The organism is Terribium retamae (assembly GCF_022347545.1).
GTDB lineage: Bacteria > Pseudomonadota > Alphaproteobacteria > Rhizobiales > Rhizobiaceae > Mesorhizobium > Mesorhizobium retamae.
In genome coordinates this window covers 56274-242520 of record NZ_JAKREW010000004.1, presented here as the reverse complement: position 1 = coordinate 242520, position 186247 = coordinate 56274, and the positions used below count along the sequence as shown (strand labels likewise).

178 protein-coding genes, 2 tRNA genes and 3 pseudogenes (1 of these 183 running past the window's edge) are annotated in these 186247 nt (G+C 60.4%); 98 read left to right on the top strand and 85 right to left on the bottom strand.

What is annotated here, in order from left to right:
* Nucleotides 1-789, top strand: a 789-nt coding sequence (locus L4923_RS07555; RefSeq protein WP_239363198.1) for an NAD(P)(+) transhydrogenase (Re/Si-specific) subunit beta, incomplete at its 5' end; no start/stop codon positions are given.
* Between the two features lie 465 nt (nucleotides 790-1254).
* Nucleotides 1255-2934 carry a GspE/PulE family protein gene (locus L4923_RS07550; protein ID WP_239363197.1) on the top strand — a complete coding sequence of 560 codons (1680 nt, stop codon included), beginning with the start codon at nucleotides 1255-1257 and terminating at the stop codon, nucleotides 2932-2934.
* 71 nt (nucleotides 2935-3005) lie between these two features.
* On the opposite strand, the gene L4923_RS07545 is transcribed toward L4923_RS07550, so the two are convergent.
* The 5 genes from L4923_RS07545 to L4923_RS07525 all read right to left on the bottom strand — a co-directional run bounded on the left by L4923_RS07545 (nucleotide 3006) and on the right by L4923_RS07525 (nucleotide 7101).
* On the bottom strand, nucleotides 3006-3731 hold the full coding sequence (locus L4923_RS07545) for a DUF3299 domain-containing protein (RefSeq protein WP_239363196.1): 726 nt from the start codon (nucleotides 3729-3731) through the stop codon (nucleotides 3006-3008).
* Nucleotides 3728-4984 carry an ABC transporter permease gene (locus L4923_RS07540; protein WP_239363195.1) on the bottom strand — a complete coding sequence of 419 codons (1257 nt, stop codon included), beginning with the start codon at nucleotides 4982-4984 and terminating at the stop codon, nucleotides 3728-3730. Before L4923_RS07540 ends, L4923_RS07545 begins: the two co-directional genes overlap by 4 nt.
* The gene (locus tag L4923_RS07535; RefSeq protein WP_239363193.1) at nucleotides 4981-5691 is read right to left on the bottom strand and encodes an ABC transporter ATP-binding protein; all 711 of its coding nucleotides are present in this window, start codon (nucleotides 5689-5691) and stop codon (nucleotides 4981-4983) included. Before L4923_RS07535 ends, L4923_RS07540 begins: the two co-directional genes overlap by 4 nt.
* Before the next feature lie 16 nt (nucleotides 5692-5707).
* On the bottom strand, nucleotides 5708-6226 hold the full coding sequence (locus tag L4923_RS07530) for a ZrgA family zinc uptake protein (RefSeq protein ID WP_239363192.1): 519 nt from the start codon (nucleotides 6224-6226) through the stop codon (nucleotides 5708-5710).
* Between the two features lie 152 nt (nucleotides 6227-6378).
* The gene (locus L4923_RS07525; protein WP_239363191.1) at nucleotides 6379-7101 is read right to left on the bottom strand and encodes an IclR family transcriptional regulator; all 723 of its coding nucleotides are present in this window, start codon (nucleotides 7099-7101) and stop codon (nucleotides 6379-6381) included.
* A gap of 298 nt (nucleotides 7102-7399) precedes the next feature.
* Between L4923_RS07525 and L4923_RS07520 the strand changes: the two genes are divergently transcribed.
* The 7 genes from L4923_RS07520 (at nucleotide 7400) to L4923_RS07490 (ending at nucleotide 13785) form a co-directional block, all read left to right on the top strand.
* Entirely contained in the window at nucleotides 7400-7690 is a 291-nt protein-coding gene (locus tag L4923_RS07520) for a DUF1330 domain-containing protein (RefSeq protein ID WP_239363189.1), read from the top strand.
* A gap of 215 nt (nucleotides 7691-7905) precedes the next feature.
* Complete coding sequence (locus L4923_RS07515; RefSeq protein WP_239363188.1) at nucleotides 7906-8451, top strand: TRAP transporter small permease; 546 nt, start codon at nucleotides 7906-7908, stop codon at nucleotides 8449-8451.
* Nucleotides 8448-9725 carry a TRAP transporter large permease gene (locus tag L4923_RS07510; RefSeq protein WP_239363187.1) on the top strand — a complete coding sequence of 426 codons (1278 nt, stop codon included), beginning with the start codon at nucleotides 8448-8450 and terminating at the stop codon, nucleotides 9723-9725. The genes L4923_RS07515 and L4923_RS07510 overlap by 4 nt, the downstream gene beginning before the upstream one ends.
* Before the next feature lie 38 nt (nucleotides 9726-9763).
* Nucleotides 9764-9901 (top strand): hypothetical protein, encoded by a 138-nt coding sequence (locus tag L4923_RS07505; RefSeq protein ID WP_239363186.1) that lies wholly within the window; start codon nucleotides 9764-9766, stop codon nucleotides 9899-9901.
* Nucleotides 9902-10106: 205 nt separating this feature from the next.
* Nucleotides 10107-12257, top strand: a complete 2151-nt coding sequence (gene gspD / locus L4923_RS07500) for a type II secretion system secretin GspD (RefSeq protein ID WP_239363224.1) — start codon at nucleotides 10107-10109, stop codon at nucleotides 12255-12257.
* Nucleotides 12254-12814, top strand: a complete 561-nt coding sequence (locus L4923_RS07495; protein WP_239363185.1) for a prepilin peptidase — start codon at nucleotides 12254-12256, stop codon at nucleotides 12812-12814. The genes gspD and L4923_RS07495 overlap by 4 nt, the downstream gene beginning before the upstream one ends.
* Complete coding sequence (locus L4923_RS07490; RefSeq protein WP_239363184.1) at nucleotides 12793-13785, top strand: hypothetical protein; 993 nt, start codon at nucleotides 12793-12795, stop codon at nucleotides 13783-13785. Before L4923_RS07495 ends, L4923_RS07490 begins: the two co-directional genes overlap by 22 nt.
* Nucleotides 13786-14062: 277 nt before the next feature.
* Here the strand turns inward: L4923_RS07490 and L4923_RS07485 are convergent, their stop codons facing one another.
* Together L4923_RS07485 and L4923_RS07480 are read right to left on the bottom strand one after the other, a co-directional pair.
* On the bottom strand, nucleotides 14063-14809 hold the full coding sequence (locus L4923_RS07485) for an SDR family oxidoreductase (RefSeq protein WP_239363183.1): 747 nt from the start codon (nucleotides 14807-14809) through the stop codon (nucleotides 14063-14065).
* Nucleotides 14810-14848: 39 nt separating this feature from the next.
* Nucleotides 14849-15976, bottom strand: coding sequence for an iron-containing alcohol dehydrogenase (locus L4923_RS07480; protein ID WP_239363222.1), 1128 nt, complete (start codon nucleotides 15974-15976; stop codon nucleotides 14849-14851).
* 457 nt (nucleotides 15977-16433) lie between these two features.
* On the opposite strand from L4923_RS07480, the gene L4923_RS07475 reads away from it, so the two are divergent.
* From L4923_RS07475 to L4923_RS07460, 4 genes are all read left to right on the top strand, one after another.
* Nucleotides 16434-17378 carry a 2-hydroxyacid dehydrogenase gene (locus L4923_RS07475; protein WP_239363182.1) on the top strand — a complete coding sequence of 315 codons (945 nt, stop codon included), beginning with the start codon at nucleotides 16434-16436 and terminating at the stop codon, nucleotides 17376-17378.
* Nucleotides 17379-17647: 269 nt separating this feature from the next.
* Entirely contained in the window at nucleotides 17648-18598 is a 951-nt protein-coding gene (locus L4923_RS07470) for a cupin domain-containing protein (protein WP_239363181.1), read from the top strand.
* Nucleotides 18599-18914: 316 nt separating this feature from the next.
* The gene (locus L4923_RS07465) at nucleotides 18915-19913 is read left to right on the top strand and encodes a TRAP transporter substrate-binding protein (protein WP_239363179.1); all 999 of its coding nucleotides are present in this window, start codon (nucleotides 18915-18917) and stop codon (nucleotides 19911-19913) included.
* 328 nt (nucleotides 19914-20241) lie between these two features.
* Nucleotides 20242-21678, top strand: a complete 1437-nt coding sequence (locus tag L4923_RS07460) for an aldehyde dehydrogenase family protein (protein ID WP_239363177.1) — start codon at nucleotides 20242-20244, stop codon at nucleotides 21676-21678.
* Between the two features lie 157 nt (nucleotides 21679-21835).
* Here the strand turns inward: L4923_RS07460 and lhgO are convergent, their stop codons facing one another.
* Together lhgO and L4923_RS07445 are read right to left on the bottom strand one after the other, a co-directional pair.
* Nucleotides 21836-23050: an L-2-hydroxyglutarate oxidase gene (lhgO, locus tag L4923_RS07455; RefSeq protein ID WP_239363176.1), complete on the bottom strand. Its 1215-nt coding sequence runs from the start codon at nucleotides 23048-23050 to the stop codon at nucleotides 21836-21838.
* A 367-nt stretch (nucleotides 23051-23417) separates the two neighbouring features.
* A tRNA-Ser gene (locus L4923_RS07445) sits at nucleotides 23418-23507 on the bottom strand.
* A 450-nt stretch (nucleotides 23508-23957) separates the two neighbouring features.
* Between L4923_RS07445 and L4923_RS07440 the strand changes: the two genes are divergently transcribed.
* The 5 genes and pseudogenes from L4923_RS07440 (at nucleotide 23958) to L4923_RS07420 (ending at nucleotide 27337) form a co-directional block, all read left to right on the top strand.
* Entirely contained in the window at nucleotides 23958-24284 is a 327-nt protein-coding gene (locus L4923_RS07440; RefSeq protein WP_239363175.1) for a hypothetical protein, read from the top strand.
* Nucleotides 24285-24335: 51 nt separating this feature from the next.
* Entirely contained in the window at nucleotides 24336-25004 is a 669-nt protein-coding gene (msrA, locus tag L4923_RS07435; RefSeq protein ID WP_239363174.1) for a peptide-methionine (S)-S-oxide reductase MsrA, read from the top strand.
* Between the two features lie 245 nt (nucleotides 25005-25249).
* Complete coding sequence (locus L4923_RS07430; protein ID WP_239363173.1) at nucleotides 25250-26239, top strand: BMP family lipoprotein; 990 nt, start codon at nucleotides 25250-25252, stop codon at nucleotides 26237-26239.
* A 160-nt stretch (nucleotides 26240-26399) separates the two neighbouring features.
* Nucleotides 26400-26855 (top strand): GNAT family N-acetyltransferase, encoded by a 456-nt coding sequence (locus L4923_RS07425; RefSeq protein WP_239363172.1) that lies wholly within the window; start codon nucleotides 26400-26402, stop codon nucleotides 26853-26855.
* Between the two features lie 89 nt (nucleotides 26856-26944).
* Nucleotides 26945-27337: pseudogene (locus tag L4923_RS07420) on the top strand (VOC family protein).
* A 15-nt stretch (nucleotides 27338-27352) separates the two neighbouring features.
* On the opposite strand, the gene L4923_RS07415 reads toward L4923_RS07420, so the two are convergent.
* Both L4923_RS07415 and L4923_RS07410 read right to left on the bottom strand, forming a co-directional pair.
* Entirely contained in the window at nucleotides 27353-27742 is a 390-nt protein-coding gene (locus L4923_RS07415) for a hypothetical protein (protein ID WP_239363171.1), read from the bottom strand.
* Between the two features lie 31 nt (nucleotides 27743-27773).
* On the bottom strand, nucleotides 27774-27977 hold the full coding sequence (locus L4923_RS07410) for a SlyX family protein (RefSeq protein WP_239363169.1): 204 nt from the start codon (nucleotides 27975-27977) through the stop codon (nucleotides 27774-27776).
* A gap of 200 nt (nucleotides 27978-28177) precedes the next feature.
* On the opposite strand from L4923_RS07410, the gene L4923_RS07405 reads away from it, so the two are divergent.
* The 8 genes from L4923_RS07405 (at nucleotide 28178) to L4923_RS07370 (ending at nucleotide 36178) form a co-directional block, all read left to right on the top strand.
* Nucleotides 28178-29710, top strand: a complete 1533-nt coding sequence (locus L4923_RS07405; RefSeq protein WP_239363167.1) for an ABC transporter ATP-binding protein — start codon at nucleotides 28178-28180, stop codon at nucleotides 29708-29710.
* Nucleotides 29707-30849, top strand: coding sequence for an ABC transporter permease (locus L4923_RS07400; RefSeq protein ID WP_239363165.1), 1143 nt, complete (start codon nucleotides 29707-29709; stop codon nucleotides 30847-30849). Before L4923_RS07405 ends, L4923_RS07400 begins: the two co-directional genes overlap by 4 nt.
* Nucleotide 30850: 1 nt before the next feature.
* Nucleotides 30851-31822, top strand: coding sequence for an ABC transporter permease (locus L4923_RS07395; RefSeq protein ID WP_239363164.1), 972 nt, complete (start codon nucleotides 30851-30853; stop codon nucleotides 31820-31822).
* A gap of 3 nt (nucleotides 31823-31825) precedes the next feature.
* Nucleotides 31826-32218, top strand: a complete 393-nt coding sequence (gene cdd, locus L4923_RS07390) for a cytidine deaminase (protein ID WP_239363163.1) — start codon at nucleotides 31826-31828, stop codon at nucleotides 32216-32218.
* Nucleotides 32215-33024: a purine-nucleoside phosphorylase gene (locus L4923_RS07385; RefSeq protein WP_239363162.1), complete on the top strand. Its 810-nt coding sequence runs from the start codon at nucleotides 32215-32217 to the stop codon at nucleotides 33022-33024. The genes cdd and L4923_RS07385 overlap by 4 nt, the downstream gene beginning before the upstream one ends.
* A complete protein-coding gene (gene deoA, locus L4923_RS07380; RefSeq protein WP_239363161.1) occupies nucleotides 33024-34343 on the top strand; it encodes a thymidine phosphorylase in 1320 nt (439 codons plus the stop codon). The genes L4923_RS07385 and deoA overlap by 1 nt, the downstream gene beginning before the upstream one ends.
* Before the next feature lie 147 nt (nucleotides 34344-34490).
* Nucleotides 34491-35402 (top strand): energy transducer TonB family protein, encoded by a 912-nt coding sequence (locus tag L4923_RS07375; RefSeq protein ID WP_239363159.1) that lies wholly within the window; start codon nucleotides 34491-34493, stop codon nucleotides 35400-35402.
* A 38-nt stretch (nucleotides 35403-35440) separates the two neighbouring features.
* The gene (locus L4923_RS07370; RefSeq protein WP_239363157.1) at nucleotides 35441-36178 is read left to right on the top strand and encodes a hypothetical protein; all 738 of its coding nucleotides are present in this window, start codon (nucleotides 35441-35443) and stop codon (nucleotides 36176-36178) included.
* A 59-nt stretch (nucleotides 36179-36237) separates the two neighbouring features.
* Here the strand turns inward: L4923_RS07370 and L4923_RS07365 are convergent, their stop codons facing one another.
* The 3 genes from L4923_RS07365 to L4923_RS07355 all read right to left on the bottom strand — a co-directional run bounded on the left by L4923_RS07365 (nucleotide 36238) and on the right by L4923_RS07355 (nucleotide 38592).
* Complete coding sequence (locus L4923_RS07365; RefSeq protein ID WP_239363155.1) at nucleotides 36238-36786, bottom strand: retropepsin-like aspartic protease family protein; 549 nt, start codon at nucleotides 36784-36786, stop codon at nucleotides 36238-36240.
* A gap of 107 nt (nucleotides 36787-36893) precedes the next feature.
* Nucleotides 36894-37523: a uracil phosphoribosyltransferase gene (gene upp, locus L4923_RS07360; protein WP_239363153.1), complete on the bottom strand. Its 630-nt coding sequence runs from the start codon at nucleotides 37521-37523 to the stop codon at nucleotides 36894-36896.
* Between the two features lie 91 nt (nucleotides 37524-37614).
* The gene (locus L4923_RS07355; RefSeq protein WP_239363151.1) at nucleotides 37615-38592 is read right to left on the bottom strand and encodes an adenosine deaminase; all 978 of its coding nucleotides are present in this window, start codon (nucleotides 38590-38592) and stop codon (nucleotides 37615-37617) included.
* A 112-nt stretch (nucleotides 38593-38704) separates the two neighbouring features.
* On the opposite strand from L4923_RS07355, the gene ubiE reads away from it, so the two are divergent.
* The 5 genes from ubiE to coaBC are packed head-to-tail and all read left to right on the top strand — an operon-like array spanning nucleotide 38705 to nucleotide 43029.
* Entirely contained in the window at nucleotides 38705-39481 is a 777-nt protein-coding gene (gene ubiE / locus L4923_RS07350) for a bifunctional demethylmenaquinone methyltransferase/2-methoxy-6-polyprenyl-1,4-benzoquinol methylase UbiE (protein WP_239363149.1), read from the top strand.
* Nucleotides 39482-39494: 13 nt separating this feature from the next.
* Complete coding sequence (gene ubiB / locus L4923_RS07345; RefSeq protein ID WP_239363146.1) at nucleotides 39495-41069, top strand: 2-polyprenylphenol 6-hydroxylase; 1575 nt, start codon at nucleotides 39495-39497, stop codon at nucleotides 41067-41069.
* Between the two features lie 51 nt (nucleotides 41070-41120).
* Nucleotides 41121-41381, top strand: coding sequence for a FitA-like ribbon-helix-helix domain-containing protein (locus L4923_RS07340; protein ID WP_239363145.1), 261 nt, complete (start codon nucleotides 41121-41123; stop codon nucleotides 41379-41381).
* Entirely contained in the window at nucleotides 41378-41806 is a 429-nt protein-coding gene (locus tag L4923_RS07335; protein ID WP_239363144.1) for a type II toxin-antitoxin system VapC family toxin, read from the top strand. The genes L4923_RS07340 and L4923_RS07335 overlap by 4 nt, the downstream gene beginning before the upstream one ends.
* The gene (coaBC, locus tag L4923_RS07330; RefSeq protein ID WP_239363143.1) at nucleotides 41803-43029 is read left to right on the top strand and encodes a bifunctional phosphopantothenoylcysteine decarboxylase/phosphopantothenate--cysteine ligase CoaBC; all 1227 of its coding nucleotides are present in this window, start codon (nucleotides 41803-41805) and stop codon (nucleotides 43027-43029) included. Before L4923_RS07335 ends, coaBC begins: the two co-directional genes overlap by 4 nt.
* Nucleotides 43030-43049: 20 nt before the next feature.
* Here the strand turns inward: coaBC and L4923_RS07325 are convergent, their stop codons facing one another.
* The 5 genes from L4923_RS07325 to L4923_RS07305 all read right to left on the bottom strand — a co-directional run bounded on the left by L4923_RS07325 (nucleotide 43050) and on the right by L4923_RS07305 (nucleotide 47807).
* Nucleotides 43050-44489, bottom strand: coding sequence for an MFS transporter (locus L4923_RS07325; protein ID WP_239363142.1), 1440 nt, complete (start codon nucleotides 44487-44489; stop codon nucleotides 43050-43052).
* 342 nt (nucleotides 44490-44831) lie between these two features.
* Complete coding sequence (locus L4923_RS07320) at nucleotides 44832-45302, bottom strand: DUF992 domain-containing protein (protein ID WP_239363141.1); 471 nt, start codon at nucleotides 45300-45302, stop codon at nucleotides 44832-44834.
* A 212-nt stretch (nucleotides 45303-45514) separates the two neighbouring features.
* Nucleotides 45515-46360 carry a tetratricopeptide repeat protein gene (locus L4923_RS07315; RefSeq protein WP_239363140.1) on the bottom strand — a complete coding sequence of 282 codons (846 nt, stop codon included), beginning with the start codon at nucleotides 46358-46360 and terminating at the stop codon, nucleotides 45515-45517.
* A gap of 168 nt (nucleotides 46361-46528) precedes the next feature.
* Entirely contained in the window at nucleotides 46529-46789 is a 261-nt protein-coding gene (gene rpsU / locus L4923_RS07310; RefSeq protein WP_024926224.1) for a 30S ribosomal protein S21, read from the bottom strand.
* A gap of 259 nt (nucleotides 46790-47048) precedes the next feature.
* Nucleotides 47049-47807, bottom strand: coding sequence for an SDR family oxidoreductase (locus L4923_RS07305; RefSeq protein ID WP_239363139.1), 759 nt, complete (start codon nucleotides 47805-47807; stop codon nucleotides 47049-47051).
* Nucleotides 47808-48010: 203 nt separating this feature from the next.
* Here L4923_RS07305 and L4923_RS07300 point away from each other — a divergent pair, with 203 nt between their 5' ends.
* From L4923_RS07300 to L4923_RS07280, 5 genes are read left to right on the top strand one after another with little or no spacing between them, the layout of a single operon-like run.
* Nucleotides 48011-49264, top strand: a complete 1254-nt coding sequence (locus L4923_RS07300; RefSeq protein ID WP_239363138.1) for a sarcosine oxidase subunit beta — start codon at nucleotides 48011-48013, stop codon at nucleotides 49262-49264.
* Between the two features lie 20 nt (nucleotides 49265-49284).
* Nucleotides 49285-49689 (top strand): hypothetical protein, encoded by a 405-nt coding sequence (locus L4923_RS07295; RefSeq protein ID WP_239363136.1) that lies wholly within the window; start codon nucleotides 49285-49287, stop codon nucleotides 49687-49689.
* Nucleotides 49690-49699: 10 nt separating this feature from the next.
* Entirely contained in the window at nucleotides 49700-49996 is a 297-nt protein-coding gene (locus tag L4923_RS07290) for a sarcosine oxidase subunit delta (RefSeq protein WP_144377865.1), read from the top strand.
* On the top strand, nucleotides 49993-52983 hold the full coding sequence (locus L4923_RS07285) for a sarcosine oxidase subunit alpha (RefSeq protein WP_239363133.1): 2991 nt from the start codon (nucleotides 49993-49995) through the stop codon (nucleotides 52981-52983). The genes L4923_RS07290 and L4923_RS07285 overlap by 4 nt, the downstream gene beginning before the upstream one ends.
* Nucleotides 52976-53548: a sarcosine oxidase subunit gamma gene (locus L4923_RS07280; RefSeq protein ID WP_239363131.1), complete on the top strand. Its 573-nt coding sequence runs from the start codon at nucleotides 52976-52978 to the stop codon at nucleotides 53546-53548. The genes L4923_RS07285 and L4923_RS07280 overlap by 8 nt, the downstream gene beginning before the upstream one ends.
* 421 nt (nucleotides 53549-53969) lie before the next feature.
* Here the strand turns inward: L4923_RS07280 and L4923_RS07270 are convergent, their stop codons facing one another.
* The 6 genes from L4923_RS07270 to L4923_RS07245 form a co-directional block, all read right to left on the bottom strand.
* Nucleotides 53970-54185 (bottom strand): DUF680 domain-containing protein, encoded by a 216-nt coding sequence (locus L4923_RS07270; protein ID WP_239363126.1) that lies wholly within the window; start codon nucleotides 54183-54185, stop codon nucleotides 53970-53972.
* 307 nt (nucleotides 54186-54492) lie between these two features.
* A complete protein-coding gene (locus tag L4923_RS07265; RefSeq protein WP_239363123.1) occupies nucleotides 54493-55140 on the bottom strand; it encodes a TetR/AcrR family transcriptional regulator in 648 nt (215 codons plus the stop codon).
* Between the two features lie 111 nt (nucleotides 55141-55251).
* Nucleotides 55252-56028 carry an SDR family NAD(P)-dependent oxidoreductase gene (locus L4923_RS07260; protein ID WP_239363121.1) on the bottom strand — a complete coding sequence of 259 codons (777 nt, stop codon included), beginning with the start codon at nucleotides 56026-56028 and terminating at the stop codon, nucleotides 55252-55254.
* A gap of 2 nt (nucleotides 56029-56030) precedes the next feature.
* The gene (locus L4923_RS07255; protein ID WP_239363119.1) at nucleotides 56031-57065 is read right to left on the bottom strand and encodes a phosphotransferase; all 1035 of its coding nucleotides are present in this window, start codon (nucleotides 57063-57065) and stop codon (nucleotides 56031-56033) included.
* Nucleotides 57062-57547, bottom strand: a complete 486-nt coding sequence (locus L4923_RS07250) for a MaoC family dehydratase (RefSeq protein ID WP_275448292.1) — start codon at nucleotides 57545-57547, stop codon at nucleotides 57062-57064. Before L4923_RS07250 ends, L4923_RS07255 begins: the two co-directional genes overlap by 4 nt.
* A 17-nt stretch (nucleotides 57548-57564) precedes the next feature.
* A complete protein-coding gene (locus L4923_RS07245; protein ID WP_239363114.1) occupies nucleotides 57565-58380 on the bottom strand; it encodes an SDR family oxidoreductase in 816 nt (271 codons plus the stop codon).
* Nucleotides 58381-58479: 99 nt separating this feature from the next.
* Here L4923_RS07245 and L4923_RS07240 point away from each other — a divergent pair, with 99 nt between their 5' ends.
* From L4923_RS07240 to L4923_RS07205, 8 genes are all read left to right on the top strand, one after another.
* Nucleotides 58480-59157 carry a TetR/AcrR family transcriptional regulator gene (locus tag L4923_RS07240; RefSeq protein ID WP_239363112.1) on the top strand — a complete coding sequence of 226 codons (678 nt, stop codon included), beginning with the start codon at nucleotides 58480-58482 and terminating at the stop codon, nucleotides 59155-59157.
* Entirely contained in the window at nucleotides 59150-60391 is a 1242-nt protein-coding gene (locus L4923_RS07235) for an acyl-CoA dehydrogenase family protein (RefSeq protein WP_239363109.1), read from the top strand. The genes L4923_RS07240 and L4923_RS07235 overlap by 8 nt, the downstream gene beginning before the upstream one ends.
* A gap of 39 nt (nucleotides 60392-60430) precedes the next feature.
* Nucleotides 60431-61399, top strand: a complete 969-nt coding sequence (locus L4923_RS07230) for an NADPH:quinone oxidoreductase family protein (RefSeq protein WP_239363106.1) — start codon at nucleotides 60431-60433, stop codon at nucleotides 61397-61399.
* An 18-nt stretch (nucleotides 61400-61417) separates the two neighbouring features.
* Nucleotides 61418-62455, top strand: a complete 1038-nt coding sequence (locus L4923_RS07225) for a zinc-binding dehydrogenase (protein ID WP_239363104.1) — start codon at nucleotides 61418-61420, stop codon at nucleotides 62453-62455.
* Nucleotides 62456-62614: 159 nt separating this feature from the next.
* A complete protein-coding gene (locus L4923_RS07220) occupies nucleotides 62615-63781 on the top strand; it encodes a glycosyltransferase family 87 protein (protein ID WP_239363103.1) in 1167 nt (388 codons plus the stop codon).
* Nucleotides 63774-64742: a glycosyltransferase family 2 protein gene (locus L4923_RS07215; RefSeq protein WP_239363102.1), complete on the top strand. Its 969-nt coding sequence runs from the start codon at nucleotides 63774-63776 to the stop codon at nucleotides 64740-64742. The genes L4923_RS07220 and L4923_RS07215 overlap by 8 nt, the downstream gene beginning before the upstream one ends.
* The gene (locus L4923_RS07210; protein ID WP_239363101.1) at nucleotides 64739-65554 is read left to right on the top strand and encodes a ChbG/HpnK family deacetylase; all 816 of its coding nucleotides are present in this window, start codon (nucleotides 64739-64741) and stop codon (nucleotides 65552-65554) included. Before L4923_RS07215 ends, L4923_RS07210 begins: the two co-directional genes overlap by 4 nt.
* The gene (locus L4923_RS07205; RefSeq protein ID WP_239363100.1) at nucleotides 65551-65955 is read left to right on the top strand and encodes a GtrA family protein; all 405 of its coding nucleotides are present in this window, start codon (nucleotides 65551-65553) and stop codon (nucleotides 65953-65955) included. Before L4923_RS07210 ends, L4923_RS07205 begins: the two co-directional genes overlap by 4 nt.
* 101 nt (nucleotides 65956-66056) lie before the next feature.
* On the opposite strand, the gene L4923_RS07200 is transcribed toward L4923_RS07205, so the two are convergent.
* The gene (locus L4923_RS07200; protein ID WP_239363220.1) at nucleotides 66057-66836 is read right to left on the bottom strand and encodes a MurR/RpiR family transcriptional regulator; all 780 of its coding nucleotides are present in this window, start codon (nucleotides 66834-66836) and stop codon (nucleotides 66057-66059) included.
* 187 nt (nucleotides 66837-67023) lie between these two features.
* Here L4923_RS07200 and L4923_RS07195 point away from each other — a divergent pair, with 187 nt between their 5' ends.
* The 10 genes from L4923_RS07195 to L4923_RS07150 all read left to right on the top strand — a co-directional run bounded on the left by L4923_RS07195 (nucleotide 67024) and on the right by L4923_RS07150 (nucleotide 78979).
* Nucleotides 67024-67842 carry an N-formylglutamate amidohydrolase gene (locus L4923_RS07195; protein WP_239363099.1) on the top strand — a complete coding sequence of 273 codons (819 nt, stop codon included), beginning with the start codon at nucleotides 67024-67026 and terminating at the stop codon, nucleotides 67840-67842.
* A 24-nt stretch (nucleotides 67843-67866) separates the two neighbouring features.
* Nucleotides 67867-69435 (top strand): amino acid permease, encoded by a 1569-nt coding sequence (locus L4923_RS07190; protein ID WP_239363098.1) that lies wholly within the window; start codon nucleotides 67867-67869, stop codon nucleotides 69433-69435.
* A gap of 87 nt (nucleotides 69436-69522) precedes the next feature.
* Nucleotides 69523-70893, top strand: coding sequence for a glutamine synthetase family protein (locus tag L4923_RS07185; RefSeq protein WP_239363097.1), 1371 nt, complete (start codon nucleotides 69523-69525; stop codon nucleotides 70891-70893).
* A gap of 149 nt (nucleotides 70894-71042) precedes the next feature.
* On the top strand, nucleotides 71043-72431 hold the full coding sequence (locus L4923_RS07180) for an aldehyde dehydrogenase family protein (RefSeq protein WP_239363096.1): 1389 nt from the start codon (nucleotides 71043-71045) through the stop codon (nucleotides 72429-72431).
* An 83-nt stretch (nucleotides 72432-72514) separates the two neighbouring features.
* Nucleotides 72515-73687, top strand: coding sequence for an iron-containing alcohol dehydrogenase (locus tag L4923_RS07175; protein WP_239363095.1), 1173 nt, complete (start codon nucleotides 72515-72517; stop codon nucleotides 73685-73687).
* A gap of 260 nt (nucleotides 73688-73947) precedes the next feature.
* Entirely contained in the window at nucleotides 73948-75054 is a 1107-nt protein-coding gene (locus L4923_RS07170; protein ID WP_239363093.1) for an ABC transporter substrate-binding protein, read from the top strand.
* Nucleotides 75055-75240: 186 nt separating this feature from the next.
* Entirely contained in the window at nucleotides 75241-76029 is a 789-nt protein-coding gene (locus L4923_RS07165) for an ABC transporter permease (protein ID WP_239363219.1), read from the top strand.
* The gene (locus L4923_RS07160; protein WP_239363091.1) at nucleotides 76026-76817 is read left to right on the top strand and encodes an ABC transporter permease; all 792 of its coding nucleotides are present in this window, start codon (nucleotides 76026-76028) and stop codon (nucleotides 76815-76817) included. Before L4923_RS07165 ends, L4923_RS07160 begins: the two co-directional genes overlap by 4 nt.
* Before the next feature lie 20 nt (nucleotides 76818-76837).
* Complete coding sequence (locus L4923_RS07155; protein WP_239363089.1) at nucleotides 76838-77902, top strand: ABC transporter ATP-binding protein; 1065 nt, start codon at nucleotides 76838-76840, stop codon at nucleotides 77900-77902.
* A 231-nt stretch (nucleotides 77903-78133) separates the two neighbouring features.
* Nucleotides 78134-78979 (top strand): EamA family transporter, encoded by an 846-nt coding sequence (locus L4923_RS07150; protein ID WP_239363087.1) that lies wholly within the window; start codon nucleotides 78134-78136, stop codon nucleotides 78977-78979.
* Between the two features lie 12 nt (nucleotides 78980-78991).
* Here the strand turns inward: L4923_RS07150 and L4923_RS07145 are convergent, their stop codons facing one another.
* The 5 genes from L4923_RS07145 to L4923_RS07125 form a co-directional block, all read right to left on the bottom strand.
* The gene (locus L4923_RS07145) at nucleotides 78992-79309 is read right to left on the bottom strand and encodes a Dabb family protein (protein WP_239363218.1); all 318 of its coding nucleotides are present in this window, start codon (nucleotides 79307-79309) and stop codon (nucleotides 78992-78994) included.
* 8 nt (nucleotides 79310-79317) lie between these two features.
* Complete coding sequence (locus L4923_RS07140) at nucleotides 79318-80433, bottom strand: ABC transporter ATP-binding protein (protein WP_239363085.1); 1116 nt, start codon at nucleotides 80431-80433, stop codon at nucleotides 79318-79320.
* 6 nt (nucleotides 80434-80439) lie between these two features.
* Nucleotides 80440-81321, bottom strand: coding sequence for a carbohydrate ABC transporter permease (locus tag L4923_RS07135; RefSeq protein WP_239363084.1), 882 nt, complete (start codon nucleotides 81319-81321; stop codon nucleotides 80440-80442).
* Nucleotides 81318-82235: a carbohydrate ABC transporter permease gene (locus tag L4923_RS07130; protein ID WP_239363083.1), complete on the bottom strand. Its 918-nt coding sequence runs from the start codon at nucleotides 82233-82235 to the stop codon at nucleotides 81318-81320. The genes L4923_RS07135 and L4923_RS07130 overlap by 4 nt, the downstream gene beginning before the upstream one ends.
* Nucleotides 82236-82303: 68 nt before the next feature.
* Entirely contained in the window at nucleotides 82304-83563 is a 1260-nt protein-coding gene (locus tag L4923_RS07125; protein WP_425530912.1) for an ABC transporter substrate-binding protein, read from the bottom strand.
* Nucleotides 83564-84020: 457 nt separating this feature from the next.
* On the opposite strand from L4923_RS07125, the gene L4923_RS07120 reads away from it, so the two are divergent.
* The 5 genes from L4923_RS07120 (at nucleotide 84021) to L4923_RS07100 (ending at nucleotide 89860) form a co-directional block, all read left to right on the top strand.
* Entirely contained in the window at nucleotides 84021-84971 is a 951-nt protein-coding gene (locus L4923_RS07120) for a GlxA family transcriptional regulator (RefSeq protein ID WP_425530914.1), read from the top strand.
* 88 nt (nucleotides 84972-85059) lie between these two features.
* Nucleotides 85060-86364 (top strand): M24 family metallopeptidase, encoded by a 1305-nt coding sequence (locus L4923_RS07115; protein ID WP_239363080.1) that lies wholly within the window; start codon nucleotides 85060-85062, stop codon nucleotides 86362-86364.
* The gene (locus tag L4923_RS07110) at nucleotides 86364-87044 is read left to right on the top strand and encodes an isochorismatase family protein (RefSeq protein WP_239363079.1); all 681 of its coding nucleotides are present in this window, start codon (nucleotides 86364-86366) and stop codon (nucleotides 87042-87044) included. The genes L4923_RS07115 and L4923_RS07110 overlap by 1 nt, the downstream gene beginning before the upstream one ends.
* A 47-nt stretch (nucleotides 87045-87091) precedes the next feature.
* Complete coding sequence (locus tag L4923_RS07105; protein WP_239363078.1) at nucleotides 87092-88039, top strand: alpha/beta hydrolase fold domain-containing protein; 948 nt, start codon at nucleotides 87092-87094, stop codon at nucleotides 88037-88039.
* Between the two features lie 183 nt (nucleotides 88040-88222).
* Nucleotides 88223-89860: an ABC transporter substrate-binding protein gene (locus tag L4923_RS07100; protein WP_239363216.1), complete on the top strand. Its 1638-nt coding sequence runs from the start codon at nucleotides 88223-88225 to the stop codon at nucleotides 89858-89860.
* 69 nt (nucleotides 89861-89929) lie between these two features.
* On the opposite strand, the gene L4923_RS07095 is transcribed toward L4923_RS07100, so the two are convergent.
* A complete protein-coding gene (locus tag L4923_RS07095; protein WP_239363077.1) occupies nucleotides 89930-90178 on the bottom strand; it encodes a DUF1127 domain-containing protein in 249 nt (82 codons plus the stop codon).
* A 202-nt stretch (nucleotides 90179-90380) separates the two neighbouring features.
* Between L4923_RS07095 and L4923_RS07090 the strand changes: the two genes are divergently transcribed.
* Nucleotides 90381-91292: an agmatinase gene (locus L4923_RS07090; protein WP_239363076.1), complete on the top strand. Its 912-nt coding sequence runs from the start codon at nucleotides 90381-90383 to the stop codon at nucleotides 91290-91292.
* Between the two features lie 28 nt (nucleotides 91293-91320).
* Here the strand turns inward: L4923_RS07090 and plsY are convergent, their stop codons facing one another.
* Entirely contained in the window at nucleotides 91321-91983 is a 663-nt protein-coding gene (gene plsY, locus L4923_RS07085) for a glycerol-3-phosphate 1-O-acyltransferase PlsY (protein ID WP_239363215.1), read from the bottom strand.
* Nucleotides 91984-92133: 150 nt separating this feature from the next.
* Here plsY and L4923_RS07080 point away from each other — a divergent pair, with 150 nt between their 5' ends.
* On the top strand, nucleotides 92134-93633 hold the full coding sequence (locus tag L4923_RS07080; RefSeq protein WP_239363075.1) for a winged helix-turn-helix domain-containing tetratricopeptide repeat protein: 1500 nt from the start codon (nucleotides 92134-92136) through the stop codon (nucleotides 93631-93633).
* Nucleotides 93634-93684: 51 nt separating this feature from the next.
* On the opposite strand, the gene L4923_RS07075 is transcribed toward L4923_RS07080, so the two are convergent.
* From L4923_RS07075 to L4923_RS07025, 11 genes are all read right to left on the bottom strand, one after another.
* Nucleotides 93685-94059: a GFA family protein gene (locus tag L4923_RS07075; RefSeq protein WP_239363073.1), complete on the bottom strand. Its 375-nt coding sequence runs from the start codon at nucleotides 94057-94059 to the stop codon at nucleotides 93685-93687.
* A 123-nt stretch (nucleotides 94060-94182) separates the two neighbouring features.
* A complete protein-coding gene (locus L4923_RS07070) occupies nucleotides 94183-94560 on the bottom strand; it encodes a DUF779 domain-containing protein (protein ID WP_239363071.1) in 378 nt (125 codons plus the stop codon).
* A 111-nt stretch (nucleotides 94561-94671) separates the two neighbouring features.
* Nucleotides 94672-96189, bottom strand: coding sequence for an aldehyde dehydrogenase (gene adh / locus L4923_RS07065; protein WP_239363069.1), 1518 nt, complete (start codon nucleotides 96187-96189; stop codon nucleotides 94672-94674).
* A gap of 139 nt (nucleotides 96190-96328) precedes the next feature.
* The gene (locus L4923_RS07060; protein ID WP_239363067.1) at nucleotides 96329-97291 is read right to left on the bottom strand and encodes a helix-turn-helix domain-containing protein; all 963 of its coding nucleotides are present in this window, start codon (nucleotides 97289-97291) and stop codon (nucleotides 96329-96331) included.
* Nucleotides 97292-97629: 338 nt separating this feature from the next.
* Nucleotides 97630-99432: an NAD(P)/FAD-dependent oxidoreductase gene (locus L4923_RS07055; protein ID WP_239363066.1), complete on the bottom strand. Its 1803-nt coding sequence runs from the start codon at nucleotides 99430-99432 to the stop codon at nucleotides 97630-97632.
* 73 nt (nucleotides 99433-99505) lie between these two features.
* On the bottom strand, nucleotides 99506-100582 hold the full coding sequence (locus tag L4923_RS07050; RefSeq protein WP_239363065.1) for a 2,3-butanediol dehydrogenase: 1077 nt from the start codon (nucleotides 100580-100582) through the stop codon (nucleotides 99506-99508).
* Between the two features lie 21 nt (nucleotides 100583-100603).
* Nucleotides 100604-101392 (bottom strand): SDR family NAD(P)-dependent oxidoreductase, encoded by a 789-nt coding sequence (locus tag L4923_RS07045; RefSeq protein ID WP_239363064.1) that lies wholly within the window; start codon nucleotides 101390-101392, stop codon nucleotides 100604-100606.
* A gap of 145 nt (nucleotides 101393-101537) precedes the next feature.
* On the bottom strand, nucleotides 101538-103415 hold the full coding sequence (locus L4923_RS07040) for a sigma-54-dependent Fis family transcriptional regulator (RefSeq protein ID WP_239363213.1): 1878 nt from the start codon (nucleotides 103413-103415) through the stop codon (nucleotides 101538-101540).
* Nucleotides 103416-103885: 470 nt separating this feature from the next.
* Nucleotides 103886-104254: a nuclear transport factor 2 family protein gene (locus L4923_RS07035; RefSeq protein ID WP_239363063.1), complete on the bottom strand. Its 369-nt coding sequence runs from the start codon at nucleotides 104252-104254 to the stop codon at nucleotides 103886-103888.
* Nucleotides 104255-104256: 2 nt separating this feature from the next.
* Entirely contained in the window at nucleotides 104257-104709 is a 453-nt protein-coding gene (locus L4923_RS07030; RefSeq protein ID WP_239363062.1) for a VOC family protein, read from the bottom strand.
* 35 nt (nucleotides 104710-104744) lie between these two features.
* Entirely contained in the window at nucleotides 104745-104972 is a 228-nt protein-coding gene (locus tag L4923_RS07025; protein ID WP_239363061.1) for a hypothetical protein, read from the bottom strand.
* Between the two features lie 138 nt (nucleotides 104973-105110).
* Here L4923_RS07025 and L4923_RS07020 point away from each other — a divergent pair, with 138 nt between their 5' ends.
* Entirely contained in the window at nucleotides 105111-105995 is an 885-nt protein-coding gene (locus tag L4923_RS07020; RefSeq protein ID WP_239363060.1) for a transcriptional regulator GcvA, read from the top strand.
* A 242-nt stretch (nucleotides 105996-106237) separates the two neighbouring features.
* On the opposite strand, the gene L4923_RS07015 is transcribed toward L4923_RS07020, so the two are convergent.
* Nucleotides 106238-107338, bottom strand: coding sequence for a calcium:cation antiporter (locus tag L4923_RS07015; protein ID WP_239363058.1), 1101 nt, complete (start codon nucleotides 107336-107338; stop codon nucleotides 106238-106240).
* 214 nt (nucleotides 107339-107552) lie between these two features.
* Between L4923_RS07015 and ftsZ the strand changes: the two genes are divergently transcribed.
* Together ftsZ and L4923_RS07005 are read left to right on the top strand one after the other, a co-directional pair.
* Nucleotides 107553-108542 (top strand): cell division protein FtsZ, encoded by a 990-nt coding sequence (gene ftsZ, locus L4923_RS07010; RefSeq protein ID WP_239363056.1) that lies wholly within the window; start codon nucleotides 107553-107555, stop codon nucleotides 108540-108542.
* Nucleotides 108543-109054: 512 nt separating this feature from the next.
* Complete coding sequence (locus tag L4923_RS07005; RefSeq protein ID WP_239363054.1) at nucleotides 109055-110119, top strand: site-specific integrase; 1065 nt, start codon at nucleotides 109055-109057, stop codon at nucleotides 110117-110119.
* A 110-nt stretch (nucleotides 110120-110229) separates the two neighbouring features.
* On the opposite strand, the gene L4923_RS07000 is transcribed toward L4923_RS07005, so the two are convergent.
* On the bottom strand, nucleotides 110230-111090 hold the full coding sequence (locus L4923_RS07000; RefSeq protein WP_239363052.1) for a hypothetical protein: 861 nt from the start codon (nucleotides 111088-111090) through the stop codon (nucleotides 110230-110232).
* A gap of 362 nt (nucleotides 111091-111452) precedes the next feature.
* Between L4923_RS07000 and L4923_RS06995 the strand changes: the two genes are divergently transcribed.
* From L4923_RS06995 to L4923_RS06975, 5 genes are all read left to right on the top strand, one after another.
* A complete protein-coding gene (locus tag L4923_RS06995) occupies nucleotides 111453-111806 on the top strand; it encodes a hypothetical protein (RefSeq protein ID WP_239363050.1) in 354 nt (117 codons plus the stop codon).
* A gap of 34 nt (nucleotides 111807-111840) precedes the next feature.
* On the top strand, nucleotides 111841-112155 hold the full coding sequence (locus L4923_RS06990) for a hypothetical protein (protein ID WP_239363048.1): 315 nt from the start codon (nucleotides 111841-111843) through the stop codon (nucleotides 112153-112155).
* Nucleotides 112152-112673 (top strand): hypothetical protein, encoded by a 522-nt coding sequence (locus L4923_RS06985; protein ID WP_239363047.1) that lies wholly within the window; start codon nucleotides 112152-112154, stop codon nucleotides 112671-112673. The genes L4923_RS06990 and L4923_RS06985 overlap by 4 nt, the downstream gene beginning before the upstream one ends.
* 162 nt (nucleotides 112674-112835) lie before the next feature.
* Nucleotides 112836-113300, top strand: coding sequence for a hypothetical protein (locus L4923_RS06980; RefSeq protein WP_239363046.1), 465 nt, complete (start codon nucleotides 112836-112838; stop codon nucleotides 113298-113300).
* A gap of 265 nt (nucleotides 113301-113565) precedes the next feature.
* Complete coding sequence (locus L4923_RS06975) at nucleotides 113566-116298, top strand: DNA-primase RepB domain-containing protein (protein WP_239363045.1); 2733 nt, start codon at nucleotides 113566-113568, stop codon at nucleotides 116296-116298.
* A 630-nt stretch (nucleotides 116299-116928) separates the two neighbouring features.
* On the opposite strand, the gene L4923_RS06970 is transcribed toward L4923_RS06975, so the two are convergent.
* A tRNA-Val gene (locus L4923_RS06970) sits at nucleotides 116929-117003 on the bottom strand.
* Nucleotides 117004-117270: 267 nt separating this feature from the next.
* The gene (gene cpdR / locus L4923_RS06965) at nucleotides 117271-117633 is read right to left on the bottom strand and encodes a cell cycle two-component system response regulator CpdR (RefSeq protein ID WP_101938666.1); all 363 of its coding nucleotides are present in this window, start codon (nucleotides 117631-117633) and stop codon (nucleotides 117271-117273) included.
* A 210-nt stretch (nucleotides 117634-117843) separates the two neighbouring features.
* Between cpdR and L4923_RS06960 the strand changes: the two genes are divergently transcribed.
* Together L4923_RS06960 and hisN are read left to right on the top strand one after the other, a co-directional pair.
* Nucleotides 117844-118737, top strand: coding sequence for an N-formylglutamate amidohydrolase (locus L4923_RS06960; protein ID WP_239363044.1), 894 nt, complete (start codon nucleotides 117844-117846; stop codon nucleotides 118735-118737).
* 340 nt (nucleotides 118738-119077) lie between these two features.
* A complete protein-coding gene (gene hisN / locus L4923_RS06955; protein ID WP_239363211.1) occupies nucleotides 119078-119830 on the top strand; it encodes a histidinol-phosphatase in 753 nt (250 codons plus the stop codon).
* Between the two features lie 16 nt (nucleotides 119831-119846).
* Here the strand turns inward: hisN and L4923_RS06950 are convergent, their stop codons facing one another.
* A complete protein-coding gene (locus L4923_RS06950; RefSeq protein WP_239363043.1) occupies nucleotides 119847-120797 on the bottom strand; it encodes an alpha/beta fold hydrolase in 951 nt (316 codons plus the stop codon).
* Nucleotides 120798-121264: 467 nt separating this feature from the next.
* On the opposite strand from L4923_RS06950, the gene L4923_RS06945 reads away from it, so the two are divergent.
* Nucleotides 121265-121732, top strand: a complete 468-nt coding sequence (locus tag L4923_RS06945; protein WP_129413449.1) for an Hsp20 family protein — start codon at nucleotides 121265-121267, stop codon at nucleotides 121730-121732.
* A 169-nt stretch (nucleotides 121733-121901) separates the two neighbouring features.
* Here L4923_RS06945 and L4923_RS06940 read toward each other — a convergent pair.
* From L4923_RS06940 to L4923_RS06925, 4 genes and pseudogenes are all read right to left on the bottom strand, one after another.
* A pseudogene (locus L4923_RS06940) lies at nucleotides 121902-122948 on the bottom strand (MFS transporter); the annotation flags it as partial.
* Nucleotides 122949-123346: 398 nt separating this feature from the next.
* A complete protein-coding gene (locus tag L4923_RS06935; RefSeq protein WP_239363041.1) occupies nucleotides 123347-123982 on the bottom strand; it encodes a LysE family translocator in 636 nt (211 codons plus the stop codon).
* Between the two features lie 66 nt (nucleotides 123983-124048).
* The gene (locus tag L4923_RS06930) at nucleotides 124049-124840 is read right to left on the bottom strand and encodes a PhzF family phenazine biosynthesis protein (RefSeq protein WP_343302727.1); all 792 of its coding nucleotides are present in this window, start codon (nucleotides 124838-124840) and stop codon (nucleotides 124049-124051) included.
* Between the two features lie 29 nt (nucleotides 124841-124869).
* Nucleotides 124870-125922 carry a threonine aldolase family protein gene (locus tag L4923_RS06925; protein ID WP_239363040.1) on the bottom strand — a complete coding sequence of 351 codons (1053 nt, stop codon included), beginning with the start codon at nucleotides 125920-125922 and terminating at the stop codon, nucleotides 124870-124872.
* Nucleotides 125923-126379: 457 nt separating this feature from the next.
* On the opposite strand from L4923_RS06925, the gene gltB reads away from it, so the two are divergent.
* Nucleotides 126380-131134, top strand: a complete 4755-nt coding sequence (gltB, locus tag L4923_RS06920) for a glutamate synthase large subunit (protein ID WP_239363038.1) — start codon at nucleotides 126380-126382, stop codon at nucleotides 131132-131134.
* A gap of 148 nt (nucleotides 131135-131282) precedes the next feature.
* Nucleotides 131283-132737 (top strand): glutamate synthase subunit beta, encoded by a 1455-nt coding sequence (locus tag L4923_RS06915; RefSeq protein ID WP_239363036.1) that lies wholly within the window; start codon nucleotides 131283-131285, stop codon nucleotides 132735-132737.
* Nucleotides 132738-132799: 62 nt separating this feature from the next.
* Here L4923_RS06915 and L4923_RS06910 read toward each other — a convergent pair whose 3' ends face one another.
* A complete protein-coding gene (locus L4923_RS06910) occupies nucleotides 132800-133990 on the bottom strand; it encodes an SGNH/GDSL hydrolase family protein (RefSeq protein ID WP_239363034.1) in 1191 nt (396 codons plus the stop codon).
* 87 nt (nucleotides 133991-134077) lie between these two features.
* Nucleotides 134078-135301: a lytic murein transglycosylase gene (locus tag L4923_RS06905; RefSeq protein ID WP_239363031.1), complete on the bottom strand. Its 1224-nt coding sequence runs from the start codon at nucleotides 135299-135301 to the stop codon at nucleotides 134078-134080.
* A 194-nt stretch (nucleotides 135302-135495) separates the two neighbouring features.
* On the opposite strand from L4923_RS06905, the gene galU reads away from it, so the two are divergent.
* A complete protein-coding gene (gene galU, locus L4923_RS06900) occupies nucleotides 135496-136380 on the top strand; it encodes a UTP--glucose-1-phosphate uridylyltransferase GalU (protein ID WP_239363028.1) in 885 nt (294 codons plus the stop codon).
* Between the two features lie 79 nt (nucleotides 136381-136459).
* On the opposite strand, the gene L4923_RS06895 is transcribed toward galU, so the two are convergent.
* A complete protein-coding gene (locus L4923_RS06895) occupies nucleotides 136460-138382 on the bottom strand; it encodes an outer membrane beta-barrel protein (protein WP_239363026.1) in 1923 nt (640 codons plus the stop codon).
* A gap of 124 nt (nucleotides 138383-138506) precedes the next feature.
* On the opposite strand from L4923_RS06895, the gene L4923_RS06890 reads away from it, so the two are divergent.
* Both L4923_RS06890 and L4923_RS06885 read left to right on the top strand, forming a co-directional pair.
* The gene (locus tag L4923_RS06890; protein WP_239363025.1) at nucleotides 138507-139508 is read left to right on the top strand and encodes a KpsF/GutQ family sugar-phosphate isomerase; all 1002 of its coding nucleotides are present in this window, start codon (nucleotides 138507-138509) and stop codon (nucleotides 139506-139508) included.
* Nucleotides 139509-139571: 63 nt separating this feature from the next.
* On the top strand, nucleotides 139572-139949 hold the full coding sequence (locus L4923_RS06885; protein WP_239363023.1) for a DUF4180 domain-containing protein: 378 nt from the start codon (nucleotides 139572-139574) through the stop codon (nucleotides 139947-139949).
* 26 nt (nucleotides 139950-139975) lie between these two features.
* Here L4923_RS06885 and L4923_RS06880 read toward each other — a convergent pair whose 3' ends face one another.
* The 5 genes from L4923_RS06880 to omp10 form a co-directional block, all read right to left on the bottom strand.
* Nucleotides 139976-140440 carry an NfeD family protein gene (locus L4923_RS06880; protein ID WP_239363022.1) on the bottom strand — a complete coding sequence of 155 codons (465 nt, stop codon included), beginning with the start codon at nucleotides 140438-140440 and terminating at the stop codon, nucleotides 139976-139978.
* A gap of 15 nt (nucleotides 140441-140455) precedes the next feature.
* Nucleotides 140456-141412 carry an SPFH domain-containing protein gene (locus tag L4923_RS06875; protein WP_239363021.1) on the bottom strand — a complete coding sequence of 319 codons (957 nt, stop codon included), beginning with the start codon at nucleotides 141410-141412 and terminating at the stop codon, nucleotides 140456-140458.
* 150 nt (nucleotides 141413-141562) lie between these two features.
* Entirely contained in the window at nucleotides 141563-142621 is a 1059-nt protein-coding gene (hemH, locus tag L4923_RS06870; RefSeq protein ID WP_239363020.1) for a ferrochelatase, read from the bottom strand.
* A 92-nt stretch (nucleotides 142622-142713) separates the two neighbouring features.
* Complete coding sequence (locus L4923_RS06865; protein ID WP_239363019.1) at nucleotides 142714-144717, bottom strand: 5'-nucleotidase C-terminal domain-containing protein; 2004 nt, start codon at nucleotides 144715-144717, stop codon at nucleotides 142714-142716.
* Between the two features lie 282 nt (nucleotides 144718-144999).
* A complete protein-coding gene (omp10, locus tag L4923_RS06860; RefSeq protein WP_239363018.1) occupies nucleotides 145000-145377 on the bottom strand; it encodes an outer membrane lipoprotein Omp10 in 378 nt (125 codons plus the stop codon).
* Nucleotides 145378-145627: 250 nt separating this feature from the next.
* Here omp10 and L4923_RS06855 point away from each other — a divergent pair, with 250 nt between their 5' ends.
* The 3 genes from L4923_RS06855 (at nucleotide 145628) to L4923_RS06845 (ending at nucleotide 147895) form a co-directional block, all read left to right on the top strand.
* On the top strand, nucleotides 145628-147022 hold the full coding sequence (locus tag L4923_RS06855) for a PTS galactitol transporter subunit IIC (protein WP_239363017.1): 1395 nt from the start codon (nucleotides 145628-145630) through the stop codon (nucleotides 147020-147022).
* Between the two features lie 107 nt (nucleotides 147023-147129).
* Entirely contained in the window at nucleotides 147130-147591 is a 462-nt protein-coding gene (locus L4923_RS06850; protein WP_239363016.1) for a PTS sugar transporter subunit IIA, read from the top strand.
* A 16-nt stretch (nucleotides 147592-147607) separates the two neighbouring features.
* A complete protein-coding gene (locus L4923_RS06845) occupies nucleotides 147608-147895 on the top strand; it encodes a PTS sugar transporter subunit IIB (protein WP_239363014.1) in 288 nt (95 codons plus the stop codon).
* A gap of 78 nt (nucleotides 147896-147973) precedes the next feature.
* On the opposite strand, the gene L4923_RS06840 is transcribed toward L4923_RS06845, so the two are convergent.
* The 7 genes from L4923_RS06840 to L4923_RS06810 form a co-directional block, all read right to left on the bottom strand.
* Entirely contained in the window at nucleotides 147974-149419 is a 1446-nt protein-coding gene (locus tag L4923_RS06840) for a homospermidine synthase (protein ID WP_239363012.1), read from the bottom strand.
* A gap of 142 nt (nucleotides 149420-149561) precedes the next feature.
* Nucleotides 149562-150473: a heme-dependent oxidative N-demethylase family protein gene (locus tag L4923_RS06835; protein WP_239363010.1), complete on the bottom strand. Its 912-nt coding sequence runs from the start codon at nucleotides 150471-150473 to the stop codon at nucleotides 149562-149564.
* Nucleotides 150473-150757 carry a YciI family protein gene (locus L4923_RS06830; protein WP_239363007.1) on the bottom strand — a complete coding sequence of 95 codons (285 nt, stop codon included), beginning with the start codon at nucleotides 150755-150757 and terminating at the stop codon, nucleotides 150473-150475. The genes L4923_RS06835 and L4923_RS06830 overlap by 1 nt, the downstream gene beginning before the upstream one ends.
* A 96-nt stretch (nucleotides 150758-150853) precedes the next feature.
* Nucleotides 150854-152230, bottom strand: a complete 1377-nt coding sequence (locus L4923_RS06825; protein ID WP_239363005.1) for a S41 family peptidase — start codon at nucleotides 152228-152230, stop codon at nucleotides 150854-150856.
* Nucleotides 152231-152259: 29 nt separating this feature from the next.
* Nucleotides 152260-152925, bottom strand: coding sequence for an aminotransferase class IV family protein (locus tag L4923_RS06820; RefSeq protein ID WP_239363003.1), 666 nt, complete (start codon nucleotides 152923-152925; stop codon nucleotides 152260-152262).
* The gene (locus L4923_RS06815; protein WP_239363001.1) at nucleotides 152874-154019 is read right to left on the bottom strand and encodes an aminodeoxychorismate synthase component I; all 1146 of its coding nucleotides are present in this window, start codon (nucleotides 154017-154019) and stop codon (nucleotides 152874-152876) included. Before L4923_RS06815 ends, L4923_RS06820 begins: the two co-directional genes overlap by 52 nt.
* 201 nt (nucleotides 154020-154220) lie before the next feature.
* Nucleotides 154221-156056 carry a M3 family oligoendopeptidase gene (locus L4923_RS06810; RefSeq protein WP_239362999.1) on the bottom strand — a complete coding sequence of 612 codons (1836 nt, stop codon included), beginning with the start codon at nucleotides 156054-156056 and terminating at the stop codon, nucleotides 154221-154223.
* A 131-nt stretch (nucleotides 156057-156187) separates the two neighbouring features.
* Here L4923_RS06810 and L4923_RS06805 point away from each other — a divergent pair, with 131 nt between their 5' ends.
* Nucleotides 156188-157711: a sigma-54-dependent transcriptional regulator gene (locus L4923_RS06805; protein WP_239362998.1), complete on the top strand. Its 1524-nt coding sequence runs from the start codon at nucleotides 156188-156190 to the stop codon at nucleotides 157709-157711.
* A gap of 256 nt (nucleotides 157712-157967) precedes the next feature.
* Nucleotides 157968-159827: a peptidoglycan L,D-endopeptidase MepK gene (locus L4923_RS06800; protein WP_239362997.1), complete on the top strand. Its 1860-nt coding sequence runs from the start codon at nucleotides 157968-157970 to the stop codon at nucleotides 159825-159827.
* A gap of 111 nt (nucleotides 159828-159938) precedes the next feature.
* Here L4923_RS06800 and L4923_RS06795 read toward each other — a convergent pair whose 3' ends face one another.
* Both L4923_RS06795 and L4923_RS06790 read right to left on the bottom strand, forming a co-directional pair.
* A complete protein-coding gene (locus L4923_RS06795) occupies nucleotides 159939-160580 on the bottom strand; it encodes a 2-dehydro-3-deoxy-phosphogluconate aldolase (protein ID WP_239362996.1) in 642 nt (213 codons plus the stop codon).
* A 105-nt stretch (nucleotides 160581-160685) separates the two neighbouring features.
* Nucleotides 160686-161567, bottom strand: a complete 882-nt coding sequence (locus tag L4923_RS06790) for an N-acetylmuramidase domain-containing protein (RefSeq protein ID WP_239362995.1) — start codon at nucleotides 161565-161567, stop codon at nucleotides 160686-160688.
* A 157-nt stretch (nucleotides 161568-161724) separates the two neighbouring features.
* Here L4923_RS06790 and trhO point away from each other — a divergent pair.
* Nucleotides 161725-162647 (top strand): annotated as a pseudogene (trhO, locus tag L4923_RS06785) (oxygen-dependent tRNA uridine(34) hydroxylase TrhO).
* Nucleotides 162648-162856: 209 nt separating this feature from the next.
* Nucleotides 162857-163585, top strand: coding sequence for a tellurite resistance TerB family protein (locus L4923_RS06780; RefSeq protein WP_239362994.1), 729 nt, complete (start codon nucleotides 162857-162859; stop codon nucleotides 163583-163585).
* Between the two features lie 264 nt (nucleotides 163586-163849).
* Here the strand turns inward: L4923_RS06780 and L4923_RS06775 are convergent, their stop codons facing one another.
* Nucleotides 163850-164161 (bottom strand): Kazal-type serine protease inhibitor family protein, encoded by a 312-nt coding sequence (locus L4923_RS06775; protein WP_239362993.1) that lies wholly within the window; start codon nucleotides 164159-164161, stop codon nucleotides 163850-163852.
* A gap of 11 nt (nucleotides 164162-164172) precedes the next feature.
* A complete protein-coding gene (locus L4923_RS06770) occupies nucleotides 164173-165369 on the bottom strand; it encodes a pyridoxal phosphate-dependent aminotransferase (RefSeq protein WP_239362991.1) in 1197 nt (398 codons plus the stop codon).
* A 185-nt stretch (nucleotides 165370-165554) separates the two neighbouring features.
* Between L4923_RS06770 and L4923_RS06765 the strand changes: the two genes are divergently transcribed.
* The 3 genes from L4923_RS06765 to L4923_RS06755 all read left to right on the top strand — a co-directional run bounded on the left by L4923_RS06765 (nucleotide 165555) and on the right by L4923_RS06755 (nucleotide 167578).
* Complete coding sequence (locus L4923_RS06765) at nucleotides 165555-166235, top strand: GNAT family N-acetyltransferase (protein WP_239362989.1); 681 nt, start codon at nucleotides 165555-165557, stop codon at nucleotides 166233-166235.
* A 125-nt stretch (nucleotides 166236-166360) separates the two neighbouring features.
* Nucleotides 166361-167326, top strand: coding sequence for a cation diffusion facilitator family transporter (locus tag L4923_RS06760; protein WP_239362987.1), 966 nt, complete (start codon nucleotides 166361-166363; stop codon nucleotides 167324-167326).
* 57 nt (nucleotides 167327-167383) lie between these two features.
* A complete protein-coding gene (locus L4923_RS06755) occupies nucleotides 167384-167578 on the top strand; it encodes a hypothetical protein (protein WP_425530911.1) in 195 nt (64 codons plus the stop codon).
* A gap of 50 nt (nucleotides 167579-167628) precedes the next feature.
* Here L4923_RS06755 and L4923_RS06750 read toward each other — a convergent pair whose 3' ends face one another.
* From L4923_RS06750 to L4923_RS06735, 4 genes are all read right to left on the bottom strand, one after another.
* Nucleotides 167629-168744, bottom strand: a complete 1116-nt coding sequence (locus L4923_RS06750) for a nickel/cobalt transporter (RefSeq protein ID WP_239362984.1) — start codon at nucleotides 168742-168744, stop codon at nucleotides 167629-167631.
* 4 nt (nucleotides 168745-168748) lie between these two features.
* Entirely contained in the window at nucleotides 168749-169417 is a 669-nt protein-coding gene (locus L4923_RS06745) for a DUF1007 family protein (RefSeq protein ID WP_425530910.1), read from the bottom strand.
* Nucleotides 169418-169501: 84 nt separating this feature from the next.
* Nucleotides 169502-170425, bottom strand: coding sequence for a LysR family transcriptional regulator (locus L4923_RS06740; protein WP_239362983.1), 924 nt, complete (start codon nucleotides 170423-170425; stop codon nucleotides 169502-169504).
* A 4-nt stretch (nucleotides 170426-170429) separates the two neighbouring features.
* Nucleotides 170430-171623: an amidase gene (locus tag L4923_RS06735; RefSeq protein WP_239362982.1), complete on the bottom strand. Its 1194-nt coding sequence runs from the start codon at nucleotides 171621-171623 to the stop codon at nucleotides 170430-170432.
* Nucleotides 171624-172159: 536 nt separating this feature from the next.
* Between L4923_RS06735 and odc2 the strand changes: the two genes are divergently transcribed.
* Nucleotides 172160-173293, top strand: coding sequence for an ornithine/lysine decarboxylase (gene odc2, locus L4923_RS06730; protein ID WP_239362981.1), 1134 nt, complete (start codon nucleotides 172160-172162; stop codon nucleotides 173291-173293).
* 98 nt (nucleotides 173294-173391) lie between these two features.
* Nucleotides 173392-173967 carry a GNAT family N-acetyltransferase gene (locus tag L4923_RS06725; protein WP_239362980.1) on the top strand — a complete coding sequence of 192 codons (576 nt, stop codon included), beginning with the start codon at nucleotides 173392-173394 and terminating at the stop codon, nucleotides 173965-173967.
* A gap of 112 nt (nucleotides 173968-174079) precedes the next feature.
* On the opposite strand, the gene L4923_RS06720 is transcribed toward L4923_RS06725, so the two are convergent.
* Nucleotides 174080-174364 carry an SCP2 sterol-binding domain-containing protein gene (locus tag L4923_RS06720; protein ID WP_239362979.1) on the bottom strand — a complete coding sequence of 95 codons (285 nt, stop codon included), beginning with the start codon at nucleotides 174362-174364 and terminating at the stop codon, nucleotides 174080-174082.
* Between the two features lie 370 nt (nucleotides 174365-174734).
* Here L4923_RS06720 and L4923_RS06715 point away from each other — a divergent pair, with 370 nt between their 5' ends.
* The 6 genes from L4923_RS06715 to L4923_RS06690 all read left to right on the top strand — a co-directional run bounded on the left by L4923_RS06715 (nucleotide 174735) and on the right by L4923_RS06690 (nucleotide 179144).
* Nucleotides 174735-174884, top strand: coding sequence for a hypothetical protein (locus L4923_RS06715; RefSeq protein WP_239362978.1), 150 nt, complete (start codon nucleotides 174735-174737; stop codon nucleotides 174882-174884).
* Nucleotides 174885-175106: 222 nt separating this feature from the next.
* The gene (locus L4923_RS06710) at nucleotides 175107-175394 is read left to right on the top strand and encodes a DUF982 domain-containing protein (protein WP_239362977.1); all 288 of its coding nucleotides are present in this window, start codon (nucleotides 175107-175109) and stop codon (nucleotides 175392-175394) included.
* 169 nt (nucleotides 175395-175563) lie between these two features.
* A complete protein-coding gene (locus tag L4923_RS06705) occupies nucleotides 175564-175698 on the top strand; it encodes a CsbD family protein (RefSeq protein ID WP_425530913.1) in 135 nt (44 codons plus the stop codon).
* Between the two features lie 66 nt (nucleotides 175699-175764).
* On the top strand, nucleotides 175765-176163 hold the full coding sequence (locus L4923_RS06700; protein ID WP_239362976.1) for a PRC-barrel domain-containing protein: 399 nt from the start codon (nucleotides 175765-175767) through the stop codon (nucleotides 176161-176163).
* A 140-nt stretch (nucleotides 176164-176303) separates the two neighbouring features.
* A complete protein-coding gene (locus L4923_RS06695; protein ID WP_239362975.1) occupies nucleotides 176304-177830 on the top strand; it encodes a PAS domain S-box protein in 1527 nt (508 codons plus the stop codon).
* Between the two features lie 18 nt (nucleotides 177831-177848).
* Nucleotides 177849-179144, top strand: a complete 1296-nt coding sequence (locus tag L4923_RS06690) for a glucoamylase family protein (protein WP_239362973.1) — start codon at nucleotides 177849-177851, stop codon at nucleotides 179142-179144.
* A gap of 156 nt (nucleotides 179145-179300) precedes the next feature.
* Here L4923_RS06690 and L4923_RS06685 read toward each other — a convergent pair whose 3' ends face one another.
* Genes L4923_RS06685 through L4923_RS06670 form a run of 4 tightly spaced genes read right to left on the bottom strand, consistent with a single transcriptional unit; the run spans nucleotide 179301 to nucleotide 181931 of the window.
* The gene (locus L4923_RS06685; protein WP_239362971.1) at nucleotides 179301-179864 is read right to left on the bottom strand and encodes a DUF2076 domain-containing protein; all 564 of its coding nucleotides are present in this window, start codon (nucleotides 179862-179864) and stop codon (nucleotides 179301-179303) included.
* Nucleotides 179865-179901: 37 nt separating this feature from the next.
* Nucleotides 179902-180618 carry a Bax inhibitor-1/YccA family protein gene (locus L4923_RS06680; protein WP_239362969.1) on the bottom strand — a complete coding sequence of 239 codons (717 nt, stop codon included), beginning with the start codon at nucleotides 180616-180618 and terminating at the stop codon, nucleotides 179902-179904.
* A 21-nt stretch (nucleotides 180619-180639) separates the two neighbouring features.
* On the bottom strand, nucleotides 180640-181404 hold the full coding sequence (locus L4923_RS06675) for an anti-sigma factor family protein (protein ID WP_239362968.1): 765 nt from the start codon (nucleotides 181402-181404) through the stop codon (nucleotides 180640-180642).
* Nucleotides 181401-181931, bottom strand: coding sequence for a sigma-70 family RNA polymerase sigma factor (locus tag L4923_RS06670; protein WP_239362967.1), 531 nt, complete (start codon nucleotides 181929-181931; stop codon nucleotides 181401-181403). The genes L4923_RS06675 and L4923_RS06670 overlap by 4 nt, the downstream gene beginning before the upstream one ends.
* A 35-nt stretch (nucleotides 181932-181966) precedes the next feature.
* Here L4923_RS06670 and L4923_RS06665 point away from each other — a divergent pair, with 35 nt between their 5' ends.
* The 3 genes from L4923_RS06665 to L4923_RS06655 all read left to right on the top strand — a co-directional run bounded on the left by L4923_RS06665 (nucleotide 181967) and on the right by L4923_RS06655 (nucleotide 184359).
* Complete coding sequence (locus L4923_RS06665) at nucleotides 181967-182305, top strand: hypothetical protein (RefSeq protein WP_239363225.1); 339 nt, start codon at nucleotides 181967-181969, stop codon at nucleotides 182303-182305.
* A gap of 106 nt (nucleotides 182306-182411) precedes the next feature.
* A complete protein-coding gene (locus tag L4923_RS06660) occupies nucleotides 182412-182951 on the top strand; it encodes an invasion associated locus B family protein (protein WP_239362966.1) in 540 nt (179 codons plus the stop codon).
* Nucleotides 182952-183096: 145 nt separating this feature from the next.
* Entirely contained in the window at nucleotides 183097-184359 is a 1263-nt protein-coding gene (locus tag L4923_RS06655; protein ID WP_343302707.1) for a GGDEF domain-containing protein, read from the top strand.
* 101 nt (nucleotides 184360-184460) lie between these two features.
* Here L4923_RS06655 and L4923_RS06650 read toward each other — a convergent pair whose 3' ends face one another.
* From L4923_RS06650 to L4923_RS06635, 4 genes are all read right to left on the bottom strand, one after another.
* A complete protein-coding gene (locus L4923_RS06650) occupies nucleotides 184461-184991 on the bottom strand; it encodes a hypothetical protein (protein ID WP_239362964.1) in 531 nt (176 codons plus the stop codon).
* 6 nt (nucleotides 184992-184997) lie between these two features.
* Nucleotides 184998-185405: a hypothetical protein gene (locus L4923_RS06645; protein ID WP_239362963.1), complete on the bottom strand. Its 408-nt coding sequence runs from the start codon at nucleotides 185403-185405 to the stop codon at nucleotides 184998-185000.
* A gap of 9 nt (nucleotides 185406-185414) precedes the next feature.
* Entirely contained in the window at nucleotides 185415-185960 is a 546-nt protein-coding gene (locus tag L4923_RS06640; protein WP_239362962.1) for a rod-binding protein, read from the bottom strand.
* A 186-nt stretch (nucleotides 185961-186146) separates the two neighbouring features.
* Nucleotides 186147-186247, bottom strand: the final stretch of a protein-coding gene (locus L4923_RS06635; protein ID WP_239362961.1) for a hypothetical protein. 286 nt of this gene lie beyond the right edge of the window; only the last 101 of its 387 coding nucleotides appear in the window; the start codon falls outside the window, past its right edge — the gene reads right to left on this strand; the stop codon is at nucleotides 186147-186149.

Below are 186247 nucleotides of genomic sequence, written 5' to 3'. Positions count from 1 at the left end.
GTGCTGCTGATCATCCCGATCGGCGGCGCCGACATGCCGGTCGTGGTGTCGATGCTCAACTCCTATTCGGGCTGGGCGGCTGCGGCTCTCGGCTTCACGCTCGGCAACCTGGCGCTGATCATCACCGGCGCGCTGGTCGGTTCGTCGGGTGCGATCTTGTCCTACATCATGTGCAAGGGCATGAACCGCTCCTTCATCTCGGTCATCCTCGGCGGCTTCGGCGGCGAGACCACTGCGGCGGCGGATGACGGCATCCAGCGCACGGTGAAGACCGGCGCTGCCGATGATGCCGCCTATCTGATGATGAACGCGCAGAAGGTCATCATCGTGCCGGGCTACGGCATGGCGGTGGCCCAGGCACAGCACGCGCTGCGCGAAATGGCCGACAAGCTGAAGGCCAACGGCGTCGAGGTGAAGTATGCCATCCACCCGGTCGCCGGCCGCATGCCGGGCCATATGAATGTGCTGCTGGCGGAAGCCAACGTGCCGTATGACGAAGTGTTCGAGCTGGAAGACATCAACTCCGAATTCGCACAGGCCGATGTCGCTTATGTGATCGGCGCCAACGACGTCACCAATCCATCCGCGCGTGACGACAAGTCTTCACCGATCTACGGCATGCCGATCCTCGACGTCGACAAGGCCCGCACCTGCCTCTTCGTCAAGCGCTCGCTCGGCTCCGGCTATGCCGGCATCGACAACACGCTGTTCTACAAGGACGGCACCATGATGCTGCTCGGCGACGCCAAGAAGATGACCGAGGAGATCGTCAAGGCGATGGATCACTGAGATTGATACGCCCTGCAAGGCGATGAGGCAAAAGGGCTCCAGCTACTCCAAGCCTGCCCATTCCAACGCGGCGCAGTCTGCCTTTGGCGGCCAAGGCTTCCTTCCTCGACCGAGGCGGCCTTGGCTGCGATCGTACGGTCGCATCGTACGACGATTTCCGCCAGCTGCCGCTGGCAGGCGTTGCGTTTGCCGTGGTCGAGTCGGGCGCAACATTGGCGGCGATGATGTCGGTGTGGCGAAAGCTTCTCAATCGTTACCTGGCGTGGCACCCGGTGGGAGTAAAGGGCACAAGCTCTTGACACCTACACCGCGCAACCTTCTGCTCTGGCGCAGCTTTCCGGGGAACTGCCGGATTTGGAATTGTACGCCAGGCAGACCGCTCTATGGACTAAGCCGACGGCCGGATTCGGCATGTGCAAGGCGGCGTCCATTGTGCTCAGGGGTCAAGTGCGACAGGTACATTCGATGAACCCAAAGCTTACAGACTCACTCTTGTCGGCCATGGCCGATGCCGGACTGGCGAGCCGCGAAGCTACGCAGGGCCTTTTCGGTGAGAGCACGGCGTCGCGGGCCTCCGACCTGCACCGCCTGATCGAAGCGCAGATCATCGACGCCGATGCCCTCGCAGGCTTCCTATCGTCCTATTATGGGGTGCGGCTTCTCGATCGGCAGCAACTCGCTGACTACAGGCCCGTCGCGCAGAATCTCTCAAACCGATTTCTCGTCGAGAACTGGATAGCGCCGCTCACGGCGCCTGACGGGAGCGCCGTCATAGGGGTTCTCCACCCCGGAGACGCAGACCCGATAGAGGCGCTGCGATCCGTTCTGGAAGGTGACGTCGAGGTCTGCGTGGTTCCCGCACCCGACCTGGAAACCTGCCTTGAACGTCTTTCCGGCATGCAGGATGTTGCGCAGGCCACCGGCGAAGGGGCAACCTCCGAAGCGGCTATCGCAAGCCTCCGGGATCTCGCGAGTGGCGCGCCGGTTGTGGTTGTCGTCGACGACATCTTCCGGCGCGCGCTCGATTTGAGGGCAACCGACATCCACCTCGAACCGATGCGCGGACGGCTCGTGATGCGTTTCCGCATCGACGGCGTCTTGCGGATCATGCCTTCGCCGCCGCATGAAATGGGCGATGCGATCGTGTCGCGAATCAAGGTTCTTGCCGGCCTCGACATCACCGAGCGCCGCAAGCCTCAGGATGGTGCGATGCGCCTTCCCATTGGCGACCGCGAAGTCGAACTGCGCGTTGCGACCCTTTCCTCCATCCATGGCGAGACCGTTGTCATGCGCATCCTGCACCGCGACAGCGTCCTGCTCGATTTCGCGGGCGTGGGCCTGGACGAGGAAGAACGGCACACGCTGAACCGTCTCCTCGAGCACACACACGGAATGATCGCCGTCGCCGGCCCAACCGGCAGCGGCAAGACGACGACGCTCGCTGCCGCGCTTTCGAAGCTAAACGATCCGGGCCGCAAGATCGTGACCATCGAGGATCCCGTCGAGTACCAGATCCCCGGCATCGTGCAGTCGCAGATCAACTCGGCGATCGGCATCACCTTCTCATCTGCGATCCGGACGTTCGTGCGACAGGACCCCGACGTGATCCTGGTCGGCGAGATACGCGACGGCGAGACGGCACGGGCCGCTGTTCAGGCAGCGCTCACCGGACACCTCGTTCTCACCACCGTCCACGCAAACACCGCGGCGGCGGCCTTCACGCGTATGCGCGACCTAGGTGTCGAGACCTATCTGCTGGTCGGTGCCGTACGCGGCATCATCTCCCAGCGCCTGTTGCGGCGGCTGTGCGATCACTGCAAGCAGGAAGGAATTCTCTCATCCGAGATTTTTTCCTCCGACTCCCGCTACGAGGCCGTCGGATTCTCCCCGGGCCAGCAAGTGTTCAACGCGGTTGGCTGCGGTCGTTGCAACGGCACAGGATATCGAGGCCGCATCGCCGTCTTCGAAATCCTGGTCCTCGATGAGGCCATCACCGAACTCGCTTCACAAGGGGCGGACCACGCCAGGATCGAGGCGCTCGCGCTGGAGCGAGGCATGAGCACGATGGCGCATGATGGTGCCAGGAAAGCAGGGCAAGGTCTCACCTCACCGGCAGAGGTGCTCCGGGTCACAGGGTTTCGCTGAATGCGTCCGTCCACGTCAGCGCTTGCCTCCGATCTACGGCGGCCGGAATCGCTTCATTGTGATTGACCACCTTAGCCGCCACTGTCGCCTTGATAGGGAACGATGCTTTCGCCCTCCAAAAGATAGCCTGAGGCAACTTCGTCTGAGCCGTCGATCAAAGAGAGCTCTTTCTTTTCAGACTGCACGCGCATGATGCCGGTTATCATGACGCCCTCAAACAGAGCCGCTGGCGCGTATGGAGCGGAGGATTTCAAGTAGATCACCTGGTTCGGCGGTGGTGGCGGCTCATGGATGCATGCACCGAAATAGGGGACGAGCAGGAACTCGGTCGTACCGGCTGGGTCAAAATCCAAGGGCAGCAGATATCCGGTGATCGCAACCCGCTTGCCATCATACTTCTGCTCGGTAAGCGTTCCGCGTCTCTCGACCTCGGTAGCCCAGGCCACATATTGTTCGTAGAGCGCATCAAGATCGACGCCGTGCTTTGCGAGGTTCTCCCTCTCTGCGTCGACCCTTTTTTTGGCTTCGTCACGCTGAAGGGCAAGCTCTTCGCTCACGTCGCTCGACGGATGCCCTTTCCAATACAGCACATTCCTCAATGCCAACTGCTGCTCATAGGGGAGTTGGTCCGGGGAATTTGTCAGCGGTTCCGTCGGCGGGACCAGCATTTCCCATTTCAACTGGGTGACGTCCTCGCTGAATGCCCCGCCGCAGCACAGGCTTAAAACAGCCATAGCGAGTGCGATGCCGTGCAACATCGATTTCACGCTGCCGAAAAGGAAGCCTGTGATCTTCATGTTCTCACCATCATGCCGTCTGCGAGGGACATCCTGTAGGCGCGATAGGCCGGCAGGAAGCCGGCGGTGATTCCGCCAATCAATATTGCCAACAGCAGCCGAGCATCGGTCGAGGAAGGAGGCTGGATGCCGATGTCGATACCGAACTGTCTGTCGATAAGCGGGCGGGCCACCACCAGGACCGCATAGAGCGCGGCCGTACCGATTGCGATTCCCGCCACTGTCAGCAGGGTAGCCTCTCCGACAAGAAGGCTCCCAACCGTGCCCGGTCTCGCGCCCAGCGAGCGCAGTATCGCGATCTCACGCCGCCGCTCGTTGAGCGTCGACAGGATCATCGCCGATAGACCCAGCATCGATGTCACCACGACCATCGCCGAGACACCAAGCAATGCGGTCTCGGCGGTGGCGACCAGCCCCCACATCTCCTGCAAGGCGACTCCCGGCAGCACGGCCGAAAGAGGCTCGGCTCTGTACTCGTTCACAGCGCGCTGGAATCCCATGACTTGCAGGCGCGACTTCAGGCCGACGATCGCGGCGGTTATCGCCTTCGGAGGAAGCGACATCTGCCGCAGACGGTCGGCCGGCGTAACCTGACCCGGGATTCGCGAACCGGACCGCCAGTCGACATGAATGGCCTCGATAGCCTTGAGACTGACATGGAGCGACTTATCCACCGGCGTGCCGGTCCGTGCGAGAATACCGGATACGCGAAACGGCAGGTCGTCGTGCCCTGGCCCAACGGAGCCCGCACCGTGCGCGACGGTGATCGTGTCGCCGATGGAATAGCCAAGCCGGCTCGCAACGTCCGAGCCGACGACGACATCGAACAGGTCATCAAAGGGCGTACCTGCGGCAAACTTCAAGGTCTGGCCGCCGCGGTACTGCAAGTGCTCGAAATAGTCCGGAGTGGTTCCGATGACGCGAAAGCCGCGGTGACTGTCGCCAAGCGAAAGCGGGATCGCCCAGGCTACCTCCGCGCGCGAAACGATGTCCTGGTAACTGCGCCATGTGACGTTGTTGGTGGCGTTTCCGATACGGAACACCGAATAAAGAAGGAGCTGCATGGCGCCTGACCTTGCGCCGATGACCAAATCCGCACCCGACACCGTGCCTGCGAAGCTGTCCCTCGCCCCGCTGCGCACCTTTTCGACACCGAGCAGCAGCATGACGCTGACGGAGATCGCAAGGACCGTCAGCAAAACTGTGATCCAGCGGTTGAGCAGGGATTGCAGGGCAAGGCGCGCAACGATCATGTCGCGGCGGCTTCGCGTTGCGAGGTTGCCAGGATGTCGGTGAGCTCGACCACTTTGGTGAAATGTCGCGCCAGGCGCCGGTCGTGACTGACCATGATCAGGGTCGCCTTCGTAGCGTCGATCTGGCCGAGCAGAAGGTCGAGAAAGTCCTGCTGTCGATCGTCGTCGAGAGCCGATGTCGGCTCGTCGGCAACGATGATCTCGGGTGAGCCGATGAGCGCCCGCGCGGTCGCGACACGTTGCTGCTGACCGACGCTCAGCGTGGTCGCCCTTCGACGCCCGATGTCGGCCGGAAGTCCCAGCGCCGACAAGAGGCGCCGCGCTTCGCCTTCAGCGCCGCCCGCGGCCGTCGCGCGGGTGCGACGCGCCGGTGCGAAGCTGAGTGGCAGCAGCACATTGTCGATGACGGTGCCGTATGGAAGAAGATTGAACATCTGGAAGATGATGCCAAAGTGTTCAGCGCGAAACCGATCGCGCCCGCTGCTGCCCAGTGCATCAAGCCGTTGCCCCAGTATTTCCAGGCTTCCGGCTTGCGCCACCACGACCCCGGTCAGCAGGCTGAGCAGCGTCGACTTTCCGCTGCCGGAAGGGCCGAGCAGCAGGAGACGCTCGTTACGGGGAATCTGGAGGGCGCCGACTGATAGAGCGAACGCATCTCGCCCGTTCCACTTGTATTCGACGCCGCGCAAGCTCACAGCGTCGATCAAGGCTTGCGCTTCCACCCTATCTTTCCATGTTGCGAGCCTCGCGGGATACCGCGTAGGCGGTCTGCCCGTCTGCATCGATGAATGTCACGTTCAGTTCCCCCGAATCCCGGAAGCGATCGAAGAAGCGGAAATCTACCGACCTCACCAGGGCGGCATCCGCGCAGGCGAAAGCGTAAGTGGCCCGGAACTCGGTGTGATGGCCGTCGTGCTCTTCGGTCTCCGCGGCTTTGTCAGCCTCGGCTGGAGCGTCATCGTCTTCGTGCACTTCCGCGACGATTTTGACGTCGGCGGAGGTGACCGCGCACCCCGCGGAATCGGGCAATCCGAAGAGCTTCAACGGTTCCTTCAGGTCGGCAAGTGCGGCCTCGACAGCTCTCTTCTGCCGGGCAGTTTCAGGTTCATGCTCAAACCCGACGATATCCATGCCAGGCACGGAAAGCTCCATCTGAACATTGTTTGTCTCGATGGCGATGGCTAATGTCCCGTGCCCATGGACATGTGGACCAAGCTCTCGACTTTTTTCTTCGGCCTGCACGGCCGAAACGATAATGAAAATGCCAGCGGCAACCGATGTCCCGGCGTAGCGGTGCAATCTCATCCCGGCCTCTCCAAATCGATATGATCAATAGCCGCCATCGAAAAGCACGACCCTAATGATGGCGAAATGCTCGGGATCGCGCCCCAGTGCTACACCATGGTGGACAATTCCGTGGTGATGCGTTTCGCCGTTTCGCGCACCATTCTGGCGCAGAGTTCGTGGCGGCGCGCGTCGTGCCGGTACACCGGCATACTGATGCTGACCGCTCCGATCGGTTCTCCCGAACGATTGAAGATCGGGCTACCGAGACAGCGGATATCCGGTTCGTTCTCCTCGTCATCGAACGCGAACCCTTGCTCGCGCGTCCGCTTCAACTCCTGGAACAGCGCTTCGGGTGTCGTGAACGTCTTGGCGGTATGGCGTGTCAGTTCCAGGCTCTTGATGACCTCCAGCAGCCGCTGGTCCGGCAGGCCGGACAACCACGCCTTACCCACGGATGTCGAGTGGAGTTCAACCTGGCCGCCAATGCTGGTTTTCATCTGAACCCGGCTGGAGCCCACCAGCTTGTCTATGTAGACCATCCGGTTGTTGCTGGGCACCGCAAGGTGCACTGCTTCATCCGTTGCGTCGCGGAGCGAAACCAGAAAATTCCTGGCGATCGTCCGCAAGTCGGAATCCTCCCAGGTCTTGGCAGCAAGCTGGAGAAGGCGCGGCCCCAAACGGAACGTTCCACCCTCTCCTGACTGAGTGATGAGTCCCTCCGCCGTAAGCGCCGAAACAAGACGGTAGACCGTCCCCCGCGGGAAACGCGCACGCTTGGTCAGTTGGGCAATGTCCAATGTCCCGGGGGCATCCGCGATGATCTGCAGCACGGCGATGAACTTCGAGAACGAGGCTGCTCCCTGTACGTGAGTAGGAGCTCTCTCATCGGCTTCGTCCTGAAGCTCACCTAAACTCATGGGCGCATCTCCTTGCAAGCTTGACAACGAAACATGGCGGTACTACACGGATTTGGACAAGCTGTCCATATTGTAGTCAGCGTCTTAGTTCCGGTTCTAACCGTGTGATCGAGGAGGATCAACGGCAAACGCACTTATAGCGAATTTGAACGCATTCGGGACGTCCATATCTTCCGCAAGAGGGTGTGGGAATTTCTGTGGGAGGAAGCAGATGACCAAAAAAGGATACTGGGTTGCAATGGTCGATATTGCAGACCAGGAGGGCTATAAAGAATACATTGCCTTGAACAAGGCAGCGTTCGACAAATACGGGGCGTCCTTCGTCGTTCGAGCGGGAACGAGCCAGGTCATGGAGGGCCCCCACGCGAACCGCCTGGCGGTCATCGAGTTCAAGGACTACGAGACCGCTCTCGCCTGCTACAACTCTCCAGAATATCAGACGGCGATCAAAGCCCGCGAGAAGCACGCCAAGGCACATCTGGCCGTCGTGGAAGGTGTCTAACACCGAGAGCTCGCTCGAGACCTTCACATTGGTTGAGGGGATCGTCGTGGTACCTCCTGCGCGCTGCTCGACCGGGTGAGCAAGACAGGCCTTCATCGCTCGATTGGTGTTTCCACCCGATCAGCATGCTGGAAGCCTCCTGCTCACGGTCTCCGTATCCTCGTCGGAGTGCGACGAGGTGTGGCGCGTGCGCGCACAGCCTTTTGGGAGCAGTCATGTCCTCATCGTTGCATTGGCTATTCAAGGCTTTTGACGTCTTCGTCGTTGTCGGCATGGCCGTCATCAGTCTCCTGATCTTTACTAATGTCGTGCTTCGGTACGGCTTCAGCTCAGGCATTCCGTTTGCCGTCGAAGTCTCACGTGTGGTCCTCGTCTGGGTCATCTTCATGGGATCCGTGGTGGCGCTAGCCAAGGGCGCGCATCTCGGTGTCGAGTCGTTGGTGGTCCGGCTGCCTCGCAGGGCGCGGTTCGTCTGCTTTCTTGTTTCATATGGCTTGATGCTTTGGTGCTGCTGGCTCCTGGCACAGGGCAGCTGGGCACTCACCGTCATCGAGTGGGGAAACGTCCAGGCACTGTCGGGAATTCCCGTGGGCGCCATCTACGCCGCGGGGCTCACTGCTGCCATCCTGATGGCTCTCGTTCTCCTTCTTGATCTGTGGCGCTCTCTGCGTGGCATCCTGCCGGCACCCTGGTCGGGAGTAGAGCACGTCGAGCCGCTACCGGTCGTTTCCCCCGCGCTTACTACGGAGAAAGCACCGTGAGCGGCTTGGTCTTCATCGGTTCCCTACTCGGTGCGATGGGCATCGGGATTCCTGTTGCCTTCGCCCTGATGCTGTCAGGTGTTGCGATGATGCTGCTGATGGGAAATCTGGATGCTCAGATCCTCGCGCAACGGCTGGTCAATGGCGCGGACAGCTATCCGCTGATGGCGATCCCGTTCTTTCTCATCGCCGGCGAGCTCATGAACGCCGGCGGCCTCTCCCGCCGCATCGTGAACGTGGCCCTTGCGGTCGTCGGGCACGTCCGTGGCGGCCTCGGCTATGTGGTCATCGGCACGGGCTTGGTCCTTGCCAGCGTCTCCGGGTCCGCAATTGCGGATACTGCCACGCTCGCGGTCATGCTGGTCCCCCTGATGCGGCAAGCAGGCTACCACATGGGTCGAGCTTCGGGCTTGATGTCAGCGACAGGCATTATCGCTCCGGTGATCCCGCCGTCCGTCGGGTTCATCATTCTGGGCGTCACCGCAAACATTTCCATCGTCGGCCTGTTCTTCGCCGGAATCGTGCCAGGGCTCATGATGGGGTTGAGCCTCATGATAGCCTGGTGGTTCCTCGCTAAGAAGGAAACAGCGGCAGTCCGACCCAAACTGCCGCGCAGGGACCTCCCGAAAACCATCATGACTGCGGGTTGGGCGTTGATGATGCCGGTGATTATCCTGGCGGGATTGCGGTTCGGCATCTTCACCCCTACGGAGGCCGGCGTCGTTGCCGCCGCCTATGCATTGTTCGTGGGGGTGTTCGTCTATCGCGAGCTGACACCACGGCTGCTTTATGACGCGCTACTCGCCGCCGGGCGCTTGACAGCGGTGATCATGCTGTTGGTCGCGGCTTCCATGATTTCCGGCTTCATGCTGACGATCTCCAATATGCCCGCCCAACTCGTCAGCCTCCTCGATCCATTCATCGACTCGCCGATTCTGTTGATGAGTATGATCGTTCTGGCGGTCTTCGTCGTCGGCACGGCGCTCGATTTCGCGCCCTGCATCACCATTCTCGTCCCCATCCTCATGCCGCTCGTCAAGGCGGCCGGTATCGATCCGGTCTATTTCGGGGTCATCTTCATGATGGTCAACGCGGTCGGCCTGATCACGCCTCCCGTTGGGACGGTCCTCAACACAGTGTGCGGCATCAGTGGGGTTTCAATGGAGGCGGCCACGAAGGGTGCCATGCCGTACCTTGTGGCCCAGATGATCCTCATCGTGCTGCTGGTTCTATTCCCAGCATTGGTGACCGTGCCAGCGGGCTGGATTCATTGAGAGCCGAACTGTGGAGTAGTTGGACGGAACATTCGACGATGGCTTTTCTGCTCATGCGAGCAAGGCCCTCGACGACGATGTCGGCGGCCCCTGACGCGGGAGAGTTGCAACTGATGACGCAGGTCGATGTCGAACCGCTCCACAAGTTCGAGTTCTTCACCTTCGCCTCGGGTTGACAGACGTCGATGAGCTCCGGTGAGCAAGCGGGAAGCAGTGCTTTATGGTTTTCAGGCGGTCAATAGGACGATACTTTTCCGGCCATAGGGTGCCGCGTGGACGCCTGAGTGGGGTGCGCGCGTGAGTGTAGGTCGGGAAGGCGGCGCTCCAAATGCCTATGCCGTGTGGGTTCGCAGAGGAGCGGCGGCCTGCGTCTTGGCGGTAGTGGCCGCGTGTACCTCCACCCCTGATTATCTCGGAGACGTTGCCGAGGGGCGGGATCCCCTGAACAAGGTCGCGAATGCAGATTTGAGTGCGCGCAAGCCTTCCGGCGGCGGTTTTCTGTCGAAGCTCGGCTTCGGGGGCACGCAGGACAATCGGCAGGGTGAAGTATATTACGGCTACCCACAACGGCTGACTGCTGGCGAGCGCAAGTCGCTCGAGCGGCTGAGCGGCGAAGAGTTCGAGGTCAACCTCGAGGACGCCGAGATCAAGGTCGCGGCCCGCACGGTGCTGGGGGAGGTGTTGGGAATCAGCTATACGCTCGACCCTAGGGTCGCGGGCAAGGTCTCGATCACGACGTCGAGGCCTACGCCGGCCTCAGAAATCCTCACCATGTTCGAGTCCGCGCTACGCAGCAACGGCGTGGCCATGGTGCGTGAAAGCGACCGTCTGCGGCTGATGCCCGCAAACGAAGCGCTCGGAGCTGCCGAACTCGATCAGGGCACCACCATCCAGCCCGGTTACGGCGTCACGGTGTTTCCCCTGAAAAACGTTTCCGCCAGCACGATCCTGCCGCTCCTCGAAAACTTCGTCGCCCGTGCCGGCATGGTGCGCGAGGATCCCGGCCGCAACGCGCTGATCTTCCAGGGAACAGCAGCGGAGCGGAGCGCGGCGGTCGAAGCAGCGCGTTCATTCGACCAGGACTGGCTGGTGGACCAGTCGGTCGGCATTTTCCCTATCAACAATTCGAGCGCGGCCACCCTGATGCCCGAACTGACCCGCGTGCTCGACATCGGGGAGGGTGGCCGCGGACGCAACACGATCAAGGTCCAGCCGATCGAGCGCAGCAATGCGATTCTGGTAGTGGCGAAGACGCGCAACCAGTTGCAGCGCGCGGCGACCTGGATCCAGCGGCTCGACCGGATCGACGCCGCTGCGTCCAATTTGCGGGTGTACAAGGTACAGCATCTGCAGGCACGGCGCCTTGCATCGATGGTCAACGAGATATTCAATGGCGCCACAGCATCGTCGGCTTCGGAAGATCCGGCCTCGCAGTTTCCACCCGGCTCGCAGGCCGACGGCCAGAATCAGGGCGCAAACGCTTCGCAGCCGGCCGAGGCGACACCGGATCAGCGCATGGCGGATAGCCTGCCGACCCCCGGTGGAAGCGCCGACCAGCTTTCTCCGAGCGCTGCCGGCAACGGGTCCCAAAGCGGCGTGCGCATCACCGCGAACCCGGAAAACAACACCATTCTCATCTTCGCGCGGCCCGACCAGCAGCGGCTCATCGAACAGGCCCTCGTCGCGCTCGATCGCCCGCAGGAGCAGGTCGCCATCGAGGCGACGATCGCCGAGGTTACCCTGACCAACGAGTTGCGCTACGGCGTGCAGTTCTTCCTGAACTCCAAGGATCTTGGTTTGGGCGACAACAAAGGCTCGGTGGGCTTGTTCACGGAAGCAAGCAAGGCTGTGTTGTCCAGAACCATGCCGGGGTTCAACCTCCTCCTCGGTTCGGAGACCGAGCCGCGCGTCGTCATCGATGCGCTGCGCGGCGTTACCGAGGTCAAGGTGCTTTCCACGCCCTCAGTCGTCGTCCTCGACAACAAGCCGGCCGTGCTTCAGGTCGGCGACGAGATTCCGATCGTCACCCGCACGGCGCAGTCCATCACCGATCCGGAAGCCCCGATCGTCAACAATGTCGAGTTTCGAAATACCGGCGTGATCCTGAAGGTTCTGCCCCGGATCACCGGAAACGGCACGATCAGCCTCGTCGTCGAACAGGAGATCAGTTCGGTCCAGCGCAGCCAGGCCCAGTCCTTGACCCCGACCATATCGCAGCGAAAGGTCAGCTCGACCGTATCGGTCACCAGCGGCCAGACCGTCATGCTCGGCGGCCTGATCAGCGAGCGCCAACAGCGCGGCCGCGACGGACTGCCGGTTCTCGGCGACCTTGCACTCATCGGCGACGCGTTCCGGTCCAACCAGAATGCCGGGACGCGCACGGAACTCATCATCTTGATCCGGCCTCAGGTCATCCGCGACAGCCTGGATGCGCAGCATGTGGCCGAGCAGATGCGGTCGCAATTGCGGCTGATGAACGAGCCATCCAGAAACGTGCCGCTGCGGCGGCCGGCCAAGACGATCATCGAATGAAGCTTTTGAGGGCACGGCGTCGATCGACCGCAGCCGTCGCGTTCGCGCTCGCCGTCGGTGCCGTACCCGCCGTCATCGGAAGCCCCGCGTTCGTCGTCGCATCGACGCTCGCGCTATGCTTTCTGGCAGCGGCCATCGCGGTCCATGACCTCGCCACGATGCTCATTCCCGACCGCTATACGGCCGGCATCTTGGTCGTCGCGCTCGCCGACTGGTGGTTCGAGGCAAGCGATTTCGCCGCGCTGGGCTGGCGCATCGGGCCAGGGGGCGCCGTGATGCTCCTGCTGTGTCTTTTCGACGTCGTATACAGGAGGCTACGCGGCCGCGACGGCATAGGCTTCGGCGACACCAAGCTGATCGGTGTATCTACTGTCCTGGTCGGGCTGGCCGGCGTCGGCGCCCAGATCCTGCTTGCTTCGGTCGCGGCTTTCATCTTCAGCATTATCCGCGCCGCTCGTTTGCGCCGCCCGCTCCGTGCCGCGGCGAAGGTTCCATTCGGCACCTTCCTCGCGCCGGCGCTGGTGATGGTGTGGGCATGGCTGTCCGCTCCATGGTGATCACACTGCTTGAAGCGGTGGAGGGCAGAGTCTTGATTCCGCCGGGATGGTGGCGTCACCTGGCGCAGCAGGAGGCCGATATGGGTCTTGCGGCATTGGGCATGAACTCGGCAACAAGCCGGCGGGGGGCAATCCTCGTCAGCGTCCTGTGGATCATGATTTTCCTGGGATTCCTTGCCGTCATCCTTCGCGTGCAGATGACCGGCGTCGTGGCCAGCGTGCGTGTCACGGAAGACAAGGCGTCGGCGCGTATTCTGGCGGAGGCCGGGCTGGCGCAGGCCGTGGCTGAGATCCGCGTGGGTCCGCCCGACGGGGTGGGCACGCTGAGCGATCAGATATCGTCCACGATCACCCTGCCGGCCGGAGTCGCTTCAGTCTCTGCGACAAATGAAGCCTTGCGGATCGATCTCAACACCGCCGAGCGGCCGCTGATCGTTGGCGCCTTGCGAGCCGCAGGCGCCGCTCCCGAAAGCGCGGACGATCTGGCGACGAAGATCATCGGCCATCGCGCCGGGCTAGACGGACAGCCGCCCGGTTCCGCTCCGCAACAGGGCGGAAACGACACAAGGCGGTTCCAGACGGTGTCCGAATTCGCTGCCTTCCCCGGAATGACACCCGACATAGCTATCGCCATCGAACCTTATGTTACCGTTTCCTCCGGCTTGGCAGGCGTTCGCCTGGAAGCGCTCGATGATCGACTGCTGGGCGACATTCCTGGCCTGCCGCCGTCAGTGCGGAAGGCGATCAAGGATTTCCGCATCGGCCAACTGTCGCGCGAGCAACTCGACCAATCGCTTGCGGGGGTGACCTTCAACACGCTGGAGCAGGCACCGAGCTGGCGCGTCGATCTCAAGACGACCCTGCAGTCGGGCTACAGCGAATCGTTCGAGGTATTGATGCTTGTATCGAACGGGGACCAGGCACCCTACAGAGTGCTTGACTGGCGTCGCGCGGCAATCGAGCTGGAATGAAAGCCCATTGACGCATTATCCTCGCACGGATCCGCTGAACGACCGTAAACACGGTGTTGGCCTAAGGTCTTCAGCATGGCTTCGAGTTTCACCAGCGCGGAACGCGCCATGGGCCATTGAATAAACCGTTCCAGTTTGCTGAGGCTCCAACTCCGAAGAGGGTTGGAGCCTCAGGCGAACCCCGGATGGTTCAAGTCAAGTTTCGGGATTGACGACGCGACCCCTTGGCAAATACGCCAAGCGACCCTGGCACTCCCCTGTATCCCAATTGCAAGCTTCAGAGCCCTCCGGACACCGTAATCAGGGTGCCTGTCATGAACCCCGCGCCAGGAGACGCAAGCATCAGGGCCGCGCGCGCAATATCTTCAGGCTCTGCGATGCGCCCCATGGGGGTTGCCGCCGCAATCCTGGCTGGTCGCTCGGGGTTTCCGCCTTGAGTGTGTATCCGCGTGTTGGTGGTCCCGACACGTATGGCATTCACGCGGATGCCCTCCGGCGCCAGTTCTTTGCCTGCGCCGATGGAGATGGATTCCACTGCACCCTTGCTGGCGGCATAATGCACGTATTCGTTCGGGCTGCCGAGGAAGGCGGCGAGCGAAGACATGTTGATAATCGTCCCGCCTTTGCCGCCCTTGCGATTGGACATGCGTTTCGCAGCTTCCTGTATACAGTACATGACGGCGAAGACGTTGACCCTGAAGGTGTTTTCCAGCACTGCGGGCTGCAACTCCTCGATTCTGCAGGCTTTCCCAATGATCCCGGCATTGTTGACCAGACAGGTCACCCGCCCCAGTGCATCGTCGCAGGCGCTGAACAGAGCCTCGATGTCCTCCCTCTTGCCCACGTCTCCCTGTACCGCAATGGCGCGGGCGCCGGCGGCCTTGCAATGCTCGACGACTTCGGATGCAGCGGCAGCATCCGAAAGATAGTTTATGCAAACATCATATCCTTCAACGGCGAACAGCCGCGCCGTTGCGGCGCCGATGCCGTGGCTTGCGCCCGTTACGATTACAATCGGTCTCACGCAATTATCTCCTTGCTCCTCCTTTGAGGGCGTTCGCAGCTAGAAAACGGTCTCAAGGATCGCGGCGTAGTCCTTCTTGGTCAGCGAACGTGGATTTGTGGGATGACTGTGGTCTGCGATGGCTCGCTCACACACCCAATCGATGACGTGACGGGGAACCCCCAGTTCGGACAATCTGGGCGTAATGCCTAGACTATGGTTCAACCCGTCCAGCGCATCTGCGAGCGTCGTATGTTCAAGTCCCGCCAGGCGCTCAAGGTAGCCGACCTTCTGAGCGACGGCTTCAACTTTCACGTTCCATCGAAGGACGGTCGGCATCAGGATGGCGTTGAGCGTCCCATGATGGAGCTTGGCCTCCTTGAGACCGCCCAATGCATGGCTAAGCGCATGGACGGCTCCAAGCCCCTTCTGAAACGTCATCCCTCCTTCGAGGGCACCCATCATGAGCTCAGTTCGCGCCTCCGCGTTCGAGCCATCTGCATAGGCGACAGGCAAAGCCTTCCAGATACGTTGGAAACCGTCGGTGGCAATTGCCTCGGCAGGCGGATTATAGCGGGGGGAAAGGTACGTCTCGATACAATGCGACAGTGCGTCAAGCCCTGTCGAGGCCGTCAGAGCCGGGGGGAGCCCCATCGTCAACCCTGGGTCGCAGATCGCCCTGCGCGGGATGAGGTGCGGGCTGATAAATCCGAGCTTCCGGCCGTCATCCAGTGTGATCAATGCCGCGCGTCCAACTTCGGACCCCGTACCCGCCGTTGTGGGAATGGCCACAAGCGGCGCTACCGCGCTGGTGATGCGCGCCACCCCGCCCAGGATCGCCGCATAACGCTCCAGTTCACCGTCGTGCGTGGCGAGCAGCGCCACACCCTTGGCCAAGTCGATAGGAGACCCCCCGCCAATCGCCACCACCCCATCGCAGCCGCCCTGCCTGTATAGCGCGAGACCGGCAGCAACTGCACTCTCAGTCGGGTTGGAGGGAACGTCCAGGAAGATCGGCGCTGCTTTCAGGAACCCGAAGACCGGACGTTCAAGCAAACCAGCAGATTTGATTCCGTGATCACTGATCACCAAAGGGCGCGAAACGCCAAGCTCGAACAGAATTTCTGACAGTGACTCGGCTGCTCCAAGTCCGAAATTGATAGTTGTAAGGTAGTTTATATTATTCACGCTGCCACACTCCTTGATATTCCGCATATGCAATGCTGCAGCCACCGTCTGGCATTCGGCACATTTCGTGCAGCCGGTGAATACGAACACGCGACCTTTTGGAATCGTCTAGTCCATAATATGGACAATATGCCCAAACATTAGGTGGAACTGCACACTTGTCAAGCTCCACCTCGTGGTTGCGGCGTTCCCTCCAGCCTTGACAAAGAAGTTGCGAGCCCTTATCCAATTTTGTGGACGGATTGACCACATTATGGTCAAGCCGATGCGGCCTTGGAGGACATGGTACAGGAACCGCTGACATGCTGATTTCGTCGGGGGAACTAATCAGCCGCCGCGAACTCGAAGCCGCGGCTCACCACCAACGCATTGCGCAATCCAAAGGCCCCCCTGCGAAAGCCCTTTCACCAGCGGCCACTCGTGCCGGCAGTGACACCCCGAACCGGAAGGAAAGCCTTTGTCGAAGCCCAACGCCACCGTGCTGATACCAGGCTGGATGCACGAGCATGCCCGCCGCGTGCTGGGAACGCATTTCAGCCTGGTCGAAACCCCTGACTGCGACCTTCACACCCATCTGTCCTCGGAGATGCGGGCGTCAATTCGTGGCGTGGCCTGTCGCGCCAGAATCGATCGGCAGTTCATAGACGCCCTTCCCAACCTTGAGATCATCGCCAGCTACGGCGTCGGCTATGACGCGGTGGATGCGGCCTACGCACGCAGCAAGAATGTCGTCGTCACGAACACCCCTGATGTTCTGAACGAGGAGGTCGCCGATCTCACATTGGGGCTCCTAATCAGCGTCGTGCGCGAGATACCCAAGGCGGCAGCCTTCGTTCGCGAGGGCCGGTGGAAAGCATCGGACTACCCGCTTAGCCGGCTCACGCTGCGAAATCGCAGGGTGGGCATTTATGGAATGGGACGGATCGGTCGCTGCATCGCCCGACGAATTGAAGCATTCGGGCTGCCTGTCGCTTATTACAGCCGACGCCCGGTGGAGGGGGTTGCGTACGAGTACTTTCCTTCATTGCTGGAACTTGCAAGCGCCGTCGATGTGCTCATTTCCATCGTGCCGGGCGATCCGTCGACCGCAAACAGCGTGAATGCCGAGGTGCTGTCCGCCCTCGGGCCCGAGGGGGTGTTCATCAATGTCGGCCGCGGAACCGTCGTGGACGAGGATGCACTGATCAACGCGTTGCGCACAGGAGCCATCGCGGCGGCGGGTCTCGACGTGCTCGCGGACGAACCCAATGTCTCCGACGACATGCTGGCGCTCGAAAACCTGACGATCCTGCCGCATATCGGATCCGCGTCGGTCAGCACACGCACCGCGATGGCCGATCTGGTGGCACGGAACGTGATCTCCTGGTTCGACACCGGCGCGGCGCTCACTCCCGTTCCTTAGGAAAACGCAGGCGGGCCGCCGAGGGGCCCGTCAGCCAGTGTAGCGCCGTTACGCTAGCCTTGGGGGAGAGATCTGATCTCCGAGCTTTGAAGCGCAGCGATGAAGCGTTGACAACGGTTTAATATTCTGCCCAGTATTATGTGTTGGACAACATGCCCACATTGTGGAAATCATCTAACTGACTCGGGAGGTTCGGTCAGATTGGTGATGTCGCCATTGGTCAAGCAGCAGAGGGAGGAGAAACTTTCATGAATCTATGGAAAGGCGGATTGGCTATCGCGGCCGCGCTGGCGATAGGGGCGGTATCGCCCACCGCGGCATTCGCACAGACCGTGTTCACCTGGACGCCAAGGACGGTGGCGCCGGCACCATACAAGGCCCCGAACAAGCCCCGCACGACGCTAGCGGAAGTTCGCGCCAAGATATCGCCCGCCAAGCAATCCAAGACGTGGCACCGGCAGGTTGTCAGCGATGCGCACCTGCAGGCTTCATGGGTGCAATTGGCGGCCGGCGACCAGTCGCCGGCCATGTTCATATCGGACACCCGCGCGGCTTTCATTGTCTGGGAGGGTTCAGTCGAGTTCACAATCGGGAACCAGGCGCCGTTTACCGCCACCAAAGGCTTCATGGTTCAGGTGCCCGCGCGCACGCAATTCCAGATGAAGAATATCGGCGCGGTGCCGTCCCTGCATTTCGAAGTCTTCACTGCGGATGCCAGGATTACCTACCCGCAGACGGCGGCCACCTTGCCGAAGCCGCTGCCAAGGTTTACCTGGGAACTGACCCGTCAGGATCCGGGTCCAGAAGCGCTTGGGACAGGCAATAACACTTTCAGGGATTACCTTGGTTCGCCGTCGGCGGGCGCATTCGTATCCGCCCCTGGCTTGTTTTTGAACGCCATCCGGGGCCAGGCGTTCAATTGCAACATGCAGTCCCCGACGGCGCTCGGACACAGGCACATCAACTATGGTGAATTCTGGTTCATCATGGAGGGCCAGATCCAATACAACATCGAAGGCGTGGACCCCTTCGTCTCGGAAGCTGGCGATATTGTCTATGTCCCAGCCGGCCGCTGGCATTCGGCAGCGAATTATTGTCCGGGGTTCGACACGCGCATTGCCATCAATCCCTTCCCAACCGGCACGCATAACTGGCCGCCAACGGCCTCCCAGCCGAATCCCCCGGTGCCCCCGATCTCGGGCAAGGGCTGGCTGGATTGATCTTGCCGTTGGCCCGTCCTCCCCGCGAGGGCGGGCCGTTGGTCTCGTAGACCATCGGTGAAAGGGGCAGGCATCGAGCTGGAGTGCTGTGGGGTTACTACTTTTCCTCATAGCCGAAGCTTCGACTTGACCACACCGTCGATCGGGACCGTCTTCGGCACCGTAGCACAAGCAGCGCCCCCTCCGCTTCAGTTGCCGGGGCGACATTCCGTTACATTTAGCCGAACTGGCCATTCTCGTTCCGCCGGTTCTGTTCCTCAGTGGTGGCAGTTCCTGCATTCTGGTTCCTGTGAACCAATTCTTGGGAGGTTGAAATATGAAGAAACTATTGCTTCTGGCTGCGGCATTGTTGGGAGGGCTTCTGGTTGCCGCTCCGGCCATGGCTCAGAATCCGCGCCTGGGCTACGTGCCTACAGAGGACCACCCGGTCGGACAAGCTTCGCGCCATTTTGCGAAGCTGGTGGAAGGAAAGACCGGCGGGCGCATCAAGATCGATACATTCGGCAACGGCCTGCTCGGCAGCGAGCCGGAGATGCAGGCGTCGGTTCAGGCCGGCTTCATCGACATCATGGTCGGCCCCACGCCCAACCTGGTTGGTGTCGTTCCGCAATTCATGATCTACGACCTTCCGTTTTTCTACAAGGACTTCGCCGCGGCCGATGCCGTCATGGACGGCGCCGTCGGCGAGCAGCTGTTTGCACAGCTGAAGGAAAAGACCGGCATCGTCGGACTGGCTTGGTGGGATAACGGTTTCCGCCACATGACCAACAAGATTCGCCCCGTCAACACGGTGGAGGATATGGCAGGGATCAATATCCGGGTCATACCCAACCCGTTGTTCATTGCGACGTGGACGGCCTTGGGAACCAATCCGACGCCGCTTCCTTGGCCTGAGCTTTACAGTGCGCTCGAAAACGGCGCCGTCGACGGTCAGGAGACGCCGTACGCCCTTATCTACACCGCCAGGTTCTATGAGGTTCAGTCCTATCTGGCTAAGACAGGTCATGTCTATACACCCTTTGTTCTTCTAGCCAGTCAGAAATGGTTTGGGAGCCTCTCTGAGGAAGACAAGGCAGCCGTCATGGCAGCTGCGAAGGAATCGGCAGCCTTCCAGCGGGATCTTTCCCGCAAGGAGGCAGAGAAATTGGAGGCGGAGCTTGAGGCGAAGGGTTTCAAGATTACCCGACCCACGCCTGAAGCGCTCGCAGCCATGCGCGAACGCGTTGCACCTGTCGTAAAAGAGTACAGCGAAAAGATCGGCGTCGATCTGGTCGAACAGGCGCGCTCCGCTATGGCCGCGGTTGCCAAGCCATAAAGGTCTTGGCGCGCCGGAGCCAGTCGCTGCTCCGGCGCTCATTGGAAGCACGGTACGCCTGATTCAATTTGAAGCCGCAGGCAGTGCGCGGAGTGTAGGACTCGTCGCGGGCGCAAGGTTCAACAGATTGACGTTGCCGGTGTTACCGGCACGCGCCATGCTTGATGCTGCCAGGCGGACCGGCGGCCGCTCTATTCGAGCTTCACCGGCAACCGCCGGGCCGTCATCACCTTCGAAAACTTGTGTCCCAAGCAGGGCAGTTAGACTTTCGGTTCAGTAGACCAATGTTCCCATCAGGCGAACAGCGCCAGCAGGAAAAAATACCAGAATGACCGTGCATCAGAATTTCATCGCCGGGCAATGGACGAACTCGGCCGAGGCGGCAGACAACATCAATCCTTCGAACACCCGAGACGTCATCGGCATCTATGTCCGTGGGTCCCGGCAGGACGCCGAAGCCGCCATCGCTGCGGCCAAACAGGCGTCCAGGTCCTGGTCGCGGTCGAGCATCCAGCTCCGGCACGACATCCTGCAAAAGGTTTCGACAGAGTTGTTGGCCCGCAGGGAGGAACTGGGCAGGTTGCTGGCGCGAGAAGAAGGCAAGACGCTGGGCGAAGCCATTGGTGAGGTCGTCCGAGCGGGCCAGATATTCGGCTTCTTCGCGGGTGAAACCCTGCGCCTGTCCGGCGAGAAGCTGCCTTCCGTTCGCCCAGGCGTCGACGTTGACATAACACGCGAGCCGGTTGGCGTCGTGGGAATCATCACGCCCTGGAATTTTCCGATCGCGATCCCTGCCTGGAAGATCGCACCGGCGCTCGCCTATGGAAACTGCGTCGTCTTCAAGCCCGCCGACCTGGTGCCTGGCTCAGCTTGGGCGCTTGCCGACATCATCATCCGGTCCGGTGTTCCTGACGGCGTCTTCAATCTGGTGATGGGTCGCGGTTCAGTTGTTGGCGATGCGCTTCTTGCCAGTCGCGATGTGCATGCGATCAGTTTCACTGGCTCGGTCGCGACAGGCAGGAAGGTTGCTGCCAGCAGTGTCGAACACATGCGCAAATTCCAGCTCGAACTCGGAGGAAAGAATCCGCTCGTCATTCTGGATGATGCGGATCTCCAAACCGCCGTTGAATGTGCTGCGAACGGCGCCTTCTTCTCCACCGGTCAGCGTTGCACTGCCTCGTCCCGCCTGATCGTGACGGACAAGATACACGACTCCTTTGTCGACGCGCTCAAGGAGCGGCTGGGCAAGCTTGTCGTCGATGACGCGCTCAAGGATGGAACGCATATTGGGCCCGTCGTGGATCAAAATCAGCTCGATCAAGACCTGTCCTACATCGCGATTGGCGAGGCTGAGGGGGCCAAGCTTGCGTGGGGCGGCTCTCAGCTGGAGCGGGGGACGCCAGGATACTACTTGGAGCCGGCGCTATTCATTGAAACGACGTCCGAGATGCGTATCAACCGGGAGGAGATCTTTGGTCCGGTCGCCTCGGTCATTCGGGTCAAAGACTATGATGAGGCGCTGGCGCTTGCCAACGACACCGAATTCGGGCTTACGGCAGGAATCTGCACGACGAGTCTCAAACACGCCAGTCACTATAAGCGGAACGCCGAATCCGGGATGGTGATGGTCAACCTGCCAACCGCCGGGGTGGACTATCACGTGCCCTTTGGCGGGCGGAAAGGCTCATCCTACGGACCACGCGAACAGGGTCGCTATGCTGCAGAGTTCTACACCACCGTGAAGACCTCTTACACGTTGCCCTAGCCAGACTTATGTCGAGAAGGTGCTCGTGCCCGAACTCAGGCTCGGCGACATCTGTTTCGCGGCGTCAACGCGTTGAACCGCTACGGCGTTTGGACTGGCGCGTTCGGCAGCGGGGCGCTGTTCGGCGTCGTCCACTTCGCGATGCTCGGGCCGAGCCTCAGCTAGCCGCTATCCCGACATGCCGTCGATCTACCAAACGCTTCACGATCATCTCCGCAATCGGGAGCGCCGAGGTGGCGGCAGGCGAGGGGGCGTTGCAAACGTGCAGCATGCGGTCCGTTTGTGCGAACAGAAAATCATGGATGAGGGCGCCGTCTTTCCGCACAGCTTGCGCGCGGATACCTGCCTCGTGTGGGAGTAGGTCGGCAAGGTTCAGGCTTGGGCAGTATTTTCGACACTCCTCCAGATAGCCGGGTTTCCAGAACGAATTGCGCAGTTCCTTCAGTGCGGATCCTCGGTTGGCAAACACGGTCTTCCAGAAGCCGGGGAACAGCGCGTAGTCAGCCAGGTCCGAAACGTTGAATGACAGCCGCGGATAGCCCTCGCGGGCAAAACCGATCACGGCATTCGGCCCCACCGTGACGCTGCCGTCGATCATCCGCGTGAGGTGTACGCCGAGGAAGGGCAAAGCGGGGTCGGGGACGGGATAGATCAGATGGCGGACGATGCCGTTCCTCGCTGCCGGAAGGCGATAGTATTCGCCCCGGAAGGGAATGATGCGATGCTCGATCGAAAGTCCTGCGAGCACAGCCAAGCGGTCCGACTGGAGACCGCCGCAGACCACCAGTTTTCTCACCTGCCAGTTTTCGCCGGCCGACGTGATATCCACGCAACCGGCGGCTTCGCGAATGCCGGTGACGCGCGTCGAAAGGCGGATCTCGCCGCCGAGCACCTTGATACGGTGCCCCATGGCCTCGCAGACGTCGGCATAGCTGACGATGCCGGTCGAGGGCACAAAAAGCGCGCCGAGACCGCGAATGTTCGGTTCCCGCTCCTTCAATTCGCCATCGCTGACGCGATGGACTTCGATCGTGTTCCGCTTCGAGCGTTCGTAGAGTGCCTCCATGCGCTGCATTTCGAGCGCGGAGGTGGCAACGAGCAATTTGCCACAGACATCGAAGCGGATGCCGTTTTCCTGGCAGAACGCCTTGGTGGCATCCGCACCCCTGCGGCAGAGTTCGGCCTTCAGGCTGCCCGGCGGATAGTAGATGCCGGCATGGATGACGCCGCTGTTGTGGCCGGTCTGGTGCTTGCCGAGGGCCTCCTCCTTCTCCAGCAGTATCAGGCTGCTGCCGGGATATGTCTCGAGCAGCCGCATGGCCGTCGCCAGGCCGACGATGCCGCCGCCGACGACGCAATAGTCGAAAGTCATGAGTCTTGCCCTGTCCGCTCGATGATTTGCGCTGTCTGACGTTCACGATAGCCGAAAAGGTCTCTGCAGCGCATGCTTGGTGAGCTTCTTTATGTTGGAGACCTTCGCCAGAAGGAGCACCTTTTGTCGACCTCGATCACCGTTGATACGGCAGACGAATTCAAGCAGTTGTTCCTTGAATTCGGAGCAGCTGGTGTGGTTTTTCACCAAAAATCGGAGAGGGAGCTTGGCGCGCGCGGAACTTCGTATCCTGGATTGGACAGAAGTCTCATCCTGTTCGCGAGGCCTGACTGATCAGGGACGCTTCGACCTCGAAATGCTCTGTTGGTCGATTAAGCGATCGAATTCATTGGTGTTATGAGATTTTTGGCGGAGAGAGCGGGATTCGAACCCGCGATACGGTTCCCCGTATACACACTTTCCAGGCGTGCGCCTTCAACCACTCGGCCACCTCTCCGTCCTGGCGCTGTCGCGGCCGGTTTCGCCACGCCGGTCGTCGGGAGCGCATCCCGTTCTGAAACCGAACCCTGGTTCGCGTGGGATTGTGCCTCGACCGACGACCAATCCGTTTCCGGCGCCCTGAGCCGTCGAAGCTTTGGGCGCGCGGGGCTCATCTAGTCGATCCGGCGGCGAATGCCAAGTCATATCGACCGTAATCGTGACGCTTCTTCGTGGTTTCTTTCGAAAGGTCAGGATTGCCGGTTCAGCGCCTCCTGCGTGATCGAAAAGGGATATCGCCTCCAGAAGGTGTTGACCTAGCTGCATCACGGCAGAGAAAGGGTCGAGCTATGCTTCGGCTGTTGCTTTTATCGTCGCTGCGCCAATTGCACGCTGAGGCCGCACGGCCAATTGCATGCTGAGGCCGCACGCCATATCTGTAGGGCAAACAGACGCTGGAAAGGTCTGCATGTTCCGTTTCCTGTTCAGACTTGCCGCCATGGTGGCGTTGGCCATCGCCGTCATCATGGCTGTGCTCGACGCCACCCGCACCGTCGCGGCTTCAAATCTGGTGATGACGCCGCTTAAGGTGAGTTGGAGCGCGGTTTCGCCCGATACATTGGCCAGGACGGAAGCGTTCATACGTGAAAAGGCAGGTGCGGCCGCCTGGGATTCGGTGATCGACAAGGTGCTCGATCTGCCGGGCTTCGTGCTCTTCGCGATGCTGGCCTTCCTGCTCTATGCGGTCGCTTATCGCCGGCAGCGACGGACAGGGAATTTCGCGGTCGGTGCGTAACATTCCGGCGTCTGCAGCGAACTAGAAGTCGACGAAACAGGGAGACATCTCGTGTTTTTCCTCAGTGACATGTTGAACAAGAAGATCAATCTGCCGAAGCCCGAAGAGGCATTGCCCGGCCGCGACCGGCCGATCCCGACCGCATCGAAGCACTATGTTTCGAAACGGCCGCTGAAAGGACCTTATCCCGAAGGACTGGAAACGGCGCTGTTTGGCCTTGGCTGCTTCTGGGGCGCCGAGCGGCTGTTCTGGCAGACCGAAGGCGTGTGGGTGACGGCTGTCGGCTATGCCGGTGGCATCACGCCCAACCCGACCTATCAGGAAACATGCACCGGTCTTACCGGGCATGCCGAGGTCGTATTGGTGGTGTTCGATCCAAAGGTCGTCTCTTATGCGGAACTGCTGAAGATATTCTGGGAGGCGCATGATCCCACGCAAGGGATGCGCCAGGGAAATGATGTCGGCACTACCTATCGTTCCGCCATCTATACTTTCTCGGACGCCCAGCAGCAGGCCGCAGTCGCTTCGCGCGACGCCTATCAGGCTTCGTTGCGCGCCGCCGGCCGCGACAAGATCACGACCGAGATTGCACCGGCGCCCGAATTCTACTTTGCCGAAGAGGATCACCAGCAATATCTGGCGAAAAACCCTTACGGCTACTGTGGGCTTAAGGGGACAGGCGTGAGTTGCGCCATACCTGCCGCCAACGCGACAGCCTGACACCAGGGGCGAGGTGGCGAAGGCTGGCTTTGACCACCTTCAGCATCCCATTCAGAAACGGTTTTCCATGGCGCCGCTTCGGCGCCATGCTTTTTCCAAAGGGTCAAAATTCCACGTGAATTTTGTCCCTAGCCGTGCAAGATAAAGCTTGAGCGGGAGGGAACAGCTCCTGCCGGACGTCGCAAGCCGGGCCGGACCCGGCCCTGCGGCAGACTGGAAAAATAAACCTCAGGGGTGTGGATCCTATGAAACGTATCGTTCTCGGCCTTCTGGCCGCAACCGCGCTGGCCTTCCCGGCCATGGCCGAAGACATCAAGCCGGCGCTGCTCTACGATCTGGGCGGGAAGTTCGACAAATCCTTCAACGAAGCTGCCTATAATGGCGCCGAGAAGTTCAAGAAGGAGAGCGGCGTCTCTTACGTCGAATTCGAAGTGTCCAATGCCTCGCAGCGCGAGCAGGCGCTTCGCCGCTTCGCCGAAGACGGCCGCAGCCCGATCGTCATGGCTGGTTTCTCCTGGGTCGATTCGCTGACCAAGGTGGCCAAGGAATATCCGGAGCTGAAGTTCGCCATCATCGACGATCAGGTCGATCTGCCGAATGTGCGCTCGCTGAAGTTCAAGGAACAGGAAGGCTCCTACATCGTCGGCCTGCTCGGCGCGATGGCCTCCAAGACCAAAAAGGTCGGCTTCATCGGCGGCATGGACATTCCGCTGATCCGCAAGTTCGGCTGCGGCTACGTCGGCGGTGCCAAGGCGAACGGCGCGACGGACGTGATCTACAACATGACCGGCGACACGCCGGCAGCCTGGAACGATCCGGCCAAGGGTGGTGAAATCGCCAAGACCCAGATCGACCAGGGTGCCGACGTGATCTACGCGGCAGCCGGCGGCACGGGCGTCGGTGTTCTGCAGGCGGCTGCGGATGCCGGCAAGCTCGGCATCGGTGTCGATTCCAACCAGAACGGCTTGCAGCCGGGCAAGGTTCTGACCTCGATGCTGAAGCGCGTCGACGTCGCTGTCTACAGCGCGTTCATGGATGCCAAGGACGGCAAGTTCACAGGCGGCATCAACAATCTCGGCCTCAAGGAAGGTGGTGTGGACTACGCCATGGACGACAACAACAAGGATCTCATCACCGCCGAGATGAAGGCCGCGGCCGACAAGGCCAAGGAAGAGATCATCGCCGGAAAGATCGAAGTGCACGACTACTCTAGCGACAACAAGTGCCCTTATTGATCTGTTCCTGAGCAGCGAATGAAGCACCGCCGGGCGAGAGTCCGGCGGTTCTTTTTTTGGCGACTTGGTCTATCGACGCCGCACTTTTTGAACCTTGCGAATTGCGCCAGTGTCGGCAGCTGTCTCCCGCATGCGTATGTGCTCCGCCAGGAGAACCACGATGTCCCCCACCATCCGCAAGATGCGGCATCCCGACATTGGGCCGCTTACGGGACTGCGACAGATCACCTTCTTCGAGGACGGCAAGATCTCGCGGGAAGCGGATGCGGCTGGTCTGGCGAACCTGATCGACGGAGATGGTTACGAGGCCGGTTTCGTCGCTGAGGTCGACGGCGAACTGGCTGGCTCATGCCTGTTCGTGCGCGAGGAGATCGAACCGCTGCACGACGTCTCGCCCTGGCTTGCCGGATTGGTCGTTGCGGAGCCCTATCGCGGACGCGGACTAAGCCGCTTACTGGTCGAAATTGTCGAGAAACATGCCCGCTCGGTCGGCTGTGATCAGCTTTATCTCTATACTGACGCCGCGGAGGCGCTCTACGCCAAGCTGGGCTGGGTGGTCGCCGAGCGGATGGTCATCGACGGCGAGCCGCTGATGCTGATGAAGCGGACATTTTAGCGTGGTTGGGAAGCTGCTTCAGGGTGCCCTTTCGTTCTTTCTGATGTGCCAGGTTTGGGCATCGCAGCGCTGCGGATTGGAGGGACGACATGGCGAGGATAACCGGCATAGGCGGCATGTTCTTCCGTGCCCGCGATCCGAGGCTGCTGGCGGAGTGGTACGAGCGCCATCTCGGCGTCGACGACATCGCCAAGACTGTGTGGCGGCAGGACGCGGGTCCCACCATAATCAGCCTCTTCGCCGAAGATACCGGATAGTTTGGACGTGCCGAACAGCAGTGGTTGATCGATTTCCGTGTTGACGACCTGGACGGTATGATCACCTGCCTGAACACGGCAGGCATCGCTGTCGAAACGCGCGACGAGTGGGATTCGGAAGTCGGGCGCTTTGCCCGCATTCATGATCCGGAAGGCAATCCGATCGAATTGTGGGAGCCGTCGATGGATCCGGTGAGCATAGTGAACGAAGCGGATGCTTCCTGACGAGGACTGCTTGCCTCAGCTCAGGCGACCGGCGAGATAGCCAAACGCGAAAGCAATGATCAAACCGGCGGCTACCGCGACGGCCAGTCTACCCTGCAAGGCGTGCAGGCCGATACCAACGGGCGGATGCGGTCCGTCGATGATGCGTTTGCCCGCTTTGTCCTGTCCGATTTGTGACATTTGCGGCAACTCCGCAATGCGGGCGGCGACCTCTTGCCATGGACGGCTGGCTTCCTCCGCCGCAGTTCGGTCGAACAAATGCATGCGCTCGGCCAATTGCATCACGGCGTTGCGAAAGGCGGGATCGATCTCGAGGTCGCGCTCCGCACGCTCGCGGTCGCGCTCGTTCATAAGCCCGAGCACATAATCGCTGGCACGGGCGATGCGATCACTTTCCCCAGTCATCGCTGCGCACTCCGTGTCGTTGTGCTTCGCTTTACCAGTGTGGTGGTTTTGTCACCGGAACGTCCGGCGCGGTCTGCTCTTCCAGTGCCAGAAAACGGCTGGCCAGCGCGTCGAGTTTCTTCTGCAAGCGCTCGATCGTCTTCCACTGTTCGGTGATCTGGCCGGACAATTCCTCTATGGTCTTGTCTTGTTCCGCGACGTGGATTTCCAGTGTGGTCAATCGTTCTTCGGACATATCAATTTCCCTGGGGACGTTTTCTTGGCGGGCTTGAGTCGCACAACAGCGCCTGCCAATGGCGCGTGCCCCGTGTGTTCGAAATTGACAAGCATGTCGGGATTTGTCGAGAGTGGATGCCATAACCGGCCAATTGGCAGGGGACGGGCGCCGTGCTAGGCACTTTGACCAAACGATAAAAAACCTGTGGGAACGATCGCATGGCGGAAGCCGCAATCGAGCTGATCGGCATCAACAAGAGTTTTGGCGCGGTCCGCGCCAATCGCGACATCAATCTCGAGATCACGCGCGGCACGATCCATGGCATCGTTGGGGAAAACGGCGCCGGCAAGTCGACGTTGATGTCCATCCTTTACGGCTTCTACCAGGCCGACAGTGGCGAAATCCGTGTCAACGGCAAGCCGGCCACGATCAGGACCTCCAACGATGCCATCGCAACCGGCATCGGCATGGTGCACCAGCATTTCATGCTGGTCGACAATTTCACCGTGCTGGAGAACATCATCCTCGGCGCCGAGAGCGATGCGCTGCTCAAATCCTCCATCGCCAAGGCGCGGTCGGAGCTGGAGCGGCTGGAGCGTGAATACGGGCTGGAGGTCGACCCCGATGCCATCATCGAGGAACTGCCGGTCGGTCTGCAGCAGCGTGTCGAAATCCTGAAGGCGCTTTATCGCGGTGCCGAAATCCTGATCCTGGATGAGCCGACCGGCGTGTTGACGCCCGCCGAGGCCGATCACCTGTTCCGCATCCTCAAGCAGCTCAAGGACCAGGGCAAGACGATCGTGCTCATCACGCACAAGCTGCGCGAGATCATGGCGATCACCGACTCCGTCTCGGTCATGCGCCAGGGCACGATGGTGGCGACGCGTGAGACCAAGAAGACGACTGTCGAGGAACTGGCCGAATTGATGGTCGGTCGGCGCGTGCTGCTGAGGGTGGAAAAGGGCGAGGCCAAGGCCGGCGAGGTCAAGCTCTCGGTCAAGAACCTCGTCGTGAAGGACCAGCGCGGCGTCACCATGGTCGACGACGTTTCGTTCGATGTCCGCGCCGGCGAGATCGTCGGCATCGCCGGTGTTGCCGGCAACGGGCAATCTGAGCTGCTGGAGGCGATCTCGGGCATCCGCAAGGCGGTTTCGGGCAGCGTGACCCTGGACGGCAAGCCGATCGACCTGACCGGCGCCGCAGATCCTGGCGAATTGCGTCAACGCGGGCTCGCGCATGTGCCGGAAGACCGGCATCATGTCGGCCTGGTGCTGGCTTTCGAGGAAAACGAGAACTCGATCCTCGGTTATCACAACGACAAGCGCTATCTCAAAGGACCTCTCCTCGACGTCGATGCCATCATGGCCGATGCCAAGGACAAGATCGCGAAATACGATATCCGGCCCGCCAATCCGCGCCTGAAGACTGCCAACTTCTCGGGCGGCAACCAGCAGAAGATTGTGCTGGCGCGCGAAATCGAGCAAGATCCGGGTGTCCTGATCGTCGGCCAGCCGACGCGCGGCGTCGATGTCGGCGCCATCGAATTCATCCACAAGCGGCTGATCGCCATGCGCGACCAAGGTAAGGCGGTGCTGCTGGTCTCGGTCGAACTCGACGAAATCCGCTCGCTATCCGATCGCATCCTGGTGATGTTCGCCGGGCGTGTCGTCGGCGAGCGTGGGCCCGAGGCCAGCGAAGGTGAGCTTGGCCTGCTGATGGCCGGCGTCGAGCAGAAGGAAGCCGCCGAATGAGCACGCCTTATGCCAAGCTGCCGGCCTGGGCCGATTACGGGCTGATTCCGCTGATCAATCTGGCCGTCGCCTTCATCGTCGCCGGTCTCGTCGTGCTGTTGGTCGGCGAAAATCCATTCCGCGCCGCCGTGATCCTGGTGGAGGGGGCCTTCGGCCGCGGGCAGGGCATCGCCTACACCCTCTTCTATGCCACGAACTTCATTTTCACCGGCCTTGCTGTCGCTGTCGCAATGCATGCCGGCCTGTTCAACATCGGCGGCGAGGGGCAGGCCTATGTGGCTGGGCTCGGCGTCGGACTGGTCTGCCTTGCGCTCGACAGGATCGTGCCGTGGTACGTCACGTTCCCCTTCGCCATTGCCGGCGCTGCCCTGTTCGGTGCAGCTTGGGCCTTCATCCCAGCCTATCTCCAGGCCAGGCGAGGTTCGCACATCGTCATCACCACCATCATGTTCAACATGATCGCGGCCAGCCTGATGATCTATGTGCTGCGCGACATCCTGAAACCGGAGGCGATGCAGGAGGTGAAGACGCGTATGCTGGAGGCAGGTGCGCAACTCCCGCGGCTCAACTGGATCATCGAGCTGTTCGGGACAGCCAAGATCCGTTCCGCGCCCTTCAACGTATCCTTCCTGCTGGCTTTGGTGATGGCCTATCTGGTTTGGCTCCTGATCTGGCGCACGAAGCTTGGTTACGAGATCCGCACCTTCGGCTTCAGCCAGAAGGCAGCGCGTTATGCCGGTATCTCGGAAGTGCGTGTCACCATCATTGCCATGCTCATTTCAGGGGCGCTCGCCGGTATGATGTCGATCAACGCGATCATGGGCGACCAGCACAGCGTCTACGTCGATTTGGCCGGCGGCGCAGGCTTCATCGGCATCGCCGTCGCGCTGATGGGGCGAGCGCATCCCGTCGGCATCATCCTCGCCTCGATCCTCTTCGGCGTGCTTTATCAAGGCGGTGCGGAACTCTCCTTCGAGATGCCCGCGATCAGCCGCGACATGATCGTCATCATCCAGGGTCTTGTGATCCTGTTTGCGGGCGCGCTCGAACACATGTTCCGGCCCTATATCCAGACGCTGTTCGCTTCGATCAGCCCGAAGTCTGTCGGCATGGCCGCGGTGAAGGGTGAGGGGGCCTGAGATGAGTTTCTTCGACGTCATCATCCAGACGCTGGACTCCACCATCCGCCTGTCGGTGCCACTTTTGCTGGCCTGCCTGGCCGGTCTCTATTCGGAACGCTCGGGCATTTTCGACATCGGCCTGGAGGGCAAGATGCTGGCCGCTGCCTTCGCCGGTGCTGCAGCGGCTTCGGTGTTCCACTCGGCCTGGATCGGCCTCGGCATGGCTATCCTGGTCTCGGTGTCGCTTGCCCTGGTGCACGGCTTTGCCTCAATCACGCATCGTGGCAACCAGATCGTTTCCGGCCTCGCCATCAACTTCATCGCTGCCGGTTCGACCATCATTCTCGGCCAGGCCTGGTTCCAGCAAGGTGGCCGCACGCCGGCCTTGGCTCCGAACGAACGGTTCGAGGCGATCACCCTTCCCGGAGCCGAAGCGGTGCGCAGCGTGCCGATCGTCGGGCCGATCTATTCGGAGCTGCTCTCCGGCCATTCACTGCTCGTCTATGTCGCCTTCCTCGCGGTGCCGTTCACCTGGTGGGTGTTGTTCCGCACGCGTTTCGGTCTCAGGCTGCGTGCTGTCGGTGAGAATCCGGCGGCGGTCGATACGGCCGGCATTTCGGTCGCCTGGCTGCGCTACCGCGCGGTTATCTGTACCGGCATCCTCACTGCGATCGCGGGCGCCTATCTCTCCATGGTGCAGAGCGGTGGCTTCGTGAAGGACATGACCGCGGGCAAGGGCTACATCGCGCTTGCTGCACTGATCTTCGCGAAGTGGCGGCCGGTGAATGCCATGTTCGCCTGCCTGCTGTTCGGTTTCCTTGACGCCTTGGCGATCCGCCTGCAAGGCGCACCGCTGCCGGTCATCGGCAAGGTTCCGGTGCAACTCATGCAGGCACTGCCCTACATCCTCACCGTGATCCTGCTTGCCGGTTTCATCGGCAAGGCGATCCCGCCGCGCGCCGGCGGCGTGCCCTATGTGAAAGAACGCTGATCCATGTCGCATGACCTCTACCTCGCTGCCAAGGCGGCCATGGCCAAGGCTTACGCGCCCTATTCGAAGTTCCCGGTGGGGGCAGCGCTCCGCACCGAGGACGGGAAGATCTTTGCCGGTGCCAATATCGAGGTAGCCTCCTATCCCGAGGGCTGGTGCGCCGAGACGACGGCGCTCGGCCACTACATCATGGGCGGCGGCGGCAAGATCGTGGAAATCGCCGTGATCGCCGAACGCATGGCGAAATGCTCGCCTTGCGGCGGCTGCCGTCAGCGGCTGGCCGAATTCACGAGGCCAGATACCAAGCTTTATCTCTGCGATGAGACAGGCGTGGCCGAAACCGTCACCATGGGCGAGATGCTGCCTTACGGCTTCAGGGGCGATATCCTCAAATGAAGGACGCAATCGATCGCCTCGTCGAACGGCTGGACGGCCTTGCGCCGACCGTCGCGCTGGTGTTGGGTTCGGGTCTGGGCGGACTCGTCGATGACGTCGAGGATGCCATGCGCATCCCATACGCCGACCTGCCGGGCTTCCCGCAAAGCGGGGTGACCGGCCATGCCGGCGCGGTCGTGGCAGGCCATCTCGCCGGAAAGCCGGTGCTGATGCTGGCGGGCCGTTCCCATTATTACGAACATGGCGATGCAGCCGTGATGCGCCCGGCCATCGAGACGCTGGCCGGCATCGGCATAACGAAGCTGATCCTCACCAATGCCGCCGGCTCCGTCGATCCCGACATGCCGCCGGGATCGGTGATGCTGGTAAACGATCACATCAATTTCTCAGGGTCCAATCCACTGTTCGGCGAGCCGTCCGATCGTCGCTTCGTCGGGCTGACGGAAGCCTATGATGCCGGCATGCGCGCGGCGATCGAGCGGGCGGCGAAGGCGACCGGCACGAAACTGCACCAGGGTGTCTATATGTGGTTCTCCGGGCCATCCTTCGAAACGCCGGCGGAAATCCGCATGGCACGCATCATGGGGGCCACAGCGGTCGGCATGTCGACGGTGCCGGAAGTGATCCTGGCTCGCTTCTTCGGGCTCAGCGTGGCGGCTTGTTCCGTCATCACCAACTTGGCCGCCGGCATGACGGGCGCCGAGCTTTCGCACACCGAGACCAAGGACATGGCGCCGATCGGCGGTGCCAAGCTCGCCAAGGTGCTGAAGAAGGCGCTCCAGGACGGATTGCTGGACGCGGCCTGATGTTGCCTCAGGAGGTCATCCGCAGGAAACGTGACGGGCTGAAGCTGTCGGCCGATGAGATTGCGGCCTTCGTCTCCGGTCTCACGTCTGGCGCCGTCACCGAAGGACAGGCGGCTTCCTTTGCAATGGCCGTCTTCTTCAATGGCATGAGCCGCGATGAAGCAGTGGCTTTGACGACGGCCATGCGCGATTCCGGCGATGTGCTCGACTGGTCGGATCTGCCGGGCCCCGTGACCGACAAGCATTCCACCGGCGGGGTCGGCGACAACGTCTCGCTGATGCTCGCTCCGATCGTGGCGGCCTGTGGCGCCTATGTGCCGATGATTTCCGGGCGGGGCCTCGGTCATACCGGCGGCACGCTGGACAAGATGGATTCGATCCCCGGCTATGTCAGCCAGCCCGATCTTGGCCTGCTGCGACAGGCCGTGCTGGAAGCGGGTGCTGCGATCATCGGCCAGACCGGCGACCTCGCTCCCGCCGACAAGCGGCTCTATGCTATTCGGGACGTCACTGCCACGGTGGAATCCGTGCCGCTGATCACGGCGTCGATCCTGTCGAAGAAGCTTGCTGCCGGGCTGCAGTCTCTGGTCCTGGATGTGAAGGTCGGCAACGGCGCCTTCATGGAGAAGTCGCGCGACGCGACCGCGCTTGCGACCAGTCTGGTCGAGGTCGCCAATGGCGCCGGCTTGAAGACCAGCGCGCTGGTCACCAACATGAACGAGCCTCTCGCTTCGGCTGCCGGCAATGCCGTCGAAGTCCAGAACGCGGTCGATTTCCTGACGGGCCGAAGCCGCGACAAGCGCCTGGAGATGGTGACACTGGCGCTTGCCGCCGAAATGCTACAATCGGCGCGCCTCGTCACCTCCAACCATGACGGGCTGCAGCGCGCCACGGAGGCGCTGGGCAGCGGGCGAGCCGCGGCGGTGTTCGGCCGCATGGTCTCTGTGCTGGGTGGCCCGCCGGATTTTGTCGAGAAGCACGCAAAGTACCTGCCTCCGGCGCCTGTGCAGGTTGAGGTGAAGGCGGATCGCAAAGGTTTTGTCACCGGGATCGCGACGCGCGAGATCGGGCTTGTCGTCGTGGCTTTGGGTGGTGGTCGGACACGACCGGAAGACAAGGTCGACCATGCCGTGGGCCTTACCCGCATTTTGCCTGTCGGGGCGGAAGTGCGTCCGGGCGAAGCAATCGCGCTCGTTCATGCGCGCTCGCAAGGCGAGGCCGAACAGGCTGCCATGGCCGTTTCAGCTGCCTATACGATTGGTTCCGCCAAACCGGCTTCGGAGAAGACGATCCTGCGCCGTGTTGGCCCGCGCGACTAGAGCGTAGGTTGTTTAATTCTTTGACGGAGATTGCCCTTTGCCAATGCCGTTTTTCATCAGGGTCGATCCGTCGGCTAATTCAACCCGAAAGCAGTACAGCGCCCTGCTTTGACCCTCCGGCCATCCAATCACAGAGGATATTATTTGTTGAGAAACATCGCCACGGCCGCCGCCTTGACGTTTTCGCTCAGCCTTCCCGCGCTTGCCGAGAAGGCGAAAGCAATCGACCTGAAATTCACACCGCCAAAGGAGCTTTGTCAGGTCGATCCGTCGCGCTCAAAAGCAGACCAGCAAATTTGGACGACGCTTCCGGACCCGAAAACGGCTCAGTTGACGCATACAACCTTTATCGACTGCCTAGCGTTGGAACAGGCCCGCAAAGGTGATTTTTCGGGCAAGCCGCCAACCAATGTAATTTTTCTTGCAGAACTTCCGCGTACAAAAGACCAGCAGCCGCCAATTCCTGACAATTTGAAAGGTATGATCGCTGCCTTGGTTGCAAGAGACACACCGCGCTATAAAGATGCAAAGGCGTTTTTCAGACATCCTGCGGAGATGAGCGCCGCATTCGCGTTGCTCGGCAGCGACCGCCACGGCGTTTATTACGGCCTTCGAAAATTCGGCAAGGAAGGCAAGGAAATCGGTGGCGGCTTTTCAGTTTACACCATGATTGAATCGACGCCGCTGCTAATTTGGGTGTTGCATTACGAAACCACCATTGACGAAGCCAAATATCAGGCCGTCAGGCAATTGATTGCGCGTATGCAACATGAGAACACCCCTCCTGTAACAGTAAATATGGAGGGTATGCGGGGATTGGCGAAGAAGGTTGAGTCTTGCCTGAACCTGGCAGCGGGAGAAGCAGAAGGAAAAGCCGTTGTTTCGTTTGCAATTAACGAGGATGGCACTCTTGAAGGAAAGCCGGTGGTTGTCGATCAAGGCGAAGGGCAGGGAAGCGAGATGATTGGTAAAGCGGCGGTGCGGGCGCTCCTGAAATGTCAGCCCTATTCAGAATTTGGGCTGCAGGGCCAATTTCATTTGCCGTTTGTTTTCAAATAGACGGAGGCAAGTGGACTAAACTGAGAGAAGGATGTTTGTTGAGAAACATTGCCGCTTCCGCAATCCTGACGGTCTCTCTCTGTCTTCCCGCACTTGCTGGCCAGGCAAAATCTGTAGAAGCCGAAAGTTCTCTATTTGCAACGCCGTTAAAGGAAATCGAAGAAGCCGCAGAGCAATTGCAGGAGTTCGCCGCTGGTCTCATCGTGGAGAGGCGTAATCTCGATGCCTCCATAGCGGAATTTGCACCAATACTGGAAAAAATATGCCGGGTTGAGGACGCAAGAAGGCTCGAAACGCTCAGCGTCGAAGATTACAAAATTGTCGTTCGGTACGTAAAGGCAGCGGCCACGGTAATGGACGTATTTTCGGACCAGCCGGAACATTTAATTACGCCAAACACGAACCGTCTCAGCAGCTGTTTTGACGTGGTCGTTATTGCGCATACCGTCACCTTGAACATGGCAAAGGAGATGGCGCAGAACCAATCGGTGAAGGACAATCCAGAAGGGGTGGCCGAGACTGTTGCCAGGCTAAATCGCATGGCTACCTATTCAGTAGCTGTTTTCGACGGAGTTCTGGACGGATTTTTGTTGAAAGAAATCGCGCCCGAATGGTGTGTCGAAAAGCCGGTTTTATTGCTTCCTTTTGCCAAGATTCTAAGCGAATTTCTAACGCCCAAACAGAAGCGATACCTTGCTGAAAATGTGCAGAGAACAGCGAAGGTGTGTCCTACTGGTCGGCTTGGGCTCCATCCGGTGTTTCAGCAGTTTCGTTAGTTAAGGGCATCGCGTTGGTCGAACGGAATGCCGCTGTGCCAGTCCAGATCGGGACGGAACTACTGCACCATCAGCAATGCACCGTCCTCGACGGCGTATTTGCCGAGGCGGCTCAGAAAGCTCATGCCGATCAGATTGGTGTTGAGTGCCTTGTCGTCGATGACGACGGCGTCGATGTTCTCCAGCGCGATCTTACCGACCTGCAGACTGGAAAGCCGTACCACCGCGACCTTGACCGGCCCATTGGCGGTCGAGACCTGTTGCGTGAAGTCGGAAGGGCTGATCGATAGCCCGACACGGCGCGCCGTCGAGGTGTTCAAAGCGACCAATGTCGCGCCGGTGTCGATGAGGGCATCCACCTGCCGACCATTGATCTTGAACGGTGAACGGAAGTGGCCCGTCGCATCCGCCTTGATCAACACCTTGCGGCCGAGCGGCTGCTGCGAAGCTTGTCCAACTGCGTCGGGACTGCTCCGGAGGTTCGTGGTCTTTTCACTGGCGCTTCTGCCAAGGAGTTGGTTGAGAAGCTCGGGATTAGATTGGAAAACGGAGGGAATTGCCGCCGTGCCGCCGGCGAAAATACCCAAGATGACCAGTTTACGCAGCATGGAACGCCCCCGTTCCAGGCGAACCTACGCAATCTTGGTATCCGGCACTTTAATCCTCGGCCACGATGGGGCGAAACCGCGCGGATGCGTAAACGAACAGTAAAGATCTATTTCGTTCCGAACATGCGGTCGCCAGCGTCGCCGAGGCCAGGCAGGATATAGCCCTTTTCGTTCAGCTCACGATCGATGGAAGCGGTAAAGACCGGTACGTCCGGATGGGCCGTGGTGAAGCGCTCTATGCCTTCCGGGGCGGCCAGCAGGCACAGGAACAGGATGTTGGTCGCACCGCGTTCCTTCAGCTTTTCGATTGCGGCGATGGCGGAATTGGCCGTGGCCAGCATCGGGTCCACTACGATGATCAGGCGATCGGCAAGATCACTTGGAGCCTTGAAGAAATATTCGACCGCTTCCAGCGTGTCGTGGTCGCGATAGAGGCCGATATGGGCGACGCGAGCGGCTGGCACCAGATCGAGCAAGCCTTCAAGCAAACCGTTGCCGGCGCGCAGGACCGAGGCGAAAACCAGCTTCTTGCCTTCGAGCGTGGGGGCTTCCATCGTCTCCATCGGAGTCTCGATCGTGGTCTTCGTGAGCTCCAGATTGCGCGTCACCTCGTAGCCGAGCAGAAGCGAGATCTCGCGCAACAGCCGCCGGAACGACGCCGTTGACGTCTCCTTGTTGCGCATGATGGTCAGCTTGTGCTGGACAAGCGGGTGGTCGACGACGGTTACGCCCTTCATGGTCTTCTCCTCGAACTTGGAGAAGACCCTAGCGATTAAGTCCGGGCCAAGAAACGCCTCGGTGCACGCCAACCACAGTTTTTGCGGACTTTCAGCGGCCGTTTGCCTTGTCCAGCCGCGCTATAAGGGCAGCTTTGGTTTTCTTGTCGACAAAAGCCGCATCGATCGCGGTGCGGGTCACGGCGGTCAGCGCCTTGTCGTTCAGGCCAAAGTGTTCCGCAGCAATGTCGTACTCGCGCTTCAGCGACGTCCAGAAATAGGGCGGATCGTCGGAATTCAGCGTCACCCTACAGCCGGCTGCCTTCAGCGCAGAGAAGGGATGGTCGGCAAAGCTGTCGAACACCTTCAGCGCGATGTTGGAGCCGGGACAGCACTCCAGCACCACGCCCTCATCGGCAATGCGGCGTACCAGATCGGCATTCTCAATGGCGCGGACACCGTGGCCGATACGGGCAGGGCGGATGTGGTCGAGCGCGGCTTGCACACTTTCCCAGCCCATCAGTTCGCCGGCATGGATGGTGATGCCCAGACCGGCTTCGCGCGCAATCTCGAAGGCCCGTACATAATCCTCGAAATCACCCATGCGCTCATCGCCTGCAACACCGAAGCCGGTGACGAGAGGATGCCCACATCTGGCAGCGAAACGGGCCGCCTTTTCGATCGCCTCGACGCCGGCATGCCGTACCCCTGTCACGATCATGCGCCCCTCAATGCCGGTCTTGGCCTTGGCGCGCGCCATGCCTTCGCCAAGCGCATCTGTATAAGCCTTTGGCGACAGGCCGGCGCGCGCTGCATGGTCGGGCGAGGTAAACACTTCCGAATAGATGGCGCCGTCGCGCGCCAGGCTGGTGAGATAGTATTCGGCCAGCAGCGCATAGTCCTCTTCCGACCGGAAAAGGTCAGCTGAAAAATCATAGGCGGCGAGGAAAGAGGTGAAGTCGTGCCAGACGAACGAACCGTCGCGGATGAAGGGAGAGGGGTCCTTGCCGTATTTGCGTGCCTGCCGCACAACGAGTTCCGGTGCTGCCGCTCCTTCGATGTGGCAGTGCAATTCGGCTTTCAAGACCATGAGGCATTCCTGTGAACGGGCCATCCGGCGCGGCCGAACACCGCGCCTTTGACAATAGCGTCGCCTACTGCGATCGGCTATGGTCCGGCCGATTTTATGGCGGATGAAGAAGATGTCTGTTGAGAGAACCACCGCGACCGGAGGCATGGAAACCTCCTATGGCTTCCGGCAGGTCGGAACCGGCGAGAAGCAGCCGCTGGTCAATGAGGTGTTCCACAAGGTCGCCAAGCGCTACGATCTGATGAACGACCTGATGTCGGCCGGCATGCATCGCCTCTGGAAGGATGCGATGGTCGCCTGGCTCAACCCGCCGAAAAGGCCGGGCTGGAAAGTGCTGGATGTGGCCGGCGGTACCGGCGACATCGCTTTCCGGATCATCGATGCCAGTCAGGGCCAGGCTCAGGCGACCGTGCTCGACATCAATGGCTCGATGCTGACCGTTGGCCGCGAGCGGGCGGAAAAGCGGGGATTGGCCGCCAATGTCGATTTCGTCGAAGCCAACGCCGAAGACCTGCCCTTTGCCGACAATAGCTTCGACGCCTATACGATCGCTTTTGGCATCCGCAACGTGCCGCGCATCGAAGTGGCATTGAGCGAAGCTTTTCGGGTGCTGAAGCCAGGCGGGCGGTTCCTGTGCCTCGAGTTCTCCGAAGTGGAGATGCCGCTGCTCGACAAGGTTTATGAAGCTTGGTCCTTCAACGCCATTCCGAAGATCGGCAAAGCGGTGACTGGAGATGGCGAACCCTATTCCTATCTGGTCGAATCCATCGCCAAATTCCCCAACCAGCAGAATTTCGCCGCGATGATCGGCAAGGCCGGCTTCGAGCGCGTCAGCTTCCGCAACTATACCGGTGGCATCGCCGCCGCCCATTCGGGCTGGAAGCTTTGAGGCGGGTGCGTTCATGAGTTCTGTCGGAGCGGCGTTCCGGCTCGTTCGGGCCGGCTGGGTGCTGGTGCGTGAGGGCGTCGTCGCGGCGATACCCGGCGATCAGCTGTCCGGAATGCCGAAATTCGGCTGGCAGATGGCCAGGCTGCTCACGCGTCGCCGCGCCTTGCGGGAGGGCCGTAGCGATCGGATGGCGCATGCGGTGGCTCGGCTCGGGCCGTCTTACGTCAAGCTCGGCCAGTTCCTGGCGACGCGGCCCGATGTGGTCGGCAATGACATCGCGCTCGATCTTGCCCTGCTGCAGGACAAGATGGGCACTTTCCCGCAATCCCAGGCCGTGGCCGCAATCGAGTCCTCGCTTGGCCGGCCTGTTTCCGAACTTTATGCTCGGCTGGATGAGCCGGTTGCAGCGGCCTCCATCGCACAGGTGCATGAGGGCGAAGTCATCCAAGGTGGGATCCCGACCAAGGTCGCCGTCAAGGTGATCCGACCGGGCGTGCGCAAAAGATTTCACCAGGATCTCGAAAGTTACTTCCTGGCTGCGCGCCTGCAGGAAAAATACGTTCCGTCGTCGCGGCGCCTGCGTCCGGTCGAAGTCACCGAAACGCTCGCCCAGACCACCAAGGTTGAAATGGATCTGCGGCTCGAAGGCGCCGCACTTTCGGAACTGGGCGAAAACACCAAAGCCGATCCAGGCTTCCGCGTGCCGGCAGTCGACTGGGAGCGCACAGGCCGCGACGTGCTCACCATGGAGTGGGTCGATGGCATCAAGATGAATAATGTCGCCGGCCTTGTAGAGGCCGGCCACGATCTCAAGGCGATTGCCGCCAATCTGATCCAGTCCTTCCTGCGCCACACGCTGCGTGACGGTTTTTTCCATGCCGATATGCATCCCGGCAACCTGTTCGTGGAGGCCGATGGCACGATCGTTGCGGTGGACCTCGGCATTGCCGGCCGCCTCGGCAAGAAGGAAAGGCGCTTCCTTGCCGAAATCCTCTATGGCTTCATCACCCGAAATTACCTGCGAGTTGCGGAAGTGCATTTCGAAGCTGGTTACGTCCCCCACAAACATGACGTTGCCGCCTTCGCGCAGGCGATCCGCGCCATCGGCGAGCCGATCCACGGCCAGCCGGCGGAAACCATCTCGATGGCCAAGCTGCTCACATTGCTGTTCGAGGTGACGGAGCTGTTCGACATGCAGACCCGGCCGGAACTGGTCCTGCTGCAGAAGACGATGGTGGTGGTGGAAGGCGTCGCCCGCACGCTCGACCCCGCCTTCAACATGTGGAGGACGGCCGAGCCGGTGGTGGGCCATTGGATCCGTTCCAACCTGGGACCGCGCGGCATGCTTGAAGATGCCCGCGAGGGTGTCGGCGCGCTGGTTTCGTTGGCCAGGCAGGCCCCGGACCTTGCGGCTCGCGCTGAGCGACTGTCGCGCGAGATCGACCTGATGGCCGAACACGGCCTGCGTTTCGACGACGCGACCGCCAAGGCGATCGGCAAGGCCGAGGCGCGCCACACGCGCTCCGGGCGGGTGGCGCTTTGGGTGATCGCGCTGACCTTGATCTTCATTGCATGGAAGCTGGTTTGACTGCATTGCAGTCAATGCATACATTGCAGTCAGTGTTTGTTGGAGGTCAGCATGGCCACGCTCACCATTCGCAATGTCGAGGACGAAACAAAGCAGAGGCTCAAGATCAATGCCGCCAGGAATGGCGTGTCGCTTGAGGAAGAGCTGCGTTCCGTCCTCCGGCGCGAAGCGCGGCAATCTGGAAAGCCTGCGCAATTCGACAACCTTTATGATGCGATCCGCGATCTGGTTGAGCCTCACGGCGGCTTCGACGTCGATATTCCGCCACGGAGCCCTGCGCAACGCGACCTGCCCTTCAAGGACTGGGAATGATCGTCATTGACACCAATGTCGTTTCAGAGGCGATGAAGCCTGTTGTCGACACCCAGGTGGCAGCTTGGCTCCGCAGCCAGCCCATCGACGGAATATATATCACAGCAATAACACAGGCAGAGCTTTTGTATGGTCTTGCGCTTATGCCGGACGGTCAGCGCAAGGAGGTCCTGGCGCGAGCAATCCAAATTTTCCTCGCGGAGCGCTTAAGAAACCCGATCTTGCCATTTGCGGATCAGGATGCGCTGCCTTACGCGAAAATATCCGCGAGACGGCGCAAGCTGGGACGACCTGTAAAGGAATTGGATGGTCAGATTGCCGCGATTGCGGTGTCCCATGGCTTTGCCGTGGCGACACGTAACGTGGCCGACTTCGAGCACTGCGGCATAGCGGTAATCAATCCATGGGAGGCCGCGTCGGCATGACCCTTTCCGGAAAGCGTGTCCTATTGATCATCGGCGGGGGCATCGCGGCCTATAAGTCGCTCGATCTCATCCGCCGCCTGCGTGAACGCGGTGCGGCAGTGCGCTGCGTGATGTCGGCGGCAGCACAGGAATTCGTCACCCAGCTTTCGGTCGGCGCGCTCTCGGCGGATCATGTCTTCACCGATCTGTTCGATCGTCAAGACGAACACGATGTCGGCCACATAAGGTTGTCGAGAGAGGCGGACCTGATCGTCGTGGCGCCAGCAACGGCGGATCTGATGGCCAAGCTGGCCAATGGCCACGCCAACGATCTCGCTTCGACAGTGCTGCTTGCCACCGACAAGAGGGTGCTGATGGCACCGGCAATGAACCCAAGGATGTGGTCGCATCCTGCAACGCGACGCAATCACGCCACGCTTGTCAAAGACGGCGTGATCTTCATCGGCCCGGCCAGTGGTGAGATGGCGGAAAGCGGCGAAGCCGGCGAAGGCCGCATGGCCGAGCCGCTGGAAATCGTAGCCGCTGTCGAGGCGCAGGTCGACAGCCAGCCGAAGCCGCTTGCAGGCAGAAAGATCATCGTCACTTCCGGTCCCACTCATGAGCCGATCGATCCGGTGCGTTATATCGCCAACCGTTCTTCGGGAAAGCAGGGGCATGCGCTGGCCGGTGCTCTCGCAAAGCTCGGCGCAGACGTGCATCTGGTGTCGGGTCCAGTGACGATCGCCGATCCGTCCGGCGTGACAACGGTGCATGTCGAGACGGCACGGCAGATGCAGGCCGCCGTTGAAGGCCTACTGCCGGCTGACGCGGCGGTGTTCGTGGCGGCTGTTGCCGATTGGCGGACGGCAAATTCCGCCGGCGAAAAGATCAAAAAGGTAGCGGGTGAGGGACCACCCGCGCTGCAGATGGTGGAGAACCCCGATATACTGGCCGGTGTCGGCCATCATGCGAAACGGCCCCGTCTTGTGGTCGGCTTTGCCGCCGAGACGCAGAATATCCAGAAGAACGCCGAAGCCAAGTTGAGCAAGAAGGGCGCCGACTTCATCGTCGCCAACGATGTCTCGCATGACAGCGGCGTCGGCCCTGCCGGTGTCATGGGCGGTGACCGCAACCGTGTCCGCATCGTCTCGAAAAGCGGCATCGAGGAATGGCCGGAGCTCACCAAGGCGGAGGTGGCTTCGCGTCTCGCGGTACTGATTGCGGAACGCCTGAAGGCGGTCTGATCCGCCATTCCACGACAGGCTCAAGCCTCCTGCGCTCGTTGCGGTCGTCCTGGCTCCGATGACAATCGGAACGCCGCGACCGCGCCAAGCAGACCGAGCGGTACGAAGGCCAGGAACAGCCACACTCCGGCATTTGCTGCAGCCGCGCGATTTATACCTTCGGAAAAACCACTGGCGTTGGCGACGATACCGGCACTGGCGGCCCCCACCGCATAACCGATGCGCTGCATGGTTGGCACGGCCGACGAGGCGATGGTCTGTTCGTCGGCGGGCGCAGAAGCAACGATGATACGCGTCACGAACGGCCAGGCGATACCGAAACCGCCGCCCTGCAATAAGGCGCAGAAGAGGATGAGCGGTATGGAGCCGTGCGGCACCGTGTAGGCGAAGCCGGCAACGCCGGCGGCGATCATCACCGCGCCGCAGGCGATGATGCTCCGTTCACGCTCCGCCGGCGCATTTGCCACGAGGATGGACAAGATCGACCAGGCGATCGATTCGGCTGCGATGATGTAGCCGGTGGTCAGCATCGAGATGCCATGCAGATTTGTCAGGATCAGAGGTCCGTAGACTGCGAAGGAGCAGGTCGCGACCGAGAATGAGGCGATCATTGTCATGCCGCTCCCGACTGGCGTGCGCCATGAAAACAGGTTCGCCGGAAACAGCCTGGATTGAGGTTTCAGCGCGTCGATCCGGAAGAAGAGCGCCAGCCCCGCAAGCCCCAGACCGAGCAGCAGGCTGGAGCGCAATAGGGCGACATTGACGCCTGCCGAGGCGATCAGGATCACACTGATCGCCAGGCAGGCTAACGGCACAGCAGGAAAGGGCGGTAGTTCTGTGCCAGCGCTTTGCCTGCGCCGCGCTTCCGGCGTGTTCAGCACGATAAGGCATGCCAGCGCCATCGCCACGCCGCCAATGACAAAAACCCCGAATGCCCAGCGCCAGGAAAGCAATTCAGCCATCAGCGCTCCGAGCATCGGGCCGCTGAATGCCGCCACGCCCCAGATTGCCGACATCAGGCCGAACAGCTGTGGCCAGATCGTGCGGGGGAACAGACGTTCGACGGAAACGAAGGCTAGGGAGACCAAAGCGCCGCCGCCGAGCCCTTCGATGAGACGACCGGCGAGAAAGGCCTGCATGGATGGTGCTGCGGCGCAGATGAGGGCACCGGTCGAATAGAACAAAGCCGCGACCATGACATTGCTGCGCAACGCGACATAGCTGACCATCCGGCCGGCGGCCGCTCCCGCGACGATGGCGCCAAGCTCATAGATCGCCAGCGACCACCCGACCAATTGTACGCCGGACAGATCCCCCACCATGGCGGGCATGATGGTCGCCACCATTGTCTCGTTGGTGGCGTGGAGCAGGATGCCCAGTGAAATGAAGCAGAATCGCGCGAGATCGCCGCTGGCCCACAAGGCGCGCCAATCCACCCGGTTCACCTTACCCTGCACCATGCCCGTTCGTCCAAAACCGCCAGCTACGGCCGGCAAAATTTTCCAAGTTTATACTTGTAAAACTTCAAGCGCAGTTGAACGCAAGCGTTATTTGGCAGTCCTCTGGTCGCGGAGAGGATTTGTGTTGAGCCAATGACGCCTGGCGCAAGAGGCGAACCCAGGGGCAGATTATCTTTGTCGAGAGGCGAGCTAAGCTTGATCGTGTGTCGACGATCAGTTCAGCCTGTCTGTTCGATTGTCGAGGAAATTTCGCGAACGCGAACCAGCATGGTGGGGCTGGTGTCCCCGGCTGCCTGACGTAGCCGGATTGGGCGGGGCGTAAACGCCCCGCCCAAAAGCCGATTACTTCAGCGAATGCAACAATTCCAGCGAGGTCACGGCTGCCGCGACATTGAGGCCGGTCTGCGCCTGAACGGAAAGCGGCTGCAAGGCGTAGGAGTTCTCGAAGCCGCCGACGAGCACATTCAGGCCGCCGCCGGTCACGACGCTGGCCTCGGCATTGACGCCGAAATATTTGCCGGCGAGGGCACCGGAATCGTAGCTGCTCGAGGCAGCGAGGACCGCCCAGGACAACTGTCCCTGGTGCGTCATGCCGAGGTCGACGCCAACTTTCGAGATGACGCCGGTGTAGAGTTCGGACTTACGGCTGTTGTAGGGACGATAGGTGCAAGTGACGCCCTTGTTCGAGGCGACGATGTAGGACTGGCCGCCGTCGATGACGCAATCGAGAACGCCGAGTTCGACCTTGCCCGCGCTCGCCGGCGCGGCAAGGGTCGTCATGGCCAGGGCGGCTAAACAGGCAAACTTTTTCATGGTGGCTATCCTTTTAAAGTGCATGCCGGACAAACGGCCGGGTGCGCAGACGGTTCCCTCATAACCGTGGCGCGATGTTGACGTAATCGTGGTGCGAAGAAAGCGTGGTTAAAAAACGAGGGTTATCGTTGCCGATCAGCCACGGTCGATGGCGCGTCCGGCCTTACCGATCCCAGTATCGGTTCCCTAGCGAGGATAGTACGGGCTAACGATCAGGCTCCGCCCACACGCGACAGGCCGTCACGTGCCGGCTGATAAGTCGGTGCCAGTCGGGCGGCTTCCTTATAGGACTTTATCGCCTTGGCCTTCTCGCCCCTGCGCTCGTAGATGAGCCCCTGGTTGGTCCAGGCTTCGGCATTCTTGCCGTCGAGCTTGATCGCCATATTGAAGTCGGCGAAGGCGTTGTCGTCCTGGTTGAGCGCCAGATAGGATAGACCACGGCCGTTGTAAGGCTCTGAAGCGTCCGGGGACAGCGAGATCGCGGTCGAGAAATCCTCGATGGCGAAAGTATGCTGGCCCTGGCTCTGATAGATCAGGCCGCGGTTATGATAGGCGCGCGCGTCGGTGGTATCGAGCTGGATCGCTTTCTGGAAGTCATTGAAAGCGTCTTGGGTGCGCCCGGCTTTTCGGTAGAGATTGCCGCGGCCGATATAGGCAGCGTCGTAGTTCGGATTGATCTGGATGGCGCGGTTGTAGTCCGCCAGGGCTTTTTGTTGGTCGCCGACGAAGCGGTAGATCAACGCACGGTTCGAATAGGCCTGGTAGAAATCCGGCTTGAGCTGGATCGCGGTGTCGAAGTCCTTCAGTGCCGCCGGATATTTGCCACCACGGCCATAGGCCGAGCCGCGCACATTGTAGGCTTCGGGGTCGCGCGGATTGCGGTCGATGACCGAGGATAGCGACGAGATGTTCTGGCTCGACCCCTGCGCCTGATCGATGGAATTGAGTTCGCCGGTGGGCGTCGATTGGCAGCCGGCAAGAGCCAGGGCCGCCATCAAGGCAGCGCTCAAGACAAAACCATTCAAGGAGTTTTTGTGCTCCGTGGTCAAAACATGCATCGGCTGCCGCATCCTCAACATCGACGCCCGGCATCCCGGGCAATCGCACCGGCCCCTGTCCCGCCGTCCTGCGTTATACAAATATCGGCGTGCGTCAAACAAAAAGGTGGCGGCGATTTCCATCGCGCCACCTTGGCGTTCCTTCGAAAAGGACGATTGCAGGCAGGATTAGCGCGGAGCGCGCGCTGCACCGGCGCCGGCAGGAGCCGGGCGCGGGGTCGAAGGCAGCAGGCCTTCGCGCTGGGCGCGCTTGCGAGCCAGCTTGCGGGCACGGCGCACGGCTTCGGCCTTCTCACGCGCACGCTTCTCGGACGGCTTCTCGTAATGACCGCGCATCTTCATTTCACGGAAGATGCCTTCGCGCTGCATTTTCTTCTTCAGCGCGCGAAGCGCCTGATCAACGTTGTTGTCGCGGACGAGTACCTGCACGGGCAATCCTGTCTTTCGATTTGAAATCAATAGGCAAGCGGCAATAACCACAAGCCTCCGCGGCGGCTTCCACCACGAATTCCGGCGGCTGATAGCAGAATCGGGACTGAATGTCCACAGTTGCTTGTCGGCTTTCGCGGTTTTTGCCGCATCGTGCCGTTCATTGCCACCAATACCTCAACATGAAGTGCCCGGACGCGATCGTCAATTCAAACAGTTGCGATCGCGTCCGGGCGTTTCGTCGCTGCCTGGCCGCCGCTCAGGTGCGATTGATGGAAACACCGCCATCGGCAAACAGGGCCGTGCCGGTGGTGAAGGAAGAGGCGTCCGAGGCCAGGTAGAGAGCCGAGCGGGCGATCTCTTCCGGTCGCGCGATGCGCTTCAGCGCGTGAAGACCTTCCACAAAGGCGCGCTCGTCGGCCGTCTTGAAGGTCGCGGCTGGCGTATCGGTGCCGCCGGGCAGCAGCGCATTCACGCGGATGCCCTCTCGGCCATATTCGGCTGCAAGGACTTGGGTCAGCCCGATCAGGCCGGCCTTGGCGGCGGCATAGGCTGCCATGCCGGGCATGCCGGCGGTAACGCCGACGAAGCTCGAGGTGAAGATCAGCGAGCCGCCACCGCGTGCCAGCAGCGCTGGAAGCTGGTGTTTGGCAGCGAGGAACGCGCTGGTCAGATTGGTATCCAGAACGTCTTCCCAGCTCTGGCGCGGCATTTCGGGCACCGGGCCCATCGGGCCGACGGCTCCGGCATTGTTGAAGGCGATGTCCAGTCCGCTGAAACGGCCTTGCGCCAGTTCCACCAGCGCCTTTGCATAGGCCTCGTCGTTAACGTCGCCTGCAAGTGCGATCGCTTCGCCGCCACCCTCGGCAATCTCGGCTACCAGGGCATCGAGTTCGGCCTGGCGGCGCGCAGCGGCGATGATTTTTGCTCCTTCCGTGGCAAACAATCGCGCCGTGGCGCGGCCGATGCCGGAAGAAGCGCCGGTGACGATGGCCACCTTGTTGGTGAGTGCGAGCATGTCCTGTTCCTTTCTGAGTGGATGGTCCTTGCTCGCAAATCGATGGAGGGCGAACCACCCGAAACCGGCATGGCGGATCGAGGAACGACACGGCGCAAAACGGCAATTGTCGTCGCAAACAGTGCAAGGATGGCAGCCAGGTTTCGCTAGTGATACTCCTCGCGCGTCGGACGCCCGATTGCCCATACGCGAGGCCAGGTAACGTGAAGAAATATTCAGTATTCGCCATCGCCCGCGAGGCCATGCGCGGCCACAAGGGTTGGGAAGAGCAGTGGCCTTCGCCCGAACCGAAGAAGAGCTACGATGTCATCATCGTCGGTGCGGGCGGACACGGGCTGGCAACAGCCTACTACCTCGCCAAGGAACATGGCATCACCAATGTCGGCGTGATCGAGAAGGGTTGGCTCGGCGGCGGCAATACCGGCCGCAACACGACCATCATCCGCTCCAACTATCTTTATGATGAGAGCGCCGGGATCTACGACCACGCCGTAAAGCTGTGGGACGGGCTTTCGCAGGATCTCAACTACAACGTCATGTATTCGGCGCGTGGCGTGATGATGCTGGCGCACAATGTGCATGACATCCAGGTGTTGAAACGCCATGTCCATGCCAACCGCCTCAACGGTATCGACAATGAATGGCTGACGCCGGAAGAGGCCAAAGCCTATTGCCCGCCACTGAACATCTCGCGCAATGCGCGCTATCCGGTGGTGGGTGCGGCGTTGCAGCGGCGCGGCGGCACCGCCCGTCATGATGCGGTCGCCTGGGGTTATGCGCGCGGCGCGGCGGCACGCGGCGTCGACATCATCCAGAACTGCGAGGTCACGGGTATCCGGCGCGACACCAGTGGTGCGGTGACCGGTGTCGAAACCTCGAAGGGCTTCATCGGTGCGCGCAAGGTCGGCGTGGTCGCGGCTGGCCATTCCTCGGTGATCATGCAGATGGCCGATGTGCGCATGCCGCTCGAAAGCTATCCGCTCCAGGCACTGGTGTCCGAGCCGGTGAAGCCGGTGTTTCCTTGTGTGGTCATGTCGAACACGGTGCATGCCTACATCTCGCAGTCCGACAAGGGCGAACTGGTGATCGGCGCCGGAACCGATCAATATGTCTCCTATTCGCAGACCGGCGGACTGCACATCCTGACCCATACGCTGGATGCGATCTGCGAAATGTTCCCGATGTTCACGCGCATGAAGATGCTGCGTTCATGGGGCGGCATCGTCGACGTGACGCCGGACCGTTCGCCGATCCTGGCCAAGACCCCTGTCAAAGGTCTTTATGTAAATTGCGGTTGGGGCACGGGCGGCTTCAAGGCGACACCGGGCTCGGGCCATGTCTTTGCCCATACGATCGCGCGCGATGAACCGCACGCGATCAACGCGCCTTTCACCATCGAGCGTTTCCGCAGCGGGCGCCTGATCGATGAGGCCGCGGCGGCCGCGGTGGCGCACTGATGCAAGCGTTGGCGGCAACCATGGCTCTGGCTGCGCCCTTTGTGCTGACCGGCGAGAAGGGATTGTTCCATCTTCCCGACGCCAGTGAGGTGCGGCTGCAGGACATCAGCCGTGCGGCGCATGAAGACGACTGGCCGTTCTCGGTTTCCTCCGGCTATCTCGGCTGCGTCTGGAGCGCGGGAAAGAGGACGGTTTCGTTTGTTGAGAAACCCGAGCCATCCGATGGGGATGTCAAGGACCCGCGGGTGGTGATCGTTACGACCGACCCGTTTCAACTGACTTTGCTCAACATGGCCAACCGCGACCTTTTTGCGCCGGCGGACTCGGTGGAAACACTGATCAAACGTGTCGCACCTTTCGAGCTGCTCGGTGAGAAACTCTGCGACCAGCCGCAAGGTGCACGCCTCGGCGACGGCGAACTCTAGGATCAAGACTATGCTTCTCATCCGCTGCCCCTATTGCGAGGAAGAACGTCCGGAACTCGAATTCCGCAACGCCGGCGAGGCGCACATCGCGCGCCCAACCGATATCGCCGCCATCAGCGACGACGATTTCGAGAAGTTCTTCTTCATCCGCGCCAATCCCAAGGGGATCATCTACGAGCGTTGGCGGCACGTGCACGGTTGCGCGCGCTTCTTCAACGCAGTGCGCGACACCGTCAGCGACAAGTTTGTGATGACCTACAAGGCCGGCGAGCCCAAGCCTTCCAAGCTGCCCGGAGTTTCCAAATGAGCGGCGCCTTTCGCATCGGCAACGCCGGCCGTTTGACCCCGGCCAGGACAGCCCGTTTCACCTTCGACGGCAAGACCTATACCGGCGTCGAGGGCGACACGCTGGCTTCGGCATTGCTCGCCAACGGCGTGCACCTGGTCGGCCGCTCGTTCAAATACCATCGTCCGCGTGGTTTCCTATCCGCAGGAGCGGAGGAGCCGAACGCGCTGGTGGAGATCTCCCGCGACAGCGCGCGCAAGACGCCCAATGTGCGGGCCACCGTGCAGGAGCTTTATGACGGGCTGTCGGCCAAGTCGCAAAACCGCTGGCCGTCGCTGTCCTTCGACGTGGGCGCGGTCAATGACGTGGCCTCGCCGTTCTTCTCCGCCGGCTTCTACTACAAGACCTTCATGTGGCCGAAATCGGCATGGAAGAACCTGTACGAGCCGAACATCCGTTCAGCCGCCGGCCTCGGCGTCGCGCCGGACCAGCCGGACCCTGATCACTATTCTTCGCGTTTCGCGCATTGCGACGTGCTGGTGCTTGGCGGTGGCGCTGCCGGGCTTGCGGCCGCACTCGCGGCGGCCGAGACGGGTGTGCGCGTCATTGTTGCCGATGAGCAGGCCGAATTCGGCGGCGCGCTGCGCTTCGAGAGCGGCGCCCGCATTGAAGATCAGGATGGCTGGGCTTGGGCACAAGATGTCGTGGCCAGGCTGAAGGGCATGAGCAATGTGCGGGTGCTGCCGCGCACCACGGCTTTCGGCTATTACGCGCAGAATTTCGTCGGGATGGTCGAACGCGTGAGCGACCATCTGGCCGATCCCGGCCATGATGTGCCACGCGAGCGGTTGTGGCAGGTGCGTGCCAAGCGCGTCGTGCTCGCCACCGGTGCGATCGAGCGGCATATGGTCTTCGCCGACAATGATCGTCCGGGCGTGATGCTGGCTTCGGCGGCGCGGACCTATCTCAATCATTATGGTGTCGCGGTGGGCCGCAATGTCGGCGTCTATACGGCGAACGATTCCGCCTATGCCGCGGCGATCGATCTGAAGAAGGCCGGCGTCAACGTCGCGGCCATCGTCGATCTGCGGGACAATCCTTCCGGCTCATTGATCGATCAAGCCCGCGCCGCCGGTATCGAGATCCATGATGGCCGCGCAGTCACGCGCGTCGGCGGCAAGCTGCGCGTTTCATCCATGACCGTGCAGCCGAAGAACGGTGGCGGCGAACGTACGATCGCCATCGACGCGCTGCTGATGTCGGCTGGCTGGACACCATCCGTGCATCTGTTTTCGCAGTCGCGTGGCAAGGTCGCCTTCAACGATGACAAGCGTTTCGTGCCCGGCACCTATGCGCAGGATTGCGTGTCGGTCGGCGCGTGCAACGGCACCGATGGCCTCGCCGCCTCGATCGACGAGGCCTATGCTGCAGGCGCCAAGGCTGCGAAGGAGGCGGGTGGCAAGGCGACCAAGGGGAACAAGCCGAAGGTCGATGCCGACGAAATCTGGTCGCGTGGCATGCTGGGCTCCGCGCCCGGTGCCGGCCCGGACACGACGGTGAAGGCCTTCGTCGATTTCCAGAACGACGTCACCGCCAAGGACATCCGCCAGGCGGTGCGCGAAGGCATGCGCTCGATCGAGCACGTAAAACGTTTTACCACCAACGGCATGGCGACCGACCAGGGCAAGACCTCGAACATGCACGGCCTGGCGATCGCCGCAGACATGCTGGGCAAGTCGATCCCGGAAGTGGGTCTCACCACCTTCCGCGCGCCTTACACGCCGGTGACCTTCGGCGCCATCATTTCGCACGCACGCGGGCCGCTGTTCGATCCCACGCGGCGCACGCCGATGCATGGATGGGCCGAAAAGCACGGTGCGGTCTTCGAGGATGTCGGGCAATGGAAGCGCGCCTGGTACTTCCCGCAAGCCGGCGAAGACATGCACGCTGCGGTCAACCGTGAGTGCGTCGCTGTGCGCAAGACGGCAGGCCTTTTCGATGCTTCGACGCTCGGCAAGATCGAAGTGGTCGGGCCCGACGCCGCCAAGTTCATGGAGTTGCTCTACACCAATCCGTGGGAAAAGCTGGAAGTCGGCCGCTGCCGCTATGGCATCATGCTGCGCGAGGACGGCTTCATCTATGATGACGGCGTGGTCGGGCGTCTTGCGGCCGACCGTTTCCATGTGACGACCACGACCGGCGGTGCCGCCCGCGTCATGAACCACATGGAAGACTACCTGCAGACCGAGTTCCCGCATCTGAACGTCTGGCTGACGTCGATTTCCGAACAATGGGCGGTGATAGCAGTGCAGGGGCCGAAGTCGCGCGACATCATCGCGCCGCTGGTCGAAGGCATCGACATGTCCGACGAAGCGATGCCGCATATGTCGGTGCGCGAGGGCAAGATCTGCGGCGTGACGACCCGGCTCTTCCGCATGTCGTTCACCGGTGATCGCGGTTTCGAGGTCAACGTGCCGGCGGACTATGGCCAGGCTGTCTGGGAAGCGCTGTGGGCCGAAGGGCGGAAGCACGATGCTGCTGCCTATGGAACCGAGGCCATGCACGTGCTCCGTGCCGAGAAGGGTTACATCATCGTCGGCCAAGACACCGACGGGACGGTCACGCCGAACGATGCCGGTCTCGATTGGGCGGTCGGCAGGAAGAAGACCGACTTCGTCGGCATCCGCGGTCTGACACGGCCCGACCTCGTGGCCAAGGGCCGCAAGCAGCTCGTCGGCCTGAAGACGAAGGACCCCAAGATCGTCCTGGAAGAGGGCGCGCAGGTCGTCGACAATCCGAACCAGCCGATCCCGATGAAGATGATCGGCCACGTCACATCGAGCTACTGGTCCGAAAATTGCGGACGCTCGATCGCGTTGGCGCTGGTTGCCGGCGGTCGTGACCGCATGGGCGAAACGCTTTATGTGCCGATGCCGGACAAGGTGATCGAAGCGGAAGTCACCGGCATGGTGTTCTTCGACGAGAAGGGAGAGCGCCTCAATGGCTAAGGCTGTCCAGAAGACCGGAATTTCCCAGGCGGAGCGTCACCCGGCGCTGGCAGGGCGCAATGCTTCGGCCGCTCATGTTACGCTGAGCGTACTGGAGCCGGCCGAACGTGTTTCGCTGCGCGCGCCGGAAGCTTCGCTTGCTGCCCTGTCGAAGGCGCTTGGACTGACATTGCCGAAAAAGCCGAAGACTTCCGCCTCGAAGGACGGTCGCTTTGCGCTCTGGCTGGGACCGGATGAATGGCTGGTGATCGACGAAGCCGCCGGTGACCCACTTGGCGATTGCGGCAAGGTCAAGCAGTTGCATTCGGCCGTCGGTGTCTCGCATCGCAATGTGGCGATCGGCGTGACCGGTCCTGGCGTGGAAGCAACGCTCAGTGCGGGCTGTCCGCAGGACCTGTCATTGACAGCTTTCCCCGTCGGCGCCTGCTCGCGAACCATCTTCGGCAAGGTCGAGGTCGTGCTCTATCGCACGGCTGAGGACACCTTCCGCGTGGAATGCTGGCGCTCCTTCTCCGACTATGTCTTTACTTTCCTTTCCGAGGCCGCACGCGACGCGGCAGCATAGGGGTATCGTGCCTCGTGCTTGCCGAAGTCGATTTCGATTTTCGGGCCGGCGCGCGAGGAACCAAAGACGGGCCGCGCCGTTCTGTCGGGACAGGATAGAGGGAGTTATCCATGGCCAGTCCGTCAAAGCCCGGGGCGTCTCAATCGGAAAAGACGTCCGCTGTCCGGTCGTTCGAGCATGAACGCCACGGCGAGCATGATGCCGAAGAGGAATTGGAAGAAGGGCTGGAGGATACGTTCCCTGCCAGCGATCCAGTCGCGGTAACGAATACGTCCATTTCGGGAGCGCCTGCGGAGCCTGGCAAACCAAAGCGGTAGGCTGCCATTTCAGGCTTCCATTGGAAATTCCGCCAAGGTTCAAAGAAAAGAGCGACCGGATCTCCGGTCGCTCTTTGTCATTCAACCGTAAGGGAGGGGGAGCCTTACTGGATCGTCGGCATGATCCACGGATTGACGTCAACGCCGAGGCGCGGACCGTTGCTGGCCTTGCCCTGCTCGATCGAGCCGGTCGACGAATAGTCGACGTTTTCGGTGGTCTGGGCATGGGTGACAGGGGCGTGGGTCTTCACGGGTTCGCCAGCGAAGGCGGCGCCCGAAAGGGCAACCAGGGCGGCGAGGGTAAGAGCTGTCGTTTTCATCGACTTTCTCCGGTTCAACATCTGAATTCGACATCGTACATGTACGTTACTTCGCACATGTATGCTCGTCATAGAAGGAGTTCAAGAGAAAATCGTACGCGTACGAAAAGAATCTTTTGATCCGAATTTTATGCATTGCCCGGCCTGGAGCGTGCATGGAGGTCAAGCCATTGAAAGGAATAGGGGAGAGGCTCAGAGGCGAAGAGCGATGCAGTTCGTCCTAGCCTTGTCGACGGGCATCGGTGGCCGACAGAAAGCTCGCAGGGACGGCTGATAGCTTCAGCGCGCGACTTGCTTCGCTATCGGCTCAGCACTTCTTGGGAGGTTGGTCACTGAGGGGAGGAACGTCCTGGTCCTGCAGGGCAGCCAGCCCGAAATCGCACATCCGCTTCACGAAGGCCTGCTGGTCACCAAAATGATAAAACGGAAAAGTAATCAGCAAAGAGATCGTGCCGTGCCCGTTCGCCCACAACATGGTGGCGATGGCGTGGGCGTCACCCTTCAGCTTGCCGGCGGCGACACAGGCCCGGACGCGGTCGATGAGCAATTTCATCGCCGGGTTTTCTTCGTCGAGCTTTTCGAATGAGCGGCCTTCGGGCAGCTTCGTCTTCTCGGTCATGAAGACGGTGCGGTATTCGTTCGGATTGCCAAGACCGAAGGCGGCATATTCGGTCATGACGGCACGCAGTGCGTCGATCGGATCGGCAGGGGCATTCTGCTCGATGCGCTTGGCCAATATCTGGAAGGCATCTTCCGCCAGTGCGAACAGGATGTCCTGTTTGTCGGCGAAATAGGAATAGACCGACATCGGCGCATAGCCGACCATCTTGGCCAGCTTGCGGATGGTCAATCCCTCGTAGCCTTCCTCCTGTACCAGCTTGTGAGCTGCGGCCACGAGTTCGGATCGCAATGCCGCCTTTTGTTGTTCGCGGCGTGTTTGCGCAGTCTGGGGCAATCTTGTTGCCTTTCTTTTTTTGTTTTGCTCCCATTCCCACTCACGGACAGTATATACTCAGTGCAGCCATCCGCAAGATATCGTTAGGGAAATTGCCTTCCAGGACCTTACTCAGATCGCTCCAATACCACCGTCCACGGCAAGCGAGTGACCTGTCATGAAAGTGTTTTTCGGGTCTGCAGCAAAAAGCATCGCCTCGACGATCTCCGGCACCTCGCCGACCCGCTTCATCGGCACCCCGCGCGCAAGTTCCGACAGCGCCAGAGCCTCCGGTGCCCCTGATAGTTTGACGAAGTCATCGACCATCTTCGTGCGTGTATGCGCCGGACAAATGGCGTTCACGCGCACGCCCTTGGTGGCATATTCGGCCGCTGCCGATTTGGTAAGGCCGATAACGCCGTGCTTTGCTGCGGCGTAAACCGACAGCTTCGGCGCGCCCACCAGCCCTGCCACGGAAGCGATGTTGACGATGACGCCACCTTTGCCGTTCGCCTTGAATTGTCGTTCCATCTGCGGAATCTGGTGTTTCATCGCATAGAAAACGCCGAGCAAGTCGATTTCGAAGATGCGGCGTGCCTCGTCCGAAGCAACTTGCGGCAGGCGCACGAAACTCTGGGCGATGCCGGCATTGTTGACGGCGACATCGAGCCGGCCGAACCGATCGACAGCGAGTTTCACCAAAGCGTCCGACAGTGCTTCGTCGGCTATGTTACCGGCCAGGACCGCCGTTTCGACGTCTAGCGTCGCGGCGAAATGTGCCAGCGCGACATCATCGATGTCCGAGAGGATCAGCCGAGCGCCTTCTGCGGCGAAACCCTTGGCCGCACCTTGGCCGAGACCGCCGGTGGCACCCGTGATGAGCACCGTTGCCCCATCGAAACGACCCATGGTCATCTTCCCTTTTCGATCAGTTGCACGGCAAGATGCGTCAGCAGCTTGACGGCGTCGGCATAGACCTTCGCCCTGGCGGGGTTGGAAGCGTTGCCGTCGAGAGCGCGCTTGTAGACGCCTTGGCAAATCGCCGCGAGCCGGAAGAAGGAAAATGCAAGCAGGAAGGTCCAATTGTCGATGCCGGGCAGGTTTCGGCGGCGGCAGTAAGCGGCGACATAGTCCTCTTCCGACGGTAAGCCGATCGTCGCACGATCGACGCCGCCCAGCCCTTTGAAACCGGATTGATGCGGCAGGCGCCATTGCATGCATTGGTAGGCGATGTCGGCGAAGGGATGGCCAAGCGTCGACAGTTCCCAGTCGAGCACGGCAATGACATCGGGACGGTCAGGAGCGAACATCATGTTGTCCAGCCGGTAATCGCCATGCACCAGGGCAAGTCGCCCATCGTCCGTGGGCCTGTTTCCTTCCAGCCAGGCAATCAGCGTCTCCATCTCAGCACTGGGCTCGGTTTCGGAGGCACGATACTGGCTGGTCCAGCGCCCGAGCTGGCGTTCGAAATAGCTGCCGGGCTTGCCGTAATCGGCGAGACCGACCGCATCGATATCAACGTCATGGAGCGCCGCCAGTGTGGCGTTCATCGCGTCGTAGATGGCGGCGCGTTCTTCCTTAACGGACAATTCCGGCAAGGCAGGGTCCCAGAAGATCCGGCCTTCGACGAAGGACATGACATAGAACATGCGCCCTATCGGCGAGTCCTCGTCAGCCAGATGCAGCATGCGGGGCACCGGCACGTCGGTCTCAGCCAGTGCCCGCATGACGTGGAATTCGCGGTCGACCTGGTGCGCCGATTTCAGCAATTGGCCCGGCGGCTTGGCGCGCAGTACGTAACGACCGCTTTTCGCGGTCAGCAGATAGGTTGGGTTTGATTGGCCCGACTTGAACTTCTCGATCGATTGCAAGCCTGAAAAGCCGTCGATTTCCCGCTCCAGATATGGGGCAAGCAGCGTAGGATCGAGCGTGTTCGGATCGGTCATGCGTCCTGCGTTTCAGGCTCCACGAAGGTCAGCGTCAGCCAGCGCGCGGTGAGCGCCGGTTTCAGCGACCCTTCGATCTCGATGGTCACGTCGTGCGAAGTCTGCACCCAGCCGGATGGCCGCGCCTTCACGTCGGCCAACACGAAACGGGTGCGGATGCGGGCACCGGTCTTGACCGGCGCCAGGAACCGGACTTCGTCAAAACCGTGGTTGACGCCCATCTTGCCTTTCGCGAGTGGGGGAAGCGTCTCGAAAGTCATGGCCGACAGCAATGACAAGGTGAGGAAACCATGTGCGATCGTGCCGCCAAAGGGGGCTTCCGCAGCGGCGCGTTCCGGATCGCAGTGGATGAATTGATGATCGTCGGTCGCGTCGGCGAATTGGTCGATCATCGTTTGCGTCACAACCCGCCAAGGCGAGAGGCCGACTTCCTTGCCGACATTGGCGAGCAATGTTTCGAGACTGATGGGTTGCACGGGCATCTCCTGGCGCCAGGCCTTCATTCCTTGAACAGGGTCAGGCCGTGCTGCACCGATTGTCCGCCATCGATCGGCAGGATTGCGCCGGTGACATAGCTGCCAGCCCGGCTGCACAAATAGAGCGTGGCGCCGCCAATGTCATCCGGTTGCCCGATGCGCCCGATGGGAACATGGCCGCCGACATGTCTGGCCTGTTCTTCCGTGCCGGTAGCGAATGCCGTCATGCGGCTCTGAAAAGGTCCGGGAGCGAAGGCATTGACCGTGATGCGCCGGGCGGCGAGCTCTATGGCAAGCGTGCGGGTGAGATGATGAACGGCGGCCTTGGAGGCGGTGTAGGAATAGGCATCGTCGGCCAGCGGCTGCGTACCCATTACCGAACCAAGATTGATGACGCGCGCAGGATCGGCATCGGTGGCCGCCTTCTCCAGCAGCGGCAGCAATTCGCGGGTCAGATGGAAAACGGCAGTGACATTGACACCGAACACCTTGGCCCAGGCGTGGTAGGGAAAACTCTCCAACGGCGCGCCCCAGGAAATGCCTGCGTTGTTGATCAGGATGTGAAGCCGCTCGGTTCGTGCCTTCACGGTATCGACCAGTGCGGCGATACCGGCTTCGGAGGAGACGTCTCCTGCGAAGCCTTCAGCGCGACCGGGCGCGCCGAGAGCATTCAATTCGTCCGCGACCTTGGCGCAATCCTCGCCCTTGCGTGAGGCAATCATGACGGTGGCCCCACCGAGCACCAGCGCCGTTGCGGCCATGCGGCCGATGCCGGTCGCGGCGCCTGTCACCAGCGCTGTCTTGCCAGTTACCGAGAACAGCTCGTCGAGATAGGTCATCACTCCTCCTATTGCCTCCGGCTTCGACGTTCGGATTGACAACATACCGAGTAGTATGTTGAACTTTAATCCTTGTAAAGCCGGCAAAATCGAGGGGCCATGGCAGCGAGACCGCATCTGACGGAGCGGGAAGAGGAGATCAGATCGGTCGGCGCTTCCGACAGTTCCCGCGCCACGATCCTCGACGCCGCTGCCGCCTGTTTCATGGCCAAGGGTTATGCGGCGAGTTCCATCGATGATGTCGCGCGCAGCCTCGGATCGACCAAAGGTCGCATCTACCATCACTACCCTTCGAAGGGTGATCTCTTCGCGGACGTCTTCCGCGCGGGCATGGAGATGAACTACGCCGCGATCAGGCCAGTGCGCGATGCTGCGGGAACGGCGGTTGCGCGTTGGCGGCGCATGGCGATGGTCCATACGCGTCAGATGATCGTGACCAGACCCTACCAGCGCGTCGTCTGGGAAGGCGTCGAACTCTACCTGCGTGGCGCCACCACGCCGGAACAGCGTGAAGAGTTCGCGCGGCTGATGCAGTATCGCAATGATTATGGTGCGATCTTCCGGCAGGTGATCGTGGCCGCGCGCGAGGCCGGCGACATGCGCTTCGAGGACCCTCGCGTCACCGAACAGCTGATGTTTGTCTCGCTGAATTCGCCACTCTTCTGGTACACGCCGCGTCCCGGCGAGAACGAACGCGACATCGAAGTGATCGTGGCGCAGGTTGTCGATTTCACCGCCCGCGGGTTGGGCGTCAGGGAAGGAGCCTGCAATGGCTGACATGAATCTCGGCATGACGGAGCGGCTGAAGCCGATCCATGCCCAGGTCGCTGCGATGGTGCGCAACGAGGTGATGCCACTGGACGGGGAATTCCTGGCCGAGGTCGGCAAAACAGGCGATCGATGGGTCTATACGCAGCGCCAGACCGAGATCCTTGAAAGCCTGAAAGGCACGGCGCGGCAACGTGGCCTGTGGAATTTCTGGCTGACCGGTTCCGAACGCGGCTATGGGCTCACGACGGTTGAATATGCCTATCTCGCCGAAGAGATGGGCAAGGCGCATCTCGGCGCCGAAACCTTCAATTGCTCGGCGCCCGATACCGGCAATATGGAGGTGCTGGAGCGCTACGGTTCAGCCGAGCACAAGAAAGCGTGGCTGGAACCGTTGCTGGGCGGCAAGATTCGCTCAGCCTATCTGATGACAGAACCGGATGTGGCGTCCTCCGATGCCACAAATATCTCCATGCGTTGCGAGCGCGATGGCGACGGCTATGTGCTGAACGGCGAGAAATGGTGGGCATCCGGTGCCGGCGATCCACGCTGCGCCATCTACATCGTCATGGTGAAGACCGGCGCCGAGAGCGACCCCAAGCACAGGCGGCATTCGATGGTCCTGGTGCCTGCCGACAGCAGGGGCATAACCAAACTGCGCGCCATGCAGGTCTATGGCGACGATGACGCTCCGCATGGTCACATGCATCTGCGTTTCGAAAATGTGAGGGTGCCCGCCGCCAACATGATCCTCGGCGAGGGCAGGGGCTTCGAGATTGCTCAAGGGCGGCTCGGGCCAGGCCGCATCCATCACTGCATGCGCGCCATCGGGCAGGCCGAAATGGCGCTGGAGCTTCTGTCCAGACGATCGATGCGGCGCGAGGCATTCGGTCAGCCGCTTGCCAGGCTCGGCGCCAATTTCGACATCATCGCCGAGTGCCGCATGGAGATCGAAATGGCCAGGCTGCTTTGCCTGAAGGCTGCCTGGATGATCGACCAGGGCGACGCACGTGCCGCAGCGCCCTGGATCAGCCAGATCAAGGTGATTGCGCCGCGCGTAGCGCTGAAGGTGGTCGATGAAGCCGTGCAGATGCATGGCGCGCAAGGCATCAGCCAGGACACGCCCTTGGCGCGGGCATGGACGCATCTCCGCACACTGCGGCTGGCCGATGGCCCCGATGCCGTGCACCGCCGCCAGATCGCGCGAGAAGAACTCAAAAAATACACGCAGGAAAAGCTTTAGGCTCTCGTTCGGAGTATAAAGCGCGGTCTGGAGGAGAGCATGAAAGCCATCATTGCCCGAGCCTTCGCGCCGCTCGATCAACTCGTCTACGGCGATTGGCCGGAGCCCGAGGCGAAGGGCGATGCGGTGGTCATCGAGGCCGAGGCCATCGGCGTCAACTATCCTGACGGGCTGCTTGTCCAGGGGCTTTATCAGATGAAGCCGCCGGCGCCTTTCGTGCCGGGCATGGAGGTGGCCGGTCGAGTTGCCGCTGTCGGAGCGAAGGTAACCGGTCTGACGGTTGGGGACAGGGTGGCTGCACTCACCGTAATTGGAGGTTATGCCGAAAAAGTGGCTGTCTCCGAAGCCATGACGATGAAGCTGCCCGATCGGATGAGCGCGGCGGATGCCTGCGCACTGGTGTGCGGCTATGGTACGTCTCATCATGCTCTGAAGCAGCGCGGCCAACTAAAGGCAGGCGAGACGCTGTGTGTGCTGGGTGCAGCAGGCGCCACCGGCATCGCCGCCGTGCAGATCGGCAAGGCAATGGGTGCCAAGGTCATCGCGGTGGCGTCCACGCCTGAGAAGCAGCGCATCGCCGTGGAGGCGGGAGCCGACATCGCGATCGGTTACGACAATCTGAAGGACGCCCTCAAGGAAATCACCGGGGGCAAGGGTGTCGATGTCGGCTTCGATCCGGTTGGCGGCGATGCGTTCGAAGCGCTGGCGCGCGCCATGGGCTGGAACGGGCGGCTGCTGGTCATCGGTTTTGCCTCCGGCAGTATCCCCAAGCTGGCCGTCAACCTGACGCTGGTGAAAGGGTTCTCGGTCGTAGGCGTCTATTGGGGTGACTTCACCGTCAAGGAACCGCAAGCCTATGCCGACAACATGCGCGAACTGGTCGGCTGGTATCTCGAGGGTAAGGTCAAGCCTGTGATCGAAGGCGTCTATCCTTTGGCCGATGCGGCCAATGTCCTGCAACGCGTGCTGGGGCGTGGCGCCTCCGGCAAGCTGATCCTCAAACCGTAACATGCAAGGGATGCAGCCATGACCATTCCCTCCGAAATGCAGGCACTTCTCCTGGTCGGCGACGGCTATGCGCGCGAGCCGGGCGGCAGTGTGCTGGAAGCGATGGAGCCCTACGTGCGCTTCGGCACCATCGGCGTGCCGGTGCCAAGCGCAACGCAGGTTCTCATCAAGGTGAACCTGGCTTCCATCAACCCTTCCGACGTCATGTTCGTGAAGGGGCTTTACGGCCAGCCGCGTGTGCAGGGGCAACCTGCCGGCTTCGAAGGCGTCGGCACCGTGGTCGCAGCTGGCGAGGACAGCTATGCGCAAAGCCTGATTGGCAAGCGGATCGCTTTTGCCACCGGTCTCACCAACTGGGGCGCCTGGGCCGACTATGCGCTGGCGGAGGCGCTTGCCTGCATCCCATTGATCGATAGCGTCCGCGACGAGGATGCGGCGGCAATGATCGTCAATCCGCTGACCGCCATCGCCATGTACGGGATCGTCAAGGATGAAGGGCACAAGGCTTTCGTCATGACCGCCGGCGCCAGCCAGCTCTGCAAGCTCATCATCGGGCTCGCGAAGGAGGACGGTTACCATCCGATCGTGACCGTTCGCCGCGATGATCAGATCGCGCCGCTGAAGGAGTTGGGAGCGGCGCATGTGCTCAACGAAAAGGCGCCGGATTTCGCAAGGACACTGCGCGAGGTGATGAAGGCGGAGCAGCCGCGCATCTTCCTCGATGCCGTCACCGGTCCGCTCGCCTCGCTGGTGTTCGATGCGATGCCGAAGCGTTCGCGCTGGATCATCTATGGCAGGCTCGATCCGTCCGACACGTTGATCCGGGAGCCGGGCCAGTTGATCTTCCAGCAGAAACAGGTGGAAGGTTTCTGGCTGACCGACTGGATGCGCCGGCACAAGGATCGTCGCGGCCCGGCGGCGCTGGAGGTGCAGCGCCGCTTTTCCGATGGACGCTGGGCGACCGACGTAACCGCCGTAGTGCCGCTGGCCGAGGCGATGGAGCGCGTTCCCGCCGAACTTGCGAAGCCCAACGGCAAGGTCTTCCTCCGGCCTTGAACGCAATCCTGCGGCAATGTTGACTGCATAGACAGCCAGCCGAAAACGCGTCGCCGCTGGATGCTGGTGGTGGGGTGTACCGAGCAACCCTCGCCATGATATGCCCGCGCCGGGAAAGGTGGCTTCGTATTCTTAGCCACGAGCGGGGCATGTTGGGAAATGGCTAAAGTCAGGCATTCTTGGGACTGGGGCGGTCTCGCTTTGTGGGTCGGCGGTTTTGCCGCGATCCTCATCATGGCCAGCATGACGCCCGACCATCGGTCAGTCATGCCCAGCTATCGTACGGCCAGCGAAATGTTCCTGTCCGGCAGGCAATTATACGATCTCAACATCGCCATGGGTTATCTCTATTCGCCAGCCTTCGCCGTGCTCTACGTGCCGTTCATGAAGCTTGGCCCTGTGATCGGTGATAGTCTGTGGCGCATCCTGAATTTCGCTGTGCTGACCTATGCTGTTTGGCGGCAGGTGCGGATAATCAATCCCGAAAACCGCCTATGGATGTTCTCCTATGCATTGTTTCTGGCTGTGCCGATCACGGCCGGTGCCCTTCGCAACGGTCAAGCGACCATCCTTCTGACCGGAGCCTGCTGGCTGCTGGTGCTGTCGGCCTTGGAAGGCCGGCGCGCTGAAACCTTTTTGTGGGCGACGTTGGCGGTGGTTGCCAAGCCGACTGCGATCATCGTTTTTCTGCTGGTAGGCGCGTTGCGGTTACGGCTGATCCCCGTTCTTGTCCTGGTGCTGTTTTTCGTGCTTGCGCTCCCCTACGCTTTCGCACCGGTCGACTATGTCAACCAGCTATACCGTGACTTCGCGATGCTGATGACATCGATGTCACTCGACAAATCGACAGCTTTCGATACGGCTGACTTCACGGCTCCCTTTACCGCGCTCGGCATGCCGATCTCCACCCAGGCAGCGACCTTGGTTCGAATCGTCGTCGCATTGCCGACGCTCCTTTTGGTGTTGTGGTATGATCGCAATCTCGATCGCCGGTTCGCCGGCCTCGCCATCTTCCTGACCGCGGCGTTCTATATGTGCCTGCTCAACCCGCGCGTGGAATACAACACCTTCGCCGTGCTCGCGATGCCCGCCGGTGCTGCCCTGGCAGCCATCTGGGACAATGAAGACGGCGGCCTTCTGCGCAGCGTCGCCGCTATTGCCTTGTTCGTCACAGGTTTGAGCGGCATCAACTCCGATCTTCAGGAGGCGCTGCGTCTCTGGTTCCGCCCTGTTGCCATGACCGCAATTACGCTGCCGATCTTGTGGTGGTTCTGGTCGGTTGCGCACGGAAGGTTCAAGCGTGCAGGAGTGCAGGCCTATGCCTGAAGCCCAGCCGAAACTCGACATCGTCGCGCCGTTCTGGAACGAGGCGGCCTCAGCGAAGGAGTTCGCGCGGCTGCTGTCGGAGTTGGAAGCTGAAGTCTCACGCCGCTTCGGCTTCGAGACCCGCAAGATCCTGATCGATGACGGCGGCACCGACGATGGTGCCGAGCGTTTCGCCCAAGCACTGACCGGTGAGTGGGAGATTGTCCGTCTCAGCCGCAATTTCGGTAAGGAGGTGGCGGTCTTGGCTGGCCTCGACAGGGCGCACGGTGATTTTGTGCTGATCATGGACGCCGACCTGCAGCACTCGCTGGAAGTCAGCCTGCAGCTCATTACCGAATTGGTGGAGGATCCGGACATCGATGTCGTCTATGCCCGCACCAATCGGGAAGGAGCGAGTTGGAGGCGCAGCCAGTTGGCCAAACTGTTCTACGGTCTTATCAACTCGAGCCAGCGTTTCGATATTCCGGAAAACGCCGGTGACTTCCGTGTCATGCGCGGCCCTGTGGCCCGAGCGCTGACGCAATTGCGCGACAAGCGGCGCTTCAACAAGGGCCTGTATGCCTGGGCTGGTTTCCGGCACAAGGCTCTGATCTACACGCCGGCGGACCGCGCCAGCGGCACCAGCAAATGGAGCCGGCGCAACCTCGTGGCCTTTTCGCTCGAGGGCATTGCTTCCTTCTCCGTCGTGCCGCTGCGCATTCTCAGCCTGTCAGGGCTGGCGACGGCCCTTGCCGGCATCATCTACGGCTTCAAGATATTCTTCGAAGTGATCTTCTACGGCATCGCCGTGCCTGGCTTTCCCAGCCTGTTGATTGCCATCGTCGTGCTTGGCGGTTTCAACCTCGCGCTGCTCGGCCTCATCGGGGAATATGTCTGGGTGGCACTCAGCGAAAGCAAGGATCGGCCAGTCTACATCGTGCGCGATGTGCTCAGCCGCAAGCGGGACGATCGAGAGCCGTGAAGCGGTCGATCCGCCTGATCGCCGACGACTATGGTCTGGCACCCGGTGTCTCCGATGCCATACTGGATCTGATCGCACGTGGTCGCCTGACGGGCACCAGCTGCATGACCTGTTTTGAGGAATGGCAGCAAGCCGCGGTGCGCATCAAGCCACTGGCGGGTCGCGCTGCGATTGGACTGCATCTCACTTTGACCGATCAATCGGCGCTGACCGCCGATTCCAGCTTGGTATCCGCAGGACGCCTGCCGCCGCTCGGCCAGTTTGCGGCACCATTCAAGGGGATCAAGGCAGGTGATGTTCATGCTGAGCTGGATGCGCAGCTTGGTCGCTTTGCCGATACGCTCGGCCGCATGCCGGATTTCATCGACGGACACCAGCATGTGCATTTCCTGCCTGCCGTTCGCGACTGGTTGAAGACGCGGTTTGCAAGTGCACAAAAGCCGATCCTGCGTGGCGCCCCGGTCGTACCGCTTGAGGTCGGCGTTATCGCCGTGAAGACGGCGGTCATCGCGGCGCTTGCCCGTGGCTTCGATCGCACCATGCAAGCGGCGGGATTTCCGATATTGAGACCGCTCACCGGTATCTATGATTGGAAGCGGCCTGAGGATTTCGCTCCGACCTTGCGCGCGGCCGTTTCGACGATGCCGGAAGATGGGGTGTTCATGTGTCATCCGGGCCATGTCGACGCAGTTCTCGAGGCGCGCGACCCCATGCAGAAAGTGCGCGAAGTCGAATATGCCTTTCTGGCCTCGGATGAGTTCGGGGCCGTCCTGGCCCAGAACGGAGCCGTCGTTCGGGACAGCGTGTCATGAGCGATCAATCTGGTCGTTCGCTCGGCAACAAGATGGTGCGTTTCGCTACGGTTGGCCTGGCGAACACGGCAATCGATCTTGCCGCCTTTTCGCTCTTGCTGTGGTTTGGCGTTCTGCCTCTCGCGGCTAATGTCGGCGCCTGGGTGGTCGCTGTCGCCTTTTCCTTCACGGCCAACCGTTTCTGGTCGTTCGAGCGCGATCACTCCATCAAGCTCGCACATTCCGTGTTTCGCTTCGTTTCGCTCGGCGCCCTGATTTCGCTCGGCGTGTCCAGCGTCTTCATCGCCGGTCTTGCCGGCTGGATTGACGTGTGGCCTGCCAAGATCGCTGGTGTGATCGTGGCCGCCGCGTTGAATTTTCTCGCTGCGCGCTGGTCGATCGAAGGGCGCCTGCTCCACTAGCATTTTGTAGCTAAGTGGAATCACTTGGCATTACAAAAAAGCGACGAAAACAAAAACTTAGAGCGTTTCCGCGTTTTCCGTGAAAACGAACCGCTCTAGCCTCAGCGCAGGCCTTCCATCTCGCGGATGCGCCTGGCGCTGTCCGGTTCCATCTGGCGTGTGACCGCACCGATCAATGTCTCGGCCACCACGAAAAGTGCCGCGGAGGAATCCCAAGGTGATGGAACGGCGGTACGCCCCGCAATCACGTGACGGGCGAAACGGGCAATGGGGGACAGCCATTGGTCGGTGAAGAGCACGATCTGCACGCCGCGCTGGTGCGCTTTTTCGGCAAAACGGATCAGACTGTCCTGGTAGCGGCGGATGTCGAAGATCACCAGCACGTCGCGTTTGCCCATGTCGATCAGCCGGTCGCGCCACATGCTTTCCTGACCGACGAGGTGGAAGACGTTAGGGCGGATGATGGCGAGATGGGCGGCCATGTAGCGCGCAAGCGGGTCGGTGAAGCGCCCGCCGATCAGGAACATGTGGCCGCGATGGTCGGCCATCTTCTCGGCAATCTCGTTCAACTGCTTGTCCGACAGATGGCGGAAGGTCTCGCGCAGATTGTCGAGCGTGGCCTCGATCATCGGCGAGGCGGCGTCGCTTCGGTTGGGGCTGATGGTTGTTCGAGAGGCCGGCGACTGCAATTGCGCGGCGAGTTCATCCTGCAAGGCGGACTGGAATTCCGGGTAGTTCTGGAAGCCCAGCCGGGCAACGAAACGCAGGATAGTGGGCGATGAGACGCCGGCCTGTTGGGAGAAATCCGCCACCGTCTTCAGGCCGATGACGGGGTAATTGGCGACCAGTGTCTGGGCGGCACGGCGCTCGCCCGCCGGCATGGAATCGATGCGGTCCGCGATGAGCTCGGCAATGGACGTGGTCGTCGTCTGCGTTCCCAACCCGGTATCCCCCACATTTCGGAAAAGGCGTTTGACAAAGCGAAACAAACTGTATGAAATCATTCATGGGAGCGCAATGAAACAAAATACGTAACATACGATACGCTCCCCGGGGACGGCGGATCGAATGGAGAGGACAAGCCGTAACAGGCACCAGGGCGTGGATTCCGTAAGGGTGACAAACTCGGACGGCAGGGGAGCTTTTGTCTTCACATGCGACCACGCCACCAACTTTTTGCCTGCCGAATTCGGCACTCTCGGGCTTCCCGCTTCCGACCTTGCGCGACATATTGCCTGGGACCCTGGCGCGCTGCCCGTGGCGCAGCTCCTGAGTGCGCGGCTCGATGCGCCCCTGGTCGAAACCTGCATCTCGCGGCTAGTCCTGGACTGCAATCGTCCTCTCGATGCGCCGGACCTGATCCCACCCGTCAGCGAAACGACGGTCATACCCGGTAACGAGAACCTATCGGTCGCTGCACGCGAGGCGCGCATCGACCGTTGCTGGAGGCCTTTTCACGAAACGATCGACGGTTTGATCGAGGCGCGGACGGCGCGCGGGCTGGAGACGCGACTGGTCTCGGTGCATTCCTTCACGCCGGTCTACAAGGGCGTCGACCGTCCCTGGCATATCGGCATCATCCACGACGAAGACACGCGTCTGTCGGCACCGCTGATTGCGGCGCTCGAAAGAGAGGGCGGTTTCATCGTTGGAGCCAACCAGCCCTATTCGCCGGCAGACCGCGTCTACTTCACGCTGGAACGGCACGCGCGCTCGCGTGGCCTGTTGTGCGCGATGATCGAAATCCGCAACGATGAGATCCGGGATCAAGCCGGGCAGAAAAAATGGGGAGAACGGCTGGCGGGCATCTTCACCAGCCTCGAACCGGCGCGGTCGCCGAAGCCGCCGCCGACGAAAACGGTACGAACGATCGAAGGCACCATCTGAAAGTACAAATAAGGGAACACTCTTATGGCAGCGCCTGATTACACCGAACACGAAAAGAGCGAGGACGTCAAAGTCCTCCATTCCATGGGCTACGCCCAGGAACTTCAGCGGTCGATGAGCCGCTTTTCCAACTTTGCAATCTCATTTTCGATCATCTGCATCTTGTCGGGCGGCATCAATTCTTTCGCTCAGGCGATCTCTTCGATTGGCGGCGCCGGCGCCGGCATCGGGTGGATCGTCGGCTGCTTGATCTCGGGTATGTTCGCATTGTCGATGGCCCAGATCGCTTCCGCTTTTCCGACGGCGGGCGGGCTTTATCACTGGGCATCGATCCTGGGCAATCGGTTCACCGGCTGGCTGACCGCCTGGCTCAACCTGCTCGGCCTGATCACCGTGCTCGGCGCTATCAACATCGGTACAGCGTTCTTCTTCCAGGGCACGTTCGGCTCTTGGGTGGGAATGGACACCTCGGCGGGGCACATCGTTGCCTTCGTCGCGCTGATTACGGTCATACAGGCGCTGTTCAACCACCTCGGCATCAAGGTCACGACATTCCTGACGGATATTTCCGGCTACATCATCTTCGCCACCACTGCGGTATTGGTGCTGGCCTGCTTGTACTTCGCGCCGGCGATAGACATCTCGCGATTGTGGACGTTCACCAACTATTCGGGTGATGCCGGTGGCGGCGTTTTCCCGCAGAGCGACAGCATGGGCTACCTGTTTCTGCTCTGCTTGCTGCTTCCGGTCTATACAATCACCGGGTACGACGCTTCCGCTCACACCTCGGAAGAGACCAAGGGTGCTGCACTCTCCGTGCCAAAAGGCATCGTTTCGGCGGTGCTGTGGTCGTCGTTGGTCGGTTGGATCATGATCTGCGCCATCACGCTTGCCATTCCCGACATGGCGGTGGCTGCGAAGCAGGGCTGGGGCATGTTCTTCGGCACGATGGACGCCATTCTGCCTGCCGGGTTGAAGAACATCATCTACTTCCTGATCTTCATCACGCAGCTTCTGTGTGGTCTGGCGACTGTGACCTCTGCTTCGCGCATGTTGTTCGCCTTCTCGCGAGACGATGGGATGCCGGTGGGGTCGAAGGCGCTGTCCACGGTTTCGCCGAAGTACCGGACACCCGTTACCGCGATCTGGACGGCAGCGATTCTGGAGATCGTCTACGTGTTCGCGGCACAGTTCGTCTCGATCGGTGGCACCAATCTCTACACCATCGTCGTCAACTCGACGCTGGTCTTCCTGTTCCTGTCCTTCACCATCCCGCTGGTTCTGGCGATGTTCGCCTACGGAACAGCCAAATGGCCGAATCCGGGTCCGTGGGCGATGTCGGGCGGGCTCTACAAGCTTGTGACCTTCCTGTCCGTGGTCGGCATGGCGGTTATCTTCTACATCGCTATCCAGCCGCCGAACGACAAGGTGCTGTGGATCGTTATCGGCTTCGTTTTGCTGGCCGCGATTCTTTGGTTCGCGGTTGAAAAGAACCGCTTCCAGGGTCCGCCAATCGGCGACGAGATCGCCAAACGCAAGGCCATCATCGCCGCCGCCGAGCGTGCGGTCGGCGAAACGGGTGGCGCTCACTGATAACAAAGGGACCATGGCCGGTTCCGGCCATGGTCCTCCTTCCAGAAATCAATTTTTCAAAAAAGTGAAAGCCGGAGTGCTCTTAGAATGGCAGGCAACCTTTCGTTCGATCAGTTGAAGAAGGCGGCACAGACAGGTGAGATCGATACCGTTCTCGCCTGCGCCGTCGATATGCAGGGCCGACTCGTCGGCAAGCGTTTCCTGGCGCAGTATTTCGTCGATTCCGCGCATGACGAAACGCATGGCTGCAACTATCTGCTGGCGGACGACATCGATATGGAGCCTGTGCCCGGCTACAAGGCGGCAAGCTGGTCCAAGGGCTATGGCGACTTCGTCATGAAGCCGGATCTGGCGACTTTGCGACAGATACCCTGGCTTGAAAAAACAGCGCTGGTGTTGTGCGATCTGCTCGACCACCACAGCCATGAGGACCTTGCCCATTCGCCGCGCGCCATCCTGCGCAAGCAGGTGAAGCGGCTGACCGAGCGTGGCTATATCGGCTATTTCGCTTCCGAGCTGGAATTCTACCTGTTCAGCGAAAGTTACGACGCCGCCCGCAAGAAGCACTGGCAAGGCATCGAGACCGCATCACCCTATATCGGCGATTATCAGATCGGCATCACCACCAAGGAAGAAGGCATCATGCGCCGCCTGCGCAATGAGATGCAGGCCGCCGGCATTCCGATCGAGAATTCAAAGGGCGAATGGGGCCCCGGCCAGGAAGAGATCAATGTGCGCTATGCCGAGGCGCTGGAGATGGCGGACCGCCATGTCATCCTGAAGAACGGTGCAAAGGAAATTGCCGATTCTGAAGGCAAGGCGATCACCTTCATGGCCAAATACAATTACGGCCTCGCCGGTAATTCGAGTCACATCCACAATTCCCTGTGGAGCGCAGACGGCAAGACCCCGCTGTTCTACGACAGACAAGGTCCGTGGACGCTGTCGGCGCTCGGGCAGGCCTGGTCTGCGGGCCAGCTCAAATACGCCAAGGAGTTCACCTGGTTCCTGGCGCCCTACATCAATTCCTACAAGCGTTTCCAATCCGGTACGTTCGCACCGACCAAGATCATGTGGTCGGAAGACAACCGCACCGCCGGCTTCCGTCTGTGCGGCGAGGGTACCAAGGGCATCCGCATGGAATGTCGCATCGGTGGGGCCGATCTCAACCCTTATCTCGCTTTCGCGGCTCTGATCGCGGCCGGCCTTGCGGGTATCGACGAGAAGCTGGAACTGCAGAAACCTTTCGTGGGTGACGCTTACCAGGCTTCGCGTTTGCCGGAGATTCCGAAGACCCTGCGCGAGGCGACCGAGACCATGGCCAAGTCGAAAATGCTGAAGGCGGCTTTCGGCGAGGAGGTGATCGAGCACTATGTGCACACCGCTCGCTGGGAGCAGTTCGAATACGACCGCCGCATCACCGACTGGGAACTGCATCGGGGCTTCGAACGGTATTGATCGCTCTTGCCTTCGCGAAAACGAAGGCATCCGCAATGGCCGTGCAGGGCTGTTTGGCGAAAGGCATTTCGTATAGACGCTGCTCGGCCTATCCCGGCTTTTTGCGCTTTCGGTAGAGCGCGGACAATTTCTATGTGAAGGACATCGACATGACCGAGACGGTCAAACTCACATCCCCCATCGACGGCTCGATCTACGTCGAGCGACCGATCGCGACCGACCAGGCTGTGAATGCTGCCGTGGAGCGTGCCCGAACCGCACAGGCTGACTGGGCGCGGTTGCCGGTGGCGGAACGTGCCAAATACATGCTGAAGATGCTCGAAGCGCTTGTCGGCATGGCCGATGAGATCGTGCCGGAGCTGGCCTGGCAGATGGGCCGACCGGTTCGTTACGGCGGTGAATTCGGCGGCGTCAAGGAACGCACGCAATATATGGTCGAGATCGCCGAACGTGCGCTGGCGCCGGTTCCGGCTTCCAATCCGAAGGATGGTTTCCGTCGCTATGTGAAGAAGGACCCGCTCGGCGTCGTGATGGTGATCGCGCCGTGGAACTATCCGTATCTCACCGCCGTCAACACGATCGTGCCGGCGCTGATCGCCGGCTCGACGGTCATCCTCAAGCATGCTGCGCAGACTTTGCTGGTCGGCGAACGTTTCGCCAAGGCTTTCGAAGCGGCAGGCCTGCCGAAATACGTTTTCCAGAATGTCGTGCTCAACCATACCCAGACCGAGAAGCTGCTGGCCTCGGGCAAGATCGATCATGTCAACTTCACCGGTTCGGTTGCCGGCGGGCGTGCCATCGAGAAGGCGGCGGCAGGCACCTTCATGACGCTTGGCCTGGAGCTCGGCGGCAAGGACCCGGCCTATGTGCTGCCCGACGCGAAGCTCGACCATGCAGTCGCCAATCTTGTCGAAGGCTCGTTCTTCAATTCAGGCCAGTGCTGCTGCGGCATCGAGCGCGTCTATGTGCATGAGAAGGTCTATGACGATTTCGTCGAAGGCTTCATCGAAGAAACCAAGAGCTATGTGCTGGGCAATCCGCTCGAACAGGCGACCACAATGGGGCCGATGGCGCAGGCGCGTTTTGCCGACTTCATCCGCGAGCAGAAGGCCGAAGCCCTGCGCAAAGGCGCTACCGCACACATGAACACAAAGGATGCCGCCGACAAGGCCGGATCGCCCTATCTGCCGGCCGAGGTGCTGACCAATGTCGATCATCAGATGAGCGTGATGCGCGAGGAGAGCTTCGGCCCGATCGTCGGCATCATGAAGGTGCGCAACGATGAGGAGGCGATCGCGCTGATGAACGACAGCCCCTACGGGCTGACGGCGTCGATCTGGACGGCGGACACTGAGCGTGCTGTCGCCATCGGCGACCGCGTCGAGACCGGCACCGTGTTCATGAACCGCTGCGACTATCTCGATCCGGCGCTGGTGTGGACCGGGGTCAAAGACACCGGCAAAGGCGCTGCACTGTCGCAGATCGGCTACGACAATCTGACTCGCCCGAAGAGCTATCATCTCAGAGAGACGATCTAACCCCGAGCGCCCCCACGTTTCACGCGATGGAGGGCGTTTCCTTCCAGCAGGCTACCCACTTCGTTTTCCGAAAGAACCGCATCATGTCCAAGCTCGTCTCCAAATGGAACTACCCGACCACCGTGCGTTTCGGCGCCGGCCGTATCTCGGAATTGCCGGATGCGCTGGCCGCGACCGGCATCAAGAAGCCGTTGTTCGTCACCGATCCTGGTCTCGCCAAGCTCCCGGTTGTCGCTTCCACGCTCAAAATTCTCGACGAGGCGAAAGTTCCCTACGCGGTCTTTTCGGACGTCAAGCCGAACCCGATCGAATCCAACCTCACTGCCGGCATCGCTGCATTCAAGAAGGGCAAGCATGACGGCGTTATCGCCTTCGGTGGTGGCTCGGCGCTCGATCTCGGCAAATTGATCGCCTTCCAGGCTGGCCAGACCCGTCCGGTCTGGGACTTCGAGGACATTGGTGACTGGTGGACGCGCGCGAATACCGACGCCATCGCCCCGATCGTCGCGGTGCCAACCACCGCCGGCACCGGTTCTGAAGTCGGTCGAGCCGGTGTCATTACGCATGAAGAGAGCCATACCAAGAAGGTGATCTTCCATCCGAAGATGCTGCCGGGCATCGTCATTGCAGATCCGGCCCTGTCGGTCGGCATGCCAGCCTTCATCACCGCTGGTACCGGCATGGACGCGCTGGCACATTGCCTGGAGGCCTATTGCGCACCCGGTTACCATCCGATGGCCGACGGCATCGCGGTGGAAGGCGTGCGTCTGGTGTTCGAGAATCTGCCCAAGGCCTACGCCAACGGCAAGGACCTGACCGCCCGTGCTCACATGATGAGCGCGGCCGCCATGGGCGCCACCGCTTTCCAGAAGGGGCTCGGAGCAATCCACTCGTTGTCGCATCCAATCGGCGCGCTCTACGATACTCACCACGGCATGACCAATGCCGTCTTCATGCCCTATGTGCTTGCCTTCAATCGTGATGCGATCGAAGGCAAGATCGAACGCCTGGCTGCCTATTGCGGCATCAAAGGCGGCTTCGATGGTTTCGCCAAGGCGATCATAAAGCTGCGCAAGGAGCTAAAGGTTCCGCACACGCTCGACGGCCTGATAAAAGGGCTCGACATGGACAAGAAGCGAAAGGCTCTCATCGCCGATATGGCCATCGTCGACCCGACCGCTGGCGGCAATCCTGTTAAGCTGACCAAGAAGGCGGCGCTGTCGCTGCTGGAGAATTCTTTGTCGGGAACAGTATAGGAGACGCGCGAGGCAGGTGCGACTGTCTTTCGCGGACTTGCGAAAAAATAAAAAAAGCAAGGGGAACGAAAGGGCTGGAGGAGGCGCCGAAAAGTTTAGCCGGAAAATGATTGGGCACCCGATTGCGGGTGTCCGGCAGTTGTAGTTAACTTTTTCAAGCCCTTCGGGGCGCGGGGGCAGTCCAGCTTCATCGGACTGTCATACATCAAGGATACCAGCCGGTTGCTGGCGTCCCACGGCGCAGTTCAACGGAGAGAAAAATGTTCAGATTCACGGGAAAAGTGCTTTCCCTTACGGCAGTGGCCCTGATGGTCACGACGGCGATTTCGTCCGCCGAGCCTTCGGCTGAGCTCGTTGCCGCGGCCAAGGCCGAAGGTCAGCTCACCACGATCGCGCTGCCGCATGACTGGTGCGGCTATGGCGCCGTCATCGACGCCTTCAAGGCTAAGTATCCTGAGATCAAGGTCAACGAACTCAACCCGGACGCCGGTTCGGGCGACGAGATCGAAGCGATCAAGGCCAACAAGGACAACAAGGGCCCTCAGGCGCCTGACGTCATCGACGTCGGCCTTTCCTTCGGTCCATCCGCCAAGAAGGATGGCCTGATCCAGCCGTACAAGGTCTCGACCTGGGACTCGATCCCCGACAGCGCCAAGGATCCGGAAGGTTTCTGGTATGGCGACTATTACGGCGTTCTTTCGTTCATGGTGAACAAGGATCTGGTCAAGAACATCCCCGCAGACTGGGAAGACCTGCTGAAGCCGGAATACGCCAATTCGGTTGCGCTGGCCGGTGATCCGCGTGCGTCCAACCAGGCGATCCAGGCCGTGCACGCTGCCGGTCTCGCCTCCGGCGCCGCTGCCGGCAAGGCTGCCGGCGAAGCTGGCCTCGAATTCTTCAAGAAGCTCAACGCCGCCGGCAACTTCGTCCCGGTCATCGGTAAGCCGGCGACGCTGGCACAGGGCCAGACGCCGATCTTGATCAACTGGGACTACAACAACCTGTCGGGCCGCGACACGCTGAACGGCAACCCGCCGACCGAGATCGTCATCCCGGCCAAGGGCGTTGTCGCCGGTGTCTACGTGCAGGCCATCAGCGCCTATGCGCCGCATCCGAACGCCGCCAAGCTCTGGATGGAACACCTCTATTCCGACGAAGGCCAGATCGGCTGGCTGAAGGGCTATTGCCACCCGATCCGCTTCAACGATCTCGCTAAGAACGGCAAGATCCCGCAGGAATTGCTCGACAAGCTGCCGCCGGCCGCTGCCTATGAGAAGGCCGTGTTCCCGACGCTGGACGAACAGGGTGCTTCGAAGGAAGTGATTACCAAGAGCTGGGACTCGGCGGTCGGCGCCAACGTCAAGTAATTTGCTGACGACTATCCGGGCGGCTCAGCGCCGCCCGGATTCTTCATAAAAAGACAGGCCGGCATGACAGATATCAGCCTCTCGGAACCGGCTGCTGCCGGGAAGACCCTTCCACCGGCGCAGGCGCGCGCGGCGCGACTGCCGACGCAATGGCTGGGCGTGGCACCGTTCATCATCTTCGCGCTGATGTTCCTGATCCTGCCGACGCTGTATCTGATCCTTGGCGCATTCCAGAATGCCGACGGCGTTTTCACCCTGGAAAACATCCTCGAGCTTGCGCAGCCGACGATCCTCGCCGCGTATTGGATCTCGATCAAAGTCTCGGTCGCGTCGTCGCTCCTTGGCGCATTCATCGGCCTGGCAATCGCTATCGCCATCGTGCGCGGCGGCTTGCCCAACTGGACACGCTCCGCGACGCTCACCTTCTCCGGTGTGGCCTCGCAATTCGCGGGTGTGCCACTGGCCTTCGCCTTCCTCGCGACGCTGGGCCGTCTCGGTCTCGTCACGGTGCTTCTGCGTGCGGTCGGGTTCGATCTCTACCAGCACGGCTTCAATGTGCTTTCCTTCTGGGGGCTGACGCTCACCTATCTCTATTTCCAGATTCCGCTGATGGTCGTGATCATCACGCCAGCCATCGACGGCATCAGGAAGGAATGGGGGGAGGCCGCCGCCACACTTGGCGCGACCCAATGGCAGTACTGGCAGATGGTCGTCATCCCGGTGATCTGGCCGAGCTTCCTCGGTACTGTCATCCTGCTCTTCGCCAACGCTTTCGGGGCGATCGCCACCGCTTATGCGCTCACCGGCTCATCGCTCAACATCGTGCCGATCGTGCTTTATGCGCAAATCCGCGGTGACGTGCTGCACAATGCCAATCTGGGCTATGCCATCGCCTTCGGCATGATCTTCATCACCGGGCTCGCCAATGTCTTCTACATCTGGTTCCGGACCCGTTCGGAAAGGTGGCTGAAATGAAGTCGGGCAAGTCCTGGGCCTGGGTCACTTTCATCCTGGGTGCCGCGTATTTCTTCATCCCGCTGATCGCGACCATGGAGTTCTCCATGCGCATGAAGCGCGGGGAATACTCATTCGAGGCTTACAGGGTGGTGCTCGGTGACCCGCGCTTCCAGGAAAGCTTCACTTTTTCGGTGGTCGCTGCTGTCTTCACCATCATCCTCGGTGTGCTGCTGGTGGTGCCCACCGCCTATTGGATCAGGCTGCGCCTGCCGCAGCTTCGGCCGGTGGTCGAGTTCGTGACACTGCTGCCGCTCGTCATCCCGGCGATCGTCATCGTCTTCGGCTATATCCGCATGTACGGTTCGAATTCGCCGTTGCCATTCCTGTCGAGCGACATCGGCACCAGCGCGCTACTGGTCATCGGCTATGCGACGCTTGCGCTGCCTTATATGTACCGTGCCGTCGATACGGGCTTGCGAACCATCGATGTACGCACCCTGACCGAGGCCGCGCAGATTCTCGGTGCCGGCTGGACCACCATTATCAGCCGCGTCATCCTGCCCAATGTGCTGATTGCCGTGCTGTCGGGTGCGTTCCTGACCTTCGCCATCGTCATCGGCGAGTTCACCATGGCGAGCCTGCTCAACCGCCCGGCCTTCGGCCCCTATCTGCAGAATATCGGCGCCAACCGCGCTTATGAACCGGCGGCCCTCGCCATCATCGCATTCGTCATCACCTGGGGCTGTATGTCCGTCATCCAGGTGCTTTCGCGTTTCGCGCCGAAATCGGCGAACCGTCCGAATTGAGTATCGAGAAAGTCCAGCCCATGGCCGACCCCTTCCTTTCGATCCAGCACGTCAAGAAAACCTTCGGCCCCACCACCGTTGTCGACGACTTCAATCTCGACATCGAGCGGGGCGAATTCGTCTCCTTCCTGGGCCCCTCGGGCTGTGGTAAGACGACGGTGCTGCGCATGGTCGCCGGCTTCGAGGAGCCGACTGCCGGTTCCATCATCGTCGGCGGCAAGGATGTGACTCGGCTCAAGCCGAACCAGCGCAATGTCGGTATGGTTTTCCAGGCCTACGCGCTGTTTCCGAACCTCACCGTGGCGCAGAACGTCGCCTTCGGCCTGAAGGTCGCCGGCGTGGCCAAGGCCGAGAGCGACAAGCGGGTGGCCGAGATGCTGGAGCTGATCAAGCTGCCGCAACTGGGTGACCGCTATCCCTATCAGCTTTCCGGTGGCCAGCAGCAGCGCGTTGCTCTGGCGCGCGCACTGGCGCCGAAGCCGAAGCTTCTCCTGCTCGACGAGCCGCTGTCGGCGCTCGATGCCAAGGTGCGTGTGTCGCTGCGCGACGAGATCCGCGCCATCCAGAAGGAACTCGGCATCACGACCATCTTCGTCACCCACGACCAGGAAGAGGCCCTGTCGATCTCGGACCGCATCGCGGTGATGTATGGTGGCAAGGCGGAACAGGTCGGTGCACCGTTCGAGATTTACAACCGCCCGGCCACCAAATTCGTCGCCAATTTCGTCGGCACGCTCAATGTACTAGAAGGCGTGGTCAGCGATGCCGGCTCGGGCCGCGTGCGCATCAACACTGAGGAGATCGGTCTCAAGGGCAAGCTTAATGGCTCCAAGACCGGCGATACGCTTTCGCTGGCGCTGCGGCCTGAAGCGATCGCGCTCGGACCACGCCCCGGCCACGACGCGAAGCTGTCGGGCGAGATCGCCGATGTGCATTTCCTGGGTTCGGTGATCCGCGTCAGGGTCGGTATCGGCGGTTCGAAGATTTCGCTGGACACCTTCAACAACTCCTCCACGCCACCGCCGAATGTTGGCGACAAGGCCGAGATTTCCTTCTCTTCCGGCGACGTCCTGGTTCTGCACTAAGCTTTTCGAAACCTTCGGAATGCTCTGAGACCTCCCTTCCGGGTGAGCGGCGCCACTGCTTCGTATCGATGCTTTGACCCAACCTCACGGGCATCTGGTCCAGGCCTGATGTGACGGCTGCACATTGCCGCCGGCTGCGCAAAGGCGTATTTCGGGCGGAAGAGATGAGCCGGATAACGATTTTCCTCCCGATCCGGCGAGACGCGCTGCCTGAACGAGGTCGGATACGAAATGAGCCTTGCCGTTTTCCTCGCCGTGCTGGCTGCAGCCGCCATGCACGCAAGCTGGAACGCGATGGTCAAGGTGCATCTCGACCGTTTCCTTTCGGTCACGGTTCTGACGATGGGCATGGCGCTCATGGCGCTGCTGGCAGTGCCCTTCGTCGAATTCCCCAGGGCTGAAGTCTGGCCCTGGATCCTCGCCTCGACCCTGTTCCACATGGGCTACAAGCTCTGCCTGATCGGTGCCTACAGGGCCGGCGATCTGGCCCAGACCTATCCGCTAGCACGAGGTACCGCACCTTTGCTTGCCGCCATCGGCGGCATCTTCGTCGTGTCGGAAGTCCCCGGACCGCTGTCGATCATCGGCATCGTGCTTCTATGCGCGGGTACGCTGGTGATGTCGTTTCGTGGCGGCGGCCATCTCGAAAAACTGAACCTGCACGCTGTCGGCTACGCGCTCGCCACCTCGGTGTTCATCGCCAGCTATACGCTTTCCGACGGCAGTGGCGCTCGGCTGGCGGCCAGCGCCTCGAGCTATGCCGTATATCTGTTCCTGGCCGACGGCATCTGGTCGCTCATCCTGTGTCTGCTGGTGCGTGGACCGCAGTCGCTGCCGGCCATGGCGCGCAACTGGAAGGCTGGCGTCATCACCGGGGGATTGAGCGGCACTGCCTACTGGATCGTGATGTGGGCGATGACCAAAGCGCCGATCGCGGCCGTGGCCTCCCTGCGCGAAAGCTCGATCCTGTTTGCCATGCTGATCTCCGTCTTCGCGCTTGGCGAAAAAATGACGGTATGGCGCAGCGCTGCAGCCCTTGGCATTGTCGCTGGCGTCGTGGCCTTGAGGTTAGGCTGAACGCCTGCCGAATCAGCTTTCGTCGATCTCCAGGTCGAACACCATTAGCCCATCCGTTCCGCCTTCAAGCGCAGCGACCAGGCGGGCGCCGGCCTTTTGGTGTGCCTCATGCACCAGATAGGCATCGCGGGCGGCGGCGTCGTTGAAATCGATGGTGAAGCCGTGCGTGAAGCCGTGCGCAAAGGGTTCGGGGCTGGCATTGCCGTTGAAATGCACCGCGCCCATGCCCTTGATCGAGCCGCGGAGCGCGGAGAGGTCGGCATGGATTGCCGATCTCTCCGCCTCGGGAACATCGTCGCGGAATTTGACGAAAACACAGTGACGGATCATGGCCTTCTTCACGCAATCCTTTCCTGGGTTGCCGGATCGAAAAACACCGCCTTTGTCAGATTGAAGGTGAGCGGTGCCGTGGCACCCGGCTTGATGCGAGCATCGGCGCGCAGCCGGGCGACCACGCCCTTTCCGCCCAGATTGGTGACCGCGAAGGTATCGGAGCCTGCGGGCTCGACCACCTCGATATGGCAATCCGTTGTCACCAGATGTTTCGCGTTGCGATCGGCGCCATCGGGATCGGTCAAGGCTTCGGGACGGATGCCGAACACCACCTCCTTGCCGCGATAAGCCGACAGAGCGTCCGATGCGCCGTTGAGTGCCAGCGAAACGGGAGCTGCTCCGGCGCGGGCGAGTTCGACAGTCGCTTCACTGCCACTTTGGCCAATTGTTGCAGGCACGAGGTTCATGGCCGGTGAACCCATGAAGTCGGCAACGAACATGTTGACTGGGTTGTTGTAGATCTCTGCCGGTGTGCCGAACTGCTGCAGGACGCCATCTTTCAACACAGCGATCTTCGTGGCCAGCGTCATCGCCTCGATCTGGTCATGCGTCACATAGACGATGGTGGTCTTCATGCGCTGGTGCAGCCGCTTGATTTCGGTGCGCATGTCGATGCGCAGCTTGGCGTCGAGATTGGACAGCGGTTCATCGAACAGGAAGACCTGCGGCTTGCGCACCAGGGCTCGGCCCATGGCGACACGCTGGCGTTGGCCACCGGACAGTTGGCTGGGCTTGCGGTCGAGCAGATGGCCGATCTGCAGGAGCTGGGCCACCTCAGCGATCGCCTTGTCCCGCTCGGGTTTGGCAATGCCACGGATTTCCATGCCGAAGCCGATGTTTTCGCTCACTGTCATGTTGGGATAGAGCGCGTAGGACTGGAACACCATGGCGATGTCACGCTTCGACGGGTGCAACTCGTTGACGCGTTTGCCGGCGATGCGGATCTCACCGCTGGTGATCTGCTCCAGCCCGGCTATGGTGTTGAGCAGCGTGGACTTGCCGCAGCCGGAGGGGCCAACCAGCACGAGGAAACCACCTTCCTCGATGCCGAGTGTGACGCCCTTCAGGATCCTGGTGGTGCCGAAGGATTTTTCGAGGTTGTCGATCTCAAGAAAGGACATGCTGTCTTAGCCTTTCACGGCGCCGGCCATCAGGCCACGCACGAAATAGCGTCCGGAGACGATGTAGACGATAAGGGTGGGAAGGGCCGCCAAGATCGCACCGGCGAAGTGGACATTGTATTCCTTCACGCCGGTCGAGGAGTTGACCAGATTGTTCAGCGCCACGGTGATCGGAATGGAGTCGACGCTGGAGAAGGACGAGCCGAATAGGAAGTCGTTCCAGATGTTGGTGAATTGCCAGATCACGGTCACCACGATGATCGGTCCCGACGAGGGCAGCAGAATCCGCCTGAAGATCTGGAAGAAGGAAGCGCCGTCGATCTGTGCGGCGCGCACCAGTTCGGTCGGGAAGGCTTCGTAGTAGTTTCGGAAGAACAGCGTGGTGAAGCCGAGGCCATAGATGGCGTGGATCAGGATCAATCCCGGCACCGAGCCGGCCAACCCCAGGAGCCCGAGGATGCGGGCAGAGGGGATCAGCACGATCTGGAAGGGGATGAAACAGGCAAGCAGCATCATGCCGAAGACGATGTTGTCGCCCTTGAAGCGCCATTTGGTCAGCACATAGCCGTTCAGCGCGCCGAGAACGGTGGAGATTGCCACTGCTGGTACCACCATCAGCACCGAATTCAGGAAATACGGTTTCAGGCCGGTGGGCGAGACACCGATCTGTGCCGTCGACCATGCCGACAGCCAGGGCGCGATGGTCCATTGCTGCGGCAACGCCAGCATGTTGCCCTGGCGGATCTCGTCGAGCGGTTTGAGTGAATTCACCACCATCACATAGAGCGGCAACAGGTAGTAGACCGCGAACACAATGAGCAGCGCGTAGATCAGCGCGCGAACGAAAACGCCGTTGCGGGTGGCAACGTCCTGCGAAGGGGCGCTCATTTCTTCTTCCCCCCGAGTTCAGAGTAGAGATAGGGCACGATGATCGTGAAGATCATCATCATCATGACGATGGCGGATGCCGCGCCCATGCCCATCTCGTTGCGCCCGAAGGTGAATTTCTGCATGAACAATGCCGGCGTCCAGGTTGCCGTTCCAGGACCGCCATCGGTCATGGCCACGACAAGGTCGTAGGATTTGATGGCAAGGTGCGCGAGCACGACGAAGGCCGACAGGAAGACCGGGCGCATCAGCGGAATGATGATGCGGCGGTAGATGGTCAAGGTCGAAGCGCCATCGATCTGGGCGGCCTTGATGATTTCGTTGTCGACGCCGCGCAGGCCGGCGAGGAACATCGCCATGACAAAGCCGGATGACTGCCAGACCGCGGCAATGACGATGGTGTAGATCGCCATCTTGCCGTCTTTGATCCAGCGGAAGGAGAAGCTCTCCCAGCCGATCGACTGCATGACATGTTCGAGGCCGATGCCGGGGTCGAGAAACCATTTCCAGGCAACGCCGGTAACGATGAAGGACAGCGCCATCGGATAGAGGTAGATGGGCCTGAGCACGCCTTCGCCACGGATCTTCTGGTCGAGGAAGATGGCGAGCGCCAGCCCGATCACCGAACAGACGACGATGTAGAGGATCGAGAAGATCGCCAGGTTCTTCAGCGCCACGATCCAGTTCGGATGATTGAACAGGCGCACGTAATTGCCGAAGCCGACCCAGGTCGAGAAATCCGGCAGCAGCTTCGATCCCGAGAAGGACAGCACCGCCGTAAACGCGATGAAGCCGTAGACGAAGATCAGGATGACGGCAAAGCTCGGTGCCAGAACGATCTTCGGCAACAGGTCCTGCAGGGTGGCGCGCGGATTTGCTGCGGCGCTGCGCGCGGTCATGGTGGTGTCGGCCATGGGGGCAGCCTCGGTTCGAAAAGAGTGGGTGCCCCGGCCGCGGCCGGGGCACGAAGGCTCAGGCTCTGTTAGCCCTTGGCTGCAGCGACCGCTTCGGCCAACGCAGCGGCCGCGGCCTTGGAGTCCAGCTCGCCGTTGAAGTGGCGGGTGATCACGTCATACATGGCGTTCTTCACCGCTGCCGGCACGGCGTAGCCGTGTGCCATCGAGCCGAACAGCTTGCCGGAGGAGTTGGCTTCGGCGAGGTCCTTGATGCCCTTCTTGCCGCAATCGTCGAAGGCGGTATCCGGCACGTCGGTGCGCGCCGGCACCGAGCCCTTCACAACGTTGAACGATGACTGGAATTCAGGGCTCTCGATATCGGAGGCCATGGTGAGCTGTGCCGCCTTCTTGTCGTCGCCGACCTTGAACATCATGAACATGTCGGAGTTGAAGGTGACGGCACCTTGGGTGCCCGGGAAGCGGATGCAGACGAAGTCGGAGCCAGGTTTCTGGCCGGCCTTGAGGAATTCACCCTTGGCCCAGTCGCCCATCATCTGCATGCCGGCCTTGCCCTCGATGACCATGGCCGAAGCCAGGTTCCAATCGCGGCCGGAGAAATCCTTGTCGACATAGCCCTTGAGCTTGGCCATCCGATCGAAGGCTTCGACCATCTTTTCGCCGCCGAGGGCCGCGGGATCGTTGTCGATCATCGAAGCCTTGTAGAAGTCGGTGCCGAGCGAGAGCACCACGGCGTCGAAGATGGTGGCGTCCTGCCAGGCCTGGCCGCCATGGGCGAGCGGGGTAATGCCATTGGCCTTCATCTTGTCGAGCACCGCGATCAGCTCGTCCCAGTTTTCGGGGGCCTTTCCGCCGGCGGCATCGAGCGCCTTCTTGGAGATCCAGACCCAGTTGGTCGAATGGACATTGACCGGTGCCGCGATCCACTTGCCGTCATGTTTGGCGAAGTTCTGCAGCGCGGCCGGCACTACCTTGTCCCAGCCTTCCTTGTCGGCCACTTCGCCGAGATCGCCGACAACGCCCTGCTTGGCCCAGTCGGTGATGTCGAAGCCGAGGGCCTGCACGGCGGTCGGCGGATCTCCGGCGGTGACGCGAGCGCGCAGCGCGGTCATCGCTGCCTCGCCGCCGCCACCGGCAACCGGCATGTCCTTCCAGGTCACGCCCTGGCTTTCGAGCTTCTTCTTCAGGACGTCGAGCGCGGCGGCTTCACCGCCGGAAGTCCACCAGTGCAGGACTTCGACGGAGCCGCCGGCGGCATAGGTCGATGCCGCGTAGCCGGCGGTGAGCGCCGAGCCGAGCATCGTTCCGATAAGCAGTTTGCGCAACATGTACTTCCTCCCTTGTTGCAATCATGCGACCGGCTGCCGCCGGCTACCTCCCAACTCGGCTCGCCCACCATCGGTGCGCGAACCTCGATGAAAACTGGATATTTCCTCGGTGTAATTCCATTGCCCGCGCCTTGGCTGGCCGGCCACCCCGATGCGCCCTCCCTGATCGCGTTAGGATGTCTGGAACGTTGTTGAATCCGGTCGATCGCGAGCATCGATCGGAATTATTCATGGAGTATGATCAATTCCGAAATGGCTGGCAAGAGCGGCGTTTGATCATTCTCATTTGATGCCAAGGGTCATCCTCATTGCTTCGCCAACGAAGATCGAGTTCGTTGTGTACCAGGGGGCCTGCAGAGCGCCGGCGAGGGGATTGACACCGACAGACCAGGTGAATTTTCATCGCGCGTGAAGCGTCATGACGACGCTGGACCAAACCCCTGCCAAGCTCACACTGATGGCTACGAACCCACCGATCACCTTTGCCGTTCTGGTGTTTCCGCAGTTTCCGATGATGGCCTTCTCGTCGATCGTCGAACCACTGCGCGCCGCCAACACGCTGGCGAAGAAGGAGTGTTATCGCTGGATCATCGTCGGCGCCGACAAAGGGCCGGTCGCGGCGTCCAACGGCGTCGTCATCCAGCCGGATTTTCCCGCGACCGCCGATCCGAAGGCAGACCGCATCGTGGTCTGTTCCGGCGGCGATGCCGATCATCTTGTCGCCAGCGATGCCGTCGGCTGGATACGCAAGAGCCTGCGCGGCGGCACCCATCTCGGCGCCGTGGCCGACGCGGCCTTCTTCCTTGCGCGCGCCGGCCTGCTCGACGGGCACGCCTGCACCTTGCACTGGACGAGCCAGGCAGCCTTCACGGAAGCGTTTCCCGAGATCGATCTTCGGCGCGATCTCTACGTCATCGACCGGCGGCGCTTCACGTCTGCCGGCGGCGTCGGCGGCCTCGACATGATGCTGGAAATCATCGCCGGTGATTATGGTGCGGAGCTTGCCGCTGGCGTCGCCGAGTGGTTCGTTCACAGCCCGCTGCGCTCGAGCGTCGACCGCAAGCTGATGCCGTTGAGGCTGCGCACCGGCGTGCGCAATGAACTGGTGCTATCGGCTATCGCCATCATGGAAGATGCGGTCGAGGAGCGACTCGCGATGGCGGATCTGGCGGAACGTTTGAATGTCTCGCCGGATCGTTTGGAGCGCAGCTTCCGTGCGGAACTGTCCACCTCACCCAACAGCTACTATCGCCAGTTGCGCCTGAAGCGGGCGGCGGACCTTCTGGCGCATTCGACACTTGCCGTGCGCGACGTTTCGCTGGCCTGCGGCTTCGCCTCCATGTCGAGTTTCGCCCGCGCCTTTCGCGAGCAATACGGCCATACGCCGAAGGCGGCACGACGACATTAGCCTCACGGGTTTCGGCACGATCCTTGCGGCTTCCTGCACAATTCTGACAAGCGGTTTGGCCCATTGTTCAAGGCCTCAGGAGGCAGACATGAGCATTGTGGTTTTCGACCCCGACAGCACCGATGACGTTGATTTCAAGGATCGTATGCGCCATCCGGCGACAGCGGATCCCGCCGGTGGCATGTGGCTTTCCGACACCGAGCCTTCCTTCATCGACGCGGTTGCGCTGCGAAGGGAACGGCTTGAGCGGCTGCGTGGCTGGATGAGTGAGGCCGGCTACGGTGCTGTCGTGCTGTTCGACCCCTACAATCAGCGCTACGCGACCGGCTCTCGCAATATGTTCGGCTACTTCCTGCGCAATTCGACGCGCTACTTCTTCATCCCGGCCGAGGGACCGATCGTGCTGTTCGAATATCCGCAGAGCTATCATGTCTCCATGGTGCTCGACACGGTCGACGAGGCGAGGCCCTCAAAGCTGGTGTGGTCCTCCGTCTCTGGGCGCGACGACGAGACGGCCGGGCCTTTCGCCGACGAGATCGCCGATCTCTTGAAGACGCATGGCGGCGGCTCGATGAAGCTCGGACTGGATCGCTGCAGCCATCTGCAGGCGCTGGCGCTGCAGAAGCGCGGTTGCGACGTGAAGGATTGCCAGGGCGAGATCCTGGCCGTGCGCGCGATCAAGACGCCGCAAGAGGTGAAATGCCTCGTTGCCTCGATGGCTGGCGCGGAGGCGGCGGTTGCGGCGGTGCGCGAAGCGATCAAGCCCGGCGTTGCTGAAAACGAACTCTTTGCCATCATGTATCACGAGGTGATCCGGCAGGGCGGCGAATTCATCGAGACGCGGCTGTTGACATCCGGCCAGCGCACCAACCCCTGGTTCAACGAGGCGAGCGGCCGCAAGGTGCGGCCCGGCGAGCTGGTGGCGCTCGATACGGATACGATCGGCTGCTATGGCTATTATTCGGATTTCTCCCGCACCTTCCGCTGCGGACCGGGCAAGCCCAGTGACTATCAGAAGATGCTTTACCGCATGGCGTACGACCAGGTGCAGCACAACATCTCGATCGTGAAGCCGGGCATGGCGTTCCGCGAGATCGCCGAGAAGGCCTGGAAGATCCCGGACCGTTTCGTCGACCAGCGCTACACTTCCGTCATGCATGGCGTGGGCATGCATGGGGAAACACCCTTCATCGCACATTCCGTGGATTACGAGACCTATGGCCGCGACGGCATCATGCAGCCAGGCATGGTGGTTTCTGTCGAAAGCTATATCGGTGAGAAGGGCGGTCGCGAAGGCGTCAAGCTGGAGGATGAGATGCTGATCACCGAAACGGGGACCGAACTTTTGTCGCGTTTTCCCTATGAAGACGAATTCCTCGAGGGCCATGCTTGATGAAAGCGCCTGTTTCGATCCGGCGCGGGACGGCCGCCGCCGTTTTCATCGACCTGCAGGAAGAGCATCGCAAGGACAGCCGCTATCTGGTCGAGGGGTTTTCCGATCTGCTCGCCAATGTGCAGCGGCTGCAGGCTGTCGCACGGGCGAACGGCGTGCCCCTTTATCATTGGGCCTATGTCGTCGATCTCGATACCCAAGAGCGGCCGTTTCATCCGCTCGACGAAAACGGCAAGTCTGCTTTCTCCAGCAAGAACGACCCGCTCACGGCGATCTGTTCCGAAGTGGCGCCTGGCGATAACGAGACGTTGTTGATCAAGGCGCATGCAAGTGCCTTCCGTACTGCCGAGGCGGTCGAACTCCTCAAGGCACGCGGCATCGAGTGGTTGATCGTCGCCGGCGTGTGGACCGAGGCATGCATCGACGCCACCGTGCGAGATGCGGTGACCGCCGGCTTTCGTGTTCTGCTGGTCAAGGATGCCTGCGGCAGCGGCAGTGCCGCCATGCACCAGACGGCGATCCTCAACCTCGCTAACCGTCTCTATGGCGGTGCAGTGGCAGATACGGATGCCGCTTGCCGGCTGATGGCGGGCGAGGCGGTGCCAGTCTGGCAAGTGGAAGGTTCGGTGCCGATGCGTTTCACTTATGAGAACGCAGCGGACCTTTACCGTTCACTTTAAGGAAAGACCGGACGGCCGCGGTGACGCCCGACAGAGTTGAGAGAACTATGGACCGCGGGAAATACGCGTCACTGCTCGACCCGGAATACTGGGCCTATATCGACCGGGTGAATGCCAGGCATTCCCCCGCTGTCGTCGACATGCCGGTCGAACAAGAGCGTGCACTTTACGATGAGATGGCGGCCGCCTTTCATGTCGGCCGACCTGCCGGTGTCGAGACCGAGGATGGCAAGATCGCGTTGGCAGATCGCGCCATCCCGTTTCGCCGTTACCGGCTGGATGGTCGCCTGCCGCAGGCGGCCATCCTCTATTTCCATGGTGGTGGTTTTGTCTTCGGCGGGCTGGACAGCCACGACGACATCTGCGCCGAACTGTGCGCGGAAACCGGCTATGTCTTGATCTCCATCGACTATCGCCTGGCACCGGAACACGTTCATCCCGCTGCTTTCGATGATGCTGTAGCGGCCTTCGATTGGCTGGCGGCTGCGTGCGAACTTCCGATCGTGCTCTGTGGGGAAAGTGCTGGCGGAAATCTAGCCGCGACGGTAGCGCATGCCACGCGCAACCGGCCGAGACCGGCGGTAGGCCAGGTGCTGATCTATCCCAGCCTCGGTGGCGATCATTCGACAGGGTCTTATGTTGAACATACCGAGGCTCCACTGCTTTCGACGGCGGATCTCGACTTCTACCACCAGGTGCGCACCGGCCATGCGCGGCGGGCAGACGACGCGACACTGGAGCCGTTGTGGGACAGCAACTTTGCAGGATTGCCGCCGACGGTGATCGTTACCGCCGAATGCGACCCGCTGTCTTCGGACGGCGAGAGCTATCGGAATCGTATCCGTGACGCCGGCGGCAAGGCAGCATGGCTCAACGAAACGCGTCTGACACATAGCTTCCTGCGTGCGCGCAAGACCGCTTCGCGAGCAGGTGAAGCGATGGCCGATATCGTCGCGGCACTCGCCGCGCTGGGGGAGAGCCGCTGGCCGTATTGACTGCGCCGCCACAGGCACGGAACCGTTGCTCCTCCGACGACCGCGCTGCGGAACAGTGCACAAGATTTGCCGAAACCGGAACAGTGCTCGTCCTGCCGCGGACTTATCCTCCACTTCTACCAAGAACGCCCGGCGACCACCAAAACCATCGAACAAGCCGGGGTCAGGCAGGGGAAAACCATGATCAAGCTGATGTTGACCGACAGGCCGCTGCACCCGCGTGCCGAACCGACGGCGCGTGACTTCAAGGAAGGCACGATGAACCGGCGCGAATACCTCGCTGCCATGGCGGCGTTGGGCGTGAGCGCGGCCGGAGCTTTCGCGCTCGGTGGCATTGCGCCGACACCCGCCCGCGCCGAAGAACCGAAGAAAGGCGGCGTGCTCAGGGTCGCCATGAACGTCAAGGGTTTCAAGGACCCGCGCACTTTCGACGGCGTCGAGATGTCGAACGTCGCGCGCCACTGCAACGAATATCTGGTGCGCTGGAATCGGGACTTCAGCTTCGAACCTTGGCTCCTGGAAGCCTGGGAAATGAGCGATGATGCCAAGACGCTCACGCTGAAGGTGCGCAAGGGTATCAGCTGGTCGAATGGCGATACCTTCAACGCCGACGACGTCATCCATAATCTGAATCGCTGGTGTGAGGCCGATGTCGCCGGCAATTCACTGGCCGCGCGCATGGGCGCGCTGGTCGATGCGAATTCCAAGAAAGCCATCCCGGGCGGTATAGAACGTGTGGACGACCACACTATCCGTCTCAATCTGCCGAAGCCGGACATTTCGCTGATCGCCGGCATGGCCGATTACCCGGCTCTGATCATGCACCGCTCCTATGAGGGCGATGGCGATCCGAAGAAGGCACTGGCCATCACCACCGGCCCGTTCGAGCTTGTCAGCTGGGATGCCGAAACTGGCGCCGAGGTCAAGCGCAAGGAGAAATGGTGGAAGGGTGAGGTCTATCTCGACGGCATCAAATGGGTCGACTATGGCTCCGACCCGAGCCCGATGTTGTCGGCTTTCGAATCCGGCGAGATCGATACCAATCACGAGACGTCCGCCGATATCCTGTCGCAGACCGAGTCGATCGGACTTGGCCAATCGGAAATCGCGACCGGTTCGACAATCGTCGCGCGCTTCAACGTCAACAACGCGCCCTATGACGACGTCAAGGTGCGGCGCGCGGCGCAGCTTGCGGTCGACAACAGTGCCGTGCTGAAGATCGCGCTGGACGACCGCGGCAAGCCTGCCGACAACCACCATGTCGGTCCGATGCATCCCGAATATGCCGACATCGGCCCGGCCGTGCGCAAGGTCGACGAATCCAAGGCGCTGCTCCAGGAAGCCGGCAAGGGCGATCACGAGTTCGATCTGATCTCGGTCGACGTCGAGTGGCAGAAATCATCCGGCGATGCGATCGCGGCGCAGATGCGCGATGCTGGCCTCAAGGTGAAACGCACGGTGCTGCCCGCCGCTACCTTCTGGAACGACTGGAGCAAATATCCCTTCTCCTGCACAGAATGGCTCGGCCGGCCGCTCGGCGTGCAGGTGTTGGCGCTTGCCTACCGGTCGGGTGCAGCCTGGAACGAAAGCGCCTATTCCAGCAAGGAGTTCGATGAATTGCTGGACAAGGCACTGGCCATGCCCGAGGCCAAACAGCGACAGGAGGTGATGGGCAAGATCGAGCAAAACCTACGCGATGCCGGCATCATCATCCAGCCCTACTGGCGCTCGGTCTACCGCAGTTTCCGCACCGGCGTGCACAATTGCGAGCAGCATCAGGCACTCGAGCAGCATTTCGAGAAGGTGTGGCTGGAAGGGTAAGGGCACTCGAAACAGCCAGAGGGGCTAAAGGAGCACTTCGCTTGAAGCGCTCCTTTAGCCGTGGCAACATTATCTTTGCCAGAAAGGCAGCTTGGCGATCTCTTCCTCGACCTGCTCTTTCGTCAGGCCGATGTCATCGATCAGATAAGCATTGTCTTTCGCCAGTCGCTTGAGTTCCCAGCGAAAGCGGGTGCGCTGGCGCCAGGCCACGAAGTTCCTGAACAGCGTCGTCAGACTGTAGCGGTGGCTCGGAATCCGTCGGGAGGACGACCTTGACCGGTTTGTCGACGCTGAGCCGACGCAAAGGGTGTCATGCATGGCAACCTCCATACAGTTGAAGGGCAGGGCCCTGAATCTGAAAGAGATTGAATTTTGCCGGATGCGGCGTGCGTCGTAATTAAGCCCCGCCAAATAGTTCTCAAAACTTCCAAATGGGCTAAGTTTGCAATCTCGAAGGGCAGGTCGCATTCCGTTGCGGCCCACATGTTCCAAGACAAACCATCATCCCGACGATCAAGACATGACCGCTTCGCCAAGTTTTCTCGACCTTCCCAATCGTCTCGCCGACAACCGTATACCCCGTGCGGTGATTTTTGGGGCGGGTCACGGCAGCACCTATCCCGGCAAGGACAGCAGCGGGTATGTGCCGGCTGCCGATAGGATCCGCGCCGCCAGCCTGTACGATGCCGAGCTTGTCGAGAACTGGGATTTCGATCTCGGCGGCCCGCTGTTCGATGGCAAGCCCGTCTGCTGCGTCGACACCGGCGACATTGCGACCACCATGCATGACAATACCGGCAACCGGACCCGGATCGAGGCGAAGACGCGGGAGATCCTCGCGCTGCCGGCCGTGCCGATCCTGCTCGGCGGCGACGATTCCGTCGTCATTCCGTTCCTGGCCGGCTTTGCGGACCACGGGCCTGTCTGGATCCTGCAAATCGACGCCCATATCGATTGGCGGGACGAGGTGCATGGCGAGCGCTACGGCTATTCGAGCCCGATGCGCCGCGCGAGCGAGATGCCGCATGTCGCCGGCATGGTCCAGGTCGGCCTGCGCAGCGTCGGCAGTGCAAGGTTGGCCGAGATCGAGGCGGCACAGGGCTTTGGCAGTCGCTTCGTGACTGCTCGTGAAGTGCATGCTGCAGGCGTCAATGCCGCTCTCCGGCATATCCCGGAAGGGGCACGCGTGATCATCACCCTCGATTGCGACGGCCTCGACCCCAGCATCATGCCGGGCGTGGCGGCGCGAACACCCGGAGGCCTGACCTACACGCAGGTGATCGATCTGATTGGTGGCGTTGGCCAGCGCGCTAAGATCATTGGGTTCGATCTTGTCGAATTTTATCCTCCGGCTGACATTGATGGCTTGACGGCGTTGACTGCGTCACGCCTGCTGGCCAATACGATCGGTGCTATCGTCAGGCAGGATTGAGTTCTTTCTTCGCTTGCGGGGACCATCATCAAAAACTGCTTTGCCCCAGGCGTGGCTCTGTTCCTGATAGCAATCGCTGAATGTTGGCTCGGTGGCGCGCAATCACGTACATGCCTCCCGCGATTACCAGTAACCGATAAGGGAGCGGTTGTTCCAGGACGCAGACGAGGGCGATAGCCATCAATGCCGCAAGCATCGAACTCAGGGATACAATCCTTGATGAGGCCAGCGTGAGCCCAAAAACCCCGGCAGCCCCCAAGCCAACCGGCCAAGACACCGCCAGCAATACACCGAGCCCCGTCGCCGCCGACTTGCCGCCGGTGAAATTCAGCCAAATCGACCGGCCATGCCCCGATAACGCGGCAAGCCCGGCCAGACAGACAATCCAAAACTCCAAACCCTGCGGCTCAGCTGTCGATGGCGAGCTGCCGACGAGCCATGAGGAGAACCCAATGGACCACCAGCGGGCAAAGACGACGGCTGTAACGCCTTTCAGCACATCGACCAGCAGGACCGCCAAAGCTGGCCATTTTCCGAGCGTTCTAAGGACATTCGTTGCCCCGGTGGATTTGGAGCCGTGCTCCCGGATGTCGATGCCCTTGAGGAGTCTGCCCGCGAGATAGCCTGTGGGAATGGAACCAAGAAGATAGGCAATTGCCAATCCAACCGCATTCGCAGCCCAATAAGCCATGACAAATAACCTCGATGCTCGATCTTCGTGCTGAGATGATTTGATCATCACTGCCATGATCGATCAAATGCGGCCCGGAGAGGCTTCCGCTCCCAATCCGCCCCGAGCAGCACAGTTTCCTCCGAGCATGAAAAGCCCTAAGGATGCGCCATGCAGGGATCGCGCTTTGCCTTTGGTCCGTTCGTGCTTGATCCGGAGGCGGGGACGCTGACCCGGAACGATGTTCCCGTTGCGGCCGGGTATCGCGGCTTGAAGCTGCTCGCGGCATTTGTCGCACGGCCTGGTGAAATCCTGAGCAAGGCCGAGCTGATGGATGCGGCCTGGCCGGGTACCGCCGTCGAGGAAGGCAATCTCACCGTGCAGATTGCGCAACTCAGGAAGTTGCTGGGCTCCGACGACGAATGGATCGTCACGGTACCGCGCGTCGGCTACCGCTTTTCAGGCATCGTCGAACAACGCGACAATGCCCAGCGCAAGCCCTTGTCGCTGCCGGGCAAACCTTCCATTGCCGTGCTGCCTTTCGTGAATATCAGCAACGATCCCGAGCAGGAATCGTTCGCGGACGGGCTGACCGAGGACCTGATCACGGATCTCTCCCGGGTCTCCGGCCTGTTCGTCATCGCGCGCAACTCGGCTTTTGCCTACAAGGGAAAGGCAACCGACGTGCGCGCCATCGCGCAGGATCTTGGCGTGCGCTACCTGCTCGAGGGCAGCGCGCGACGAGCTGCCGGACGTGTGCGCATCAACGCCCAACTGGTCGATGCGGTGAGCGGAGAGCAGCTTTGGGCAGAACGCTTCGATCGAAGTTTCGAAGATGTTTTTGCCGTTCAGGACGAGGTGACGGCCAAGATCGTCGAGGCGTTGCTTGGCCGGCTGCGCGCACCGCAGCCGCGCAATCGGCCGAAGAATGCGGAAGCGTATGACCTTTGCATGCGGGCGCGCAAGCTGATGGATGATTCTCCGCAGATGGCGCGGGAAGTGCACCTGATGCTGGCGCGTGCGGTTTCGCTCGATCCGGATTATGCCGAGGCCTATCGCTGGCTGGCCATGAACCATTGGATGGGATGGGTGCACTGGGGCGGGCCCACGGAAGAGAACCGCAACGTTGCCTTGGATATGGCGCGCAAGGCTGTTGCGATCGATCCCGCCAATGCCGGGTGCCGCTGGGTTTTGGCGTATCTGCTGGCTTATGAGCGCGACTTCGAGGGAGCGGAGGCGGAATTTGCCAAGGCGATCGAACTCGACCCCAATGAAGCCGACACATGGATGGCGTTGTCCGACATCGCGGTCCTGGCCGGACAGGTTGAAAAAGGCCTCGACCACATCCGCAGGGCATTCCGGCTGAATCCGTTTCCGACGAGCGGGTACTATCTGACGCTTGGCCAGGCGCAATACGCAGCCAGAGATTATGAAGCCGCCATCGAGACGTTACGCAGGGATGAAACCTATCGCACGAGCTCACGCCGCTTTCTGGCAGCAAGTCTTGCGCAATTGGGACGGCTCGATGAGGCACGCGCGGAAGTCGAGCTGTTTCTGATCGGCAATCCGCATTTCACCATCAGCCATTGGGTTGCGACGGAGCCATTCCGCGACGACGCCACGCTGGAGCATTTCGTCGAAGGTTTTCGTAAGGCAGGCCTTCCCGGCTGAATCGCGGCGAGCGTCATGAGTGGTTTTTGTCGACGAACCCGCTTCAACATATCAGCGGTTGCCTTGAAACTGATCGGCTCCGTGCAGAGCCTGCAACCAGGGCTCTCGCCGTGGTGTCCAGAGCTCATATTGAGGGGCAAGATCGGATGGCGCCTCATCAAGCGTGCCGGCCATGATCTCAGCCTCGGTGTCGTTGAGGGCGAAGACGTGGCTGCCGCAGGCCGGGCAGAAACTGCGGTCCTTGTAACGCGAAGTCTCTCCCTCGCATCGGAATGCCGCCAGCGGCCAGATTCCGTAGAAGGTGAAGGCCGATCCGCTGGTGCGCCTGCAGTCGGTGCAATGGCAAATTCCCACGCGTAACGGATCGCCTGATACAGAATAACGAACCTTGCCGCATGCGCAGCCGCCAGAACGTAGTGTTGTCATTGCTGAGGAAGCCTATCCGATCTGCCGTTGCTTTTGGGCGTACAGCGCCTAAGCACGTGAACCTATCCTATGCCATGACTGCGGCAACCTATGCAGCAAACTTCCTTGCTGTCGGTGGCGGTTTCAGCCTGTTTTCGCAACAGCGACATGCGAAGATAGGGTACAAACAACGGAACGGGTGAGGAAGCGTTTCTCGCGGCCATTGTCCAATGAAAACATGCCGCCGCGACCAGACACGACGTCGAGGATAAGATCGGTGTGCTTCCATGCTTCGTATTGTGTCTCACTGATATAGACCGGTGTATCGCCGATTATCCCCAGGAGCACGTCACGGTCACCGACGATGTAGTCTCCTCGTGGGTAACACATCGGTGACGAGCCATCGCAGCATCCCCCCGATTGGTGAAACAGAACCGGCCCGTGATCAGCGATGATTTCCGCGAGCAGCTTCAACGCATCCTCTGTGGCGGATACTTTGTTCAGGGAAATACGTTCGGACATTGAAGGCCCCGTCGACGATATCAGCGCCGCTCGCGCTGTGCGGCGCAGGTGATCTGCAGCTTTTCCAGAGAGTGACCGGCCCACCGCAATCAGGAGGGCCGGCAGGTCATGTCAAAAGAACCCGAGCTTTTTGGGGCTGTAGCTCACCAGAAGATTCTTCGTCTGCTGATAGTGGTCGAGCATCATCTTATGGGTCTCACGACCGATGCCCGATTGCTTGTAGCCACCGAAGGCCGCATGAGCGGGATATGCATGGTAGCAGTTGGTCCACACCCGGCCCGCCTGGATAGCACGGCCGAAGCGGTAAGCGCGATTGCCGTCGCGAGTCCATACGCCAGCTCCCAGGCCGTAGAGCGTGTCGTTGGCAATTGAGAGGGCTTCATCCTCATCCCTGAAGGTTGTTACGGACACGACCGGCCCGAAAATCTCTTCCTGGAAGATGCGCATCTTGTTGTGCCCTCTGAAGATGGTTGGCTTGACGTAGTAACCGCCTGCCAGGTCACCGGGCAGGTGATTTTGCCCGCCGCCGGTCAGCACGGCGGCACCTTCCTGCTTGCCGATGTCGATATAGGAGAGGATCTTCTCCAGTTGCTCCGAAGAAGCCTGGGCGCCGATCATTGTGGCCGAATCCAGCGGATCGCCCTGGATGATCGCCTCGGTGCGCTTGACGGCGCGCTCGATAAACTTGTCATAAATCTTCTCGTGCACAAGTGCTCGGCTGGGGCAGGTGCAGACTTCGCCTTGGTTCAGCGCGAACATGACGAACCCTTCGATCGCCTTGTCGAAGAAATCATCGTCTTCTGCCGTGACGTCCTGGAAGAAAATGTTCGGGCTCTTGCCACCCAGCTCGAGCGTCACAGGGATGAGATTCTGCGAGGCGTACTGCATGATGAGCCGGCCTGTCGTGGTCTCGCCGGTGAACGCAATTTTGGCGATACGAGGGCTGGACGCCAGCGGTTTTCCCGCTTCGAGACCGAAGCCGTTCACGATATTGAGTACGCCTTCGGGCAAGAGGTCGCCTACCAGATCGGCCCACAGCATAATGGTAGCGGGTGTCTGTTCAGCGGGCTTCAGCACCACACAATTGCCGGCAGCCAATGCGGGTGCCAATTTCCAGCAAGCCATCAGCAGTGGGAAGTTCCATGGAATGATCTGGCCGACAACTCCCAGTGGCTCGTGAAAGTGATACGCGATCGTATCGGAATCGATCTCCGAGATGGAGCCTTCCTGACCGCGCAGCACGCCCGCGAAATAGCGGAAATGGTCGATCGCCAATGGAACGTCCGCTGCGGTCGTCTCCCGAATTGGCTTGCCGTTGTCCCAGGTTTCGGCCAGCGCCAGCAGGTCGAGATTTTCTTCCATTCTGTCGGCGATGCGATTCAGGATCAATGCGCGATTGGCGGGCGCAGTCCGGCCCCAGGAATCCTTTGCCTTGTGAGCGGCGTCGAGTGCTGCCTCGATGTCAGCGGCGTCCGAGCGCGCGATTTCGCCGAGAGGTCGCCCTGTCACCGGTGAGATGTTTTCAAAATATCTGCCCGATTTTGGAGCGACCCACTGGCCGCCGATATAGTTGTCGTAGCGTTTGGCGAAGGGAATTTTGGCCGCGCGCGAGAATTCAACCTTGTTCATTTCTTCCTCCCGAAAAGGGCATCGCCCCATGCGGCGCCCGCCCTGCAGGCTCCGCCATGCCCGTTGTCTTGTCAGCCCTGGAGGAAACGAGAGGCGGTTTGAATTGTCGCAATTCTGCGACAGTCTGCTATTGCCGAATTCAGGGGCGATAGCGGATTTGATAGCGAGCCAGCTTGCGATACAGCGTGGCGCGCGAGATACCGAGCATCTGGGCTGCCGCCGAAACGTTCCCATCGCAGCGAGCCAAGGCGCGGTGAAGTGCGGCCCGTTCAGCCTCGCTGAGGTCTTCGGCGGGAGGTTCGCTACCGAGCATATCAGCCACTAACTGGCGTCTCTCCAGGGCACCGTCAGAGATGCCATGGGCGAGGCGCGCTTGCCGGGTTGCACCCACGATCATGTCGTCAGCGTCGATTGCCACCAGTGCGCCCGGGTGCGCCTCAGCGGCCGGGGACAACTGGATGCGAGCAGCGGGAAAGGCAAGGCGGAAATTGTCGGCTTCAATCCGACGTGCGGTTTCGCGCACCGCGAGACCGATGAGATTGATGAAATTCTCCGTTACATCGGCCGTGCACGAAGATATGTCGAGCGCTGCAGCAAGATTGCCTTCATGGTCGTAGATCGGCGCGCTCACGCAAGACAGCGCGGTGTTGCGTGCAAAGAAGTGTTGGTTCCGATGGATGCTGACCGCCCGCTGTTCGACCAGACACGTACCAATCCCGTTGGTGCCTTCGCTCTCTTCGCTCCATACCGATCCGGTCCACAGTCCCAATTCGCGGAACGTATCGTCGTCGTGGACGGCTCCGCGTCTGTCCACCGACACACCGTTCCGGTCGGCAAGGACCACGCAACAGCCAACACCGCCGATCGCCAGGTAGAGACGGTCGAGACTTGGTTGGGCTGCATAGATGAGACGCTCAAGACCTTGCCGGGCAATGCGCAGTTCGCCGTCCGTGACTCGCCTCGGTGAGTTCCGTTCGGCAGGGTCGAGCTGATGTAGACTAGACGAACGCCGCCAGGATGCGACCAAAGCCGACCTCGCGGCTTCGCTCGTATCGAGAGCCGCGTGGATACGGTTCACATGGTCTGTCGCTAGACTGTTCATCCGCTTTTCTTCATCGGTGCCGGCGCGACAGCGGGCTCACGCTTTCATTTTTCTCCAGTCCATTGGTATCGGGCGCGCAGACCGGGTCAATTGGCCCTTAGGCGAAGGGTCTGGCGCGCAGATTTGGCTAGAGCATTTTGTAGCCAAGTGGAATCACTTGGCGTTACAAAAATGCGACGAAACAAAAACTTAGAGCGTTTCCGCGTTTCCGTGAAAAACGGAAACGCTCTATGTTTGCCTGAGCTGAGCTGCGCGAGCGGTCTGCGGCGCTGGAACCATGGGAGGTTGCGATTGGACGGCCGGGCGCCCCACAGGCTGCGACCGGCCGCTTGGATGGATCAGGACAGGTGATGCCGTTCCTGGAGCCCGTAAACGGGGGTGGTCAGCCCTTCCATTCGCGCCTTGATCTGCAGCGATAGATACTGCGAGTAGTGGCGCGATTGATGCAGGTTACCGCCATGGAACCACAGCGCTTCCTGCTGCGTGGGCTTCCACATGTTGCGCTGTTCGCCTTCCCATGGGCCGGGGTCCTTGGGCGTGTCGGAGCCGAGCCCCCAGCATTTGCCCACCTTGTCGGCCACCTCTTTTGAAATGAGGTCGGCAGCCCAGCCGTTCATCGAGCCGTAGCCAGTCGCGTAGATTACGAGATCGGCGGGAAGCTCCGTGCCATCTTCCAGGACGACCGCGTCTTCGGTGAGGTGGCTCACACCGCTGCCGGATTTCAGCTTGATGCTGCCGTCGATGACGAGGTCGCACGCGCCGACGTCGATATAGTAGCCTGAGCCCCGCCTGAGATATTTCATGAACAGGCCGGAGCCGTCGGCGCCCCAGTCGAGCATGAAGCCCGTTGCCTCCAGATCGGCATAGAATTTCGCATCCCGCTCGCGCATCTTGTCATAGAGCGGGATCTGGAACTCGTGCATGATCCGGTAGGGCAGGGAGGCGAAGATCAGGTCCGCCTTGCGCGTGGTCATGCCGCTGGCGACGGCGCGTTCGGAATAGAGGTCGCCGAGGCCGATATCCATCAGCGTTTCCGAGCGCACGATGTGGGTGGACGAGCGCTGCAGCATCGTCACGTCCGCACCCCCTTCCCACAAGGCCGCGCAGATGTCGTGTGCGGAGTTGTTGGAGCCGATCACCACCACCTTCTTGCCCTTGTAGGCGTCGGGTCCGGGATGTTGCGAGGAATGCTGCTGCTCGCCCTTGAAAATATCCTGTCCCTTGAAGGTCGGAACGTTGGGCTTGCCTGACATGCCTGTTGCCAGGACGAGCTGCCTGGGGCGCAGCACCACTTCTTCGCCGCCGCGGTCCACCACGACGGTCCATTCCTTTCTGTCCTCGTCGTAAGAGGCGGACTTGCAGGTCGTGGAACTCCAGTAGTTGAGTTCCATCACCTTCGTATACATCTCCAGCCAGTCGCCGATCTTGTCCTTCGGCGCGAAAATCGGCCAGTTCTCGGGGAACGGAATGTAGGGCAGGTGATCGTACCAGACGGGATCGTGCAGGCACAATGACTTGTAGCGCTTGCGCCAGCTGTCGCCTGGCCTCTCGTTGCGCTCCACGATAATGGTGGGAACGCCGAGTTGGCGCAGCCTTGCGCCAAGCGCGATGCCGCCCTGTCCGCCGCCGATGATAAGCGCATAGGGCTGCGTGGTGTAGCCAAGCTCGGCCGCTTCCGCCTCGCGCTTCTCCTTCCAGGTTTTGCGATCGCGATTGTGCCCGTGCTCAGCACCGAGCGGCCGGCGCAGGCCCTTCGGTTCTTCAAACCCCTTGAGCTCGCTCATGGTCGTGAGAAGCGTCCAGATCAGACCGTTCTTGAGGCGGATTTGGCCATATCCGCGTGCAAGCTCCGTCTCGAATTCGAACCAGCCTTCCGTGTCGCCATCCGAACCGCTCGCCGGTTCCTTCTCGTCCTGCCGGAAACGGGAAGGCTTGATGACCGCCAACTGGCTCGAAAGCATGTCGCGGATCTGGTCGTGCCCTTCCATCGTGCGGAGGTTCCAGGTGAACGCGACGAGATCGCGCCAGTAGCATTCGGCCTGGAACAGGTTGACGGCGGCGTCGATGTCGCCGACCTCAAGCGCGCGGCCAAGCTTGCCGAGCACTGTATCGATTTTGGCATGCGGGCTGTCTTCAAGCATGTTGTCTCCTCCATGTGATTGATGTGATGGCCGCGCCGGTAGGCCTCCTCCGCCGCCCGGCGCGGAATTCGGGTTAGTCCGTGAGATCGATAAGAATTTTGAGATGCCTGCCCGAGGGATCGAGCAGGGCGTCGAACCCTTCCTTGACCGCATCGTCGAGCTTGATGCGCTTGGTCACGACCCGTTTGGCCGGCAACAGGCCGGATGCGATGAGGCGGATGACGCGCGGCCAGTAATGTGTCGGATAGGCCCATGAGCCCCGAATATCGATGTCCTTGAAGGTCACCTGGAACCAGTCGAGCGGGTTTTCGTGCGGATGTAGTCCCGTCTGCACGACCACGCCCTGTTTGCGGACTGCGTCCGCGCAGGCCTTCAGTGCATGCTCGTTGCCCACGCATTCGATGGCCACGTCGCATCCCACCTGGCCTTCGGTCAGGGAGCGAACCACCTCGCCGGGACTGTCGCGGGCCGGGTTGATGGTAATGACGTCGGGCAGGATGGAACGGGCGAATTCCAGGCGCGCATCATTGATGTCGGAAACGAAGAGCTGTGCGGCGCCAGCTGCCCGCGCCGCAAGAAGCGTGAGAACGCCGATGGGGCCCGCGCCGGTGACAAGCACGCTGTTGCCGGCCGTCACGCCCCCGCGGTCGCAGGCATAGACGGCGACCGCCGTAGGTTCGACGAGTGCGGCCTCTTCGTCGCTCATTTCGTCGGGTATCTTCTGGACGTTGTAGGCGTTGAGCGTGGCGTATTCTGCCATGCCGCCCCATTGCCAGCTGAGACCAGCCAATGCGAGGTCCGTGCTCAGGTGGAAAAGGCCGCGATCGGCGTAGTAGTCCCCGGAGCGCGGCATGATGAGCGGCTGCACCGACACCCTATCGCCCACGGCCAGATTGTCGACGTCCTCGCCGACAGCCTCGACGACGCCGCCGAATTCATGTCCGAGGATCTGGGGGCCATGTGCCCCTGTGAAGGGATGCGGCTCGGTGGGAATGAAGATCGGGCCATAGGCATATTCATGCAGATCGGTCCCGCAGATGCCTACGAAGCGGTTGCGCACCAGAACCTGGCCGGCAGGGGGCTGGGCGGCAGGCTTGCCGATATCCTCGACGCGCAAATCCTTTGCCGCGTGAAAACGCAGTGCTTTCATCGTGTCTGTCCTTCGATACCGTCAGATGAGAACCATGCCGCCGTCGACCACCAGGCTCTGGCCGGTCATGTAGTCGGAGGCGGAGGAGGCGAGGAAACAGGCAACCCCGACGAGGTCGTCGGACTTGGACGGACGGCCGAGAAGAATGTCAGCGGAGAAGGTCTCGAAAGCCTGGTTGTCGCGTTGTGTCAGTCCTTCATCGACAAAGCCCTTGTCGATCACCTTCCACATGTCGGTCGCCACGACGCCGGGACAGATGGCATTGACGTTGATCTGGTCCTTGCCGAAAGCGCGGGCGGCGGCTTGTGTCAGGGCGACGACGGCGAACTTGCTGGCGGAATAATGGGCGAGCGGCTCGTAGCCCTGCTTACCCGCAATCGACGCGGTGTTGATGATTTTGCCGCCCCGGCCCTGTGCGATCATCTGGCGGATAGCCTCCTGCATGCAGATCAGAACACCAAGCCCGTTGACATCCATCACCCGACGCCAGTCCTCGTCGCTGATTGAGAGGAATGGCTTCGTCTGGGCGATGCCGGCATTGTTGAAGATGACATCGAGCCTGCCGTTGGCTTCGACGGCTTTGGCGATCATGCCCTTGACGCTCTCACGGTCCGAGACGTCGGCGCTCACGCCGACGGCTTTGCCGCCACTATCGCGAATGCCTGAGGCAACGGCTTCGGCGGCCTCGCCATTGATGTCGGCAATCACCAGTGCGCCGCCCTGAGCGGCCAGCCCGCGCGCCATGGTCTCGCCGATGCCCCGGCCCGCGCCGGTGACGATGATGGAACGCCCTTCAAGGTCCCTGGACACATTTTCCTCCTGTCATTGTTGTTGAACGACAGGGATGCAAGGCGCGTGCCAACAGATCGGAGGAGGGAAATCAAGGGCTTGGCCGGCAAGTCTGTTGCAGCGCGCCGCTGCAACGCAACAGGTGTGGCGCAACAGCTGTTGCGCTTCAGTGCGGCTGGGAAATGCCGTGCCGCTTCAAGCGCCGGTGCACCGTCGACCGGTCGAGGCCGAGCCTGCGCGCGGCTTCCGAAACATTCCAGTCGCAAGCCACGAGCAATTGCCTGAGTGCCTGCGCATCCGCATCGGTTTCTTCATCGCATGAAAGATGCTCGGGCAGGTCCGCGAGCTCTATATGGCCCTGTTCGCAAAGCGCGGTCGCTACAGCGATGACATTATCGAGTTCGCGGATGTTGCCGGGCCAGGAATGGGCTTTCAGCGCCTGAATGGCCGCTCTTGACAGGGTTGGATTGTGGCCTTCGCTCGCATGGCGTTTGAGGACACGTTCGAGAAGCCAGTCGAAGTCTGACCTCTCGCGCAATGGCGGAAGCGCGATGGTCGCTGCATTGAGCCTGTAATAAAGATCCTCGCGAAAGCGGCCCTCACGCACCGCTTCGGGCAGGGAGTGGTGCGACGCCGAGACAATGCGCACGCGCACCGGCCGGGGTTCGGATGCCCCCACGGGCAGTACCTCCTGTTCGGCCAGTACCCGCAGAAGGCGGCTTTGCAGCGTGTAGGGCATGTCGCCGATCTCGTCGAGGAACAGCGTGCCGCCATCTGCCTGTTCGATCAGCCCCTTGCGCCCCTTGGTTGAGGCGCCGGTAAACGCACCGGGAACATGGCCGAACAATTCGCTTTCGATCAGCTGCTCGGGGATCGCCGCGCAATTGACGGCAACGAAGCGGCCCGAAAGTCCGCTGCCGTCATGCAGCGCACGGGCGAGATATTCCTTGCCCGTTCCCGTCTCCCCCTGGATGAGGATCGGCAGGCGTGTCCGGGCCAGCTTCGCCGCCTTTGCCTGAAGCGCGAGGATGGCGGGTTCATCGCCGCCGAGTCGACGTAGCGGAGAGGGGATTTGATGCCGTCCGGCTGTGCCTCGCCGTGCCCGCGTGTTGGGCTCGATCGCATGGGCAAAGAGCGCATTGCCGTCCCGTGCGAAAAGAACCCGTTCCTCGGTCGGCCGAATACGGGTCAAATCCGGAAGGCTGTCTATGTCCGTGTCGAAAAACAGCGAAAGCGGCTGGCCGAGCAGTGTGTCGGGCTGCCTCCAGTCGAGCCCCGAGGCACGGGCAAGAAGCTTTGCGCCGCCATGGGTCATGCCGATCACCCTGCCATTGGGGTCGATGGAAATGGCAGCTTCCGGATCGACGTCCAGAAATTCGGGTGAGCGCGCGAAACGCAGGACCCATTCATGGCGTGTATTGGCCATCAGGTTTGCAAGCTCGATGCGCCGTGCCGTAGCGTTCACCAGATGCAGGGCGAGATTCTGGCTGGCCTTGAGAATGGGCGAGCTCAGAAGCGAGATGTCGAGCACGGCGTTCAGCGATCCGCGCATGTCGTAGATGGGCGCTGCCGTGCAGGAAAGCGGCGTGTGCGTGTTGTCGAAATGATCGGTCTGATGAATGGTCAGCGCCTCGCCCGTCTCAAGGCATGCGCCGACGGCACAGGTACCGGCGCGCCCCTCTGACCATTCGGAGCCCATGTAGAGGCCTGCTTTGCGCAGATTGTTGTCGAATAATGGATCGCCCAGGAACTCGACCGTCACGCCCTGTCGGTCAGACAGAAGCAGCACGTAATTCTGCCCCGCCACCTGCTGGAAGAGGTGCTCCAGGCCCGAGCGGGCAATGTTGATGAGTTCCTCCGATTGTTGTCGGTGCTCGCGAAGCTTGTGCTCGGGGACGATGAAGGCCTCGCAATTCTGCGCCGGATCGAGCCGGTGCTGCTCCAGGCAACGCAACCAGGACTGCACGACAACCTCGTCGCGCCCGGTCGCCACCCCCATGCCGACATTCTCGATCTCACGGATGTGATCGGAGCGTGGAACCATCAAGCCGCATGGCCGCTTTGCGGCCATCCTCCTCTTCCTCCTTTGCCCATCAGGGCATCAAGCCGGAAAAATGTAAATGCTTCTTACGGTCGGCTGGCCAGCATCATCCTGGAACCGATCCGACCGACTTCCGAACTCTCTGGCTTGCAGAGGGGACAAAAGAACGTCTGGAACAACCGCAGTCTTGAATCCCCTGAGGCAGACTGGCCGGCTTTTACCGAGGCTCCTTCCGGCCGAGCTGCGGCATGCGGGAATGCGCTGGTTGCGACGGGCGCTGGATGGTTCCCTTGCCGGGGCTTCTCACCGTGAGATCGGTAAGGTTTTTTGTTCGGAACTGCCCGGATAGACCGCGATGGACGGACCCCGGCGGCCATGGATCGAGTTCCGCCTCGGGCAACAAAGACCGTTCCGTTGGCGAGCGGGTCTTCTTCATCTCGCGGGATCGGCCTGGCGTCGCCCCTGCCGATCGGTCATTGCGCGTAGACGGATTCGCGGATCATCTGCCAACCGCCCTTCTTGCGCCGCCAAACCTGGCTGAAGATCAGTTCGACCGGATTCTGATTGGCTTGCATGGTACGCTTTCCGACGACCATGCCGACGTCGCCGCTCTTGCTGGCATGCAGGTATTCAACGGTGTTCCCCTCTTGCGACGACGCGTCATTGTCACGTTGTCCCGCCAAGAACGAAATCACCGTCTGCTTGTCCAGCACCAGGGTTTCGCCACTGCTGTCGAGCCGATAGAGCAGAAAGTCATCGGAATAGAGCGAGCGCAGGACATCGGGATCATTGCGCGCGGCCTCGTCCAGCCGCCTGCAATTTTCAACAAGCTCGTAGTCCATCACTACCCCCTATATGCCTGCTCGAGATCGGCGATGATGATCTTCTTCATCTTGTACATGGCCTGCATGGCGCGCTCGGCTTTGGCCCGGTCCTTGTCGGCAATCATTTCGAGCAGGATCGTCGGCGTGACCTGCCAATAGACGCCGAACTTGTCCGTCAGCCAGCCGCAGGGCTGCTCCCGGCCGCCGTCGGCTATCAGCGCATTCCAGTAGTAGTCGGTTTCTGCCTGGTCGCCGGTCTCGACCAGAAACGAAAAGGCTTCGTTGTAGGTGACATGCGAGCCGGCATTGAGGGCTTGGATCGGGATTCCGGCCAGCTCGAAGCGGACAACCGACAGTTCCGGATCGGGCAACTTGGTTTGGCTCAAAGTCTTAGAGTCCTTGAATACCGACCGGTAGAACTCCATGGCTTCTTCGGCTCGGCCTTTGAACCAGAGGTGCGGGTAGATTTTCATGGCGTTGACCTTTCTGTCAGGGCATTTCGGGCCGATCAGCGGTTGAGTGGCTGGATCGAGCCATCCCACTCACGTTGGAAGCCGACATCCTGAAGCCGGTGGCCGGAGAAGCGTTCGAGGCGCTTCATCGCCTGGCGATCATGCAATTTGACGAACAGGTCATTGGCAGCGGCTACGAGCCGGTTGCATGCGGCGGCGATCGTTTCCGCGAAGTCGGCCAATACGGGAGATTGCGAGGGTGTAAGTGCGTAAATGTTTGTCATCTTAGGGCTCTTCCCGGAGTTCGTTGGGTTGTCCAAGGGGTGGAAATCGCTTGATTTCGCGGGATAAGCATGTGCAATTCGGGCTCGGACGACAAACGACTAATTCTTCGAAATTTGTAAGCAAAAGTTTCAAATGCGATGGCTCGTAAGCTGCCACCCTTGACCGCTCTTCCCGCTTTTGACGCGGCGGCACGTCATTTGAGCTTTACCAAGGCTGCCGATGAACTCCTCGTGACACACGCGGCCGTCAGTCGTGCGATCCGGAACCTGGAGGAGGTTTTGGGCACCCGGTTGTTTGAACGGCACACGCGCTCGGTGCGACTCACGCCTCAGGGTGCCGCGTATGTTGCCGAGATCGGTCCGGCGCTGGACCGCATTGCTGCTGCGACGATGGCCGCTTCGGCATCAAGGGCGGCGGGTGTCCTCACGGTCAGTACGTCCGACGGCTTTGCAGGCCGCTGGCTTGTTCCGCGGTTGCACCGCTTTCACAGCGCGCATCCGGATCTCGATGTGCGCCTGTCTACATCGGGTGTGCATGCCGACTTCATCAGGGATGGGATCGACATCGCCATTCGCTATGGCATGGGCGACTATCAGGGCGTGGTTTCAGAATTTCTGGCTGACGAGGACGTTTCACCTGTCTGCAGCCCTTCATTGCTCGAAGGCAAACACCCGTTGCGCACGCCAGCCGATCTTCGACACCACAGACTCATCCATGACAATTTTCAACTCGGTTGGGAGAAGTGGTTCCACGAAGTTGGTATCGATGACATCAAGCCGGACGGTGGCGTGAAATTCGACTCCGCCGTCTACGCGGTCGAGGCGGCCGTGTACGGTGAGGGGGTTCTTCTCGGCAGAAGTGCGCTCGTCTCAGCGGATTTGGCAGCAGGGAGGTTGGTGCGTCCCTTCGATATCTCCCTCAAATCGAGATGGAGCTACTATGTGGTCTATCCCGAAGGCGCCTTGAGACAGAAGAAGGTCAAGGCGTTTCGCGACTGGCTGTTTGCGGAAATGGCTGCCTGACCCCCGGGGTGTCAGCGTCTGAACGCGCCTCCAATGTGCCCGGTCCAGGTGGCTGCGGACCGCTCTGAGGGCCCGACTCGTTTCTCGTGCCGGATCGGTGCCCAGAATGTCCTGTACCGTCTCTTCTTCGCTCGCATTGTCAAATCTCGACAACCGAATTGCCTCTCATGCATGGAAATTCGTGAGTCTTTGCGCGCAATCTGCGTCGTGGAAACGTGCTGACCTGGCGATTGCCGACCGCCTCAAGGCGCTACGATAAGAAGCAGATAGGCGAAGAACACCACCAGATGCACAAGACCGGTCAGCACCGTCGTTCGTCCGGTTCCGAAGCTGACGATGCTGGTGCCCAGCGCAACCACAAGTAAAACCGTATCTCCCGAGCTCAGACCAAGTGTCAATGAGCGCCCGGTCAGAAGGCCGGCAGTGGCGACAACGGGAATGGTCAATCCGATGGTTGCGCAGGCTGAGCCCAGCGCGATGTTTAGGCTGCGTTGCAATTCGTTCCGGAGCGCTGCCTTGATGGCAGCAACCGATTCCGGCATGAGAACCAGTGTGGCGATGAACGCGCCGACCACCGCGTCCGACTGTTCGATGCCAAGGCTCACGAGGCCATCCTCCAGGCCGGCGGCTGCGTTTTCCGCCAGCAGGACTATCCCGACAAGACCGATCACAAGAAGGGCAGAACTGACTGCCACGCCTTTGCCTCGATCATCCCGGCGTTCTGCTGTCGAGAGAGCCATATCCTCCACAAAATCCGCTCGATAGCGCTTCATCTGCGCCAGCACAAAGCTGCCGTACAAGAGGATCGAAAGGATGCTCACAAACTCCATTTGCGTAGGGGAGAAAGTGCCTGGGTCGCTGGCAAGCGTGAAATTCGGCAGGACGAGGGTAAAGCCGGTCAAGGCGATCAGCATAGCCAGAAAGGCGCTCGTTCCTTGCCTCTTGAGATCCTGATGGCGATGGCGCCAACCGCCAAGCGTGATACACACGCCGACCACGCCGGCACAAACGATCATCACGGTGGAGAAAACGGACTCCCGGGCGAGCGTGGGATTGTTTGCACCGTGAAGCATCATTGAGACGATCAGGGATGCCTCGATCGTGGTAACCGACAGTGTCAGAACAAGGGTGCCGTAGGGTTCGCCGACATGATGTGCGACGGTCTCGGCATGGCGCAGGACGACGAAGACCGTTGCGACGAGGAGTCCGATGGTCATCGCTATGAGCGCCATCCTGAATGGCAGATTGGCATCGTCCATTGGAAATTCGCCAAAGGCGAGCGAAACAATCAGGGCAAATACGGGAAGTCCGACGTTGACGGCAATTTTACGATCAAGGTTCATCGTGAGTAATCTTCCGGCCGGGCTCAGCTGAATCGACGCATCGGATTGCCCGCGTGTGCATATTGTGCCGGAGCGGGCTTAGGTGTCGAGACGGCCAACTCGACCTTGTCGCACAGCATCTGCTCTGATTCCTTAGGCAGGGGAAATCGCATTGATTCGCATACTCGTTGCTCGCTTCGCGCAGCGGAGCGAGCACTTGTCGTAGGAGAGGCCAATGACCGCCAAGCCAGAAATATTGGAAATGAAGCCCAAGATCACGATCTTCGGGGTTGGCGGCGCGGGTGGAAACGCCATCAACAACATGATTGTCGAAGACTTACAGGGCGTCGAGTTCGTTGCGGCCAACACCGATGCCCAGGCTTTGGCCATGTCGAAGTCATCGCGGCTGATCCAGCTTGGCGCTCACGTGACCGAGGGCCTGGGCGCTGGCTCCATGCCTCAGGTCGGTGCCGCCGCTGCGGAAGAATCGATCGATGAAGTCATGGATCATCTCGCCGGCACCCACATGTGTTTCATTACCGCAGGCATGGGAGGCGGCACCGGGACAGGGGCTGCGCCGATCATCGCGCGCGCTGCGCGCAGTGCCGGCATTTTGACGGTGGCGGTTGTTACAAAGCCTTTCGCGTTTGAAGGCAAACGCAGGATGCAAGCGGCCGAAGAGGGCATAGAGCGCCTGCGCGAGAGCGCTGACACCGTCATCGTAATCCCGAACCAAAACCTTTTCAGGATTGCCGACTCCAAGACCACCTTTGCCGATGCGTTTGTCATGGCCGATGGCGTGCTCTTCGCTGGTGTCAGGTGCATCACGGATCTCATCGTTAAGGAGGGCCTGATCAATCTGGATTTCGCCGATGTGAGATCAGTGATGAAAGACATGGGGCGCGCGATGATGGGGACCGGGGAAGCATCGGGGCAGGGCCGTGCAAAAGCGGCGGCGGAAGCTGCAATCGCCAATCCGCTCCTCGACGAAGCCTCCATGAGCGGCGCTCGCGGCTTGCTGGTGTCGATCTGCGGCGGCACCGACATGACCCTATTCGAAGTCGACGAGGCCGCAACCCGGATACGGGAGGAGGTGGACGCCGATGCCGACATCATTGTCGGTGCTATCTTCGACCCGGCCTTTTCGGGAAAATTCCGCGTTTCGGTCGTCGCTACAGGGATACGCAAGCGCGTCGAGACAGAACAGCTCCAGCGGATCGCATAGCGGCTGGGGTCACCGAGATCTATGCCAGATTCGACCCGGACTGCCTGGCCCGTGGCAGTCGAGCTGTCGACGACTATTTCAAGGACCTGGGCCTTCTTCAAACATCGCGACGGCGATTCTGGCAAATTTGCGCAGATTAACGTGCCACCTGCGTTGCAGTCGGGCGCAATTCGCCCGCCGCAAAATTTGAAAACTTCTCGATATCAAGTGGTTGGATGGTGGGCGTGACAGGGATTGAACCTGTGACCCCTACGATGTCAACGTAGTGCTCTCTTTCTCTGTCGGTTAGTCCATGGTTGAGAAATATCTATTCTATTCAATCACATAGAGTAGGTCAGTCTCGAACGGGAAGTCTGGTTTTCGGCTGCTGTCACAACTCAGTCACAGCGAGAACCGAAATGGCTACTTTTCGAAGGCGTAACGGGAGATGGCAAGTCCAAGTCAGGCGAAAGGGCTTCCCTCCAATCTCCAAATCCTTCCTATCAAAAGGGGATGCTCGGGAATGGGCTAGGTTGATCGAAGGGCAGGCAGACCGGCAAGAACTCGGGCCATGTCGAAAAGCCCTCAAAGATATACTTCTGTCTGAACTTGTCACCAGATACAGGGATGAAGTCGTCTCAAAGAAGCGATCCTCCGAGGTAGAGACGATTATCCTGAATCGCTTCCTTCAAGACCCGATATGTCGAAAGCCTCTCTCCGATCTCACGACAGCCGACTTTGCAGCGTATCGAGACAAGCGGCTGAAAGAGCCCAGGCACCAGAACATTGCCTTTGGTTCTTCTGAGGGCCGCAAAAGCTCCGCTCCGATAACGGCAAAATCTCTGAAGCGGCAACTTTCTCCACTCAGCAACATGTTCCGTCATGCCTCTGTCGAGTGGGAAATCCCAGTCTCAAACCCGTTAGACGCCTTGAAGCTTCGTGTCATCGACAACAAGAGGGAAAGACGGCTTCAAAGTGGCGACATTCGTCCTGATGGGACCCGTGGACCTTCAGAGGAGGAAAGGCTTATCCAGTCGGCCAGAAAGTGCCGAAACACTTATGTCCTTCCTATCATTCTTTTCGCCCTAGAGACGGCCATGAGACGCGGTGAGATATTGGCGATACAATTCCGCCATGTCGATTTCGAACGCTCCTCTCTGGTCATCCCTGAGTCAAAGAGCGGCTATTCCCGGGTGATCCCTCTGACTAATAGAGCGATTGCCATTTTGTCGGCAGTCAAAAAGGACGATGCTAGGGGAACCGACCGGGCATTTCCGACGACAGCGCTAGCTCTCCGTCTCGCATGGGACAAACTGCTGAAGAGGGCTGGCTTAGATGATCTGAATTTCCACGATCTCCGACATGAGGCGATCTCAAGGCTGTTTGAACTCGGCTTGACTGTCCCAGAGGTGGCTTCAATTTCCGGTCATAGGACACTCGCCCAACTGATGAGATATTCCCATGCGAACCAAGGGGCTGTTAGGGCGAAGCTATTGAGTCGGAGACAAGAGGAGACGTTGTGTCTTAAGCAAGTCAAGTCTCCAAGGGTGGATGAGCTCAAGGCGATACCCTTGGTTGATAATAACCATTTGATATAGTTATCTTTTCTGATCCTCTTTGACTTTGTACACATTGGGTTCCTTGATACCTCTACATAACCGTAGACTTTACAGGCCCTTGGACCCCTCCTTGGGCCTATTCTTTTACTTTAGTCCTGATACCCAACAGGTTTTGCATTTTTCTTCCAAGTGGATCTCTTCTTCCTCTCTATTCCGAATTTGAGTGATATCTTTTCATCAATATTATTTGCAGTTTTGGCGCAAACGTTCGACAGTAAAGCGAGTTTTTCGTAATCAAAGGAAATTCTCTTCCCCACTGTATATGTCTTATTGATGTATTTCATCTTTTCGACAAAAACCCTGTCGGCAATACCTCTGTTGTGCACATAAATATTTCTTGTTTCGATAAATTGCTTCATATAATCCTTGTCATCTTTTTCGACAAACATATCGACCCCAAGAGAGTCGGAAATAAATTTTTCTATTTCATCAATTCCTTTGTAGGAAAGTGAATGAACTTTCTGCTCTACAATATGATTGATAAGGTCGCGTTTCTTCTTGAAAAGAAATAACTCCTCAATTTTTATTGTTTGTCCGGATTTAACTATCTCCGGCTTTCTTTTCATTGACTCTTGAATAATTTCTGAAATGTACCACAAAAATGAATCTATTATTCCTGTCAAAAGATTCTTGCTTGAAATATAGGCTCTGTCTTTTAATCGTTTGAAGTTTTCTCCAGAGAATTCTTCCTCTTCATTTTCGTCATCTTGATTCATAGCTTTGTTGTCGATTTTATTTAACGCCCTGCTTGCGATTTTTTGAACTTTATCTGCTGTTGCGGCCAAGTTAATAGTGTGGAGAAAGTGGTCCAAAATCATAGAATGGTCATGTAGGAATAAATATAGAGGGCGGGAGCAAATCAAGTCATCCTTCGGAAAGTAAGGTACCTCGAAGGATTCTAAATTTCTTGGCGCTTTGATCGTTGAGTTTGTGCTTTGCTCGTTGTCCATACTCTCTCTTCCTCCCCCTTGTTTCACAGAATAGAATATTAAGCATAAATTGGCCGGATCGGGATATACGAAAAATCATATTCCTATCTATGCTGTCAAACTATTTTCTTTAATGGAAACTAATACATATGACTCCGGTTTAGTTGATCGCGAATTCAGGTAATTTGGAAGTCTACTCCATTTTTTATTTGACTTTCTTGTCGGAATGTGTTATAATAGGGTGTAATTAGATTTGGTTTTCACCTCTTCTAGTTTGGCCGTTTCGGCAACCTTCCAAAACAATTGCTTCACTCAAGCCGCAGGGTCAGCAAGCGAGCTTGCCTCGCGATAAGCCTTCGACGTGTGAAGCCTTCAAGGAGATAATGATTACAATTGAAGAAGCGACTCCGTCGCCTGCTACGTTACATACAATTGCAACGCCTGAATTATCTTACGTCGGCAACGACGCCTATCACTGGACGGTCATCGAGATATCGACCGGGGACAAGAAGTCTCGAAGAGGTCACGTCCGAATTCACAAAAATCAATACCACCACTTCTGGCTAGAATTCATCGGGCTTGAAGCCCCGGCTGAGCTTGCTGGTTCCTATACGACCAACCAAGGGGCGCTGCACGCCCTTCGTGACTGTTGTGAAAAGCACGGCTGGACTCTCGGAATTACGCATATTTCAAAGGACGGTAAGAAGTCCCTTCGGGCAAATCTAAAAGCTATTTAACTAAACATCATTTTAATAATAAGAAAGAAAAATAATGTCAGTTTCATTCAATGTTCTCGATAAGAATATTCTCTCTAAGCCTATCGAAAAAATGTCCAAGGCGGAGAGGGAACTCCTTAAACTTCGAACTCAACAGGTAGCTGAAGCTATCACCGGTAGCGGTATGGACAGCACCCTTGTTGCTTATCAAATCCTCGAAGCTCGGGGGGCGATTCCTAAAGGCTCCGTCCAGAACTTGCTCGATTCCATCAAGGCGGAAGATGAGCGCCCTTCCTCCGGTAAATCCCCATTCGCTGAACAACGAGGCAGCCAGAGTCGAGGTTCGCTAGGTGGTCGAGGCTGGGAATGAAAGCCCGTCCGGTCCGAATTTCAGGGGATCGGGAAAACGGCTTTCTTGTTCATGTCCCTATCGGTCGTGATGGGGTCAATGAAGCCACTCTTGATCTCGACGATTACAACGAACTCGTGTCGTTCAAAGTCTATCCAAACTGGCAGCTTCGGGGAGGGCAGGTAGGAGCTAGAGGGCCACTCGGAATCGAAGTCCTGATAGCCCGCGTCTTGACGAATGCTGAGCCGGGTCAGCGTGTACTCTATGTGGATGGCAGTCCGTTCAATCTTCGTCGGGGCAATCTCGATCTTCAGGATTGGGGATCGTCTATCCGTCACGACAGGGGAGAACTGATCGAAGCTCACGCTGAGTTCGAGCGGAGGAAGCTTATAGAGGTCGCTGCTGGTTCCTATCATCCACGGTTCTGGAAGCCTGAGATATTCCAACCCGACAGGATCACCAAGCCAAGGCAACCCGGTGCGAGGACCCTTGGTCCGAACTTCATTCCCATCAAGGCAAAGGCACTTCCTGTCGCCTAACAGATGGCCACTTAGGGCCGAATTTCGAGGGGGTCAGTGTCCTATCGCGGCCCCCTTCAGTTCTGAATTTTCACGACCGATAACTAATTGATTTTAATAGTAATTTCGAGAGCCATTTTTCCTAAGTGGCCACACTTCCATTGATATTTGAAGGATTTTAAAATGAACGAAATTGTTGCGCCCGAATACAAGTCGAGGAAACGCCTCAGGTCAGAGAAAGCGGCAGTCAGATATCTTGATGAATATTTAGACCTCCCTCATGGCAGAAGGCAGAAAGCTAGGGGGAGGATACGTTCATCCCTTCGACCACTCGTTGAAGCCAAGAAAATCATTCGAGAGGTTTTCATCGGGGCTGGATCGGACAGTGATCCTGATTTCTCTGATGTCCAAGAGCTTCGGGTCCGGCTGATCCATCGTGATCACATGCTGTGCCAGGAACAAGTGTCTTGGTTGAAAAAGCTGGATCGGAGTATTGCCGCCAATTCGCTCTCACGTGCTGCGTTCAAGCAGGAAGCTGCTGAGCTTTTGTCTATGCCGAACTCCCTCCCGTTGCAGCACAGGAAGGACGAACTCGTTTTCAGTCAACAGTCCGGACGACCTGATACGTCAGCGAGTTTCGCGGCATGACGGTCGAAGGGTACTCCGTATCGATAGGCAAGGATATTTCCGCAACCCTCCGGGACGGGAAGCTTCTGATCCTTCGTCGTGGCGCCGTCCAAGAGTTCGATTCCATCAAAGGATTTGTCGACAGCGTTCGTCGAAGAGGTGGGGCTGTGAACAAGGAGACGTTTGCGGCTCTCCTAAGCCTTTGGCGACAAGAGCAGGAGGCAGATGAACCGAAACAGACAGCAAGCGAGCTTGCCTCGCGTAAAGAAGAAAGGGGAACGCGACATTGGCTGACTTGATGGCCGCCAGACGTTTTTTGCAATTGCTAGACCAGACGACGACAGATTTCACATTCCAGACATTTGACGACAAGGATCGGAGTAACAGGGATTTAGTGCGCCTGCTGCACGGCAGCCTTGATAAGCACGCGGACGAACTAGAGCGTTTGAATTCCCATGGTGCTGGCGTCTTTGTGGCCGTCAACCAAACAGACGGTAAGGGCAGGAAGACAGATAATATCACTCATATTCGGGGTATCTGGCACGAGGACGATGAAGGGCGGCTAGATGAGTTCCCCCTCGCTCCGTCTTTGGTTGTCGAATCCAGTCCCGGCAAGTTCCATCGCTATTGGCTGTTAGAGAGCGGTGCCGACGTGCTGTCCGAATTCGGGGAACTCTTTCCTCACGTGATGGACACGATGGTCCAAGACTATGGTTCCGATCCGAACGCAAAAGACCTCTCTCGCGTCCTCCGGCTCCCCGGGTTCTTGCATCAGAAAGCTGAGCCCCACCTAGTCAGGGTGATCGATGGGGACAGGAAACGTTACTCACAGGGAGAAATTCTCGACGCATTTCCACCGACTGAAAGGGCCGATCTGTCAGAGGATGGGACGGATGGCGTGGAGAGCAAAATCCAAAGGTGGGATTCTCGAACGGCTGAGAGGGTGAAGTCTGCCCTGACTGTTGTGCCTGCCGAGAATCGGAATGCTTGGTTCCGCTATGGCGGGGCTATCTACGATGCTTGTTCTGGGGGTGATGACGGCTTTCAGATTTGGGACGATTGGTCCCGGAAGACGACTGCTGGAAACTATTCCGCCAAGGCGCAGTTTCGGCACTGGGTTATCGAATTCAAGCGGCAAGCGAATAAGCGGGCAGGACTTGGAAGCATCTTCTTTGATGCGAGACAGAGAGGATGGGATGAGACGTCTGTCCATTCTCTGCCTGAAGTTAGTGTCCCGCCCGCATCTACTGCCGATCCCGGTCGGCTGACCTCAGAGACAATGGCGGACCTCCGGGAGAGCTTTGACCGCTTTAGCCACAACCCATCACTGGCACAGATGGGCGGACTGAAGGACCTTGTGAGCCACCTCGAAGCGATGGCAAACGGCACGGCTGACAGTCTTTTCTATCTGACCAGTCTGGACCCCGGTGTTGGCAAGACACAATCGATCACGCATTTTACGAAGCGACTGCTGAAGTCCAAGCTTCATAAGGATGTCTCTGTCCTGATCTGTCTTGGACGACTGGCGGAAATCAAATCGCTTGTCGAGGATATGGGACTTGAGAAGCATGACTTCGGTGTTTTGGTGGCGGACACGGAAGGGAACAAGGAGCTTTCGCTTCTAGGCAATCCAGTCACGGACTCCGCCCGGGTTTTGTTCACGACGCAACAGATGCTTGAATCCCGGATGAAGCGGGCGGAAGGCTTCTGTGAGGCCAGAGACTTCTTTTACCGTGGAAGGCCACGACAGGTCCGATTGTGGGATGAGGCGTGTTTGCCGGCGCGGCCGTACTACCTCCGCGTGGATGCAATGAAGAAGCTGCTGGAGGAGGCAGGACGACAACGTAAAGACATCCACGACACACTATCGAAAATCATCAGCGAGATCGAAACAGCGCAAGATGGGTCTATCTATGACATTCCGGACCTTGAAGCCGCCTTCAGCCTGAACTCAGCTCTTGCAATGTACAGCGAGGAGACCAAGGCGACACAGAATGTAGCTAACGACCTATGGTCGCTATCGGGCAAGCCTGTCGTGATCCAACGCGCCGGGAAAGATAATATCTTCGTCCATTACGAGAACACCCTACCTGATGATTTGAAACCGGTTCTGATCTGTGACGCATCCGGGCGTGTCAGGCAGACTTATTCTCATTGGTCGGAGGGTCGGGGCGATCTAGTGCAACTCCGTCATGCCCCCAAGTCATATGAAAATCTTACTGTCCACGTGTGGCGACGAGGGGGAGGGAAAGAGGCTTGGAAGAATGATGACGGGACCCTGATTAATGGCATCGTCGACACGATCGATTCAAAGCCTGACGAAGAATTCTTGATCCTTCACCATATGGAGAACCATCGGTTTCGAAAGGACATCCCGTCCCTGATAAGGGGGAGGGCAGAGAATCCCGATAGGCTGCATTTTGCCCATTGGGGTGGGGAGGATTACCGAGCAACGAACCGCTTCAAGGATGTAAAGAACGTCATTCTTGCCGGAACACTCTTTTACGAACACGGCCACTACGACGCGCTTGGCAGGCTATCCCGGGGCATGGGGTCAGACGAAAAGCTGGATAAGGAAGTCCGCAAAGAGATCGAGCGTGGTGAACATGCTCAAACGATTCTTCAGGCTTTGTGTCGTGGCTCAGTTCGAAAGAGCATCGGCCCTGCTTGTGGCGAATGTAATGCCTATGTGATCGCGAACCCGAATTCAGGCATACCGAAAATGCTGGAAGACGGTGTAATCTTCCCTAACTCCAAGGTGGTTGATTGGTCCCCTGTCGAGCGGAAGCTAACCGGGAAAGTCAAAGAGGCTGTCGAGTTCATATCTTGGGATTTATCGAGAAACCCAAAGGGGCAGCTTTCTTCACGTGCGGTATTGGCCAAGCTGGGGGTAGATCAGCGAGATTGGCAAAGCGACATCATCAACCACCGGGATTTCGAAGGTGCGCTGTCCTCTAAGGGGATATCCTTGATCAGACGGAAAGGCCGGGGAGGGTCTTACTTTGAACGGCGGCCCTAAAGGATCGCTTCTATCGAAGCTGTACGAGTGAGGGATTGATATCCTTAGGTGAAATAAATAACGGGAAGTCACCCTAATGTATTATCTTTAGAGTACTTTCCCGTTATTAATTATTACGTAAATGTCATGAAGGTATCATAAAGGTATATATTGGGGTGGTTTCATGACATTAAATAAATGTGGTGCATTTTGGATGCCTTGGTTGCTATTTCTTTTATTTTCAACCTAACACTCGAACAAGCATAGAGTCGCCCGACCCGGAAAACCCATAATTTCAGTGAGAATATTTCGAGGGGTCATACCCTTAAAAGCGTAGGGGGTGGTTCCCCCGGGTACCGGCCCTAGGGGTGGGGCCTATGTGACGGTCACGACTCGGAGCTAGTCCGCTGTCACACCTTTGTCACACCTGCTTCGCTTGGAGCCTATGGTTCATGCCAATCTGCTCTCGCTGGGGATGATGCGCGGCGTCGGCTGTTTGAATGGGCGTGTTGCTTGAGGAAAGGTCGTTGTCTCTGACGGAACGGAGGAGTAGACTACGTAAGCAGCTGATTTATCAGCCTTTCCGTTGAGGGCTCTGCCCGACGTGCGGGGACACTACGGACCACTGAAGGGTATTTTTAGAGGTCTGGATGGTGGGCGTGACAGGGATTGAACCTGTGACCCCTACGATGTCAACGTAGTGCTCTCCCGCTGAGCTACACGCCCATCCGACGCCGCGCATACACCACTTTTGTTTCGGCGCGTCAATAGCGAGAACAGCGAAAGAAAGCCGACATCCAAAATGTCGTGATGGCGGCGGCGGCGTCTGCATGGGTTTTGCAGCAGCTTGGCTGCTGCATTCACTGCTGGCAGTGCAATCTTGCGGCGGGTGGCTGGCCAGTTCGGAAACGAATCGACCACACAGATATGCACAGGCGTGCGGAAGCGACGCCACTGAAACAGCTGCAATGAAGGTTTGGTTGAAATGGCCGCTTACGCGGCGTGCAGCATTTTCTCGACTTCGTTGACGAGGTCGCGCAGATGGAAGGGTTTCGACAGAACCTTGGCGTCGCGTGGCGCCTTCGAATCGGGGTTCAGTGCCACGGCGGCAAAGCCGGTGATGAACATGACCTTGAGGTCCGGATCGATCTCGGTGGCGCGGCGGGCCAATTCGATGCCGTCCATCTCCGGCATGACGATATCGGTCAAAAGCAGCGAAAACGGCTCTTCGCGCAGGCGCTCATAGGCGCTGGCGCCATTGTCGAAATCACTGACCTGGTAGCCGGCGCGCTCAAGCGCCTTCACCAGAAACCGGCGCATGTCATCGTCGTCTTCCGCCAGCAGGATGCGTGTCATTCTCGTCCCGTCCGAATCATCCCCCGGGAATTGTGCAGAACAATCCCGTTAACCATCCCGTATATGGAATCGCGAGGGTAAACATCAAGTGAATGATGGCGTTCTCTCCCGTTGCGTCAAGCTGGCAAACGGTGCTGAAATGCTGGACATGTGGCCTGCGCGGTGGCACGTTGACGCCATGACAGATGCGTTCCTATGGGTTCCTGAAATTTGACGTCGCCGGCAGAGGATTTTGCGGTCATACCGCCCTTCGAAATCCGCTCGGGCGCCGAACAGCGCGTCCCCTTCGTCTTCAACTCTCCGCACAGTGGCCGACACTATCCGGATCGATTCCTGGCGATGGCCAAGCTGGACCGCAACACCATCCGCCGGTCCGAGGATTGTTATGTCGAGGAGTTGTTCGGTTCTGCCATCATGCTGGGCGCGCCGATGCTGGCCGCCAATTTCCCGCGCGCCTATCTCGATGTGAACCGCGAGCCGTGGGAGCTCGACCCGCGCATGTTCGTCGAGCCGGTGCCTTCCTATTGCAACATCCGTTCGGCGCGCGTGGCGGGTGGGCTTGGTACCGTGCCGAAACTGGTGGGCGAGGGGCTGGATATCTATGCCAGCAGGCTGCCTATCGCGGAGGCTTTCCAACGCATCGAGACCGTCTACAAGCCGTATCACGAGACGCTGAAACGATTGATTGCCGGCACCCATGCCCGTTTCGGCTATGCGGTGCTCATCGACTGCCACTCGATGCCGGCCAGTGTGCGTACCAGCGATCAGGGCATGCGCCCCGATTTTATCATCGGCGACCGCTTCGGCACGTCGGCGGCAGCGGCCCTGACACAGGAGGCGATCTCACTCCTGAGCGGCATGGGTTATTCCGTTGCCTACAACAAACCTTATGCCGGTGGCTTCATCACCGAGCATTATGGACGGCCGGCACGCAACCTGCATGCGCTGCAAATCGAGATCAATCGCGGTCTTTATATGAATGAACGCACTTTCCAGAAGTCGGCAGGATTCGATGCGCTGGCGGAGGATATTGCGCGCTTCGCGGCAGACTTGATGGCGTTGCCGGACCATCACCTCATCGACCTGCCGGAAGCGGCGGAGTGATAGAGAGCGAATAGGGAACTATTCGAGATTTAAAGCGAATAGGCATGGATACCGCTACTCACTATTCCCTACTCGCTCAAAAAAAGACCGCATCGTTGACACGACGCGGTCGAAGTCTAGGGAGGAAACGCCCAAGGTGGGCATGGACAGGAGAACCTGTCCGTCTCCGAGGTTATTGTGCGCTGCACAAAAGTCAACCTGATAATTAATTCAAAATGAAATAGGAAAAGTCTGCCGTGCTCGGCGCGTGACATTCCCGCAACGCTTTTGGTAAGTACGCGAGGCGGCACATCCGACCGGCAGTTCCCAGGAGAGGCACTTGAACATTTCCCCCGACTTCATGCGGCGGATCGCCAGCGCTGCCGCGGCCGAGACGTTGCCACGTTTCCGCAGCCAGGGGGCGGTGGTCAACAAGCTGTCCGGTGGCTTCGATCCCGTCACGGAAGCCGACCGCGAGGCGGAACGCGCCATTCGCGCACTGATCGGTGCCGAGTTCCCGGATCATGGCATCCTTGGTGAAGAGCATGGCAGCGAGAATCTCGCCAGCCGGCATGTTTGGGTGATCGATCCGATCGACGGCACCCGTGCCTTCATTTCCGGTCTTCCGGTCTGGGGCACGCTGGTCGGGCTAACGGTCGATGGCGATGCGGTCGCCGGACTGATGTCGCAGCCTTTCACAGGTGAATTGTTCTACGCCAATACAGACGGCGCCTTCTACGAAGGGCCCGGCGGGCCGCGCAAGCTTGCTGCGCGAAAGACGACGAAACTCGAAGACGCCACACTGTTCACCACGACGCCGGCGCTGTTCAAAGGCGATGCCCGCGGCCGTTTCGACCTTTTCGAGACAAAGGTGCAGCTCTCGCGCTATGGCACCGACTGCTATGCCTTCGCCATGGTCGCGGCGGGTACGGTCGACATCGTCGCCGACCCCGGGCTGAAGCCTTATGACATCGTTGCGCTGATCCCGATCATCGAGAAGGCGGGCGGCGTGATCACCACGTTCGATGGGCATCCGGCTGAAAACGGTGGCGATATCATAGCGGCGGCGACGCCCGAATTGCACGAAGCTGCCATGGAGGCGCTGCGGGGTTGAACTAGCCCGCCCCTTCCTACTCTTCGCTGCCTGGAATGAACGCGTCGAAGGCTGCAAGGAATTGCTCGCGGTAATAGTCTTTCTCCTGCAGGATCTCGTGCTTGGCGCCGTCGATCATCAGGAAAGAGCCGAGCCTGATATGGCGGGCAAAATGTTCGACCGCGCGGGTTGAAACGACGCGGTCGTTGCCGGCTCCGATGATCAGCGTGGGGATCTTCATCCGTGCCATGAATTCAGGATCGCGCACTGTCTCGGCGGCGATTGCTGCGGCACGCAACCAGCGCACGGTGGGGCCGCCCAGCGCCAATTGCGGATAAGCCTGGTAGAGCTCGGTGTTGCGGCGATAGCGGTTGGGATCGGTGGTCAGCAGATTGCTCTCGAACGGCGTCGGCAAGGCCTTGCGCGGCCCCCACGCGGCGTAGGCGCGGCCAAGTCCGGCATAAGCCAGCGCGCTGCCGAGGCGACGCACGGTTTTCATCGACACGCGCTGGTCGGGGAGTTCGAGAAAAGGCGCGATCAGTACCATGCGCTGCACCCGATTGACCAGGGCGGGGCTGGAAAGCAGGGCAACCAACGCGCCTGCCGAATGCGCGAGAATGTAGTAGGGACCGCGGCAATCAGGCAGGACGACGTCCACGAACAGCTGTTCGAGGTCTGCCGCATAGTCGTGGAAACTTCCGACATAACCGCGCTGCGGGTTCTTGAGAAGCCGGTCGGAGGCACCCTGGCCACGCCAGTCGAGCATGGCCACGCCGAAGCCTCGCCCGGCGATGTCGCGCACGGTTTCGAAATATTTCTCGATGCACTCGTTGCGGCCCGGAAGCACTACAATCGTGCCCTTGAGCGGCCGGCTGGTTGCGGCAAACCTGGCGTAGCGGATCTGCTTGCGGTCGTGCGTGGTGAAAAAGCCGGTGACGGCATTTTCGGGAACGGGATTGCCGTCGAGTTCGTAGAAAAGATCCGTCATCGGGGGCTTTTTGGAAGGACGAGGCTCCGCGCCCGCATGCGGGCCAATCAGCAGGTGATAGAAGCTATTGGGTAAAATGCAAAGCAAATCCCCAAGGGCGAGCTGTTTGGGCGAGGCTTTAAATATCCGAAGCCGGAAGCGCTTGATACAGCGCCTCCGGCTTCTGTCGATCCGGGAGGAAGGGACGTTGCACCCGGCTCGGCTTCGTTGCGGCGTCGATTCCGCCGCTGGTCGCAATGTTGGTGCCAAGCTAGCGCCGGCGATCTGAACGACGGCAGAAGAGGTGGTTCATCTGACGTTCATGTAGAACTGCCCCAGGAACTCAACCAAACGTCTTGAAACGTCCTTTGAGGACACCCAGATGTCTGATGCGGCCGCCGATGTCGGGGCCGCTGGTCCATTGGAAACGCCTGAAGGGTTTCGCCTGGGCCATACGCAAACCATGTTGCTCAACAGGAGAACACATCATGCGTCATGTCGATTTTTCCCCGCTTTATCGCTCGACCGTCGGTTTCGACCGCCTGTTCACGATGCTGGATTCGCTGGCCCAGCCTGAAGGCGGCCAGAGCTATCCGCCCTACAACATCGAGCGCACCGGCGAGGATTCCTACCGGATCTCCATGGCCGTCGCCGGCTTCTCGGATGACGAGATTTCGATCGAGGCCCATCGCAATGTGCTGACCATCAAAGGTGAGCGCAAGGATGAGACCAACGGCGAAGGTTCGGAAGTCCTCTATCGCGGTATTGCCGCTCGCGCTTTCGAGCGCCGCTTCCAGCTTGCAGATCATGTCGACGTCGTCGGCGCCGCTCTCAAGAACGGCCTGCTTCATATCGACCTGAAGCGCAACATCCCCGAAGAGCTGAAGCCCCGCAAGATCGCGATCTCGGCTGCTCCGGCCAAGACCAAGCAGATCGAAGCAAAGGCTGCCAACTAGGCAGTCGAGAGTCTCCTCCCGAGACGAAGGCGGCGCCGCGAGGCGTCGCCTTTTTTGCTGCCGCAGCGCGTGCGATCCCCAATCAGGGCTTGCTTCTGCGGTTCAGGGCGATGACCGCGTTGACGCTGGCAAGCATTGCCAGTCCGCAACCGGCCACGAGATAGGATTCCTGATAACCGATAGCCTCGATCAGGGGTTGGCTGGCGAAGGGCGAGGTAAAGTGGCCGATGAACATCGACGCCGTCACCATGCCTGCCAGTCGCCCGCGCGTGGCTGGGCTGGCGAGCGCGATGATGCCCGACATCAGATTGGGGACGGTCAGGCCAAGGCCTGCGCCGGCGATCGCCATCGCGAGCAGCACTGACGGCATTGTCGTTGAAAAGGCAACCAGCACAAATCCCAAAGTCATCAGGCAAAGACCGATGACGAAGATCACTGGCACGGAAAGGCGGGCGCGCAACCGACCATAGGCGAGTGCAGAGCCAGCCATGACCAGATTGTGCAAGCCGATGGCGAAACCGGTGCTGCTTGCGGTGGTGATACCAATCGCCCGCAGGTAGAAAGGCACTTGCGACGGGATGAAGTAAAAGATCAGGTTGACGAGGAAGGTGAGTGCGCACAGCGCCACAACCGGAAGCCAGCGGACAGCAGGGTCGGACAGGGAAGGCGTGGCCTGACTATTCAAGGTCGGCCGCGTGGGTTCGGTCAAGAAGACGACGACAGCTGGAATGATGGCGAAGGCCACTGCATAGATCGCGAAAGGGGCACGCCAGTGGTAATCGGCAAGCAAGCCGCCGGCGGCAACGAAGGCGACCCCGCCGATGCCGGTAAAGGCCTGCTGAAGTCCCAGGTAACGTTCGCGTTCGCTGCCCGTGAAATAGTCGCCGACGAGCGCGGTGGTCAGCGTCATGATGCCGGCAATGGCGATACCGAGTGCTGCACGACCGACCAGTAATGCCGGCAGGCTGTCGACGAACAAGCCTGAAATGCCGGAGAAGCCATAGAGCAGGATCGAGCCGGCCAGCAGACGCAGCCGCCCGTAGCGGTCAGCCAGCCCTCCGATCAAGGGTGCGCAGAAAGCGACGAACAGCGCCGGAAGCGTCAGCACCATACGGCTGAGCAGCTTGACGCCATCGACGTCGGCAAAGGTCATCTCAATGGCCGGCAGCGAGGGGGCAATCGCGGTGCCGGCCATGATCGTCAGGGTCGCGACCATCAGCAGGGTTGCCTTGCGCCCGATTTCCGATCTTGCCGAGCCGGCGGGAAGTGTCGTTTCCGCGCATGTCATCCATCATCTCCATCAGATCGGCTGGCCCGGCCTGCTCAGGGCAGCACGGTTCCATCCTCGTTGCAGCGCCCGAAGGCGGCAGCAGTGCAGTCCCGGATCGATTAAGCTTCGTCCTACAAGTTCAAGTTAGCTTGAGGTCAAGAGACGTAGAAAAGAATTTGGGGAGGAGTTCACCACCGCACCTTAACCAGTTTCCGGTTTTCGAAGACGCTGCCAGGTGGAAAGGGGCAAGCTGAGCAATTCCAGCAAAATGCGCAGCGGTTCCTCGTAGCAGATCGCTTAAAAAGCAACAGGTTAGAGTGTCTCCGAGAAAATCGGAAAACGTTCTAGGTTTTCTGCAGCGCCAGATGTGCGCCGAGCCCTACCAGCAGCGCGCCGCCGGCGCGGCGCATGAGCCGCTGCGCTCCACTGGAGCGCTTAAGCCTTGCGACGAGCACGCCAGCCAGCATGACGCAGACTACGTCTGCCGACGAGAAGACGAGGTTGACAATGGTCCCGAGGATAAGGAACTGCGCCCAAACCGGCAAAGTGGCCGATGCGTCGATGAATTGCGGCAGGAAGGCCAAAAAGAACAGCGCCGTCTTGGGATTGAGCACCTCGACGGTGATGCTTTCCAGGAACGCCCGGCGCCCCGATTTCGCCTCGAGCACAGGCAGCGCGGTTTCATCGCCTTGAGCTTTGGCGCGGAACATCGAAATACCCAGCCAGATCAGGTAAGCGGCGCCGGCGAGCTTCACGACAAGATAAAGCACCGGCACGGCGTGGAAGAGGACCGACAGCCCGGCAGCAGCCGCAATGACATGGATGTAGCAACCGAGATGAATCCCGAGCGTCGCCATCATTCCCGACCAGCGGCCCCGTGCGATCGTCTGTGCTGCCGCATAAAGCATGGCCGGACCGGGGATGTAGGCAAAAATCGCCGTGGTGATGATGAATGCGATGAGAACTTCGGTGGAGGGCATGGTCTGGCCTCTGAAGGAACTGGCGAATATTGCTTTACCTGAAATCTCCATCCATCCAAAGCGGATCTACAGGTCCTTGGGCAGGTGTATCTCCGCTTGCATGAACGTGATGGCCTTGCCGGTTATCAGAACGCGATCGCCAGCCAGTTCACACAATAGATGACCACCGCGGGCCGAGGCTTGGAACGCCGAGAGGCGGGTCTTGCCAAGCTTATTTGCCCAATACGGAACGAGTGTCGCGTGGATCGAGCCGGTCACTGGATCCTCCGGGATTCCGGCGCCCGGCGCGAAATAGCGCGAGACGAAATCATGGGTGTCGCTTTTGCCGGTGATGACCAGTCCCTGCGACTTCAGCGTTGCGATCTTCGCCAGATCGGGCACGAAGGCGCGAACCGCCGCCTCGTCAGGCAATTCGACGAAGATGTTCTCGAAATTGCGGAAAGCGTTGTACTCGACGCCCGCGAACAACTCGGCGATCAGAACCGGCAGGGCTGGCAGTGGCTCGGGCGGAAAAGAAGGAAGATCCATGCGATAACCGCCGCCGACGTGAGCAATACGCAACTCGCCAACGCGGGTCAAAAAGGCCATTTCACCTGGCACGTTGTGATGTGCGGCAAGCACATGCGCCGTCGCCAGCGTGGCATGCCCGCAGAAATCCACCTCGTGAACGGGTGTGAACCAGCGCAGGTCCCAACCTTTGCCGTTTGGCCGGGCAAAAGCGGTCTCAGCCAAATTGTTCTCGGCTGCGATCGATTGCATGACGTTGTCGGCCAGCCAATCATCGAGAATGAGCACGGCGGCGGGATTGCCGCCGAAGATCCGGTCTGAGAAGGCGTCGACTTGATACATTGCCGTCATGGCGTTGCTTCCGTTTGTGCTTCTGTTGCTCAGGCCCTCAGCTGTTCGGCGAAGCGGTCGATATCTTTTTCCGTGGTCGCGAAGCTGGTCACGAACCGGTAGAGCCCTTCATTCTCGCCGATATGACCATCGAAACCGTGGGGCATATGCCAATCGTAGAAGGCGGCACCTGAAGCTAGCAGCCTTTCGGCCCTCTTCCGGTCGAGTATGGCAAAGACCTCATTGGCCTGCGGCAGCCACGCCAGCTTCGAGTTTTCGTCATCTTCGATCGCTGCTGCCAACCGCGCTGCCATGGCATTGGCATGGTGGGCTGTCTCCATCCATAGGCCGTCCTTGAAATAGGCGTCGAACTGTGCGGCGATGAAGCGCGATTTAGAAAAGAGCTGAGCGGCACGTTTGCGCAGGAAGGTAAGCTCCTTGGCGCGGTCGAGATCGAATAGCACGATGGCTTCGGCGCACCAGCAGCCATTCTTGGTCCCGCCAAAGGACAGGATGTCGATACCTCGCTTCCAGGTCATCTCCGCGGGAGTCGTCTCCAAGGAAGCGAGTGCGTTGGCGAAACGGGCCCCGTCCATTTGCAGCGGCAGACCGTAGCGGCTGGCGATTTTCGAGATGGCCTCGATGTCGTCCAGCCCATAGATCGTACCCGCTTCGGTCGATTGGGTGATCGAGATCGCCATCGGCCGGCCGGCATGGACGACTTCTCCGGCAAAGCGCTCGATCCCCTGCTCGAGGGCGCTCGGGTCGATACGGCCGAGCGCACCATCGACCGGCCTGAGGCGCGAGCCGCCGGTAAAATATTCCGGGGCCCCGCATTCGTCTTCCACAATGTGCGACTCACGATGGCAGAAGGTGATGCCGCCGGGTTTGTTGTAAGCGGTGAGCGAAAGCGAGTTGGCGGCGGTACCGGTGGCCACGAAGAAAATCGCAACCTCACGCTCGAAAATCTCGCTGAAGCGTTCATAGACCGCCTTGTCGAGATCGCTGTCGCCATAGGCGGCCGCATAGCCCGTATTGTGCGCACTGAGTGCAGCGGCAACCTTAGGATGGGCGCCTGCCCAGTTGTCGGAGGCAAAAAACATACTTTTGGAGCTCATCTCTTGGCGATTTGGGAGGCGCGACCATGACGGCATTCTGGCGGACCCCGCAAGGTCCAGCGCTGTCAGGATGTTTGGAGCCAGAAGTCTTCCACGTCGCCCGCCACAAAGTTTCCACGGTGTCCGAGGTTGGGTAATTTTCTTTCGCAAAACGGCCGGGAAATTTCCAAATCGGTCTTGTGTGGGATATAGATTTCTGCCATAGAAAATTTAGGACAGCATTGCTGTCTTATTTACCAGTACCAACCAGGCCGGATTGGCGTATGATCGACGCTGGTCTGGCTGCCGCCACGAGTGGCGTGCGATGACAGGCCGAGCCCGGCCGGACGATGCCCGGCATGGTTCGCCAGATTTCGCGACAGGTGCGAGAGATGTGAGAGGGAAGTGTCAAACTTCCCATGGAGAAGAAGCGCCCAAGTGGCGCAGAACAGAGGATAGGACGATGACGGAAGTGACGCCATCTGTGACGACGGTTTTTGCCCCGGTTGCACAGACGAAAGCGGCCACCGTCAAAACTGTGCTTCGAACCACTACCGCTCCGACTACCGCGCTGTTCGACCGATCCCCCTCCGCCCAGGGCATGTATGATCCGCGCAATGAGCATGACGCCTGCGGTGTCGGCTTCATCGCCCAAATGAAGGGTGTGAAGTCGCACCAGATCGTCAAGGACGGCCTGTTCATGCTGGAGAACCTCACCCATCGCGGCGCGGTGGGGGCGGATCCGCTGATGGGCGACGGCGCCGGCGTGCTGGTGCAAATCCCCGATCGCTTCTTCCGCGAAGAAATGGCCAAGCAGGGCATCGAACTGCCGCCGGCCGGCCAGTATGGCGTCGGTCACTGGTTCATGCCGCGGGACCCGGAGTTGCGTGCCCATGTCGATGCGATCATCGCGGAATCGGCGCAGTCGGAAGGTCTGCCGCTGATCGGTTTCCGCGACGTGCCGGTGGACAATTCCTCCTTGTCCAAGGCGCCGGAGATTGCCGCTGCCGAACCGTTCCATCGGCAGGTCTTCATCGGCCGCACGCCTGACATCGACAATGACGAGGAATACGAGGCGCGCCTCTACCTTCTTCGTAAGGTGATCTCAGGCCGCATCTATGCCGAGCACAACAACAAGGACATCGGCTCCTATTGCGTGTCGCTGTCGGCGCGAACCATCGTCTACAAGGGCATGTTCCTGGCCTACCAGGTCGGCGCCTATTACAAGGACCTGTCCGACCCGCGCTTCGAAACGGCGCTGATCCTGGTCCACCAGCGCTTCTCGACCAACACCTTCCCGTCGTGGAAGCTGGCACATCCCTACCGCATGGTCGCCCACAACGGTGAGATCAACACCGTGCGCGGCAACAACAACTGGATGGCGGCCCGCCAGGCCTCGGTCGACTCCGAACTCTTCGGCAACAACATCTCGAAGCTCTGGCCGATTTCCTATGAGGGACAGTCGGACACGGCCTGCTTCGACAATGCGTTGGAGTTCCTGTTCCAGGGCGGTTACACGCTGGCGCATTCGATGATGATGCTGATCCCGGAAGCCTGGGCCGGCAACAAGTCGATGGATGCCGATCGCAAGGCTTTTTACGAATATCACGCAGCCTTGATGGAGCCGTGGGACGGTCCTGCTGCGGTCTGCTTCACCGACGGACGCCAGATCGGCGCGACGCTGGACCGCAACGGCCTGAGGCCGGCACGCTATATCGTCACCGACGACGACCGTGTCATCCTTGCATCCGAGGCTGGCGTGCTGCCGGTCGAGGAAAAGCACATCGTGCGCAAATGGCGCCTCCAGCCGGGCAAGATGCTGCTGATCGATCTGGTCAAGGGTCGCATCATCTCCGACGAGGAGATCAAGAAGGAAATCGCCACCCAGCATCCCTACAAGGACTGGCTCAAGCGCACCCAGCTGGTGCTGGAGGATCTTAATCCGGTCGAGCCGCGCGCGCTGCGCAAGGATGTGACGCTGCTCGATCGCCAGCAGGCCTTCGGCTACAGCCAGGAAGACCTTAAGCTGTTGATGGCGCCGATGGCCGTCACCGGCCAGGAAGCCGTCGGCTCGATGGGCACCGATACGCCGATTTCGGCGATGTCGGACAAGTCGAAGCTGCTCTACACCTATTTCAAGCAGAACTTCGCCCAGGTCACCAACCCGCCGATCGATCCGATCCGCGAAGAGTTGGTGATGAGCCTGGTTTCTTTCATCGGGCCGCGGCCGAACATCTTCGACCTTGTCGGCTCCTCCCGCAAGAAGCGGCTGGAAGTGCGCCAGCCGATCCTGACCAATGGCGATCTGGAGAAGATCCGTTCCATCGGCCACACAGAGGACCGCTTCGACACCAAGACCATCGACGTCACCTATTCGATCACCGAAGGGGCAGCGGGCATGGCAGGCGCGGTCGAGCGCCTGTGCGACCGTGCCGAAGCGGCGGTGGCCGGCGGCTACAACATCATCATCCTGTCGGACCGGCAGGTCGGGCCGGACCGCATCGCCATTCCGGCGCTGCTGGCGACGGCGGCCGTACACCATCATTTGATCCGCAAGGGTCTGCGCACGTCGGTCGGCCTGGTCGTGGAATCGGGTGAGCCGCGCGAAGTGCACCATTTCTGCTGCCTCGCCGGCTATGGTGCGGAAGCGATCAACCCGTATCTCGCCTTCGATACGCTGCTCGACATGCACAAGAAGGGTGAGATGCCGGAAGAGGTCGATGCCTCCGAAGTCGTCTCGCGCTACATCAAGTCGATCGGCAAGGGTATCCTCAAGGTCATGTCCAAGATGGGCATCTCGACCTATCAATCTTATTGCGGCGCGCAGATCTTCGATGCGGTCGGCCTGAAGAGCGATTTCATCGAGAAGTACTTCACCGGCACCGCCACTCTCATCGAAGGTGTCGGCCTCGAAGAGGTTTCGGAAGAGACCTTGGCACGCCACGGCGACGCCTTCGGCGACGATCCGGTGCTGCGCACCAGCCTGCAGGTCGGCGGCGACTACATGTACCGCATGCGCGGCGAAGCCCACATGTGGACACCCGATGCTGTTGCCACGCTGCAGCACGCCGTGCGCAAGGGTTCGTGGTCGACCTTCAAGGAGTTCTCGCAGCAGATCGACAGCGAGACGGCACGCGCCCAGCAGATCCGCGGCCTGTTCCGCATCAAGCTGGCTGAAGAAACAGGCCGCAAGAAGGTCGCACTGGATGAGGTGATGCCGGCCGCCGAGATCGTGAAGCGCTTCTCGACGGGCGCGATGTCCTTCGGTTCGATCTCGCGGGAAGCCCACACCACGCTGGCGATCGCCATGAACACGATCGGCGGCAAGTCGAACACGGGCGAGGGGGGCGAGGAGCCGGATCGTTATCTGCCACTGCCTGGCGGCGGCCGCAATCTCGAACGTTCTGCCATCAAGCAGGTGGCATCGGGTCGTTTTGGCGTGAGTGCAGAATACCTCGTCAACTCCGATATGATGCAGATCAAAGTGGCGCAGGGTGCAAAGCCAGGTGAAGGCGGCCAACTGCCCGGTCACAAGGTTGACGCGACCATCGCCAAGGTGCGCCACTCGACTCCGGGCGTCGGCCTGATCTCGCCGCCGCCCCATCACGACATCTATTCGATCGAAGATCTGGCGCAGCTGATCTACGACCTGAAGAACGTCAATCCGGCTGCTGACGTGTCGGTGAAGCTTGTGTCGGAAGTGGGCGTCGGTACGGTGGCGGCAGGTGTCGCCAAGGCGCGCGCCGACCACATCACCATTTCCGGTTATGACGGCGGCACCGGTGCCTCGCCGCTGACGTCGCTCAAGCACGCCGGTTCGCCCTGGGAAATGGGCTTGGCCGAGACGCACCAGACGCTTGTCCTGAACGGCCTGCGCTCCAGAGTGGCGCTACAGGTCGATGGTGGCTTGCGCACCGGCCGCGACGTCATCGTCGGTGCGCTGCTGGGTGCCGACGAGTTCGGCTTCTCGACAGCGCCGCTGATCGCAGCCGGCTGCATCATGATGCGCAAGTGCCATCTCAACACCTGCCCGGTTGGTGTCGCTACCCAGGATCCGGTGCTACGCAAGCGTTTCAAGGGCACGCCGGAACACGTCATCAACTACTTCTTCTACGTGGCGGAAGAGGTGCGCGAGCTGTTGGCTGAAATGGGTTACACCCATCTCGACCAGGTCATCGGCGATACCGATCTTCTGGAAAAGCGCGAGGTCGTCAATCACTGGAAGGCGCGCGGGCTGGACTTCTCGAAGATGTTCTACAAGCCCGAGGCGCCGCGTGAGGCTGTGCACTGGACCGAACGCCAGAAGCATCCGATCGACGACGTGCTCGACCGCCAGATGATCGAACAGGCCAAGCCTGCGCTCGAGGCGCGCCAACCAGTCGAGATCGCGCTGCCGATCCGCAATGTCGACCGCTCCGCCGGTGCCATGCTGTCGGGCGAGGTCGCCAAGCGCTTCAAGCACAAGGGCCTGCGCGAGGACACTATCAAGGTGACGCTGACCGGCACTGCCGGCCAGTCCTTTGGCGCCTTCCTGGCACGTGGCGTGTCGTTCGAACTGATCGGCGCCGGCAACGACTATGTCGCCAAGGGTTTGTCGGGCGGCCGCATCGTCATTCGTCCGCCGGAAGACGCCAAGATCGTCGCTGAAGATTCGATCATCGTCGGCAACACCGTGCTCTATGGCGCCATCGAGGGCGAGTGCTACTTCCGTGGCGTTGCCGGTGAGCGTTTCGCGGTGCGCAATTCCGGCGCGGTAGCGGTGGTGGAAGGCGTTGGCGATCACGGCTGCGAATACATGACCGGTGGTGTGGTCGTCGTCATCGGCAAGACCGGCCGCAACTTCGCGGCCGGCATGTCGGGCGGTGTCGCCTATGTTCTGGACGAGGAAGGCGATTTCGCGCTCCGCTGCAACATGGCCATGGTTGAACTGGAGCCGGTCCCGGAAGAGGACGATCTGATGGAGAAACTGCTCCATCACGGCGGCGACATCGACCACAAGGGTCGCGTCGATGTGTCGGGCGACATGACCAGCCATGACGAGGAGCGTCTCTATCAGCTGATCTCGAACCATGTGCACTTCACCGGTTCGACACGCGGCAAGGAGATACTCGACAATTGGGCTAGCTTCCGGCCGAAATTCCGGAAGGTCATGCCGGTCGAGTATCGCCGTGCGCTGCAGGAGATGGAGCGCGCCCGCATGAGCGTGGCGGCCGAATAGGCGTCCGGTCAGCCGGGAAGCATGCGCTTCCCGGCAACCGTCACACGATACAGCCAATCAATGACCCGATCCCGCGGTTGCGCTTGCGACCGGATGAGGATAACGGGTGCGGCGGTAACCCCGCCACGTGCTCTACAGGAACCGAGACATGGGCAAGGTAACAGGTTTTCTCGAGATCGACCGGCAGGTGCACAAGTACCAGCCGGCATCCGATCGTATCCGGCATTTTCGCGAGTTCACGCTGCCGATGTCGCAGCCAGAAGTCGAGAAGCAGGCCGCGCGCTGCATGGATTGCGGCATTCCCTTCTGTCACGGCCCGACGGGCTGTCCGATCCACAACCAGATTCCGGACTGGAACGATCTCGTCTACAATGGCGACTGGGACGCGGCGATCCGCAATCTGCATTCGACCAACAATTTCCCGGAATTCACCGGCCGCATCTGCCCCGCGCCTTGCGAGGAAGCCTGCACGCTGAACCTGGAAGACATTCCAGTCGCTATCAAGACGGTGGAGCAGGCGCTTGCCGACAAGGCCTATGAGACCGGCTATGTTCGACCCTATCCGCCGGAAAAGAAGACCGGCAAGAAGGTTGCCGTCATCGGTTCGGGTCCGGCTGGCATGGCGGCGGCACAGCAGCTTGGTCGCGCCGGGCATGACGTGCATGTTTACGAGCGCGAGAGCCGTCCAGGCGGGCTGCTGCGTTTCGGCATTCCCGACTTCAAGATGGAGAAGCACTATATCGACCGTCGTATCGAGCAGATGGCGGGTGAAGGCGTGACCTTCCATTGTGGCGTCAATGTCGGCGTCGACAAGAAGGTCGAGGAATTGCTCGCCGAATATGATGCAGTGCTCTATTGCGGCGGTTCGGAAACGCCACGTCCTGCCGGCATCCCTGGCGACGATCTCGAAGGCGTGCATGACGCGATGCCTTACCTCGTCCAGCAGAACAAGCGTGTCGGCGGCGAAGACATCCAGTCGGTCGCTTGGCCGTCGCGGCCGATCGTGGCATCCGGCCAGCATGTCGTGGTCGTCGGCGGCGGTGATACGGCTTCCGACTGCGTCGGAACCGCCTTCCGCCAGGGGGCGGTGCGGGTCACTCAGCTCGACATCCGTCCACAGCCTCCGGAGAAGGAAGACAAGCTTTCGGTCTGGCCTTATTGGGCGACCAAGATGCGCACCTCGTCGAGCCAGGCCGAAGGTGCCGAGCGCGAGTTCCAGGTCGCGACGCTGGAATTCATCGGCGAGGAAGGTCAGCTCACCGGTGTGAAGTGCTGCGAGGTGGACGAGAAGCGCAAGCCGATCCCCGGCACGGAATTCGTCATCCGCGCCGACCTCGCCTTCATCGCCATCGGTTTCGCCGGCCCGATCGATGGCGCCGTGACGGCGGAACTGGATGGGAAGCTTGAAATCGTCACGGACGCGCGCCGTTCGAAGAATGTCGCTGCCAACGATCAGGATTACCGCACCAGCGTTGACCGGCTCTATGCTGCCGGCGACATACGCCGTGGGCAGTCGCTGGTGGTGTGGGCGATCCGCGAGGGCCGTCAGGCGGCGCGGGCTATCGACGAAGCGTTGACCGGCTCAAGCGTGCTGCCACGCTGAAACGGGTGAATAGCCAATAGCGAGTAGGGGGCTCCTTATCACTACTTACTATTGGCTACTCGCTACTCTCTTACCTTAATCGCATTGGTCGTTTCTCGCGCCGGCACACTCGCCGCTGCCCCGCCGAAGTCATCGGCGCGGCCGGGCGAAGCGGCTGGCGCGATGCCTCGGACCGCCAGTTTTTCTCCTGGAAGCACGAGAGCGGGTTTTGCCGGCGGCGTTGCGCCCATCAGCTCCGTTCCCCCGTCCAGTGCCGGGTCGCCAAGGGCAATGGGGTCGGTGCGGTCGACTGGCATCGGTGCAGCCGGCGTCACCGGTTGTCCCGACGGCAAAGGACCGGCGGGCAATGATGCCGGGGCCGTCGGCGCTGACAGGCCGAGGATTTTCAACAGCGGCTTCTCGGCATAGAAGGCGAGCTTGCGCTTGCCGCCGCGCGTCATGTTGATGCCGTCATCGGCACGCAGGCGCACCGGCTGGCCGTTGACGTCCGGGCCGGTCGAGACGAAAGCACCGTTCTCGTCGACGAAACCGTCCCAAATGTCGACGAATTCCCCATTGTAGGCTTCGGCGGCGCCACGATAGATGCCGTTGAAGGCCAGCATATCTGCGGTCATCTTTTGTGTCTTGAAAGCCGGCATGCCGACCCACAGATAGGGAATCTTGGAGTTGGCCAGCGCTTTGGCAAGTGCCTCGGTGCGCAGTTCATAGGCCTTCGTCCACACTTCCGTGCGCGGCTGTTCGCGCTCCTCGCCAACCTTCATCTGCTGGCGGTCGTTGGAACCCATCATGACGATGACTGCGGCCGGCTTTTCGGTCGCGAGGACGCCTGCGATCTCCTGTGGCCAGTTATAGACGTCGTCGCGCACGAAGCCGGAGGAGCCCTTCGCCTTGTCGGCGACGCGGATAGCAGGATTGTTGGCGAAGACCTCGTTGAGACCCTCGGCAAGGCCGCTTGCCATGAAGTCGCCGATGACGAGGATTGTGCGGGCGTCTGGTGCCTTTTCCACCACCGGCACCTGCGGCTCCGCCGGCTTGCGCACGACTGGCTTCTTCTTTTTGGGACGAGGCGGGAAGCGGACATCCGGCGGAGGTGCCACGCGTTCGCTGCGACGAGGGAAGAACAGATCCCGCAGAGACCAGGGCCGCGCTTCCTCTTCCTGGGCGAAAGCCGGGGCGTGGAATGCTGTGGCGGCGCCGACAATCAGAACGGCGGCCGCGACGAGGAGGAGCGGCAGCCGACGAAATCCAGCCATCGAGCGCGTTGCCGCCTCCAAACCGCCTCTCCTTTTTCTACGAAGACCCGGCCATAACCGGGTCATTCGCTTGCGTTTGCCGAATGCTTAGCGCTGTCGCAGCGTCTTCAGAACTTCCATGCTCGGATGACCGTCCGGGGTCAAGCCAACCTTGGCTTGGTAAGCCATGATGGCGTCCTTGGACGCCTGGCCGATCTTGCCGTCGAAATTGCCGCTGTAATAACCATGATCGGCCAGACGCTGCTGCAGTTCCTGTTTTTCGGCGAAGCTGAGCTTGGTGAAGGGGCGCTTCCAATCGTTTACCAGCGTACCGTAGCCCGCGATCTGATCGGCCAGCAGGCCGACGGCGAATGCGTATTTATCTGCGTTGTTGTAGCGCTTGATCACCGAAAAGTTGCGGGTCACCAGAAAGGCTGGACCTTGGCGGCCGCCCGGCAGCTTCAGTTCGGCCCTGTCCGCGCCGTTCCGGAAGGGCTTTCCGCTGGCACGGGCAACACCGATCGATTGCCATTTTGAAAGCGACATGGAGCCGCCTGGCATCTTGCCGTCGGGCAGGGAGACTTCATAGCCCCAGGTCTTGCCCGCCTGCCAACCGTTCTTCTTCAGGAGATTGGCAGCGGTGGCCAGTGCGTCCGGCACGGAAGTCCAGATGTCGCGGCGGCCATTGCCGTCGAAATCGACCGCATAGGCCTGGTAGCTGGTGGGGATGAACTGGGTGTGACCCATGGCGCCAGCCCACGAGCCCTGCAGGTGGCTTTCGTCGATGTCGCCGGTCTGCAGGATCTTCAGTGCCGCGACCAATTGGGTGCGGGCAAACTTGGAACGCTTCTTGTCGCCATAGCCGAGTGTGGCCAGCGAACGGATGACGTTGCGCATGACATCGTCACGCTTCAGCATCTCGCCATAGTTCGATTCCATCGACCAGATGGCGAGCAAGATGTAGCGGTCTACACCAAAGCGGGCTTCGATCTTGTCCAGCCAAGGTTTCCACTTGCGTGCCATCGCCTGACCGTTGGCGATCGACTGCTCATGCACGCGATTGTCGAAGTAGTCCCAGGCGGGAGCGGTAAATTCAGGCTGGAAACGAGCCTTTTCCAGCACTTCCAAATCGGGATCCTTGATATTGCGGAACGCGGCATCGTAGACCGCGCCAGACACGCCTGATTGAATGGCGGTGGCGCGGAACGAGGCGATCCAGTTGCGGAAGCCGGCATCGGCTTGCGCAGGCCCCGTTGGGATCAACAGGGCAATCGACAGCGCCGTCGCCGAGGCAAGACTGGCAAGGCGCTTAACGGCGGTGCGAAAGGGCATCATGTCCTCCATTTCGATCTCAGGAAGAGCATTCATCGCCGAACCCGGTTAGGATTTGGTTTACCATAGAGCGGCCGGGCCACAAAAACACGACCGATACAAATTTTGACAGGAAGCCTCCGGCTGTTCACTAGTCTTCAATTCGGGCATGAAAATGTCCCGGCAAACGTGCAGTCCGCAACGGATGAGGATCGATGAGAAAAGTCAGAAAGGCAGTTTTCCCCGTCGCCGGTCTCGGCACGCGATTTCTTCCCGCCACCAAGGCCATCCCGAAGGAAATGCTGACTGTCGTCGACAGACCCGTCATCCAATATGTCGTGGACGAAGCGCGCGAAGCAGGCATCGAACACTTCATTTTTGTCACTGGCCGCAACAAGGCGGTCATCGAGGACCATTTCGACGTTCAGTTCGAGCTCTATGACACGCTTGCCCAGCGCGGCAAGGACGAGGTGCTGTCGCGCCTGCAGAGCCTGCAACCGGCGCCGGGACAGACCTCCTTCACCCGCCAGCAGGTGCCGCTGGGCCTCGGCCACGCCGTATGGTGCGCGCGAGAACTGGTCGGCGACGAGCCTTTCGCGCTGTTGCTGCCCGACATGATCATGCAGTCGCAGAAGAGCTGTATGAAGGGCATGGTTGAGCTTTATGAAGAGACGGGCAACAACATCATCGCTGTGCAGGAATGTGACCCCGCGGAAGCGCATAAATATGGGATCGTCGGCCGCGGGGAGGACACGCATACCGGTTTCCGCATCACCGAGATGGTGGAGAAACCGAAGAAGGGCACCGCGCCGTCGAATTTCTACATCAATGGCCGCTACATCCTGCAGCCGGAGATCTTCCAGATCCTGGAAAACCAGGAGCGTGGCGCGGGCAATGAGATACAGCTCACTGACGGCATGCTCAAGCTGATGAACAACCAGTCCTTCTACGGCTACCACTATCGGGGCCGTACCTTCGATTGCGGCTCGCCGGAAGGCTTCGTCGAGGCAAATGTCGCCTTCGCATTATGGCGCGAGGGTACCGCCCGCAGCATGGCCGGTGTCATCCGCACTTTGCTCGATGAATATGACAAGGCCTGAGCCGAGGCGACTGCAGCCTGGCGATTAACGAGGCAGGGAACGGCCGGGTGGATCACCGGCCTTTTTCTTTGGTGATCGATCAGCGCTGGACGGTCAAGCCCAGATAGACACTGTTGGTCTTGCTGTCGCGGCCTTCAATGTTGCTGCTCAGCCGCTCGTGCCGCAGGTAGGACGTGAGGCCGAGATAACGGTTGAGCCACCACGTTGCGCCGATCTGGGCGCTGTAGATCAGATCGTGGTCGCCTGTGCCTTCGTAGTCGCGATAAGACAAGCCGAAGGCGGTGTTGCCGGTGAGGTTGGCACGCATCTGCCGTTCCAGCCGGAGCGTGGACGTGTAAAGCACCGATCCGCTCTGGCCGGGCGTGGTGGAGTCTTCCAAGACGGTTTCTCCGGCCAGTCCCACAATGGTGCCGCGTACCGGCGACCAACGCAAATCTGCGGCCACGGTGGCTCCGGAGATCGGATCGAGACGGTTGTCGTCGAAACCCTGGCGAAGCCAGCCGACCGACATCTCGCCATTCAACTTTTCGCCCAGGTCAAGCTCGACACCGCCGCGTACGCCAAGCCGGTTGGAAGAACGTTCGTAACCATTGAGGTCGACCTTTTCGTCGAACGCTCGGTGGCCGATCTCGAGTTCTGCGAAGGGGGTCAGCGCCGGCGAGATCTGATAACCGCCGCGCAGGGTCGCGGTGTAGAGGGTCGAGTTGCGTGTTTCCTGCGACTGGATGGTGCCGTCGCCTAGGGTCGCGTCGCCATAGACGCTGCGCTCGGCCTCACCCGTGAGGCCCAATCGCAGCTTGCCGACTTCCTTTTGGAGCGCCAGGCTGCCGGTGAAGGTCTTGCGCTGCGGCTGGGTGGTTGCACCCTCCACGCCTTCCGGCGAGGTGGCACCTTCCGGAGCTGTCTCGAAACCTAGCCTGCCGATGGCGCGCCAGTCATGGTCGAGGTCGACATTGAGAGTACCTTCCAGGCGGCCGCGCCACTCCTTCACATCCTGGCCGGAAAGGCTTTTGCGATAATTGATGTTGCCATCGACGGTGGCCGAATTGGTGGCCCAGTCGGACACCGCGTTAAGGCGGAGCGTACTTTCCGAAATTGTTGCCGAGCGGCCAGAGGCGCTGTTGTCGGCGTTGGAGGTGGCGAGAACACCTTGTTCGAGCGAAGGCCTCAGAGTGAAGGTGCCAGCCTTGATGCCGAGCGGCGCATAGGGATCGTCGTCGCGCTGCAGACGCCCGTTTTCGATGGAACCGGTGCGTACTTCGCGTGGATCAATCAGCTGGCGATCTTCGGCATCGATGGTCCTGTTGCGCAGATTGGGATTTTCCACCGTTGCCGCTTCCTGCTCTGCAGGCGCCTGTCCCGGTCGACGAAGGGCATTACCTCGGGTGGCGGCGCGGCCGGTTGCCTGTTCAGCTTCTTCGGCGGTTGCAGGGTCGCCTTGTGCGCGTTCAGCCCGTGATCGCGCGCGCGTTTGCGTCGCAGGCGTCCTCGACCCTGTCCCGGTTCCTGCCGCGCGCCGGGGGTCCGGCGCGGCTTGAGCGTCGAAGGTTGTGGCGGGCGTCCAGCTACCTGTCCCGTTGGCACCAGCGGTTCCGGGTTGGATCGGATTGCCGGTCGCGTCGACCTGGTCCGGGCCGTCAGCCGGCGCGGCATTCAACACATCGGGGTTGTCGGGCAATGCGCCGGGGCTCGCAGGCCGATAGGCCGGCGACGGGATGCCTGTGGCCGCCGGCAGTCTCGGAGTCGGCAGGGTGCCAGGGGCTTGGTTGTTTGGTTGCTGGCCAGGCGTCACGGGTTGGTCGCCCGCTTGCCGATCAAGCGGTTGAACCTGTGCCAGGCGTTGGTCGTCAAGAGGGCCGCGCAGATCGAGCTGTTGGGCTGAGGCTGGCATCCCCAGCAGCAATGGCAGAGCTGTCGCCGCCAGCAAAGCGCTGGCCGCTATCCTTCCACGGCTCTGGTCGGGTTGGACACGCGACATCGTTACCACACGGTTGTGGCGCATCCCGGCGCCATGCTTACCGAACCGTAAATGGGGATGGTTAATGGAGTGTTAGGTTCGAGGCGCTTAACGAGACGTAGTCGATAGAATTGGACAGACGCGCGCGGACAGGATAATCGCTTCGCCCATGCATGCTGCAAGCTTGAAAAAGAAGCCAGCGGATCGTCAGGCCGCCATCGCTTCGGCGCTCAGAACCGTTGCCACCGAACAGTCGGGATTGGCCGCGCTCAGCGCAGCGCTCGAAAATGGCTTGGCCGAACCCTTCGGGCAGGCTGTCGACATCCTGTCGCGGATCACCGGTCGTGTCATCGTCACCGGTGTTGGCAAGAGCGGCCATATCGGCTCCAAGATCGCTGCCACGCTTGCTTCAACGGGAACTCCGGCTTTCTTCGTACATCCCGTCGAGGCCAATCATGGCGATCTCGGCATGATTGCACCGGACGACGCCATCATCGCGCTGTCGTGGTCGGGAGAAAGCCTGGAGCTGAAAGGCATCATCGATTATTCGCGGCGGTTCTCCATTCCGTTGATCGGGCTGACTTCAGGCGAAAAATCGGCACTTGGGCGCGCGGCCGACGTGGTGCTGACGCTGCCGAAGGCGCAGGAGGCCTGCCCGCATGGGCTGGCGCCGACCACCTCGACGCTGCTGCAACTGGTGATGGGCGATGCGCTGGCAATTGCCTTGCTGGAGGCACGCGGTTTCACGCCCGACCATTTCCGCACCTTCCACCCCGGTGGCCAGCTCGGTGCCAATCTGACGCTGATTTCCGAGATCATGCGCACGGGTGAGCAGGTTCCGCTTGTGCCGCTCGGCACCAAGATGCCGGCAGCGGTGATGACGCTGGCGCAGAAAAAGGTCGGCTGTGTGTGCGTCGTCGATGGCGAGGGCCAACTGGCGGGAATCGTTACCGACGGCGACCTTGCCCGTAACCTGCATCGCAATCTCGCCGAGACCACCGTCGACGAGGTCATGACGCGCACGCCCAAGACCGTCGAGCCACAGATGTTCGCAGGCGCCGCAATTGCGCTGCTCAACAAACACAACATCAGTGCATTGGTGGTGGTTGAGGGTGGTACGCCGGTCGGCGTGGTGCATTTCCACGATCTGCTGCGTGTTGGCGCGGCCTGATCCTTAATTCCGCGAAGCCTGATTCCATGAACGCCGGCTTTGCGTCCGAGCGGGAGCACTGTCATGGATGAATTGATCGAGATTGGCGGCATGCGGGTGCTTCACTACGCCAAGGAAGGCATGGTGCTGGCACGCGAAGTCGATATCAATGACCTGCTGGGCGCGGCCTTTTCGTCCGGGGCCGATTTGCTTGCCATTCCTGTCGAGCGGCTCGGCTCGGATTTCCTGAAACTCAGCACCGGCCTTGCCGGCGCGGCATTCCAGAAGATGGTCAATTATCACCTGAAATGCGCCATCGTCGGCGATATCAGCGAGGCGCTTGCGCGCAGCGGACCACTGCGTGATTTCGTGCGCGAGACAAACAAAGGCAACTCGATCTGGTTCGTGCCGGATTTTGAGGCGCTAAGAGAGAAGCTGCTCGCAAGAGCGGGTGCTGCATAGGCAGAGCCCGCTCCGGCGTCTCGATCTCAAATCTTCTCGACCGTCAGTTCCAGGTCGGTTTCGGCCGCACCCGTTACACGCACCCGCGCGCCGGCCGGCAAATCCGGGCCGGAGACCCGCCACAGCGTGTCGCCAAGCTGGATACGGCCTCGGCCTTCGCGGATCGGCTCCGAAAGCGTCGCCGTGCGGCCGATCATCTGCTCGCCGCGCCGATTGAGCAGGGGCTGGTCGCTGTTCTCGCGTCTGCCGTTGAAGAAACGCTTGCCGGCGTAGGCAGACAACAGTGCCAGCACCAGAAAGGACAACACCTGCGCTTGCCAGGTCCAGAAGGCGGCATCCCAAAGGACGAGCGAGACCGCGCCGATCAACAACGCGGCTATGCCGATCCATAACAGGAAGACGCCGGGAATGAGGATTTCCGCCACCAGAAGCACGAAACCGAGAACCATCCAGTTCCACGGGCCAAGTTCGAGGATAAGCTGATGCAGCATCGCCGTGCTCCGCGATCAGCTCTCGTTCGGGCGTACCACCGGCGGGCGTGACGCCTGCCTCTGGGTGCCCGAGCCGTCGCCTTTGAACACCTCCTTGGCAATCTCGCCGATGCCGCCCAAAGTGCCGATCAGCGATGAAGCCTCCATCGGCATCAACACGATCTTGGAATTGCCAGCGGTACCGATCTTGGCCAGCGCCTCTGTATATTTCTGCGCCACGAAATAGTTGATCGCCTGCACATCGCCCTTGGCGATGGCCTCCGACACCACCTGCGTGGCGCGTGCCTCTGCTTCCGCGGCACGCTCACGTGCCTCGGCATCGCGAAAAGCAGCTTCGCGGCGGCCTTCAGCCTCCAGCACCTGAGCCTGTTTCAGGCCTTCGGCTTCAAGGATGCGGGCACGCTTGTCACGCTCAGCCATCATCTGGCGGGCCATGGAATCGACCAGATTGGCCGGCGGGTTGATATCCTTGATCTCGACGCGGGTGATCTTGATACCCCATGGATGCGCCGCTTCATCGACCACGCGCAGCAGCCGCTCGTTGATGGCATCGCGGTTGGACAGCAATTCGTCCAGGTCCATCGAACCCATCACGGTGCGGATGTTGGTCATGGTCAGGTTCAGGATGGCGTTTTGCAGACCTGAAATCTGGTAAGCGGCCTGGGCGGCATTCAGCACCTGGTAGAAGGCAACGCCATCGACGCCCACAATGGCATTGTCGCGGGTAATGATCTCCTGGGTTGGAACATCCAGCACCTGTTCCATCATGTTCAGCTTGGCGCCGACACGTTCGAAGATGGGATTGATGATGTTGAGGCCCGGTGTCAGCGTCTTGGTGTAGCGCCCGAAGCGTTCGACCGTATAGTTAAACCCTTGGGGTACCGTGCGGATGCCTTTGAACAGGAGGATTAGGACCAGCGCGACCAGAACGACGATCGCGATATCGAAACCCGTGAAACCGCTGAAATCCATTCGGCTCTCCCTCAATTGCCGACACGTCATGAGGCCAAGCCTCACGAAACACTTAAGTGTGTTTCATTGTCGTTACAATTGGCGACCGATACAATCGACTGAACGCGGTTCTGCCGTGGAGGGGGCTTTTCGTATCGGCGCAGTCGATGGTCAGATCCAGCCAGCCAGCTCGCGCCGCGCCAGGGTCTCGATGACCTCCATGCCTTCCGGGCTGTCGTTCAGGCAGGGGATGTGCGCGAATTTTTCGCCACCCGCGTGCTTGAAGATTTCCTGTGCCTCCTGGGCGATCTCTTCCAGTGTTTCGATGCAGTCGGACGAGAAGCCGGGATTGACGACGGCGATGCGCTTCACGCCTTCCTTGCCCAGTCGCTCCATCGTCTTGTCGGTGTAAGGCTGCAGCCATTCCTGTGCGCCAAACCGCGATTGGAAAGTGGAGATCAGCTTCGCCTCACTCCAGCCCAGGCGTTGGCGCAGCAGACGCGTGGTTTCCAGACAGTGCTGCTGATACGGGTCGCCCTTGTCCGCATAGGGTTTCGGGATGCCGTGATAGGAGGCGACCACCACTTCGGGCTCGAAGTCCAGCGTGGCCAGGTGGCTTTCGATCGATCGCGCGAGCGCGTCGATATAGACGGGTTCCGCATAATAGGGCGGCACGGACCGCACCGCCGGTGCGCGGCGAAGTTTCATCAGCGCCCGGAACAGTTGATCGTTGGCTGTGGCCGTCGTCGTCGCCGAATATTGAGGATAGAGCGGGAAGGTCAGGATGCGGTCGCAGCCTTTAGAGACCAGCTTTTCCACCACTGAACGCGTCGACGGATTGCCATAGCGCATCGCCCAGTCGACGCTGACATTGGTGAGATCACCGAGACGCACGGCAAGTTTCTCGCCTTGGCCCCGCGTATAGGTCCGCAGCGGCGACTCGTCCTTCTCGCGATTCCAGATCTTTGCGTAGTTGGCGCCGGATTTTCTCGGGCGGGTGGTCAACACAAGGCCATAGAGGATTGGATACCAGATCCAGCGCGGCAGCTCGATAACGCGCGGGTCGGACAGGAATTCGCGCAGATAGCGCCACATCGGTCCGTATTCCGTGCCGTCGGGCGTACCGAGGTTGACCAGCATCAGCCCGACCTTGTCAGGGCTGTTGTATGTAAAGCTGCCAGCGGGCAAGGGAGCCTCGGCCTTTGTGTCGGTAGCGAATGTCATGGGCATGTAATTAACAGCGCCAGACGTGGTTTCAATGCCACGTCTGGCCGCACCCTGGCGTGCTTATTTGCCTTGCAAAGGGAGACGGCGACCGTCCCTCACTTCGCCGGTATCTTCAGTTCCGATCCAACCAGCAGCCGATGCGGCTCCTGGCCGGGATTGGCACGAGCGATGCGCCGCCATTTGGTGCCGTCGCCATAGGCTTTGACCGCGATGTCCCAGAAGGTGTCTCCCCGGGCGATGATGTGGGTGCCGCCAGCCTGGACAGCCGCGCCAGCCTCGACGGGTTTTTCAGTCTCGCCCTGCTTGCCTGCTTCAGCGGCAGGAGCATCGGCCGGCTTTGCCGCCGGTGCCTCGACCGCGGGTGGCGTGTTGGCGATGTTATTGGAGGCCGCAGGCGGTGCTGGCACCTCCGGTGTGGCGTCTGCAAGGGCGGCGCCGCTGCCGGTTTGAGCCGTTTCCGCAGGCTTTGTCGCCTCAGCTGGCTGTGCCCCGGCGCCTACTTCGGTGATGCGCCCTTCGATCTTGGGCGTGTAGGGATTGTGAGCGCCGAGATAGTCAGCCACGGTCTGCTCGAGGCCTGGACCGTAGTCGTAGGCATTCTTGCCCTTCTCCGCGAACACCTTGTAGCCGTCACCCCCTTGGCGCGTGTAGTTGTTGGCGGCGACCAGATAGTCCTTGTTCGGATCGAGTGGCACCCAATTGCCGTTCTCCATCACCTCGACCGACTTGATGCGGCTCTGCGCAGGGGCCGAACGATCGAAGGAATATCTCAAGCCGGCGACCTGGGCGAAGCGACCCGCACCTTCCTCTACCTGGCTGGCGCCGTTTTCCAACGCCTCTTTTACGCCGGCACCGGAAAGCTGGAAGGTGGCGATGGTGTTCTGGAACGGTAGCACCGTCAACACTTCTCCCATCGAGACCTTCCCCTGGTCGATCGAGGCGCGCAGACCGCCGCCATTGGTGAAGGCGATCTGGACGCCCTGATCCTTCACGCGATCGAGCACGGCATCGGAAACGAGGTTGCCCATCGCGCATTCGCGGGTGCGGCAGTTTTCGCGGCTGCCGTCGATGGCGGCACTGGTCTCGCCGACCTGCTTGGCTTTCAATTCTTCAATGGGCGCACCAAGTTCCTTGATGCGCGCAAGCACCTGCGGGTCAGGCGTCACCGACTTGTCGAGCGGGATCGGGTTGCCGCTGGCTTCCTTGACGACGCCGTTGTCGTCGAACACGACTTTAAATTCGCCGAGCAGCTTGGAATAGGAGGCGGCCTGCGTCACCGGAACCTTATAGCCGTCCGGGTTGTCGATCATCGTCGGGTAAGGGCCTTCGGCCTTCGGATCGGTGTTGGACAGAAGCGAATGCGAATGTCCACCCACGACCACGTCGACGCCGGGAATCTTGGCGATCATCTCCTTGTCGCGCGGATAGCCGACATGGGTGAGTGCGATGATCTTGTTGACACCCTGGCCCCTGAGTTTCTCGACCTCGGCGGTGATGGTCTTGATGTCGTCCTCGATGGTGATGTTGGGACCCGGCGTGGCCAGTTCGGGCGTGTCATTGGTGACGGCACCGACAATGCCGATCTCCTGGCCGCCGAGCTCGATGACCACGGACGGCTTGATGCGGTCGCCCACCTTGGCGGCGGCGCTTGCCTTCACATTGGCCGACAGCACCGGGAACTTGACGACGTCGAGAAACGGCGCCAGCGCATCTTCGCCGTCGTCGAATTCGTGGTTGCCGACGGTCATAGCGTCGAACTTCATATCATTCAGGAACTCGGCCTCGGCCTTGCCTTTGTAAGTCGTGTAGAAGAGCGAGCCCTGGAAATTATCGCCGCCGTTGAGCAGCAACACGTTCTGGCCCTCCAATTTCTTGCGCTCAGCGGCGATCGCCGTGACGAGACGGGCCGCGCCGCCAAAGCACTCTCCCTTGGTCTCTTCTTCTGCCGAACAGGTGGATTCGTACTTGTTGTTGCTTTCGATCCGACTATGCCAGTCGTTGATGTGCAGGATGTTCAGGGTGTAGTCGGCAAAAGACAGGCTTGTGCTCATGCCGATTGCGGCGGCCGCAAGTGCTGTGACGGCAGCGATCTTCTTCATTCCTGCTCTCCCATTGCGTTCACAATGCCCTCACCACGCCAGATATCATGCCGATCCCGGAGCGATGCGGATAATCCGTCGTGGCGTTTTAATTGCCCTGCTTGACTGGAATGTTACACGCCCTCGTCGGGTATGTTCACATTGCCTTTCTGCTGTTGCAAGCGGATTCGCGGCCGGTTTTGCCGGCGAAGGATCGTGCAAGAGACAACGGCCGCATCGCTGGATGCGGCCGTTGTGAAGAATGAGAATGGTCCACTTCGCCGCATTTGCGACGGCTTGGTATCAGCTTCGGCGTGTCAGCACGAAATTCTGGCCCGCCTGGCTGGTGCAATTGAGCTGGTTGATCGAGACAAGCAGGCAATTGAAGGCGATGGGAGACTGCCGGATCAGCGAGGTGCCGTTGATCTCGATCGAGGTCTGGCCCGTCATGCGATAGCTGCCGTCGGCCAGCTTCTGGCCGGTATCGGTTGCAACCGTCTGAAACTTGCCAGCCGAAATTGTCGAAAGTCCGGTGCCCTGCGCATCAATCCACGAGCCTTCCACACCCTTCGGCGCAGCAGAGGGCGGCGGCTCGCCGGGAGCGCCGGTCTGGCAGGCAGCCAGTGCGATGGTGGCGGTTACGGCAAGGCTGGCCGAAATAAGTTTGCGCGCTGTGGTCATGTCGTAAAACCTCTCCTCGGTCCGCGCCCCTTCCATCGCCCGAATTGCGGATGAAAACAAGGCTCGCATAAGTATGCGACGGATGTAGCGTGGCGCGCAGGCAACAGTATGGTGACGCCCTGGCGTCCACCGTTTTGTGGGGAAGCGCCGATTGACAGCCTCTTGAAAGGCTGCAACTTTCGTATATCGAAGAACACAAATGTTCTTGGAGCGGCGTGCCGGACACAACCGGGCGTCCTGGGGAGGAAAAATGGACACGTTTTTGACCGGCCTTAAATCGGCCGTGGACACGCTTGGCGCGACCGTTCTGTTGCCCATCGTTATTTTCATCATTGCAGTGGTTCTTGGCGCCAAGGTTGGCCGGGCATTTCGTGCCGCCGTCACGATCGGCGTTGCTTTCATCGGTATCAATCTGGTGCTCGGCCTGATGCTGACCTCGATCGGCGACGTGGCGAAGGCCATCGTCACCAATACCGGCATCCAGCGTGACATCGTCGATGTCGGCTGGCCTTCGGCCGCGGCCATCGCCTTCGGTTCCTCCGTCGGTCTCTGGGTGATCCCGATCGGCATCGCCGTCAACGTCGCGCTCCTGCTTCTGCGCCTTACCCGCACGCTCAATGTCGACGTCTGGAATTTCTGGCATTTCGCCTTCGTCGGTTCGCTGGCCACGGCTGCCACCAACAGCCTCGCCTACGGCCTGATCGTTGCAGCCCTCGTTGCAGCCCTTGCACTGCTCTTCGCCGACTGGTCGGCGCGCGCCGTGCAGCAGTTCTACGGCATTCCGGGCGTCTCGGTGCCGCATCTGGCATCCGCCCAGATCCTGCCGATCGCAATCGTGCTCAACTGGGTGATGGACCGCATCCCCGGCATCAACAAGATCAACATCAGCACCGAGACGATCGAAAAGCGTTTCGGCGTATTCGGCGAGCCGGTGGTGCTCGGCCTGATCATCGGCCTCGTGCTCGGCTTGATCGCTTATTACAACGCAGGCGATTTCGGCACGGTGCTGTCGAAGGTGCTTTCCACCGGCATGACGCTTGCCGCCGTCATGCTGCTTCTGCCGCGCATGGTGAAGGTGTTGATGGAAGGGTTGCTGCCGGTGTCCGATGCCGCGCAGGAATTCGTGCGCAAGCGCACCGGTGACCGCGAATTGCTCGTCGGTCTCGACTCGGCGATCCTGATCGGGCACCCGGCTGCGATCTCGTCGTCACTGATCCTGGTGCCGATCGCCATCATCCTGTCGGTGATCCTGCCGGGCAACCGCGTCATCCTGTTCGCCGACCTCGCGGTCATCCCCTTCATCGTGGCCATGACAGCCCCGCTGCTCAAGGGCAACGTCTTCCGCATGGTCGTGGTGGGCACCATCACGCTTGCTGTCGGCTTCTATGTCGCCAACGCGCTTGCTCCGCTGTTCACCAGTGCTGCCATCGCCTCCGGCTTCAAAATGCCCGAGCATGCCGTGCAGATCACCTCGGTGGTCGACGGCTTCCTGTGGGTCCCCTACGTGATCATCGAGGCGATCCAAGGTCTTGGCGTTGCCGGACTTGCCGTGCTGGCGCTGGTGATTGCGGGCACCTTCGTGCTCTACCGCCGCAACACGCTAGCCTGGGAGCGCGCTGCCGGTGCTGAGGACGAAGCGGCCTGAGATTGGATTGGACGGATTTCCGTCCGCCTGAGGCAGTAGCAGTGCCTGAAATGAAACATGGGGCCGGTGGCGGTGTCGTCGCCGGCCCCAAATTTGGAGAAAGAAGCATGGCGCAAGCCTTGATCGACCACATCCACCCCGAAGCCATACTGCTGGGTGTGAACGCCGCCAACAGTGAAGCGGTGATCCGTCAGTTGGCGGCGCGCCTGGAGTCCTTGGGCTACGTCAAGCCGAGCTATGTCGATGCGGTGGTGAAGCGCGAGCAGACCATGCCGACCGGCCTGCCGCTCGGCCTTGCCGAAAACGTCGCCGTACCGCACACGGACCCGATACACGTCCACAGGGCGGGCGTAGCGCTGGCAGTGCTGTCGCAGCCGGTCGACTTCGCCAATATGGAAGAACCGGACGAAGCGGTTTCCGTCGGTATCGTCTTCCTGCTTGCCATCAACGACAAGGACAAGCAGATAGAAATGCTGCAGGAGATCATGGGCGCAATTCAGAGCCCTGAAGCGCTGACCGGGCTGAAACAGGCCACGAGCGTCGATGATGTCAGGGCAATATTGAGCTAGCAGGAGTAAATTCGACATGGCCAGACAGAAGACCATTCTTTTCGCCTGCGGCACCGGTGTCGCAACTTCGACGGCCGTCAATGCCACGGTGACGGAAGCCATGAAGGCACGCGGGCTGACCTTCAATGCCCTGCAGTGCAAGGCGACCGAAGTGGCCAGCATGGCCGACGGGGTCGACCTGATTGTCTCGACCACGCCGATCTCGGCTTCGGTGACGGTGCCTATCGTCAAGGGGTTGGCCTTCCTCACCGGTATCGGCAAGGACAAGGCGCTGGACGACATCGAGGCGGAGCTGCGGAAATAGCGAGGCCAGCGGCCGTTTTCGCAAGCAGAATGAAAAAGGGCGCCAATCGGCGCCCTTTCCTGTTCATGGATTGGCCTGTCAGCGCACCAGGATGTTGCGGAACTGCCAGGGATCCTTGTCGTCGATGTCTTCCTTGAAGAGGCCGGGTCGGCCGTCCAGCGGTGTCCAGTCGGTGTAGTACCCCTTGACCGGGCCGAGATAAGGCTTCTGCACTTCCAGGCAGCGGCTGAAATCCATCTCGTCGGTCTCGACGATGCCGGCTTCCGGATTTTCGAGCGCCCAGACCATGCCGGCCAGCACTGCGGACGACACCTGCAGACCGGTGGCGTTCTGGTGGGGTGCAAGCTTGCGTGCTTCTTCCAGCGTCAGCTGGGAGCCGTACCAGTAGGCGTTCTTCTTGTGGCCGTAGAGCAGCACGCCGAGTTCATCGGAACCGTCGACCAACTCGTTTTCTTCGAGCACGTGATGCACCGGCTGCGCCTTGCCCGCCGCGCCGAACATCTCGTGCAGCGACAGCACGGCGTCGTTGCTCGGGTGGTAGGCGTAGTGGCATGTCGGGCGATAGGTCACTTCTCCATGCTTGTCGCGCACGGTGAAGAAATCGGAGATCGAGATCGCCTCGTTGTGGGTGACCAGGAAGCCGTATTGCGGGCCGGGGGTCGGCGCCCAGGTGCGCACGCGCGTGTTGGCACCCGGCTGTTCCAGATAGATCGCTGCCTTCGACCCCTTCTTATGCTTCTTGGCATTCTTGGGCATCCATTTCTCATGGGTGCCCCAGCCGAGTTCGGCCGGCTGCAGGCCTTCCGAAATAAAGCCCTCGACCGACCAGGTATTCCAAAACACGTTGAGCGGCTTCGGCTTCTTGCTGCGCTGGGTGTCGCGTTCGGCGATATGCACGCCCTTGACGCCCACCTTCTTCATCAGCTTGGCCCAACCTTCGCGGTCATGTTGCGCGGGCGTCTCGACCTCAAGGCCGAGTTCCTTGGCGAGGTCGACCAGCGCCTGCTTGACGAACCAGGACACCATGCCGGGATTTGCGCCGCAGGTGGAGACCGCTGTTGGGCCGCCCGGATGCCTGCGCTTTTCAGCCAGCATGCCCTCGCGGAGAGCGTAGTTGGTCCGCGAAGCGTTGCTGGCCTCGGTGTCGAAATAGAAGCCGAGCCACGGCTCGACCACCGTGTCGACATAAAGCGCGCCGAGCTTGCGGGTGAGGCGCATGAGGTCGACCGAGCCGGTGTCGACCGACAGATTGACGCAGAAGCCCTGGCCGCCGCCATTGGTAAGCAGCGGGGTCAGCACTTCTTTGTAGTTTTCCTTGGTGATGGCCTGCTTGATGAAGGTGATGCCGCGTTCGTCCGCCAGTTTGCGGTTCTCCTCGCTGGGATCGATGATCACCATGCGGGACTTGTCGAACTTGAAATGGCGCTCGATGAGCGGAAGCGAGCCACGGCCGATCGAACCGAAGCCAATCATCACGATCGGGCCGGTGATCTCGCCATAGACGGGCCATTTTTCATTCGCCATTTTTTGCGGCACTCCTTCTTTGTCGTATGTCCTCAACAGAAAAACCGGGCGCGGATGCGCCCGGCTGCAACTGCTAAACCATACATGCTTGTCACAATAAAGCGAATCCGGCCGCTGGCGTTAACGGTGCCGTGCCTGGACGTCAGCCATTCGCGATCCCCTGAAGGTAAGCCACCAACCGGTCGCGATCGGCGATCAGACCTTTGTAGTCGAGTTGTGCCTCGTCCAACTCGCCGAGCTGCGTGGCAAAACCGGCCGCAATACGGGCACGGTCGGAATGGCGCGCGAGCACGGACAGCGGGTCGAGATAGATGCGTATGGTGAAAAGGATGTCGCGCGAAACCGGCAGCTTGCGCAACGTCTGCCGTTCGACGCGGATGAACGCGTGCGCATTGATGTCGCCTTCGGGGAAATTCGATTGGCGCTCCGCGGAGCGAGCGATGCGCTGGCGGTCCGACAGGGGATGGTAAAGTGCGTCGTTGGCCTGGATAGACCAGTTGAAACGCTCCACCGCCTGACCTTGCAGATTGTCGAACATGCGGCTGATGATGTCGGCCGGCCGCGTGCCGGTCCCAAAACCCGGAACAGGGTCGTGGATGTGGTGCAACGGCTTGCCGAATTTTTCCGTCAGGGACCAGGACGAGGGAAAGCATAGCGAACCGGCTGCCAGGCGCCAGCCATCGTCGCCTCGGCGCATCAGGATGAGATCGTCTTGCGTCATCAACGAGGCGGTCACCAGCGGTACATCAGCCAGCAAGCCGGGGCCGGATGTACCCAGTGCCCGTGCTTCGGCCAGCGTGGGCGTGTGGTATTGGCTCATATGCGTTTCGACGAGTTCGAGCACTTCACGTTGTGCGTCACGCGTGTCGATCTCTTCAACAAATACCTTGTCCGGCAATTCAGCGTAGAGGCGGTGCTTCTCGGCCAGTTGGGCACCGAAATAGCCATCGACTTCCAGCCAGCGGTCGAGTTCTAAAGGTTTCAGACCGATGGCAAAGGCTTTCGACGAGCCGTCGTAAGGCGTATGCGGGGGCAGGGGGCGCTGCATGGACATCAGTCTTTCAGCGCTTCCAGACCGGCAGCGGCACTGGTCGCGGCAAAGTCGATCACCTCATAATCGGCGACATCTGTTTTGATGAACGGATCCTCGGCCAACCTGGCGTCGAGCGCCTCGCGTGTGCCGCGGGCAAGAATGATGCCGCCGGTGCGTGGCCGCTTGGCACCGGACGCGATGAAGATGCCATCGGCGTAGCCGGCCTTAACCCACTCCATATGTGCATCGCGCACTTGGTCGATTTCGGTGAGCGGCGCCTTGTAGGTGAGGTTGACGACGAACATGGTTTCTCCAGTCAGCAATCGAATTCCAGCGGTGTCAGGCCGCTTGCAAACGGTTCGGCGAAATGCCGGAAGGATGAGGGGCACTCGGGGACGTCCTCATCTGGCCAGCTCAATCGCTTTTTCGAGTACCGGATCTCGGCCTGCAGCATAATCCGCGAATGTCGGGTCGATCAGGATGTCCGGTTTCAGAGAGATGCCGCGCGGCCCAAACGCGACCGTAGGCCAGTAGCATTTGTCAGGATCCTCGCAGCCGGTCTCGTAATCCTGGAAGGCGTCGCTGTAGTGCACCTCGATGCCGGAATTCGGCAGCTTCACATCGTCGCCTTCGGCCCAGAAGTGGCCAGCATCGCCCATCGGCTCGCCGATGAGCATGACATTGCCTTGAGACGCGCCCTTCAGCATCGCAGCGGTGACGAGGGCCGCTGAAAATGTCGCTCGACCCACCAGAACCATGATCCGACCGTCGCGCGGCATGAGCTTTGGTAGAGCCTGAGAAAAGAGGATGGTGTTGAAGAAGTCGCCGCCATTGTTGAAGCGCAGGTCGATCACGACGGCGCGTGGGTGCTTTGCCACCACGGACTTGGCAAGAATTTCACCAAGTTTCAGCTGAAGGGGCGTTTCCCCGAGGCCGTTGATCGAATTGCTGCGCAGGTAAAGCACGCGCTGATCGGGATCGAGCCAACGTTGTTCGACGTCGGTGCGGGCGGCATAAGTCGGCGAACGTTCGGCTATGGTATCCAGCACGTGTGGCCAGCGGTTCGGGTTATCTTGCGCGTCCGGCACCAGAATCGAATAGACGCGTTTGGTCGGCTGACCCTCGTCCCCAGGAGCACGACTCGAAGCCGGCGCTAGCGTGATGTCGTTGGTGTTGCCGTCCTTCGAAATTGCCAACGTCACGTTGTCGTCGGTGCTTGCACCGATCGCTCTCAGCACGTCTGGGCTGGTGAGGAAGGCTGCGCTGAGATAGCGCACGCGGGTGCCTGTTCCGGAAATGAAGGGAGTTACCCGCACCAGAGCCTCTTCGCTGGACAGTTCACCCAATTTTATGATCCGTGCGCCAAGCAGATCCCTATGGGCCTCATCGGTGCTGACGACATAGAGACCATCGGCAAACCACCAGGCACGAATGGGAAGCGTTCGCAGCGCTGCGCCGATCGCCGCTGTTGAATGGCCATTGCCGGACGTGGCGGCCGCCTTTTGGACCGCAAGTGCAAAATCCGCGGCAGACATGGCGTCTGCATTGGAAAAAGCTGCTTCAACCACACGGTCGAAATCGCGTCTCTCGGCGTCATCGAAGCTTTTGTCCCGCGGCAACCATGTATCGCGCAACACAACAAGATCTTCGCGCATCTGTTCGGGCGTCAATCCGAGACCCTGCGCCCATGTCGGCAAGGGCAGGAGTGCCATTGCCGTGGAAAGCAGGATGACCGACGCATAAGACGCCCGTGACGGACCCGACGGCCATATCGGCATTGATATTCCTCTCGTTGGTATGGAGATTATCAGCCCAGTTTTGCTGCGATCAGTCCGCGCAGAGAATTTCCAACGTAAAGCTGCCTTGCAGCGATTAGATCGTCCAAGGTTAGAACCGCTTCGCGTGCCCTGCCTTGATCCAGCAATTCGCCGCGCAATATGCCTGGCAGCAATCCGCAAGCAAACTTGGGGGTCTGCAAGACGGCATCGTCGCCTGCGTCGATGAAGAGGTTGGTGATTGTGCCTTCGCAGATTTCACCACGTTCGTTGGCAAGCAGAACCTCGTCCGCGTCGGTCGCAGCATATTCGGCGCGTGCTGCCTGATAGGCGTCGCGGCGGCTGGTCTTGTGTTGCAGCAGCATATCCTGAGACGAGAGCCGGATATGAGCCAATCGTAAAGTCCAGACAGTGCAATCGGGCAGTGGCGTAAACAGCTGGGCGCTTGCTTCCGCAGTGCCCTCTCCGGCAAGCGTCAGACGCACGCGTTGTGGCTCCGCGGCACCTTTTATGGCGCTTTCAAGTGCAGCGTGAATTGCCCCACTGTCGTGGCGGAAGCCGAGCACCGCCGCTGAATCGGCCAGCCGCTGAAGATGCCGCTCCAACCGGAGGAAGCCGGTTCCGGTCTCCCAGCGCAGGGTCTCTATCAGCGTGAAGTCGGACGTGTCCCTGTCGCGAAGCGGGCTTTCAGCAGGCACTCCTCATACTCCTCCTCCGCTGTGGAATCGAACACCACACCGCCGCCGACATTGTAAACGGCCTCGCCGTTGGCGAAGAGCGAGATGGTGCGGATGGCGACCGAAAAGCGCATGGTGCCATCGGGTGCGATCCAGCCGATGGCGCCGCAATAGGCATCGCGGGGCGTTTCTTCCAGCTCACGCAGGATTTCCATGGCTCGGATCTTTGGCGCCCCTGTGATCGAGCCGCAAGGGAAGAGGGCGGCAAAGATTTCCCGAATGGTGAGGTTGTGAAGGAGCTTGGCGCGCACCGTCGAGACCATCTGGTGCACGGTCGGATAGCTCTCGATGCGAAAGAGATCTGGGACATCGAGCGTGCCAACTTCGGAAATCAACGAGATGTCGTTGCGCAGCAGGTCGACGATCATGCGGTTCTCCGCCTGGTTCTTCTCGTCATTGCGCAGGAAGTCCTTGAGTGCCGCATCCTCTTGCGGTGAGGCGCCGCGCGGTGCGGTGCCCTTCATCGGATGCGTTTCGATCCAGCCGTCGGCATCTACCTGGAAGAACAGTTCCGGCGAGCGCGACAGCACCGTCGGCCCAGCCAAAGAGATGAGCGCGCCATATTTCACCGGCTGACGGGCGATCAGCGCGTCGAAGGCGGCAAGCGGATCGCCTGACCAGTGTGCATCGATCGGGAAGGTGAGGTTACCCTGGTAGCAGTCGCCCTTGCGCAGGTGCTGGTGAAGGCGCGCAAAGCGCTTCTCGTAGTCTTCATAGGACCATTGTGCCTTCGCATCGAAGATCGGGCCGTTCGTGGCGGTCTGGGTCGGAGGCAGGATGTGGTCGGACGGTCCGTCGAAGACGCCGAGTGCCACAAGCGGCGCCCGCCGGCCCTCGGGCAGCAGTGGCTTCAACTTGGGTTCGAGCAGATAGCCGGCCTCGTAAGAAAAATAGCCGGCCAGCCATTTGCCACTCTGGCGCGCGGCTTCAACCTGTTCAAGCGCTGGTTCGAAATCCTGGGGCCTGTCAGCAACGATCAACTGCGACGGCTCTTCGAACAGCACGTCGCGACCGGCCGGGTCGTCGCGGAAAAGTACGAAAGGGGATGCCGTCAATTTACCTGTACCCCACCCGTTCAGCTCCGTCGCCCGCACAGGACTCCGAAAATCGATCTGCGACTTTCGAGACCATGCGCGAAGCCGAACACGGATGCCCTAGAGCAAATCCGGGAAAAGTGTTTAGCGGCTTTTCATCCGGAATTGCGCAATAACGACGAGTTGGAGCATGTCCGCCTGTTGGAGAAAAGCGGAAATGCTCTAGTCCAGCGCTTCCAATTCGTCGATCAGATTGGAGATGACACCAAGCCCGATCTGCCAGAAGGCTGGGTCGCTGGCATCCAGGCCGAACGGCTTCAAGAGTTCGGAATGATGCTTTGTGCCACCGGCGCGCAGCATGTCGAAATACTTCTCCTGGAAGCCGCCTTCGGCGTTCTGGTAGACGGCATAGAGCGAGTTCACCAGGCAATCGCCGAAGGCATAGGCATAGACGTAGAACGGCGAGTGGATGAAGTGCGGGATATAGGTCCAGAAGGTCTCGTAGCCTTCCCGCAGCTTGATCGCCGGCCCCAGGCTCTCGGCCTGTACCTCCAGCCAGAACTTGCCGAGCTGATCGGAAGTCAGCTCGCCATTCTTGCGCTCGGTATGCACCTTGCGCTCGAATTCGTAGAAGGCGATCTGCCGCACGACCGTGTTGATCATGTCCTCGACCTTCTGGGCGAGCATGGCCTTGCGTTCGCGCCGATCCTCGGTCTTGTCGAGCAGCGAGCGGAAGGTCAGCATCTCGCCGAAGACCGAAGCCGTCTCGGCCAGAGTTAAGGGCGTGGAAGCCATCAGCGCGCCTTGACCGCCCGCCAAGACCTGATGCACGCCATGGCCGAGTTCGTGCGCGAGCGTCATGACGTCCCGCGGTTTGCCCATGTAGTTCAGCAGCACATAGGGATGCGCCGACGGCACCGTAGGATGTGCAAACGCGCCGGGTGACTTGCCGGGCCTGACCGGTGCGTCGATCCAGTTGCGGTCGAAAAAGCGGCGCGCGATATCGGCCATCTCCGGCGAGAAACGGTGGTAGGCTGAGAGAACGGTATTCCTGGCTTCGTCCCACGATATCGTTGCCTGCGGTGTCTCGGGCAGCGGCGCGTTGCGGTCCCAGTGGTTCATCTCGTCCATGCCGAGCCAGCGCGCCTTCATGCGATAGTAGCGGTGTGACAGCCGTGGATAGGCATCGCGAACGGCGCTGGCCAGCGCATCCACGACGCTGCGCTCGACGCGGTTGGCGAGATGCCGCGAGTCGGCAATATCGTCGAAGCCGCGCCAGCGATCGGAGATTTCCTTATCCTTGGCGAGCGTGTTGGTGATCAAGGTGAAGGTGCGCAGGTTGCCAGCAAAAGTCGCCGCCAGCGCTTCGGAAGCTTTGCGGCGCACCGCGCCGTCGGCATCCTGCAACTTGTTCAGCATTGGTTCGAGCGTGAGCTTTTCGCCATCGATGTCGAAACGTAGTTCCGTCATCGTCTCGTCGAACAGCCGGTTCCAGGCGCCGCGTCCCGTGACCGACTTTTCGTGGAACAGCTGCTCGATACGGTCTTCTAGCTGGAAAGGTTTGTCTTTCCTCAGGTCGATCACCCAGGGCCGGTAATGACCGAAGCCCGGATCGGCATCGAGCGCCAGCTCAATGGCCTTGTCGTCGACGAGATTCAATTCAAGCCCGAAGAAAAGCAGATGTGAGGAAGCGTCCGTCATCTTTTCCTGGACGTCGCCATAAAGTTTGGCGCGTTTGGGATCGGACGTATCGCCGGCATAGATCAGGCCGGCATAGGAGACGATCTTGCCGATCAGTTCTTCGAGCGCTTCGTAGGCTTTGAGAGCCTCGCCAAGCTTGCCGTCCGCACCGCGCGCGGCTTCGGCAGCCAGCGTGCCCTTCCACCGGCTCTCGAAGGCGGCGGCATCGGCACCGGCCTTGGCGATGTCGCGCTTCAGTTCCGGCGCATCCATGCCGGGATAAAGATCGGCGAGGTTCCACTCGGGCAGGCTGCCGAGCTCCAATGCCTTGCGACCGGATTGAGCCGGTGCGTGCAGCCGGCCGTAAAAAGTATGCATTCCAACACCTTCCGGAAATCTCGCGCGAAGCCGATCAACTTCTAAGCAATTCGTTCACCGGCTTTTTTGAAAGCTTATTTAGAACCCTGTGCCAGGATGATCCATAGGGCAGAGGCGAATTCGCAAGACTCATGACAGGTTCCATCCTCATCGTCGATGACGACCCCGTTCAGCGCAGGCTGGTGGAGGCCGCGGTTGGCCGTTTTGGCCATTCAGCGCTGACCGCCGAAAGCGGCGAGGCGGGGCTGTCGTTGATGGACGGCCCTGCTGCGCGCGAGGTGTCGGTCGTCGTGCTCGACCTTGCCATGCCGGGTATGGATGGTATCGCCGTCCTGCAGGCGATGCGCGCGCGCGACATCCACATCCCCGTTATCGTGCAGACCGCACAGGGCGGTATCGAGACCGTGGTGAAGGCGATGCGCCACGGTGCTTTCGATTTCGTCGTCAAGCCAGTCTCGCCGGAGCGGCTCAATACCGCCATCGCCAGCGCGCTCAAGGTGGAAGAATTTGAAGTTGCCGTGAAGCGTTCGTCGCGACGTCTCGGCCAGACGTTGACCTTCAGGGATCTGGCCACGCGCAGTTCCTCGATGGAGCGGGTCATCCGGCTCGGCCAGAAGGCAGCGGCGTCCTCGATCCCGATCCTGATCGAAGGCGAATCCGGCGTCGGCAAGGAAATGGTAGCGCGTGCCATCCAGGGCAGTGGCGACCGCAAGGGGAAGCCCTTCGTCACGGTCAATTGCGGCGCAATTCCCGACAATCTCGTCGAGTCGATCCTGTTCGGTCATGAGAAGGGTTCTTTTACCGGTGCCACGGAAAAGCACACCGGCAAGTTCGTGGAGGCACATTCGGGCACATTGTTCCTGGATGAGATCGGCGACCTGCCGCTCGACGTACAGGTGAAGCTGTTGCGTGCCGTGCAGGAGGGCGAGGTCGATCCGGTGGGTGCCCGTTCCACCGTCAAGGTCGATATCCGGTTGATCTCCGCCACGCATCGTGACCTGTTGCAGCAGGTGAAGGATGGCCGGTTCCGCGAAGACCTGTTCTATCGTCTCAATGTCTTTCCGATCCTGGTACCGCCCTTGCGCCGTCGCAAGGAGGACATCCCCTTTCTCGTTCGGCATTTCATGGACAAGGTGACGCCGGTCAATCCGCGCAAACGCCTCTCGATTTCGGACGCGGCGCTGGCGATGCTGCAGGCCTATGACTGGCCGGGCAACATCCGCCAGCTCGAAAACGCCATCTATCGTGCATCGGTGCTCGCCGAAGGCGAAGTTCTCACGCCGGAGGAATTTCCGCAGATCCGCGCCCAGGTCGAGGGCACGGTGGTGTTGGAAGCCTCTGCGCCGTCGGTCGTGCCCGACTTCCCGGAAGACGTCGCGCTCGATCGGGAGCGGCCCGCTGCCACAGCGCCTATTTCCCCTCCTCGGGGACCTGAACCCCGCTTCGGCACGCTGGCAGCACTCGACGAACGCGGCAATGTGCGTTCGCTGGCTGAGGTCGAATTGGAGATGATCAAGCTTGCCATCGACCATTACAACGGTCAGATGAGCGAGGTGGCCAGACGTCTTGGCATCGGGCGTTCTACGCTGTACAGAAAGCTCAAGGAGTACGGCATCGACCCGGAAGCCGAGCGCGCGGAAAAAGTGGCATATTGAATTCCGCGCAAGCCTCGAGCGAGTTTCCTGGTTTAAACCAGTGGTTTACCACAAGCCGAGGAGCTGCATTTTGGGCGGGATATCGCCATGGTGTTACCGCATTTCGGCTTCAATAAGCGTCAATTAACCATTAGGATCGATTATCGGATGTGAATCCAACCACATCCGTTTGGTCAAATCCGGGGACAAACGGCAGTCTGCAAGGCCATTTGATTTGAGCAGAATCGAGCGACACCAGAACAGGCGCCTATTCTCGTTGAGCGTCTGGCAGAAGTGGCTGACCGGCGCGGTGATGGCTGCCGGATTGCTGGCTGTATCGGCGGGAACCGCCAGCGCCGAAGTTCGCGCGCTCAAGCTGCGCAATCTGCACACCGGCGAAGTCGACGAGATCGTCTTCAAGCGCAATGGCCGCTACGATCAATCCGGCCTCAAGAAGCTGAACTATTTCCTGCGCGACTGGCGCCGCAACGAGCCGACCAAGATGGACCCGCGCCTGCTGGATCTGGTCTGGGAAGCCTACCGGCAGAGCGGCTCGCGCGGTTATATCCAGGTCATCTGCGGCTATCGTGCACCTTCCACCAATGCCATGCTGAAATCGCGCAGCCGCCGCAGCGGCGTTGCCGAAAAGAGTCAGCACATCCTGGGCAAGGCGATGGATTTCTACATCGAGGGCGTGCCGCTGAAGAAGCTGCGCGACATCGGCTTGAAGATGCAGGGCGGCGGTGTCGGCTACTACCCGACTTCCGGTTCGCCTTTCGTGCATATGGACGTCGGCAATGTGCGTCACTGGCCGGGCATCAGCCGCCAAGAACTGGCGCGCCTGTTCCCGAATGGCAAGACGCTGCACGTGCCGAGCGACGGTCGCCCGTTGCCTGGCTATGAGCAGGCGATGGCTTCCTACAAGGCGCGCAAGGCCAATGGCACGCCGAATATCGAACTCGCCAGCGCCGGTGGCTCGAGCCGGAAGTCGGGCGGGTTCCTGGCTGCCTTCTTCGGTGGTGGCGCAGACGAGGAAGAAGATACCGCTGACGTCGCAATGGCACCGGCGCCGAAGCCCAAGGCTGCGACCAAGCCTGCTGCATCGGCCAAGAGCAATCTGCCGGGTATAGCCATCGTTTCGCCGGAGAATGCGCAGCGCGTCGAGGTGCCGGCTGGAGCCGAGGCGGAACAGCCGCAGATGGTCGAAGAGCCGAAGCAGGAGACGCCGGAAACCATCCTGGCTGCCCTCCCGGCCCGTTCGGTGCCCGTGCCCGGTGCAGCGCCGCGTCCGAAGGCGGATGTAGGCGTGACGACGCCGCCGACTGCGCCGACGCCTGAGACCGTTCCGTTCGGGATGGCCGATGCCAACGCCGTCGAGCAGGTGGAACAGGCGACCATGGTCGCAGCTGCCGCACCGGTCACCCCCGAGAATGTGCCTTTTGGCATAGCCGATCCGAATGCGGTCGCTCCGACCGCCGAAGCAACGCCTGCCGTTGCCGAGCAAGCGGTGGCTGGCAATGTGCCGGTACCGAGCTGGCGCCCCAAGACGCCGGCAGCCGCCGAGCCGAACCAGGAATCGGTGTTGCTCGCATTGGCTGAAACCGCAAAGCGCGATGGCCAGCAGACGGCAACGGATGCTTTAGCCATGTTGCCGACCCAGCGTCCTGACGAGGTCAAGGCGGTTCTGGAGCAGTCTTCGACCGACAGCTACCAGGTTGCGGCCTTGCCGAGCCCTCGTTCTGCGTTCAACGATCCATCCGGTGTCGATGCAGCTACCCCGCGCGCTGCCGTCGCAAGTCGGCCGGCCGGCTCTGATCCCGCCGCCGCCATGGGCGGCAATGTGAAGACGACTCGTAAGGCTGCCCGTGCCAACGCGCACGATGCCAAGCCGGACCAGAAGTCAGTGGTTGTTCCTGCTGCACCGAAGGTGGCGCGCTGGGCCCTTCAGGGCAACGAGCAAATCGCCAAGGTGACCGATTCCACGACGGCGCCGCGGATGGCTTATAACGTGGTGCGTACGGCGCCGAGCGAAGTCTACACTGCCGGATTCCAGACCGGCAACGAAATGGCGGACGCAAACCGTTTCACCGGCACTGCTGTCAAGTTCATGTCGGTTGCCCGCTTCCCGACCAAGTAGGACTGACTGAGATCGCAAACTAGAAACCGCGCCCTGGGCGCGGTTTTTTGTTTGGGCACGACAAACTTGATCGAACAAAGGATGCAGCAGACCGATATCTGCTACTGAAGACTATGCCTTGCGCAGTTTGCTCGCTTCGCGCGCCAAAGCCTCTATTCCGGCCCAATCGCCGGCTTTCACCATTTCGTCGGGGGCGACCCAGGAGCCGCCGACACAGATGACATTGGGAAGGCTGAGATAGTCGTTGGCATTCTTGGCGCCGATGCCGCCGGTGGGGCAGAATCTCACGTCGGCGATCGGTGAGGACAATGCCTTCAGGAAAGCGGCACCGCCGGCCTGTTCGGCAGGAAAGAATTTCAAGAAATCGAGACCAGCTTCGCGCGCTGCCATGATTTCGCCCGGCGTGATGGCACCCGGAAGCAGCGGGACTGGGCTATCGGCGGCAGCGGACAGCAACTGGCTGGTAATGCCTGGGCTCACGATGAATTGCGAGCCGGCCTTCGATGCTTCTTCGAACTGGCGCGCATTCAGGATGGTTCCGGCGCCGACAACCGCTTCTTCAACTTCCGCCGCCGCGCGGCGGATCGCTTCGAGCGCCGCGTCGGTGCGCAACGTGATCTCGATGGCCCTGAGACCGCCACGCGCCAGTGCGCGTGCCAGTGGAACCGCATCTTTCGCGTCGGTTATCTTGATCACCGGAATGACCGGCTGGCCATCAAGCAGCGAAAGGAGTTTCTGGGTTTTGCTGGTCATGGTGCTTGCCTATCGCTCAGTCTTTTCAATCGATTTAACAGACTGTGTTTTCTAAGTCTACGGATGGGGTGTGACGGGCGTTGCGGCGGTCGGCCGCAAGCAGGGTCATGAGCGACGCGATCTCCATATCCCTCCAAAAAGCCCATTTACCCAGCTCCAGAGGGTTACTTCGCCTTTTATGGCGCTGAGCGCCTTCCCGATGGCGGCCTGGGTGGCCGGCCCTGCAATGCCGTCGGCATTGAGACCATGTTCCCGTTGGAACTTTGCGACCGCCTCGGCCGTACCGGGACCGTAAATTCCGTCCGTATCGACAGTGTAACCTAGGGCGACCAGATCATCCTGCAACGCCATAACAAGTTCGCCACGCGAACCAGTCTTCATCAGCCGGTCGCCCGGCGCCGGCCCTTCGACCTGTTGTCGATAGGCTTCCGCCAGTTTCAGGTGATAGCCGTTCTTGGCAAAGCCGGGACCGTTGTAGCCATGACCAACGGCTTCCCAGTCATGCGCATTGAGCGCCGAGGTCAATCCGGATTTGTCGATGTAGCGCGCCATCAGCCGCGCCTGTCCGGCGGCACCGGATCGTGCCTCTGCGACCAAGCCGTCGACGCTGTCAAAACCCAGCCATCGCCAATGGGCACCCATGACCTGACCGAGGCCCCACGATATGGATTCATAAGCTGCGTCGCGGTCAATCTCCGCCGCCTGCTCGACCAAACGCCAGCGCCCAACCTGGCTGCGTGGATTGGCAACCGCACCAGCCGTGGGGGAGGCGAGACCCGCCGCGCGCGCCCTTTCCTGTTTTACGCCGGAAAGCCGGCGGTCGAAATAGTGTCCTTCGAAACGGATCAGCGGCTCGTTGCGCCCATCGATCCTGGCAAAGACCTGGCCGCCACTTTCCACTTCGGCGATGGCAAGCAAAGCTTTGGGCTCCAGCCCGAATTCACGGGCCGTCCTTTCGATTTCGTCCGCTGTGTGCTTGCTGAACATGCGATTTCCTACTCCTTTCGACGGGAGCGATTGTCAAATAGCCTTTACTCGGCGCGGATGAATATCTGGGTAACCGCCTTCTATCGCGCATGGTCTATAATCAGTGCGTTTTCCGGCTCGCATTGAAAATTTTGGAGCAAGGCGGTAGGGCACGGGCATGAACCCATCCACTTCCCCCTTCCGCGTCGCGGCGCTTTATCGTTTCGTCCGTCTCGAGGGCTATGAGGCGCTGCAGCCGCCGCTGGCCGCCTTCTGCTGCGAGCGGGGCATCAAGGGCACGCTGCTTCTCGCACGCGAGGGCATCAACGGCACCGTCGCCGGCCGCGAGGAAGCGATCGCGGAGCTCATCGGCTATCTGGAAGCGATGCGGAATTCGTCGGCCTGGACGTCAAGTATTCCTCAGCCGAGGAGATGCCGTTTCACCGCATGAAGGTGCGGCTGAAACGCGAGATCGTCACCATGGGCGTGGAGGATGTCGATCCGCTCCGCGCCGTCGGCACTTATGTTGAGCCCGGTGACTGGAACGCGTTGATCTCGGATCCCGATACGGTCGTCATCGATACGCGCAACGACTACGAAGTGTCGTTGGGTACCTTCGAAAATGCCGTCGATCCCCGCACCAAGAGCTTCCGCGAGTTTCCACAATGGGCGCGCGAACACAGCGCCGAGCTCGAAGGCAAGAAGATCGCCATGTTCTGCACCGGCGGCATACGCTGCGAGAAGGCGACGGCTTATGTGAAATCGCTCGGCTTCGAAGAAGTATTCCATCTCAAGGGTGGCATTCTGAAATATCTGGAAGATGTGCCGCGGCAGGAGAGCCTCTGGAAAGGCGAGTGTTTCGTTTTCGACGAGCGCGTCTCGGTCTCGCATGGATTGGTTGAGGGCGAGGCAGAACTGTGCCGCGCTTGCCGCCACCCGCTGACGCCGCAGGAGCGGAACTCGCCACATTATCGGCCGGGTATCTCCTGTCCGCACTGTCACGAAGCGCGTAGCGACGATGATCGAGCCCGCTACGCCGAACGTCATCGCCAGGTGGAACTCGCGCAGCAACGCGGCGATCGTCGGCATATCGGCAGCTAGAAAGATTTTCTCGGCTGCCGGGCGGGCCAACTTTGGAACATCATTGTAATGTTGCCTTCGGCCGCCTACCTCTGCGGGATAACCGCCGAGCCTAGAGCGTTTCCGTTTTGCACGGAAACGCGGAAACGTTCTAACTTTATGTTTTTACGCAATTCCAAACGCAAAACCGCTACACGCTTTTGCTGGAATTGCTTTAGCTGGAGCCACTGATGTTCGACCCCAAAAAACTGCTCGACGATCTTCTCAGCTCGCAGGTTCCCGGAACCGCGGGAACCGTACGCGACAAGGCCGGACAGGCCGTTCAGATGGCGAAGGACAATCCGCTCGCCGCAGGGGCGCTGGCCGCCGTGCTGCTTGGTACCGGCCCGGGTCGCAAGGTCACTGGAACAGCGGTGAAACTCGGTGGCCTCGCCGCCATCGGCGGTCTCGCCTACAAGGCCTATCAGAACTACAAGGCCGGCCAGAAGCCTGCCGAGACGATGAAGGAACCGGAGCTTCTGCCGCCGCCGGCGGGTGACAGTTTCGATCCGGCCCAGGCGCCGCAGGGCGAGAGCGAGTTCGCGCTCACCATCGTGCGCGCCATGATCGCGGCCGCGAAGGCGGACGGACGCATCGATGAGGAAGAGCGCGGCAAGATCATCGACAAAGTCAGCCTCTCCGGCCTCGGCGCCGAGGCGACAGCGTTTCTGAAGGACGCGCTGACGGCTCCCGTCGACATCGACACGCTTGCCTCGGCCGCCCGCAATGAGGCGCAGAAGATAGAACTCTACACTGCATCGAGGCTGGCCATAGAGCCGGATACGCGCGCTGAACGGGGCTATCTCGATATGCTCGCGGGAAGGCTCGGGCTGGACGACAAGCTGGTCGACCATATCGAGGCGACCGTTTCGGCAGCAAAGGAGCCTGTAGCGGCGCCTGGAGCCGACACCAAGTGGTAAACCCTATCCCGATTGAGATGGTTTGAAGTGTTAACCTTCCGTTAACCAGTCAAGCGCATCATTTTAATCAGTCGGATCGGCTTTCCTCCTCCCAAGCTGGTTCAGATCGGGGCGGTCGCCAATGGCCGCCCTTTTTGCTGGTCGCTCTGCAATTCGCGGCCCTTCTGCCTCATTGAGGGTGACGTTTGCCATGTCGCCAGCCGCCAGAGGTCAGGAGGAAGCTAGCGCTGGTCTATTGCCTTCACACAGGATGGAATAAAAACATCAACACTCGCCATCCTTGAGCTTGGCTGCTCCTGCGGCGCGGCGAGCACAATCATTGCCATAGGTCTTGCCGTCGCAACCGCAAACCGGCTGGTATTGTTCGGTGCAAATTTGTGGTCTCGGCATGCAGATGCCCATACGGTCGGCGCGGCCGCATTGGGTTTCGGCTGCAAACTCACAAAACTGGCCTGCGTCACAGGTCAGGCCCCTGATGCCACCGCAGGTTTTAACCGGTTCGTCGGCAAGGCCGGCAAACGTCGCTGCACCAAGCAGGGCGAAGGCGCCGAACCCGATGGCGATCAGGTGTTTCATGCCGTGTCCTCCTAGGCCTTTGCACTCGTGGTGAGGAAAACGCCGATGCGCTCCAACGCGCGGAGAATATTCTCTTCCGAATTGGCATAGGAAAGCCGCATATAGCCTTCGCCGAGTACGCCGAAATCCGGCCCGCCTATCAGCGCCACCCCTGTTTCCTCCAGTAGTGCTGAGGCCAGCTTCTTCGCCGGCCATCCGGTGCCGGAAATGTTCGGGAAGGCATAGAAAGCACCCTTCGGCGTGATGCAGGAGATGCCCGGCAGCGTATTCAAGCCTTCCACCACAAGCTTGCGGCGGCGATCGAAGGCTCGCATCATTGTCGCGACATCATCCTGCGGCCCGTCTATGGCTGCGATGCCGGCATACTGGCTGGGTGCATTCACGCAGGACCAGCAATTGACCGCAAGCTTTCGCACCTTGTCATAAAGGTGCGCGCCCTTCTGGCCATTCGGCCAGATCGACCATCCCATGCGCCAGCCTGTCATCGCCCAGGTCTTGGACCATCCATTGAGGATGATCAGCCGGTCGCGGATTTCCGGAAACTGCAACAGCGACGTATGGACCTCTCCGTCATAAGTCATGACGTCATAGATTTCGTCGGAGAGGACGGCGACCTGCGGATGCTTATCGAGACCCTTCACCAACTTCTCGATCTCAGCGCGCGGTGTCACCCCGCCGGTGGGGTTGGCCGGCGAATTGAGGATGAGAAGACGCGTGGCGGGCGTGATCAATGCCAGCGTTTCCTCGGCCGAAAAAGCAAAGCCGTTCTCTTCGCGGATCGGCACCGGAACGGGCCGCGCGCCGGTGAATTCGATCATGGAGCGATAGATCGGAAATCCTGGGTCCGGATAAAGGATATCCGCGCCCGGTTCGCCGAACATAAGGATAGCGGCGAACATGGTGGGTTTGCCGCCGGGCAAGATCATCACATTGTCCGGCGATACTTCGATGCCTGTTGTGGTCAGCGTCCGTCGCGCGACGGCTTCGCGTGTCGCCAGCAGGCCAGTGGCCGGCGTATAGCCATGATGGCCGTCGCGCAGGGCTTTGATTGCTGCCTCGACAATATGTTCCGGCGTGCGGAAATCCGGCTGGCCGATGCCGAGATTGACGACATCGCGTCCCTGCTGTGAAAGCGCGGTAGCGCGAGCGAGTACGGCGAATGCGTTTTCCTCGCCGAGGCGGTCAAAGGCAGGAACTGTGTGGATCATTTTGTTGGTCCAGCTGGTGCTAGTTGCGGGGTCATGTTTTTTGAAAGGGTGGAAGCGCCCTGTCAAACGAGGCGATTTCGAAGGACTATTGCATTTCTTTTAGACCAAAGGTCGCACTTACAGACGATTGCGACCATCCATAGATGCAATAATTTCTTCGAAATCGCCCAATTATGGAGCCGATGGTGACCGAGGACCTGAAGAACTGGCAGCCACGCCCGCGCCCGGAACGCAAGGTTCTGGAGGGCCGCTATGTGCGCCTCGAACCGCTCGATGCCGCGCGCCATGGCGATGGCTTGTTCGAGGCGTCCTCAGTCAGCGATGCCGATGGCCGTTTCCGCTGGCTGCCTGAATTCGCACCCGAAAAACGGGAGGATTTTCAGCCCTGGCTCGACAGGGCGCAAGCCAGCTCGGATCCGCTCTATTTTACGGTGATCGACAAGGCGAGCGGCAGAATTGCCGGCCGGCAGACGCTGATGCGCATCGAGCCCGCCCACGGGGTCATCGAGATTGGCAACATTTACTGGGGGCCGCTGATTTCGCGCAAGCCAGCGGCTACCGAAGCTCAATTCCTTTTTATGCGCTATGCGTTCGACGAACTTGGCTATCGCCGCTACGAATGGAAGTGCAACAACAACAATGCGCCGTCGAAGCGGGCGGCAGAGCGATTCGGTTTCCAGTTCGAAGGCATCTTCCGCCAGCATCTGGTGGTCAAGGGCGAGAATCGTGATACGGCTTGGTATTCCATCATTGATGAGGAATGGCCGGCCCTCAAGAAAGCTTACGAAGCTTGGCTTGATTCGGAGAATTTCGACGAAAAAGGCCAGCAAAAACGCCGGTTGGAGGATTTCTACGCTTCGATATAGTTGTTGCAGTGACAGAAATTTTGACAGTTGGAGAAATTTCTCTGGACCGAAGAAAACACGACTATCGGATACTTTGACATCCAAATGAATTGAATTAAGTTCGGCGCCCAAAACAGGGTTGGCCGATGGGTCATAATCAATCGCACGCTCAAGGTGCCCACAGCCATGATGGCGGAGCACCCGAGTCGTCCGACAAGAAGCGTGTACTTATCGCTGCGGTCCTGACGGGTGGCTTCATGGTCGCCGAGGTGGCCGGTGGTTTGCTCACCGGATCTCTGGCGCTGCTCGCCGACGCCGGCCACATGCTGACGGACGCCATTGCGCTGGCGTTGGCGTGGTATGCTTTCCATCTCGGCGACAAACCGCCCACGGGCCGGCACACCTATGGTTATGGCCGGGTCAAGACGCTGGTTGCCTATACCAATGGGCTGGCGATTTTCCTGGTGGCCATATGGATCTGCTATGAGGCCTGGCAGAGGTTCCAGGCGCCGCCGCCCGTGCTCGGTGGCCCCATGCTGGTGGTCGCTGTGCTCGGCTTGCTGGTCAACATCGCCAGCTTCCTGATCTTGCATGGCGGAAGCCGTGAAAGCCTCAACATGCGTGGCGCCATCCTGCATGTTATGGGTGATCTGCTGGGTTCACTGGCCGCGATCGTTGCGGCGCTTGTCATCATGGCGACCGGTTGGATGCCGATCGATCCGATCCTGTCTGTACTGGTGGCAGTGCTGATCCTGTCAACTGCCTGGAGCCTGATGCGCGCTGCCGCGCATGTGCTTCTGGAAGGCACACCGGCGGGGCTCGATCGCGACATCATCGCCCAGGATCTGCAAACTTCCATCAAAGGGATCCATGAAATCCACCATATGCATCTGTGGTCGATCGATGGCGCCGCCAACATGGCCACGCTACATGCAAGACTGATGGATGGGCTGGACGCGCACGTGGCTGTCGATGCCATCAAGCACCGCCTGCTCACCCGGCACGGCATCACCCATGCAACCGTTGAAATCGATTTCGACCGCCGTGCCGAAGACGGTCGCAGACGCGACGAGGTCCGTGGCGTCTCATCGCAGCCCAGGCACCTGCATTAGCGCGTTGGCTGTGCTAACCATCGGCGCGAGACGATGCGGGTTGGTTCCGGAGTGATGATGAGTCCTGAAAACAAGAGCGCCGCCATCGCCGCGCTGTCGATCATGCTGTTGTTCGGCGTGACCGCTTACTATCTGCCGACCATCATGCTGGCCATCGGCCATTTCTCGCCGATTCTGGCCGGCATCTTCGCGGTTCTGTTCGTGGCCGCCTTCTTCCTGGTGTTCTGGCTGCGCGGACGAAACCGCGGCTGAGGGATTGAGTGAGGTCAGGCACGCTTCATCCTTCATTGGAGGGATGGTGATCAGGCTCCAATGCTGGCCGTCAGCAGGACTAGCCCGAACAGGAATACCAGTGCCGCGCCGCCGATCTCGATGGCGGAGTGAACACGATTGCCGAGGCGACCGTCACCTGCAAGCGTCACAGCCCAATCTTTTGCCGTTACGGCCAGCGTTGCCAGGATGGAAACGGTGATCGCGGTGCCGACCGCCATCGCCAGCACCGAGAGTATGCCGCCTGCCCACAACCCGTTGAGGAAGGCGAACGACAAAACGATCAAGGCGCCGGAGCACGGCCGTATGCCGACGGCGGCGACAGCTGTCCATGCGATGCGCCAGTCGAAGCGATCGCCGGAAAGCAGGGTTGGGTCCGGTGCATGCGAATGGCCGCAGGTCTCGCAGACCGCGCCCGGACCATGATGGTGGCCGTGGTGATGATGGCCGCCATGCTCATGGTGATCATGCGTATGATGATCGTGGCCGTGGTGGGCGCGATGATCATGCGTGGTGTGGTCATGGCTTCGGGCGGCGTGGGCATGGCTACCGTGGCCGGCATGCGCCGCTGACAGGCTGTAGGCCGGTGTGGCTCCAAACAGCCGCATAAGCGATGATCCGAGCTTGCGCCACAGCAGCCACGCACCGAAGGCTGTGACGAAGGCGTAGGACGCTATCTCCAGGAACCAGGCAGTGTCTGTCATCGAAATCGAGGTGCCGCGCAGAACGAAATAAGCAAGCAGCATCACCACGATCGCTGTGATGGCCTGCAGGAAGGCGGAGATGAACGAGAGCAGGATGCCGCGCCGCAGGGCGACTTCGTTGGCCAGCATGTAGGAGGAAATCACGGCCTTGCCATGGCCGGGGCCGGCGGCGTGGAAGATGCCGTAGAGGAACGAGAGGCCGATCAGCAACCACAGTTTCGAGCCATCCTGCCGCATCTCTTTGATGGCGCCGGCGAGCGCATGGTAGAAACGTTGCTGGTGTATGTTCACCCAGTTCAGGAAGCCCGCAAACAGGCCGGTCGCCGGGGTCATGGCATCGTTGGTGCCGATGCCGAGCGAACTTTGCGCATAAGCGTGGCTGGCCGTGGCGAGGAGGGCAACGCCGAGCAGGCAGAAGATCAGGCGGGTGGTCGTCCTGGTCATCAAGTCACCCTTCCGTGCGGCAGTTCAGCTCGAGCTTGGTGGCAAAGATCTTGCTCATATCCGTGCCAGTTGGATCGTTGAAAAAGGCTTCGGTGAGCGTCTTCTGGTTCTGTGCGATCGCTGTGTCGGGATCGGGCCGCACCACCGCGCGGGCGCAAGAAGCGGGCAAGTCCTTCACCGACATGTTGGCATCGTCGGTGAAATCGATCGCGGTGTAGAAAGTCGGGTCATAGACGCCGAGGTCGATCTTGCCCTTCAGCTTGATCGGCTCTTGCGGCTGGTCCTCGAACAGCACGATCAGCTGGTTGTTGTCGAAGGAGGCAACGATTTCGGCGGGCGCCTTCATCTTGATGTCCTTGCCGTCGAGCGTGACCATCTGGAAGTAATTATACTCGGCAAGCGATGTCTTGATGGTATTCGCCACTTCCTTCAGTTCGGCATCGTCCAGCTTGAGGTCGGAGTTCTTGTCGAACTCCATCAGCACCGTAGAGGAAAACAATTCGTCGAAGCGCCACAAATGGCGCAACCCGGCGATTGTCTTGTGGTCGGGAGAAAGCACGACATCCAGCCGGGCTTCGGCAAAAACGTGCGGATGGACAAGGGCCGGTGTCGTGCCGGCGAGAAGCGTGCCGAAAACTGCGGCCATGGTGGCGGTTGATGCCCGAAGCTGCATGGCCGGCGGCGATTCCCCAATGTTGGTGCAGCCTGAGGGTTAGCAGAAACCGGGCGAAAATGGGACCGGGCTACAAAAATGTTATCACGTTTCGCGCGCTGCAGGTTGTCCCGACGTTTCGTGTGTCTTGAACCATTGCACCATGAAGTCGACAAAGACGCGCACCTTGGCGGGCAGGTAGCGGCGATGCGGGTAGACGGCAAAGATGCCACCGTTGAAGTCGATACGGTCTTCCAGCAAGGAGACCAGCCGGCCGCTTTTGATTTCGGGTGCGGCGATAAAGTCGGGCAACAGCGCAAAACCCAATCCGTCCAGCGCTGCCATGCGGGTGGTGATCGGGCTGTTCACCATCATCGGGCCGCTGATCGGAATGCTGGTGATGTCGCCGTCGTCGCCGCGGAACGGCCAGTTCGAAGCCCAGCGGCCATTGGTGTCGACGACACAGGGCATGTGCGCCAGATCTTGCGGCCGGGTCGGCTTGCCGTATTTGGCGATCAGTTCCCGTGAACCGCACAGCTTGAGCGAGAAGGGGGCCAGCTTGCGGGCGATCAGCGAAGAATTTTCCAGCCGGGTGATGCGGATGGCAAGATCGAAACCTTCTTCAACGAGATCGACGAAGCGGTCGTCGAGATGCACTTCCAGCGAAACCTCCGGATATTGCTTGGCAAAGTCGATCATGGATTGACCGACTGCGGCGTCTGCCATCGTACGCGGCGCGGTTAGCTTGATCCTGCCACGCACGTCGCCGGAGCTGTCGCGCACCGCATCGGACAGGCTGTCGATCTCGCGCACGATTTCCGAGGCGCGGCGGTAATAGGTGTGGCCCGCTTCCGTGAGCGAGAACTGGCGCGTGGTGCGATTGAGCAGCAGTGCACCGAGCTCGTCTTCCAGTTCGCGCACATATTTGGAGAGCAGGGCCTTGGAGCGGCCGATCTTGCGCCCTGCGGCCGAAAAGCCCTCCGCCTCGACCACATCGATAAAGGCGCGCATGCGGGTGAGAGTGTCCATGGCGTCAGGCCTTTCCGATCGTTTCGAGAATGCGCCGTCCGACCTGTATCAACGTAAGGTCGCTGCCGGCAGGGCCGAGCAAGGAGATGCCGAAAGGGGCGCCATCGACCATGCCCAGCGGCAAAGTCAGTTGGGGAAAACCGGAGAGACCGGACAGGCACAGCAAATGCAGCGCGCGCTCACGATAGGTCTGGGTTTCTTCAAAGCTCGAGGCGGCGAATGGCCCGGCTCCCGGAACGGTCGGCAAAACAAGGATGCCGTCGTTGCCCAGCCGGTCTGCGAGTTCGGTGCGAAACGTATTTCGATACGCAGTTTGCTTTTCTACCGTTGCCGCGTCGATGCTCGCGCCAAAGGCAAAACGTTCTTTCACGCCGGGCCCCAGGCGGCGATCTTTGCCGGATATCCACGCACCGTGAGAGTTCCAGGCTTCATATGCCTGCAGCTTGCGGAAGCACCAATAGAGATCATCGAGATCATGACTGAGGGCAGGGGCATCCTTTGGCTCGCCGAGTACACGCGCGATCATCGTAACCATGCGGCGATATTCATGCGTTTCCATTTCACCGAGTAGAAGAGCATCAAGGGCAGCCAGGCGAAACGCACGTGATGGGGGTGTTCGATCACTCGCCCCCAGCAACACTCGGGCCACCTTCTCGTACACATCGATATCCCTGGCGAACCAGCCGAAGGTGTCGAAGCTGGGTGCCAAAGGCATGGCGCCTTGCAGGGGGATCGCGCCGTGGGTGGTACGCAGGCCGATCAGGCCGCAGAAGCTGGCCGGAGCGCGGATTGAGCCGCCGGTATCGGAGCCGCTGGCGATGTCGGCGAGCCCGCCCGCAACCGCTGCCGCCGAACCGGATGAAGAGCCGCCGGTGACGCGATCGGGTGCCGCAGGGTTCACCGGGTGCGGGTAGTGAGCGTTCTGCCCCATCAGCGAGAAGGCAAGTTCGTCGGTCTGCGTCTTGCCGACGAATCGCGCACCGGCGTCAAGCAGCCTTTGTGCTGTCGGAGCCGTCGAGGGCGCTGCTTGCCCGGTTTCCACCTTGTCGGGATTGCCGCAGCCGGTGACGTAACCGGCAACGTCAAAAATGTCCTTAACGGCCAGCGTCAATCCCGACAGCGGTCCGGATTGTGCATTGGAAACAGGTGCTTGCTGGATGTTAAGGAAGGCGTTGAGGCGGTCGTTCTGCTGGGGCATCGTTCAATATCTGGATACGGTGCGTCCACAGTCGTTCGACAACGGATTTTTTTCAAGCCGGGGTTCGATTTTAATTGATTGTGAAAGCATGCGCGCCTATATCGCGCTTGCCCAAAGTCGCACGTGCCTGTGGGCGTCCCCCGAACCTCGAATGGCGAGGATTTCGGGACGGTACCCGGGAAGTAACGAGCCCGGTCGGTTCAGCGGCCAACCGCCGATCCGAGGACGTCTTGAAGCAACGACGGTGCGGGCCTTTCTGGTGTTTCCCGGTTGTCCATAGACCGGGGTTACTGAAGAGGCACACCCTCATTGCCGGCAGTGCGGTTGGGAACTCCCATCCAAGCCAAGGCAGACAAAGCGGATCATAGCCGGGCAAGGCTAGGTCCATCGCCGCGAGACGGCATTCAATGGCTCCGGGGTCTCCACCGGCTGGCGCTATTGGATTTTCGTCCCGCCTTTGTTTGACCGCGCGTTCGCGAGGCCGAGGCCCGCGTCCCGCACCTTTGCACGTGCCGCAAGGCGCGATGGAGAGTCCTATGGCTACGCAACGTGTTCTCGACTTCCTCGCCACCCGACGTCCGGAAGGCCCCTGCCTTGTCGTCGATCTCGACGTTGTGCGTGACAATTTCCGCGCCTTCGAGAAGGCGTTGCCGGATTCCAAGATCTATTACGCGGTCAAAGCAAACCCGGCGCCGGAAATCCTGCGCCTGCTTGCTGCGATGGGTTCGTCCTTCGACACCGCGTCGGTTGCCGAGGTCGAGATGGCACTGGACGCGGGTGCAACCGCGGACCGCATCTCCTTCGGCAACACCATCAAGAAGGAGCGCGACATCGCCAAGGCCTATGCGCTCGGCATCCGTCTCTACGCCGTCGACAGCGTCGAAGAGGTCGAGAAGATCGCGCGCGCTGCTCCGGGCGCTCGCGTGTTCTGCCGCGTGCTGACCGATGGCGAAGGCGCTGAGTGGCCGCTGTCGCGCAAGTTCGGCTGCGTGCCGGCGATGGCCGTCGACGTCCTGCGTCATGCCAGGAAGCTCGGCCTCGATGCCTATGGCGTGTCGTTCCACGTCGGCTCGCAGCAGACCGACCTGACCGCCTGGGATCGTGCCCTGGCTGACGCAAAGCGCGTGTTCGCGACGCTGGCCGAGGAAGGCATCGTGCTCAAGATGGTCAATATGGGCGGTGGTTTCCCGACCCGTTACCTGAAGGACGTGCCGGCGGCGCAGGCCTATGGCCAAGCGATTTTCGGCGCGCTGCGCAAGCATTTCGGCAACGACATCCCGGAAACCATCATCGAGCCCGGTCGCGGCATGGTGGGCAATGCCGGCGTCATCAAGTCGGAAGTCGTGCTGATCTCGAAGAAGGCCGACAACGACAATGTGCGCTGGGTCTATCTCGACATCGGCAAGTTCGGCGGTCTCGCCGAGACGATGGACGAGGCGATCCGCTACCCGATCGTGACGGCCCGTGACGAGGACGAGAAGGCGCTCTGCGTACTCGCAGGCCCGACCTGCGACTCCGCGGACGTCCTGTACGAGAAGGCACCATACCCGCTGCCGCTCTCGCTCACCATTGGTGACGAAGTGCTGATCGAGGGCACCGGTGCTTACACGACCACCTACTCGGCGGTCGCGTTCAACGGCTTCGAGCCCCTCCGATCCTACGTGATCTGACGGGCGTCAGCCTGTCAGATCACCCCGCTCGCCGGTGCTCTTGCGCCGGCGGTGGGTTCGCTCGTGGAACAGATCTCCGCTTGTGAAGGATCGCGGAAATGGACATTGCCAAAACCCTGCCGGCAGCTTCGCCTGCCATCATCATCACCGCCGAAACCGGCGCCGATATTGCCGCACGCGAGGCGCTGCTCGACCGTGCCATGGGCGCGGGACGCAAGCGCAAGTCGTCGGAGAAACTGCGGCGCGGCCGCCGTCCATCCGAAGGGCTGGCCTTTGTTGCACGTGGCGAAGGTGGCGCGGTCGTCGGAACCGTCCGGTTGTGGGATGTCCGTCTGGGTGACCATGGTGCGGCTGCGCTGCTGCTCGGCCCGCTCGCCGTCGATCCAACGGTCAAGAGCGCCGGCATCGGCTCAGCGCTGATGCATCACGCCGTGGCTGAAGCAACTCGTCTCGGCCACCGGGCCATCCTGCTTGTCGGAGATGCAGCTTACTACGCGCGTTTCGGCTTCTCGGCCGAGAAGACCGCCGGGTTGGCGATGCCGGGCCCTTATGAACGCGATCGCTTCCTGGCGTTGGAACTGGTGCCGGGCGTATTGGATGGCGCCCAGGGCACGTTGAAGGCTTCGGGGCGCAAGGCAGGCGAGCGCGCGGCAGTGCGGGTCGCAGCAGCCTGAAACGGCGGGGGCCGGACGGCGGCAGGCGAGTTTCGGCTCAGTCTGCCGCCGTTGCTATCGAGCCGATGGGCCAGGGCAGGGCCGCGGCCGCATCTTGGCAATGCTCTTCGGCTCAGCCGATCAATTGGCTGAGCGCCATGGCAACCGACATGTCGCCCTCGATCTTCAGCTTGCCGGTCATGAAAGCCATGGTCGGGTTAAGGTCGCCGGCGATCAGCGACTCCAGGTCGTCGAGCGAAAGCTTGATGGTGCAGTCGGTCGGAGCATCGGTGGTCGAGATCGACGCGCCGTCGATGACGATGACGCCATCGGCGCCCGTGTCGAACTTCACCGACTTGTCGAAGCCGGCGCTTTCGACCTTGGACTTGAGGCCTGCCGCGATTTCCTGAACGCCCATGATTGTCTCCCTGTCTTTTGCGCGTCGCGCATGTTCGTTTCGGCCGGCTTTGCCGGACGCTGCGGCGCGCAAGCCTCGCGCAAAACGCGTTTCAAGAAGGCATCGTCACCGTGATCGTTCTATAGCCTTCGATTGACGTTTACGTCAACGTGATTTCTGACGATCTTGAGATCGACAGCAATATCTGGCGATCCCGAAACCTGTGCCGTGTTCGCGTAACTCATCTGCATCTGGATGATCAGATACAGTTGCATCTGTTTTGGCAGATTGGCGGCCACTACCTTGAACTTGCCGCGAAGACCTCGACAGCGGACGTTCTGAAAATACCGGGCAGGATCCACGCTTTCTCTTGTGTAACAGGGAGGCTCGCATGGTGACGAAACTCAGAGATAAGACGGCCTCCGGACTAGGCGACCAGAAACCGATAGACGGTCCAAGCTTTGGACTCGTGATGGCGCTCGTATTCATCATTGCGATATCGATGTTCGGGATCGCCTATCTGGCGATTTCGATAGTCTAGGCCTCCAGCGACGTCTGCCAGATTCCACGCAGCCACGCTGCGTGGTTGCACCGGCAAGAGAAGTGCCACCCTGCGCCGCCGTCGAGTGCAAGAGGACGGATAGTTCACCGGTGCGAATGCATCAAGGCAAATGATGCAACGGTTTCTACCGAACCGCGGCCGTCGGACTACCTTGATGCTTGACCACCATTTCCTGCGGGAAAGTCAACACATGGAGGCATCGTGCGCAACGTTGTTTTCGATCCCTTTACAATAGATTTGCCCAGTCGGGGCCGCATGGTCGTGCGTAACACCGATCAGGCCGCCGAGATCCTTTGCCGTCATTGGCTGGGCGTCAAAGGACCGATGTATCTGCTGGCCGTGCAAACATCGATGGAGCACATGCTTGCAAAGCGGCTGCCACAGGAGGTGCGTCATGCCGTTCTCGCCGCGGCGGAAGAGGCTGGTTTTCCAGTCTCCTATGAAGTTCCAGGCGACGTTCAGGTCAGGGATTCAAACGAACTAGTTTGAACGTGAATGATGCGTTTGCATCACTCGTGCTGATCCAGTCGTGTCTTTTGAGGCTTGGCCCTATTTCATAGGTTCCAGCTTCCCGAACACCAAGGGTTCGGGCCAAGCTTTGGAGAAATGACATGGACAAAGACCGCATCACGGGTGCCGCAAAACAGGTGAAGGCACCATCAATGAAGCTGCCGGCAAGCTAACCGGCGACACCAAAACGCAAGCCGAAGGCAAGGCCGAGAAGGCTGCCGGCAAAGTTCTCAGCACGATCGGCGGCGCCAAGGATGCGGTGCGCGATGCGCTGAAGAAATAGCAAGCCGCAGCGTCAATCCCACGCTGCTTCCTTCCGTACCTATGACTTCAATCAAGGGAATACCCCATGCGCAATATACTTCTAGGCGCCCTCCTGCTGTCCGCCGCAGTCATTCCTGCTTTTGCCCAGACCACCACACCGGCAGCCGAACCACGCTTTGTATCCGTCACCGACACGAGCGTGCTTTCCTCCAACGTTATTGGGCTGAATGTCCTCAATGCGGGAGACGAGACCATCGGTGAGATCAAGGATGTCGTGGTTTCCAAGGAGAATGGCATCGAGGGTTTTGTGGTGTCGGTGGGCGGCTTCCTCGGCGTGGGAGAGCACTATGTTGTCGTCGATCCTGCAGCCATGGCAGTCAGCTATGACGCCAGCAACAAGAAATGGCAGGCAAGGATGAATGCAACGGCAGACCAACTCAAAGCAGCCCCAGCCTTCACCTATGAAGGCAAGTGGAAATCCTAAAACGTCGCCAGTCTGACGCATGAAGCGTTCCCAACCTTGCTCCTTCGTTCTGGAATGCTTCGCGTGTAGCGCATGGCCGGCTGGCTAACGCCAGCCGGCCATGTTGTTCAGGCAGCAACAACCGCTGTAAGGTCAGACGCATGGGTTCTGGCATTGATGACGAAGCGATCCTCACAGCGCAGACGGATCGTCGACAGTTGCAGGAGATTGTCGCCGGCCTCGGCGAGGGTATCCTGTTGATCGATCTCTCAGGAGAGATCGTCTGGGCAAACCAACAGGCGCTCTTTCTGCACGATGCCAAGGATCTTTCCGAGATTGGCCCCGCCGCCTTTGACTATCGCAAACGCTTCCTGCTCAAATATCGGAACAACCATACGCTCACATCCGATCAGTATCCCATCGATCGTCTGCTTGCGGGAGAGGCGTTTGAGGATGTGACGGTCGAGGTCACCAAGCTGCCTGGTGACGAGGAAAACCCCTGGCGGTGTTTTCATCTGTTGCGCGGAATCGTGCTGACCGACATCAAAGGAAAGCCCGAATCCTACGCGCTCGTCGTCCAGGACATGACCGAGCGTTTCACAGCCGAGGAGCGCTTCGAACGCACCTTCAACGCCAACCCAGCGCCGGCCATTATCTGCCGGCTGTCCGATCTGCGCTATGTCAAGGTCAATCAGGGATTTCTGGAGATGACCGGCTATGCCGCTGCGGACCTGATCGGACGCTCGACATATGAGATCGACGTTTTGGAAGGTGCGGCTGGCAAGGATGAGGCGATCGCCTGCCTGCGCGAAGGCAAGACGATCCCGCAGACGGAGGCGACGCTGAAGCTGCCGCAAGGCGGCTCGAAATTCGTGATCGTCGCCGGTCAGCCGATCGAGGTCGGGGAAGAAGCGTGCATGCTCTTTACCTTCATGGACCTGGAGCCGCGCAAGAAGGCAGAAGATGCGTTGCGACAGAGCGAGGAGCGCTTCGCCCGGTCGTTTCGTCTCACGCCGGTTCCGACCTTGCTGGTCACGCGTGAAGACTATCGGGTTCTCGATGTCAACGACGCCTTCACATCCGTGCTTGGTTACGCGGAGGAAGAGGCAGCCGGCCGGACCGGACCGGAACTGCCGATCTGGATGAGCGGTGCTTCGCGCCGCCAGGTTGAGCGGGAGATCGAGAGGGCGGGCGGTTTTCGAGATATGGAAATCCAGCTTCGCACGAAGCAGGACGAGATCCTCGACTGCCTGTTGTCGGCCGAAACGGTGCTCATCCATGGCCAGGAATGCGTGCTGATTGTCATCCAGGACATTACCGAGCGCAAACGGTCCGAGGTGGAGCTGATCGCTGCAATTGAGGCCGTCATGCAGGATACGTCCTGGTTCAGTCGCACGGTCATCGAAAAGCTGGCCAACTTGCGTCACCCCGGACAATCGAACAAAGGCGCCTCCGGGCTTTCCGATCTGACGGCCCGTGAGAAGGATGTATTGGGGCTGATGTGTCAGGGGCTCAGTGATGCCGATATCGTCAAGAAGCTCGGACTGACCCGCAACACGGTGCGCAATCATGTCGCCCGGATCTACAACAAAACGGGTGTTCACAGCCGGACAGCCGCAGTCGTTTGGGCACGGGAGCGCGGCTTTACGGGAGCCGAAAGCCGCAACACGTCGCGTCGTCCACTCTAGACGCGCCTTCTCCGCTTCATGGATATTCCGCCCATAAAAGAGCCTGACGAGTTGCTGCTGGAAAGTCTCCAGCGGCGCTCGTTCGCTTATTTCCTGCAGGAGGCCGATCCGGAGACCGGCCTTGTGGCCGACAGGAACCGTCCCGGTTTTCCCGCAAGCATTGCCGCCACGGGCATGGGGCTTTCGGCTTATGCCGTTGGCGCGGAACGTGGCTGGATCGATCGTCAGGAGGCCTGCAGACGAACACTCACGACCTTGCGTTTTCTTTGGAACAGTCACCAGGGAACAGAACGGTACGCGACAGGCTACAAGGGTTTCTTCTATCATTTCCTCGACATGAGGACCGGACAGCGGGCCTGGAATTCAGAGCTTTCCACTGTGGATACGGCGCTTCTCATGGCAGGGGTTCTGACTTCAGGCGCCTATTTCGATCTGGATTGTCAGCAGGAGCAGGAAATTCGCACGCTGGCCACTGCGCTCTATTGCAGGGTCGATTGGCGCTGGGCCCTGGATGGCGGCGCCTTGCTCAGCCATGGCTGGAAGCCGGGCCGAGGCTTCTTGCCTTATCATTGGAAAGGCTATGACGAAGCCCTGATCCTTTATGTCCTGGCGCTCGGATCACCCACGCATTGCATCGGGCCTGAAAGTTATTCGGCGTGGCTTTCGGGTTATCGCTGGAAGACGATCTATGACCAGGCATTTGTGTATGCAGGCCCGCTGTTCATTCACCAGATGTCGCATCTGTGGATCGACTTTCGTGGTATCCGCGATGTCTTCATGCGCGACAAGGGGCTGGACTATTTCGAAAACAGCCGGCGCGCGGCCTATGTCCAGCGCGAATATGCAATCCGCAACCCTCGAGGTTTCGAGGGCTATCACGAGAATTGCTGGGGTGTGACGGCGAGTGACGGGCCGGGAAAGCGGCGGGAGAACATCCGTGGCAGCGAGCGGTATTTCCATGGCTATATGGCCCGTGGGGTGCCCTTCGGTCCTGACGACGGCACACTCTCGCCCTGTGCAGCCCTCTCATCGCTCCCCTTCGCGCCCGAGATCGTCATGCCGGTCATCCATCATTTCCAGGCACTCGATCTTGCCGGCGACAACCCCTATGGCTTCACCGCAAGCTTCAATCCGACTCTTAAAACAGAGCAAGGACAGGGTTGGATTTCTGATGATCATGTCGGGATCAACCAGGGGCCGGTCGTGATCATGTTCGAGAACCATCGTTCCGGGCTGATCTGGCGTCTGATGCGAAATTGCTCCTTCATAGCGACGGGTCTGCGGAAGGCTGGGTTTGCTGGTGGCTGGCTCTAGGCGGTGCGGCGCTTTTCTGGGTAAGGCCTGCCGGGAAAATCGCAGCGGTTGGTTCTAAAGATCGGCAGCCTGCGCATGTCATTGCGCAGGCTGCTCCTTACCGCGGAAAGCGGCCAACAGGAGACGACTTCTCGCCGTCTTCGGCATAGGGGTTGACTAAAACTCCATGTCTTCCATGCCGCCGTCGTCAAACCCGGCATCCTCGGCGGCAGGTTCCTTCGCCGGCTGTTCCGGTTGCTCGGCTGCCTGGGCTTCGTTGGCACCAAACATGCTGCCGACAGCGTTTGCGAGCAGCATGCCGCCGGCGACACCCATCGCAGTTTGTGCCGCGCCGGCGAGGAAGCCGCCGCCCGCACGTTGCTGGCCGAAGCCGCCCTGTTGGTAGGGCTGCTGCTGCCCAACCCCCGAGCCGTATGTCCCGCCGATCTGCGAGGGAGATGCACGACGCGTTTGCCGGCTGCCGCCGAACAATCCGCCGAACAGCCCCCCACCCGAGCGAGAGGCATCGGCTTCAAGCTGCTGGATATGCGCCTGTGCGGACTGCAAGGCCTGTTCCTGCACGATGATGGTTTGCGCCATATAATACGGAGCGCCGGGTTGGGAGGCGATCTTGTCGCGGATGAAGGCTTCGGCTTCGCTGTCTCGCGGCGGCGACTGCTGTTCGACAAGGGTGAGCTTGCCGAACAGCTGTTCGATTGCCTGGCTGTCATTGCGATCCATACTGGTCTCCTCGAACTATACGGTTTACCGCGTGCGCTTACTCGCGCTCGCCCGTGAAGTTCAGCAGCAGCTGGAAGATGTTGACGAAGTTCAGGTAGAGCGAGAACGCGCCCCAGACGGCCATCTTCTGCCGGGACTCGCTGTCGAAGTGCTCGGCGTACTGCTCCTTGATATTCTGCGTGTCCCAAGCTGTCAGGCCGAGGAAAACAAGGATGCCGATAACCGAGATCGCGAACTGCAGGGCGGACGAGCCGAGGAAGATGTTGACGATGCTGGCGATGACGACGCCGATCAATCCCATGATCAGGAAAGACGAGAACTTCGTCATGTCGGTCTTCGTCGTGTAGCCGTAGAGGCTCATCGCGCCAAACATCGTGGCGGCGATGAAGAATGTGCGCGCGATCGATGTGCCGGTGAAGACAAGGAAAACCGAAGCGAGCGACAGACCCATGACCGCGCAGAAGGCCCAGAACATGGCTTGTGCGCCTGCGGCGGACATGGTCTGGATGCGGAACGAGAAGAGCAGCACGAAGGCGAGCGGCGCGAGCATCACCACCCATTTCAGCGGGCTGGAGAAGATCGGTACATAGAGCGCGGGAACGGAGCTCACGGTGAAGGCGACGACGCCTGTCAGGACAAGCCCGAGCGCCATGTAATTGTAGACGCGCAGCATGTGCTGGCGCAGGCCCTCGTCGAAGAGGACGGCGCTGGGCTGGCCGAAGCCGGCGTGTTGACGGTAATTGGGCGAATTCATGTCAGTCTCCTTGGTGGATGATCAATAAAGGCTGTCGGCAAGTTTCTTGGCAGATACGCCGAGTTCTCTCGGATTGTCGCGTCCGACCAACGTGTAGGCGACGTCGCCAATCTGGAAATAGCTGGACGCTGTGCCGCCGACGTCCGTCTGTGTGGGCTTTACGACGTCGAAAATTCCCGGCCGAACTGCGAACAGCGACGCGTCGCCGATGGAATCCGAATGGATCGCCAGTTCGACGCTCGGACCGAAGCGTGATGGATAGATCTGGACATCCCTGACGCTCCAGTCCTTGGGCAGCGTAGGCATGAGGATCGCGGTCGCCGACAGGATCTCGGCCGGATCGTAGTCGCTGACTTTCGGCTGCGAGGCCATGGAGGCGCGCAACAGGCTGGTGCCGTGGGCCCGGACGGCCTCCTCGACATAGGCTGGAGGTTGGACCGAAGCGATTGATTGACTGACGCCGAACGGCCCGATCGCCTCATGGGCGATCCAACCGGCACCGACGAGCATGATCACAGCTGCTGCGCGCTGAAGCACGGAGGAAATCCGGCGCCGGAGAAGCCCGCGCTGTAGCCGTTGCGCGGCTTCCGTCGTGCTCGACCGCACAGCGCGTGACGGCACGGAGAGGGCCATCCGAAGTTCATGGTGCAGCCGCAGATCCGCCATTACGCGGGCGGCTTCTGCCGGACGTGCTGCAAGATATGCCTCAACGTCGATGCGCCGCGACGTGTCGAGTTGGTCATCGACATAGCCGAGGATATCGGTATCCGTCACCGGGTCCGTCATGAGGTTCCTCCCACGATCCTGAGATGCCCTGGCCGGGACGAAGGGTTCTCTTCCATTTCACGCAGCGCCGCACGGGCGCGTCCAAGGCGTGACATCAACGTGCCCACCGGAATGCCGAGCGCATCGGCGGCTTCCTGATAGGCGAGGCCCTCGATCGCCACGAGATGGATCGCCGCTCGCTGTTCCTCCGGCAGTGCGAGGAAGTTCTCCCGCACCTGGGCAAGGCGAGCCGAATGTTCCTGTGGTGCTTCCATGGATGCATCGGCGAGCTGCGCTGCAGCATCCATTCGTTGCTGTTCGGCGCGAGCCGAGCGCACACGATCGATGAAAGTATTGTGGAGGATTGAAAGCAGCCAGCCGCGCAGATTGCCGCCAGAGCGGAAGCCCGAACGGCGTTCATAGGCGCGGACAAGCGCGTCCTGGACAAGATCCTCCGCGTCGGCATCGTTGCGCGTCAGGGAGCGCGCATAGCGACGGAGCGAACCGAGCTGGGCGAATACATCAAGGGATGACCGTCTGGTCTTCATGCAAGGTATACGGTGCCTGTCTGACATTTAATCCCTTGCGGGACGAAAAAATCTTCATGGCGCTTCGCTGCAGTCAATCCAAGGCGGACAGCGAACCGTTGCCGGTCGACCAACCGGGCAGTGCCTGCAGCCAAATAGCGGATCATCGAGGTGCAATCCTGATCAAGGACGCGTGCAGCGGATTAAAATATAGATCGCTGCAAACAATTGTACGACCTTGGTGTTCGTGGGGCGGGCTGGGCCTTGGCGGGACACTCTCCTGGGCGGACGGTCGCTATGCCGTCCATGGCGAAGCCCTTGCGCGCACCAGCCTGGAGCATTTCGGCGACAGCAAATCCATCGGCGCGAAGCTCGGATTCAGCGTTAAATGGTAGAGCGGCCCGACAGAATGCGAAACCGCTCTGCCCCAAGCCCGATCGAGCGTGTATGCTGTGGGTCTGGCCGAAGCAGGCCAGCCCAACAACAGAAGGTTCCATAGCAGTGCCGAGCTTCCATTCGTCCAAACTCCTCGCCGTGGCAGGCGCCGCGCTGCTGGCGCTCTCGGCGTCCGCGGCTGCGCAGAACGCCGGTTCCTTATTGCCAGGCGGGGCTTCATCGCTGCAGGAGACGTACCAGGACTGGAGCCTCTCGTGCCAAAGCGCGCAGAAAGTGGTCTGCGCGGTCTCGCAGCAACAGTCACAGCAGAACGGTCAGCGTGTCCTTGCCGTCGAACTGCGCGGTGGCGCCGAGGGTGGCATCTCCGGCAATCTCGTGCTGCCGTTCGGGCTTTTGCTCGACAGCGGCGCCGTTCTCCAGATCGATGATGGGCAGCCGCGCGCACCGCTGCGCTTCTCGACCTGCGTGCCGGCGGGATGTCTGGTGCCGCTCACTTTCGATGCCAAGACTATCGCCGCGCTCCGCCCCGGCACGGCGCTGAAGATCAAGGTCCAGAACATGGACAAGCAGGAAGTGACGTTGTCCATCTCCCTGAAAGGTCTGGCTGCCGCGCTTGACCGGCTCAAGGCCTTGGCGGGGGCCTAAGGTCTCCACTCAATTCTCTTGCGGGCTAACGCAGAATACCTTAGATGGCCAGCCGACTTAGGAGGGAGCGGCATGCCTTGCTGCAGCGGCGAATAGCGTCGCAAGATGCAGCCAGAGGCGCCAGGCGCTCAGGGGTAATCGCAACATGTCCGGTTTTCTGGTTCTGCTGACGCAGGCCTCCGTCTATTTTGTCGCCATGGCGCTGGTTTTCCGCGTCAGGACAAGCCTGGGCATGGGCGTCTTTTTCTGCACGCTCGGGGCGATGCACTTCCTGGAGACCTATCTCGCAGCAGTTTATTTCATCCAGTTGCCGTTCGGTCTGATTTCGCCGGGCTCAACCGTGATGTTTGCCGGCAAGCTTGCCTTTTTCCTGCTGCTCTACATCAAGGAAGACGCCGAAAGCATGCGGCAGCCCACTTACGGCCTGCTCATCGGCAATCTGCTAATGGTGGTGCTGGCGCTGCCGCTGAACTATTACAGCGATCCCGCGCAGCTGGCCTGGCGCCAGCCGGAGATGGACTTCATCAACCAGATCGGTTTCCTGATGGTCTGGGGAACAGCTCTGCTTTTCGTCGATCTGATCGGCATGGTACTGCTCTTCGAGCGCCTGGGAGCAGTTGTCACGAATACCATACTGGGCCGGATGTTCATCAGCCTGGCGGTCGTCCTAAGCTTCGACCAACTGTTTTTCTATCTCGGCCTGTATCTCGTAACCGGGGCTCCACTGTCCGCCTTCTATGGTGGATGGATCGCTAAGATCGGCTCGGCGCTCTTCTTCAGCGTGATGCTGACGCTCTATCTGCGGTTTGTTGAAAAGAGCCCACTTCCTGTCGGCGTCAGGCGCGCTACCGATGTGTTCGACAGGCTCACCTATCGGCATCGTTATGAGAAACTCGTCGGGCGGATCGGAAAGGACCCTCTGACAGGCCTGCAGGATCGTGGCCAGCTCGATGAAAAAGGTCCGGCTATGCTGACGGAAGCGCTCAAGTCAGGTCTCCCGCTGAGCTTGATGATGATCGACATCGATCACTTCAAAGCCGTCAACGACAACCATGGACATGCTGAAGGCGACAGGGTTCTTCAAGCGGTGGCGAACGCTCTTTTGAACGCCAAGCGGGAAGGTGATGAATTGTTTCGCTATGGTGGTGAAGAATTCGCGCTGCTTTGTCCGGAGGCGTCGGCGGGCGCATTCATGCTTGCCGAACGAATGAGGGCGGCTGTTGCCGATACGGTACATCCCAAACTGAACCGGTCTGTGACGGTCAGCATCGGCATCGCCACCTGTCCCGCCAACGCCAAGGATTTCCGTGAACTTCTGATGCTGGCCGACGCCGCATTATACGAAGCCAAGGGACTGGGCAGAGACCGGGCATCCATTTCCGCCATGAGTGCAGGCGAGTATCGCTGAACTCCGACGTTATACTTGGACGGTTGAGCGCACGACGGTTTCTGGTCGTCAACGAGCCGTTCTGTCACTGGGGAAAGTCCCCAGCGGCTCGTCAGCCGCCGTCAATGCCCGGCAGGTTCCTTCGGCTGCATCGGCTTCATGATGGGTTCCATCAGCCCATTGCCGCGTCGTTTGATGGCGTTGTCGCGCACTTCGTCCTTGCTGAGATAGTTGACCTGGTTGACGAGCACGTCGTGGATCAGTTCGACGCCAACGCGCGCATTGACTGCCTCGCGGATCGAATTGCGGAACTTGTCCAGGTCGACGGTTTCCTGCTTCGAGAAGTCGATTTGCGGGTTGGCATAAAGATACGAATAAACCTGATCGGTTATCAAAGCCGGAGCCGGCACCGAAAGCTTGGCCATTTCCTTCGGTTCGACCGTATAGACCAATTTGGTCAGGAAATAGCCTTGCACGGCGGAACTGCGGATGATCGGTACCGAAATGATCTCGGTCGAGACGTAGTCCAGTCCACCGAGAAGGGGCTTGGGTGCAGGGTCATCGCCGCGCGCCCCGGCCGCCTGGAAGGCGTAGAAGGTCGCGCCGACGGTAGCGGCGACGATCCAGAGCGCTGCAACGATGAATTTGATCATGACCCGCTACGACTTTGCCCAGCCGAATTCGCCAGCGGAATAAGTGCCGTCGGCCTCGGCGTGCTGGATTGCGCTTTTCATCAGATTGGCGACCTCGCTGACGGCGCTGAGATGTGCAAGCAGTGCCGCCTCGTTGCGCTCCAGCTTGCCGCGCAGGCGCAGCAGTCCTTCCTTGTGCTCGTCGACAAGATCTTCGACCGTGAGGTTTTTCATGGCACGATTCAACTCGTAAAGGCAGCGGCTCTTGCGTGCGTTCGAAGCCTTGAGGTCGAAATTCATGTCGGTGCGGATCGCTGCCGTTTCCGTCTCGACCGCCTCTTCGATGCGGTTGATGATGGCGGTCAGGCTGCCGACCCTTGAAATGGTGAGATCGGAATGCGCCATGAGGCCTGAATTCTGCTCGAACTGATCCATGGTCGTTTCCTAAACCCTCGTCTTTGTTATTTCTGGCGCCGCATCTCCATCCAGTGAGCGGACCATGCGGCGCTGAATTTCCTGCACAAGCGAATCCGACAGGCGGTTCTGCTCATCGATCGCTGCGCGTTCCGGTCCGCCCGCGACAGGGCCGACGGGTACGGTGCGTTCGCCATCGCGATAGCGGTCGGCCAACAGCGAGCGCGCAATGCCGATACCGCCGCGCTCAGCCATCACATCGGCCAGATGTTCTGCGAGCTGCGATTTCCACATATCGCCGGCGAGCCCCTTGCCGTAGACGCTTTCTGCGTCTTTCGGCAGCATGTTCTGGACGAAAGTCTGCAACACCATCGCTTCGAAGCGCTTGAACTCCTCACCGCGGTTCGTTCCCGCTGGCGGTCCTGCAGGACGCGTAGCCATATCGGCATCCACCGAGAAGGCGACTGAGGCCCCGCCGGCGCGCTTGGTCAGCGCGGCGCGAGCGGCTTCGACGTCCATCGGCTCGGCGGCGCGGGCCACATCCAGGACAATATCGCTGGGAGGAGAGATCGCCAAAAAGCTTTTACCTTCTCGCTTGGGCAATTCCGGAAATACGGTTTCCGCCCGAAATTGCGCAAAACAAAAGAGTTAGAGCGTTTTCGCGTATCCGTGAAAAACGGAAACGCTCTAATGTGTGTTGGATGATGATGGCCGAACAAGCTTGCCGCAGGCTTGCGACCGCAACTCCGGCTTGCATCGTTCCTATTTTTCGCTGCCGAATTTCTGCTCGATGAGCTCCAGCCGTTCGCGGTCGGAACGCTGGCGCTCGTGCTCGCGACGTGCATCGCGATAGGCGCGTTCGA

Excerpts from the sequence above, each read along its gene's own strand:
- L4923_RS06700 (WP_239362976.1), top strand. The coding sequence starts at position 175,765 with ATGCGCAATATACTTCTAGGCGCCCTCCTGCTGTCCGCCGCAGTCATT.
- L4923_RS06905 (WP_239363031.1), bottom strand. The coding sequence starts at position 135,301 with ATGCCCTTTCGCACCGCCGTTAAGCGCCTTGCCAGTCTTGCCTCGGCG.
- L4923_RS06670 (WP_239362967.1), bottom strand. The coding sequence starts at position 181,931 with ATGAAGACCAGACGGTCATCCCTTGATGTATTCGCCCAGCTCGGTTCG.
- L4923_RS07495 (WP_239363185.1), top strand. The coding sequence starts at position 12,254 with ATGAAGCTTTTGAGGGCACGGCGTCGATCGACCGCAGCCGTCGCGTTC.
- L4923_RS07395 (WP_239363164.1), top strand. The coding sequence starts at position 30,851 with ATGAGTTTCTTCGACGTCATCATCCAGACGCTGGACTCCACCATCCGC.
- L4923_RS07515 (WP_239363188.1), top strand. The coding sequence starts at position 7,906 with ATGTCCTCATCGTTGCATTGGCTATTCAAGGCTTTTGACGTCTTCGTC.
- L4923_RS07070 (WP_239363071.1), bottom strand. The coding sequence starts at position 94,560 with ATGTCCGAACGTATTTCCCTGAACAAAGTATCCGCCACAGAGGATGCG.
- L4923_RS07465 (WP_239363179.1), top strand. The coding sequence starts at position 18,915 with ATGAAGAAACTATTGCTTCTGGCTGCGGCATTGTTGGGAGGGCTTCTG.
- L4923_RS07015 (WP_239363058.1), bottom strand. The coding sequence starts at position 107,338 with ATGAACCTTGATCGTAAAATTGCCGTCAACGTCGGACTTCCCGTATTT.
- ubiB (WP_239363146.1), top strand. The coding sequence starts at position 39,495 with ATGAGTTCTGTCGGAGCGGCGTTCCGGCTCGTTCGGGCCGGCTGGGTG.
- odc2 (WP_239362981.1), top strand. The coding sequence starts at position 172,160 with ATGGCTACGCAACGTGTTCTCGACTTCCTCGCCACCCGACGTCCGGAA.
- L4923_RS06720 (WP_239362979.1), bottom strand. The coding sequence starts at position 174,364 with ATGGGCGTTCAGGAAATCGCGGCAGGCCTCAAGTCCAAGGTCGAAAGC.
- L4923_RS07195 (WP_239363099.1), top strand. The coding sequence starts at position 67,024 with ATGGAGAGGACAAGCCGTAACAGGCACCAGGGCGTGGATTCCGTAAGG.
- L4923_RS07170 (WP_239363093.1), top strand. The coding sequence starts at position 73,948 with ATGTTCAGATTCACGGGAAAAGTGCTTTCCCTTACGGCAGTGGCCCTG.
- L4923_RS07425 (WP_239363172.1), top strand. The coding sequence starts at position 26,400 with ATGTCCCCCACCATCCGCAAGATGCGGCATCCCGACATTGGGCCGCTT.
- L4923_RS06915 (WP_239363036.1), top strand. The coding sequence starts at position 131,283 with ATGGGCAAGGTAACAGGTTTTCTCGAGATCGACCGGCAGGTGCACAAG.
- cdd (WP_239363163.1), top strand. The coding sequence starts at position 31,826 with ATGTCGCATGACCTCTACCTCGCTGCCAAGGCGGCCATGGCCAAGGCT.
- L4923_RS06790 (WP_239362995.1), bottom strand. The coding sequence starts at position 161,567 with ATGTTCAGCAAGCACACAGCGGACGAAATCGAAAGGACGGCCCGTGAA.
- L4923_RS07440 (WP_239363175.1), top strand. The coding sequence starts at position 23,958 with ATGTTCCGTTTCCTGTTCAGACTTGCCGCCATGGTGGCGTTGGCCATC.
- L4923_RS06865 (WP_239363019.1), bottom strand. The coding sequence starts at position 144,717 with ATGAAGAAGATCGCTGCCGTCACAGCACTTGCGGCCGCCGCAATCGGC.
- omp10 (WP_239363018.1), bottom strand. The coding sequence starts at position 145,377 with ATGACCACAGCGCGCAAACTTATTTCGGCCAGCCTTGCCGTAACCGCC.
- L4923_RS07215 (WP_239363102.1), top strand. The coding sequence starts at position 63,774 with ATGCCTGAAGCCCAGCCGAAACTCGACATCGTCGCGCCGTTCTGGAAC.
- L4923_RS06690 (WP_239362973.1), top strand. The coding sequence starts at position 177,849 with ATGGATATTCCGCCCATAAAAGAGCCTGACGAGTTGCTGCTGGAAAGT.
- L4923_RS06695 (WP_239362975.1), top strand. The coding sequence starts at position 176,304 with ATGGGTTCTGGCATTGATGACGAAGCGATCCTCACAGCGCAGACGGAT.
- L4923_RS07250 (WP_275448292.1), bottom strand. The coding sequence starts at position 57,547 with ATGCCCGTGCAACCCATCAGTCTCGAAACATTGCTCGCCAATGTCGGC.
- L4923_RS07000 (WP_239363052.1), bottom strand. The coding sequence starts at position 111,090 with ATGGACAACGAGCAAAGCACAAACTCAACGATCAAAGCGCCAAGAAAT.
- L4923_RS07235 (WP_239363109.1), top strand. The coding sequence starts at position 59,150 with ATGGCTGACATGAATCTCGGCATGACGGAGCGGCTGAAGCCGATCCAT.
- galU (WP_239363028.1), top strand. The coding sequence starts at position 135,496 with ATGAGAAAAGTCAGAAAGGCAGTTTTCCCCGTCGCCGGTCTCGGCACG.
- L4923_RS06760 (WP_239362987.1), top strand. The coding sequence starts at position 166,361 with ATGGGTCATAATCAATCGCACGCTCAAGGTGCCCACAGCCATGATGGC.
- L4923_RS06780 (WP_239362994.1), top strand. The coding sequence starts at position 162,857 with ATGTTCGACCCCAAAAAACTGCTCGACGATCTTCTCAGCTCGCAGGTT.
- L4923_RS07180 (WP_239363096.1), top strand. The coding sequence starts at position 71,043 with ATGACCGAGACGGTCAAACTCACATCCCCCATCGACGGCTCGATCTAC.
- L4923_RS07315 (WP_239363140.1), bottom strand. The coding sequence starts at position 46,360 with ATGCATGTTTTGACCACGGAGCACAAAAACTCCTTGAATGGTTTTGTC.
- L4923_RS07165 (WP_239363219.1), top strand. The coding sequence starts at position 75,241 with ATGTTCCTGATCCTGCCGACGCTGTATCTGATCCTTGGCGCATTCCAG.
- hisN (WP_239363211.1), top strand. The coding sequence starts at position 119,078 with ATGCGGCGGATCGCCAGCGCTGCCGCGGCCGAGACGTTGCCACGTTTC.
- L4923_RS06985 (WP_239363047.1), top strand. The coding sequence starts at position 112,152 with ATGAAAGCCCGTCCGGTCCGAATTTCAGGGGATCGGGAAAACGGCTTT.
- L4923_RS07225 (WP_239363104.1), top strand. The coding sequence starts at position 61,418 with ATGACCATTCCCTCCGAAATGCAGGCACTTCTCCTGGTCGGCGACGGC.
- L4923_RS07385 (WP_239363162.1), top strand. The coding sequence starts at position 32,215 with ATGAAGGACGCAATCGATCGCCTCGTCGAACGGCTGGACGGCCTTGCG.
- L4923_RS06945 (WP_129413449.1), top strand. The coding sequence starts at position 121,265 with ATGCGTCATGTCGATTTTTCCCCGCTTTATCGCTCGACCGTCGGTTTC.
- coaBC (WP_239363143.1), top strand. The coding sequence starts at position 41,803 with ATGACCCTTTCCGGAAAGCGTGTCCTATTGATCATCGGCGGGGGCATC.
- L4923_RS06675 (WP_239362968.1), bottom strand. The coding sequence starts at position 181,404 with ATGACGGACCCGGTGACGGATACCGATATCCTCGGCTATGTCGATGAC.
- L4923_RS06735 (WP_239362982.1), bottom strand. The coding sequence starts at position 171,623 with ATGCCCCAGCAGAACGACCGCCTCAACGCCTTCCTTAACATCCAGCAA.
- L4923_RS07220 (WP_239363103.1), top strand. The coding sequence starts at position 62,615 with ATGGCTAAAGTCAGGCATTCTTGGGACTGGGGCGGTCTCGCTTTGTGG.
- L4923_RS07145 (WP_239363218.1), bottom strand. The coding sequence starts at position 79,309 with ATGATCCGTCACTGTGTTTTCGTCAAATTCCGCGACGATGTTCCCGAG.
- L4923_RS06725 (WP_239362980.1), top strand. The coding sequence starts at position 173,392 with ATGGACATTGCCAAAACCCTGCCGGCAGCTTCGCCTGCCATCATCATC.
- L4923_RS07190 (WP_239363098.1), top strand. The coding sequence starts at position 67,867 with ATGGCAGCGCCTGATTACACCGAACACGAAAAGAGCGAGGACGTCAAA.
- L4923_RS07120 (WP_425530914.1), top strand. The coding sequence starts at position 84,021 with ATGGCTACGAACCCACCGATCACCTTTGCCGTTCTGGTGTTTCCGCAG.
- L4923_RS07365 (WP_239363155.1), bottom strand. The coding sequence starts at position 36,786 with ATGCTGCGTAAACTGGTCATCTTGGGTATTTTCGCCGGCGGCACGGCG.
- L4923_RS06950 (WP_239363043.1), bottom strand. The coding sequence starts at position 120,797 with ATGACGGATCTTTTCTACGAACTCGACGGCAATCCCGTTCCCGAAAAT.
- L4923_RS07055 (WP_239363066.1), bottom strand. The coding sequence starts at position 99,432 with ATGCTTGAAGACAGCCCGCATGCCAAAATCGATACAGTGCTCGGCAAG.
- L4923_RS07290 (WP_144377865.1), top strand. The coding sequence starts at position 49,700 with ATGCTTCTCATCCGCTGCCCCTATTGCGAGGAAGAACGTCCGGAACTC.
- L4923_RS06745 (WP_425530910.1), bottom strand. The coding sequence starts at position 169,417 with ATGCAGCTTCGGGCATCAACCGCCACCATGGCCGCAGTTTTCGGCACG.
- L4923_RS07020 (WP_239363060.1), top strand. The coding sequence starts at position 105,111 with ATGGCTCGTAAGCTGCCACCCTTGACCGCTCTTCCCGCTTTTGACGCG.
- L4923_RS06805 (WP_239362998.1), top strand. The coding sequence starts at position 156,188 with ATGACAGGTTCCATCCTCATCGTCGATGACGACCCCGTTCAGCGCAGG.
- L4923_RS07185 (WP_239363097.1), top strand. The coding sequence starts at position 69,523 with ATGGCAGGCAACCTTTCGTTCGATCAGTTGAAGAAGGCGGCACAGACA.
- L4923_RS07325 (WP_239363142.1), bottom strand. The coding sequence starts at position 44,489 with ATGGTGCAGGGTAAGGTGAACCGGGTGGATTGGCGCGCCTTGTGGGCC.
- L4923_RS07340 (WP_239363145.1), top strand. The coding sequence starts at position 41,121 with ATGGCCACGCTCACCATTCGCAATGTCGAGGACGAAACAAAGCAGAGG.
- L4923_RS07030 (WP_239363062.1), bottom strand. The coding sequence starts at position 104,709 with ATGAAAATCTACCCGCACCTCTGGTTCAAAGGCCGAGCCGAAGAAGCC.
- L4923_RS07545 (WP_239363196.1), bottom strand. The coding sequence starts at position 3,731 with ATGAAGATCACAGGCTTCCTTTTCGGCAGCGTGAAATCGATGTTGCAC.
- L4923_RS07460 (WP_239363177.1), top strand. The coding sequence starts at position 20,242 with ATGACCGTGCATCAGAATTTCATCGCCGGGCAATGGACGAACTCGGCC.
- L4923_RS06930 (WP_343302727.1), bottom strand. The coding sequence starts at position 124,840 with ATGACGGCAATGTATCAAGTCGACGCCTTCTCAGACCGGATCTTCGGC.
- L4923_RS07090 (WP_239363076.1), top strand. The coding sequence starts at position 90,381 with ATGACCGCTTCGCCAAGTTTTCTCGACCTTCCCAATCGTCTCGCCGAC.
- L4923_RS06925 (WP_239363040.1), bottom strand. The coding sequence starts at position 125,922 with ATGTTTTTTGCCTCCGACAACTGGGCAGGCGCCCATCCTAAGGTTGCC.
- L4923_RS07135 (WP_239363084.1), bottom strand. The coding sequence starts at position 81,321 with ATGAGCGCCCCTTCGCAGGACGTTGCCACCCGCAACGGCGTTTTCGTT.
- L4923_RS06770 (WP_239362991.1), bottom strand. The coding sequence starts at position 165,369 with ATGATCCACACAGTTCCTGCCTTTGACCGCCTCGGCGAGGAAAACGCA.
- L4923_RS06840 (WP_239363012.1), bottom strand. The coding sequence starts at position 149,419 with ATGGCGAATGAAAAATGGCCCGTCTATGGCGAGATCACCGGCCCGATC.
- L4923_RS07400 (WP_239363165.1), top strand. The coding sequence starts at position 29,707 with ATGAGCACGCCTTATGCCAAGCTGCCGGCCTGGGCCGATTACGGGCTG.
- L4923_RS07260 (WP_239363121.1), bottom strand. The coding sequence starts at position 56,028 with ATGGGTCGTTTCGATGGGGCAACGGTGCTCATCACGGGTGCCACCGGC.
- L4923_RS06855 (WP_239363017.1), top strand. The coding sequence starts at position 145,628 with ATGGACACGTTTTTGACCGGCCTTAAATCGGCCGTGGACACGCTTGGC.
- L4923_RS07035 (WP_239363063.1), bottom strand. The coding sequence starts at position 104,254 with ATGGACTACGAGCTTGTTGAAAATTGCAGGCGGCTGGACGAGGCCGCG.
- L4923_RS07550 (WP_239363197.1), top strand. The coding sequence starts at position 1,255 with ATGAACCCAAAGCTTACAGACTCACTCTTGTCGGCCATGGCCGATGCC.
- L4923_RS06885 (WP_239363023.1), top strand. The coding sequence starts at position 139,572 with ATGGATGAATTGATCGAGATTGGCGGCATGCGGGTGCTTCACTACGCC.
- L4923_RS06980 (WP_239363046.1), top strand. The coding sequence starts at position 112,836 with ATGAACGAAATTGTTGCGCCCGAATACAAGTCGAGGAAACGCCTCAGG.
- L4923_RS07285 (WP_239363133.1), top strand. The coding sequence starts at position 49,993 with ATGAGCGGCGCCTTTCGCATCGGCAACGCCGGCCGTTTGACCCCGGCC.
- L4923_RS06990 (WP_239363048.1), top strand. The coding sequence starts at position 111,841 with ATGTCAGTTTCATTCAATGTTCTCGATAAGAATATTCTCTCTAAGCCT.
- L4923_RS07490 (WP_239363184.1), top strand. The coding sequence starts at position 12,793 with ATGGCTGTCCGCTCCATGGTGATCACACTGCTTGAAGCGGTGGAGGGC.
- L4923_RS07415 (WP_239363171.1), bottom strand. The coding sequence starts at position 27,742 with ATGACTGGGGAAAGTGATCGCATCGCCCGTGCCAGCGATTATGTGCTC.
- cpdR (WP_101938666.1), bottom strand. The coding sequence starts at position 117,633 with ATGACACGCATCCTGCTGGCGGAAGACGACGATGACATGCGCCGGTTT.
- L4923_RS06775 (WP_239362993.1), bottom strand. The coding sequence starts at position 164,161 with ATGAAACACCTGATCGCCATCGGGTTCGGCGCCTTCGCCCTGCTTGGT.
- L4923_RS06825 (WP_239363005.1), bottom strand. The coding sequence starts at position 152,230 with ATGCCGATATGGCCGTCGGGTCCGTCACGGGCGTCTTATGCGTCGGTC.
- lhgO (WP_239363176.1), bottom strand. The coding sequence starts at position 23,050 with ATGACTTTCGACTATTGCGTCGTCGGCGGCGGCATCGTCGGCCTGGCG.
- L4923_RS07205 (WP_239363100.1), top strand. The coding sequence starts at position 65,551 with ATGAGCGATCAATCTGGTCGTTCGCTCGGCAACAAGATGGTGCGTTTC.
- L4923_RS07105 (WP_239363078.1), top strand. The coding sequence starts at position 87,092 with ATGGACCGCGGGAAATACGCGTCACTGCTCGACCCGGAATACTGGGCC.
- L4923_RS07175 (WP_239363095.1), top strand. The coding sequence starts at position 72,515 with ATGTCCAAGCTCGTCTCCAAATGGAACTACCCGACCACCGTGCGTTTC.
- L4923_RS06935 (WP_239363041.1), bottom strand. The coding sequence starts at position 123,982 with ATGCCCTCCACCGAAGTTCTCATCGCATTCATCATCACCACGGCGATT.
- L4923_RS06650 (WP_239362964.1), bottom strand. The coding sequence starts at position 184,991 with ATGATCAAATTCATCGTTGCAGCGCTCTGGATCGTCGCCGCTACCGTC.
- L4923_RS06715 (WP_239362978.1), top strand. The coding sequence starts at position 174,735 with ATGGTGACGAAACTCAGAGATAAGACGGCCTCCGGACTAGGCGACCAG.
- L4923_RS07115 (WP_239363080.1), top strand. The coding sequence starts at position 85,060 with ATGAGCATTGTGGTTTTCGACCCCGACAGCACCGATGACGTTGATTTC.
- L4923_RS07060 (WP_239363067.1), bottom strand. The coding sequence starts at position 97,291 with ATGAACAGTCTAGCGACAGACCATGTGAACCGTATCCACGCGGCTCTC.
- L4923_RS06890 (WP_239363025.1), top strand. The coding sequence starts at position 138,507 with ATGCATGCTGCAAGCTTGAAAAAGAAGCCAGCGGATCGTCAGGCCGCC.
- L4923_RS06755 (WP_425530911.1), top strand. The coding sequence starts at position 167,384 with ATGAGTCCTGAAAACAAGAGCGCCGCCATCGCCGCGCTGTCGATCATG.
- L4923_RS07025 (WP_239363061.1), bottom strand. The coding sequence starts at position 104,972 with ATGACAAACATTTACGCACTTACACCCTCGCAATCTCCCGTATTGGCC.
- L4923_RS06685 (WP_239362971.1), bottom strand. The coding sequence starts at position 179,864 with ATGGATCGCAATGACAGCCAGGCAATCGAACAGCTGTTCGGCAAGCTC.
- L4923_RS07230 (WP_239363106.1), top strand. The coding sequence starts at position 60,431 with ATGAAAGCCATCATTGCCCGAGCCTTCGCGCCGCTCGATCAACTCGTC.
- L4923_RS07155 (WP_239363089.1), top strand. The coding sequence starts at position 76,838 with ATGGCCGACCCCTTCCTTTCGATCCAGCACGTCAAGAAAACCTTCGGC.
- L4923_RS06645 (WP_239362963.1), bottom strand. The coding sequence starts at position 185,405 with ATGGATCAGTTCGAGCAGAATTCAGGCCTCATGGCGCATTCCGATCTC.
- L4923_RS07240 (WP_239363112.1), top strand. The coding sequence starts at position 58,480 with ATGGCAGCGAGACCGCATCTGACGGAGCGGGAAGAGGAGATCAGATCG.
- L4923_RS06910 (WP_239363034.1), bottom strand. The coding sequence starts at position 133,990 with ATGGCTGGATTTCGTCGGCTGCCGCTCCTCCTCGTCGCGGCCGCCGTT.
- L4923_RS07160 (WP_239363091.1), top strand. The coding sequence starts at position 76,026 with ATGAAGTCGGGCAAGTCCTGGGCCTGGGTCACTTTCATCCTGGGTGCC.
- L4923_RS07150 (WP_239363087.1), top strand. The coding sequence starts at position 78,134 with ATGAGCCTTGCCGTTTTCCTCGCCGTGCTGGCTGCAGCCGCCATGCAC.
- deoA (WP_239363161.1), top strand. The coding sequence starts at position 33,024 with ATGTTGCCTCAGGAGGTCATCCGCAGGAAACGTGACGGGCTGAAGCTG.
- L4923_RS07125 (WP_425530912.1), bottom strand. The coding sequence starts at position 83,563 with ATGTTGCGCAAACTGCTTATCGGAACGATGCTCGGCTCGGCGCTCACC.
- plsY (WP_239363215.1), bottom strand. The coding sequence starts at position 91,983 with ATGGCTTATTGGGCTGCGAATGCGGTTGGATTGGCAATTGCCTATCTT.
- ftsZ (WP_239363056.1), top strand. The coding sequence starts at position 107,553 with ATGACCGCCAAGCCAGAAATATTGGAAATGAAGCCCAAGATCACGATC.
- upp (WP_239363153.1), bottom strand. The coding sequence starts at position 37,523 with ATGAAGGGCGTAACCGTCGTCGACCACCCGCTTGTCCAGCACAAGCTG.
- L4923_RS06845 (WP_239363014.1), top strand. The coding sequence starts at position 147,608 with ATGGCCAGACAGAAGACCATTCTTTTCGCCTGCGGCACCGGTGTCGCA.
- L4923_RS07320 (WP_239363141.1), bottom strand. The coding sequence starts at position 45,302 with ATGAAAAAGTTTGCCTGTTTAGCCGCCCTGGCCATGACGACCCTTGCC.
- L4923_RS07305 (WP_239363139.1), bottom strand. The coding sequence starts at position 47,807 with ATGCTCGCACTCACCAACAAGGTGGCCATCGTCACCGGCGCTTCTTCC.
- L4923_RS07050 (WP_239363065.1), bottom strand. The coding sequence starts at position 100,582 with ATGAAAGCACTGCGTTTTCACGCGGCAAAGGATTTGCGCGTCGAGGAT.
- L4923_RS07140 (WP_239363085.1), bottom strand. The coding sequence starts at position 80,433 with ATGTCCTTTCTTGAGATCGACAACCTCGAAAAATCCTTCGGCACCACC.
- L4923_RS07540 (WP_239363195.1), bottom strand. The coding sequence starts at position 4,984 with ATGATCGTTGCGCGCCTTGCCCTGCAATCCCTGCTCAACCGCTGGATC.
- L4923_RS07040 (WP_239363213.1), bottom strand. The coding sequence starts at position 103,415 with ATGGTTCCACGCTCCGATCACATCCGTGAGATCGAGAATGTCGGCATG.
- L4923_RS06850 (WP_239363016.1), top strand. The coding sequence starts at position 147,130 with ATGGCGCAAGCCTTGATCGACCACATCCACCCCGAAGCCATACTGCTG.
- ubiE (WP_239363149.1), top strand. The coding sequence starts at position 38,705 with ATGTCTGTTGAGAGAACCACCGCGACCGGAGGCATGGAAACCTCCTAT.
- L4923_RS06810 (WP_239362999.1), bottom strand. The coding sequence starts at position 156,056 with ATGCATACTTTTTACGGCCGGCTGCACGCACCGGCTCAATCCGGTCGC.
- L4923_RS07270 (WP_239363126.1), bottom strand. The coding sequence starts at position 54,185 with ATGAAAACGACAGCTCTTACCCTCGCCGCCCTGGTTGCCCTTTCGGGC.
- L4923_RS07080 (WP_239363075.1), top strand. The coding sequence starts at position 92,134 with ATGCAGGGATCGCGCTTTGCCTTTGGTCCGTTCGTGCTTGATCCGGAG.
- L4923_RS06875 (WP_239363021.1), bottom strand. The coding sequence starts at position 141,412 with ATGGATTTCAGCGGTTTCACGGGTTTCGATATCGCGATCGTCGTTCTG.
- L4923_RS07075 (WP_239363073.1), bottom strand. The coding sequence starts at position 94,059 with ATGACAACACTACGTTCTGGCGGCTGCGCATGCGGCAAGGTTCGTTAT.
- L4923_RS07130 (WP_239363083.1), bottom strand. The coding sequence starts at position 82,235 with ATGGCCGACACCACCATGACCGCGCGCAGCGCCGCAGCAAATCCGCGC.
- L4923_RS06895 (WP_239363026.1), bottom strand. The coding sequence starts at position 138,382 with ATGCGCCACAACCGTGTGGTAACGATGTCGCGTGTCCAACCCGACCAG.
- L4923_RS07520 (WP_239363189.1), top strand. The coding sequence starts at position 7,400 with ATGACCAAAAAAGGATACTGGGTTGCAATGGTCGATATTGCAGACCAG.
- L4923_RS06655 (WP_343302707.1), top strand. The coding sequence starts at position 183,097 with ATGTCCGGTTTTCTGGTTCTGCTGACGCAGGCCTCCGTCTATTTTGTC.
- L4923_RS07410 (WP_239363169.1), bottom strand. The coding sequence starts at position 27,977 with ATGTCCGAAGAACGATTGACCACACTGGAAATCCACGTCGCGGAACAA.
- adh (WP_239363069.1), bottom strand. The coding sequence starts at position 96,189 with ATGAACAAGGTTGAATTCTCGCGCGCGGCCAAAATTCCCTTCGCCAAA.
- L4923_RS07355 (WP_239363151.1), bottom strand. The coding sequence starts at position 38,592 with ATGGTCTTGAAAGCCGAATTGCACTGCCACATCGAAGGAGCGGCAGCA.
- L4923_RS07430 (WP_239363173.1), top strand. The coding sequence starts at position 25,250 with ATGAAACGTATCGTTCTCGGCCTTCTGGCCGCAACCGCGCTGGCCTTC.
- L4923_RS07505 (WP_239363186.1), top strand. The coding sequence starts at position 9,764 with ATGGCTTTTCTGCTCATGCGAGCAAGGCCCTCGACGACGATGTCGGCG.
- L4923_RS06740 (WP_239362983.1), bottom strand. The coding sequence starts at position 170,425 with ATGGACACTCTCACCCGCATGCGCGCCTTTATCGATGTGGTCGAGGCG.
- L4923_RS06830 (WP_239363007.1), bottom strand. The coding sequence starts at position 150,757 with ATGTTCGTCGTCAACCTCACCTACAAGGCGCCGCTCACCGAAATCGAC.
- L4923_RS06680 (WP_239362969.1), bottom strand. The coding sequence starts at position 180,618 with ATGAATTCGCCCAATTACCGTCAACACGCCGGCTTCGGCCAGCCCAGC.
- L4923_RS07245 (WP_239363114.1), bottom strand. The coding sequence starts at position 58,380 with ATGACCTATCTCGACGAGCTGTTCTCGGTAACTGGCAAGACAGCGCTG.
- L4923_RS07255 (WP_239363119.1), bottom strand. The coding sequence starts at position 57,065 with ATGACCGATCCGAACACGCTCGATCCTACGCTGCTTGCCCCATATCTG.
- L4923_RS07335 (WP_239363144.1), top strand. The coding sequence starts at position 41,378 with ATGATCGTCATTGACACCAATGTCGTTTCAGAGGCGATGAAGCCTGTT.
- L4923_RS06795 (WP_239362996.1), bottom strand. The coding sequence starts at position 160,580 with ATGACCAGCAAAACCCAGAAACTCCTTTCGCTGCTTGATGGCCAGCCG.
- L4923_RS07405 (WP_239363167.1), top strand. The coding sequence starts at position 28,178 with ATGGCGGAAGCCGCAATCGAGCTGATCGGCATCAACAAGAGTTTTGGC.
- L4923_RS07110 (WP_239363079.1), top strand. The coding sequence starts at position 86,364 with ATGAAAGCGCCTGTTTCGATCCGGCGCGGGACGGCCGCCGCCGTTTTC.
- hemH (WP_239363020.1), bottom strand. The coding sequence starts at position 142,621 with ATGCCCATGACATTCGCTACCGACACAAAGGCCGAGGCTCCCTTGCCC.
- gltB (WP_239363038.1), top strand. The coding sequence starts at position 126,380 with ATGACGGAAGTGACGCCATCTGTGACGACGGTTTTTGCCCCGGTTGCA.
- L4923_RS07095 (WP_239363077.1), bottom strand. The coding sequence starts at position 90,178 with ATGCATGACACCCTTTGCGTCGGCTCAGCGTCGACAAACCGGTCAAGG.
- L4923_RS06750 (WP_239362984.1), bottom strand. The coding sequence starts at position 168,744 with ATGACCAGGACGACCACCCGCCTGATCTTCTGCCTGCTCGGCGTTGCC.
- L4923_RS06880 (WP_239363022.1), bottom strand. The coding sequence starts at position 140,440 with ATGCTGCATCAGCTTATCCTCGAACTTGGCCCGTGGAACTGGATGGTT.
- L4923_RS06835 (WP_239363010.1), bottom strand. The coding sequence starts at position 150,473 with ATGTCCATGCAGCGCCCCCTGCCCCCGCATACGCCTTACGACGGCTCG.
- L4923_RS07295 (WP_239363136.1), top strand. The coding sequence starts at position 49,285 with ATGGCTCTGGCTGCGCCCTTTGTGCTGACCGGCGAGAAGGGATTGTTC.
- L4923_RS07200 (WP_239363220.1), bottom strand. The coding sequence starts at position 66,836 with ATGCCGGCGGGCGAGCGCCGTGCCGCCCAGACACTGGTCGCCAATTAC.
- L4923_RS06995 (WP_239363050.1), top strand. The coding sequence starts at position 111,453 with ATGATTACAATTGAAGAAGCGACTCCGTCGCCTGCTACGTTACATACA.
- L4923_RS07280 (WP_239363131.1), top strand. The coding sequence starts at position 52,976 with ATGGCTAAGGCTGTCCAGAAGACCGGAATTTCCCAGGCGGAGCGTCAC.